The sequence below is a fragment of the Noviherbaspirillum phoenicis genome, assembly GCF_047237965.1.
Classification (GTDB): Bacteria; Pseudomonadota; Gammaproteobacteria; order Burkholderiales; family Burkholderiaceae_D; genus Noviherbaspirillum_A.
The window spans coordinates 1-230,686 of record NZ_JBDFLX010000003.1 but is presented as its reverse complement, the minus strand read 5'-3'; the positions used below and the strand labels follow the sequence as shown (position 1 = coordinate 230,686).

161 protein-coding genes and 14 pseudogenes (1 of these 175 cut by a window edge) are annotated in these 230,686 nt (G+C 55.6%); 94 read left to right on the top strand and 81 right to left on the bottom strand.

The annotated features are described in order from the left end of the window. A protein-coding gene (locus ABC383_RS23280) for a hypothetical protein (RefSeq protein ID WP_413017692.1) crosses the window boundary here: on the top strand, nucleotides 1–553 show its 3' portion. 185 nt of this gene lie to the left of the window's left edge; only the last 553 of its 738 coding nucleotides appear in the window; the start codon falls outside the window, past its left edge; its stop codon occupies nucleotides 551–553. A 273-nt stretch (nucleotides 554–826) separates the two neighbouring features. Then, nucleotides 827–3,289 carry a sensor domain-containing protein gene (locus ABC383_RS23275; protein WP_413017691.1) on the top strand — a complete coding sequence of 821 codons (2,463 nt, stop codon included), beginning with the start codon at nucleotides 827–829 and terminating at the stop codon, nucleotides 3,287–3,289. 141 nt (nucleotides 3,290–3,430) lie between these two features. Here the strand turns inward: ABC383_RS23275 and ABC383_RS23270 are convergent, their stop codons facing one another. From ABC383_RS23270 to ABC383_RS23255, 4 genes are all read right to left on the bottom strand, one after another. Beyond that, nucleotides 3,431–3,904 carry a hypothetical protein gene (locus tag ABC383_RS23270; protein WP_413017689.1) on the bottom strand — a complete coding sequence of 158 codons (474 nt, stop codon included), beginning with the start codon at nucleotides 3,902–3,904 and terminating at the stop codon, nucleotides 3,431–3,433. Then, a complete protein-coding gene (locus tag ABC383_RS23265; protein WP_413017688.1) occupies nucleotides 3,904–4,545 on the bottom strand; it encodes a C39 family peptidase in 642 nt (213 codons plus the stop codon). The genes ABC383_RS23270 and ABC383_RS23265 overlap by 1 nt, the downstream gene beginning before the upstream one ends. Before the next feature lie 42 nt (nucleotides 4,546–4,587). Continuing rightward, entirely contained in the window at nucleotides 4,588–4,926 is a 339-nt protein-coding gene (locus ABC383_RS23260; protein WP_413017686.1) for a hypothetical protein, read from the bottom strand. Between the two features lie 89 nt (nucleotides 4,927–5,015). Beyond that, nucleotides 5,016–6,416, bottom strand: coding sequence for a hypothetical protein (locus ABC383_RS23255; protein ID WP_413017684.1), 1,401 nt, complete (start codon nucleotides 6,414–6,416; stop codon nucleotides 5,016–5,018). A gap of 635 nt (nucleotides 6,417–7,051) precedes the next feature. Here ABC383_RS23255 and ABC383_RS23250 point away from each other — a divergent pair. Then, complete coding sequence (locus ABC383_RS23250) at nucleotides 7,052–8,422, top strand: acetate kinase (RefSeq protein ID WP_413018466.1); 1,371 nt, start codon at nucleotides 7,052–7,054, stop codon at nucleotides 8,420–8,422. 4 nt (nucleotides 8,423–8,426) lie between these two features. Then, on the top strand, nucleotides 8,427–9,761 hold the full coding sequence (locus ABC383_RS23245) for a sigma-54 dependent transcriptional regulator (protein ID WP_413017682.1): 1,335 nt from the start codon (nucleotides 8,427–8,429) through the stop codon (nucleotides 9,759–9,761). A gap of 64 nt (nucleotides 9,762–9,825) precedes the next feature. Here the strand turns inward: ABC383_RS23245 and ABC383_RS23240 are convergent. The 5 genes and pseudogenes from ABC383_RS23240 to ABC383_RS23220 form a co-directional block, all read right to left on the bottom strand. Beyond that, nucleotides 9,826–9,980: pseudogene (locus ABC383_RS23240) on the bottom strand (IS30 family transposase); the annotation flags it as partial. Nucleotides 9,981–10,294: 314 nt separating this feature from the next. Continuing rightward, a complete protein-coding gene (locus ABC383_RS23235; protein ID WP_413017680.1) occupies nucleotides 10,295–10,810 on the bottom strand; it encodes a transposase in 516 nt (171 codons plus the stop codon). A gap of 171 nt (nucleotides 10,811–10,981) precedes the next feature. Next, entirely contained in the window at nucleotides 10,982–11,158 is a 177-nt protein-coding gene (locus ABC383_RS23230) for a hypothetical protein (RefSeq protein WP_413017678.1), read from the bottom strand. A gap of 355 nt (nucleotides 11,159–11,513) precedes the next feature. Then, nucleotides 11,514–12,843, bottom strand: a pseudogene (locus ABC383_RS23225) (IS4 family transposase). 565 nt (nucleotides 12,844–13,408) lie between these two features. Continuing rightward, nucleotides 13,409–13,897: pseudogene (locus ABC383_RS23220) on the bottom strand (IS701 family transposase); the annotation flags it as partial. Between the two features lie 66 nt (nucleotides 13,898–13,963). On the opposite strand from ABC383_RS23220, the gene ABC383_RS23215 reads away from it, so the two are divergent. The 6 genes from ABC383_RS23215 to ABC383_RS23190 all read left to right on the top strand — a co-directional run bounded on the left by ABC383_RS23215 (nucleotide 13,964) and on the right by ABC383_RS23190 (nucleotide 20,024). Beyond that, nucleotides 13,964–14,152, top strand: coding sequence for a transposase (locus ABC383_RS23215; RefSeq protein WP_413017676.1), 189 nt, complete (start codon nucleotides 13,964–13,966; stop codon nucleotides 14,150–14,152). Between the two features lie 316 nt (nucleotides 14,153–14,468). Continuing rightward, the gene (locus ABC383_RS23210; protein ID WP_413017674.1) at nucleotides 14,469–16,001 is read left to right on the top strand and encodes an IS110 family transposase; all 1,533 of its coding nucleotides are present in this window, start codon (nucleotides 14,469–14,471) and stop codon (nucleotides 15,999–16,001) included. Between the two features lie 12 nt (nucleotides 16,002–16,013). Continuing rightward, entirely contained in the window at nucleotides 16,014–16,610 is a 597-nt protein-coding gene (locus ABC383_RS23205; RefSeq protein WP_413017672.1) for a hypothetical protein, read from the top strand. Between the two features lie 1,048 nt (nucleotides 16,611–17,658). Then, entirely contained in the window at nucleotides 17,659–18,588 is a 930-nt protein-coding gene (locus ABC383_RS23200; protein WP_413017670.1) for an IS5 family transposase, read from the top strand. A 523-nt stretch (nucleotides 18,589–19,111) separates the two neighbouring features. Next, nucleotides 19,112–19,558 (top strand): large conductance mechanosensitive channel protein MscL, encoded by a 447-nt coding sequence (gene mscL, locus ABC383_RS23195; protein ID WP_413017668.1) that lies wholly within the window; start codon nucleotides 19,112–19,114, stop codon nucleotides 19,556–19,558. Between the two features lie 34 nt (nucleotides 19,559–19,592). Further along, on the top strand, nucleotides 19,593–20,024 hold the full coding sequence (locus tag ABC383_RS23190) for a septal ring lytic transglycosylase RlpA family protein (protein ID WP_413017666.1): 432 nt from the start codon (nucleotides 19,593–19,595) through the stop codon (nucleotides 20,022–20,024). 105 nt (nucleotides 20,025–20,129) lie between these two features. On the opposite strand, the gene ABC383_RS23185 is transcribed toward ABC383_RS23190, so the two are convergent. Then, a complete protein-coding gene (locus ABC383_RS23185; RefSeq protein WP_413017664.1) occupies nucleotides 20,130–20,738 on the bottom strand; it encodes a YybH family protein in 609 nt (202 codons plus the stop codon). 86 nt (nucleotides 20,739–20,824) lie between these two features. Continuing rightward, the gene (locus tag ABC383_RS23180; protein WP_413018464.1) at nucleotides 20,825–21,271 is read right to left on the bottom strand and encodes a DUF3597 domain-containing protein; all 447 of its coding nucleotides are present in this window, start codon (nucleotides 21,269–21,271) and stop codon (nucleotides 20,825–20,827) included. A 357-nt stretch (nucleotides 21,272–21,628) separates the two neighbouring features. Between ABC383_RS23180 and ABC383_RS23175 the strand changes: the two genes are divergently transcribed. Further along, entirely contained in the window at nucleotides 21,629–22,894 is a 1,266-nt protein-coding gene (locus tag ABC383_RS23175; protein WP_413017646.1) for an IS256 family transposase, read from the top strand. Nucleotides 22,895–22,995: 101 nt separating this feature from the next. Here the strand turns inward: ABC383_RS23175 and ABC383_RS23170 are convergent, their stop codons facing one another. Further along, entirely contained in the window at nucleotides 22,996–23,229 is a 234-nt protein-coding gene (locus tag ABC383_RS23170) for a transposase (protein WP_413017662.1), read from the bottom strand. Nucleotides 23,230–23,517: 288 nt separating this feature from the next. Between ABC383_RS23170 and ABC383_RS23165 the strand changes: the two genes are divergently transcribed. The 5 genes from ABC383_RS23165 to ABC383_RS23145 all read left to right on the top strand — a co-directional run bounded on the left by ABC383_RS23165 (nucleotide 23,518) and on the right by ABC383_RS23145 (nucleotide 30,951). Next, on the top strand, nucleotides 23,518–24,069 hold the full coding sequence (locus ABC383_RS23165) for a heme NO-binding domain-containing protein (RefSeq protein ID WP_413017660.1): 552 nt from the start codon (nucleotides 23,518–23,520) through the stop codon (nucleotides 24,067–24,069). Continuing rightward, complete coding sequence (locus ABC383_RS23160; RefSeq protein ID WP_413017658.1) at nucleotides 24,062–25,912, top strand: putative bifunctional diguanylate cyclase/phosphodiesterase; 1,851 nt, start codon at nucleotides 24,062–24,064, stop codon at nucleotides 25,910–25,912. The genes ABC383_RS23165 and ABC383_RS23160 overlap by 8 nt, the downstream gene beginning before the upstream one ends. A gap of 917 nt (nucleotides 25,913–26,829) precedes the next feature. Further along, entirely contained in the window at nucleotides 26,830–27,633 is an 804-nt protein-coding gene (locus ABC383_RS23155; RefSeq protein ID WP_413017656.1) for an alpha/beta fold hydrolase, read from the top strand. Between the two features lie 63 nt (nucleotides 27,634–27,696). Next, entirely contained in the window at nucleotides 27,697–29,223 is a 1,527-nt protein-coding gene (locus tag ABC383_RS23150; protein ID WP_413017654.1) for a hybrid sensor histidine kinase/response regulator, read from the top strand. A gap of 462 nt (nucleotides 29,224–29,685) precedes the next feature. Beyond that, the gene (locus tag ABC383_RS23145) at nucleotides 29,686–30,951 is read left to right on the top strand and encodes an IS256 family transposase (protein ID WP_413017646.1); all 1,266 of its coding nucleotides are present in this window, start codon (nucleotides 29,686–29,688) and stop codon (nucleotides 30,949–30,951) included. Nucleotides 30,952–31,233: 282 nt separating this feature from the next. On the opposite strand, the gene ABC383_RS23140 is transcribed toward ABC383_RS23145, so the two are convergent. Further along, nucleotides 31,234–31,731, bottom strand: coding sequence for a YybH family protein (locus tag ABC383_RS23140; RefSeq protein ID WP_413017652.1), 498 nt, complete (start codon nucleotides 31,729–31,731; stop codon nucleotides 31,234–31,236). 315 nt (nucleotides 31,732–32,046) lie between these two features. Here ABC383_RS23140 and ABC383_RS23135 point away from each other — a divergent pair, with 315 nt between their 5' ends. Beyond that, a complete protein-coding gene (locus ABC383_RS23135; protein WP_413018463.1) occupies nucleotides 32,047–33,975 on the top strand; it encodes a hybrid sensor histidine kinase/response regulator in 1,929 nt (642 codons plus the stop codon). A 162-nt stretch (nucleotides 33,976–34,137) separates the two neighbouring features. Beyond that, nucleotides 34,138–34,611 (top strand): response regulator, encoded by a 474-nt coding sequence (locus ABC383_RS23130; RefSeq protein ID WP_413017650.1) that lies wholly within the window; start codon nucleotides 34,138–34,140, stop codon nucleotides 34,609–34,611. Nucleotides 34,612–34,764: 153 nt separating this feature from the next. On the opposite strand, the gene ABC383_RS23125 is transcribed toward ABC383_RS23130, so the two are convergent. Both ABC383_RS23125 and ABC383_RS23120 read right to left on the bottom strand, forming a co-directional pair. Continuing rightward, a complete protein-coding gene (locus ABC383_RS23125; protein WP_413017648.1) occupies nucleotides 34,765–35,067 on the bottom strand; it encodes a hypothetical protein in 303 nt (100 codons plus the stop codon). Between the two features lie 96 nt (nucleotides 35,068–35,163). After that, complete coding sequence (locus ABC383_RS23120) at nucleotides 35,164–36,429, bottom strand: IS256 family transposase (protein WP_413017646.1); 1,266 nt, start codon at nucleotides 36,427–36,429, stop codon at nucleotides 35,164–35,166. Nucleotides 36,430–36,871: 442 nt separating this feature from the next. Between ABC383_RS23120 and ABC383_RS23115 the strand changes: the two genes are divergently transcribed. Continuing rightward, nucleotides 36,872–38,182 carry a cyclic di-GMP phosphodiesterase gene (locus ABC383_RS23115; protein WP_413017644.1) on the top strand — a complete coding sequence of 437 codons (1,311 nt, stop codon included), beginning with the start codon at nucleotides 36,872–36,874 and terminating at the stop codon, nucleotides 38,180–38,182. Nucleotides 38,183–38,571: 389 nt separating this feature from the next. On the opposite strand, the pseudogene ABC383_RS23110 reads toward ABC383_RS23115, so the two are convergent. The 3 genes and pseudogenes from ABC383_RS23110 to ABC383_RS23100 form a co-directional block, all read right to left on the bottom strand. Next, a pseudogene (locus ABC383_RS23110) lies at nucleotides 38,572–38,709 on the bottom strand (helix-turn-helix domain-containing protein); the annotation flags it as partial. A gap of 131 nt (nucleotides 38,710–38,840) precedes the next feature. Beyond that, nucleotides 38,841–40,007, bottom strand: coding sequence for a GGDEF domain-containing protein (locus tag ABC383_RS23105; RefSeq protein ID WP_413017642.1), 1,167 nt, complete (start codon nucleotides 40,005–40,007; stop codon nucleotides 38,841–38,843). Between the two features lie 391 nt (nucleotides 40,008–40,398). Beyond that, nucleotides 40,399–42,891: a sensor domain-containing protein gene (locus ABC383_RS23100; protein ID WP_413017640.1), complete on the bottom strand. Its 2,493-nt coding sequence runs from the start codon at nucleotides 42,889–42,891 to the stop codon at nucleotides 40,399–40,401. Nucleotides 42,892–43,151: 260 nt separating this feature from the next. Between ABC383_RS23100 and ABC383_RS23095 the strand changes: the two genes are divergently transcribed. Next, nucleotides 43,152–43,379 carry an ISAzo13-like element transposase-related protein gene (locus ABC383_RS23095; RefSeq protein ID WP_413017638.1) on the top strand — a complete coding sequence of 76 codons (228 nt, stop codon included), beginning with the start codon at nucleotides 43,152–43,154 and terminating at the stop codon, nucleotides 43,377–43,379. A gap of 9 nt (nucleotides 43,380–43,388) precedes the next feature. Here the strand turns inward: ABC383_RS23095 and ABC383_RS23090 are convergent, their stop codons facing one another. Continuing rightward, on the bottom strand, nucleotides 43,389–43,922 hold the full coding sequence (locus ABC383_RS23090; RefSeq protein WP_413017636.1) for a hypothetical protein: 534 nt from the start codon (nucleotides 43,920–43,922) through the stop codon (nucleotides 43,389–43,391). Between the two features lie 105 nt (nucleotides 43,923–44,027). Here ABC383_RS23090 and ABC383_RS23085 point away from each other — a divergent pair, with 105 nt between their 5' ends. From ABC383_RS23085 to ABC383_RS23070, 4 genes are all read left to right on the top strand, one after another. Further along, entirely contained in the window at nucleotides 44,028–44,384 is a 357-nt protein-coding gene (locus ABC383_RS23085) for a LexA family protein (protein ID WP_413018461.1), read from the top strand. A 135-nt stretch (nucleotides 44,385–44,519) separates the two neighbouring features. Then, nucleotides 44,520–44,765, top strand: a complete 246-nt coding sequence (locus ABC383_RS23080) for a hypothetical protein (RefSeq protein ID WP_413017634.1) — start codon at nucleotides 44,520–44,522, stop codon at nucleotides 44,763–44,765. A 172-nt stretch (nucleotides 44,766–44,937) separates the two neighbouring features. Further along, nucleotides 44,938–47,916, top strand: coding sequence for a PAS domain-containing protein (locus ABC383_RS23075; RefSeq protein WP_413017632.1), 2,979 nt, complete (start codon nucleotides 44,938–44,940; stop codon nucleotides 47,914–47,916). 815 nt (nucleotides 47,917–48,731) lie between these two features. Then, nucleotides 48,732–49,103 (top strand): hypothetical protein, encoded by a 372-nt coding sequence (locus ABC383_RS23070; RefSeq protein WP_413017630.1) that lies wholly within the window; start codon nucleotides 48,732–48,734, stop codon nucleotides 49,101–49,103. 59 nt (nucleotides 49,104–49,162) lie between these two features. Here ABC383_RS23070 and ABC383_RS23065 read toward each other — a convergent pair whose 3' ends face one another. The 4 genes and pseudogenes from ABC383_RS23065 to ABC383_RS23050 form a co-directional block, all read right to left on the bottom strand. After that, the gene (locus tag ABC383_RS23065; RefSeq protein ID WP_413017628.1) at nucleotides 49,163–51,682 is read right to left on the bottom strand and encodes a bifunctional diguanylate cyclase/phosphodiesterase; all 2,520 of its coding nucleotides are present in this window, start codon (nucleotides 51,680–51,682) and stop codon (nucleotides 49,163–49,165) included. A 295-nt stretch (nucleotides 51,683–51,977) separates the two neighbouring features. Beyond that, nucleotides 51,978–52,226: pseudogene (locus ABC383_RS23060) on the bottom strand (hypothetical protein); the annotation flags it as partial. 268 nt (nucleotides 52,227–52,494) lie between these two features. Then, nucleotides 52,495–52,989, bottom strand: a complete 495-nt coding sequence (locus tag ABC383_RS23055; RefSeq protein WP_413017626.1) for a hypothetical protein — start codon at nucleotides 52,987–52,989, stop codon at nucleotides 52,495–52,497. 35 nt (nucleotides 52,990–53,024) lie between these two features. Continuing rightward, the gene (locus tag ABC383_RS23050) at nucleotides 53,025–53,420 is read right to left on the bottom strand and encodes a hypothetical protein (RefSeq protein WP_413017624.1); all 396 of its coding nucleotides are present in this window, start codon (nucleotides 53,418–53,420) and stop codon (nucleotides 53,025–53,027) included. A gap of 259 nt (nucleotides 53,421–53,679) precedes the next feature. Between ABC383_RS23050 and ABC383_RS23045 the strand changes: the two genes are divergently transcribed. The 3 genes from ABC383_RS23045 (at nucleotide 53,680) to ABC383_RS23035 (ending at nucleotide 55,523) form a co-directional block, all read left to right on the top strand. Continuing rightward, nucleotides 53,680–54,303: a hypothetical protein gene (locus ABC383_RS23045; RefSeq protein ID WP_413017622.1), complete on the top strand. Its 624-nt coding sequence runs from the start codon at nucleotides 53,680–53,682 to the stop codon at nucleotides 54,301–54,303. 92 nt (nucleotides 54,304–54,395) lie between these two features. Next, complete coding sequence (locus ABC383_RS23040; protein ID WP_413017620.1) at nucleotides 54,396–54,773, top strand: helix-turn-helix domain-containing protein; 378 nt, start codon at nucleotides 54,396–54,398, stop codon at nucleotides 54,771–54,773. A 57-nt stretch (nucleotides 54,774–54,830) separates the two neighbouring features. Next, nucleotides 54,831–55,523, top strand: coding sequence for an IS6 family transposase (locus ABC383_RS23035; RefSeq protein ID WP_413017618.1), 693 nt, complete (start codon nucleotides 54,831–54,833; stop codon nucleotides 55,521–55,523). Nucleotides 55,524–55,791: 268 nt separating this feature from the next. On the opposite strand, the gene ABC383_RS23030 is transcribed toward ABC383_RS23035, so the two are convergent. The 4 genes from ABC383_RS23030 to ABC383_RS23015 form a co-directional block, all read right to left on the bottom strand. Next, entirely contained in the window at nucleotides 55,792–57,864 is a 2,073-nt protein-coding gene (locus ABC383_RS23030) for an EAL domain-containing protein (RefSeq protein WP_413017616.1), read from the bottom strand. 22 nt (nucleotides 57,865–57,886) lie between these two features. Then, nucleotides 57,887–58,375 carry a YfiR family protein gene (locus ABC383_RS23025; RefSeq protein WP_413018459.1) on the bottom strand — a complete coding sequence of 163 codons (489 nt, stop codon included), beginning with the start codon at nucleotides 58,373–58,375 and terminating at the stop codon, nucleotides 57,887–57,889. 50 nt (nucleotides 58,376–58,425) lie between these two features. Then, nucleotides 58,426–60,489 carry a TonB-dependent receptor plug domain-containing protein gene (locus ABC383_RS23020; RefSeq protein ID WP_413017614.1) on the bottom strand — a complete coding sequence of 688 codons (2,064 nt, stop codon included), beginning with the start codon at nucleotides 60,487–60,489 and terminating at the stop codon, nucleotides 58,426–58,428. A 323-nt stretch (nucleotides 60,490–60,812) separates the two neighbouring features. Continuing rightward, entirely contained in the window at nucleotides 60,813–61,223 is a 411-nt protein-coding gene (locus tag ABC383_RS23015) for a hypothetical protein (protein WP_413017612.1), read from the bottom strand. A 79-nt stretch (nucleotides 61,224–61,302) separates the two neighbouring features. On the opposite strand from ABC383_RS23015, the pseudogene ABC383_RS23010 reads away from it, so the two are divergent. The 5 genes and pseudogenes from ABC383_RS23010 to ABC383_RS22990 form a co-directional block, all read left to right on the top strand. Continuing rightward, nucleotides 61,303–62,620 (top strand): annotated as a pseudogene (locus tag ABC383_RS23010) (IS3 family transposase); the annotation flags it as partial. Between the two features lie 35 nt (nucleotides 62,621–62,655). After that, nucleotides 62,656–63,144: a helix-turn-helix domain-containing protein gene (locus tag ABC383_RS23005; protein ID WP_413017610.1), complete on the top strand. Its 489-nt coding sequence runs from the start codon at nucleotides 62,656–62,658 to the stop codon at nucleotides 63,142–63,144. Next, nucleotides 63,141–63,650, top strand: coding sequence for an IS630 family transposase (locus ABC383_RS23000; RefSeq protein ID WP_413017608.1), 510 nt, complete (start codon nucleotides 63,141–63,143; stop codon nucleotides 63,648–63,650). Before ABC383_RS23005 ends, ABC383_RS23000 begins: the two co-directional genes overlap by 4 nt. Nucleotides 63,651–64,266: 616 nt before the next feature. Next, complete coding sequence (locus tag ABC383_RS22995; protein ID WP_413017606.1) at nucleotides 64,267–65,793, top strand: cyclic di-GMP phosphodiesterase; 1,527 nt, start codon at nucleotides 64,267–64,269, stop codon at nucleotides 65,791–65,793. A gap of 355 nt (nucleotides 65,794–66,148) precedes the next feature. Next, on the top strand, nucleotides 66,149–68,422 hold the full coding sequence (locus ABC383_RS22990) for an ATPase, T2SS/T4P/T4SS family (RefSeq protein ID WP_413017604.1): 2,274 nt from the start codon (nucleotides 66,149–66,151) through the stop codon (nucleotides 68,420–68,422). Between the two features lie 27 nt (nucleotides 68,423–68,449). Here the strand turns inward: ABC383_RS22990 and ABC383_RS22985 are convergent, their stop codons facing one another. Both ABC383_RS22985 and ABC383_RS22980 read right to left on the bottom strand, forming a co-directional pair. Continuing rightward, nucleotides 68,450–69,463 (bottom strand): nuclear transport factor 2 family protein, encoded by a 1,014-nt coding sequence (locus ABC383_RS22985; protein WP_413017602.1) that lies wholly within the window; start codon nucleotides 69,461–69,463, stop codon nucleotides 68,450–68,452. Between the two features lie 56 nt (nucleotides 69,464–69,519). Continuing rightward, on the bottom strand, nucleotides 69,520–71,346 hold the full coding sequence (locus tag ABC383_RS22980) for a type IV pilus assembly protein FimV (RefSeq protein ID WP_413017600.1): 1,827 nt from the start codon (nucleotides 71,344–71,346) through the stop codon (nucleotides 69,520–69,522). Nucleotides 71,347–72,249: 903 nt separating this feature from the next. Between ABC383_RS22980 and ABC383_RS22975 the strand changes: the two genes are divergently transcribed. The 12 genes from ABC383_RS22975 (at nucleotide 72,250) to ABC383_RS22920 (ending at nucleotide 100,891) form a co-directional block, all read left to right on the top strand. Continuing rightward, entirely contained in the window at nucleotides 72,250–73,575 is a 1,326-nt protein-coding gene (locus ABC383_RS22975) for a GAF domain-containing protein (protein ID WP_413017598.1), read from the top strand. A gap of 62 nt (nucleotides 73,576–73,637) precedes the next feature. Next, nucleotides 73,638–75,710 (top strand): biotin/lipoyl-binding protein, encoded by a 2,073-nt coding sequence (locus ABC383_RS22970; protein WP_413017596.1) that lies wholly within the window; start codon nucleotides 73,638–73,640, stop codon nucleotides 75,708–75,710. A 1-nt stretch (nucleotide 75,711) separates the two neighbouring features. Beyond that, a complete protein-coding gene (locus ABC383_RS22965) occupies nucleotides 75,712–77,712 on the top strand; it encodes a preprotein translocase subunit SecA (RefSeq protein WP_413017594.1) in 2,001 nt (666 codons plus the stop codon). 10 nt (nucleotides 77,713–77,722) lie between these two features. Further along, entirely contained in the window at nucleotides 77,723–78,661 is a 939-nt protein-coding gene (locus tag ABC383_RS22960; RefSeq protein ID WP_413017592.1) for an efflux RND transporter periplasmic adaptor subunit, read from the top strand. A 15-nt stretch (nucleotides 78,662–78,676) separates the two neighbouring features. Continuing rightward, nucleotides 78,677–86,464, top strand: a complete 7,788-nt coding sequence (locus ABC383_RS22955) for a DUF4347 domain-containing protein (RefSeq protein ID WP_413017590.1) — start codon at nucleotides 78,677–78,679, stop codon at nucleotides 86,462–86,464. After that, nucleotides 86,461–89,016, top strand: coding sequence for a hybrid sensor histidine kinase/response regulator (locus ABC383_RS22950; RefSeq protein ID WP_413017588.1), 2,556 nt, complete (start codon nucleotides 86,461–86,463; stop codon nucleotides 89,014–89,016). Before ABC383_RS22955 ends, ABC383_RS22950 begins: the two co-directional genes overlap by 4 nt. Then, nucleotides 89,013–90,857, top strand: a complete 1,845-nt coding sequence (locus tag ABC383_RS22945) for a GGDEF/EAL domain-containing response regulator (protein WP_413017586.1) — start codon at nucleotides 89,013–89,015, stop codon at nucleotides 90,855–90,857. The genes ABC383_RS22950 and ABC383_RS22945 overlap by 4 nt, the downstream gene beginning before the upstream one ends. 258 nt (nucleotides 90,858–91,115) lie before the next feature. After that, the gene (locus ABC383_RS22940) at nucleotides 91,116–92,132 is read left to right on the top strand and encodes an IS110 family RNA-guided transposase (RefSeq protein WP_413017584.1); all 1,017 of its coding nucleotides are present in this window, start codon (nucleotides 91,116–91,118) and stop codon (nucleotides 92,130–92,132) included. 489 nt (nucleotides 92,133–92,621) lie between these two features. Then, nucleotides 92,622–93,926 (top strand): restriction endonuclease-related protein, encoded by a 1,305-nt coding sequence (locus ABC383_RS22935; protein WP_413017582.1) that lies wholly within the window; start codon nucleotides 92,622–92,624, stop codon nucleotides 93,924–93,926. A 17-nt stretch (nucleotides 93,927–93,943) separates the two neighbouring features. Further along, on the top strand, nucleotides 93,944–97,378 hold the full coding sequence (locus tag ABC383_RS22930) for a hypothetical protein (RefSeq protein WP_413017580.1): 3,435 nt from the start codon (nucleotides 93,944–93,946) through the stop codon (nucleotides 97,376–97,378). 10 nt (nucleotides 97,379–97,388) lie between these two features. Further along, nucleotides 97,389–100,124 (top strand): RNaseH domain-containing protein, encoded by a 2,736-nt coding sequence (locus ABC383_RS22925; protein ID WP_413017578.1) that lies wholly within the window; start codon nucleotides 97,389–97,391, stop codon nucleotides 100,122–100,124. Nucleotides 100,125–100,312: 188 nt separating this feature from the next. Beyond that, entirely contained in the window at nucleotides 100,313–100,891 is a 579-nt protein-coding gene (locus tag ABC383_RS22920; RefSeq protein WP_413017576.1) for an H-NS family nucleoid-associated regulatory protein, read from the top strand. Nucleotides 100,892–100,924: 33 nt separating this feature from the next. Here ABC383_RS22920 and ABC383_RS22915 read toward each other — a convergent pair whose 3' ends face one another. The 4 genes and pseudogenes from ABC383_RS22915 to ABC383_RS22900 form a co-directional block, all read right to left on the bottom strand. Beyond that, nucleotides 100,925–101,314 (bottom strand): hypothetical protein, encoded by a 390-nt coding sequence (locus ABC383_RS22915; protein WP_413017574.1) that lies wholly within the window; start codon nucleotides 101,312–101,314, stop codon nucleotides 100,925–100,927. 33 nt (nucleotides 101,315–101,347) lie between these two features. Then, on the bottom strand, nucleotides 101,348–101,809 hold the full coding sequence (locus ABC383_RS22910) for a hypothetical protein (protein ID WP_413017572.1): 462 nt from the start codon (nucleotides 101,807–101,809) through the stop codon (nucleotides 101,348–101,350). Between the two features lie 327 nt (nucleotides 101,810–102,136). Then, nucleotides 102,137–103,297: pseudogene (locus ABC383_RS22905) on the bottom strand (IS30 family transposase). Nucleotides 103,298–103,889: 592 nt separating this feature from the next. Further along, a complete protein-coding gene (locus ABC383_RS22900; RefSeq protein WP_413017570.1) occupies nucleotides 103,890–104,879 on the bottom strand; it encodes a GIY-YIG nuclease family protein in 990 nt (329 codons plus the stop codon). 481 nt (nucleotides 104,880–105,360) lie between these two features. Between ABC383_RS22900 and ABC383_RS22895 the strand changes: the two genes are divergently transcribed. The 9 genes from ABC383_RS22895 (at nucleotide 105,361) to ABC383_RS22855 (ending at nucleotide 116,239) form a co-directional block, all read left to right on the top strand. Further along, on the top strand, nucleotides 105,361–106,089 hold the full coding sequence (locus ABC383_RS22895; RefSeq protein WP_413017568.1) for a TraB/GumN family protein: 729 nt from the start codon (nucleotides 105,361–105,363) through the stop codon (nucleotides 106,087–106,089). Between the two features lie 24 nt (nucleotides 106,090–106,113). Beyond that, nucleotides 106,114–107,682 (top strand): AAA family ATPase, encoded by a 1,569-nt coding sequence (locus tag ABC383_RS22890; RefSeq protein WP_413017566.1) that lies wholly within the window; start codon nucleotides 106,114–106,116, stop codon nucleotides 107,680–107,682. Then, a complete protein-coding gene (locus tag ABC383_RS22885) occupies nucleotides 107,679–108,542 on the top strand; it encodes an HNH endonuclease (protein WP_413017564.1) in 864 nt (287 codons plus the stop codon). The genes ABC383_RS22890 and ABC383_RS22885 overlap by 4 nt, the downstream gene beginning before the upstream one ends. 69 nt (nucleotides 108,543–108,611) lie before the next feature. After that, nucleotides 108,612–109,457 (top strand): hypothetical protein, encoded by an 846-nt coding sequence (locus tag ABC383_RS22880; protein WP_413017562.1) that lies wholly within the window; start codon nucleotides 108,612–108,614, stop codon nucleotides 109,455–109,457. A gap of 484 nt (nucleotides 109,458–109,941) precedes the next feature. Next, a complete protein-coding gene (locus tag ABC383_RS22875; RefSeq protein WP_413017560.1) occupies nucleotides 109,942–112,401 on the top strand; it encodes an NACHT domain-containing protein in 2,460 nt (819 codons plus the stop codon). A gap of 806 nt (nucleotides 112,402–113,207) precedes the next feature. After that, the gene (locus ABC383_RS22870; RefSeq protein WP_413017558.1) at nucleotides 113,208–113,618 is read left to right on the top strand and encodes a VOC family protein; all 411 of its coding nucleotides are present in this window, start codon (nucleotides 113,208–113,210) and stop codon (nucleotides 113,616–113,618) included. Then, nucleotides 113,611–113,859, top strand: coding sequence for a hypothetical protein (locus ABC383_RS22865; RefSeq protein ID WP_413017556.1), 249 nt, complete (start codon nucleotides 113,611–113,613; stop codon nucleotides 113,857–113,859). Before ABC383_RS22870 ends, ABC383_RS22865 begins: the two co-directional genes overlap by 8 nt. 882 nt (nucleotides 113,860–114,741) lie before the next feature. After that, complete coding sequence (locus ABC383_RS22860) at nucleotides 114,742–115,596, top strand: hypothetical protein (RefSeq protein ID WP_413017554.1); 855 nt, start codon at nucleotides 114,742–114,744, stop codon at nucleotides 115,594–115,596. Further along, a complete protein-coding gene (locus ABC383_RS22855) occupies nucleotides 115,535–116,239 on the top strand; it encodes a hypothetical protein (RefSeq protein ID WP_413017552.1) in 705 nt (234 codons plus the stop codon). Before ABC383_RS22860 ends, ABC383_RS22855 begins: the two co-directional genes overlap by 62 nt. 1,075 nt (nucleotides 116,240–117,314) lie before the next feature. Here ABC383_RS22855 and ABC383_RS22850 read toward each other — a convergent pair. Next, nucleotides 117,315–117,566: pseudogene (locus ABC383_RS22850) on the bottom strand (transposase); the annotation flags it as partial. 101 nt (nucleotides 117,567–117,667) lie between these two features. Between ABC383_RS22850 and ABC383_RS22845 the strand changes: the two are divergent. Further along, a protein-coding gene (locus ABC383_RS22845) for an IS3 family transposase (protein WP_413018457.1) occupies nucleotides 117,668–118,800 on the top strand; the annotation gives its coding sequence in 2 pieces (ribosomal slippage) (nucleotides 117,668–117,920 and nucleotides 117,920–118,800; 1,134 coding nt in all). A 667-nt stretch (nucleotides 118,801–119,467) separates the two neighbouring features. On the opposite strand, the gene ABC383_RS22840 is transcribed toward ABC383_RS22845, so the two are convergent. Continuing rightward, nucleotides 119,468–120,535, bottom strand: a complete 1,068-nt coding sequence (locus tag ABC383_RS22840; RefSeq protein WP_413017550.1) for a ParM/StbA family protein — start codon at nucleotides 120,533–120,535, stop codon at nucleotides 119,468–119,470. 1,734 nt (nucleotides 120,536–122,269) lie between these two features. Here ABC383_RS22840 and ABC383_RS22835 point away from each other — a divergent pair. Further along, on the top strand, nucleotides 122,270–123,349 hold the full coding sequence (locus ABC383_RS22835) for an integrase domain-containing protein (RefSeq protein WP_413017548.1): 1,080 nt from the start codon (nucleotides 122,270–122,272) through the stop codon (nucleotides 123,347–123,349). A gap of 18 nt (nucleotides 123,350–123,367) precedes the next feature. On the opposite strand, the gene ABC383_RS22830 is transcribed toward ABC383_RS22835, so the two are convergent. Together ABC383_RS22830 and ABC383_RS22825 are read right to left on the bottom strand one after the other, a co-directional pair. Then, nucleotides 123,368–123,721, bottom strand: coding sequence for a hypothetical protein (locus tag ABC383_RS22830; RefSeq protein WP_413017546.1), 354 nt, complete (start codon nucleotides 123,719–123,721; stop codon nucleotides 123,368–123,370). Nucleotides 123,722–124,570: 849 nt separating this feature from the next. Further along, the gene (locus tag ABC383_RS22825) at nucleotides 124,571–124,891 is read right to left on the bottom strand and encodes a helix-turn-helix domain-containing protein (RefSeq protein WP_413017545.1); all 321 of its coding nucleotides are present in this window, start codon (nucleotides 124,889–124,891) and stop codon (nucleotides 124,571–124,573) included. A 281-nt stretch (nucleotides 124,892–125,172) separates the two neighbouring features. Between ABC383_RS22825 and ABC383_RS22820 the strand changes: the two genes are divergently transcribed. From ABC383_RS22820 to ABC383_RS22805, 4 genes are all read left to right on the top strand, one after another. After that, entirely contained in the window at nucleotides 125,173–125,418 is a 246-nt protein-coding gene (locus ABC383_RS22820; RefSeq protein WP_413017544.1) for a hypothetical protein, read from the top strand. Between the two features lie 223 nt (nucleotides 125,419–125,641). Continuing rightward, nucleotides 125,642–126,286 carry a hypothetical protein gene (locus ABC383_RS22815; RefSeq protein WP_413017542.1) on the top strand — a complete coding sequence of 215 codons (645 nt, stop codon included), beginning with the start codon at nucleotides 125,642–125,644 and terminating at the stop codon, nucleotides 126,284–126,286. 49 nt (nucleotides 126,287–126,335) lie between these two features. Further along, nucleotides 126,336–126,929 (top strand): hypothetical protein, encoded by a 594-nt coding sequence (locus ABC383_RS22810; RefSeq protein WP_413017540.1) that lies wholly within the window; start codon nucleotides 126,336–126,338, stop codon nucleotides 126,927–126,929. Between the two features lie 139 nt (nucleotides 126,930–127,068). Beyond that, nucleotides 127,069–127,518, top strand: coding sequence for a hypothetical protein (locus tag ABC383_RS22805; protein ID WP_413017538.1), 450 nt, complete (start codon nucleotides 127,069–127,071; stop codon nucleotides 127,516–127,518). A 149-nt stretch (nucleotides 127,519–127,667) separates the two neighbouring features. Here the strand turns inward: ABC383_RS22805 and ABC383_RS22800 are convergent, their stop codons facing one another. After that, nucleotides 127,668–128,339 carry an IS6 family transposase gene (locus ABC383_RS22800; protein WP_413017536.1) on the bottom strand — a complete coding sequence of 224 codons (672 nt, stop codon included), beginning with the start codon at nucleotides 128,337–128,339 and terminating at the stop codon, nucleotides 127,668–127,670. A gap of 274 nt (nucleotides 128,340–128,613) precedes the next feature. Here ABC383_RS22800 and ABC383_RS22795 point away from each other — a divergent pair, with 274 nt between their 5' ends. From ABC383_RS22795 to ABC383_RS22765, 7 genes are read left to right on the top strand one after another with little or no spacing between them, the layout of a single operon-like run. Continuing rightward, complete coding sequence (locus ABC383_RS22795) at nucleotides 128,614–129,987, top strand: hypothetical protein (protein ID WP_413017534.1); 1,374 nt, start codon at nucleotides 128,614–128,616, stop codon at nucleotides 129,985–129,987. Nucleotides 129,988–129,993: 6 nt separating this feature from the next. Further along, entirely contained in the window at nucleotides 129,994–131,313 is a 1,320-nt protein-coding gene (locus tag ABC383_RS22790) for a hypothetical protein (protein ID WP_413017532.1), read from the top strand. A gap of 41 nt (nucleotides 131,314–131,354) precedes the next feature. After that, nucleotides 131,355–133,559, top strand: coding sequence for a hypothetical protein (locus ABC383_RS22785; protein WP_413017530.1), 2,205 nt, complete (start codon nucleotides 131,355–131,357; stop codon nucleotides 133,557–133,559). Between the two features lie 32 nt (nucleotides 133,560–133,591). After that, nucleotides 133,592–134,728: a PLP-dependent aminotransferase family protein gene (locus tag ABC383_RS22780; RefSeq protein ID WP_413017528.1), complete on the top strand. Its 1,137-nt coding sequence runs from the start codon at nucleotides 133,592–133,594 to the stop codon at nucleotides 134,726–134,728. Continuing rightward, nucleotides 134,725–136,716: a peptidoglycan-binding protein gene (locus ABC383_RS22775; protein WP_413017526.1), complete on the top strand. Its 1,992-nt coding sequence runs from the start codon at nucleotides 134,725–134,727 to the stop codon at nucleotides 136,714–136,716. The genes ABC383_RS22780 and ABC383_RS22775 overlap by 4 nt, the downstream gene beginning before the upstream one ends. Nucleotides 136,717–136,764: 48 nt before the next feature. After that, on the top strand, nucleotides 136,765–137,349 hold the full coding sequence (locus ABC383_RS22770; protein WP_413017524.1) for a hypothetical protein: 585 nt from the start codon (nucleotides 136,765–136,767) through the stop codon (nucleotides 137,347–137,349). Between the two features lie 21 nt (nucleotides 137,350–137,370). Then, a complete protein-coding gene (locus tag ABC383_RS22765) occupies nucleotides 137,371–138,171 on the top strand; it encodes an amidohydrolase family protein (RefSeq protein WP_413017522.1) in 801 nt (266 codons plus the stop codon). Here ABC383_RS22765 and ABC383_RS22760 read toward each other — a convergent pair. Beyond that, nucleotides 138,119–139,237 carry a sigma-54-dependent transcriptional regulator gene (locus ABC383_RS22760; protein WP_413017520.1) on the bottom strand — a complete coding sequence of 373 codons (1,119 nt, stop codon included), beginning with the start codon at nucleotides 139,235–139,237 and terminating at the stop codon, nucleotides 138,119–138,121. The two genes, ABC383_RS22765 and ABC383_RS22760, sit on opposite strands and share 53 nt — an antisense overlap. 3 nt (nucleotides 139,238–139,240) lie before the next feature. On the opposite strand from ABC383_RS22760, the gene ABC383_RS22755 reads away from it, so the two are divergent. Beyond that, a complete protein-coding gene (locus ABC383_RS22755; protein WP_413017518.1) occupies nucleotides 139,241–139,798 on the top strand; it encodes a hypothetical protein in 558 nt (185 codons plus the stop codon). Between the two features lie 31 nt (nucleotides 139,799–139,829). On the opposite strand, the gene ABC383_RS22750 is transcribed toward ABC383_RS22755, so the two are convergent. The 9 genes from ABC383_RS22750 to ABC383_RS22710 all read right to left on the bottom strand — a co-directional run bounded on the left by ABC383_RS22750 (nucleotide 139,830) and on the right by ABC383_RS22710 (nucleotide 149,627). Then, nucleotides 139,830–140,219 carry a hypothetical protein gene (locus ABC383_RS22750; protein ID WP_413017516.1) on the bottom strand — a complete coding sequence of 130 codons (390 nt, stop codon included), beginning with the start codon at nucleotides 140,217–140,219 and terminating at the stop codon, nucleotides 139,830–139,832. Nucleotides 140,220–140,335: 116 nt separating this feature from the next. Continuing rightward, nucleotides 140,336–141,889, bottom strand: a complete 1,554-nt coding sequence (locus ABC383_RS22745; protein WP_413017514.1) for a tyrosinase family protein — start codon at nucleotides 141,887–141,889, stop codon at nucleotides 140,336–140,338. A gap of 1,288 nt (nucleotides 141,890–143,177) precedes the next feature. Further along, nucleotides 143,178–144,509, bottom strand: coding sequence for a hypothetical protein (locus ABC383_RS22740; protein WP_413017512.1), 1,332 nt, complete (start codon nucleotides 144,507–144,509; stop codon nucleotides 143,178–143,180). Nucleotides 144,510–144,750: 241 nt separating this feature from the next. Next, nucleotides 144,751–144,936 carry a hypothetical protein gene (locus ABC383_RS22735; RefSeq protein ID WP_413018455.1) on the bottom strand — a complete coding sequence of 62 codons (186 nt, stop codon included), beginning with the start codon at nucleotides 144,934–144,936 and terminating at the stop codon, nucleotides 144,751–144,753. A 168-nt stretch (nucleotides 144,937–145,104) separates the two neighbouring features. Then, nucleotides 145,105–145,206, bottom strand: coding sequence for a DDE-type integrase/transposase/recombinase (locus ABC383_RS22730; RefSeq protein ID WP_413017511.1), 102 nt, complete (start codon nucleotides 145,204–145,206; stop codon nucleotides 145,105–145,107). A gap of 109 nt (nucleotides 145,207–145,315) precedes the next feature. After that, nucleotides 145,316–146,758 (bottom strand): ISKra4 family transposase, encoded by a 1,443-nt coding sequence (locus ABC383_RS22725; RefSeq protein ID WP_413017509.1) that lies wholly within the window; start codon nucleotides 146,756–146,758, stop codon nucleotides 145,316–145,318. Between the two features lie 1,057 nt (nucleotides 146,759–147,815). After that, nucleotides 147,816–148,004, bottom strand: a complete 189-nt coding sequence (locus tag ABC383_RS22720) for a hypothetical protein (RefSeq protein WP_413017507.1) — start codon at nucleotides 148,002–148,004, stop codon at nucleotides 147,816–147,818. Nucleotides 148,005–148,048: 44 nt separating this feature from the next. Continuing rightward, nucleotides 148,049–148,906, bottom strand: coding sequence for a hypothetical protein (locus ABC383_RS22715; protein ID WP_413017505.1), 858 nt, complete (start codon nucleotides 148,904–148,906; stop codon nucleotides 148,049–148,051). A gap of 151 nt (nucleotides 148,907–149,057) precedes the next feature. After that, complete coding sequence (locus ABC383_RS22710) at nucleotides 149,058–149,627, bottom strand: hypothetical protein (protein ID WP_413017503.1); 570 nt, start codon at nucleotides 149,625–149,627, stop codon at nucleotides 149,058–149,060. A 1,395-nt stretch (nucleotides 149,628–151,022) separates the two neighbouring features. Between ABC383_RS22710 and ABC383_RS22705 the strand changes: the two genes are divergently transcribed. Continuing rightward, nucleotides 151,023–151,412: a tlde1 domain-containing protein gene (locus tag ABC383_RS22705; RefSeq protein WP_413017501.1), complete on the top strand. Its 390-nt coding sequence runs from the start codon at nucleotides 151,023–151,025 to the stop codon at nucleotides 151,410–151,412. A 513-nt stretch (nucleotides 151,413–151,925) separates the two neighbouring features. Here ABC383_RS22705 and ABC383_RS22700 read toward each other — a convergent pair. Continuing rightward, entirely contained in the window at nucleotides 151,926–159,026 is a 7,101-nt protein-coding gene (locus tag ABC383_RS22700) for a hypothetical protein (RefSeq protein ID WP_413017499.1), read from the bottom strand. A gap of 26 nt (nucleotides 159,027–159,052) precedes the next feature. Beyond that, nucleotides 159,053–169,453, bottom strand: coding sequence for a hypothetical protein (locus ABC383_RS22695; protein ID WP_413017497.1), 10,401 nt, complete (start codon nucleotides 169,451–169,453; stop codon nucleotides 159,053–159,055). A gap of 1,439 nt (nucleotides 169,454–170,892) precedes the next feature. On the opposite strand from ABC383_RS22695, the gene ABC383_RS22690 reads away from it, so the two are divergent. Further along, entirely contained in the window at nucleotides 170,893–171,720 is an 828-nt protein-coding gene (locus tag ABC383_RS22690) for an IS5 family transposase (protein WP_413017495.1), read from the top strand. Here ABC383_RS22690 and ABC383_RS22685 read toward each other — a convergent pair. The 9 genes from ABC383_RS22685 to ABC383_RS22645 all read right to left on the bottom strand — a co-directional run bounded on the left by ABC383_RS22685 (nucleotide 171,717) and on the right by ABC383_RS22645 (nucleotide 181,833). Further along, nucleotides 171,717–171,959 (bottom strand): hypothetical protein, encoded by a 243-nt coding sequence (locus ABC383_RS22685; protein ID WP_413017494.1) that lies wholly within the window; start codon nucleotides 171,957–171,959, stop codon nucleotides 171,717–171,719. The two genes, ABC383_RS22690 and ABC383_RS22685, sit on opposite strands and share 4 nt — an antisense overlap. A gap of 379 nt (nucleotides 171,960–172,338) precedes the next feature. Next, the gene (gene istB / locus ABC383_RS22680; RefSeq protein WP_011255177.1) at nucleotides 172,339–173,199 is read right to left on the bottom strand and encodes an IS21-like element helper ATPase IstB; all 861 of its coding nucleotides are present in this window, start codon (nucleotides 173,197–173,199) and stop codon (nucleotides 172,339–172,341) included. Further along, a complete protein-coding gene (gene istA, locus ABC383_RS22675; protein WP_413017478.1) occupies nucleotides 173,196–174,440 on the bottom strand; it encodes an IS21 family transposase in 1,245 nt (414 codons plus the stop codon). Before istA (ABC383_RS22675) ends, istB (ABC383_RS22680) begins: the two co-directional genes overlap by 4 nt. Before the next feature lie 510 nt (nucleotides 174,441–174,950). After that, nucleotides 174,951–176,735: an SIR2 family NAD-dependent protein deacylase gene (locus ABC383_RS22670; protein ID WP_413017492.1), complete on the bottom strand. Its 1,785-nt coding sequence runs from the start codon at nucleotides 176,733–176,735 to the stop codon at nucleotides 174,951–174,953. A 269-nt stretch (nucleotides 176,736–177,004) separates the two neighbouring features. Then, nucleotides 177,005–177,844 carry a hypothetical protein gene (locus ABC383_RS22665; RefSeq protein ID WP_413017490.1) on the bottom strand — a complete coding sequence of 280 codons (840 nt, stop codon included), beginning with the start codon at nucleotides 177,842–177,844 and terminating at the stop codon, nucleotides 177,005–177,007. A gap of 37 nt (nucleotides 177,845–177,881) precedes the next feature. Continuing rightward, nucleotides 177,882–178,991, bottom strand: coding sequence for a S8 family serine peptidase (locus ABC383_RS22660; protein ID WP_413017489.1), 1,110 nt, complete (start codon nucleotides 178,989–178,991; stop codon nucleotides 177,882–177,884). 197 nt (nucleotides 178,992–179,188) lie between these two features. Further along, a protein-coding gene (locus ABC383_RS22655) for an IS3 family transposase (RefSeq protein WP_413017487.1) occupies nucleotides 179,189–180,546 on the bottom strand; the annotation gives its coding sequence in 2 pieces (ribosomal slippage) (nucleotides 179,189–180,078 and nucleotides 180,078–180,546; 1,359 coding nt in all). Between the two features lie 217 nt (nucleotides 180,547–180,763). Continuing rightward, entirely contained in the window at nucleotides 180,764–181,273 is a 510-nt protein-coding gene (locus ABC383_RS22650; protein WP_413017486.1) for an IS630 family transposase, read from the bottom strand. Nucleotides 181,274–181,332: 59 nt separating this feature from the next. After that, entirely contained in the window at nucleotides 181,333–181,833 is a 501-nt protein-coding gene (locus ABC383_RS22645) for a helix-turn-helix domain-containing protein (RefSeq protein WP_413017484.1), read from the bottom strand. An 889-nt stretch (nucleotides 181,834–182,722) separates the two neighbouring features. On the opposite strand from ABC383_RS22645, the gene ABC383_RS22640 reads away from it, so the two are divergent. After that, entirely contained in the window at nucleotides 182,723–183,079 is a 357-nt protein-coding gene (locus tag ABC383_RS22640) for a helix-turn-helix domain-containing protein (protein ID WP_413017482.1), read from the top strand. Between the two features lie 378 nt (nucleotides 183,080–183,457). Here ABC383_RS22640 and ABC383_RS22635 read toward each other — a convergent pair whose 3' ends face one another. Then, a complete protein-coding gene (locus ABC383_RS22635; protein ID WP_413017480.1) occupies nucleotides 183,458–184,489 on the bottom strand; it encodes an IS110 family RNA-guided transposase in 1,032 nt (343 codons plus the stop codon). A gap of 128 nt (nucleotides 184,490–184,617) precedes the next feature. Here ABC383_RS22635 and ABC383_RS22630 point away from each other — a divergent pair. The 3 genes and pseudogenes from ABC383_RS22630 to istB (ABC383_RS22620) all read left to right on the top strand — a co-directional run. Further along, nucleotides 184,618–184,888, top strand: a pseudogene (locus ABC383_RS22630) (transposase); the annotation flags it as partial. Nucleotides 184,889–185,279: 391 nt separating this feature from the next. After that, on the top strand, nucleotides 185,280–186,524 hold the full coding sequence (istA, locus tag ABC383_RS22625; protein ID WP_413017478.1) for an IS21 family transposase: 1,245 nt from the start codon (nucleotides 185,280–185,282) through the stop codon (nucleotides 186,522–186,524). Continuing rightward, complete coding sequence (istB, locus tag ABC383_RS22620) at nucleotides 186,521–187,381, top strand: IS21-like element helper ATPase IstB (RefSeq protein WP_011255177.1); 861 nt, start codon at nucleotides 186,521–186,523, stop codon at nucleotides 187,379–187,381. The genes istA (ABC383_RS22625) and istB (ABC383_RS22620) overlap by 4 nt, the downstream gene beginning before the upstream one ends. Here istB (ABC383_RS22620) and ABC383_RS22615 read toward each other — a convergent pair. Beyond that, nucleotides 187,367–188,683: an IS701 family transposase gene (locus tag ABC383_RS22615; RefSeq protein WP_413017476.1), complete on the bottom strand. Its 1,317-nt coding sequence runs from the start codon at nucleotides 188,681–188,683 to the stop codon at nucleotides 187,367–187,369. The genes istB (ABC383_RS22620) and ABC383_RS22615 overlap by 15 nt on opposite strands. Nucleotides 188,684–188,840: 157 nt before the next feature. Here ABC383_RS22615 and ABC383_RS22610 point away from each other — a divergent pair. Next, nucleotides 188,841–188,978 (top strand): annotated as a pseudogene (locus ABC383_RS22610) (transposase); the annotation flags it as partial. Between the two features lie 464 nt (nucleotides 188,979–189,442). Here ABC383_RS22610 and ABC383_RS22605 read toward each other — a convergent pair. Beyond that, the gene (locus tag ABC383_RS22605; RefSeq protein WP_413017474.1) at nucleotides 189,443–189,640 is read right to left on the bottom strand and encodes a hypothetical protein; all 198 of its coding nucleotides are present in this window, start codon (nucleotides 189,638–189,640) and stop codon (nucleotides 189,443–189,445) included. Nucleotides 189,641–189,646: 6 nt separating this feature from the next. Continuing rightward, nucleotides 189,647–190,279 carry a hypothetical protein gene (locus tag ABC383_RS22600; protein ID WP_413017472.1) on the bottom strand — a complete coding sequence of 211 codons (633 nt, stop codon included), beginning with the start codon at nucleotides 190,277–190,279 and terminating at the stop codon, nucleotides 189,647–189,649. Nucleotides 190,280–190,809: 530 nt separating this feature from the next. Here ABC383_RS22600 and ABC383_RS22595 point away from each other — a divergent pair. Further along, nucleotides 190,810–191,331, top strand: a pseudogene (locus tag ABC383_RS22595) (IS6 family transposase); the annotation flags it as partial. A 31-nt stretch (nucleotides 191,332–191,362) separates the two neighbouring features. On the opposite strand, the pseudogene ABC383_RS22590 reads toward ABC383_RS22595, so the two are convergent. After that, nucleotides 191,363–192,612: pseudogene (locus tag ABC383_RS22590) on the bottom strand (IS256 family transposase). A 72-nt stretch (nucleotides 192,613–192,684) separates the two neighbouring features. Here ABC383_RS22590 and ABC383_RS22585 point away from each other — a divergent pair. Next, a pseudogene (locus ABC383_RS22585) lies at nucleotides 192,685–192,864 on the top strand (IS6 family transposase); the annotation flags it as partial. Between the two features lie 89 nt (nucleotides 192,865–192,953). On the opposite strand, the gene ABC383_RS22580 reads toward ABC383_RS22585, so the two are convergent. The 8 genes from ABC383_RS22580 to ABC383_RS22545 form a co-directional block, all read right to left on the bottom strand. Next, nucleotides 192,954–195,875 (bottom strand): AAA family ATPase, encoded by a 2,922-nt coding sequence (locus ABC383_RS22580; protein WP_413017470.1) that lies wholly within the window; start codon nucleotides 195,873–195,875, stop codon nucleotides 192,954–192,956. Then, nucleotides 195,872–196,999 (bottom strand): hypothetical protein, encoded by a 1,128-nt coding sequence (locus ABC383_RS22575; protein ID WP_413017468.1) that lies wholly within the window; start codon nucleotides 196,997–196,999, stop codon nucleotides 195,872–195,874. The genes ABC383_RS22580 and ABC383_RS22575 overlap by 4 nt, the downstream gene beginning before the upstream one ends. Further along, nucleotides 196,945–198,021, bottom strand: coding sequence for a trypsin-like peptidase domain-containing protein (locus ABC383_RS22570; protein WP_413017466.1), 1,077 nt, complete (start codon nucleotides 198,019–198,021; stop codon nucleotides 196,945–196,947). The genes ABC383_RS22575 and ABC383_RS22570 overlap by 55 nt, the downstream gene beginning before the upstream one ends. Nucleotides 198,022–198,120: 99 nt before the next feature. Beyond that, the gene (locus tag ABC383_RS22565) at nucleotides 198,121–199,833 is read right to left on the bottom strand and encodes a hypothetical protein (RefSeq protein WP_413017464.1); all 1,713 of its coding nucleotides are present in this window, start codon (nucleotides 199,831–199,833) and stop codon (nucleotides 198,121–198,123) included. Continuing rightward, a complete protein-coding gene (locus ABC383_RS22560; RefSeq protein WP_413017462.1) occupies nucleotides 199,830–200,111 on the bottom strand; it encodes a peptidase associated/transthyretin-like domain-containing protein in 282 nt (93 codons plus the stop codon). Before ABC383_RS22560 ends, ABC383_RS22565 begins: the two co-directional genes overlap by 4 nt. Before the next feature lies 1 nt (nucleotide 200,112). After that, nucleotides 200,113–201,021 (bottom strand): trypsin-like serine peptidase, encoded by a 909-nt coding sequence (locus tag ABC383_RS22555; protein ID WP_413017460.1) that lies wholly within the window; start codon nucleotides 201,019–201,021, stop codon nucleotides 200,113–200,115. A gap of 242 nt (nucleotides 201,022–201,263) precedes the next feature. Further along, entirely contained in the window at nucleotides 201,264–202,226 is a 963-nt protein-coding gene (locus tag ABC383_RS22550) for a hypothetical protein (RefSeq protein WP_413017458.1), read from the bottom strand. A 534-nt stretch (nucleotides 202,227–202,760) separates the two neighbouring features. Continuing rightward, nucleotides 202,761–203,342 carry a hypothetical protein gene (locus ABC383_RS22545; protein WP_413017456.1) on the bottom strand — a complete coding sequence of 194 codons (582 nt, stop codon included), beginning with the start codon at nucleotides 203,340–203,342 and terminating at the stop codon, nucleotides 202,761–202,763. Nucleotides 203,343–203,971: 629 nt separating this feature from the next. Here ABC383_RS22545 and ABC383_RS22540 point away from each other — a divergent pair. From ABC383_RS22540 to ABC383_RS22530, 3 genes are read left to right on the top strand one after another with little or no spacing between them, the layout of a single operon-like run. Further along, nucleotides 203,972–204,103, top strand: coding sequence for a hypothetical protein (locus ABC383_RS22540; RefSeq protein WP_413017454.1), 132 nt, complete (start codon nucleotides 203,972–203,974; stop codon nucleotides 204,101–204,103). Between the two features lie 54 nt (nucleotides 204,104–204,157). Then, nucleotides 204,158–204,673, top strand: coding sequence for a helix-hairpin-helix domain-containing protein (locus ABC383_RS22535; protein ID WP_413017453.1), 516 nt, complete (start codon nucleotides 204,158–204,160; stop codon nucleotides 204,671–204,673). 33 nt (nucleotides 204,674–204,706) lie between these two features. Continuing rightward, a complete protein-coding gene (locus ABC383_RS22530) occupies nucleotides 204,707–205,249 on the top strand; it encodes an AAA family ATPase (RefSeq protein WP_413017451.1) in 543 nt (180 codons plus the stop codon). A 20-nt stretch (nucleotides 205,250–205,269) separates the two neighbouring features. On the opposite strand, the pseudogene ABC383_RS22525 reads toward ABC383_RS22530, so the two are convergent. Further along, nucleotides 205,270–206,144 (bottom strand): annotated as a pseudogene (locus tag ABC383_RS22525) (IS982 family transposase). A 147-nt stretch (nucleotides 206,145–206,291) separates the two neighbouring features. On the opposite strand from ABC383_RS22525, the gene ABC383_RS22520 reads away from it, so the two are divergent. The 3 genes from ABC383_RS22520 to ABC383_RS22510 all read left to right on the top strand — a co-directional run bounded on the left by ABC383_RS22520 (nucleotide 206,292) and on the right by ABC383_RS22510 (nucleotide 209,001). Beyond that, entirely contained in the window at nucleotides 206,292–206,552 is a 261-nt protein-coding gene (locus ABC383_RS22520; RefSeq protein ID WP_413017449.1) for a hypothetical protein, read from the top strand. 42 nt (nucleotides 206,553–206,594) lie between these two features. After that, entirely contained in the window at nucleotides 206,595–206,978 is a 384-nt protein-coding gene (locus tag ABC383_RS22515) for an ATP-binding domain-containing protein (protein ID WP_413017447.1), read from the top strand. Between the two features lie 316 nt (nucleotides 206,979–207,294). Further along, nucleotides 207,295–209,001 carry a site-specific integrase gene (locus ABC383_RS22510; RefSeq protein ID WP_413017445.1) on the top strand — a complete coding sequence of 569 codons (1,707 nt, stop codon included), beginning with the start codon at nucleotides 207,295–207,297 and terminating at the stop codon, nucleotides 208,999–209,001. A 462-nt stretch (nucleotides 209,002–209,463) separates the two neighbouring features. Here ABC383_RS22510 and ABC383_RS22505 read toward each other — a convergent pair whose 3' ends face one another. Then, nucleotides 209,464–210,318: an IclR family transcriptional regulator gene (locus tag ABC383_RS22505; protein ID WP_413017443.1), complete on the bottom strand. Its 855-nt coding sequence runs from the start codon at nucleotides 210,316–210,318 to the stop codon at nucleotides 209,464–209,466. 146 nt (nucleotides 210,319–210,464) lie between these two features. Here ABC383_RS22505 and ABC383_RS22500 point away from each other — a divergent pair, with 146 nt between their 5' ends. Genes ABC383_RS22500 through ABC383_RS22485 form a run of 4 tightly spaced genes read left to right on the top strand, consistent with a single transcriptional unit; the run spans nucleotide 210,465 to nucleotide 214,691 of the window. Next, entirely contained in the window at nucleotides 210,465–211,235 is a 771-nt protein-coding gene (locus ABC383_RS22500) for an enoyl-CoA hydratase/isomerase family protein (RefSeq protein WP_413017442.1), read from the top strand. An 11-nt stretch (nucleotides 211,236–211,246) separates the two neighbouring features. Beyond that, nucleotides 211,247–212,455 carry a CaiB/BaiF CoA transferase family protein gene (locus ABC383_RS22495; RefSeq protein ID WP_413017440.1) on the top strand — a complete coding sequence of 403 codons (1,209 nt, stop codon included), beginning with the start codon at nucleotides 211,247–211,249 and terminating at the stop codon, nucleotides 212,453–212,455. A 40-nt stretch (nucleotides 212,456–212,495) separates the two neighbouring features. Continuing rightward, the gene (locus tag ABC383_RS22490; protein ID WP_413017439.1) at nucleotides 212,496–213,662 is read left to right on the top strand and encodes an acyl-CoA dehydrogenase family protein; all 1,167 of its coding nucleotides are present in this window, start codon (nucleotides 212,496–212,498) and stop codon (nucleotides 213,660–213,662) included. 30 nt (nucleotides 213,663–213,692) lie between these two features. Then, nucleotides 213,693–214,691, top strand: coding sequence for a Bug family tripartite tricarboxylate transporter substrate binding protein (locus tag ABC383_RS22485; protein ID WP_413017437.1), 999 nt, complete (start codon nucleotides 213,693–213,695; stop codon nucleotides 214,689–214,691). A 94-nt stretch (nucleotides 214,692–214,785) separates the two neighbouring features. Here ABC383_RS22485 and ABC383_RS22480 read toward each other — a convergent pair whose 3' ends face one another. Next, a complete protein-coding gene (locus ABC383_RS22480) occupies nucleotides 214,786–215,955 on the bottom strand; it encodes an iron-containing alcohol dehydrogenase (protein WP_413017435.1) in 1,170 nt (389 codons plus the stop codon). 61 nt (nucleotides 215,956–216,016) lie between these two features. Beyond that, on the bottom strand, nucleotides 216,017–216,763 hold the full coding sequence (locus tag ABC383_RS22475; RefSeq protein WP_413017433.1) for an IclR family transcriptional regulator: 747 nt from the start codon (nucleotides 216,761–216,763) through the stop codon (nucleotides 216,017–216,019). A 167-nt stretch (nucleotides 216,764–216,930) separates the two neighbouring features. Between ABC383_RS22475 and ABC383_RS22470 the strand changes: the two genes are divergently transcribed. The 7 genes from ABC383_RS22470 (at nucleotide 216,931) to ABC383_RS22440 (ending at nucleotide 224,674) form a co-directional block, all read left to right on the top strand. After that, complete coding sequence (locus ABC383_RS22470) at nucleotides 216,931–218,079, top strand: acyl-CoA dehydrogenase family protein (protein WP_413017431.1); 1,149 nt, start codon at nucleotides 216,931–216,933, stop codon at nucleotides 218,077–218,079. After that, nucleotides 218,076–219,119 carry an acyl-CoA dehydrogenase family protein gene (locus ABC383_RS22465; RefSeq protein ID WP_413017429.1) on the top strand — a complete coding sequence of 348 codons (1,044 nt, stop codon included), beginning with the start codon at nucleotides 218,076–218,078 and terminating at the stop codon, nucleotides 219,117–219,119. The genes ABC383_RS22470 and ABC383_RS22465 overlap by 4 nt, the downstream gene beginning before the upstream one ends. Nucleotides 219,120–219,179: 60 nt before the next feature. Next, the gene (locus ABC383_RS22460; protein WP_413017427.1) at nucleotides 219,180–220,136 is read left to right on the top strand and encodes a Bug family tripartite tricarboxylate transporter substrate binding protein; all 957 of its coding nucleotides are present in this window, start codon (nucleotides 219,180–219,182) and stop codon (nucleotides 220,134–220,136) included. Between the two features lie 2 nt (nucleotides 220,137–220,138). Beyond that, nucleotides 220,139–220,987: an SDR family oxidoreductase gene (locus ABC383_RS22455; RefSeq protein WP_413017425.1), complete on the top strand. Its 849-nt coding sequence runs from the start codon at nucleotides 220,139–220,141 to the stop codon at nucleotides 220,985–220,987. Beyond that, entirely contained in the window at nucleotides 220,984–222,243 is a 1,260-nt protein-coding gene (locus ABC383_RS22450; RefSeq protein WP_413017423.1) for a CaiB/BaiF CoA transferase family protein, read from the top strand. The genes ABC383_RS22455 and ABC383_RS22450 overlap by 4 nt, the downstream gene beginning before the upstream one ends. 18 nt (nucleotides 222,244–222,261) lie before the next feature. After that, entirely contained in the window at nucleotides 222,262–223,458 is a 1,197-nt protein-coding gene (locus ABC383_RS22445) for a multidrug effflux MFS transporter (protein ID WP_413017421.1), read from the top strand. A 190-nt stretch (nucleotides 223,459–223,648) separates the two neighbouring features. Then, nucleotides 223,649–224,674, top strand: a complete 1,026-nt coding sequence (locus ABC383_RS22440; protein WP_413017420.1) for an IS110 family RNA-guided transposase — start codon at nucleotides 223,649–223,651, stop codon at nucleotides 224,672–224,674. Between the two features lie 351 nt (nucleotides 224,675–225,025). Here the strand turns inward: ABC383_RS22440 and ABC383_RS22435 are convergent, their stop codons facing one another. Next, nucleotides 225,026–225,256 carry a hypothetical protein gene (locus ABC383_RS22435; RefSeq protein ID WP_413017418.1) on the bottom strand — a complete coding sequence of 77 codons (231 nt, stop codon included), beginning with the start codon at nucleotides 225,254–225,256 and terminating at the stop codon, nucleotides 225,026–225,028. A 171-nt stretch (nucleotides 225,257–225,427) separates the two neighbouring features. Between ABC383_RS22435 and ABC383_RS22430 the strand changes: the two genes are divergently transcribed. Then, on the top strand, nucleotides 225,428–227,149 hold the full coding sequence (locus ABC383_RS22430; protein ID WP_413017416.1) for an IS630 family transposase: 1,722 nt from the start codon (nucleotides 225,428–225,430) through the stop codon (nucleotides 227,147–227,149). Nucleotides 227,150–227,474: 325 nt separating this feature from the next. On the opposite strand, the gene ABC383_RS22425 is transcribed toward ABC383_RS22430, so the two are convergent. The 4 genes from ABC383_RS22425 to ABC383_RS22410 form a co-directional block, all read right to left on the bottom strand. Continuing rightward, the gene (locus ABC383_RS22425) at nucleotides 227,475–227,924 is read right to left on the bottom strand and encodes a hypothetical protein (RefSeq protein WP_413017414.1); all 450 of its coding nucleotides are present in this window, start codon (nucleotides 227,922–227,924) and stop codon (nucleotides 227,475–227,477) included. A 263-nt stretch (nucleotides 227,925–228,187) separates the two neighbouring features. Beyond that, on the bottom strand, nucleotides 228,188–229,153 hold the full coding sequence (locus ABC383_RS22420) for a Bug family tripartite tricarboxylate transporter substrate binding protein (protein ID WP_413017412.1): 966 nt from the start codon (nucleotides 229,151–229,153) through the stop codon (nucleotides 228,188–228,190). A 414-nt stretch (nucleotides 229,154–229,567) separates the two neighbouring features. Next, entirely contained in the window at nucleotides 229,568–229,795 is a 228-nt protein-coding gene (locus tag ABC383_RS22415; RefSeq protein ID WP_413017410.1) for a hypothetical protein, read from the bottom strand. A 411-nt stretch (nucleotides 229,796–230,206) separates the two neighbouring features. Further along, a partial coding sequence (locus ABC383_RS22410) for a tyrosine-type recombinase/integrase (RefSeq protein WP_413017409.1) occupies nucleotides 230,207–230,686 on the bottom strand: 480 nt, incomplete at its 5' end.

The following is a 230,686-nucleotide window of genomic DNA, read 5'->3' as shown; positions in this document are numbered from 1 at the left end:
CGAGTCCCAAAGGCCGTTGATCTGGATTTTAGATTGGTTTCATATCGCGATGAAATTTCGCGTAATCGAACAATCGGCGCAAAAGTTTCCTGATCTGGCGGTACCTAACGAGCACTCACTACCAGACGAAATCGCATCCGCAAAATGGTTGACGTGGCATGGAAGGGGTTTTGAAGCTGTCGAAAGACTGAAAAGCCTTCATGACATGATTGGTCTCGCCCCGGAAGACGCGGCGTACAGGGCGCTTTGGTGGAATCTGCGAGGGACGTATTGGTACCTCCAATCCAATGCCCATTACTTGGTCAACTATGGATGGCGTTATCGGCGCGGCATGCCGATCAGTAGCAGCATCGCGGAATCGGCGGTGAATGAATTGGTTAGTTTGCGTTGTGCGAAGAAGCGGCAGATGCGTTGGACGAATAAGGGGGTACACCTTCTTGTGCAGGTTCCGGTAGCGGTGCTGAACGGCGAGCTGAAAATGCGCGACATGCCTGATCAACGGCGACCCCTCACAGAGGAAAAGAATCACAATCACTGCCAATGCGTAGCTTAGCGATGCCTTTGGTTTTCACTGCTTTCCTCTACGCCAACCAAAAAGTCGCGGGCTGATGCCCATACTTCAGACTGGCCAGACACAACATTTGAAATTACCTGAAAAAAGTTTCTCAAATAAGTAATGAAATAATTCTAAAAAAATATTATCTTAGTTGCACATTTTATAACTATGTTCGAGAACGCTGATCTGGTCAGGTGTTAGTGTGATCATCAGTTCTTTTACTTATCAAGATATCCAGCTGACTGGTACAACATGGGAGTAGTGGGCAAAATGGCTATAGACAAGGCAAATTTTGTATTGGCTCCGGCAGAACTGCTCGATTTGATTTTCCGAAAGACATTAGATGCATTCATCGTCAGTGATTCCAAAAACATCGTCCTTGTCTGGAGCCCTTATGCGGAAACCCTATTTGGTTGGTCGGCCGAGGAAGCAATCGGCCACCCACTCACTGCGCTGATCATTCCGCCTGAGCATCACACCGCCCACGAGGAAGGTGTCAAGCGATTCCTGGAAACCGGCATCCTGAAGAATATAAACAGACGAGTGGAAGTTTTCGGCATGCATAAAGATGGCAATTTATTGCCGTTGGAGATGACCGTTATCCCGGTTCAGCTGGGTAATGAGACTTTATTCACATCGTCCATCCGCGACAACAGCGAACGCTATCAGCATGAGCAAATGCTGCGACAGCAGGCCGCACTATTACATTTGTCCCGTGATGCAATCATCGTAATCAATATGCATGACGAGATTGAATTTTGGAGCAGCGGTGCTACCGCGATGTTTCATTATTCGGAGCAGGAAGCGATAGGGTGCATTTATTACGATCTACTGGGAGTAACTTGTTCACCCGACAGAAAAGCTGTCAAAGTTTTACTTGAAGCCAGTGAGCACTGGGAAGCCGAAGTGACTTGCCAAGCCCGAAATGGATCGACGTTGTCCATATTGAGCCGCTATACACTAGAGCGTGATCGCAACGGAACGCCTTTCCGCATCCTAATTTCAAATACCGATATCAGCGCGCGGAAGGCAATCAAGGTTCAGGAAATGCTGCTCGTCGAAAGTGAACGGCGGTTCCAGCTACTGTTTGAACACCATCCAGATGGAGTGATCCATTTCAACACGGATGGTCGTCTTACGTCGGTCAATCAGGCATTCGTTCAGATGTCTGGCTATAGCGCCGACGATATGTTATCCGAGCAAAGGCCTTCCCTTATTGCGCCGGAGTATATGGATTTAGTCAATGCAGGGGTAGCTGCAGCAATACGGGGCACACCTCAGACAGTTGAAACCGTTTTCCTGAGGAAAAACGGGAGTAGGGTAGATATTAGCGCGACGCTCATCCCCAATGTGGCAAACGGTCAAATAATCGGGGTGCATGCACTCATACAGGACAATTCTGTGCACAGGAACCATGAGCGCCAGATCCATCACATGGCTACGCATGATTCATTGACTGGCCTTCCCAACCGCTATTATCTTGAAGATCGGTTGAGCCATGCGATTGAACACGCCAAACGCACTTCCGCTATCGTAGCAGTGCTCTTCCTTGACTTGAACCGCTTTAAAATCATCAACGACAGCTTAGGGCATGACAAGGGGGACACGCTGCTCGGCGTTGTAGCCGAACGTCTCAAGGGTGCGGTTCGCGAAGTCGATACCGTTGCCCGTATTGGCGGGGATGAATTTGTCATCGTGCTGGAAAACATTCATGACCGTAGCCACATCAAGAATGTGGCTTACCATATTCTGGAATCGATTGCGAAGCCCGTCACCGTGTTTGGGCATACGCTGCTGGTTACGACGAGCATTGGTAGCAGTGTCTATCCTGATGGGGGCGACGACCCAGCCGCCTTAATCCGGCAAGCTGATCTCGCGATGTATGAGGCAAAGGCTGTCGGACAAGGCGTCTATAAAGAATATCACTCAGACATGGGTACCAAGGCAGCGAACCGATTGCTTCAGGAAAACGCGTTGCGCCGTGCACTGCAGGAAGACCAATTGGTGTTGCATTACCAGCCGCGTATCAGTTTGACGACTGGGATGATCTCGTGCGTAGAAGTGCTCGTCCGGTGGAATCACCCGTACGAAGGCTTGGTTTTACCGAGCCAATTTATATCGATGGCCGAAGATATGGGCCTCATCGATACCCTCGGCACATGGGTTATTCAGAAAGCATGCAGCCAGCTTTCGAATTGGCACCGCTCCGGGTTTGCCGAGATGGCTATGTCGGTCAATATCTCGGTACGACAGCTTCACTCTGATGTTCTTTATGAGACGCTAACCAATGCGTTGGCCAACACCGGGCTTGACGCCGCTACTTTAGAACTTGAGATCACGGAAACAGCATTCATGCAAGACGTTGGAAAAGCGCGGGATATCCTAAAGAAAATCAATGGTTTGGGAATAAAACTATCGGTGGATGACTTTGGTACTGGGTACTCGTCCCTCAGCCAGCTCAGGACCTTCCCGGTCGATACGCTAAAAATTGATCAATCGTTTGTCGAGAACTTGCCAGACGATGAAGACAGCGCCACGATTGTGACCGCAACAATTGCCATGGCAAGAAAACTCGGGCTATCGGTGGTTGCTGAGGGAGTAACATCTATTGAACAACTGAGGTTTCTAAAAGACAATTTTTGTGACGAGGCGCAAGGTTACCTGATTGCGCACCCGAGTCAGGCGAACGAATTTGAGTTATTCATGCAATCCTACCAGCGCTTGTCAACGTAATTGTCGCGTGACCTGAAACTGCTTTCAAGACGACGACGACTGACTGCGTTCCGGCTTGAGTCAAACTTCATGCGCCAATGATTAGGACTTGCCGTATTTCCTAGTCCAGCGCGCAGCCATATCCTTCTGGCTGCCCAGGCTCTAGCGCACGCTGTTGCCCAGCGCGTCTCGCAATGACGTAAGGGTGTTAAGCGTCTTCATCATACTGAGTGCATTGGTGCTGGCATTGATGATAGTCTGGCTCTGGATGTTTTGGTTGCTCAGCGTGTTCTGAATCACGGTGCCCGGCGTCGCAAGGTCGCTGCTCGTCAACGCAGCCGCGTTGCCCGGACCATTCTGCACTAGGTTGATCGCCGCTTCCTGCCGGCTGACCAGGGCTGCCTGTTCCGGCGTGACTCGCGCCAGGTCGCCGACGTTGAACGTCGTGCTGGTCACCAGAGAACCATTGATATACACCGCCCGTTCGATGCCGAACGAGACCATCAGGCCGTTGCCGAAGTCAAAGCCCCCGCGCATAGACGCCAAGGTGCTGTCGTTGACCGCGGTCCAGAGCGGCCCGTCGGCGTCGGCACGGCCTGCGGCCAGGCATAGGCAGAGGGTGAGGATGGCGCGCATCAGAAGTCGCCCGGGCCAAACTTCGGCAGCGTGATGTTAGACAGGCTGTCGCGCCCGATACTGCCGGCCAGCGGCGCCAGCGGTGCGGCGCTCCAGTCGGACCCCTGGTTGAACCGGGCTTGCTCGATGCGGTTGTGGACCACGAACAGCAGCTTGTTTCTCCAGGCGGCGTCGAACCGCTCCCGCGGCATGACCCGGGTGCCGCTGGCCGGATCGCCTAGCAGGATGCGGTCGCCACGCAAGCCCTTGATCACCACGAAATGGTTGTAGCCGTTCTCGCTGATCAGCACGATGGCCGGAATACCGGCTTCGGCCAGCTTCTCCAGAGGCTGGTGAAAACCGTCGGCGCGAAATCCGCGTGCCTCCAGGAAGTTCTTCATGTCGAGCAGCGAAAAGCCTTCTTTCCGGATTTTCTGCTGGTCGCCGCGCGCATACATGTCCTCGAAGATCGTTCGCTCGTTGGCAGGGTAATCGTAATGATGGGTCAGGAGGGTTGCCAGCGCCGCCGAGCCGCAACTGAAGTCGTATTGTTGCAGCATGGTCGACGCGCGCCGCACTTCCTTGATGCTCTTGACCGGCACTGAATAATGGACGCCGCCCAGCGCAGGCAGATCGGCGCCATGCGCGAACCCGCCCAGCAAGACCGCTCCACATAGCAGCATGCAATGCCTCATGATCCGGCCTCAGTTCAATTGCAGGTTGATGATGGTGGCATTCTGTATCAGCACATTGGCGCCCGAATTCTGTATGACGACCGGAATGCCGCTCATATTGGCGAACGAGCTGGCGCTGATGCTGTTGGCTCCGGTGACGACGTTGGTTGCCGAGTTTTCAGCGGTGGTGCCGGCCAGCCGCAGCTCGCTGCTGGCCAACTCGCTGCCTCCGCGATAGTCCGCGAGGCTGTCGCTGGCCAATGCCGGGCCGAAGCTGGCAAGGGCGGGAGCTGCATCCTGCGCCAGCACTTTGCCGGGCAAGGACGTAATGACGCATAGCGCCAGCATGAGTACGGCTAGATGTCGCATGGTGTCTCCTTGTTATCCTGTTCCAGGCAACGCTGGCCGCCACCGGCCGCAAGCCCTTACAGGCTCGCAACCGGCAGTGGCCAGGTCGATCAGCGTCCGACGCTCAGGTTGGCCTGGACGTTGACGCTTTGCTGGATCAGGCTGGACAGGCCGCTGTTTTGGCTCGCCACCATGATGCCGGCGGCCGACTGGCCGACACTGGACATGGCATTCGACATGTTGAAAGTACCGGCGTTGACGTTGCTGGTGCCACCGGCGCCGCCGACGCCGCCATTACCCACGCCGCCGGTGCCGCCCTGCGCGGTCTGGGTGCCAGCCGTGCCGCCAGCCCCTCCAGTGCTGCCGCTGCCGCCAGCACCGCCGCTGCCGCCATTGCCGGCAGTAGCGCCGCCATTGGTCGCGCTGCCATTGGTCGACTGGCCGCCCGCTGCGCCGTTGCCGGCGGTGTTGGTCGCCGCGCCGCTGCCGCCGCCATTGCCGCCGGCCGCGCCTGCTGCCCCATTGCCCGCCGTGCTGGCTGCGCTGCCGCTCGCGGCGCCGTTGCCGCCAGCGCCAGAAGTGGCTGCGCCGCCTGCTCCGGCCGACGCGCCGTTGCCGCCGCTGCCGGTCGTGGTAGAGCCGCCGGTGCCGGCGTTGGTGCCGGAGGTCCCACTGCCGCCTGCGCCGCCAGCACCCGAAAGGCCGCCAGCGCCGCCATTGCCGCCGCCTGGCGTATTGCTGGCGGCAATCGCACCGCCGTTGCCTGCACCGCCAGCCGCGCCTGCACCGCCCGCGCCGCCCCCGCCACCGTTAGCCGCGCCGCTGGCGCCGCCGCCGCCGCCTGCGCCGCTGGTAACCAGACCGCCCGCGCCACCGCCGCCGCCCGCACCACCCGCGCCGCCCGCGCCACCGGCGCCGCTCGCTGCGTTGGACGCGGTGCCGCCCGCGCCGCCAGCGCCGGCCGTGCTGCCGCCGTTGGTCGCGCTGCCATTGGTGGCCGAACCGCCGACCGCGCCGACCGCGCCGTTGCCGGCAGTAGCTGTAGCACCGTTACCGCCGGTGCCGGAAGCGGTGCCGCCGGCGCCGTTACCGCCAGTGCCCACACCGCCGACCGCGCCGTTGGCGGGTCCATTATTGGTGGCGATATTGCCGATGTTGCTGATCGTATTGCCTGTGACCGTGCCGGTCAAACTGCTGGTCGCAGTCGCAGTCGCCACGTTGAACGCGTTGGTGAAGGTGGACGTTGCACCGTTGTTGGCGGCGACAGTGCGGGCTGCGCTGGCCGTGGCCGCGCCCGAGGCCTGGTTGGTGCGGCTGTCCAGGGTGGCAGTCGAATTTTCATTCGCCTGCGGGCTGGCGCCGCCGCTTTGCGTGGACGTTGCCGTCGCGGTCTGGCTTCCGGTGGTTCCCGACGTGGTGCCATTGGTGCCGGTATTCACCGGGTTGGCATAAGCCTGGGTAGTGAATCCAAAGGCAAGTGCAATGGCAGTTGCCATCAAAGACTTTTTCATACGTTCTCCATTCTTTTTTGTTCAGGGCAAATTCGCGTCTCGTTGGCAATTAACCAACAAAAGACCCCTATTGCAAAAACAGTGCCACTGCGTCCTGAAACGTTTGCGGCGCCCACTTTTTAATGTCTCGTGTACGGCGCACTGCGAGGGCATGCGGTCGCCCCAGGGCAAGCCGGCTGGGGAAAAGCCTTCACGGCGTTAAGAAGTGTCACAGCTTTCTGACACTACCGCTGCGTTTCCGGTGAACGTACGGGTGCTGAGGGCATGGCAGGCCAGCACCATTTACATAGGCGCACGAGGTGGATGTAATGTTAACGTGACATTGTTGACCAAGCTGCGCGGCAATTTGGCGACGGCTTTACGTTACAGGACCTTTCGATCATTCTCGTGAATCAGGATAAGGAACACTTAACGGCCGGTGTAAAGCTGTCACAGCAATGTGACAGGATTTCCTGAACGTAAAAATTAAGCATTACGAGCTTAAAACTGGCAGAACCTTCCGAGAGCTAACTTCTAAATTATCTTTAAGCTATCGCAATAAACAAGTGCGGCGTCTGGCCCCGGGCGAGCGCAGCCAGAAAATTCTGTTATATTTTCGACACTGTAAAAGAAAAATTAAAAACAACAAGAAGCCGATGCGCCAAGAAAATCGTGCACCATGGAGGTTTCGGGTGAAAGAAAAAAAAGGATGGGTCGCGCAGGCGGCTGCTTGCGCAATACTCGCGTTCTCAACAGAAAGTGCATTCGCTCAGCAGGCAGCCGGCAAATCGTTCAAGCCCCCAGAACTGGACAGGTTACGGCGACAGGTCGAGCAGCAGGGCCGGGAACTCGAGCGGTTGAAGCGCGCGCTGGCCGAACAAGAGGCGCGCAATGGCGACGTGCGACAGGCTTTAGGACTAGGAACGGGACCGGGTTATCTTGCTAATTCCCGGGGCGCAGGTAACGGCGTGGCGGCAGAGACGCCGGAGGCAGTCGTACCGTCTGCTTCCAGCGAAGTTGTACAGGCCGACGCGCCGCGCCAGGTGCAAGTAGGGACCGCACCCGCTACCGAAACCCGTACCATCGCGCCGCTTTTCGAGCAGCCGGGCATTCTGACGCCGCGCGGCAAGATGGTGCTCGAGCCATCGCTGCAGTACGGCTATTCATCAAACAACCGGGTCGCGCTGGTCGGATACACGGTCATTCCCGCGCTGCTGATCGGTTTGGTCGACGTGCGCGAAGTCAAGCGCCATACGTTTACCGGCGCGCTGACCGGGCGTTTCGGCGTAAGCAACCGGTTCGAGATCGAAGCCAGGCTACCCTATGTGTACCGCTCGGACTCGGCGATCAGCCGCGAGATCTTCACCGGCACGGCCAGCGAGTCGGCGTTCGACACCAGCGGCAAGGGCATGGGCGACGTCGAAGTGACGGGCCGCTACCAACTCAATGAAGGCGGCGCCACGCGACCCTACATGATAGGTTCGCTGCGCTTCAAGAGCCGCACCGGCAAGGATCCGTTCGAGGTCGTGACCGACTGCGTGACCCGCTGCGTCGGCAATACCAGCGGCAGCGGCCTGCCGATCGACCTGCCTACCGGTTCAGGTTTCTATTCGCTGCAACCTGGTCTGACCTGGCTGTTCCCGTCAGACCCGGCCGTTTTCTTTGGTAGTTTCAGCTATACGCACAACTTCAAGCGCACCGACATCAGCCGGCGCGTGCTGAATGGCGAGTCCGAATTCATTGGTACCGTCGAACCGGGCGCCATCCTTGGCATGAACTTCGGCATGGGGCTGGCGCTGAATGACAAGTCCTCGTTCAGCCTCGGTTTCGACCTCAATTCGGTCGGCCGGACCAGGCAGAATGGCGTGACCGTGCCAGGCTCGGTTCGCACCAACCTGGCGACAATGCTGCTTGGGTATGCCTACCGTTATAACGACAAGACGTCGTTCAGCGTATCAGTCGGCGCCGGCCTCACCCGCGACACGCCGGACCTGACCCTGACCTTGCGCATGCCGATGTCGCTCTGATCCGATGCGCAAACTTAATCTCATCGCGCTGGACGAACAGCCCGATCCGATCGCGGCGTACCTGGGCGTCGCCGGCTGGGACGTGCACGTGGCGACCAGCCTATCGGCGGCGCAGCAGTTGAAGCGCATGCCGCAGCCGAGGGCGCTGGTTTGCCTGCTGCTGATGCGGCATGCGCCGCTGGCCCAGTTAGCCGAAATCGAAGCCTGCATGCGCCACTGGCGGCAGGCCGAGTGGATAGCCATATGCGGTGCGGGCGTGATGCAGACGGCGCCGCTGCGTGACCTGCTGGTTAATTACCTGTTCGACTACCATACCTTGCCGGTCGATCCTGACCATCTTGTCCGCACCGCCGGCCATGCCTACGGCCGGGCGCTGCTGCGGGCCGAGCAGGCCGACGGCACCATGGTCAGCGACAGTCTGGGCATGGTCGGGACGAGCGCTGCCATCGGGCAGCTTCGCGTACACATCCGCAAAGTGGCGGCCACCAGCGCGCCCGTGCTGATTGGCGGCGAAAGCGGCAGCGGCAAGGAGCTGGCGGCGCAGGCCATTCACCGTGTTTCCGTGCGCGCCGGCGGTCCTTTCATCGCCGTGAACTGCGGCGCCATTTCGCCTTCGCTGGCGCACTCAGAACTGTTCGGCCACGAACGCGGCTCCTTTACCGGCGCGGTCGGCGAGCGGTGCGGGCTGATCGAGGCAGCTCACGGCGGCACCATCTTTCTGGACGAAATCGGCGACCTAAACCTCGACCTGCAAACCAACTTGCTGCGCTTCCTGCAGGAAAAGACCATCAGCCGGCTAGGCTCGGCGCGCAGCCTGCGGGTTGATGCGCGGGTTGTGGCGGCGTCCCATGTCAACCTTGAAGAAGCGGTTGCAGCCGGGCGCTTCCGGGAAGATCTGTTCTACCGGCTCAACGTACTGGCAGTGACAGTGCCGCCGCTGCGCGAGCGCAATGGCGATATCACCATGTTGGCCGAGCATTTCTTCCGGCAGTGCACCGGCGACACTGCCAGGCGTCTGGACGGCTTCAGCCAGCAGGCGCTAGCGGCGATGATGGCGCATGACTGGCCGGGTAATGTACGCGAGCTATTCAACCGGGTGCAGAGAGCGGTGGTCATGACGGACCGGCGGCTGATCGCTGCGACGGACCTCGGGCTGGCGAGGGAGCCGGCGCATATCCAGATCAGGTTGGACAATGCGCGCACCCAGGCTGAACGGGAAGCCATTCACCTTAGTCTGCAGCGGGTTGGGCGCAATGTTTCAAAGGCGGCGCGGGAGCTTGGGGTGTCGCGAATGACGCTATACCGGCTGATGGAGAAGCACGGGATTGCTCTAGATTGAAATAATCTCGGTTGGAATAGGGCGGATTCAACCGGTCGTCGCAACACTAGACTATTGAACAAATTTAGGTACTCGACAGGGCTTCGATCGGTGTCTTCCAGCCAAGCGTTTTCCGAGCCTGGAATGTAGTGCATTGGCAATGGCCTAGAACTCTCGCGCGCTCCAATGAGGCAGGGCTGTACCCTCTGGAAAGTACTGCCGCAGAAGGCCGTTCGTATTCTAGTTCGTACCGCACTACCGTCGAAGAGAGCAAGGCACCTCGAATAACACGTGATTTCGCCTCTATCAGCGAGCCAAGTGTTTGGATGTGCCGAGCAGCGCGCGGGCGCGTCGTTTCCCAAGCTCGTTATCAGGTGGTGATTCTCCTTATCGTCGGTCCGGACTCGTATTTGCTTGCCGTGCTCACCTAGAGCTTGCGCACCAGCTTGTAGCCTTGTCGGCGTTGGCCAACACCTTGAAGCCAAAGTAAGACTTGCCGTGTTTCTTCGTCCCGCGCATCCATATCTTTCTGGCGCCGCTTGACCGGCTTCCAGTCAGCCGGCATCATCGCGCCTTCGCTGACGATGGCTTTCTCTTCCTTGCTCAGCGACTGCCTGGGCGCCTGCACGATGCTCGCGTCGATCATCTAGCCACCGCGCACAATCGTGCCGTGGCCGGGCCAACTGACGATTGACGGCATCGAACACGCGTTCGCTGGCGTCAGCCTGGATCGGGCGCTCCTTGAAGGTCCAGATCGTCGTCCGGTCCGGGATCTGGCTGCTGGCACGTAACCCGACGAAGCGCTGGAAACTCAAACGGTCGAGCAGTTGGAATTCCATTTTCTCATCGCTCAGGTTGAATAGCTGCTGGATCAAGAGCATCCGCACCACCAGTTCGGTTGGGAAAGGCGGACGGCCGCCGCGCTCGCGGCTGGGGCGCGGCGCCGCAAGGTCGAGCTCCGCCGCACGGGCGGCGAAGTCGACATGCAGCTCCATCACCTGCAGCGCATCACCAAGCTGGTTCAGCTTGGCTTCGCGCTCATGATTGGCAAACAGACTGGTCTTGATCATGAAAATTTACGTCAAGTTCGAAGCGCCCACATCTTGCCAGACTCGCACAGGTTTTCGTGGCGCCCGATAGTTTTCAGACAGTACATAGATTTCCAATCTTAGGCGACGTGCAAGATCTGTGCATGGGCGCGTCCGCCATGATTATCGGCTCAAGGCAACTTTACAAAAAGATTATTTCGTGCCTTTCGGCCGGCATTCACGCTTGGGCATATCGGCAATAATGCGCTCGATCGCGTCACGCATCGGGCCGGTCGTGTTGCGTCGCGCTTCCTCTTGACCGAAGAGTCGTACCATTTCTCTTGCGATGAAATTGCGCGATGCTAGTTTTTTCAATAGCGGGTCGGGCATGCCATCCTTTCCAGTTTGTCCTTGTAAGCGGTTTCCGCCCAAGCCATACTCCGAGCCCAGAGCAGGCTCTAGTACCGTAATTATCTCTTACTTGTCCCGGTCCCTGATTTCTGGCTTGGACGGGATATACGTATTGACAATGGATAACTAGTCGCTGAATTTCGGGAGGGCGTCCAGGGATGTCTCTGTATTAATAGGCTACCGTGTAGTTTTGCACCACCTGCTTCGCCCACACCGGCACCTATCCGTGTCAGAAGTGGGAGGACGGCATGATTACTGCCAATTCCGCACGCTGGTGAGCTGCTCCCACCTTTTAGGCTCAAGGGCCAGCTAAAGTCATCTCGTTATACATAAGTTACGCATCTTCCATTCGAAGAGCCTGAATTGTGAAGGCGGCATCCACAGTGCGTTGAAGTCCGATCCAAAGGGTTTTGGCATCCGGTTCGACATCGCTTTTGCGACCAAGAAAGCCGGCTAACGATGCAATCATACGGATCTTTTGGTTAAGGGTAGGCGGGCTCGTGGGGCCTGCTTTCTTCGCCAGCAAATAGGCGCAGGGATCTCATCGGCATGGAAGAACAGCGATGCTTCCAAGTCCGGACAGGTCCTGTCCAAGCGCAGGATCCGGGCGATGCGCCACGCCACGATCATGTACAGCACCAGAGCCTGTTCCACCCGATACATCTGCGACAACTGCAGGGCTTCGACCTTGCAGCCGGTTTTCAGCACGTTCAAAATTAATTCTATTTCCCAGCGGGCACGGTAACAATCGATGCGCTCGATCATGGCATCTCAGCCTCGTGCTTGGCGGTTCGTCACCAGCCGCCACACCACCGGCTTGAGCCCCGCCGGCGCCCCAATCTGCCGCGCCACGACGCACGTCACCTCAAGCTGTCGCTTGCCCGGCAACGCCAGGCGGGTTGCCTTTAGCTCCTGCCTGTCTTCACAGACCTTCTGCCCGGCACGCCTCGGCAGAACCAAAGCAATCTCGCCGAGCACTTCGCCAGCCTCCATATTGTCCCAGAGCTTGCCTTCCTCTGCCAGGTCGCGGTTATGCTGGGCACGGATCAACCAGTCGGGAGGATAACCGCGCGTATCGGCCTGCTCCATCAGTGTGGCGATATCGCCTTCCCGATCCGTCACATAGACTAGACGGGTATCGGGCAACGTTGCTGCCTATTCGGCCACGCGTTCATAGCTCTCGATCCAACGGGGACTTTCCCTGATGCCGCCGTGATGTCCATTCTCATCCAGCGGTTCGCGGGCCCACATCCACGCATCCAGTAACCCTAATGGTTCCCGGTCCAGGGTGACGGCGTAAGTCGGATGCAGGTACATGCCGCGCTGCGCTTCAAAGATCAACGGCCCCAAGCCTTCCATGTCCTGGCCGTTAAAGTCGCGTTCGGTCGTGTCAGCAATTCACAGCACTACGGCATGCTGCTTCATGCGCTCGGCCGTACGCGCCCAATGCGGCTGCATTATGCGGTCCACTCGACTTCATCATTACCAAGAAATCGATAGGCTGCCTTGGTCTCTGCCCAGCCGTCGCCTGCACCAGGGATGCTCTCGCTGGGCTTTGCCGCTAACCGCTTCAGCAACTCCTTTGCACGCCGGTCTCGCCTTCGATCACCCAGGTCTAGCGCCTCCAACTCCTCGTCCACGCATACCCCTGACTGATTGTTCATAGACTTGCCAAATGCATAAAGTAAATGCGCATTCGCTGAGGTTTACAACTCCGCAATACAAAGGGCCATCAATTCCTTCGATGCTGTGCGATGTCAGCAGACCAGACTTGTGTATAACGAGATGGACTGTACGGGGGTTAAGATCATCCGCAAGAAGTAAGGCGACTACATCGAGTTGGCGCACACCGGCATTCAACCAGATCGCCTATGAGCTTTTTTTTGCCGACTAACAGACTGTATTAAGCGGCTGCAGCTGTAGCGTCTTTGTGGGATAGCGTAGCTATATCAAAACCGTAATAATATCAAAAGACCAGTTTGACAAAAAATTGCGTGGCAAAAGGTGGTGTTTATCATGAACGATTTTGATACGGTAATCCAAAGCAAAGAATGCTTTCCAGTTGGCACGGTCATAAGACATGATAATGTCGATTTTCAGGTAATCGAATGCATAGCACATCCTCACGGGGGATTTGCTGCCGGATGCCAAGTGCTGACGACAAATTCTATTCCTCAGAAAAGTCATTTGATTTTGCTCGACCCGACTACCACTACTCTGCCATGTTACTCACGTTGAATTAGACGTATTGTGGCGCTGCATTGAGGACACCGAAGGCAAATGACAGGGCGTAGCTTGGCGAGAATGGCGCGGCGTACTGCCGGCAGTGATGGCTGAGGTGGCGGACCCGGTGCATTGGCTTCTGGTTTTTTCCCCCGCTTGTAAATTACTGGCCAAGCGTCGATGCTGCAGAGAGGTAAATGCCATCATCGTCAGTAGCGCATGATGGTGAAGCCCCAGCCAGGATCGTCCTTCGTAATGGTCCAGGCCAAGTTCATCCTTGAGCTGCTGATGCGCCTGCTCGCATGCCAAGTGGGCCTTGATCGCGCGTACCAGCGTTCTGCGCGGCGTGTTAGGCGGGTGGTTGGTGAAGTAATATTTGCGCTCGCCGCTGGAGCGTGCTTCGCACACCAGGCATGCGGCCTGGCCAGGAAGATGCTGCCAATGCGAAGCTAGTACACCATCTGCAACGCATACGCGCACAGCAGCAAAGCGCGCTAGGCATGAGGTAGCCTGAATTTTGTGGACACTCCCGTTTGATAAACTGCATCAATGGGAGGACGCATGACGAGAACAGATGTGAGGACTTATGCGCCCGAGTTTCGAGCCGAAGCGGTCAAGGTCGTACTGGAACAGGGACTATCCCTGGAAGCAGCGGTGCAACGGCTGTCGGTGCCCAAGGGAACGCTGGCAAACTGGGTCAAGGATGCCAGCGTTCCCTTGGGCACCGACAACGGCATCTCTTCTTGGTAGCCGCAGCGTGGCCGAGCTGGAAGACGAGATTGCCAAATTGCGCCGTGAGTTAGCGGTCGAGCGCATGGAGAAGGAGGAGCTAAAAAACCGCCCCACGCGCCTTGCCGCCGCCCTGATGAGTAGAAACACTAGGCGAGTACACTAGACGCACGCATGGACCGTGGCCGAAAGCTTCTTGGCGGTGGCAACCCCGTCAAAAAACCTGGCCCAGGGGAAGTTGCGGACTCAGCTGTGGTGGCGTCTTCGGACGACCCCGTTTAGGAAATTGATTTAAACCGCTCTCCCGTCCTGCGGCTATTGACGCAGGAGGTGGACCATGTCCCGAGAGCGAACCCAATCCAAGCCTGCCGGGCTGCCGATCATTCATCCCTTTGCCGCTGGCATCGACATTGGCGCGCGATTCCGATTCCATGTCGCAGCGGTGAGTCCCGACTTGTGCGATGAACCCGTCCAGACTTTCCAAGCGTTCGCCAGCGATTTGCAGCGCATGGCAGATTGGCTGGTAGCGACCGGCACCAAGACCGTGGTCATGGAGTCGACCGGGGTGTATTGGGTCGCAGCCTACGAAGTGCTAGAGGCGCGTGGCCTAGAGGTCATTCTTGTCAATGCTCGGGAAGCCTGTGCGGTGCCAGGCAGGAAGAGCGATGTCAACGATGCGCAATGGCTGCAGCGGCTTCACGCCTGCGGGCTGCTGCGAGCCAGCTTCCGGCCCGGCCGCGCGATTGCCGAATTGCGAGCCTACCTGCGGGCACGCAAAAAGCATACTGATTATGCCGCTGCCCACATCCAGCACATGCAGAAGGCACTGACTTTTATGAATCTTCAACTGCAGCTCAACGCTCATGTTAGAGCGGCTTCCATGGCTGGAACCATCGTTCGTCCAATCCCGTCTGACCTGCACCCCATCGTCACAGGCAATTACCGCATCGCGACACCAGCAATCCAGGCATTTTACGAACTCATCACCCGGTGCCTGCGCTATCGTACGACCGGTGCGCTCATCTATGGTCCTTCCCGGATCGGCAAAACGCGGGCCATCGAGTATCTGCGGCTGCTGCTGGCCGAGACCCATCCCAAGATTACGACGTACCATGTGCAAGCCAAGCGCAAGCCACGGCATGCAGAAGGCCCGTTTCTTACAAATCTGCTGAAGGCAGTGGGCTATGCTGAACCGGATAAGGGCGGCAACACAAGCAAGCGAATGCACCTGATCGGCAAAATCAAGGAAGCATGCGCGCGGAACGGAAGCGGCACAGTCATCCTGTTTTGCGATGAAGCACAGCGCTATGACGCCGACGAATATGAGTGGCTCCGTGATCTGCATGATCATCTCGACCGCCTCCAGATCAGGTTGTTCACGTTCCTGGTTGGACAGCAGGATTTGTATGCTATCAAGATAAATTTGCAGCACGCAGGCAAGACTCAGATCGTGGCACGTCTGATGGTCGACGAACTTGCTTTCTTCGAAATTCGAAATGCGCGGGACGTCGCTACTTGCCTGGCAGGTTACGGGCAGACGAGCTTCCCGCGTGGGACCGAATGGACCTTTACTCGGTTTTATCTACCCCAGGTAGCAGAAGCAGGTCACCGGCTTACGGATGACGCACAAGTGCTGTGGGATGCCTTCGTGGCGATCCACAACAAGACCGGTCTTGGCGGTATGTTGGAGATTCCCATGGAGTCCTTCACGCACGCAGTGGAGATTGTGCTAAAGGAAAGCGAGATGCACGATGCCGCGGGCTACCGACCAACCAGCGAGATGTGGGCACAGGCGGTTCGAAGCTTCGGTTATGTCCAGGCGCGCGTGGCAACAGGCCGCATCATGAGCGCGGCGCCACACGCGGTGTAAGGGACGAGTCAGATGACGACTTTGCCGATCATGCTGTTTGACGAACACCAGCTGGCGCCGTCCTTCGGCTATTTGTTCAATCCCAAATGGGTGAGCCCGCACGAATCCCTTGTTTCCATGCTGTGGAAGTTTGGTCGGGCGAACGCGTTGCCAGGCCATGTGCTGATCATCCAGATCGCCAGGGAGACCATTGATCCGTATGAAGGTATCAGCGCCGGTTCCTCTGAGGTGAACCTGCATAAGGTCCAACGCATGCTCGGTGTCCCGTTGCACATAGTGCGCGCCTCGCTGATTCCAGAACCGCTGCAAAGGACAGGCAGTCCATGGTTCCGGTATTGCAGATCATGCCTGGCTGGTGGCTACCACAGCATCGTCCATCAGTTGAAGAGGGTAGGGCGCTGCCCGGTTCATGGCGGTGTGCTGGAGATGGCCTGTCATCATTGTGGCGGCAGGGCGCCGTACCGTCTCAACGCGTATCTGCGGGACGCACCGCACCGGTGCGGCAACGGCGGCGCATGCTACATCTCGCTGCTGCCTTCGCAGTCGCTGTGGCGGTCACTAGACCAGAAGGCGCGCACGGCGATGACGCGCACGCGGCTGAACTGCTGACCCTCCAGGAAGGGACCTAGACTCTGGTACGCGCCCGATTCCGGGGTAGAGACCGGCAAATTAGCGAGGTCGTGCGGTGACACATTTACCTTTCTTCGCCGCGCGGTGACACATTTACCTGCCAAAACACGCAAGTCATTGAAAACATTGAAGGAGTTGCCGCGCTGTTCCGGCTTGGCCGCGAAGTGACACAATTACCCTCGCAATGGTTACACTTTTATCTTCCAGTACGCCAGAGGTTGCGGAGAACAACTGGCATAGGGTTCTGGACCAGATACCCTGGCCGGCGGGTACCGGCCAGGTCGGCAGGCCTGCAGAACTCGACGGAGGCGGGCGCCGCAATGTTTATCTTGATGCCGCCAGCGTGGCGCGCGCCGTGAAGCTGGGCAAGGGTAATCTCAGCGAAGGGATCAGGATTGCGCTGAGCCGCGTTTAGACGGTTATCTATAGTTAAGCTGAGAAGATGCGTCGGCCTGCTTTCGAGAGCGTGAGTCAAGTCTAAACTGCCGAATGCCACTGACCGTTAGCCAGGCGTTCACCCAACGAAGGGCATTTGCTTTCTCTTCCGCGCCAACGCATTTATTCATCCGATTTACTGCAAGGTTCATCCTGAGTAACGCATATATCTTCCGTTGATAAACATCACGCAGTGCATTCATTTTCCTTGCTCTCCATCAATTATTTAAAATCGTTTTCATAGGAGTCTGGCAATCATAGCGAGTTTACAAAGAATGCATGGGAAATATTTGCTGGCGGTGACAAGCGGAAAGAAAGACATATTTATATCGGGATGGACGGCCTAAGATATAAATGAAAATAAATATCGTTTGCACTTCCTTTTAAACGTTTTGAGCATTTGTTGACCAGCGGGCTTCCTATGGATCATTCTTGCGAGCGAAAAGTTTGTCGTGGTTTGATGAGCGCATATGCGAGGCAGAATTTAGAATTGCCGCTGACAAGAAGCAGCTCGATCAGCTGGATGCGAAGGGGTTTGTTGCATAAATCAGGCAGCTCAGCGCAGGACTGAAGGCTCGGGTAGGCTGGGCGCATGAAACCCGTTCCTCAGAAATACCGAACGACGAATTGGAAGGCGTATAACGCAGCGCTGAAGGCACGCGGCTCGCTGCTCATCTGGCTCGATCCCGCCATGAACTGGCACGGCCAGGCAAGCGGTAAGCGTGGCCGCAGTCCGACCTTCAGTGACGAAGCCATTCAGTTCTGTCTGAGCATCAAGTGCCTGTTCAGTTTGCCGCTACGCCAGGCCATGGGGATGATGCAGAGCTTGCTGCAATTGGCAGGCCTCGACTGGCCTGTCCCCGACTACAGCACCGTGAGTCGGCGGCAAAAGACATTGCGCGTCGCCATTGAAGTCGTGCCGACCACGACCGGCCTGCACCTGCTGGTCGATAGCACCGGCATCAAGATGCTGGGCGAAGGCGAATGGAAGACCACGAAGCATGGCGCCGATTACCGCCGCCAATGGCGCAAGGTCCATCTCGGTATTGATGCGGTCACGCTCGAAATCCGAGCCATGGAAGTAACTGATAACAGCATCGGTGATGCGCCTATGCTGCCCAACCTGCTGGGCCAGATTCCTCCGGAAGAGCCCATTGTCAGTGTCAGCGGTGATGGCGCCTACGATACGAAACGCTGCCATGAAGTCATCGCTCTGCGTCAGGCCGATGCCATCATTCCGGCCCGGAAGAATGCCAAGCCATGGAAGATAAACCGGCTAGGTGCTGAAGTACGCAACGAGATTCTACGAGCGACCCGCCGGCTGGGGCGAACGATCTGGAAAAAATGGAGTGGCTACCACCGACGAAGTCTGGTGGAGACCAAAATGCGCTGCTTCAAGCTACTTGGAGAGCGCATCATGGCACGCGACTTTGATCATCAAGGCGCTGAATTGCAGGTCCGTGCCGCTGTGCTGAATCGCTTTACGCGACTCGGCACGCCTATTACGGTTGCTATGCCATAAATCCATCTATAGAAAGGCTAACTCGTCCTTCCGCAACAGAGCCGTTCCGAACTTTTCGGAGTGAGACACTGCGCGCTTCCACTGACAAGAGAAAATGTTGAGCCATGGACGTTTTAAATCCTAAATAATCACGTTTACATTGGCTCTCCGCATGTTTACTCAAGGAACTTTCTTCAAATAAACACAAAGAAAATGCCTGTTCCAGAAAAGCCCTGAATACTGTATAAATGCACAGTATTCAGGGCGCTTGTCTTTATTGCAGGTCAAAACAATGACTTTAGGTCTACCAAGAAAATATTGATAAAAAGAAAATTATCAATCCCTCTGTGTCCCGTTGCAAAAAGTAGTAAAGAAGGTAGATGATGAGCTTGGTCGCATGGCGAGGGCGGCTATCTCTCGGAATTATCTTGGCCGCTGTTGCTCTTCAGGCACAGCGGTTTTTTTCTAACGAACATTTGGAATAACATCGCCTGTACAATTGTCTCGCCGTACACGTTTCTTGAATCATTACAAAGGAGACACAATGAGTATGCTCCAAGAATTCAAAGCGTTTGCTGTAAAGGGCAATGTCGTTGATTTAGCCGTCGCAGTCATCATCGGTGCGGCATTTGGCAAAATCGTAGAATCGCTTGTTCAAGACGTGATTATGCCGATCGTTGGAAAAATCTTCGGCGGGCTAGACTTCTCGAACTACTATTTGCCGCTAAACAACCAAAGCATGCAGTTACCTTTGGCAGAAGCCAAGAAAGCAGGCGCTGTATTAGCTTATGGAAATTTCCTCACGATACTGATTAACTTTATCATTCTTGCATTCATAATTTTTATGATGGTTCGTATGGTCAATAAAGCAAGAACACTCACCTTGCGGAAAGAAGCATCAACCCCAGCAGAGGAAGCACCGCCTTCAGAAGACGTTTTGCTTTTACGCGAGATACGTGACGCTCTCAAGCAGCCAGGCACATTGCGGTAGCACCTCACCAATTGCTTTGTCACTGGAGGGCAGTATGAACCGTCAAATACTTTGTGTTATCGCGGTTAGTGCGCTGTTCGGCTTAGCGAATGGGGCTGTGGCACAGCCATCAGATGCTGCGTCCGAACAAAGGACAGCCATACCAAGTAGTTCTTCCGGGAAAATAACTTGGTACGGGAGCAGGTTTAATGGTCGAAAAACCGCTAGCGGCGAACGATTTAATGCGAACGCAATGACAATGGCTCATAAGACACTGCCCTTTGGAACCAAAGTCAGAGTTACAGACTTGAAGAACAATAAAAGCGTCGTTCTTAGGGTCAACGATCGCGGCCCCAGTTCTCCTGATCTAATAGGCGATGTGACCTCTTCTGAGGCACGAAAATTAGGAATGTCGCGTTCGGGAGTTATAGAAGCCAAGTTGGAAGTCGTCGGCAAAGCTCCGAAACGCGTTGGCAATAGATCCTGACTCGATGCCGAAAAATATCCCAATTGGCTTGACTACGCCAAAAGTGTCTTTGTCATTTCAAGCGGAAATACCATTGCTAGCAAATTGTCGAGCGCCTTTTTGGCACTATGGGATTGGCTGATCAGTATTAGACATATGGACTTTGATAAGCCATCGTCCATCTCGCTGACGCTCAAAGATGCGTAGCGTGTTTCCAGTTAAAGACTTAGCTGATCCATCGTCTTGGATCTTTAAAATTGACCTTCGGCAAGTTTGATAAGCCATCTTACCCTCTTTGTACCAATCAATCATCTCAAGTGCAGGGTTTTGGAAACCGTTCGAGAGCATTTTGTCCCAATACTGAACAATGGCCGTGCGTCCTTTTATTGATGGGCCGCCCTGGGGCAAAATAACGGCATCCGCCGTGTATATCGTCGCGAATGCGTGCGCATCTCGTTTTGTGTAAACGGCTAACCGACGACTATTTTCCCCTCCCATTTCGGCTTCAAGATTTTTCGCTGAAGCAGTAGTAAATACTCCATAGAAAACCACCATAATTGCTACAGCAAAAGTCTTTAAAATCCGTTGTTTTAAATTTGGCGTCCTCTTGAATTGCAAAGAAGAAGCCGCAACCCTTGTGGGGTGCGGCTCAAAGGAAAGATGCGCAGAAATAATGTGATCCAAAAACTGCATGAAAACGAGACGAATACCGTTAGAGCATGAAGTCGGGATCACTATCGTATCCTGCCAACTTTCTAATCAAAGTGCATTATTAATTTAAGATAAACACCGATTGCATCAACTTAAGAAATAACACAACTTCAGTCTTTGAGGTCTGCTGGCACTTTGCCACCATTTGCTGCAAGCTTGTTCATTACCTGACGATGAAGCCAAATATTCATTGCGGCCGAATCGTTGGAGTCTCCGTTATAACCAAGCTCGCTTGCAAGTTCCTTCCGAGCTTGCAAGCTACTGTCCAAACCTAAAAGTTTTAACAGGTCAACAATAGATGTACGCCAGTTGAGTGGTTGCCCATTTGATTGCGCCATGCCATTAAGTATTTTCTCAACATCAACTTCTGGCATGCTCTGTGTTGCTGATGGCGGTGAAGCAGTAGGTGATGCTGTGGGCGAGGCAGTAGGAGATCCTGGTGACGTATTGCTGTTGGCGGGTGTATCAGATGAGGTGGCGGGCGGGGCGTTTGTCTGCGTTAGCGCAGGATGGGAAGATGGAAAGATTTTGTGAAAGATATTGCCTAGTATGCCCATATATTTCCTCTGTTCAAAATAGCCGTAAATTGTGCGACTGGTAAAGAACTCCGGCGCACCTGTAGCCAGTCCATGAAGCAAAGCGAACGACATGAACGGCTATCAAATTGACAACTTTGAACGTCCAATGTTCCAAATTACGAATAGTTGATCAAATGTCCAGGCTAAAAAAGATGCCTTCAATAACATTCTTTGCAAAAACATGTTTAGAAGACAATGCATTGGTGTTCGTTTGATCGAGCTATAGTCAGAAGTGGTGTACGGGCTGATGCCTGAAGGCTGGAGGAAGGCGGTGGAAGTTTTTGTTGGAGAATTTGATTGTCTAGGTCAAATCAACCAACAGAGGAAACTCCCACCATGCGCAAGGATAAGCAAGACGCAACCATTGGTCTACCGGAAATTGGCATATCGCTGGACGAACTGGTGCGTCGCGGCGCGCGGCAAGTCATCCAGCAAGTGATTGAACTAGAGCTGGCAGCACTGCTGGAGCAGTACGCCAACGTGAGAACCTTGTCAGGCAAGCGAGCCGTTGTGCGCAATGGCTATCTGCCCGAGCGCGACGTGCTCACGGCAGCCGGGCCGGTGACGGTCAGGGTGCCGAAGGTGCGAGACCGCTCGGGAACGGGCGTAAAGTTCCATTCGACGGTGGTGCCTCCCTATATCAGGAAGTCGCCACGTGTATCGGCAGCACTGCCCTGGCTATACCTCAAAGGCATTTCGACCGGCGACATGAGCGAAGCGCTGTCGGTGCTGTTGGGCGAGGAAGCCAAAGGCCTGTCGGCCAACGTGGTCAGCCGCCTCAAAGCGCAGTGGTCGGACGAATGGCAGCAGTGGGACCGGCGGGATCTGTCCGCTGCCCGCTATGTGTACTGGTGGGCCGATGGCATCCATACCGGCGTCAGGAGCGAGGGCGGCGATGGGCAATGCCTGCTGGTGATTGTGGGCGTTACACCGGATGGCAAGAAGGAGCGCGTGGCCATTGCCGACGGCTTCCGGGAATCGACGGCGTCGTGGCGCGAGGTGCTCCTGGACTTGAAGGCGCGCGGTTTGCAAGCTGGGCCGCTGCTGGCAGTGGGCGATGGCGCCATGGGCTTTTGGGCCGCGCTGGAAAAGGTGTTTCCTGCCACACGGGCGCAGCGCTGCTGGTTCCATAAGCTGGGCAATGTGCTCAATGCGTTGCCGGCATCGCAGCAAGCCAGAGCCAAAGCGGCGATGCAAAACATCTTTATGGCAGCCACCAGGGCAGATGCCCTTGTCGCCTTCGAGAAGTTCGTGACGACCTATGGCGCGAAGTATCCGAAGGCCGCGGACAAGCTGACGCATGACAAGGCGAGTTTGCTGGCGTTTTATGACTTCCCGGCGGAGCATTGGCAGCATGTACGGACCACTAATCCGATCGAATCAACGTTTGCCACGGTGCGGCATCGAACCACGCGGGCGAGGAATTGCCTGTCGCGGGCTACGTTCCTGGGGCTGGCATTCAAACTGATGGAAGAGGCAGAAAAATCGTGGCGCCGGATTCGCGGCGCCGACCGAATTCAGCCATTACTGGACGGCGTGCCGTTCAAGGATGGTATCCCGGCGCCGGACAATCCGCCGGAACAACAGAAGCTCGCCGCCTGATGTTCCTTCTATCCTTCAGGCCAGTCGTACACGACATTTGACATTAGCTCACATTTTTTCGCCACCTACCGTAGGGGATGGCTCAATTTGTAGAGTTCATTTTATAAATGGCGGCGGAGCAGAATCATAGCGAGCGCAAGATAAACGAATGCGGTGTAACGCTCAGTGCATCGGTCCCAACGGGTAATCACTCTTTTGAATTTGTTGAGCCAGGCGAAGGTCCGCTCGATCTCCCACCGTCGTTTGTATCGACGCAGTGGGCGACCGTCCTGACTGGTGGGCTTGACCCGGTTCTTGCGGTGCGGTGCAATCAGTTCAATGCCACACTGTGCCAACTTTCGATCGAGTAAATCACTGAGGTCAGCTGAAAAAAGTGTATGCCAACGTTCGTAAAATTGAGGAACGGAGGCCTAGATGGATCGAGTACCGAGAGCGCCTTATACGAAAGAATTCCAGGGAGGCTGCATTTTAAATAAGGGCATTAAACCGACAAAATATTTATTGTGACCGACAGCGGTAATAATTTCCAATTTGCAATAAAATACCTGTTCTGTAGAGTCTGCGTAGTTGCTTTGCACTTTCGACTGCATGTCTGATTTCACAAATAAGGGTAGGGGAGCGTTATGAAGGGCGTAGTATTTCGAGAGTTCATCGATATGGTCGAAAGCAGTTTTTCACCAGAAATTGCGGACAGCATCATCGAATTGTCCGACCTGTCGACCGGGGGTGCCTATACATCGGTGGGCACCTATGACCATCGCGAAATTATTCAGCTCGTCAGCCGCCTGAGCGAGCGCACCGGAATCGCTGTGCCGGATCTGCTGCGCGCTTTCGGCAACCACCTGCTTGGACGCTTTGCCGCGCTCTATCCATCTCATTTTATTGGCCGCAACTCCACGTTTGACTTTCTCTCCATACTCGACAACAAGATCCACGTCGAAGTGAAGAAGCTGTACCCGGACGCTGAACTACCTGTATTCGACCACAGTTCGCCCGATCCTAACGTCATGGCGTTTGTTTATCGTTCGAAGCGACCATTCGCAGATCTCGCGGAGGGACTTATACGGGGCTGCATCGCGTACTTTAACGAAAATATTGATATGCAACGGGAAGATTACCCTTGCGAGGAAGGCGCTCATACCCGTTTCATGTTACGGAAAATGGTTAATGTCTGAGATTGAGCTTTACGAGCGACGGCTTGCCCGCGCGGTAAGTGCGCGCCAGCAGGCTGAAATGCTGCTCGAACAGAAAAGCCTAGCGCTTTACGAAGAGGCTCAGGAGCGTGAAATCGCGGTCGCAGCACTTCGGGAGAGCGAAGAGCGCTATCGCCTGCTTGTGCTGTTGTCACCGGAGGCAATACTCATCGCCACAGGCGGCGAAATCGTGTTCGCCAATCCCGCGGCGGGTCGTCTGTTCCTAAATTCCGATTCCGACGCCAGTTTGCTCCTGGGCCGCAGTATCGTCTCCCTAGTAGTACCAGGATATCGACAGGAGGTCCAGGAGGCAATGGACGCGCTCGCCCATGGACAGGCAGTTATCAGCGCAGAAGAGCAGGCTCTCAGGCTCGACGACAAAGCTGTCGACGTCGCTGTCACCCGGGTTGCATTTACTTACCGTGGCGCGCCGGCCGTCCAGATGGTCGCACGTGACATTTCCGAACGAAAACGCCTCGAAAAGCAGTTATTGGAGCAAGCGACTCACGACGCCTTGACAGGTTTACCCAATCGCAACCTTCTGAGTAAGCGCCTGGGTGAGGCCATTTCATATGCGAAACGGTATGCGCATTCCGTGTGGGTTGTTTTCATTGACCTCGATCGCTTTAAGTTCATCAATGACAGCTTGGGTCATAGCGCCGGTGACCTACTGCTGAGACACGTCGCCGGGTGCCTGACCGCAGCCACACGTGACAGCGATACCGTAGCGCGTCTGGGCGGTGATGAGTTCGTGCTGGTGATGCCCGACCGCGAACGTGACCGCATTCCAGCCAGTATGGTCAAGCGGCTTATGGACAGCCTGCTCGAGCCGGTCACCATTGATGGACGACACCTCTCCCTTACCTGCAGCATGGGGGTAACAGTGTTTCCGGCCGACAGTGACGCGCCTGACACCCTGATTGAAAAGGCCGATATCGCGATGTATCGCGCCAAGCTGCAAGGCCGTAACAACTGCCAGTTTTTCACAGCTGCCATGCAGGAAGAATTGCAGGAACGAGTACGCATCGAAACTGCGCTACGCACGGCACTGGAACGCAACGAATTCTTTTTGCACTACCAACCCCAGGTCGACGCGGTCAGCCACCGTGTTGTCGGCATCGAGACGCTATTACGGTGGTGCCATCCAGAACTTGGCCTTGTTATGCCGGACCGTTTCATTTCGCTTGCCGAGGAGACAGGACTCATCGTTCCGATCGGCGCATGGGTACTGCGTACCGCATGCTTGCAAGGCAGGGCCTGGCAAGATGCAGGTTTGCCTGAAGTGCGGATGGCGGTAAACCTGTCGCTGCGCCAGTTTACACAGGCAGATTTTGTTAGCTCGGTGGCGGCGGTGCTGAAAGAAAGCGGGCTGCCTGCCCATTGCCTGGAGCTTGAACTGACTGAAAGCCTAGTGATGGCTGACGTCGATGCGGCAGTCGAAAAACTCAAGATGCTCAAGACACTGGGTGTGCAGCTTTCGATCGACGATTTTGGCACCGGCTATTCCAGCCTGTCGTATCTCAAGCGCTTCCCCATTAACGAACTGAAAATTGATCGTACCTTTGTCCGGGACATCGCTGACGACCCTGACGACGCAGCGATCGTGCTAGCGATTATCTCGCTGGCCCACAACCTGAACCTGCGGGTAGTTGCAGAAGGTGTGGAAACGGTTGATCAGATCGCCTACCTTCAGTCGCACGGCTGCGACGAACTGCAAGGCTACTACTTCGGCCGGCCGTTGCCAGCAGGCGACTGCGTGAGGCTACTTCAACAGGAACATCTCGCAGGCGTTGCAGAAGATTACTTTTGCCCGGATCGACTTTAGGCAATGCTGAATAAGTAAACGCATCAAGGTAGTACCGATGAAGCCGAGCGGGAAAAAAACCGCAACATATTTGAAATCCGTACTCGGATGGAACATGTGATTGCCGTCGTCAAGCGGTGTCTGGTCCAAGGATGAGGTGAGGGAACAGCCTGTTACCTACCAATAAAGATTTGAACGTCTATCCATGTGAAAACAGAGCGTTATGCAGCTTCGGCCATGAACCGATAGCGGTTAAAGTATTGAACAACCAGCGCTCCATTGGCCGGCTGGCTGTGTTTTCGCTAATAAAGTCTTGAACAACCTGGCATAGTCCTATGTCTGCACGCGGCCAATACCGGTCGGTGGATTCCTTCACTTCAATGGCTGCAATGGATTTTGAAGCTGACGTTCGCATGGAATCAGCCAGTTTAAAAAGAGGGAGTGTCTATAAAAGCTAGGCCATATCACTCGCTTAGAGAAGAAATATGAATAATGCGAGCAATTCAGATGAAATAGGGATACTGCTAATTGCGAATATGATATCTATGACATTGAACAATCCAGTTGCCGAGGAAAGATTTTGGCTCTCTGCTGCGCGCTACATTGGAACGAAATTTTGGTATTAATCCGGAGGTGAATGTTGGTTTCTTGTCACCGGAATCCAAGGTTGCCTTTGACTTGCCCGCCTGTTTCGACGCATACATAGTTGCATCTGCTCGCGATAGCAGCAACGAAGATTTTCAGAATGGCCATACCTACCCAAAACCTTTAACTAGAAATGTTATATGTTGCTTATGATTGTCTACGCACTATACGAAATTCGAAGTGCTCCTCATCCTTGATCAACCGCTAAATACTGCCAAATGCTACTATGTGCCCGCAGTAAGTCTTTGAAAATTATGGTTTTTCGATAAAACATACTAATGGTGGAGAACCTGATGTCGGTCAAGCAGCGCAACAACGTGCAGATATGGGGTGACGGCCCCGCTACCATGATCTTGGCACACGGATTTGGTTGCGACCAGAGCATGTGGCGCTATCTGGCCCCTTCCTTTGAAGACCATTTCAAGATTATTACTTTTGATTTGGTAGGAAGTGGCGGCTCAGACCTTAAGGCATACGATCGATTGAAGTACGGCACATTGCATGGCTATGCCGATGATTTGCTTGAAATTATCAATAAATTTTCTGCAGGCCCTGTGGTTTTTGTTGGCCATTCGGTAAGCTCAATAATTGGCTTGCTCGCTACGGTCAAAGCCCCGGACCGCTTCATTGCCCAAGTCATGGTCAGTCCGTCACCGTGCTACATTAATGACGGGGACTATGTTGGTGGCTTTACTCGCCCGGAAATCGATGAAATCCTCGAAACCATGGAAAGTAATTACTTGGGCTGGTCAAGCAATATTGCCCCAGTGATTATGGGTGCTCCGCAGCAGCCTGAACTGAGTACGGAGTTGGCCAATAGTTTTTGCCGTAACGATCCTAGTATTGCCGAGCACTTTGCTCAAGTAACATTCTTGTCCGATCACCGATCCGATTTGCCAAAGTCAATTACACCGGCTTTGATCCTTCAATGTAGCGATGACGTCATCGCGCCGCGCGAGGTGGGAGAGTTTATGCACCGGCAAATGCCCCACAGTGTCTTGCGCATCATAAAAAACGTGGGACACTGCCCACACATGAGTGCTGCAGGCGACAGCTTTGATGCCATGCATGGATTTCTTTTACAGACTGTGCGGTAGCCCGTGGAAAGAGGAGGGGAGCTTCCCCCGGACAACATTCTATTTGAGCATGCTGCGTGTGGCTTGGCGGTAGCCAATACCGATGGCCTGTTGCTTCGTATCAATTTTACTTTATTGCGTTGGCTAGGGTACGAAGCCGCCGATCTGGTCGGGAAACGCAGAACGCAGGATTTGTTCAGCGTAGGGGCACGGGTGTTTCATCAGACACACTGTGTGCCTTTATTGCAAGTTCAAGGCTCGGTTGGGGAAGTGCAGATCGAAATGGTCCATCAGGACCGTCGCCGTATTCCGGTGCTGATGAACGTAGTGCGACGTAAGCATAACAACACCGTACTGGACGAGTTCGCATTTTTTGTCGCAAATGATCGCCGTTCCTATGAGCGAGAGTTGTTATTGGCACGCAAAGGTGCTGAAAATGAACTGACTGCGCGTTTGACCGCGGAACACAAGCTTCGCGAAATGAATGAGCAGCTCAAGCTGGCTGACCGGCGCAAGGATGAGTTCTTGGCCACGCTGGCACATGAATTACGCAATCCATTAGCGCCGATGCGTAATGTGCTGGAGATTTTTAAACTTCATGCTGGGAATGAATCAAGCCGATCCTGGGCACTAAGCGTGCTTGATCGCCAGCTACATCAACTCACGCATCTGGTTGATGACTTGATGGATGTTTCCCGTATTACGCAGGGACGAATGGAGTTGAGACGACAGGCAGTTGACCTCCGCACTATTCTTGGCGTGGCATCGGAAGACGTGCGTGGCATGATGGAGGCTGCATTCCATACATTCAAAGTGGATCTGCCGGACGATGCATTGATGGTCCATGTCGACCCGACACGGATCACGCAAGTCATTGTCAACTTGCTGACTAATGCAGCGAAATATACACCGGAAGGTGGGCAGATTGTGCTTCGGGTAAAACAAGAGAAAGCTGAAGCTGTCGTGTCGGTATCTGATACGGGAATTGGTATTCCCGAAGAGTCGCTTGCTACGGTATTCGACATGTTTTCTCAATTGTCACCCGCTCTGGAGCGTTCCCAGGGTGGCTTGGGAATCGGTTTGGCGTTGGTACGTGGTTTGGTGCAGCTTCACGGTGGCTCCGTCAGTGTGACAAGTCAAGGAGTCGGAAAAGGCAGTGAATTTATTGTCCGGCTTCCGCTTACTGAAGCTGCAACACAGGCTGATTCTCCCAAGCTCTCTAATACAGGTGCCCAGCCATTTCGTATCTTAGTCATCGACGACAACATAGACTCTGCCGAAAGCATGACAATGGCATTAGAGCTACTTGGCTACGAAGCACAAGCAGCACACGATGGACACACTGGCTTACAGTCGGTAGAACGGTTGAAGCCCAACGTCATCTTGCTGGATATCGGCCTCCCTGACCTAAATGGCTATGAAGTAGCCCGACGCATCCGTTCTTTGCTGCTTGGAAAAGATGTGTTTCTCATTGCAGCCACTGGTTGGGGACAGGAGGCTGACAAGCAACTTGCTTTAGACGCTGGCTTTGATTGCCACTTGACCAAGCCCGTTGACTTCCACAAGCTGCAGGAGCTTCTTGTACAGCACCTTGGGCAGGGGCGAAGGTGATACGCCAGTCTTTTTTATAGCAAGGAAAATAAACTGTTTGGTGGAGAGGTGCAGCGATAGGACTGCCGGAGCGATAAATTACCGATGAGATTTTTTGTCCTTCCAGCATTCAGAATGCTTGAATTACAAGCCTAGAGACTAGCAGTATGCGAGAAATCTTCCCGTTCACTCTTAAAGCGCTTATATTGAAGAGGCATGGTATGCCATGGTGGTCGCACAGTGCACGGGATTAGTCGGCGAGTGCCCGTCATGAAAAACCCTGACAACCGGCAGCAGGCATCCTCCGGGAGCTCCTTAACCTGCGTGGCCGGCGCTCAAATTAAGTAGCTAGGCTGCTCTTGTAGAGCTATAGTCAGAAGTGGTGTACGGGCTGATGCCTGAAGGCTGGAGGAAGGCGGTGGAAGTTTTTGTTGGAGAATTTGATTGTCTAGGTCAAATCAACCAACAGAGGAAACTCCCACCATGCGCAAGGATAAGCAAGACGCAACCATTGGTCTACCGGAAATTGGCATATCGCTGGACGAACTGGTGCGTCGCGGCGCGCGGCAAGTCATCCAGCAAGTGATTGAACTAGAGCTGGCAGCACTGCTGGAGCAGTACGCCAACGTGAGAACCTTGTCAGGCAAGCGAGCCGTTGTGCGCAATGGCTATCTGCCCGAGCGCGACGTGCTCACGGCAGCCGGGCCGGTGACGGTCAGGGTGCCGAAGGTGCGAGACCGCTCGGGAACGGGCGTAAAGTTCCATTCGACGGTGGTGCCTCCCTATATCAGGAAGTCGCCACGTGTATCGGCAGCACTGCCCTGGCTATACCTCAAAGGCATTTCGACCGGCGACATGAGCGAAGCGCTGTCGGTGCTGTTGGGCGAGGAAGCCAAAGGCCTGTCGGCCAACGTGGTCAGCCGCCTCAAAGCGCAGTGGTCGGACGAATGGCAGCAGTGGGACCGGCGGGATCTGTCCGCTGCCCGCTATGTGTACTGGTGGGCCGATGGCATCCATACCGGCGTCAGGAGCGAGGGCGGCGATGGGCAATGCCTGCTGGTGATTGTGGGCGTTACACCGGATGGCAAGAAGGAGCGCGTGGCCATTGCCGACGGCTTCCGGGAATCGACGGCGTCGTGGCGCGAGGTGCTCCTGGACTTGAAGGCGCGCGGTTTGCAAGCTGGGCCGCTGCTGGCAGTGGGCGATGGCGCCATGGGCTTTTGGGCCGCGCTGGAAAAGGTGTTTCCTGCCACACGGGCGCAGCGCTGCTGGTTCCATAAGCTGGGCAATGTGCTCAATGCGTTGCCGGCATCGCAGCAAGCCAGAGCCAAAGCGGCGATGCAAAACATCTTTATGGCAGCCACCAGGGCAGATGCCCTTGTCGCCTTCGAGAAGTTCGTGACGACCTATGGCGCGAAGTATCCGAAGGCCGCGGACAAGCTGACGCATGACAAGGCGAGTTTGCTGGCGTTTTATGACTTCCCGGCGGAGCATTGGCAGCATGTACGGACCACTAATCCGATCGAATCAACGTTTGCCACGGTGCGGCATCGAACCACGCGGGCGAGGAATTGCCTGTCGCGGGCTACGTTCCTGGGGCTGGCATTCAAACTGATGGAAGAGGCAGAAAAATCGTGGCGCCGGATTCGCGGCGCCGACCGAATTCAGCCATTACTGGACGGCGTGCCGTTCAAGGATGGTATCCCGGCGCCGGACAATCCGCCGGAACAACAGAAGCTCGCCGCCTGATGTTCCTTCTATCCTTCAGGCCAGTCGTACACGACATTTGACATTAGCTCGCTCTTGTAACCGGCGTAGCGCTGCTAACTTAAATCAAGTGCTGGACTGAACCAGAAGCTTACTGCTCTGCAGCTGTGCTGTTTTGCTCGTACCTTATAGCAATGCACTTTGTCACCGGACGAACGGTGATTGCGGCAAGGATGGGGATTCCATCACGTAGTCCATATAGCAGACCACAACGAATCGGTCATTTTCCAAAGCTACACATGCACTCGAGCCGAAGATAACGTTTCAGCGTTGTAAGATCGATGCGCTGCTGGACCGATTTGTGATTGCAGCCTCATCATTATTGGACATTTGCACTTTGATGAGCCAACGGCCATCTTGTTGACGTTCGAAAATACGAAGTGTATGGCCGGTAATTTTTTGGATCACGCCGTTTTCCTTTGGCTGCAGTACAGACCATCGACAAGTTTGGTAGGCTATTTTTCCTTCTTGACGCAAATTTATAATTTCAAGTGCAGGATTCAAAAATCCTTTCTTCAGCATCTCGAACCAGAACTGAACAATTGCCGTGCGTCCTTCAATTGAAGGATTGCCCTGGGCAATCAAAATGGCATCCGGAGCATACATTGGGCCGAATGCCTGCGCATCTTGGCTTTTATAAACTGCCAACCAACGTGCGTTTTCAGCTTCCATTTGCGCAACGAACTCGTCTGCTAGAAGAGGGGGACACGTCCCGTAAGCGAGCATGAGCATTATGGCAACATTTTTTAGAGGTTTCTTCATTTTCGATTCCCTTTAACAGTTAGACCAATGTCCCTCAGGAAGCGGTTCCTTATAAATTAACCAATGTTTTAGTTTTGCTAAACTGCCAAGCTACGCAAAACTGGTCGGATCAATGCCAGTCTGCTTGTTGCGTTATTCCACAATAAGTGAATAACGGAACTAGCCTCTGGCAAAGCTCTCGCCACAGCAACTGAATGACATCCAGGCTAATGCTGTGATAAGCGTTTGTTTCAAGACAGGTCGCCTTTCGATTTTCCCTTGTATATAGAGCAAACAGGTTAAGATTTGGCAACCATTTTTGCAACAAAGAAACATATGCACGATACGTTTGATACCGCCATTTTTGGGACTACGACCTTAGAGCACTTCCGTCACTTTTTAACCAGCGTTGCAGACTACGCGATTTACATGCTCTCTCCTGAGGGCATTGTCAGCAGTTGGAATATTGGGGCACAGCGCTTCAAAGGCTATGCTCCCGAAGAAATCATAGGGCAGCACTTCTCACGGTTTTACACCGAAGAAGACCGGGCATCCGGCAAGCCATGCAGAGCACTCAAGACTGCGCTGGAGCAGGGAAAATACGAAGAAGAAGGCTGGCGCATACGTAAAGACGGCACCCCATTCTGGGCCAGCGTGGTCATTGACCCCGTGCGGGATACGCAAGGAAAGTTGCTCGGCTTCGCAAAAATTACCCGGGATATCACTGAGCGTCGCCAAGCTCAAGAAGCGCTGCGTGCCAGCGAAGAACAATTTCGCTTGCTCGTGCAAGGCGTGACCGATTATGCAATTTACATGTTGTCTCCCACAGGGCACATAACCAACTGGAACCTCGGTGCCGAGCGTATCAAAGGGTATACCCGGGAAGAGGTGATCGGTACGCACTTTTCTAGGTTCTACGCTCAAGAAGATCAGGCCAGCGGGCTACCAGGCCAGGCACTAGCAAAGGCCGCTCAGGACGGACGCTTTGAAATGGAAGGCTGGCGCATTCGCAAAGATGGCACTCGGTTCTGGGCAAACGTCGTCATTGACGCCATCTACGACGACTCTGGCACACTCGTTGGTTTTGCTAAGATTACCCGCGACATTACTGAGCGTAAGGAAGCAACAGAGGCGCTCGAGCAAGCTAGGCAGACTCTGTTGCAATCTCAGAAGTTGGAAGCTATTGGCAAGCTAACCGGCGGCGTTGCGCACGACTTTAACAACCTGCTGGCTGTTATGGTCAGTGGACTGGAACGCCTATCGGCTCACCCGCACAGTCCTCCTAATCCTAAAGTCTTGGAGAGTATGCAGCGTGCCGCGGACAGGGCGGCCACCCTAACCCAGCAACTACTAACGTTTGCACGGCAGCAACCAATGAAACAGGAGCCCCACAATCTGAACCAAGTCATCGAAAGCTTCGTTGCTGTGTTGCGGCGGGTTGGTGACAACACGATTCACTTTGATATACGGCTCGCTCATGATCTCGGCGTCGTCATGGTCGATGCAGTGCAGTTCGAGACCGCTTTACTGAACCTAGTGACGAATGCTCGCCATGCAATGCCTTGTGGTGGCACGATCACCTTGCGCACTGAAGAGGTAGAAATTTCTAACGGGCAAGTAGAGGCGCTCCCAGCCGGGCGGTTTGTCCGGGTTACGGTACAAGATACAGGGAATGGAATGGCCCTAGAGGTTGTCGCCAGGGCAGTAGAGCCGTTCTTCACGACCAAGCCAGTGGGCAAAGGCACGGGACTCGGCCTAAGCCAGGTCTATGGATTTGCCCAGCAGTCGCACGGTGGGATGACACTTTATAGCGAGGTTGGAAAAGGCACCACCATTGCGCTTTACTTACCGGTGGTTGCGGTGCCCGACAATGAAGGGGATCTTTTATACGGAGTCCGGTCAGCGAATAAGACGGCACTTGTTGTCGATCAAGAGTGTGATGCACTGAGGCGTGCAGTCTCGCTTATTGAAGAGATGGGCTATGAGGTTCTCGAAGCGAGCAGCGGCGCGGAGGCGCTCGAAATCATTAGGCACATGCCCAATATTTCCGTCTTATTCACCGAAGTGGCCATGCCAAGCATGAGTGGCATCAAGTTGGGGCTGGAAGTGCGCCGGCTAATACGGGATGTTCACATCGTCTTAGTTTCAAGTCACCCAAACGATGCATTGTCGCGCTCGGAAAATGAAGACGGGTATAACTTTCCTGTAATTTACAAGCCTTATCGAATGGGCGACATCGCCAAGCAACTTCGGCTTGCAGGATAAGTCTTATTTTAGGGGTTGATATAGACCCCGTGTTCAAAGCTACCGCGGTTCTGGACGGATTGCCTATGCACAGTGTTACATTTTTTCCACCAAGAATTTCTACTTGGAAATCCTGTATGGTTTTGCTATTGTCAAAATGTCGACCAGCGAACTAAGAGAATAATGCCATCCCTGATCATGTCTGCTCCTTTTTCTAATGCTGCGCCGAAGTCCGCGCCTCTGAAAAAAATACAACTTAGCGAATCGAGCGGCTCGCTAGAGCGCGGCAGTGATACGAACACATTCAAGTGTTTGCTTGTCGACGACAATGTTGATCTTTTGGAAATGACCGCAGACCTGTTCCGCGATGCGGGGTTTGAGGTATTTACCGCCGTCAGCGGCAAGGAAGCATTGCAAATACTAAAGTCGAATCCAAGTATCGATGCGGTATTAACTGACGTCGTCATGCCAGGAATGAGTGGGCTCGAATTGGGCCATGAGGTGCGCAAGCACTATCCTTCTATTTCGGTAATACTGGTTTCGGGATACCCCAATCCTGCGAGTGTGGCAGGACATGGTAGCGTGCATCACTTTCCCTTCGTACAAAAGCCGTACCGTACGGACCAGGTCATTAGGCTTCTGATTAAAACGAACTAAAATGCTGGTCACAACTTTGATTGCAATTAATGGAGTGCCGGCGTCCACCGGAGATGAGCGTCTAGCATCTGCAAGTTATGACAATTTCGCTTTTGTGCCAGCTTCACGCAAGGCAGACTTGGTGTCGAGCTTTTGAGAAGCCGCCGGCGGCTTTTATCTGGTAGCGATTCTTGGCTTATCGAGGCATACTTTCACCGCATCAAAGCCAACCTCAACTAATTGACCTTCCAGCAACAAGGTTTCTATTTGACCAGCGACACTCCGAAACGCATTCAACATGGCCTCAAGGTCCGGCGATGGAAGCATGACTAAAGCTGCTTGCATACTGGTGTTGCCAATTACTTTTGTTCGGGGCGCTCGGTTTGCCAACCTTTTACTTATCGCGTAAAAAGCGTCAACCATCTTTTCGGGCGTTATCCTGTCCATAAAGCCGTAGCCTTTGTTCAATGACGTCATGGTACCTCCAGCGGAGTAATCATTACAGAGAAGGCTGTATGGAAGGGAGCTAATGTCAAATGTCGTGTACGACTGGCCTGAAGGATAGAAGGAACATCAGGCGGCGAGCTTCTGTTGTTCCGGCGGATTGTCCGGCGCCGGGATACCATCCTTGAACGGCACGCCGTCCAGTAATGGCTGAATTCGGTCGGCGCCGCGAATCCGGCGCCACGATTTTTCTGCCTCTTCCATCAGTTTGAATGCCAGCCCCAGGAACGTAGCCCGCGACAGGCAATTCCTCGCCCGCGTGGTTCGATGCCGCACCGTGGCAAACGTTGATTCGATCGGATTAGTGGTCCGTACATGCTGCCAATGCTCCGCCGGGAAGTCATAAAACGCCAGCAAACTCGCCTTGTCATGCGTCAGCTTGTCCGCGGCCTTCGGATACTTCGCGCCATAGGTCGTCACGAACTTCTCGAAGGCGACAAGGGCATCTGCCCTGGTGGCTGCCATAAAGATGTTTTGCATCGCCGCTTTGGCTCTGGCTTGCTGCGATGCCGGCAACGCATTGAGCACATTGCCCAGCTTATGGAACCAGCAGCGCTGCGCCCGTGTGGCAGGAAACACCTTTTCCAGCGCGGCCCAAAAGCCCATGGCGCCATCGCCCACTGCCAGCAGCGGCCCAGCTTGCAAACCGCGCGCCTTCAAGTCCAGGAGCACCTCGCGCCACGACGCCGTCGATTCCCGGAAGCCGTCGGCAATGGCCACGCGCTCCTTCTTGCCATCCGGTGTAACGCCCACAATCACCAGCAGGCATTGCCCATCGCCGCCCTCGCTCCTGACGCCGGTATGGATGCCATCGGCCCACCAGTACACATAGCGGGCAGCGGACAGATCCCGCCGGTCCCACTGCTGCCATTCGTCCGACCACTGCGCTTTGAGGCGGCTGACCACGTTGGCCGACAGGCCTTTGGCTTCCTCGCCCAACAGCACCGACAGCGCTTCGCTCATGTCGCCGGTCGAAATGCCTTTGAGGTATAGCCAGGGCAGTGCTGCCGATACACGTGGCGACTTCCTGATATAGGGAGGCACCACCGTCGAATGGAACTTTACGCCCGTTCCCGAGCGGTCTCGCACCTTCGGCACCCTGACCGTCACCGGCCCGGCTGCCGTGAGCACGTCGCGCTCGGGCAGATAGCCATTGCGCACAACGGCTCGCTTGCCTGACAAGGTTCTCACGTTGGCGTACTGCTCCAGCAGTGCTGCCAGCTCTAGTTCAATCACTTGCTGGATGACTTGCCGCGCGCCGCGACGCACCAGTTCGTCCAGCGATATGCCAATTTCCGGTAGACCAATGGTTGCGTCTTGCTTATCCTTGCGCATGGTGGGAGTTTCCTCTGTTGGTTGATTTGACCTAGACAATCAAATTCTCCAACAAAAACTTCCACCGCCTTCCTCCAGCCTTCAGGCATCAGCCCGTACACCACTTCTGACTATAGCTCTATGGAAGGAAAGCTGTTCTATTGTAATAGCCCAATACAAAAGCAAGAAATGATCTGCGTAATGACTCACTAAGCCATCAAATCAAACAAGTTAATCACGGCAGGTTAATCATGGCAGGATACGTACAGTAAAAATATCAGAAAAACTTGTTGTATCCTGAAATCAAATTCAGTACGATATTGCATTTATGCAATAAATCGCAGGTTTGGAAATGAACTCCTCATCTACATAGATCTATAGTTAAGCATACAAGCACCCATGGACCTCTTCTCGCCATAAGAGCATAGTAAATTGCAACTCGATAAGTCAGGAATTCCCTACCGTGCTCAAGCAAATTGATACGACTGAGCTGCAGCCAGGGATGTATATCGCCAAAATCAGTGAAAGCTGGTTTGAGTCACCATTCTGGCGATCGGCATTTTTGTTATCCAATGAACAGGACATCCATACCCTGTTGGAACACGGTTTTACCACCGTATGGATTGACACGAGTAAGGGAATCGATGTTGAACCAGGCGTCACGCGGTTCTCAACTGGTGCTGAAGCAGGGCTGGAAAATGGCGCCTTAAATGCAGACAGCACCATTAGTACGGCTGAGTCGCCTCCAACGACGATACCCTCTGAAAGCAAGAGTCGGGCAGAATCCTATGGCTTTGGCGATCCGCGGCCGGTTGCGCCAGACGAGCCACGGCCAGCACCGCTAGATACCGAACGGGCGCGCGCCGCCGCTATTTGCGGCAAGGCAAGACGTGCGATGGTGGCTATGTTTCAGGAATTACGCATGGGCCGAGCGGTCGATGCGCACACCATGCTGCCGGTTGTCGATGAGATTTCCCAGTCAGTGTTGCGAAATTCCGATGCGCTTATCGGCTTGGTGCGTCTTAAGACGAAAAACGACTATACCTACATGCATTCGGTAGCTGTTTGCGCGCTGATGGTAGCTCTGGCTCGCCAACTAGGCATGCCCGAGGATGTGGTGCGGGAGGCTGGTTTAGCTGGCTTGCTTCATGACATTGGCAAGATGGCGGTGCCGAACGACATTCTGGACAAGCCAAGCTCCCTTACTGACGATGAGTTCCGCATCATCAAGTCGCACCCGACGTCTGGCCACCGGATTCTAATGCAGGGGCAGGGGGTACCTGACGCCGCTCTTGACGTGGTCTTGCATCACCATGAAAAAATAGATGGCTCCGGCTATCCGCATGGCTTGGCTAACGAACAGATCAGCCGCTTGGCGCGCATGGGTGCGGTCTGCGATGTCTACGATGCACTTACGTCGAACAGGCCGTACAAGGAGGGATGGTGTCCGAACAAGGCAATCCGCCAGATGGCAGGCTGGAAAGGTCACTTCGACTCAGTGATTTTCCAAGCGTTCGTCAAGAGCGTGGGGATTTATCCTGTTGGCACACTGGTACGTTTGGAATCCGGCCGCCTTGCCGTCGTTATGCAGCAAGGGCGGACTTCCCTTCTGCAGCCGCAAGTCAAGGTCTTCTTTTCGACGAAGGCAATGACACATATTGCGCCCGAGATAGTTGACCTCGCAACACCACATGCGCGCGACAAAATTGTTGAGTGGGAAAACCCGGATAAGTGGAAATTTAAAAATCTCGATCAGATGTGGGTGCATGGCTGAAACTGATAAAAAATCGCAGTATCCTGAGCAGCCCATGAAGGAGAAATACCAATGCGGCTTCTAACACCCTTCTGCAATTTTATATAGCACTGTCCGATGCGGAATATTTAGAAAGACCTAACTGGGCTGCTGACATTTCTTAACAGGCGAAAGAATGGCACCTCAGCCGTTCCACGATGTGCGTCCGAGAAGACGCAATTACGAACGTTTACGCTGTTCGAAGCCATGCCGGCTGCTGTGCTTAACAAACTTAAGAAGATTCTACGTACCGGCACCGGTGCCGCATTAGTGAATGACTGCATTTCGTCTGCATAGCAGTCATCGAAACAATTTCGATGACTGGCTGGTTTGGGTCGGGTACGGTCCTTCTGCACCGGCGGTAGCCGGCCAACTGCAGACTGATAGCGGTAAAAGGTGTCACGGGAAAAGCCCATGACCTTGCAGGCGCGGGACACGTTGCCAAGCTCGGCGGCCAGATTCAGCAGGCCGACCTTGTGTTTGATTACGTTCTGAGGAGCACTACTCATGGGGTTACTCCTTGGCGCTTGCGCGCTGGTTTGATAAAGATTCGCACCTCTATCAAACCGGGTAACCCCACCCTTTGGCAAAGCCCTACTGTCCGATCAGGTCTGAACTACTACACTTAAATGTTAGATGCCTAGCTCAGAAGTGGCCTTGCAAGCGCAATTTCAACTCTGTTCTTTCCAGCCTTTTTTGCAGCATACATCGCCTTATCGGCCGCATTGATTAGTGCTTGAGCATTGTCCATTGCCGAGCTCAACTGCGCCAAGCCGATGCTAACCGTGTAAGGTGGAATGTCAGCACGGATCCTATTTGCTGCAGCTTCCCGGATCCGTTCGGCGATGGCTTGCGCATCAGCACCGTCTGTATCGGACAATAATGCAATGAATTCTTCTCCACCGTAGCGGCCAACGCAATCGTTGCGGCGCATCACATGCATCAGTTTGCCTGAGAAATCCATGATGACATGATCTCCGACTGTATGACCATGCTGGTCATTGATTGCCTTGAAATTGTCGAGGTCCATCATCAACAGTGCCAGCGGCCTACTAAGCCGCTCCGATGCAACAATCTCATCCTCCAGTCGCTTCATGAAGGCGTCACGCCGATAGGCTCCAGTCATGTGGTCACGGGATGCCAAATATTCGAGCCTGATGTGCAAGGCGCGATTGGCCATCAAGATGAAACCGAGACTGAGTCCTACGGTGGAAAATGAAAATGTTGCCAGATAGATGTGACGGATGAGTGAAAAATCATTATGGAAAGTTGTCGTCCTGTCTTCAAAAATCGCTGTAATAAAACGTGCGAACGTGATGCCGGCCGTACCAAGGAAGAGGTACTGCGTAAATTGTTCCGCGAAACCTTTCTCGCGGCTTTGAATGATTACCGATGCACATGCGCCGAAGAGAATTGTCAGTACGCCGCTCATGACAAGGACGCGACCGCGATAGTCGTCATGAATGAATGTGGGCCAGACAAGGCACAGCGCCGTGATGACTAATAGGGCGGTAACACGTCTGCGCTGCAGTGCCACGCCTGTGAATTCCTGGAGACTTCCGTAGATTGCCCCAACCCCGGCGAGGATCAAGAGGTCAGGAATGAAGTTAGAAAACACAAACGGTATCACGCCACGCATCGAAAGCAAGGCCGCTGCGGCAGCTATGAAGGTACATCCCCTGCCCCAGCGGGCAAGTCCTTTGATATCCCGTGGGAAACCCGTATGCAAGGCAAACAACACGAACGAACACAGAATGCCAAAGGCGGCGGTGATGATAACAAAAGATCGCGGATCGATGCCGAGCACAGCGCAGTTTTCCCTATGAAGCTGACGGAATCCAAGACCTCTTGAATGGGCCTCTGCGCGTCAAAATGATGCATCCAGACAATTTTTGTATTTTACCATATGTGATAGTTTTTCGAACGAAATTGCGTTACTAAAAAGCAACCATCTAGTGGCGAAGCGTGTAGTTACAACTTGCAACGCGGCCTGATCGTTTTCGGTCAACTTGCAATTGACACGTTTCCAACGCAAGTGCCATTGCATGGCCTAGCGGTACCTCCGGTTTTGACTGCTCTCTTGTAGCAGGGTCACCTTTGCACGACTGTTCAAGAAGCTATATTCAACGCTGTCGCGCGGCTGGTAGAAAGGCGCAGCAAGAGCAAGGATACAGTGCTACGCAAATCAAAATGCGCGATCAGTGCGAGAAATTAAGTGATCCGGATATGAAGTCTTCAAATTCAACAAATGCCATTGGCTTTGCAAAGAGGTATCCCTGACCGTAGTCACATCCCGCCTCGGTGAGCATTCTTTGCTGCTCCTTCGTCTCAATGCCTTCTGCAATCACTTTCATACCAAGCTTATGCGCCATAACGATCATCGTTTCGCACAGTGCCAGACTCGTCTCACTGTTCTCCAGATTGCGGACGAATACCTGATCGATTTTTAAGAAATCAAATTTTAGTTTGGTGATATAGGAAAGAGACGAGTAACCAGTCCCAAAATCGTCCAGAGCCAGTTGCACACCCCGATGCTTAAGCATGGCAAATTTCTGCACCATCCTTTCATCGAGATTGAGAAGCGTTCCCTCTGTGAGCTCCAGGACGATGCAGGTCGAAGACACATCAATTTTATCCATCAACTCAAATAAGGCATAAAAAGCATCTTTGCCGCCGCGGAATTGGATTGGCGAAAAATTAATGCTTACTTGGAAGCTCGATTTGATGCCGCGGCACCGGTTGGCAAATGCCTTCAGTGTTTCACTGCACACCCACTCGCCGATCTGGTCAATGATTCCGATTTCTTCAGCAAGCGGAATGAAGATATCCGGCCGGATATTGCCTTCGTCGGGATGGGCCCATCGCAGTAAGGCTTCTGCTTTCGCCACTGAACCGTCTTTGAGGTTGACGATAGGCTGGTAATGTACTTCCATCTGCTGTTCCGAGATCGCCCGATGCAAATTGTTGACTAACCGGCGCCGTGCAAGCGCCTTTTCCTGCATTGACGCCAGGAAGTAGCCATGGCGATTCCCTCCTTCGCGCTTCACTGAATACATCGCCTGGTCAGCGTGCTTGATCAGGTTTTCAATATGCGTGGCATCCCTTGGGTAATAGGCAATGCCGATGCTGGCGCTGACATAAGCAACATGTCCGTCCAGATCGAAGGGAAGGGCCAACACAGTAGTCACGAGTTCTGCAGTCCGTTCGACTTCCTTGTCGTCCAGGTCGATCAGCACGACGGCGAACTCATCGCCGCCGAGACGGGCGATGGTGTCAGCTTTTCCTACAGCGTGTTCCAGTCGTTTTGCGACCTGGATCAGCAGATCATCGCCAACGCTATGACCGAGCCCGTCGTTGACTTCCTTGAATCGGTCCAGATCAATGAACAGCAGCGCAACAGACGTCTTATTCCTGCGGGCCAGATCGAGGGCGTGCCTGAGACGATCGGCAAACATGAACCGGTTTGGCAGCGAAGTGAGGGAGTCAAAGTTGGCTTGACGCCAGATTACTTCCTCAGCGAGTTTTTGGTCTGAAATATCAAGAAATAAAAGGATGTGCTTGGACACTGAGCCGTCGGCCGCATAGACGGTGTCGACCGTACACACCTCGGTAACCTTGGTCCCATCCTTCTTGCGGCGCCAGACCTCGCCTTTCCAGTGACCGGTTTCTAACAGATGGCGCTGCATTTTTGCGTACGATTCGGAGCCCTCGATGTTCTTAAAAAAAGACAGTAGAGGCATGCCGAGCAGCTGATCCTCGGTCAGTTCATGATGTTTTGCGAAGGCTTGGTTTGTTGCGACAATCACACCCGCCGCATCCGTGACAATGATTGCTTCACTGGTGTTTTTGTAGACCAGGGCAGCCAGCTGTGTCGTAGCCTCAGCCTCTATGCGCGCGGTAATATCAACGACGGTCCCGATCATCCTTTCCGGCTTTCCCGCGCCGTCGTAACTGATCATTCCATGAGACTGACACCATAGCCAGTTCCCGTTTTTGTGCCGGAGGCGGTGTTCGGTGAGAACGGAAGGCCTGTGGTTTTCCAGCGCCCCTTGTATCACGGCCATAACGGTAGACTTGTCTTCAGGATGGAGACGGCTTTCCCATTCCGCTACATCGTTGGAAATTTCTTCGTCCCGATATCCAAGAAGCCTTTTCCAGTGCGCAGAGTAAGTAGCCTCACTGGTTCCCACTTTCCAATCCCATACACCGGCGCCCGACCCTTCAAGCGCTAGACGCCATCGTTCTTCGGTGCGCTCCAAGAGATCGTTCATGTGCCGGTATTCTGTCACATCGTGCACTGTTCCGATCAGTTGGCGACATTCGTTATCGACATCAATTACTGGCGCTACCGTGACCTGGCCAACCTTCTCGCCGGTTGGATAAACCGATATTTCCTCCCACGAAACTGCTTTCCTAGTGCTGATGGCTTCACGGTATTTACGTAGAACGAGAGCATGCGCAGGCGGGGGAATCACCTCCTCGATGTATTTGCCAACAACGTCGCTTTTCGATAAGCCAGTTGCTTCAGTGAATTTCTTATTGATCGAACTGAACTTGAACCGCCCCTCATCGGTAACATCCAAAGCAAATAGGACATCGCTCACGTTGTCATAAATCAACGATAACTGCTCTTGGCCGATCCGTAACAAATCCTCGGCAGTTCGATTTACTCGGTCTTCGCGTTTGGGCACAGAGGTCCCCTGTGAATGGTGATTTGGGCCCAAGCCAAAACCACATGTCTATTATATTCAGTGCCAAATTCCTCTTAGATTCACTTCTTCCTAGCTGTCATTATAGATACGTGTGTCGATCATAGCTCGCCGTCTCCTATCCCGACGGCACCAGCAATCCTTTCCGATACTCGCTCACGGTAACGAACGCCTATCAAGCTCTGACTTTCACAACGTTATTAACATGGTGACATGGCTTTTGTTATTTGAACTGAGCCGATGTGCCATTGCGTTCCTTTGAAACCGTGATCAACTATATTGAAGGGACCGAAACTGTCACGGGACTACAGGTAAGGGTTGATCTCAAACGGGGTGGTAATGATATAGTAGAACGTGTTTTGAATGAAGAAATGCGGTCGCTTCGCATTGAGCCGCATGCCGTCTGCCCGGCATGGAGTTATACAATTCATCCAGAACCAGAACCAGCACCAAACAATCATTTTATTTAGTGCTACGTCCTATGGAAACGCAGTGGAAATTACTTTTAGCACATAAGTAAGTAAAAGCGCGCCCACTAAATTTCCTGCAAACATCAGCAAGCATTGGTTTAACGTGACCCACGAGTAATCAGGTGCTTGCATTGCGATGCTTTGCAAGGCTGGACAGATGGCCGAACACGCGACAATCACCACGAGAAGACGTTTCGATGTCAAGTTCGCCAAGGAAGCTTGGAGCCCGTATAGGCGATCAGCAGCCAGGTACACGAAGTACGGGCCTACTGAATGTGCGACTGCATCAAGTATCGTCCGAGGGACATCAACTGATTTGAGTTGGATAATGTCACGTAGGAAATAGGCAACGAGCATGCCTACTGTCCCAATAGGACCGAACAGTAAGGTAGCTAGGACACAAATACCGGCAGCTAGCGAGATCCAATGCACGCCCGGTATAAAATGGAGTTCGGCAATCACCCACGCGTCCAGGGCTTTGATCGCCAGAAAAAGCAAAGCTGTGCTGATAACAATAGAAAGCTGGATGAAAACTGAGGACATAGGAAAACAGCACGTTATCAAATCGCTACGAATTTGTGCAAGGTCGCCGTGAAAATGTAACAGACGGTATATCCATTCGATTGTTTGAAGACAAAACCCAACGCGATGCCGACGAAAAACCGCTTAGCTGACATCTACCTGCGCTTTCTGCAGCTCAGGGAAACGCTTCGCGCGCTGCCATCACTTCCGCCTCTCGATCCTCTTGAGGAACGTATATTGTCTTACCTTGCAAAGGCCAGTCTGGAACACGCTCAAATCTCCGTACGCGGGATGATGGCACATAACGAATTCGGGTCGCCAGCCACTGTCCACAGTCGCCTGAAGTCAATGCGACGAAAGGGTTGGATCACCCTGGCCGATACCGATGATGCACGTCGCAAGCAAATTGAATTAACTCAGGCAGCCATGCTGTATTTCGATCAACTGTCTGAGTGCATCGTACGCGCTGCCGAGGACCGATGAAGTCGACGGGCAGTTTTACCGCCGTTTGTCTCGTTACCATCGATTAGCGCCAAGAAGAGCAGTAAAACCGAAAGTAGTTATTAAGCAATGTTTAACCCTCCATTTATTGGCGCGCGAACAATCAGGGAGGCGGCGATGAGAAATGTCATTGGGGCGCGACTTAAAGACAATGCTGGTCGTAACGTACTGTTCCGGTTGCCTGGCTTTGAACACTCCGATGGTGAGAGGAAACAGGTGGAGTTGAGCTTGATTGAAGGCAAATTTCTGCTAAAGGAACCGCACCGCGTTTTGGTCAACATGCAAGCGGACGGCTTTGTGACCGTTCTCCAAAATTGCTTCCAGTACGGAGCCCTGTCGATCAGAGCCGAACATACAATCTGATACCGACCGGTTATCGGCAAAATAACCATTGCCAGCTTTAAGTCGCGTGTCGACAAGTGCAGGGACGGCACAGGTAAGAACTCATCGGCAGGCAATGACTGAAACCTGTACTATCCAACCTTTCTTATCCAATTTGTGCCACGTCTTACGACAGCCCACGTATTTTTCCGCAATGACCGCAAGCCAGGAAACACCCAGCCAGCAGACCAGAACTGACGCCCAGTTCATCAGCATGATCTCAGCAGTACGCGACTACGCAATCTACCTGTTGTCGCCGCAAGGGCATGTGGTGACTTGGAACGCCGGGGCGCAGCGCATCAAGGGCTACGAAACGGATGAGATCGTCGGCCAGCATTTTTCCCGCTTCTATACGGAAGAAGACCGTGTTGCCGGCGTACCTGAGCGCGCATTGCAAACCGCGCTCGCCGAGGGCAAGTTCGAAAGCGAGGGCTGGAGGCTGCGCAGGGACGGGGAGCGTTTTTGGGCCCACGTGGTGATCGATGCGCTGTGCGACAATGCCGGTAACCCTATCGGCTTCGCCAAGATCACCCGCGACATCACCGAGCAACGGAGGGCGCGCGAAAGCCAGGTGCGGGAGAATGAGGCAGTACTCGCCGCGCGCACCGCAGAATATCGCCATCTGCTGCGCTTGTTCGAGCAGGCTCCAGGATTCGTCTGCTTTTTCCGCGGCCCAGAGCATGTATATGAGTTGCAGAATGAAGCGCACCATCGTCTGGCCGAATACAAGGACATCCTCAACAAGCCAGTGCGGCAAGCCCTGCCTGAGCTCGAAGGGCAGGGCTTTTTCGAGTTGCTCGATCAGGTGTTCAATACGGGCGTGCCCTACGTCGGCCGTGCGCTGCCCCTCATGGTGAAGCCGCCCCAGGGCGGCGAAGCGGAGCAGCGCTACATCGATTTTGTCTATCAGCCTATCTTTGACGATGCTAACCAGGTCGTCGGCGTGTTCTCGCAGGGCAGCGACGTGACGGAGCAGGTGCGTGCGCAGCGGGAGATTGAGCATAAGCAGGTCGAACTGGAAGCACAGGTGTTAGCCCGCACTCAGGCGCTGGAACACACCACTCGGGCGCTCGAACTGGCGCGTGCATTGCAGGTCGACAAGAGCCATTTGCTGCAGTTGTTCGAACAGGCGCCCGGTTTCATCTGCGTGCTGCGCGGCCCCGAGCATGTGTTCGAACTCGCCAACAGTGCCTACCGGAACCTGATCGGCGAGCGCGACTTGATAGGCAAGACTGTGGAACAGGCATTGCCGGAAGTGGTTGCCCAGGGCTTCATCGCGTTGCTTGATCAGGTTTATGCTAGCGGCCAGCCCTTTGTCGGCAGCGAGATGGCATTGGGCATACGCCAGCCCGGTGGCGAGACGGCAACCCGCTACCTCGATTTCGTCTACCAACCTATTACCGATGCCACTGGCAAGGTCACAGGCATTTTTGTGCAGGGCAGCGATGTCACCGTGCGCAAGCTGGCGCAGGACGAGCTGCGGCATTACCAAAGCAACCTTGAGGCCCTGGTACAAGAGCGCACCAGAGCGCTGGAAGTTACCCAGTCCGCTCTGCAGCGGTCGCAGAAGCTCGAAGCAGTCGGCAAGCTCACCGGCGGTGTCGCCCACGACTTTAACAATATCCTGCAAATCATCGGTGGGAACCTGCAGCTTTTGCACAGCCACGTCACAGGTAATCACCTGGCGGTGAAGCGCGTCGACACTGCATTCGACGCGGTCGGGCGCGGCGCCAAGCTGGCGTCGCAGCTGTTAGCTTTCGCTCGCCGGCAGCCGTTGCAACCTGTCGTCACCAGCTTGGCACGTGTGGTCAACAGTATGGACGACATGTTACAACGTGCGCTCGGCGAAACGATTCAGGTCGAAACCGTCTTCGCTGGCGGCTTGTGGAACACGCTGGTCGACCCGAACCAGCTGGAAAACGTGGTGCTGAACCTGGTGATCAATGCGCGCGATGCGATGCCTGAAGGCGGCAAGCTGACCATCGAGCTGGGCAATGCGATGTTGGACGATGAGTATGTGTCGGGCGAGGGCGATATCGAGCCGGGTCAATATGTGATGCTGGCGGTTTCTGATACCGGCTTCGGCATGAGCCGCGAAGTGCTGGAACGTGCCTGCGACCCGTTCTTCACTACCAAGCCGGAAGGAGCGGGGAGTGGACTCGGACTTTCCATGGCTTACGGTTTTGTCAAGCAGAGTGGCGGCCATTTCAAAATCTACAGCGAAGTCGGGCACGGCACCACGATACGCATGTATTTCCCGCGCTCCCATGAGCCGATTGCCGAAACGCCGGCCGCGGCTAGCCAAGCCGTGGTCGGCGGCAGCGAGACCGTGCTGGTGGTCGAGGACGATGCGGCGGTGCAAGCGACCGTGGTCGCGCTGCTGGCTGACCTCGGCTATCAGGTGCTCAAGGCCAACGATGCGGATAGCGCGCTCGGCATTCTCAAAAGCGGTTTGGCCATCGACCTGCTGTTCACTGATGTCGTGATGCCTGGCAGACTGAGCAGTCCGGAACTGAGCCGGCAGGCCAAGCTCCTGCATCCCAATATCGCCGTGCTATTCACCTCGGGCTATACGCAGAATGCAATCGTGCATGGCGGCCGGCTCGATCCTGGCGTCGAGTTGATTAGCAAGCCATATCGCCGCGAGCAGCTGGCGCGGAAGATACGGCATTTACTGGCCAACCGCGAGCAGGAGATGCTGGCACGACAGACGCCAGTTCAGCCGTCGAATGTGGCTGCCCATGTTGAATGTAGCGCGCCCAACATACAGGGTATGCGGCGGCGCGTGCTGGTGGTCGAGGACAATGCCAACCTGCGCGAGATGGCATGCGAGCTCATTCGGGTGCTGGGATACGATGCGCTAAGCGCTGCCAGCGCGGAGGAGGCCTTGGCCGTGCCTGCGCATGACTTCGACATGCTGTTTTCCGACATTAGCCTTCCGGGAATGGATGGCGTGGCGTTGGCGCGCCGCGCCCGGCTGGACAACCCGGACCTGAAAGTGGTGTTTGCTACCGGCTATGGCGCGGCAATGGATACATCGCCGGCGCTGCCGTATATCATACTGCCCAAGCCTTATACTCTGCGCAGGCTGGAGGAAGCGATCGGGCAGGCCTTTCAATTGCCATTGGCCTAATGAACGACTTGATGCAACCTAGACAAGCTTTCTAAGTACAAAGCGGCTCGCTTGGCGTTTCGGTAGGGGTTGCAAAGTAGAGAGCCACCTTGTGCTGTAGACGAAGCGAGTAGCGGCGCATTATAAGCGGAATGGCCATGGTATTCCTGCAGTCACATTCGGCAGTACTGGGTCGGGCAGCTGTGGCGGCTCTGTCATACTTCATCAGGCTCAAAGATGCGCATCCGGTAGATTTTCCTGTCCCGTCTATAGCGATAGCCAGCCATTTTCCTCATTCGCATGAGAGAGAGGCGAACGGCAGATACCAAGCAAGAAGCAGACATTCACGTTTATGCGGCTTGTTGAAAGCCCACTTAGGCTTTCTTCCATTTCGCTGCTTTTTCCTACTTCATGCCTGACTGCGGGAAGTTACGACCAGCAGATCCGTCCAACCGCGAAGAAAATTAAAAGCGCTTTCGGCTAATGGCGCCTGTCGAGAAGTAGGACCTGTTAGTCAACATTGCTTCAAGAACAGCCTAAGTCCTGCTAGTTAACCGTTGTGCACAGAAAATATATACCTATGGTGCAACAACAATCAGATCGGCTTGAAAGCCGTCTGTTTACCACGAAAAAACGCATTGCAATTCAAAGTTGCTTTGGCATTGACCTAGATCAAAGTGGTATGGAAAGGTGAATTCATTAAAGGATTAATTAGTAACATTCCGCCCCATGCGGCTATTGGAGTGAGACGATGTTTCCAAGAAAGTTGGTCGTGTCCACCGGAGCTGGCGGTCGGCACAAATCCAGCACCATACAAATATTATTTCGGGGAAGTCATGGCAAAGAACCGTTCCTTCTATCAGGATCTAACGGAAATAGCAGAAAGCCGTATTACAGAGCTAATACGGCATGCGGAAGAATGCGAAGCACGCGACCCTAGCTTCCTCAACTCGGGTTCCTATTTCCATTCCTGTGCTTTTACTATTTATTTGGCTTGGCGTGATGTCACAGAGGGATTGCACACCGAGAATGACTTGGAACGTCTGGAAGCACTTGCACATGGCATTCCTTGGCAATATGAAGACAGAGGTGTAGCAAGTGGCCGGCAAGGGCACGTTGCCTGCAACAGGGCGCTTGCCGGCCAGAAAGCATCGTTTGAACAGCGAAAATACAAAGCGGCCTTCAGCGATACCAGACGTCCAAAGTGATTTCATTAATAGGAAAGCAAGCCAAAAGCAAATAGTGAGCGCGCGTGGCAGAAGCCGATTCACTGTTCCATGCGACTCCGCAACAATTCCTCGAACTGCTCCGGCGGCAACGCTGGCGAAAACAGAAAACCTTGAGCGTAGTCGCAGCCAGCCGCCTTCAGAAAGTCAAGCTGCTCTTGTGTCTCGACACCTTCGGCAATCGCTTTCAGACCAAGCTTATGTGCCATCAAAATCATTGTTTCTGTAATCGTGTGATGAGCAGGGTTGCTGGTTATGTCACGTATGAAGGACTGGTCAATCTTCAGGTAATCAATCTGGAACAATTGCAAGTAAGTCATGGAAGCGTACCCCGTGCCAAAGTCATCAATAGCAACCTGGACCCCCGCATTACGATAGTCCTGAAGGCGCTCAATGACACTAGGCAGTGCATGCAGCAAAATACCTTCTGTGATTTCAACTGCAACGTGGCTGCCGGTAACTTGCATCGCATCGAGATGACGCAGCGAATCCGTATCAGCCGTACGCCGCATGAGTTGTAACGGTGACTTGTTGACGCTTACTTGAAACATTTCTCTCGTATGGATACTCCATCGCTGGGCAGCCTGCGCCGCCTGAGCGAACACCCAGTCACCTAGCCGGCTAATCAAACCAGACTCTTCTGCATAGGGAATGAAGGCGGAAGGTTCCACTGCGCCAAGGGTCGGATGCTGCCAGCGCAGCAGTGCTTCTGCTTTGATGATGCGTCCATTGGAAAGGTCGACAATAGGCTGGTAGTGCACGGACATCTGGCCATTGTCCAAGGCATAACGCAACTCATTGCTGATGCGCAGCTTATGGTGAGCCTTCTCATCCATCGACTGTTTGAAGTAGCAAAACTGGTTCTTGCCATTGCGCTTAGCGGCGAACATGGCCTGGTCGGCCCGCCGCAATAAATCCTCTGGGTCTGCGGCGTCAATTGGGTACAGCGCGACCCCGATGCTCGCAGAAATGTACGCATGGTCCTTCTTTACCTGAAAAGGGTTAGAAAGTCCCCCAAGAAGATTCTGGCATACAAAGTCGACGTGCTCTGAATTATTCAACTCCGGCATTATGATGGCGAACTCGTCGCCACCTAAGCGTGCAATGGTGTCGGTCTGCCGGACACAACGCTGCATACGCTGCACGGCGGCGACCAATAGCGTATCGCCGGCGTCGTGCCCATAGAGATCGTTGACTTCCTTGAAACGATCGAGGTCAATGTAAAGGATGGCCAGTTGTTGTCCGTGGCGCTGGGATCGATGTATTTCCATGTCAAACCGCTCGCGAAAAAGGCGGCGGTTGGGAATGCCAGTCAATGCATCAAGATTGGCGTGCCGCCACACGGTGGCCTCTGACTCTTTTCTCCCGGTAATATCGCTCATCGTGCCGGTCATGACCAATGGCTTGCCGTTGGCGTCACGCGAGACGATCGTGCCACGGGACAATACCCATTTCCATTGTCCATCCTTGGCACGGATGCGGAATTCGCATTCGTAGCTTGGCGCAGCACCGGCGAGGTAAGTATGTAAGGCATTGTGGACCCGGACAGTATCTTCCGGATGAAGGAAATTGCTTTCGGTTACACATTCTGGAAGCGGCTCATGGAGTGGGATGGCGAGGAGCGTTCTCACGCCGCTGGAAAATTCATACTTGTCGTTCACGATATCCCAGTCCCAAATACCTTCGCCTGCGCTTTCAAGCGCGAAGTGCAAGCGTTCGCTGGTAATTCGGAGCCGGTTTTGCGCCTGTTTCAGTTCCGTGACATCGCGCAGCATGATTTGGATGGCCGGTTGCTTTGCCCATCTAGTCCATCGGGCAGTCAGTTGTACGTCGATGGACCCGCCGCTTATTTGGCGGAAGAGCAAATCGATCGGCGCGAGGGTTTCGGATTCCCTCAGCAGAAACTTTTGCGCGCGTTCTGCGATGAACTGACGCTGGTCCGCGTCAGTGAAGTCATACATGGACCGTCCTATAATTTTTTCTGGCAAGTCAGTGCCAAGGATCCGTGCGGCTGCCTGGTTTGCGTAGACATAGCGTCCGTTGACATTGACGATGATGCCGTCGGGACTCATTTCAGCGAGGTGCCGATATCGTTCTTCGCTGGCACGCAGCGATTCCTCAATAAGTTTTTTCTCTGTAATGTCAACAGCGACGCCGCCGACCCTGATTGGTTTCCCTGTTTCATCCGGAAACACGACACCTCGCGATGTAATCCAAAGGACGTTTCCGTGAACATCAAGCAAGCGGTGCTCTACGTCAATGGGCGTCCCCGACTGGATTGCGGCCTCAAGAATATCCCCGAGCAACGGCAGGTCATCGGGAAAGATCAATGCTTCCCACTGTTCGAGCGAAAGACAGGTCTGCTTCTCCGGCAACCCGAGGATTCCCGCTAGCACGGCCGAGATAGTCATCTCATTTGTAATGAGGTGGCGCTCCCAAGTTCCGATCCGTGCCGCGTGGACGGCGTAATAAGGAATCAGCAAACCATTGGAAGGACAGCCTGTGTCGGCTGTCGTCATGTTGCCAAAGGCGTTGGCGGATTTACGGTTGCTCGCGTCCATAAATATTTCATTTCCTGGTATGCAACCAAAACAGGTGAGTAACAGTTTACTAACTGATGCCGCAACTGTGTTGGAAAAATTTCAACAATAGCGGAAGATTTACGCGCAAGACTGCAAGCCGAAAAACCGGTTAGCTCTCTGGAATAGACATTCCCTCTAAACGCTTAATGAATGTTTCCCTGCAGCTTTAATTGATTTTGCTCTCTTGCTCATGAGCTAGGGTTGAAACTGGTGCAATCGTAACCAAAGAGGTGTGCCCCACACTCGAAGAGAGCAGTCAAAACCAGAGGCATCGTTAGGCTACGCATTGGCAGTAATTGTGATTCTTTTCCTCTGTGTGGGGTCGCCGTCGATCAGGCATGTCGCGCATTTTCAGCTCGCCGTTAAGCACCGCTACCCGAACCTGCACAAGAAGGTGTGCCCCCTTATTCGTCCAACGCATCAGCCGCTTCTTCGCACAACGCAAGCTGACGACTTCATTGACCGCCGATTCAGCGATGCTGCTACTGATGGGCATGCCGCGCCGATAACGCCATCCATCGTTGACCAGGTATTGGGCATTGGATTGGAGGTACTAATACGTGCCTCGCAGATTCCACCGAAGCGCCCTGTACGCCGCGTCTTCCGGGGCGAGACCAATCATCTCATGAAGGCTTTTCAGTCTTTCGACTGCTTCGCAACCCCTGCCATGCCACGTTAGCCATATCGCGGATGCGATTTCATCTGGTACTGAGCGACCATTGGGTGCCGACAGATCAGCAAACTTCTGGGCCGATTGTTCGATCGCACGGAGTTTCATCGCGATTTAAAAACTAGTCCAGAATTCGGGTCAATGACCTTTGGGAACCGTCGGCCGCTTTTTCAAATTCTCCCGCGCCGTCGGAGACGATCGTGATCTTTTGGTCCGGCGCAGCGCCTTGCTCCGAAAGAAAGTGGTCAAGGCGTGTCGCGGCCGATGTCACTTCCCGGTTGACGTAGCCAACCACTTTGCAGCTGCCGTCGTCGCGAACTGCCCGGCCGGCGATGATGTTCACATGTCGCCCAGTGGATGAAAGCCGCTTCGAGGGGAAATACTGCGCCATTTTGGCTTCGTCCTGTCCCTGTTGTGACGGGCGGTGGCGTAAGCATGCGGAATCCACCGCGAGGGCGATAATCTTGACCTTGCTGTTTGCGGGTGGGTAGGCACGTTCACCGCGAATCGCCCTTTCGGTGGCGTTTTCCAGTTCTTGTCCGAGCGTCCATACGCAGTTCCCGGGGCCAGAGATAGAGATGGCCTGATCGACCGGCAAAGTTTCTTTCAAGAGCAAGGTAGCGACCGCATACGGCAGGTGCGCTGCCCACTTTACCTAAGGTATTCCAGTTTCGGGCTGACGCGTCCCGGTAGCGCGGCTGCAAGTGAGCTGAATGACTTGCGGCTCATGTCCCGACTGCACTTGCAGACACGCAGCTGAGGGCTTTCGATGGCCACCTTACCGAAAACCGTTCGATATCGGATGGTATGCTTAGCTTTGATTGACAAGGCTGCGCCGCACTGCAGGCAATGTCTGGAAGCGGCCACGAAGCCGTTTGCTTGTGCGTTGACCAAAGCGCGCTGGGCTTCGCACACAAGTTGTTTTCCTTCAGCCAGGCTGATCCCCAACCGCATCAGTTCGCCATCGGCGCGTTCAAATTCAACCAATCGGATCGGTACACTACCGCCGGCATTGTCTGCAAGTCGCGCCTCGATGACCATCCGCATGACTGCCCTCCATTATTGTTTTTAAGACAATACTGTGCTGCCAAATTTGAGTGAGCGGTTGCCTCCGGTTTTGACTGCTCTCGCGTCGAGGAAAGCAATTTTGTCTACATTTTTGCGGCACCTACCGTAGGAAGCAGGTCGTTTTGTAGACAAATTTACCAGCATACGAAAGAAAATAAATTTGTGGATTCGTAGCTAAGGCAAGTAAATCTGTCTATTCGTAGCTTTGAACATTCGGGTTGGGGCGTACGTTGTCGGTATGACTCCACTGACACCCGGTTTTCTTGCTCCTGCCTCAATGAGTCGTCCACGCGGCAGTCGGCGTATCGACGTCTACAGTCCCAAGCTGCGGCGCCGTCTGCAATGTTTCGGCGAGGCGATTTATCATCAGTGCCTTCGCCTCGAGGCAGATCCAACGGTTCTGGCGTACTGCGAGCGTCCGGCTTATTTTACGATCGGCAATGAGAAGCACCTGGCCGACTTTTGGGTAAGGCAGGCAGATTGCGAATGGCTCCTGTTCGTCGGTGACAGTAAGCCCTCATTCATTGCGCACATAGGGCCCGGGGAATATGAAGCGCGAGCCGTACCAGCTGCCGAGCTTGCGGCCGCTCGGGTCTGGATCGAGAACTGGGAACGCATTCTGCCGGTGGTCACCTCGTGCCAGAATCTCTTGACGGCCCCGCTTCTGGACGCCGTGCGACGGTTTGTTTACAAGCCGACCCAACTCACGCACATCGAACAGGAATTCGCCATCATGGATCTCACCTTGGTGCGTGCCGGCGTTTTTACGTTGCTGCACAGCGGGCGACTGACCGCACCATCGTTATGGACCGAGCCGCTTTCCTTGCTGACACGGTTCGAACCGGCGGAGGGAGAACCATGAGCTGTCGACGCGCTAGCTTCCTTCACATCGACACCAGTACGTGGCCTGCGGTCGACCATCATGCCTTGCCTGCCGAGCGGACAAGCAACTTCATGGCACGACGCGCGGCAATCGAGCTTTATATTAGTGGATCACCATTACGCGAGATTGCCAAGCAAACGGGCATCAGCAGTCGTCAACTGTATTGGCTGCTGGACCGCTGCCTGAAACCAGCTGAGGACGGTCAGGTCTTTGGATTTCGAGCGCTCAGCAAGGGCGTCCACATCAAATCCTATACGCGTACAGCTGCGTTGGTGGCGAGTCCAACGGGCGCGGTGAACGGCTATGCCGGCACATTTGCTCTGCTGCTCGAACGCTATCCGGGGTTGGCGACATGGCTGCAACATAAGCTCGACAAGCGCGCAGTGGTGCTGGACCAGATCAGCACCGATGGAAGCCTCAAGACACGATTGCGGGTTGTGTCGCATTGAGCGAGGAGGTCCTCGCCGTCCGGTAGACTGCTGCCTTTGAATAATGCGCAGGCAGCCATGCTGAAGACCAAAGGAATGCGTTTTCCGATCGATGTGATTCTGGTCTGCATCCGCTGGTACGCGGCCTATCCATTGAGTTACCGGCACCTCGAGGAAATGATGCAGGAGCGAGGTGTGGCGGTCGATCATTCATCGATCAATCGCTGGGCGGTCCGGTTTCTGCCTTTATTGGAAAAGGCCTTCCGAAACCACAAGCGCGCGGTTGGTAAAAACTGGCGCATGGATGAGACATATATCAAGGTCAAAGGCGTGTGGAAGTACCTCTATCGCGCGGTGGACAAGCAAGGAAAGACCGTGGATTTCTTGCTGACCGCAAAACGAGATGCATCAGCGGCCAGGCGCTTCTTCGACAAAGCCATGCGGCACAGTAATGTCCCGGACACGGTGACGATGGACAAAAGTGGCGCCAACAAGGCGGCGCTCGACCAGCTTAATACGCAACGAGACATCCCGATCAAGATCCGGCAAGTCAAATATCTCAACAATATCGTGGAGCAAGATCACCGTGCCGTCAAACGCGTCACCCGACCGATGCTTGGCTTCAAATCACTTCGCTCTGCACGATCAGTCCTGGCCGGCATTGAATTGATGCATATGATTCGCAAAGGTCAGTTCATGATGGCGGGCTGCGATAACATGTCGTTTGCCAACCAATTTTATACGTTGGCAGGACAAGTCCGTCCAGCGTAAGCCCATATGCCGAAGCCGGCACAACTCTGTCTTTAGTCCGCTAACGCGACAGAACCCAAAAGCTTTACGAAGGCATCCTCGAAGCTCCAGGAACGAAACAAAGAAAGGCTTCGTTCCTGGAGCCGTCGTTCGGCGTCATGTTGCAACAGCCCGCGTGCTCAGGGACGGATATGTTAAGTAATACCTTTAAAGCGGTGAGTCTTAAGATTTAAAACCGGCCTTTTCTGTACCAGACCCGTTTTGCGCAGTGAAGCTATTGCGAAATCAATCAAACGATCCGACTTGAGATAGTTTTAGCAAGCATTTTTCGGATTTCATCCGGCAAGACTGGCTTGCTATAAAAATAACCTTGATACTTATCACAGCCATGTTCGCGGAGGAAATCGCCTTGCTCCATGTTTTCAATACCTTCCGCTACTACTTTCATCCGTAGGCTTTTTGCCATTGCAATGATTGCCTTGGTAATTGCCGCATCTTCGGTGTTTTGCGGTAGATCATGAATAAAACTGCGATCTACCTTTAGGCAGCTTACAGGGAATGCTTTCAAGTAGCTCATTGATGAATAACCAGTGCCAAAATCGTCAATCGCAAGCTGGATTCCGGCTGCCTTCAGATCAAATAACTTTTCAATAATGCTTGCCGAAGCTTTCATAAGCATGCTTTCGGTCAATTCCAGTTCGAGATATTCCGATTCAATTCCCGTTTTCTCAACAATCTCAAGCACGTTCTTCACGAAGTCGCGCTCTTTCAATTGACGGCCTGACAGGTTGACTGCGACTCTCAATTTATGGCCCTCTTCATGCCATCTTTTCATCTCCAGGCAGGCTTCCTCCATCACCCATGTCCCTATCTCCACAATGAGGCCCGTGTCTTCAGCAATCGGTATGAATTCTGCCGGCGTGATGATACCTAGCTCCGGATGAACCCAACGTATTAAAGCTTCAACCCCGCTGATTTGTCCCGACGTGACATCGACTTGCGGCTGGTAGTGCAGAACGAATTCTCCTCGTTCCATAGCCCTCCGCAAATTGTTCTCCATCGTAAAGCGTTTTTGTGCGTTCTCCTGCATACTTTGCTCAAATAGCCGGTACGCGTTCTTTCCACCGTTTTTTGCGTAATACATTGCGGTATCTGCATATTTCAAAAGAGAATACTTGTCCTGCGCATCGTCGGGATACACGCTTACGCCGATGCTTGCTCCTATGTGCAACTCGTTCCCGCCGATTTCGATCGGCTGAGCCAACGCGGCCAAACATTTTTCTGCGATCATCGATGCGACGCTGAGTTCACTGACGTTTTCTAGGATAATCGCAAACTCATCGCCGCCTATACGGCAAGCCACGTCGCCGAAACGCACCGTATTGGCCAAGCGTTCTGCCACCAATTGCAATAATCTGTCTCCAACGTCATGCCCAAGCGTGTCATTGACTGTCTTGAAATTATCAAGATCGATAAACATCAGAACCGTCTTTTCAGTAAATTTTTCGGAACGAGTAATGACGGAATCGAGCCTATCATTGAAAAAGTGACGGTTATTCAGTCCCGTCACATTGTCGTAGTGCGCTAGTCGATCGAGTTTTACCTGGACGCGTTTTCGCTCCAAAATTTCGGCTTGGAGATCCGTCTCGCGTTTCTGGATACGATTGAGCATGCCGTTAAAAGCATCGGCCAACGTCATTATATCCTGCGACGACTTTATCTCGGCGCGTACTGAATAGTCGCCGTATTCCGAGATATTTTTACTTATCTCAGACAACGTTATTATCGGCTTCATAATTGAACGCTGAAGTCGCGATAGCATCAAGTTTGCGATAGCCAGCACAGCAATCATCACAGGGACAGTGAAGCACAGGTACAAAATCACCTGCTTGTAGAAACCAGTCATCTCGGTGTGCAGGACGACAGCGCCTACCAAGCTTTCATTTACGACGATCGGATAATGGAAAAATAAATGCCTGAGTGAAAGCGAATAGGAATTTTGCAGTCCGTGCGGAGAAATGGAGTTAGAGATATAGTTCGAATCTCTGGAGAAAGTGGCAAATTCATTATTGTTATTATCGTAGACAGCCGCAAACTTTATTTCGCTTACCGCATGCAACGTCGCCAAGATATCTGCGGCAGCCTTCTTATCCCCGAAAACTATGGCTGCCGAAATATTTTCACTGACCATTTTCGCCTGCGTTTCAGTCTGACGCACCAGGGAGGATGTGAATAAATAAATCTGGATACCAAGAAGGAAAATCGTTGATAGCAGGATCACCGTTCCACTCGTAATTAAATTGGCAATCTTAAGCTTCGAACTTAAAGTGTGCTTACTCGTCCATTCCGGCGTGGGCTTCATCAGTGAAGGAATATAGTAAAGTTTAGTAAACTGATTTAGCGAGCCGAATTACCTTCGAACTCAATGAAATCCTGGCGGAATGTGCTGAATCATTGTTGAATTCAAAGGCAATCTTGTTATTTTCGATATGCAATTCAACCATGATTCCCTTTCGGGCGCTGCCTTCAACATCGCTGATCGTCATGACGCCAGACTCTTTGCCCAGCGTGGCAAGTGCCAATATATTGTCGGCTTCAGATAAGGCAACGAAAACGGCTTGGCACTGCTTGAATGCTTCGGTGCTCGTGCGCGGATAGGCAATCGTCAGCTTGGACGAATTTATCTCCTTGCCTTCCAGCATATTTAATCCGCCGGAAAAAGGATCTCGACCCAGCACGCATAAACGGATCGTTCCATTGCCTCCTACGGGAAACGAACTAAAAAGCATAACGTTATACAGGAACGCAGCTTTCGCAGCGTACTCATTAGCTACCTGGGCTATAACAGGACGAAAGGGGAGTGCGCCGATCATCACGATAAGTGCCTTGACTAAGAGGCGTGCCACGTATCTGGTCGACATATCTAAAATTTATAAGTTGCAACGACTCGGAAATTTCTTCCGTTCTGCTGTATTCCATTCAGATAACGGGGCGGGCTGCTATTGTCGAAATGCTCTTCACTCGGCGAAGCCATGTAACGTTTGTCGAGCAGGTTGTAAAGGCTTGCAGAAAGCTCCAGCTTATTGGCGAGTTTCTGCGTTACCAGCGTGACATTGACAATTCCAAAGCCACCGACTTCGCCACCAATCGGAGTTTTTCGCTTGCTGGTGAACTGGTATTCCAGGCCAGTACGGTAAGCCTTGTCAAGAAAAGGCATGGTGTAGTTCAGTTTGAATATCTGGCGTGGAGAATTAGTCAGCCATTCTCCATTTCCAGTGCTATTGGCATATTGAAAGCTGGCGCTGGTTTTCAGCCGGCTGCCGCCTTCCCGAGCCCACTCGGCTTCCAGTTCCAGGCCTCGGGTTTTGGCTGCGTCGATATTCGAAAAATACAAAAGCCCGTCTGCAGCATCGGTAGTCAGCGAAATGAGATCCTTGAACTGGTATTGGAATAATGACGCGCTGGTTCTAAAATTATAAGCCGGAGAATACTCGAATATCAGCTCTTGCGTGCGGATCTTTTCGGACTTCAAATCAGGATTGATTTTATAAAGGCTTTCGGTCGTTGCGTAATATCGTTCGTAGGCGTTGGCGGTACGAAATGCCGTCCCGTACAGGCCCTTGATTGCCAATTCAGGAGTGGCTTTGTAAATAACGGCGACCCGAGGATTGTTGCTGGCGCCGCCCTCCGCGTCAATATCCCGGCGAATCCCCAGATTAAGGATCAGGTTTTCCTGCAGCCGTATTTCGTCCTGTACATAGACGCCAGAACCATGTTTTAGAACATTGCTTTTTAGGTAGGAGTACAACGGGTTGATATCATAATTCAGCTGCTCCCTTTTGAAGCTGTTGTTATATTCCGCTCCATAAATGACTTTATGATTCCGAAAGCCGGTACTGACAAGGCGCAATTCCCCGCCCAACGACTGTGCATTACCGAGGTCCCTGTTGAGTGTGTCACTCTGTGCATTGTAAATGTAGGCGCCGCTGTAGCGATAGCTGTTCAGGTTGAGGTTGGCATACAAATCAAGCGTTCGGGATAGTTCTCGCTTGTAGGAAGCATAGAGCGATGCGTATTCATCTACCGTCTGGCTTCGAGGATCATTGAATTGCTGTCCATAGGATGCCGTTGGGATTCCCTTTGTACGCTGGCTCAGGTATCCGGATAACGTGAAATCGCCCGCAGATACCTTGGCAAAAAACTTTTTGTAGCGGTCATAATCAAGACCGCGAGCGACGCCATTATTGCTTTCGATACTGTCGAATTCAGGAAAATACAGATCCGGTCCCTTGCTGTTGAGTCCCGAAGCGCTCACCAGGACATCCAAGCCATTATCAAGTTTTTTTCCAAACGTAGCGCGCCCGTACCGGGTATCGTAGCTTGCAACGTGAGTGCTGAGTTCGCCTCCCTGAAAGCTCGCCCCGGATTTGGTAATGACATTAATGACGCCAAAAAAAGCGCTGCTGCCGTATATTGCCGATCCCGGACCTGGAACAAATTCGACCCGGTCGATCAATTCAACGTCGATGGGAAATTCTGTACCGGCGGCCCCCGTATCATAGATGGCGTCATTAGTGCGCTTGCCGTCAATCAATATCAAAAGGCGGGTGTTGAAGTCTCCTGGCCGCCCGATGCCGCGGGTCCCAATGTAGCTGTAGTTTCGGTCATAACTGATATAAATGCCGCGCATGCTTTGCAAAATATCCGCCAATGACCGGTGTCCGTAATCCTTGATGTCCTGGGCGGTCACGACAGAAACCGAGCCTGGCACGTCACTCACCTTCTGCGCAATCTTGGAAGCGCTAACGATCTCCATGTTAAAAATTTGATCGAGGCTCAGACTGGTCAGATCGGGTGAATGAGCGGCAAACGCTGGCGGTTGCAGAATTAGGCTTGCGACGGCAGCAGAGATGAACAGGTTCATCGACTCTAATGAAGATTTTCCATTCATTGTTAAAAGAGTTGCTTTGGCACGAAAAAGAATCATGCGAATAGTTCGTTTTGCAAATAGAAATGCGATGTAGACATGCTGGGAAAATGGTAGGGATTGCAGTATTTTTTACAAGTCGCTAGTCAGATGCTCTTTCGCACGATTTTCTCTATTACTTACTGGCGTGCATTTGCGATAATGTCTTGCGAATTGTGTTGTGTATTGGCAACGGATCGTGTAAGCAGCTCACTGAAGCGCTCTGCCATTTTTGACTTTTTTGTAAAAGACCATAGCCTGTTTGTTATTTAGGTAAAAAATGCGTGGTTATTGCTATTGACGAGTTTATGGACACTTCATTGCTACAACTGAGATTCGCGATATCATAACGGAAAAATTACTTTAAGGAAATTTATTTCTATCGTAGGGAATTGCGCGCACGGAGCCGCCCCGGGGCGATTCGCGATGACTGGATCGCCTGTGACAGGGAGCCTTTTACGTAACGGACCCATGTGTTGGAGCTGTTTGTTACGTTGTAACGGCGTGGTATTACGAGCTGCGATACGCCTTGCATTGAACCCGGGCGGATAGTCAAGCTTGCTCGGATGGTTGGCGCCGTTGGGCGGCTCGCTATGTTGTCGCTGGCGATTGTAAAAGGCTTCGATATAGTCGAAATTGACGGGTTTCTTGGCGTCTTGGGTGTTATAGCGCACGCGATGAATGCGTTCATTCTTGAAACTGCTAGACCAGCTTTCAATCGGCGCGTTGTCTTCGCAATCGCCTTTGCGGCTCATTGGACACGCCATGCCATATTCTGGAACCGCCCCGGCTTTGAACTGACCCCCAGGAGTTGGACACAATCTTGGAGGTTTTATGAGGACGTTCGACGTCAAGTTCAAACGGAAGGTGGTCCGGGAGTATCTCTCTGGCAAAGGGGGATACAAGCTTCTGGCCGCCAAGTTTGACATCGCTGACAGCCAGGTCAGAAGATGGGTCGGGGCATATCAGCATCACGGCAGTGCCGGCCTTGATCGTCAGCGCGGTCGATACACGTGTGAGTTCAAGTTGGAAGTGCTGCACCGCCTCGCGGCCGAAAACCTGTCCTGCCGCGAGCTGGCAGCTCGGTACAATATTGGTAACCCTCATAGCATCACGATGTGGCAGCGACAACATGAGCGCGGAGAGCTTCGTTCGCCGCAGCATATTCTCCCATTGGATAATCTCGTGCCAACAAAGAAAAAGACCTCGCCTCGATTGCCAGAGCCTGAACAGTCAGAGCAGGCAGACCGCTTACTTCGCGAAAATCAACAATTGCGCGCGGAGGTTGCGTACCTAAAAAAGTCAGTGCCTTGGTTCTAGCGAAGAAATCAGCGCAGCAGAAAGGGCGCAGATAGTGCTAGAACTGAGGCGTGAATTTCCTTTGGCCGACCTACTGCTTGCTGCGCAACTGCCGCGTAGCACGTTTTACTATCAGGCGAAGGCATTGGCTATGCCTGATAGGCAGGATGAGCTTAAAGCGCGGATTCGGGCTGTCTATACGGAACATCGCGGCTTGTATGGCTATCGCCGTGTCACGGCGGCTATCCGTCGCGATGGTTGGTTGGTGAATCATAAGGCCGTACAGCTACTCATGAACGATATGGGAATGCAGTCACGTGTGCGCCCGAAAAAGTTTCGGTCCTATAGGGGCGAGCTTGGCGAAGCCGCACCTAACTCCCTCAATCGCGACTTTACGACATCGCAAGCAAACCAGAAGTGGGTTACGGACGTGACGGAGTTCAGCGTCGCCGGTAAGAAGCTATACCTGTCTCCCATCATGGATCTCTACAATGGCGAAATCGTAGCGTACGAAACCAGCCGTCGGCCTGATTTCTCGTTGGTGATGGACATGCTAAAGAAAGCCGCAAGGAAATGCAGGGGAAAGGACAAACCGCTGCTTCATTCCGACCAAGGCTGGCACTACCGGATGCAGCCCTATAGATCGGCTCTGGCTCGATACGGGATGAAGCAAAGTATGTCGCGAAAGGGAAATTGCTTTGATAATGCGGCCATGGAGAGCTTCTTTGCTACCCTGAAAACCGAGTATTTCCACCTCGCCGACTTCGAGGATGTCGAGCAACTGGATGCGGGCCTAAAGAGCTACATCGACTACTACAATCGACACCGCATCAAATCGAAGCTTAGCGCGGTTGTCGGAATGCTAGACGGTGGAATGCGGCGCGATTTATGCGGTCTAATGATGAGCTTTGTTACCGTGAGGAGGCCATCATGGGCGCTGCTTATTCCGTGGATCTACGACGCAAAGTCGTCCAGGCCTGTGAACGCGGTACAGCTTCGCAGGCACAAGTGGCCCGCTTTTTTGGGGTGAGCCAGGCATTTGTCGAGAAGTTGCTGCGGCTGTATCGTCGCACCGGAGCCTTGGAACCTGATCGCAAGCGCGCCGGCCGTCCGGGGTTGCTCGATGCGGCAGCCTGCGAACAGGTGCAGCGCTGGCTGGCCGAGCAAAACGACTTGACCCTGGCCGAGCTCGCCGAGCGCTTGCAAACGCAATGCGGTCTGACGGTGAGCATTAGCTGCGTGCATCGACTGTTGCAGCGGCTGCACATGCGGCGCAAAAAAAAACCGTTCATGCCAGCGAACGGGACACACCGACTGTACTACTGGCACGCCAGCAATACCGCACGCAACTTGCCGCCTGCGCGTGCCGACACTTGAAATTTATTGACGAGTCCGGCTGCAACATTGCCATGACCCGCCGCTATGGCCGGGCCCAATTCGGTCGGCGGGTGGCGGATGCAGTGCCGAAGAACTTTGGCTTGAACGTCACTATCCTTGGCGCGCTGTCCTGCACCGGGCTCGACGCCGTCATGACAGTCGAGGGAGCGACCGATACGGCCGTGTTTCGTGCGTATGTCGAGCAAGTGCTGGTGCCGACGCTGGTGGCCGATGACATTGTGGTGATGGACAACCTCAGCGTGCACAAGGTCCGTGGCATCCGGGAAGCCATTGAATCCACCGGCGCCCGATTGATTTACCTGCCGCCGTACTCACCGGATTACTCGCCGATCGAAAGCTGCTGGTCCAAGCTCAAGGCAATTCTACGAAAAGCCAAGGCGCGGACCCGAGAAGCACTTGATGAGGCTCTTACGCAAGCGATCGAACATATTTCGCAATCGGATGCAAAGGGCTGGTTCAATCTCTGTGGCTCTGCCGTACATTAATTCGACAACTGCGCTAGGGGCATGAGCCCGGTGGAATATAGACTTCAGGCAGCACGTAACTAAAGTTTAACCGTCCAACTCCTGGGGGTCAGTTCACTTGGGGGCGGTTCACTTTTGCAGCGATAGCAGCCTGTGCCAGGTAACGCAGGCGCTGTCACCCGCTTGGTTCCCAATGCGCCAATAGATGGAATTGTATTCTTGTAACTACAGCAAGACTTTCGAAACCGATATTCCGCCTTTTGTCGAGGACACTCAGCCTGACTACGCGCTCGGTAACTTGGGATTGGTATGAGACCATCCATGAGCGCCTCCTGCTTCGTGGCGATTTATCAATATGCGGACCAAATTTTACGACGCGCATAGGAGGATCTCAGGCATTTCCTATAAAAAAATATTTGTTTCAAACTGAGGTTACTGATAGTAAAAAATTTACGAAAAGTCGTTATGCATTGTAATTGAATTCAGTACGATATTGCACTCATGCAATAATCCGAGCATGCAGAAAAAATATTTGATCATGTTACGCATCATTATTTAAGCAAAAGAAGAGCGACAGCTTTTTCTTTGCCTCGAAGGCGAAATAAATTGTAATCCGACAAGTCGAGATTTCTTTACCATGCTCAAGAAAATTGATACCACTGAGCTGCAGCCTGGAATGTACATCGCCAAGATTAGTGAGAGCTGGTTTCAGTCACCATTCTGGCGCTCGGCATTTTTGCTATCGAATGAGCAGGATATTCATACACTCCTGGAGCCTGGTTTTACCAGCGTATGGATTGACATCAGTAAGGGAGGTGATCTTGAAACGATCACTACGGAACTCTCGACTGAAAGTGACGCGGCTCCGGAAAACGACGCCTTGAACGCAGGTGGCATCGATAGTACTGCTGGGCCGTCTCCAACGACAACAACTCATGAAATCAAGAGCCGTGCAGAATCGTATGGTTTTGGCGAGCCACGGCCGGCGCCATTAGATACCGAGCGGGCGCGCGCTGCAGCTCTTTGCGGCAAGGCACGACGTGCGATGGTGGCTATGTTTCAGGAATTACGCATGGGCCGAGCGGTCGATGCACAAACCATGTTACCGGTGGTCGATGAGATTTCCCAGTCAGTGCTTCGAAATTCCGATGCTCTTATCGGCCTGGTGCGTCTAAAGACTAAAAACGACTATACATATATGCATTTAGTGGCTGTTTGTGCGCTGATGGTAGCTCTTGCTCGCCAACTAGGCATGTCCGCGGATGCAGTCCGGGAGGCGGGTTTGGCTGGCTTGCTTCATGACATTGGCAAGATGGCAGTACCGAACGACATTCTTGACAAGCCAAATTCACTAACAGACGATGAGTTCCGCATCATCAAATCCCATCCGACGGTCGGCCACTGGATTCTGATGCAGGGGCATGGAGTACCAGAAGGTGCTCTCGACGTGGTATTGCGTCACCATGAAAAAATAGACGGTTCGGGTTATCCGCATGGATTGGCCGACGAGCAGGTCAGCCGCTTGGCGCGCATGGGCGCTGTTTGCGATGTCTATGATGCGCTTACGTCAAACAGGCTGTACAAGGAGGGATGGTGTCCGAACAAGGCGATTCGCCAGATGGCAGGCTGGAAAGGCCACTTTGACCCGGTAATTTTCCAAGCGTTCGTCAAGAGTGTAGGAATTTATCCAGTCGGCACTTTAGTGCGCCTTGAATCCGGCCGGCTTGGCGTGATCATGCAGCAAGGGCGTGATTCTTTGCTGCAGCCAAAAGTCAAAATCTTCTTTTCAACGAAGTCAATGACGCATATCTCGCCAGAGGTGATTGATCTTGCAGCGCCCATGCGCGGGACAAGATCGCTGATTGGGAAAACCCGGATAAGTAGAAATTCAAGAATCTCGACCGAACGTGGGTGCATGGCTAAAACCGATAAGAAATCGCAGTATCGGCCTATGGCCTTGGTAACTGCGCAGCTACATCGTGATCGTTTCCCTGCGATGCAAGTGCAACGGCGTGCCTGGGGCCAGTTGCATTGCTCAGCACGAGCACCCGCGACACTTGCGAGCGGCAGATCCACGACTTGCCATCATGGTTTCCGTGCGTGCCTGCCTGTTATGCCGTCTCGACGTACGCACAAGCTGCCACACTATCCTGCGTGTGCCTAGCTGTTCAATCACCTCGCTGAGAGAGCTCGCGTTCGAATAGGCTGCCGCATGAAATCGGCAATAATGAATGGGGGCATATCGATGAGGCCACCATTCGGAAACCAGCGTTGTTAACCTTGAGCGCCAGTGTCCCGCGTCGTAGCTCATTAAAGCCGGCGCAATGCAACATATCCGCAAATTTATTGCTTGTAAGCAACCATTGTCAGTGCTAGTTTACTCGTCATTATTAACGCAAAACAAGTGATGTATGATCGATTTTGAATGGCCCAACCCGCCGCATTTCCAAGCTTCGACCGGATCTCGAGGCCCTCAATCTGCACTGCTTACGCTTAATAGCGGTAAGCAGGAAACAGGAATGTTGGTCAAGTTTGACCCTGAAAACAAGCTGGTTGAATTTGTTCATAAGGACTGTCTGCTGTCAAGTCAAGTTGGCTTCACGGAGTTCAGGAGTCTGCGCTTGACGCAGCCAACTGAAATGAAGCGGATAGCATTAATTCAAGAACAGCAACTCGTTCCGGCCGCTGCAAGTCCAACCCAGCGTTGTGTCGTCAACTTCAAAGATGGCGATAGCCTGATGGCTGAAACCATGGGTTATGTCGAGCATCCGTTCGGCCTGTTTCTTTTCCTCCGCAGTTATGATGACGAGGTACTGCGCTGGTTCATTCCTGCGAGCGCAATATCGAGCTATCGCATTGGCGAGCACTTGGGGCGAATGCTGGTCGAAGGCCGTTTGGTATCGCAAGATGCAGTGGATCTTGGCTTAAAAAAACAAGAAGCATTACGCACTCGTAAATTGGGTGACTACTTGCAAAAACAGCAGATACTCAGTCAGGAACAGGTGGAAAAAGCGCTCCACCAGCAAAAGGAGCTGCCCCATATACGCTTGGGAGAAGCGCTGCTGCAGGAGGGCCTTATCACGCAGGAACAGCTGGAGCAGGCGTTGGCGATGCAGACGCATGACCGTAAAACCCACTTGGGCGAGATCTTGGTGGAAATGGACGTCGTCAAGCGCGACACCCTGCGCCGGGTGCTGGCCCAGAAGCTGGGCATTCCACTGGTCAGCCTGCGCAAGTTCGATTTTGACCTGAACCTGATCAAATCGGTGCCGGCCGATCTCGTGCGCAAATACCAGATCATGCCGCTTTACCGTACCGAGACCCGCATGGTGGTTGCGCTGGAAAATCCGCTTGCCATCGAAGGCCTGCAGGCGCTCGGCTTCTACACCAAGCTGAAGATCGATCCGGTGATGGCGTCGGCGGACGACCTCAGCGGCGCAATCAGGAAGTTTTACGGCAGCCAGGCCAGCCGGGAAAGCATGGAAGACCTGGTGTTCGAACTGGGCGGCACCGACCTGGTCACGCCGGCAAGCACCATCAGCGTGATGGACGATGTATCGGAGTCGGACAACACGCTGGTGCGGCTGGTCAACAAGATCATCATGGATGCCTATGAAGATGGCGCCTCCGATATCCATATCGAAACCATGAAGGGCAATCGGCCGACCCAGGTACGCTTTCGCAAGGAAGGCCTCATGTCCCACTATTCCGATATCCCGGCCAACTTCCGCAATGCGCTCGTGTCCCGTTTGAAGATCATGAGCCGCCTGGACATTTCCGAAAAGCGGCGCTCGCAGGATGGAAAGATCGATTTTTCTCAATTCGGCCCGGCCCGCATCGAGCTCAGGGTGCTGACCATGCCGACGACAGAAGGTCTGGAAGATGTGGTGATGCGCATCCTCAGCGCTCCCAAGGCGGTATCGCTGGATGGCCTCGGCCTGTCGCCCAGCGCTCTGGAAGGCATCCGCAAGATTGCTGCGCGGCCCCACGGGCTGCTGTTTGTATGCGGCCCGACCGGATCGGGCAAGACCACGACGCTCCATTCCATCCTCGCGCATATCAACACGCCCGATCGCAAGATCTGGACTGTCGAGGACCCGGTCGAGATCACCCAGGAAGGCTTGCGCCAGGTACAGGTCCAGCCGCGCATCGACTGGACCTTCGCCGCCGTACTGCGCAGCTTTCTCAGGGCCGATCCGGATGTGATCATGGTCGGCGAAACACGCGACGCCGAAACCGCCCGCACCGTCATCGAAGCCTCCCTCACCGGTCACTTGGTCTTTTCAACGATGCACACCAATAGCGCCGCGGAAAGCGTAGTGCGGCTGCTCGATCTAGGCCTGGATCCGTTCAATTTCGGCGACGCGCTGCTGGGCGTTATCGGTCAGCGCCTGACGCGCCGCCTGTGCGTTTCCTGCCGCATCGCCGATACGGCTTCCGACGAGGAACTGGCCATGCTGGCGTATGAGTACTGCCTCGACACTGCGCTTTCCGCTGACCGGATCCTGGCCGACTGGCATGCAACGCATGCAGGCCCGGATGGCAAAATGACGCTGCACCGTGCCCGCGGCTGCGAGGAATGCAACGGCAGCGGCTACAAGGGCCGGCTGGGCATTCATGAGTTGCTGGTTAACAGCGGTGCGATCAAGCGCATGATTTTAAACCGGGCCAGCGTGGCGGAGATCACTGCGCAGGCGATGCAAGAGGGGATGGCGACGATGCGCCAGGACGGCATTGCCAAGATCCTGCAAGGCTATACCGACTGGGAGCAGGTGCGCACCCTGACCAGTTGAGGCGTCCGTGGCGTCGGCCTCGACGCTTTATCCGACCCTTTCCTGGCGAATGCGCCAGGCGCCGTCAAGGCGGATAAGCGTCAGAGTTTTCTGATCGGTCGAACGCAGTTTGTCTGAACTAAATTGCTGTTTGAACTGCACAGTCGCCTGGCCACCCTTCAGCGTTACCTTGGGGTCGACTACCTTGACGCTGATGCGCTGCTTGTTGGTGATCCGCTCGGCGCGCTCGGCGGCCCATTTTTCATGGCTGAGACCGCGCGGCGTCACAAAATCTTTGCTGTAGGCGGCAAGATAGGCGCTCACATCGCGTGCACTCCACGCATTGGCCCATGCATTCACGGCTTCGAGCACGGCTGCCTGCTCGGCATCGCCGTGTTCGGCAACAATTCCCCGACTGACCGCTTCCTTGCCAAGAACGGGTTTAGGCGCGGCTGCAGTCCTCTCCGCCATTGCTGGCGCATTTTTTTCGGACGGGGTGGCGAGCTTGGCGATGCCAGACGCAGATTGGACAGTGCCGCGCAGCGCCGCAGCTTTGGCTCGGGCGTTGGCATTGCCGTCGAGCTTGGCTGCCTTCTCATATGCCTGGCTGGCCAAGCCGGCATAAACGTCGCCCAGATTTTCATGCGCCATACCGTAGTCGGGATTGTTCGCAACTGCCTTGTTCAGCGCAATGCGCGCACTCTCATACTGGCCACCGGCCGCATACAGCACGGCTAGGTTGTTGTAGGGTTCAGATAGCCTGGGATAGTCTTCGGTGAGCTTGAGCAATAGCGTGATTGCTTCGGCCGATTTACCCTGCTGGGCCAGGATGACGCCTTTGTTGAAACGCATTTGCGGATGCCGGGGATTGGCGAGTAATGCCTCGTCGACTTGCATCATGGCCGCATCCAGTTGGCCGCGCTGCATCAGTTCTGCAATTTTCAACTGCGCTTCTGCCGGCGCTGCACTGGCACTGGCGACAAGAGCGCTGCACAGCAGGAAGGTTGCGCCCGGCGACAGACAATTTCTCCAAAATCGGCGAACAGAAAGCTTTCTTGACATAGGTTGTTTTTGATACGTTCTTAGTGGTGGTTGTTTGCTTCGTCGATGACTGCTGTTTAGCCAAACTGACTTGCCGTCGATAATTTCTCAGTTTCCTCTGCCGCTGCGATAGCACGCACAATTTCCCGATACGCTGAAAAGTCGAATTTGTGAGGAGCTAACAGCAAACCTTTCAAATACGGAAGCAGGGCGCTGGTTTGGGCCAGAGCGTCAATTGTTTCAACCACGTCGGGGAAGCTTGCCAGCGTAAGCCGTGGCCGTGCATCTGGTTGCCAGTATTTCGTCGCCTCGGGAAAATACCGACTCATGCGTGCCTGGAGGGCCTTGATTTGTTCTTGGTCGCCGGCAGTCTGGTAAAGCGCGATCAAGTAGAGTCCGGGCGCCGGAGAAAGCATGTCCTGGCGCTCCAAGTAAGGCCGCAGGGGTTCGGCTGCACGGAGCGGGCTGTGTTCCATCATCCAGCGCTCAGCTGCCAGCAACATGTCGGCAACCTCGTCGGCATGCGTCTGCGCCGCGCTTTCCGACACGGCAGGAAGGATCAACTCCGGTAAAGCGATGTGGCGGTCCTGCATCCCATCATCTGCTTGCTCCGTCGTGAGCAAAGGAAATGTAGTGTCAGGCGCTGCAGGCGCAGCGGCCGCAGCAACGGGGCCGGTCGGTTCAAGGTCCCATTCAAGCGTTGGGCTGCCCGGTTGCGGCGGCGCGCTTGCAAAAGCAGAGACGCTCGACTTGTCTTCCCAGTCGAGCATTGTGGACGGAGTCGCGTTGCTGGCCCTCTCTGCAGGGAAGCTTACGGCTGCTGATGGAGATTGATCCTCAACATGAACCATGCTTGCCTTAGGGACGCTTGGTGGTGCCGGTGGATCAGTCTGCGCTTGCGTATCGAATGCCGACGTCAGTATCAGTAACTCGTTTTGATAACGGCGCTTATCCTCAACGCGGCATCGCCACAGCCACAGTGCAATGGCAACGCTGGCAGTCAATAACGCGGCAAGAAGAGCCAACCACTCGCTGGAAACCAGGCTTTTCCGTTCAGCTGCCATTGCTGCTTTTTCTTTTTTCAGTTCCTGCCTTAACGATACGGCCGACTGCGTAGCAAGACGTAGTTCTCGTTGGGCATCCCGCAACTGGCCGCGGATCAAGGAAGTCGGATCCTCGCCGGATACCGGTTCAGGCACACGGGTCTGGTCAGCATCAAGCGGCGTCGGCTTCGCCTTGTCGGCTTCTCCGAGCGGTTCGGACAACGTGGTTGCATGTCGCAAGGTGAGGTAAGGCTGCGCTTGTTCCGGACCGGTATTGGCGGTCGATAGAGTCAACAGGCTCCTTGCGGCTGGCGCCTGCTTGGCCCTGGGGATCTTTGGAGTCTTGCCCGGACCGAGCACGCCGGACGCAACAGGGGCCGCAGCAGAAGTTAATCGACTCGATTTGTTCTGCACGGCAGAGGGCGGTTCGACGTCTGGCAGACGTGGCTGCTGGCTCTTCGCACTTACTGACTGCATTTCCTGATCGGGATCAAGCAGTATTTGGTAGTCCCGTCTAATGGTGCTTTCACAATTGACCTCAACCGCGATATTCACGACAGGCTCGGACAAGCGTTCGCGCCCAGCGATGTTGATCGTTGCACCGGAACCCTTGACGATAAGCTGCGAACTAGGTTTCGACAGCAAGTTGCCATCCAGTGCCGTAACGCGGGTTGTGAGGCAATTCGCTTTGAGTTCTTCTGCGCCTAGGCCATACACAGCCACTTGGGCCTGAAGCGGGTGGCCCAACTTGGAACTCAGTGTGATCGGACCCAGCCCAAGCGCATCGGCTTGGGTGCTCGAAAAGGCAAGAAACAATGCCACTGGCCTTGGCCAAAATTTTTTCAGTGCAAATTGCATCATTAATGTTAGCCGATAGACCAACTTCCTAGTCGTCATGAACTATTAAGTGACCAACAGCAACATCGGTCTCGGTCAAATATTGCCATGAAACAATTTCATAGGCAAGACAATGGTGACCCTAAGAAACAAAATGGAGCCGGCAAAAAACAATCAATAGACAACGAGAGCCTATTTGCGTGGAATGGGATAGCTGACAATTTTTGTACCTGATTAAAGTACGCAAATGATGCGAATTAAGTTCATGAGAACGGCGCATTAATGCAAACGCCCGCCTGCCGGTGCGGAATGGCACACTACGGATGAAGCTTATTTTTTAAAATTCAGCCAGGGCAACGGGTTTTCTCAACTCTTAATCCCGCGTGGCGTAAACAAATAGTTTGCCTGAACTGGCTCTTAGCTTGTTTGCGCTTAAATCGTGCTTTTTCAATCAGCACAAAGGACCATCAGTCAAATCAGATAGGCGGACGCATTGCAGGTGTACGTTGTTTCTTCGCGACAACTCTCTCCGTTGAGAAGCGCAAGCCAGGCAGATTGCTTTACCGGCTAGCGCTTTCATCCTGATGAGATTGCCAACTCAAGACGAACAGCTGCCAACGGCGATCGCGCCATTGGAAAAAGGGTCGCCACTTCCGGGCGTCGATGGCTGCTTCTTCGGAACACCGTTCTTTTCGATTTTCGGAATCTCTTTCAATTTTTTGAATAAACCCTGTAAGATAGTTGCCTGTTGGTAATTTACGCCGTGACAGCCTGCCGAAACTGCAGGCGTCCGGCTTTCACAGGCGCTGAACTTCTACAACTCGTTGGCTGGATTCATTTTTAACTGTGACGTCTCTTCCTTCAAGCTGCGATGCCGCCGCTGCAACTCTCGTGTGTCCAGGCGACCTGATCGAGATGCAGTCCTCGATGCTGTCACATGCAAGTTTTGAAGCGGCGGCTGCTGACTTCGCAACGCGGCTCGCTGTGCTGTTTCAGGCAAGCCGGGTATCGATTGGTCTTCTGAACCGCGGCGTCAGTCGAGTGGTCGCGGTATCGCATGGCGTCACCGTTGACTATCGCCGGGACTTGATGGCCCTGATCGCTGCCGCGATGGATGAAGCCATAGACCAGGCGGCCAGCGTTGTCTATCCGGACGTGAGCACGCAACCGCGTATCGTCATGGCACACGCAGCGCTAGTAAGCCGGCACGGCGGCTCAGCGGTTTCGGTGCCCGTGGTGGATGCCGGCTGCATGGTCGGCGCGGTTACGCTGGAGCGACATGGCCAGGAACATTTCACCGCAGCTGATGAGACTGCCTGCGTGCAAGTCCTGCAAGCCTTGTCGCCGGTGCTTTTCCTAAAGCGCAGCAGCGAGCGATCGCTGGCTGCTCATGCGGCAGGCGCTTTGGGCAGTGCAAAGCGCAGCCTGATGACCGCCAATCCTGCACGTAAGATTGCCGCCGCACTGGCCGCCATGGCGTTGCTGGCCACGATTGCGGTGCCCGTGCCATACCGCATTCACGCGCCAGTTCGGCTCGAAGGCGCGGTGCAGCGCGTGCTGACTGCTCCCGACGACGGATATATTCAGCAGGTTGAGGTTCGACCCGGAGATCCGGTCAAGGGGGGGCAGACGCTGGCACAACTGGCGCAGCAGGATTTGCAGCTTGAACGGAGCAAGGCCGAGAGTGAATTGGCGCAGTACGAGAGCAGTTATGGGATGGCGCTGGCCCAAGCCGACCGCTCCATGCTGGTGTCCTACCAAGCAAAGGCCAGTGGGGCGCGCTCCCGCATCGACCTGATATCCCGCCAAATCGAGCGCTCATACATCGTCGCGCCCTTCGATGGCGTGGTGATCAGCGGCGATCTGAGCCAGTCCCTGGGTGCGCCGGTACAAAAGGGCAATCCTCTGCTAGTCATCGCCCCGCATGACAGCTACCGACTGATCGTGGAAGTGGATGAGCGCGACATCGCCGACCTGGGTGTCGGCGCTGCCGGCCGCGTGCGCCTGACCGCCTTGCCAAATCAGTCCATGTCTTTCGCCGTCGAACGCATTGCGCCGGTCGCAGTGAGCCGCGACGGGCGGCATTTCTTCGAAGCCGAGGGCAGGCTCGATTCGAACGCGGCCGCCATCCGCCCGGGACTCGAAGGCATTGCTCGCATCGACGCCCCCGAGCGCTCGCTTGCAAGCATCCTTGGCCATCGCATTCATGCCTGGCTGCGTCTGTCGCTATGGTCGCTGGGCTGGTGGTCATGACGGCGCTGCACAGCGCGCATTGGTATCGTGTTGCCGGCCTGCGACCGCGCTTGCGTGCGCAAGTGCAAGTACAGCGTCACGTTCATCGTGGCCAAGTCTGGCACCAGCTGGCGGACGAGGGCAGTGGACGCCGGCAGCGGCTAAACCAGGAAGCCTGGCGCTTTGTCGGCTGCTTCGACGGTCGGCTTACGGTAGGTGCTGTCTGGGACGCACTGTTAAAACGCGATGGCGACGCCGCGCTGAGCCAGGACGAGGCGATTCGTGTGCTGGAGCAGCTTTCCAATGCCGAACTGCTACAGTGCGAATTGCCGCCCGACATCGAGGCGCAGTTCCGCCGCAAGAAGGCGCGGCAGACGCGGCAACGTTGGCTTGCCCTCAATCCGCTTTCGGTCCGGGTCAGGCTGTTCGACCCGAGCCGCCTGCTCGACCGCTGTGCGCCTTTCCTGCCGCGGCTGTTCAGCCGCGCCGCATTCGCCGCCTGGCTGGGGCTGGTACTCGTGACGCTGCTGGCGCTGCCGCGCTACTGGCCGGAGCTCCAGGCCTTCGCGCATTCGCATGCCGACACGCCGCGCTATCTGATCATCAGCTGCCTGGTCTATCCGCTGATCAAGGCATTGCACGAGGCCGGACACGCGCTTGCGGTGCGGCGCTGGGGGGGTGAAGTGCATCATGTGGGCTTTACCGCTTTCCTGTTCATGCCCGTGCCCTATGTCGATGCCTCTGCCGCATCGGGCTTTCCGCGACGCGCGCAGCGCGCTTTGGTCAGCGCGATCGGGATCATGGTCGAACTGCTGTTGGCCGCACTCGCCTTCCATGTCTGGACTGAGGTGCCCTTGGGCCTGGTCAAGGACATCGCTTTCGTCACCATGCTCACCGCAGGCTTGTCGACGCTGGCCGTGAACGGCAATCCGCTGCTGCGCTTCGACGGTTATTTCCTGATGTGCGACCTGTTTGATCTTCCTAACCTCGAGCAACGCAGCAATGCCTGGTGGTCTGGGATGGCCCAGCGCCTCGTATCAGGCGTTCAGGAAGTCACACTGTCGCCGGCCGTCGGCGAGCGCAAGTGGCTGGTGCTGTACACGCCGCTGGCCTGGTTTTACCGGTTTACGCTCGGCACGCAGGCCATGCTCTGGGCGGCCGGGAAGTCGGCGTTGCTCGGCTTGCTGCTGGCAGCGGCCTTTGCCGCTGCGATGCTGGCTTCGCCATTGCGCGGGGCGGCCAGCATGGGGCTGCAGTTGCTGAGGGACGATACACGGCCGCGCGCCCGGCTTGCGCTGTGCCTGTCCGCCGTGGCGCTGCTGCTTGCCTTCGTCTGCCTGCCGCTTCCTTACGGCGCCACTGCGCCAGGCGTCGTCTGGCTGCCCGAACAGGCCCAGGTGCGGGCCGGCACCGGAGGACGCGTACGCGAGATGCGGGTGAATGACGGTATGCACGTGGAGCGGGGACAGGTGCTGGCCGTGCTGGAGGATTCAGATCTTCTGTCAGCGCGCGAGGAAGCGGTCAGCCGGCTGTCAGCGCTACTAGCCGACCAATATGGCGCGCTGCGCAATTCACGGGCGCAAGCGGTCAGCCTGGAAAGCGCGGTTGCTCATGCGCATGCGGAGATCGAGCGCTTGGACCAGCGGATCAGCCAGCTCGAGATTCGAAGCGAGGCGAGCGGGCGCATGGTCCTGATGCGCCAGGCCGACCTGCCGGGCAGCTTCATCAAGAAGGGCGGCCTGCTTGGCTACGTATTGCCCTCCGGCCCGCCAGTGCTGCGCGCCCTGGTGTCTGACGGCGACGCTGCCCTCGTGCGCGAGCGCAGCAGGGGTGCATCAGTCTGGCTCGATGACAGTCCAGGCAAGATTTATCCGGCACGGCTGCTCCGGGACATTCCGGCCGCTACCGTTGAGCTGCCAAGCGGTGCTTTTGCCGACAGCAATGGCGGGCCGATTGCTACCGACCCCGCCGACACCAACCACCTGCGCGCGCTGGAGCCGTTCTTCCAGTTCGACTTGGCATTGCCGGACGCCGCGTTCCATCGCGCGCTCGGGCGTGCCCGGGTGCGCTTTGACTTCGGCCACGCGCCGCTGGCCAGCCAGCTGGCGCATAGCTTGCGCCAGCTGGCAATCCGCCATCTCGGAACAGGGCGCTGAGATGCTGACTACCGGTTTTTCCTTGCCGATCCGTGCCACCCGTCGCCATGGCGCAGTGCCAGCGCCGGGCATCATTCACGGGGAGTATCCGCAGCGGCGCGATAGCGAACCTGCCTCATGGGGGCAGTCGCTATTACCGCTACTGAAAGGTCCGGGCTGGAAAGGCCGCGCAATTTCGCGAAACTTTGTTGCCACGGTGAGGCAATGGGAAGGCCGGCACGGGCAGGCAGGCTGCCAGGCATTCGGGAAGCGCGTGCGGGAATTGCGGGCGCTCCTCGCACGCGACGGTCTTGTCGATCTGCTCCTGGCGGAAACGCTCGCGCTGGTCAGCCTGGCTTGTCGCCGCGAGCTGGCCATGACACCGCACGATAACCAGCTCGTCGCCGCGCATATCATGCTGAACCGGCAGCTAGCCGAAATGGCGACCGGGGAAGGCAAGACCCTTGCGGCCGGCATTGCTGCGATCGCCGCTGCGCTCTCCGGGGTGCCGGTCCACGTCGTGACCGCGAATGACTATCTCGCCGGGCGCGATGCCGCCATGCTGCGGCCGCTGGCCGCGGCGCTCGGCCTGTCGGTCGGCATAGTGACGCAACCGATGGACTTCGCCGCCCGGCGCGCCAGCTATGGTTGCGATATCGTCTATTGCACCGCGCCCGAATTGGTGTTCGACTACCTGCGCGACAATCTGGCCGGCAGGCCGCAAGCGTCCGGCCAGGCCATGCCGGGGCGCCTGCTGCGCGGATTGTGCATGGCTATCATCGATGAAGCCGACTCGATCTTGATCGATGAAGCAAGGGTTCCGCTGGTGCTGTCGCAGCAGACCGAACAGACCGAATTGCTGGCCGAGTACGCCCATGCATGGGCGCTCGCCGAGCCGCTCGAGGAAGGACGCCATTTCCTGCTTCAGGGCGCCGTGCGGACGGTGCAACTGACCAGCGCCGGGCGGGCCTTGCTGCGAACCGCCACGTCGCTCGGCGCGCCATGGCGCGCCGAGCGACGTGGCGAAGACCTGGTCTGCAGCGCGCTGGCTGCGCGGCATTTGCTCCAGCCAGGGGTGCATTATCATCTGCGTGCCGGCAAGGTCTGCCTGATCGACGACGCCACTGGCCGCACTGCCGAGGGCCGCGTCTGGTCTGGCGGCCTGCAGCAGATGGTCGAGCAGAAGGAAGGCTGCAAGCTCAGTCCACCCAGTGAAACGCGTACCCAGATCACTTATCAGCGCTTCTTCCCGCGATACCACTGGCTGTGCGGAATGAGCGGCACGTTGTCCGAATCGCGGCAGGAACTGGCCGCCGTGTATGGCCTGGCAGTACGCCGGGTGCCGCTTTGTCGGCCGTCGCGACGCATGCTTGCCCCGGCGCAGGCTTTCCCAGATCAGCAATCCCAGTGGCAAGCGGTGGTCGCGGCGGCATCGGCAATGCGACGCGCCGGACGGCCGCTGCTGGTGGGCACCGACACCGTCGCCGATTCCGAGGCGCTGTCGCGCTGCCTGGCCGAGGCAGGCCTGGCGCACGCGGTTATGAATGCCCGCCATGACCAGCATGAGGCTGCGCTGGTGGCTGACGCTGGCATCGCCGGCGCGATCACGGTGGCGACCAACATGGCCGGGCGCGGCACCGATATTGCGCTCGCAGCCGGGGTGGCGGACAAGGGCGGCCTGCATGTCATCTGCTGCCAGCAGAACGGCTCGCCGCGCATCGACAGGCAGCTTATTGGTCGCTGCGCGCGGCAGGGCGAACCCGGCAGCGCGCAACGCTACATCGCGCTCGATGGCCGCTTGCTCCTGCGGCAGCCATTAGCTAGGGTGCTGCGCGCGCTGCGTCCCGACCAGCGGAGTCGGCTGTGGCCTGCCTGGAGGACGGCCTGCAATTGCCTGGCGCCGCGGCTTCTCACCAGGGCACAAAAGAAAGAGCAGAAAAGGCAGCGTGGTGAACGGGATCGACTGCTGCAAACGGACAGGGAATTGGCGCGCTGGCTGAGCTTCGGCGGCGCTTCGCAATGAGGAAAGCAACATGAAAAAAACAGTGTCGCTCACGCGGCTGGCTATCGCTTGCAGCATCGGCCTAACCGCGGCACAGGCCATCGCCGCCGGCCCGGTCGGCTGCCTGATCGAACCCGATCAAGTCGCTGAACTGGGCACGCCGGCTGCTGGCGTCATCCGCAGCATGCTGGTCGACCGTGGCGACTGGGTGCATAAAGGCCAGGTCATTGCAGTGCTGCAGGACGATATCGAGCGCGCATCGGCTGATGTGGCGCAGAGCCGCTTCCAGGCGGAAGCCGAAGTGCGTGCCGCGCAGGCCGCGCTGGCGCTAGCACAGCAGCGCCGCGACCGTTCGATCGAGCTGGAGGCCAGGGGCTTCATTTCGGCCCAGGCGCTCGAACAAGCCCTGGCGGAAACCCGGGTCACCGAGGAAAAGATGCTGCAGGCGCGGGAACAGAAGCGCGCCCTGGAAAAAGAATATGCGCTTGCCAAGATAAGGCTGGGCGAGCGCACCATACGCAGCCCCTTCGATGGCGTGGTGGTGGAGCGTTACTTCACTTCCGGCGAGCGGGTGGAGGAAAAGCCCATGGTGCGGATTGCAAAGGTCAATCCCCTGCGGGTGGAGGTGATCCTGCCCAGCAACATGTACGGCAGCGTCAAGCCGGGATCCAGGGCGCAGGTGATGACGGACCTGCCCGGCATGGCGGCGCAACCGGCCAGGGTGTCGCTGGTGGACAAGGTGCTTGATGCCGCCAGCGGCACTTACCGCGCACGCATGCTGTTGCCGAATGCGGACGGCAAGATACCTGCAGGCCTTCGCTGCCGGGTGCAGTTCGATGAGGCTGGCCGGCCTGCCGACAAGCCGGAGGGCAGCCCGCCGCCTCCGGTCCAGCCGTCAGCACTGTCGGCATCGGCCATGCCGCTGAAACTCGATACCCGCTTGTCGGCTGCGTCGCGCAGCAAGCCATAGGAAGACTTGCCGACCATGGGCTGGTACCGAAATCGCACGCAACCTGTTGGCCGCCATCAGGAGACCCGATCGCGCGGGCTGCTTGCGCGACTGCTTCATGGCTGGGAAGCGCGGCAGGGAGGTGGGCAGCGGCAGCGGCCGCAAGTCGAGGAATATGAGCCGCGGCTCCTGTATTCAGCCGACCCGGCTGGTTTAGGGGTGATGCTGGCCGGCGGCGGCGAGGTAGTCGAGCAAAGGGTCATCAGCGCGCAGGGGGAATACGTAGCGGCATCAGCGCCCAGTATCGCGGCCACGCGCCACGAACTGCTGATCGTCGGCGCCGGCATCGATGACAGCGACACGCTGCTGGAAGGCCTGGCGAGCGACGGCCGCGACATCGAGGTCCTCGTGCTCGATCCGGGGCGCGACAGCATGGTCCAGATTACCGAAGCGCTGGCGGGACGGAGCGACCTGTCGGCTATCCATATCCTTTCGCACGGCAACGAGGGCATGCTGCAACTGGGTGCTACGGTCCTCGATAGCGCCGGGCTTGCGTCGCGTGCCGGCGAGATCGGCCTCTGGGGCGACGCGCTGCAAAGCGATGGCGACATCCTGCTGTACGGCTGCGACGTGGCCGCCGGCAGCACTGGCGCCGCCTTTGTCCGGCAACTGGCGGCACTGACCGGCGCTGACGTCGCGGCCAGCACGAACTTGACCGGCGCCGGCCGCTACCAGGGGGACTGGACCCTGGAATACCAGACCGCCAGCATCGAGACCAGCATTGCCTTCTCCAGCGCGGCGCAAGTGCAGTGGGGCGGCCTGCTGGAAACTTTGGTCAATGGCAATCCTGCCAATACTCAGGACCAGGCGGCCATCGCGATCAGCACGTCGGGCAATTTTGTGGTTGTCTGGACGGCGGATCATGCCGAAGATGGCGACAAGCACGGCGTCTTCGGCCAGCTTTTCGACGCCTCCGGCAACCGGATCGGAGCGAACTTCCAAGTCAATACCGACTTCAAGGACGAGCAGCAGAACGCCACTGTTGGCTTCGCCGCCGACGGCACCTTCGTCGTGGCCTGGGCCAGCCATAGCGGCCTGCTGGGCGACAGTAACGGCTGGAGTATCCGTGCCCAGCGTTTTCAGTCCGATGGCACCAAGGCGGGTTCCGAATTCTTGGTCAACCAGCTCACGGCCGGTGAACAGACATTGCCATCCATCGCCGTGGCAGCAGATGGCCAGTTCGTCGTGGCGTGGGCCAGCAACCAGGGCAATGATGTCTACGCGCGCCATTTCAGATCTGATGGCTCCGCGCGCTCTGGTGACATCCTGGTCAACACGATCGTTACGGACGGTACGCAAACCAGCCCCCAGGTTGCCTGGGCGGGTAATTCGTACATCGTGACATGGCAGAGCGACCGGGGCGGCAGCGGCAAGGCGGTCTTTGCGCAAATCATGAGCAGCAGCGACGTTCCGGTCGGCACGGGTTTCCGCGTCAATACCTACGACACCAACGACCAGACTGCGCCCGTGATCGCTGGCAACAGCAGCGGCGCCTATGTAATCAGCTGGGTCAGCGCGGGCCAGGATGGCACGGGCAACGGTATCTACGCCCAGTTATACAAGCCCATGATCGGCGTCACTCCGAGTGCTGTTCCCTATGGCACGGAATTCCGCGTCAATACCGTGACCGACAAGGACCAGATTGCACCATCAGCTGCCATGGACGGCAGCGGCAACTTCCTTATCAGCTGGACCAGCAAGGGAGAGGATAGCGGCGACACGCTGGGCGTGTATGCCCAGCGCTACAGCGCCAATGGCACGCCGTCGGGCAATCCATTCCGGGTGAACACGACTACAGCCCTGAATCAGTCCCTTTCCGTGGTGGCCATGAACGCTGCCGGCGCCGCCGCCATCGCGTGGGAGGGCAATGGCGTGGGCGATGCCAACGGCGTTTTCGTCGCCAATTATATTCCTGCAAACAATCCGCCGGTCGCCGCGCCCGATATCGTCAACATCACGCAGGACGACCGCTTCATCAGCCCTGCCACGGGAGTATTGGCCAACGATTCCGATTCTGATGCCGGGGCAGTGCTGGCGGTGGATGCGGTAATGCCAGCAAATTCCGACAGTGGGGTAGCGGTGACAGCGCAAGGCACCGTGGTCAATGGCGTATATGGAACCCTGCTGATCAGATCCGACGGCAGCTACGAGTACACCGCCGGGGCAGCCGCCCGCGCGCTGGCTGCCGGGCAAACGGCAAGCGACGTGTTTGCTTACTTCATCCACGACAATAACAACGCCGGTGCATCGTCCATGCTGACGTTCAGTGTGCTTGGAAAGAATGACGCGCCAACGGCAGTCGATGACAGTTATGCCGTGTTCAAGGGAAACAACCTGGTCGTTGCCGCAGCCGGCCTGCTTGCCAATGACCGGGACCCGGACCAGATGCTAATCCCGGATTCTCTCGTGGTGCTGGCGGCCGGTTATGCGGCCACGAGCAGTGCGCCGGGACAGAGCCTGCGGGGCCAGTATGGCAGCCTCAGCTTCAACGCCAACGGTGCTTTCAGCTATGTGCTGGACGGGCAGGACCCCGTTGCAAGCCTGCAGGCCGGTCAATCGCTGACAGAGACATTCACCTATCAGATATCGGACTCGTCCGGGGCTGTCTCCAGCGCGACACTGCGCATCGTCATCCTGGGCAAGAATACCGCGCCAATTGCGGTCGACGATGGCGGGTATACGGTGCAGGAGGATGGCAGGCTGGTAGTGGCGGCACCGGACAGCGTGCTGACGAACGATATGGACGGTGAAGGAAAGGAAACGTTATCTGCCGTGCTGGAAAACGGGCCGTCGCATGGCACGCTGGTGCTTAACACGGATGGTTCTTTCATCTACACCCCTAATGTCAGCTACTTCGGCACCGATACCTTTACTTACCGGACGAGTGACGGATCGCTGGTCTCAGACCCGGCGACAGTAGCCATCACGATCAGTCATGTGAACCATGCGCCGGTTGCCGAGGCCGACAGCGCAGCGCTGCCGCAAGATGCGAGCCTTGACGTCAACGCCGCGAACGGCCTGCTCTATAATGACACGGATGTCGATGCCGGAGACCAACTGACCATCCTTGCCGTGCAATCTGGCGACAGTACATCTGGCATTGATCCAGGATCATCCATCTCGATCCGCAGCGACTATGGTTTGCTGACGATTGCAAGCGATGGCTCGTATAGTTACCTGGCAAATGGGCTGGAAAGCAGGGCGCTCGGCCAGGGGGCGGTCTCCAGCGATATTTTCAATTACACGATTAGCGATGGAAAAGGCGGCACGGCAAGCGCAACGCTGGTCATCACCATCACCGGCGGCAACGATGCGCCCACCATCAGCGGCGCCACCGCTGGCCACCAGGTCAATGACAATGGCAGCCTGCAGCCATTCAGCGACGTCACGATTGCCGATATCGACAGCCCGGCCCAGCAGCTCACCGTGACTATTGCGTTGGACGATGCCGCCAAGGGCTCACTGTCGAGCATTTTGGGCGGGTCATACAGCGCCGGTGTCTACACCTTTACGGGCAGCGCTGACCAAGTGAACGCCGCAGTGCATAGCGTGAGATTTACGCCCACCGAGAACCGGGTCGTCCCGCTCGCAACGGAAACTACCAGTTTCGTCATCAGCGTCAGCGATGGCATTGCCACGGCAACGAACTCTGCAACAACCGTAATCTCGACCTCGGTCAACGATGCGCCTGTGATTACCGGCACGCTGGCTGGCCAGGCTGTCGACGACAAGTCCAGCCTTTCGCCATTTGCGGGCGTAACGATTGCCGACGCCGACAACGCGTCGCAGCAGCTGACGGTGCAGATGAAGCTCGACAGCGCCGACAAGGGCTCGCTGACCAACCTCGGCGGCGGCACCTATGACGGCGCGACCGGGATTTACACCTTCACCGGCACCGCTGCCCAGGCCACGGCCGCGCTGCGCGGGCTGGTGTTCACGCCGACGGCAAACCGCGTACTGCCCAACACGATTGACACCACGACCCTGACGCTTACCGTGAACGACGGCTTTGCTACCATCACTGACAGCACCACCACGATGGATTCGCGCTCGATCAACGATGCGCCCATCGTTAGCGGCACGCTGGCTGGCCAGGCTGTCGACGACAAGTCCAGCCTTTCGCCATTTGCGGGCGTGATGATTGCCGACGCCGACAACGCGTCGCAGCAGCTGACGGTGCAGGTGAAGCTCGACAGCGCCGACAAGGGGTCGCTGACCAACCTTGGCGGCGGCAGCTACGACGTCAATTCGCGTATCTACACCTTCACCGGCACGGCGTCGCAGGCCACGGCCGCGCTGCGTGGCCTGGTGTTCACGCCTACGGCAAACCGCGTGCTGCCCAACACGATTGACACCACGACCCTGACGCTTGTCGTGAACGACGGCTTTGCTACCATCACTGACAGCACCACCACGATGGATTCGCGCTCGATCAACGATGCGCCCATCGTTAGCGGCACGCTGGCTGGCCAGGCTGTCGACGACAAGTCCAGCCTTTCGCCATTTGCGGGCGTGATGATTGCCGACGCCGACAACGCGTCGCAGCAGCTGACGGTGCAGGTGAAGCTCGACAGCGCCGACAAGGGGTCGCTGACCAACCTCGGCGGCGGCACCTATGACGGCGCGACCGGGATTTACACCTTCACCGGCACGGCGTCGCAGGCCACGGCCGCGCTGCGTGGCCTGGTGTTCACGCCTACGGCAAACCGCGTGCTGCCCAACACGATTGACACCACGACCCTGACGCTTGTCGTGAACGACGGCTTTGCTACCATCACTGACAGCACCACCACGATGGATTCGCGCTCGATCAACGATGCGCCCATCGTTAGCGGCACGCTGGCTGGCCAGGCTGTCGACGACAAGTCCAGCCTTTCGCCATTTGCGGGCGTAACGATTGCCGACGCCGACAACGCATCGCAGCAGCTAACCGTGCAGGTGAAGCTCGACAGCGCCGACAAGGGCTCGCTGACCAACCTTGGCGGCGGCAGCTACGACGGCGCGACCGGGATTTACACCTTCACCGGCACGGCGTCGCAGGCCACGGCCGCGCTGCGTGGCCTGGTGTTCACGCCTACGGCAAACCGCGTACTGCCCAATACGATTGACACCACGACCCTGACGCTTACCGTGAACGACGGCTTTGCTACCATCACTGACAGCACCACCACGGTGGATTCGCGCTCGATCAACGATGCGCCCATCGTTAGCGGCACGCTGGCTGGCCAGGCTGTCGACGACAAGTCCAGCCTTTCGCCATTTGCGGGCGTAACGATTGCCGACGCCGACAACGCATCGCAGCAGCTAACCGTGCAGATGAAGCTCGACAGCGCCGACAAGGGCTCGCTGACCAACCTCGGCGGCGGCACCTATGACGGCGCGACCGGGATTTACACCTTCACCGGCACCGCTGCCCAGGCCACGGCCGCGCTGCGCGGGCTGGTGTTCACGCCGACGGCAAACCGCGTACTGCCCAATACGATTGACACCACGACCCTGACGCTTACCGTGAACGACGGCTTTGCTACCATCACTGACAGCACCACCACGGTGGATTCGCGCTCGATCAACGATGCGCCCATCGTTAGCGGCACGCTGGCTGGCCAGGCTGTCGACGACAAGTCCAGCCTTTCGCCATTTGCGGGCGTAACGATTGCCGACGCCGACAACGCGTCGCAGCAGCTGACGGTGCAGATGAAGCTCGACAGCGCCGACAAGGGCTCGCTGACCAACCTCGGCGGCGGCACCTATGACGGCGCGACCGGGATTTACACCTTCACCGGCACGGCGTCGCAGGCCACGGCCGCGCTGCGTGGCCTGGTGTTCACGCCGACGGCAAACCGCGTACTACCCAATACGATTGACACCACGACCCTGACGCTTACCGTGAACGACGGCTTTGCTACCATCACTGACAGCACCACCACGATGGATTCGCGCTCGATCAACGATGCGCCCATCGTTAGCGGCACGCTGGCTGGCCAGGCTGTCGACGACAAGTCCAGCCTTTCGCCATTTGCGGGCGTAACGATTGCCGACGCCGACAACGCATCGCAGCAGCTAACCGTGCAGGTGAAGCTCGACAGCGCCGACAAGGGCTCGCTGACCAACCTTGGCGGCGGCAGCTACGACGTCAATTCGCGTATCTACACCTTCACCGGCACCGCTGCCCAGGCCACGGCCGCGCTGCGCGGGCTGGTGTTCACGCCGACGGCAAACCGCGTACTGCCCAACACGATTGACACCACGACCCTGACGCTTACCGTGAACGACGGCTTTGCTACCGTCACTGACAGCAGCACCACGGTGGACGCGCGCTCGGTCAACGATGCGCCCGTCATCAGCGGCACGCTGGCTGGCCAGGGTGTCAATGACAATGCTACGCTTTCGCCATTTGCGGGCGTAACGATTGCCGACGCCGACAACGCATCGCAGCAGCTAACCGTGCAGGTGAAGCTCGACAGCGCCGACAAGGGGTCGCTGACCAACCTCGGCGGCGGCACCTATGACGGCGCGACCGGGATTTACACCTTCACCGGCACGGCGTCGCAGGCCACGGCCGCGCTGCGTGGCCTGGTGTTCACGCCCACGGCAAACCGCGTTACGCCCGGTGCGACCGACACAACGATTTTCTTCCTCACGCTCCGGGATGAATCGGGCGCGCTGGCTGAAGCGCTGGCGAGCGTCATCACGACCTCGATCAACGACGCTCCAGTAGGGTGGGGGGCAGCTGTGACTGGCCAGCAAGATGCGGGCACCTTGCTGGCCGTGGTCTTGCTTGCGGAAGATACAGATGCCGATCCGGTTTCCATCGTCATCGTCCGCCTGCCTGCCCATGGCACGCTGTATTTCGACGCCGCCGGCACGCAGCTGCTGTCCTCCGGCTCGACGCTAAACGTAGCTGGCGATGCGGCGCGGGTGTATTTCCGGCCCCAAGCCGGCTGGGCAGGAGAGGCCCGGTTTTCCTATGCCGCCATCGATGCGCATGGCCTGCAGGGGAAGCCCGCCGAAGTGCGCGTCAGCATCACCGCCTCCATTGGCGTTCCGCCACCCATGCCAGTGTCCCAGGCTGGCGTGACGCCACCACAGACGGAGCCTTCGACGCGCACGACGGCAGACGCGCAGGACAAGTCATCCGCCGAGAAAAAGCCGGCCCTGCTGGCGCGGCTGACCGCGTCCGAAGTCTTGCCGCACAAGATGGCAGCCGAATCTGCCAACCTTGCCTTGCCGGCACAGGAGATGGCGCAGACTGCCCCTGCAACGGCTGCGAATCGCCATGCCGGCGCCGGGGCGCGGTCGCTTGCCGTCAGCTTCCTGGCAATGCGGGCCGGCGATGCCGACGGCAACAATTTCTTCGAGGTCGGCGCACTCCAGTCCCCGGCCTTGCCGGCGTCCGTGCTTGAGCAGTCCCGAGCCGCAATGCGCAGTGACAGCATGATGCGCGGCCTAGACGAACTGCGCCAGAGCGTGAAGGCCAGCGAAGAGGCCGAACAGCGCGTCGTCGGCGCTACAGTGGCCGTCGGCACCAGCTTCTCGGTTGGCTATGTGATCTGGCTGCTGCGCGGCGGCGTGCTGGCCACCAGCCTCTTGTCCTCACTACCGGCCTGGCGGTTTGTCGACCCGCTGCCGGTTCTTAAGCAGTTCATGGACGAAGAGGAGAAAGAGGCGAAAGAGGCGGACGACTCGCTTGAATCTATTATCGGCGCCGGCGAAACTAGCAAAGATAAAACCGCCGCGCAGGCAGCAGAGGAGGGCCGTAAATGAAGGCATTGAATGCCAAAACCTATATTTCGCTGGGCCTAGCCGTACTGGTGACTAGCACGCTGTTCGCCGCCTCGTTCTTCGGGCTGGTGCCGGACCGGCCGGCCGCTATCCGCGACGGCCGCGCCGCGCTGGCTGAATCGCTGGCCATCACCAGCACCGCTCTGGTGACTCGCAACGATCTGGCGACCTTCGAGTCCATCCTGAGGATGGTTGTCAAGCGCAATGCGGAGCTACTGTCAGCCGGCGTGCGCGGCGCGGATCGAACGCTGCTGGTCGCCGTCGGCGACCATGCTCGCCTGTGGTCCGAGGTCGCGGACACCCATTCCACCGATACCCAGCTGCATGTGCCCATCTTCTCGGGCAGTGCAAAGTGGGGCCAGCTAGAGCTGCGTTATTCGGATGGCCACGGTGTGGGCTTGACCGCTATGCTTAATTCACCGCTGCTGATGCTGGTGACGTTCATGACGGTAGCCTGCGCACTGATGTTCTATTTTTACCTGGGCAAGGTGCTGCGCCATCTGGATCCGTCGGAGGCCATACCGGGCCGGGTGCGCGCCGCGCTCGACACCCTGGCGGAAGGCCTGCTTGTTCTGGACCGCCGCCAGAACATCGTGCTCGCCAATGAAGCGTTCGCCACGTTGGCGGGCGTGAGGCCGGACGCGCTGCTCGGGAAGAGCGCGGCCGAGCTGCCCTGGATCGATAGCAATGGCCGACCTGCCGCAAAGGCATCCATGCCATGGCTGGCGCAGCTCAAGAGAAATGCCCAGTCCGTCGACAGCATCATCCATCTACGCGACAGCCGCGGCGAGCAGCGCATGTTCGTGGTCAATTGCTCCCCGGTGCTTGCCGAGCAGGGCAAGCCCAACGGCGTGTTCATCAGCTTCAACGACGTCACCGAGATCGAGCGCAACAAGATTGAACTCTATCAGGCGAAGGATCAGGCCGAATCGGCCAGCAGGGCCAAGAGCGAGTTTCTGGCCAACATGAGTCACGAGATCCGCACCCCCATGAACGCCATCCTCGGCTTTACCGAACTGCTGCAGCGGGGCTACGGCAAGAGCGAGCAAGAGTCGCTCAAGTTCCTCAATACGATCCATTCCAGCGGCCGGCATTTGCTGGAACTGATCAACGACATCCTTGACCTGTCCAAGGTCGAGGCGGGGCAAATGGAGATGGAGATTGCGGAATGCGCAGCTCACTTGGTTGTGCTGGAGGTCGCCAATGTGCTAGCCGTGCGCGCGGCGGAAAAAGGAATCACGGTAAACATTGCCGCCAGGAGCCCAATACCGCGAGCCATCAGGACAGACCCGGGGCGGCTGCGCCAGATTGTCACGAATTTGGTGGGGAACGCGATCAAGTTTACCGAGCGCGGGAGCGTTCGCATTGAACTCTACATGGAGCAAGGGGGGTATGAGAACGACAAGGCGCTTTTCGCAATCGATGTGATCGACAGCGGCATTGGCATTGCTTCGGACAAGCTGTCCGCCGTCTTTGAGGCTTTCGTGCAGGCCGACACCAGCGTCACACGTCGGTTCGGCGGCACCGGCCTTGGCCTGTCGATATCGAGGCGCTTTGCCCGCGCCCTCGGCGGCGATATCGTTGCTACCAGCGTTCTGGGCCAGGGAAGCACGTTTGCCATCCGTATCGATTGTGGTGCGATCGAAGGCGTCCCCATGCTGACGCCAGAACAGGTTGTCGCAGCCAGCGAAGTCACCTCCCGCAGCGAGCAGGCCCTTCAATGGGTTTTCCCCACAGGCAGCCGGGTGCTGGTGGTGGACGATGGGCCCGAAAATCGGGAACTGCTAAGGCTTGTGCTGGAAGAATGCGGCGCGACGGTGGACCAGGCGGAGAATGGCTTGGTCGGGATGGAAATGGCGCTGGCGCGCAATTATGGCTTGGTGCTAATGGACATGCAGATGCCGGTTATGGATGGCTTCATGGCGACGGGCCGGCTGCGCGAACGCGGCTATGCGCAGCCAATCTTCGCGCTGACGGCACATGCAATGAACGGCTTTGAGCAGGAAGTCATCGCAGCTGGATGTAGCGGCTATCTCACCAAGCCGATACACATCGATGGCTTGCTCGCCACGGTCGCCGGCGTACTCGGCGGCAAACAGGTTCACACCCCGGAGCGGCAGGCCCAAGCCAGGCTCCCGGCAGGGCATGCCGTGCATACCGCGCCGGCCCTGCCGCTCGCGTCCCCTGCGCCGGCTTTGGCCGCCGACGATGCGCAGGCCGACTCGGGTCCGCTGCTGTCGCGTTTGGCCAACCGGCCGCGGCTGCACAATTCGATCCGCAAATTCACCTCCCGCCTCGCGGAGCAGCTCGACGCCATGGATGCCGCCTGGCAGGCCCGCGATTTGGCCGCACTGGCCGCGTTGGTGCATTGGCTCAAGGGGGCGGCTGGAACGGTTGGCTATGATGCCTTCACCGATCCGTCGGCAGAGCTTGAAAGCCGCATAGAACGAAACGACGAACAAGCTGTTGCCGCATCGCTAGCGCTGCTTCGCAGTTTGCAAGCCCGCATCGTCGAACCGAGCGCAACGGAATGACAATCTTTAAAACGGAAAGCAAACACGTGACACACCCTCATATACCCCCGGTGCTGCCGGACTCAGGCAGTGCGCTGAAACTGCACGACATGAGTGGCTACGGCAGCGAACTGAACGTGCTCCGGGACGCCTGTATCATGATGGTGGACGATGAGCCTATCAATATCGAGGTCGTTCAGGAGTTCCTGACTGAGGCGGGATACAGCAATTTCATTGACACCAGTGAGCCGGCGCTGGCAATGGATTTGATGATTGAACGTAAGCCTGACGTTGTGCTGCTCGATCTGATGATGCCCGACGTGACCGGTTTCGACATCCTGCAGTTCATGCGGCTGGATGAGCGTTACCGACACATCCCGGTCATCGTACTGACATCTTCCAGCAGCCCTGAGGCCAAGTTGCGGGCGCTCGAACTCGGCGCGACCGACTTCCTTAACAAGCCGGTGGACCCCAGCGAACTTGCGTTACGTATCTGGAATACGCTTGTGGCCAAGGTCTATCTGGACCGGCTTGCCTATTGCGATTTGCTGACCGGCTTGCCCAACCGGCGCATGTTCTATGACCACCTGGACTGGGCGCTGCGTCAAGCGCGGCGCCATGGCCGCAACGGTGCGCTCATGTATATCAACGTTGACCGCTTCAAGAAAATCAATGACGCACTCGGTCCGACGTTTGCAGATGCCTTTCTTCAGGAGGTGGGCCAGCGACTCGAGAGAAGCATACGCAGCACGGACAGTGCCAGCCGTAGCGACGCTGGCCACCCTTATCTTTCGCGCGTGGGAGGGGATGAATTCGCGGTGCTGCTCACTGAGATCGAAAAGGAGGAAGACGCCATCCATATTGCGCGCCGCCTCCTCGGCGTGATGAATGAGCCCTTTCAAATTGCCAGCCAGCGCTTGTTCACCTCGTGCAGTGTCGGCATCACGGTATTCCCGGGCGATAGCACGGAACGCGATTTGTTATTGCAAAATGCCGGGGTTGCAATGAATTTTGCCAAGCAGCAGGGCGGCAATGCCTACCAATTCTATTCTAGCGATCTTAATGAGCGTTCCCTGCAGTATCTCGGCCTGCAAAGCGATCTTCATAAAGCGATTGGCCTGGGTGAATTGAAACTATTCTACCAGCCCAAGGTGGATACCCAAACCCGGCGCATCGTCGGCGCCGAGGCGCTCATCCGCTGGCAGCACGGAGAACGCGGTTTTATTCGTCCTGATGAGTTTATCCCGCTGGCGGAAGAAAGCGGCTTGATTGTTCCAATTGGTGCTTGGGTGCTTGCCGAGGCATGCCGCCACATCCGCTTGTGGCAAGCGCGCGGCCTGGCTGTTCCGAGGATTTCCATCAATGTTTCCGGACACCAGTTCAGCAGTCCCGATTTTCTTGGATCGGTGCGCGACATCATGGCGTCAAGCGGCGTGGATCCAAAGTATTTCACGTTCGAAGTTACCGAGAGCGTGCTGATGAAAAACGCAGACGACAGCATTGCCCTCCTTAGCCAGTTCAAGAACATGGGCTTGCACTTGTCAATGGATGACTTCGGTACCGGATATTCCTCGCTCAGCTATCTGCGTGGATTTCCGTTGGATGAACTTAAGATCGACCGCTCATTTCTTCAGGAACTTGAGCCAGCTGAACAACTGCAACATTTGCAAAGCGTGAAAGGACGCGGCACGCTCATTGCCGGCATTATTGCTTTGGGCCGCAGCCTTGGGCTGCGTGTCGTCGTCGAAGGCGTGGAGACCGAACAACAATATCTTTTTTTAAAGGAAAAAGGCTGCGACCAATGCCAGGGCTATCTCTTCGCTAAGCCAATGCCATGCTCAGAATTTGAACAGCTTCTCTAAGCGAAACCCACTTGGCCTTGCCCCCTTTTCATAAGCGCAATTTGACGCACCTATCGGACCAGGGTAAAGATGGCAGGCTGGTGTCCACCAATCCAAAACTGCTCTCATTTGCTATGCCAAGCAGCGTAGCGTAGGGAAGATCGGGTATTTCAACTTTGCTAGAAACGGACATTAATGAGATGGTCAGCCTCCGCCCCCGCCGTTGGCGGAGACGGAGGTCGGGGTTAACCTAAGGAGATTAATCGTACGGAGGCCACCATGGAAATCGCCGTTCTTGGAATTGATCTGGGCAAAAGTACTTTCCACCTTTGCGGCCAAGACCGGGCAGGGCACGTCCTGTTGCGGCGTAAGTTGAGCAGGAGCCAGTTGCTTCCAGCACTTGTCCGGCTGCCGCCGTGCCTGATCGTCATGGAAGCTTGCGCTGGTGCCCATTACCTTGCTCGCAAATTAACTGAGATGGGGCATCAGGCCAAGTTAATTGCCGCGCAGTACGTTAAGCCTTTCGTCAAAGGGAACAAGAACGACTTCATTGATGCCGAGGCAATTTGTGAAGCGGCTCGGCGCCCGACCATGCGGTTTGTTGCAATCAAGACGCTCGACCAACAAGCGCTTGCTGTGCTTCACCGGATGCGGGATGGCTTCGTCAAGGAACGAACCCGATGCATGAATCAAGTCCACGGTTTCCTGCTGGAGTTTGGCTTGGTCGTGTCCAAAGGACATACCGGGATGCGGCAACTGGCGATCTTGCTTGACGCCAAAAAAGAACAGCTTCCGCAACGGTTCATTTATCTCCTGGAGCGCTTGCATGCGCATTACGTCGATCTGAGTAAGCAAATTGCCGAGCTTGAGCGCGAATGCAGCCGGTTGCTGGCAGAAGATGAGGCCGGAAAGCGTCTGATGACCGTCCCTGGCATTGGGCCGGTAACCGCAAGCCTGATGGTTGCCCAAATTGGCAATGCGACCCAGTACGCCAACGGCCGCCACATGGCTGCTGCGCTCGGTCTGGTACCGCGCCAGCACTCAACTGGCGGCAGATCGAGACTGCTTGGCATCAGCAAGCGGGGCGACAAGAATTTGCGACGATTGCTGGTGCAAGGTGCGCGTGCAGTGCTGATCCAGCGGGAGAAGCACCACGATGCGTTGAATGACTGGGTTCAACGCGTCATGGCGCGGCGACACATCAACGTTGCAGTCGTCGCATTAGCCAACAAGATTGCTCGGATCGCATGGGCGGTTCTGGCAAAAGGAACGTCCTATGAGCCGAAGCTGATGTAGCCATTTAGTGAATCCTTTCCACGTGTTTGCGACAGCAGATATTGAGATGACGAGAACGGCACAAGGTCGGGCAGAAAACCTGAAAGTTGTATAAGTCTTCGAGACTGCGACATTATGAAGGACTGACCGGCGCGACTACTCATTGAGGACCGGAGAATAGATTCTCCAACTGAAGTCCGGATACATACTCGCAAGCCAATTCGTGATCTTGGGTCTGTGGTTGCAAATAGGAGGCTGACCATACATACAACTTTGCCGTGACATCAAAAAAACCAATAATTTGATTTATGTAAAATATAGTTAAACCATTCGGCAACCGTAAATCAATCTGTGGTTCCCGGCATTTAAGTCGGAAATTCAGGAGTTAGTTGGAAATTTTTTTAGCTAGTCCGCGGTAATATTGATACGCGTTACAACTGTAACGATTTCAACGTATTTCCTTTGCAACGCTAAAAAACGCCGGTATATTGCAGCAAAATTAAGCAACCAATGGCGGAAGCGATGGCGGCTAGTTTCACAGCTTTACTAAATTCGGTCTTCGATACTTCCAAGCATGGCTGGAAGACCCGTGCCGCCAAGGAACTCGCTATCTCCCGGCCGCGCCTGGACCGTTATCTGGCTTGGGAGGCCGAAGGCGATATCGATGCCATTCCGGCCGAGATTTGGGATCGCCTGCAACGCCTGAATGTCTCCTCTCAAACGCCTGCTGCGGTATTGAGCGTCGAGTCCATGGTGCGCGAACTGGCCAGAGGCCTGGTCGAACTTCAGGAGAAAGTCGACGAGATTGGACATATTCTCGCACCTTACCCTTTGCCGCTGCGACGCGGCTTTAACCTGGCCGCCCTCCTCAATATCGAGTTGGGCAAATCCTATCCAGTCAATCTGATTGAATTCCTGGTGGCTTGCCAGCAGCCGCTTTACCAGTGGTGTCCGGACTATGATGGCGCGGATGCCGAGGAATTTGGGGCTGTCGTGTTGTTCGAGAGCGGCAGCATCACGGAAGATTGCCTGCGATTTGTCAGCGCAAGAAGCGTCGATGAAGAGCACCACTACTACGAAACGGTGATGGCGGCGTGCAGCACCATGGCGCCTGCCGATGCGCAGGCGTTCTATGTGGCATGGCGGCGTACCGTCATTGATTCGCCCACGGTCGCCAGCCGCTCCGTGTTCTTACTGGACCCGGTATTGCGTCGGCACCCGGCGGATACCATCGAGCTGGTCAATCAGTTTTACCGACCACTCCTGCCCATTCACTGCGTCGACGGCAAGGTGCCTATCTGCCCGGTCTCGAAAGTGCGCGTGGCGCGTGTCAATGGCGTCTGGACTTCGGAGAGCCGCGATCCGCTTGCACGGCAACTGCTGGAGCAGCACGGACCACAGATGCTTGACTACGGGCCGGACATGCTTGAACTAAAGCGTCCGGCGCGCCTGTTCTGGGCGCTGCCCGGCGTGACGGAAGTCCAGTTATATGAGGATGTGCTTGCGCTAGGCTACGACGCCGAGTTGTGGCCACTGATGGACGCGGTCGACCTGCTGATACACCACCCAACACATCCGCATCATTGGGCGGTCGACGTCAAGGTGCATCGCTCGGCGATTGGTTTGGCGCGCAGCTTCAAGGAATTCAAGGCATTCAAGCGGCACCGGCTCGCCATCGTTGTGCCGGACTATCTGCTTGAGATCAACCGCCGCTACATCGAGCAGTTCACGCGGGCTAGGCGCTCTGGCCTGCGCACCGAGGCGCGCATTCTGCCCAGCAGCGATTTGCTTGCCGAACTGAGGGAGGCCCTGTGAGAAACTTCTGGCTCTGGATGAATGACTACATCGCGACCGTCTACCCGAGCCTGGAAATGGCAGACGCCAAGGTCAAACGCCGGGTCTTTCTAGCAGACCTGTGTCTGCATTTCCTTTGCAAACATCTACAGTCCGACGAGGTCGGCGTGATGCCGATCCTGCTGCAGGGTCATTGCGCGGGCTGGCTGCGTGAAGACCTGCGCGCACCGCTGTTTCGGTTGCGTCAGTATGCGCATGGACTCGCCGCTCGCTTCTCCTGGAACGGCGCAATGGAAGAGCATGCCCGCCATGCGCCCCACACCGCATATTTGGTTACCGGCGGGGTCATTCGACCCTCCTCCCATGCCAGCAGCGCGGCTTTCGCACTGCTTGACCGCATCATTGCCACACCAGCCCCGTATTCCACCCGAGAGTTTTTCTACGGTAAAGAGGGCAAGGCCTATATCCGCCGGCGTAACAGCCAGGACCGCATCCAGATCACGCTGCCTGCGCCCACGGCACGCGGCGCGGCATTCGATCTCACCCGCCGCCAGAACAACCCCGCCATCGCGGTGCCATGGAGCCTCTTGCTGCATACGGCCGCTGAGGCCGACGCGCGCGAGAATGCGCCGGGCTTTCCGGCGTGGCTGCCGAAACTGCATCTGGAAGACCGCCTCAAACGGGTTAGCATTACCGACCTAGGGGAAGGTTTTTTTCGTGATGGCGTCATACACCTCGATCGCCTGCATCACGTCGTCGGCATGCTCAGCAGCGGCAAAAGCACACTCTTGCAAGCGCTGTTGTTTGTGCTCATCAGCCCGGCATTTAACAAGCGCGTGCTGGTCCTGAGCAAGGATACGGCAAGCGCGTCCGAACTGATCGCCCGCGTCAAGGCGCATGGGTATGACAAATCCACCGTCATCAGTTCATTGAATCGACGCGATGAACACCTGAACGCGGCGCTCTGGAATTCTGCCGGTTTTCCCACCGAGCAATCGTTAGAAGCGGCGGCCGGCTTGACCGAAACGCTTGACACCGCCTGCCCGCTGGAGGGCTATCAGGAAAACGACCATTCGTTCGCGGACAAGCTGAAATATCCCCCATGCGACATCCTGTACCAGCCTAAAACACGCAAAGACGGGACCCCGTTGCAGGACAAGAACGTTACCTGCCCTTACCTGACCGTGTGTCCGACCCATCGCCAGCAGCGCCAGCTCGGCAGCGCTTACGTCGTCGCCATGACGCCGCAGGCGTTTTTGCTGATGACGCCTCAAAAGTATGCGCTGCTTGAAAGCCTGTCGTTTCCCGAGGCGGCGCAGTTTCTCACGGACGTGGTGTTGATCGACGAGGCGGACGAGATCCAGCGCGCCTTCGACAAGGAATGTACGCAGAACCAAGCGTTGCTGACCTCCAGCGGCACGGCATTCACGCGCACCAGTTCCGAGGCGCTTGCCATCTCAATCAACACTAAGGGTGGCGCCCAGTATGGGAAACGCACCAACCTGTTATGGCACCGGCAGTACAACGTGCTGCAAGACGCGATCGCCGCCATCTATCATCTACTCATCAGCCGCAGTGCGCCATTGAACTGGGTCGTCGACAGTCGCACGTTCACTGCAAGCAGCATCCTGTCCAAACTGTTGCCAGTCAGCGCCGACCGTCCCGGCGCGGTCAAGAAACTCGAACAACTGGCGGCCCTCAATGGCGTCGTGTATTCCACCGTGGTGGATCTGGATCTTCCCACGCCTGCCGAGAAAGAAGCGTTGTTGCGTGCCTGCAGCAACGACGTGGAGTTGATTAATGCCTTCCGCTTCCTGCTCGACCTCCAGCCAACGGTCCTGGAGGAGGTCGTCACCGATGGCATGCGCGAAAACGCCAAAGGCTTGCAAGCCAAACTGATCGAAGCCATCGAGAAGGGGCCGTTGCAGGTGTTTGCGGGAACGGCTTCGCCGGCCAAGAAGACGCGGCGCCATCTGCTGTCACGCAGCACGCGGCCACCCTGGGACGCCGCCGCGCGCGCGTATGCCATTACCCTGGCCCTCTTGACCAATGCCTGCCTGGCCAGCTTCAATTATCTGGTGCATAACATCGGCGGCGTTGAGGACGATTTCGACTTGTCCGACACCGCGATGTTCCGGCAGGCCAGCAACATCATCCGTCAATATAGTGGCCTGGTCCCCAGCCCGCTTACCGGATTCATGTTCGGGCTGTTGTTCGAGCCGTCCACCTCGGACGCGGAATCAGGCGGTTCGCTCAGCCTCACCAACCATTTGACGATCGGCCGCTATTTATTGACTAATCTGCACCGGTTGCTACAGGCAGAGGACCAGGCCGGTCCCCATGTGCTGCTGTTGTCCGGCACCAGTTGGGCCGGGGGCTCTGCCGCCACCGCCTCCCCGCTGTTTGACGTCCAATGGCCGGTCTGCGCCATCCTCGAGCAGCCGCAGCAGGAGCGCGAAGCACTGGCCAAGAGCCGCTGCGAATATACGGCACTGGGGCCGACACCGATCCGGGTGTCAGGCCTCAGCACGGATGAGCGCCAGGACAACCTGCGCAAGATTGCCACCCAGATGATGCGCAAGCAGGCAGCAGGAACCGTGCTGCAGGCGAAGTGGCAGGAACTGGCGGCGACGGATCAGGATGGCAGCGGGCATTACGATCTGAGGCGCCGGGCGCTTTTAGTCGTCAACAACTATCAGGATGCGCGCATTGTTGCCGAAACCATTGCCCGCCTGTCCGATGGCCATCACACCGCCTATTGCCTGGTGTCCGACGCCGAAGCCAAGAAGGCGAGCAACGGCATGCCCGGCGCTTCCCCATTGGCCGTGCCGCGCCTGCATTTTCTGCCGCGCTCCCGTGTTGAAACATTCGGCCAGGCGCCCGATGGCAGTATCCTGGTGGCCCCGCTGCAGCCAATCTCGCGTGGCCACAACATCGTTCTTCCGGGCCGGGGGATTGCTGCAATCTCCACGATTTACTTTCTACACCGCCCCCACCCTCGCCCGGACAATCTCGATGTCGTCATCGGTGCGCTCAACCGCTTCGCCATGGAAGTGCTGCAGGATCGCTGCAGGCCGCCCGAGGGCGCTAGCTTAGATGAGGCCGCCCGCTGGTTTCGCAAGCAGGCGCAGCGCGCCCTGGATGACGGCTTTGCCCTGAGAACGGCGTATGGACTAATGTCGGACCATACCCGCGAACAGTTTGCCTGGGACTTGATCACCTCGCTTTGGCAGACGGTCGGGCGCGGCATCCGCGGCGGCGTGCCGGTGTTCGTCGCTTTCGTCGATGAGCGCTTTTCCCCAGGCGTCTACCGGCAGCCACCCAAGGCCGACACCAAAGAATCGAGTTGCATCGTCCAGAGCCACACCACGTTGGCGGCGGCGATGTCCGCCCATCCGCACCCCTCCGAGCGCGCGATCGCCGAGCGGCTGTACCAACCTTTCCAATCCATGCTGCACACCATCTTGCCTTAGGAGCACCGCAATGACTGAAGCCGACACCCTGCTGCTTGAACCATTCCTGTTCGACGTGGATGCCGACGCGCTGGCAGACCGGTATTTTTACCGCTACTGCGTGCCGGTGGCGGCCTATCAGGAATTGGTGACGGCGCAGCTCGAGGCAGGCACCATCAGCAAAAAAAAGGGCGCCGACCAGGATGATGAGCCGGTCAAGGCCTGCATCGATGGTCTGGCGGCGGTAATGGCGTGGGCGGCGCCGGCGGTAGACAAGATCTCAGTGCAGCGTCCCGATACCGGAGGGCGGCCGACCGCCGACGGCGGCAATGACGTCACTATCTGTTTCTGGATGATCGCGCCGATCGGACAAGAGGATGCGCTCATCGCCGAGCTGGAGCGCACGTTCGATATCTGGCTAGGCTGGGTGCTTGAGCCCGACGCGTATAAGCGCGTGCGGCGACAGTTCGAGCGGCGCGGCAAAGCGCGCCAGCCGTTCGACCAGTTCTCGATCGGCACCGCCCTGCGGGCCAACGCTGTCTGCGCAAGCCCGCATGATCCCAACTTGTTCGACCTAGTCACGCTCTATGCCGCGCGCCGGCTCGAAGGTCGGTTGATCAACACCGGCACCGAGCACCAGGGGGAATTGGTCATGAGCGGGCCAAGCGGTAGCCTCTTTTCAGGCAAAAAGCTAATGCGGTTTCATCCCAGCCGCCGGGATGGCAGGATGAAAGGCGCCTGCTGGACCGAAGTCTTCAGCGTCTGCGCCATCACAACGCCGGGTTGCAAAACGCTACGGGTTGGTGTCAACGTAAATATCCGGAACTTTCGCTCGGTGGAAGCAAAATACCTGTCCGGCAGCGAGAACCGGATGATGGATATCGTCATGCCGTCGGACCCCGTGCTGTCCGGCGGGGCGCGCCGGTTGCGGACCTTTTCGCTGGCGTTGCGTCGCAGCGATTGGATTGCAGCATCGCAGAAAAAACCGTCGTACGAAGTCCGGGTCATGAGTCAGATGCTGCGTATCGCAGGCGTCGCCGAATCCTGGCCCACCATCCGGGAAGGCACCATCCCGGTGGCGGAGCCCGGTGTCAGGCATGGCTTTTACCCGCGCATGGGCGCCAACCATGGCGACCGGTTCATGCCCGGGGGGACCGGAATTCCTGCGCCGGACCGGATTGACTACCTGGCAGCGCTGGATGCCGCATTTGGACCGGCCGGTCTGCACCGGGTCCGCATGGCAAAGCGTCCGCGAATGACGGTACGCTGCCTGAAAGAGGCGCAGACCGTGTATAGCGATACGGACAGCGCCGCGCTCCGGGCGGCGGTCGCTTTTACCTGCCAGTCGTACAAGCATGAAAACGGCCTGTGGATCTCGCACTTCAGCAACGACCCGCAGGCCGTGACGTGGATGACAGCCGCCGCGGAACAGCTGTTGGGCGAGCCCGCAAGTCGGGAGGATGTCGGGCCCGGTATCTGTCGCCTGCAATACAAGGACGACTTCGCGGTCACGATTGAAGCCTTGGATGCGGGGCCGATGGCCGAACTGCTGCCAGAAGTCACGCTGAATCCGGTGGACGCGAAAATGACCAGCGAGATGCGCGCTGCCAAGGAACGCAGTTTGCGCCACCAGGCTGAACAGCAGCGCGGCCAAGCGTTGCGGGAACACATTGCCAAGAGCGCCCATCAGGCCGGCAGCGCGTGGGTATCCTGCGTGGAGATGCCGGAAGACCTGCGTCAGCACCCTAGGCACGACCCGTATCTGCTCAATTACGCCGCTCTCGGCGCGGCCGGCAGCATGGTGCAAACCAAGTTTCTGATGAACTCGGTGGCGATGGAGGGAAAGACCGGTGATGACAGTGAGGTCAAGAAAGAGACTGCCAAGTACAAGAACAGTGTACTCGACATGCTGCGCTCGATTGGTGTTGCCGCGATTCGCACACCCGACATACGGCTTGGCGCATGGCATCTGATCAATCGGAACGGCGTCAGCGCCTACAACCGGCGTCCGGGCGAGCTGGACCGCATCGTGACCCCGATCTATGCCGAGTGTGTTAAGGGCAATCTCGTCGTCGCCATGCTCAACGAGAAGCGCGAGGTGGCGTGGATGTCGTATCCTCAGGCGGTCATCAATATCGGCCTCAAGCGGGTGGCGAACCTGAAATCGTTGAAGCGGCCGGAGCTGATCTCGACCGTCGAACAGTTCTTTGCCGAGGTCACGCCGGATGACGACATTTCGACTGTGATTTTCACAGAGGCGACCAACATCCGCCAGGTGGTGCCCGGCCTTTCCAACGACAAGTTGTCGCCACTGGGCTTATCCCTGGGCGCGGTAGGCGCTTCAGCCCCTAAACGCACCATCGGCCCAGGTGGGACTGTCAGCATCGTGCGGCTTACTAACGAAAGTGCGAAGGCGGTGTCCTATGCATCTTCCAACCGGGGCGGCTATGCCCGCGGCGTGTTCCAGGAGGAAGAGGCGTCCTCGGTCTTCTGGCTCACCCGCGGCTTGCCCGACCCGCTGCAGATGTCTGTCAAATTCACCAACCCGAATTCACGCATTAATTCGCCGGAAGCTGTTGGCAATGCCAGCCGTTTCGGCAACCGGCGCATGCCGCTGCTGTCGGAAGTGTGCATGGTCGTACAAGGTAAGACATCGAGTGCCGACGAGTTGGCTGCCATCACCCGCTTTGCGCTGGGCTCCCACATCACCACCGACGACGCTACCCGGCTGCCGTTTCCCTTGCACGAAGTAAGCGTGCTGCGCTAGGTGACGAGAAGAGTGGTGAGCTTATGCAGGGAGCAGCTCACCTTTGGTATCGCGCCGAATGACGTTTGCTCCAACACGCGTACTCCGTAAATTTTATTATTTAATTTGCTATTCTTCTCTTTAAGGGGCCATCGGTCATATTAAAAACCAGATGGACTATCTCCAATAACCTTTGCAGAGGAAAAATTATGAGCAACCTGAATACAGCAAGATCACTTATCCAGGCCGATCTGGATCACGCTCGCCAAGTGCTGGATCTCTGGACCCATCAGGTCAGCGAACTTGAGCGTGCGCTCGAACAGATCGATGCGGTGGGCACATCACGTGACGCACTGCGGGTGGAATATCGGGGATCGAATAGCCAAGGTTTGGCTCTCGAAAAACCGGCCGCGCAAACGGAAGGGAAAAAGCGTGGTCGCAAGCCAAAAACTGCCGAGGTGACTGCGGCAGCCAAACCCGCCAAAGCCGGTGTAGACATCCGGGCAAAACGTAGTCGCAAGCTTGCCGAACGCAGCACGGCCCGGGCAGGACAAGTCACCGATGCAAAAGCGGCGAAACCGGCGAAGACGAAAGCTGTAAAATCCAAGCCAATCCCGGAGGCGAAATTCAAGGATCCGAATTCCGACAAGACCTGGTCTGGGCGTGGACGACGTCCATTCTGGATGACGGGCGATGCGGAGCAATACGCGATTGGATCCGAAAAACAGAACCCGGCGAGCAAAGCAGAGATGGACGAATCTAAAGAGCCGACTACGACTACCGAGTGATTCGCTCTCTTTAATGCACTGCGCGATCGACGGTCAAACTCGGCTCAGTGCAATCCGGATGCCTTCACTAATATTGCCCTGGCCTAGTTTCCTGGCGCGGGCAATGCTTACCGCATCAAGATAAACATTATGCCGTGCGCCGCCTTCCAGTTCCGTCGGACGGCCGACTTTCCCACCGCCTTGCGGCCAGGCGATCTGCTCTACCCTTCCCTGCCAGTTGTTTGCCGTGCCCGGCGCCGCATCAAAGTAATGCACGGCCAACGCAGTACGTTGATACATCATGTGCAAACTGACTTCCATATTTTGCAGTTCGTCGCGTTCGAGGAATGCTCTGAATACGGATTCGGCGATCGACCGCGATCCCGTTTCGGTACGTTCGAACGCGCTGCCATTCGGGATTTGCAGATAGATGCGGTAGCTCATTGCCGAATTCGTAAGCCGTATTGATGAGGCCGACTATTTGCTGTGTTTTCGCAGGAAGGCCGGAATGTCGCTGCCGTCGGTTACGTGCTGCCTCAGCGAGGCAGAAGCACGCTCGTCATGCTGAACGAACTCATGTAGTACGGGCGACGGAGACTTACGCCACACGTTCGGAACAACCGGACTGCTATTCCCCCTGCCCCCATTGCCGTGCTGCGCAGTGGATTCTATGGAATTGGAAACCGAAGTGAGACTAGAGGGGGTATTTCCTTCCACATTCACCAGCCCTTCTGGTTGCGCCACTGCGATGCAGAACTTGACTGACGTGTAGAACTTGATTTGTTCGTCCGTTTCACAGAGGTAGACCTTCTTATTGCAATGATCACAGTGCCGGACCATATCTGAAAACGCTGGCTTCAATTTGTCCCAGTGTTTTGGACAGGCAGAGTCGAAATCTTTCGCGCTGCAATTCTTGATGAGATAAACGAGCTGAGACATCGGAGCGCCTTGAAGTAGGTGGAGCAGGTGCGTCCAATTATATACACTAAAATTTTCCGATAGCGTAACGTTGCACTGAGTCCACATTTGGCTGACAAAATTTTTAGTGCTGATCGCGTAAGGGAAGCCTCGCCTGTTCTCCTCTAACTAACGCTTGGATTCATCGTTCCTTAAACGATAACAATTGCGAGTTGGCGTAAGGTCACGCGAGATGTGCCCCGTGGCGTACGTTTCTTTAGTGATACCAGGATACGACAGAGTGCCTAATGTTTGCGGTGCAAATTCAGTGCAAGCGAACTATCGGTACGTCCGCTTTACGGTGTGGATTCAACCGATCGACGCAACAGATTGGTGAAACCGCTGGGCGGGCGTTTCATAATCTAACGTTTTTCGTGGCCGTTCATTTAATTGCCTCGCAATGGCATTGAGTTTTGCCTGCGTGTAACTCGATAGATCGATCCCCTTGGGGAAATACTGCCTTAATAAGCCGTTTGTATTTTCATTCGACCCACGCTGCCACGGATGGTGCGGATCACAGAAATACACCTGGATATCGGTCGCCAGTGTAAATCGCTTATGGTCGGCCATTTCCTTTCCACGATCCCACGTCAAGGATTGGTAGAGCTCTTCCGGCAGCTTGCGCGCATGCCTGATGAGCGCGTCGATCACGGTCTGGGTATCCTTGCTCGCCACTTTCACCAGCATGACGTAGCGCGTTTGCCGCTCGACCAGGGTCGCAATCTGGCTATTCTTGCTTCCAAAGAGCAGGTCGCCTTCCCAGTGCCCCGGAACAGCCCGGTCTTCCACCGTAGCCGGACGCTCGCTGATGGATACGGTATCCAGAATTCTGCCGTGATTGTCTGATTTCTGAGTGTGATGGCGCGAGCGACGCATGATTCGGGTCCGTTGCAAATGCGCCAGCAATTCCTTCTTCAAGGCGCCACGGGCCTGGATAAAGAGGCTGCGATAAATGGTCTCGTGTGACACTTGGAAGCACTCGTCGTTCGGATAAGCATGTTTGAGCCACCCAGCGATCTGTTCTGGCGACCACAGCAATCGCAGCCTGGCGGCCACCATGCGCGCCAGTGTACGGTTGACGACCAGTTTACAGGTCTTGGGACGGCGAGCCCGTTCCCAGGCAGCCTGCTCGGCTTGCGCTGCCCGATAGCGTTCCTCCCCACCGTTACGGTGGATCTCGCGGCTGATTGTCGACGGTGCCCGTCCCAGGGATTTCGCGATCGATCGAATTGATTCACCTGTTGCAATCGCACGGGAGATTTCTTCGCGTTCAGCCAAGGTAAGCGCCAGACGAGATCGGCGCCGCGGCGCCGGACGGATGCCGCCGGTCTCTGCCAAGATTCGTTCAATTGACGAATGGTTCCGATCAAATAATTGAGCGATTTGCTGGAGCGAATCGCCTTTTTGTCAGTGTTCCCACATCAGCGCTTTCTGGCTTTCCGTGTAATAAATCCGTGGTTTCCGGTTCATTTGCAACACTCCTTCTGCTTGCGCAGTCTTTAGTGTGTTGCATCCACCGGTTGAATCCACAGGCGAAAGCAGACTCAACAAGTTCAAACGCGTGATTACACAGTGGGACCGCTGCATCGAGTATTACACCGCATTCGTTCATCTTTCGCTCGCTATGATTTTTCTTCGCCGCCATTTATGAAATGAACTCTGATTAGTTTTTAGTTAATAGCATTGATCGTCCAATAATACCGCCTTTCCCTTATCTCACCTGCCTCTAGTAGGTGACCTAGCATCCCAATCGCGCGCATTGGCCAACAACCAGAACCGACCAGCCAAGCGTCCACATCGGATTTGAACAGGGTAGGTAGTCCTTGAAAGAATCGAAGCAATTTCGGAGGGCATCACCGTCCAGCCCGACCGATCCCAAAACGTATTCTTATATAAATTTCTATATCCTGATCGGATTAAATTGTTTGATATTTTATTTCATAAAAACAGGCCGGTAAAAAATACGAGACCAAATGAAATACGTCGAGTTATCTAAACGCCTATGATTGGCAGCAAAAGTATCGATTGATCGAGGCTTATCATCGCAAGCCATGAAAGCAAGCTATTTCATATTTTCTAAATGTGATCGCGCCTTCAAATACCCTGGCAACAATTCTACATTGCCATTTTTGCGCAAATAATCAATAAAGCAATTAGTCTTGTGAATTATTTCATCTAAACGCTTTTCAATAATTACATCCAAAATCTCAGGAACTTTGACGCCAAACGAAAATTGAGCTTCCAACAAAGACATGCAATTGTTGGAAATTTCGCTCCAGTCAACAGTTAAATGATGTTGGCCATCAGGAAGTTCTTTTTCATGATTCTCTATAAAAAGCGAAAATGCTTTTGTTGCATTTGATGAATTGCGACCGTGATGAAACATCATAGCCATGCTCCAGTAGCACTGAGCATTTCCTTTCCGAGCGCCTTCCTTATAAAACTCAAGTGCTTTATTTCTGTTTTCGGATGTTCCTTCACCACGCTCGTACATTTTTCCTAACTTATTATACGCTGTCAGACATCCAAGCTTTGCAGCTTCGCGATATAAACGCAAAGCATCACTGTAATCCTCTAGATACCCATCGTAACCATAATAATGGCCCTCAGCATCATCATAGACTGATGACCAAACATAGTCAGGCTGGTGGAAATTTCCGTTAAAACTTAGCTCATCCAGTTCATCATGGATATCACTCTGCAGTAGTTCATCATTATCCTCCGCCACAGTAATGCTAGATTTGCCGTGCTCAGAAATAGGCCCAGGCGCTAACATAATTGCGCGTACGATTTCGTTTACTGGAGCGCTAAAAAACTCTCGATTATTAGCGACCCTATGTCCGTCTTTGCTTAGTAATGAATGAACGAATTGTTCCGCTGCTGTGCAATCTTCAAATAACTGCTCGAATACGACAATGAAAGAAGTGGGAAGTCCAGTTGCTCCAGAAAGTTCTTTTGACCGTTCCAACACGGTACGAGTTGTCTTTCCAACTTTAACCATTCCAGGCATTGCACTATTAGCAAGCACATATAAATAGCCCCTGTCGCTCATTTTTCGCTCCCTGTTTTTATACTACTAATACAAATAACAAATAATTTCCACGATCTGATGTTTGTTCATCCCCACTTATTTACGGGCAAATAAATTTCCCAAGTGAATAAGTAGACTGTTTTCATTTGAGCGTACCAGTGCGAAATTTGTAGGCTTGGATCGTCGCTCCTAACCAAGTGACTTGAATTGTATCAACTTAGTTGTTTAAAAAGAACTATTTATGCATACTTTATGCTCCTAAAATGCTCCAACTAGCTACCCGAGTGGGGTTCTAATCGAAGCTATACCGCACCGAAAACCTCAATAGATAAATTGCTTAGTTGACCTTTAATGAAGAATGGAAGCTCCCGCCGCCTCCACCATTATCTTTGTAGTGTCAACAAGTTAGAAGGGGTGGTTTGAAAAATTTACCACCTACCCCTACCCTCGCCGTGCAAAAGAACGCGTATCCTTAGAGCAATCAACAATTCTAAGGACCGGGATGTTTTTTCAAACGCGCCTTTTTCATATTCAAGTTTGCGGCTCTGTTCACGTTTGGGACGACTCACCGGTATCGGTATCCCAGGAGACAGTCCAAGCGTATCAGCGTGCGCAGCGGGTCGTTTTCGAGGCGGATTACCGCGCGCCTGTCGACCTCCAAATAGGCAGCTATCAGAATGGCGATCGGCTAAGCCAAGTTATCCCGTCTAGTCTCTTTGCCGACGTCTTATCCTCATTTAAGAAGTTCGGCCTGCCAACCGATAGCGTGGACAGCTTGAAGCCATGGATGGCCGCTCTGTACCTCATGCCTCACCAGTTCAGGTCGGTGGGCATCACCAATTCGCACGGAATTGATAAGCACATCTTTGATCAGGCAGTCGCGGATCGGAAGACTATTGACTGCTTCGAGACCATGTCAGGTCAGTTAAATTTTTTCGAAGGCGCCCCGATCGAAGAACAAGAGACTTTCCTTCGGCGGATGCTTTCGCTGGCCGCCGCGGACGAGGCGGTCCGGGTATTCAGTGCTTATAAAGCGCGGGACATGGGCGCGCTAGAGGTTCTTGCGACCGACGCGCTGAAGATAATGCCAAAAATGTTTGAGCAGATGATCCCCGGCCGTAACACCAGCTGGAAGCGCACGATCTTGGAAAAATTCAACGATGGCATTCCGACGCTTATTGTGGTCGGTGCGCTTCATTGCGTCGGACCTACCGCGGTACAAATTGTTTAATCTATAGGCCTGTACGGCACTTCAATGTCTATCAATTTCAAAGTTCTCGAGTGGGGGGCGCGTGCCTCTGGCCCTAGTAGAAATTTAGTCCAGCTAGTTCCAGACAACTGGGACGACTATTCATTCAAAACCACGTTCGAAGTCGTTTTCTTCGACGCAGAAGGAAAGCGGATAGATCTCGGAACCGTCAAGATAGGGTATCGAGGTCAGCCTCACGGCTGGACCTTGCACGCTATTCCAAAGCTGTTCGACTATTTACCGATCGGCTGGTTTTCACTTGGACAGGACGTCGATTACTATCGTAGCATTCATGAAAAATTGTCGCCTGAAGAAAAGGCCCAGGTTCTACGTGCGCTCGGCGACATCGTCGCCAGCGACGATGTCCTAGAAGCGGTGCAGAACGAGGACGTATTCAGTACTTCGCTAATGAGGAGCGTTAGTCTATCTGTCATCTATGGTCAGTTCCGGCGGGTTCTCGCAGGACAAGTGGTACTAACGGACTTCCGATTTGGTTACCGCGATCCCGGCGACGAACGACATGCCGCAGTAAATTTAGAGTTTCAGGTCGATCCAGCCTCAAAACCATCAACCAATATTCACGTTCTGATAGGGCGGAATGGTGTTGGAAAGACTACTTTACTTAACAATATGGTAAGTGCTATTTTTCCACAAGCAGATGCGCTCAATGCCCGATGGTGTTTCGTTCAAATAAACCAATGGGGAAGATCAGTTCCTTTACCTGATGATTATTTTAGTAGTGTTGTTTCAGTCTCGTTCAGCGCGTTTGACCCTTTTGTGCCGCCTGCGGATCAGCCGGACCGCAGCCGTGGCGTCGCGTATTTTTATGTGGGCATGAAGCAGGCTCGATCTGGTTCTAAGGTACTTACTCCGCAACCGCCAAAAACGGATGCCGATTTGGCCAATGACTTTATAGAAAGCCTGCAGTCTTGCTTTAGCCAGCCAGCTAAGCGAGACCGATGGCTTGCCGCTATTACGCGCCTAGAGTCGGACACCAATTTCGCTGACATGTCCCTCGGGCGACTGCTTGAAATGGATAACGAAGCCGCAATTCTGGCGGCTCGCGCGTTGGTCAATCGCATGAGTTCCGGCCACTCTATCGTGCTGTTGACCATTACCAAACTGGTCGATACCGTAGAAGAAAAGACGCTGGTATTGATGGATGAGCCTGAGAGCCACCTGCACCCGCCGCTCCTCTCAGCCTTCACGCGAGCATTATCTGATCTATTGCATAATCGTAACGGCGTGGCGATTATAGCAACGCATTCCCCTGTAGTTGTTCAGGAAGTGCCAAAGTCCTGCGTATGGAAACTGACGCGCTTGCGTACCCAGGGGAGAGCCGACCGTCCGGAAGGCGAAACATTTGGGGAAAATGTTGGAGTGCTTACACGCGAAATCTTCGGATTGGAAGTTACAAAATCTGGCTTCCACGACGAGCTGCAACAAGCAGTCAATGAAGGCGGCACGTTTGACAGCATTCTTAAAGAGTACAAGGGTCAACTGGGGTTTGAGGCCCAAGCGATATTGCGAACGCTAGTCAGAATTCGCGACGATGCAATAATACGTCGGCAATGAGGCGCCTTAAACCACTTAATGTCGATTCCGCTGAAGTGTACGATGCTTGCATAAGTGAAATCGACGACTCCGAACTGGCAGAGCGATTTATTCGAGGTCGGGCCGAGATAATTACCGCTTTCCAAAAATACGAATTTTTCGGCGGTACCCACCAGTTATTTATGCTCGCCGCCAGCCCCTGGGGGAACGACACGCAGGAGGTGCTTGCGGGGCTAACCAAGAAAGAGTTTGTAGAGCTCTATTCAAGGCAGATGGTTGGTCGAGAAAAGCCAGGGCGGAGGTATTACGACAGTCTAATGATGCTAGCCCCGCTGGGAAAATGCCCGTTTTGTGGATTCGGCCAGGTCTCGACGCTCGATCATTTTCTTTCAAAGGCTCGCTATCCTGCGTTCTCAGTGCTAAGCACGAATTTGGTGCCTGCGTGTGCGGATTGCAACAAGGGTAAGGGGTCTTCGTTAGTAACACAATATACCCAGTCACTTCACCCGTACTTTGAGGAAAAGATAGTCGAGACAGACACGTGGCTTTTTGCGGAAGTGTTCTCATCAACGCCCGTGACAGTGCGCTATTTTGTTCAGCCGCCTGATTCCTGGCCGGCCGACTTAGTGAAGCGCGTCGCCAACTATTTTCATTATTTTGACCTTGCGCGCAGGTTCGCCATTGAGGCGGCTACTGAGCTTTCGGGCCTTGGGGATCTGTTGGAAGAATTGAGAAGCCCGGATTTAAGACACGCTCATTTGTCGACTGTGGCACGAATAGAGCGTACAAACCGGAAGAACTCTTGGAAGGCTGCGCTATATGAGGCGCTGGCGGAAAACGGCTGGTATGTGAACGGCGGTTACCACAATCTAGTTCGTTGAAGCCGGCTGGGCCAGGTTGATGAGACCGGCGTAGCCCGCCAGTAAAAAGCTATAAGACTTTGCCAGAACATGCAACAGCACGAACACTACGTCTATCTTTACCGTGACAAATCAGGCAAGCCGATTTATGTGGGCTACGGTCGGCACGCCCGCCGCTCCTCTGCCCATTTGGGCGTCAACGCTCATAACGCGGATCTTGTCCGCAAGCTCAAGCAGGGTTACACACTGGAGATTGCCGGGCCGTTTGGTGATCGTCAGGCGGCAATGGCCGTCGAGACAGCGCTGATTTCTGCGCTATCGCCAAGCGGCACCCTAACAAATAAGAACAAAGGGCACAACGGCTGGCGCTTCCGGCCACTAGGCGTGCCGCAAAAGTTTGTTGAACGAATGGACAAGCCAAAGCTAGGCGGCGCAGAGCTGCGCCGAATATGCCTCGGTACAAACGGGATTCTCTTTGTCATCATCAATGACAAGGATTTGGCTGACGGCAGGTCGGGAGACGTTCTAACCAATGTGCCAACCGACGCAGAAATCGCGAAGCGCATGGATCGTTGGTGGCAGCTCTACGGACGCGCCTCCCGCGAATGGATACCGCATCCAGAAAAGAGCCCCGGGTTACTTGTCGCCTTAGGCGGGACGGGGAATTTTCGCATTGTCATTGGCAGCCTTGTGATCGATAAGAATGGCTGGCAAGCTGCCGTGGACGGGCGCGAGCCGGACGGCCTGCTAACAGTACCCCACGCTAAGAAACTGCAAGACTTAGACGCGTGGGACCTACGGGGGCGTTTACTCGACACAGCCACCGGCTTTCGTTTCGGATCGCTACGGCATCAGTCTTTCATCCTGCTCGATGGCACAGGCCGCTGGGTCGCTGGCGGCAATAAGACCTTGCGCGACAAGCAGGGGATGGGCTAGCCTGAGACCCGCGCCGTTATACCAAAGGTGCCAACACTGCGGTGCGATAGTGAACTGCTTAACTATCGGATTACGGCTAGGTACAACTCATGGGTAGCAAGCGCTATGTCATCGCGCCCAGCACGGACTGCCGGCTCGATAGCCGCTAACAAGAGCTCGGCCGATCGCGATAACGCGGTAGCACGGTCCTCCTCAGATTCATGCGGCACGGCCAGAAACACCGCTGCTCGTTTTACCGATTGCTCTAGCGGCTCCAAAGTCACTTGGGTATTATTCATCGTCGTCAATTTCCTCGATCGGCTCTGCTGCGGCTGCACTTAGGGCCAAAAATATCTCTGTTCTCAGCGACTCTACGAGAAACTCGATTGCCTTGGCTAAGATGTGAACACCTCAGCCAGGCAACTATAAATCGCAACAGAGTTCCAGAAAGCAAAAATTCTGCCTCTTTTATTTTAAATAATTAGACTGAAACAAGGGCTGCACTATGGCTGAGAAGAATTTTAGTAAAACGGGCGAACAATCCACCGTTACTAAAGGCAATAAATTTAGAGATGCAGTGGCAGATCTACTTCGGACAAAATACCAAGATGTTGCCACGGAAGTACGTATCGCACATAAAAACGTTGATATAGTCTTTAGCTACCGTAATTACGGAAAAACAATTAAGGTTGGAGTGGAATGTAAAGAATATAGTAAGCCCCTCACAAAAGATATGATCAGAACTGAAATCTGGAGTGATTATGGCCCACTAGTTCCAAGTGATATTCAAGAAGTTATTATTGTAGCTAGACACCCATTAAACTCCGCCGCGCAACAATATGTCGATACCATTCCGCAGCTAAGATTTCAAACGTATGAGCATTTAGAAGAAGACCTTCTTGGTCTACATCTGTACATAAAGAAATTGGCTAGCGAGTTTAAAGCTCAAGAAATAGAAAATTACTACATTGCCGCTCGTTTCGATGGTCATGCGCTTTCAGCGCAAAAAGTAATTCGAAACTGGATAGAAAACCCAACTGGAGATTCCCTTGCGGTGCTCGGCGGGTACGGCAAAGGAAAAACAAGCTTAGCCCTTCAGACTATTTCGGAACAGGCAAATAGGCATCTAGCAGATCCGGGTGAACGAATTCCTATTCTCCTCCGCCTTGGGCAAGAGGTGCACGAGACATCGCTTGAAGGTTTATTTGGCAAAGAATTTACAGCAAGGCAGCACACTGAAGGCTATAGATTTGAGACGCTGATGCACCTCAATAGAGCTGGTCGTCTGTTAATCGTATTAGACGGCTTCGACGAGATGAAACATGCGATGTCCTCAACCGATTTTTACAATAATTTTAGAGAGTTCAATCGCCTTCGCGGCCCAAATGCTAAAGTATTGTTACTTGGTCGACCAAATGCTCTCCCGTCTGAAGCAAGAACCTTAGTTTTTCGAGGCCAAAGAATGGTCGGGGCTCAAATTCACAATGATCCAGCTTTCCCACCGTGGTCCGAAGAGCAAATAGCATTCTTTGATTCCACTGAAGTAGATAAATTTTTACGTTCCTACTTACAATATAGAGTCGCGAACTCTTCACTCGCCCTGGAAGATTTTGTTAACTCCCGAGTCACTGAAATAAAAGACCAAATCGCCTTTGAACTTTTACGGCGCCCGGTGCAAGCAAGGATAGTAGCTGACCTCGCCGCAGATCCTGCCTTTGATCTCAGGGGTTTTACGGCTTACACATTGTATGAGCAGTTTATTCGACAACTGGTAGAACGTGACAGTGAAAAGCGTGTAAGAAAATTAATTTCGACAGAGGATCGGCTTACTTTTCAGCGGGAGCTAACGTGGTGGATGTGGACACGAAGAGAAAGTCAAGGTCACTTCAACCGACACGATGTCCCCACTGACTTGTTACAAGGCCTCCCAAACGGTGGGGCGACGAATCTCGATACAAAATTAAACGAATATATCGTATCTACGTTGACGGAAGAAAAGGAAACGGGGATTCTTTACTTTGCACACCGGTCGTTTCTGGAATTCCTTGTTGCTGAGCGACTACGCAAAGTAAAAATTTCAGCAGAACAGCACGTCGTTCTAAGTAAGACATTAACTTCGGATATCACGAACTTTTTACAGGAAGCTCCTGGTCAGGCAGACGTAATGCTGGATTGGTTCGAGACGCTAGTTGCTTGCGCGGGGCCATTATCTTTTGGGTATGTCCGATATTACCAGTCTAATTCCACTATTTCAGACCGCGCTCTGGCCAATGAAAATTACGCGACTATAAGTCCAGCAGAAACATTAATTATTGGCATGATTGATGCGCGGGACACTTTACTCACTTCAGCAGAGTTGTCTGAAAGATTCACAAAACTTGGAAAAATCGTCGCAATGGGCGGTGAAGTTTCGGCAGCGGTAGCTGCGTTTTGTCTAGCTGAAGTAGCCACTTCATTGCACGAAAAAGACGATAAAGACGTTATTCGAAACGCTTACGAATGGCTTATAACGGCCTCCTTTGTTCGCCTTCTTACCCATTGTTCACAATTACGGGAAGGTGACAACTCGATTTTAATCGAACAAAAACGGTTTGGACCTATCGAGAAGTTGATTCAAAGATCGTTTAAAAAATATCGCGACATAGGAACTGGAGTCGATATTGAGATCGATATAATTGCTGCCTTTTCGAGTTTATCTGTATATTTGACGAGCGAATCGAAGTTTCTTGACGACGAGTTTTTACGCACCACTTTAGAGAACGACGCTGAGAAAAGTTTGCTCTTTAGAAATAATTCATTTCGTCCAATTAGAATTCCTGCTAAGGCAATCGCCGGTCGCCTTAAAAACCCACTTCGTAGGGAGATTTTCGAAAGTGTTCTACTGCCAATGAAAACCCTTTCTTTCCCAATCGTGGCAAAATCAGAGCGGCATGCAAAAATAACTACAGCTATCGACGACCTATAATGCGGCACCATCCGTTGTTAAATGCCTGAACACCATCTTGAGTTGACTGCCTTGCGTCTCGGAGTAGTTTTGCCGCGGAATAAGTTGTAGCCAGCAGGGGCTTTCTATCCTCTCGAAGCAGAACACGAGGTTCGCTTTCTGCACCTTTTGCAATACTCTTGCTGCGCTTTACCGGCTTCATCAAACCGATCAAAGCCAGTAGACGGGGTGGTCAGGAAGCGACCTCCGTGATCAGTTTACGGATGTCCTCTACTTTCCAGACAACCGAGGCGGTGTCGCCGATTTTATGGCCCCCTCCACCCAATTGGTTACCCCTCCATTCTACCCCACCACATTGAGCGGGATTCAGATAAACATCTGAAACGGGCAGAAACAGAAAATAGAACCAAGTTATTGATTTTTATATGCTTTGTTCGAGTACTTAAAACTTCCTGAAACAATCTGATCGACTTAATTGGTGGACGCCGCCTCCATCACAACGGCTGGTTCGATGGCAGGTTGCCGTTGCCAAGGAGCTGTTCTCCTTCGTCTCGTGGAATGACCGCCTTTAGCCGACATGCGCCTTTGATTGACGTAGAGAAATGTCCGCTTACAGTCTATTTTGACGAACCATGAAAGCAGACGTTGGCAGCTTGTTGGCGGACGCCAACAAGCGACCCCGAAACGGAGCTTTCTCTCCTGAAAGAGTGGTTGGCGGGTTTATGTATTTCATGACGCGGCGGCACCGCGATGTTATTGATCACCTATTAAGTGTCAGGTAACGTGGCTGGGTCGTTGCCACCTGTTAGACTCAGCATGGAGCCCAGATGCAATCTATAGCTACTAATTTCTGGAATGTCTCGCCTCTGATCCCTGCTCGCGATGTCGAAGAAGGCATCGCCTTCTACCGAAACGCCCTTGGATTTGAACTAACTTACCGTGACGCCGACCCCGCACAGTTTGCAATTCTCGGCTGCAACGGCGTGAGATTGCATCTGTTCGACAACCAAGACAAGAATCTTGCCGATTGGACCAGCCTGCGTATTGTGGTCGAGCGGATCGATACGTTATATCGACGTTGCCAGGAGAACGGTTGCGTGCACCCCAATGGATTATTGGGCTCGCGACCTTGGGGGAACACGGGAATTTTCGATCATCGACCCGACGGGGGTATGTATTGCATTCGTACAGCAGGCCACAACGGAAAACTCTCAGGAGAAAAAGGAAAGGTTGAGTGAAACGGCGTCCGGAGGTTTGAATAGTGGGCTCATTCCTGATCCAGAGGTACTCCGGCGCTTTCTGGAAGCGCTTTCTCCTGATCAGATGTCAAAGCTCATCGCAAGCAAAGCACTGGACGACATAATTCCAATAGAAGAGATAGACGGAAGAGATCCTGACGCGGCTTATCCGCACCCTACCGAGAGACAAGGGTTTGATTTCGAAGAATGGAAAAATCGACCCAAACCAAAAATTCGCTGATAGAACCGCCGCTTTTAAGAGAATTTTGACTCTTTGTCAGCGCATGTTGATGCTAAACGACGGTCATCGCCCATAGCAGCCGTTCTACTACTCGAATTGCAAAACACATCTAGCGGGCAGTATTAAGGAAATAGCACAGGTATCCAGCGATGACAGGCCCGCTTCCAACTCTTTTGTCGTTCGGATCGGTTCGCCCTTCAACATAGAGGGACACGGTCATCCCTATATGCCCACCTGTCACAAGGTGAGTTCGCTAGGCGCTTACTAATGAACTCACTCTTGTAGGCGTCATGACGTGCTTTCTTCCGATAGTGACGCTGTTTTTGGCGGCGCTACGGATTGTATGGACCCTTGGAAGCCACGATATGCGTGCCCTACAGTGTTACAAAGTATAACCCTTGTCGACCAGCATCGAACTGAGCGGCAAGGTAATGGATGTTCTATAGATCTTCTCATTTCGCACTCGTGACTCCCCAGAACTGACTTACGACTGACGCTTTTGGCTTCTGTCGGAAGTTGGATACCCCCAAAGCCTGAAGACCAGCGAATGTGTTGAATTTCTCTGCCGCATTCGCTGCAGTTCGTTGCCGGGGTACTGCCACAATCGTTGGGCTTGTGCTGGTGCTGGTCTCTGTTGAAACCACCCCGCCAAGGCGACTGCCAGTGCAGACGTGAAATAACTTTACTGACAAAGAGGTTAGGAATGAGTTTTTCGATTGGAAATCATGTAATGAACCGACGACTACCCCCTAATGTGAGGGCAGTCCGAATGACGCTCGCAATAACCGACAGCTTTCGGGGGTTGCCGGGAACGGCGCCAAGAACCGGAACAAGATGCGGATCGCGGCGTGAGCTCCTTAAAGCTTCCAGAGGAGTATAGCCATGGCCCGCGCACGAAATATCAAACCTGGATTTTTTGTAAATGAGGAACTCGTTGGGCTCCCGTTCTCGACCAGGCTGCTCTTCATTGGCCTGTGGACTGTCGCCGATCGTGCCGGCCGTCTGGAGGATCGCCCCAAGCGCATCAAGATGGCAGTCTTTCCAGCAGACAACGTTGATATAGACGGCGCGCTGGATGATCTGGAATCTTCTGGGTTCCTATTGCGCTACAAAAATGGTGACGCTAGGTATATTCAGATTCTTGCATTCGATAAACACCAACACCCACACAAAGATGAAAAGCAGAGCGCCATACCGGCACCAGCCTTGTCCGGTGCCGGCACCGGGCAAGAACCGTGGTCCCATAATGCTAATCCGGCTGATTCTCCGATTCCAGATTCCCTGATTCCTGATTCTCCGAACCCCCAGCAGGATCACCGCCAGCGTCAAGACATCGAAGTAGGCGCGCGCGCTGTGACACCAGCCGATTTGAGCGTTGTCATGAGAACAGCCGGCATACCGGCGCAGCCTGCAGACCCACGGCTTATTGCCCTTGCCTCGCAAGGCATCACGCCCGAGACCGTCGCCGCTGCATGCGGTGAAGCAAAGCGATCAAAGCCTAACGAAAGTATTGGCGTGGGCTATGTGTTGAAGATCCTTGAGCGCTGGGCCAGAGAAAAAGCATCGATGAATGTGGCAGGAGCTGTGCAGCCGCGAGCCTCTCCTTTCCGGTACGAGTCGGAGAAGGAGCGCGCGCAGCGCGAAACCATCGAAGGTCTAACAGGCAGGAGGCAACATGAGCAACGTTCCGAATTCATCTACATCACATCCGCAGCCCGTCCCATTGCATTGGGTTGAAAGCCTTTTTGAACGCATGCACGGCTACTACGGCGCAAAATTCGCGCAGCAATGGCAGGGAACCGACAATGCGACAGTGAAGGCGGTATGGGCCATGGAGTTGGGGAAGCTTACCCCGGAAGAACTAAATCGCGGCCTTGTAGCTTTGGTGACGTGCAAATGGCCGCCGACCTTGCCGGAGTACATTGCTCTTTGCAAGCCAATCCTTAACCCTGCCGCGGCGTATATGGAGGCCATCGCGGGTATGAATGCGCGCGAGCGCGGCGAGACGGGCATATGGTCGCACCCCGCGATCTACTTCGCGGCAGCCGGCATGTTTTTTGAGTTGAAGCAGGAAGGCTATGCGGCAATCAAGCCGCGATGGGAGGCCGCGCTGGAGAAGGAGGTGCACAAGGGGAAATGGTCGAACATCCTGAAGCCAACGCTTGCCTACTCCCCCACTACGGGAAATACGAAGTCTTCACAGGAAGAGCTGGCAAGGGTGTTGAAAAAAATCCGAGCAGCTCGGACTTTTCAAGAAAAGCAGGACCCTAGGGCATGGATTCGCAGAGTCTTGCAGCGAGTCCAGCGCGGCGATTCATCTTTGCCCGGGATCGCGATCGGATTTGCACGCGAGGCAATTCTGGGGCCGGGGCGGAAATGACCCCATAACGTTCAAACAGGGAGGGCTGATGTCAGAGCTTGGCTGAACCTTCTCCATTTGAGAATGTGAGCGATGGGCAGTTCAACGTTGCTGAGGATGCCTTCAAGCTATCCATTGGTTCACTGTTAGCGGTATAACGTGCGACCTGGTAAAGGCACGCCGTGCCGCTGATTCGAAAATCGAACTAACGGCATACGCCGTTTCAGTCTCGCGCTGCTCCCTTTGATGAACGCCACTTTCGATGCAACAATCTGTGGCGATAAAAAGAACAACAAAAGACAACAGGCAGAAAAGCCACCACGGGAGGTTTCTAACGGCGTGATTGGCGTTAATTCTGAAATCTCGCATCATATCCATGAGCATTCGATCCGGTTTCAGTATAGGGTTCGGGCATGGTTGGCTAGGTCCAAATGCTGCTGTTCTGGTGGGCCGTTTCTACGCTGGCGCCGGAGACGCCTCTACTAAAATTCATTCTGTTCTTGTTCTTCTTCTTTTCCCTGCGCCGTGCAATTCGCCTTGATTTACAACCTCAAAACCCAACGACTAGTCCTGGGGTCGGTTGTCTCGGGCGACGCTGCTGCTCTCTTTTTCAGGCGCGCCCACCCGGAATACCGGACGCGCGCTGGCAGTGATCCGTTCTATGACATCGCCCCGGTGCGCCGTATGATCTAGCGGCATGGCGCAAGGCAATACCGGTGGCTCGGCATGCTGCCTGGGCATCCCGCTCGATAACGTCGTCATCGGCTTGGTTGAACTCTTCCGGCTATAGCAAGGCCCCCAGGCTTAGTTCGACTCGGATTCTGCAGCAGGCAGGAAAACTCGGCCATCAATAGGTACACGATATTTTTCGAGGTTGTTATGATCGTCGCGTGTGACGGCGCCAAATTGCAGACCGCCCATAAAATTGGCACCTAAAATTATCGGCAGTCTGCTTTTCCGATTTAAAAATCAATTACTTACGAGAGTGGTCCGCGTAACGTGTGTCGTCGACATGGGCTTTCAAGAGCACCATTCCATGTCTTTCTGCCAATGATGTTCCTACTTATCAGGACGGCGGCGAGGCTCGCGGGGCATTTTTTAAGACTTCCTTCTCCATGCGCTCCACCGCGAGCTCACGGCGCAACCTGGCGTTCTCCGCTTCCAAGTCAGCGGCACCACGACTGCCGGGGGCTGAGGCTGATGCTGTTGACCCCCGCTTGGTAGCCCTGACCCAGTTTGACAACGTCCCTTTCGGCACCCACAGCCGCTGCGCCGCCACTTCCAGCGAAAGTCCTTGTTCCAATGCCAGCTTGACCGCTTCCGCACGAAACTCGGGCGTATAGGTCATCAAATCTGTTCTTAGAAGTGGTCCCGGGAATTCGGGCAGATGGATAAGTGGAAACCTTGCTTCAAAATCTCGGTCGCAAGGCCGAATACAGGAGCAAGCGTATGACAAATAGAAGCAGACGGAACCACTCAGGCAGCTTTAAGGCCAAGGTGGCCGTAGCGGGATTACGTGGCGATAAGACGCTCACCAAAATCGCTGAGCAGTCCCAAGTCCATCCGACCCAGGTGACCGAATGGAAGCGGCAGCTGCTGGAGCGGGCTGCTGACGTATTCGACGGTACTGCCAGCAAGAAGGAGAACGAGCCGGACCTGAAAGTGTTGCACGCAAAGATTGGGCAGCAGGCACTGGAAATCGATTTTTTAGGAAGCGCGCTCACCAAAGCGGGATTGCTAAGCGCAAAGAAATGATCGACCGTAGCCATGCTCTGCCGGTGACACGGCAATGCCAGAACCTCTCCCTGGCGCGCTCGACTGCCTACTCTCGTTCTCGGCAGGCCAGTGAAACGGACCTGGCGCTCATGCGCAGGATCGACGAACTGCACCTGGAATACCCGTTTGCTGGCAGTTGGATGCTACGGGACATGCTGCGGCAGGATGGCCATGCGATTGGCCGCAAACATGTGACGACGCTGATGAAGCACATGACCATCGAAGCGGTGTACAAGAAGCCCAACACCAGCCGGCGCCATCCTGCTCACGCAGTTTATCCGTACCTGCTGCGCCAGATGGATCTCAGCCTGCCGAACCAAGTCTTTGCCGCGCATATTACCTACATCCCAATGAAGCGAGGCTTCGTCTATCTGTTTGCCGTGATGGATTGGGCCAGCCCCCGCGTTCTGGCATGGCGCCTGTCGAACACACTGACCACTGACTTCTGCATTGAGGCGGTTCAGGAAGCAATCCACCACTACGACAAGCCGGACATCTTCAACACCGACCAGGGTAGCCAGTTTACGAGTCAAGAATTCACCCAGCTCCTCAAGGAAAATGGCATTGCCATCAGCATGGATGGCCGGGGCTGCTGGCGCGACAACGTATTTGTAGAGCGGCTCTGGAAATCGATCAAGTATGAAGAGGTCTACTTGCGCGCCTACGAGACAGTCAGTGTTGCGCGCAGCGGGATTGGACGGTATATCGACTTCTACAACGGCCGCAGGCCTCATAGTTCGCTTGACGGCATGACGCCAGATGCGTTTTACTTCAAGCACATCCCTGCAATGCGACGGGCAGCGTAGGCCACTCGGAAAGACCCATCATCAGCCAGGTTCCACTTAAGCCTTGCCAGTCTCTGTCCAAACGAACGGGGCCACCTCTCTCTTCATGCTTTCTCCCATTGACTCAATTTATGAAACGGGAGTGTCCACAAAAGTTAGGTCACCTCAAAAAATGCCACATCTTGCGCTCGCAATATTGAGCTCGCTCTGTTGCGCTTAGAACTGGTCTGGGTCAAATTCGACATCAAACGCCGGCGCCGGTGCTGCCATAGGCAGTTCCCCACGAACTAGCGACGCAGCAGTCGGCGCAGAACTCTCCGACGGCGGAAGACGGACCGGGGACAAATGATTTCCAGTCTCGTTAGAGAATGGTGTCGTCTGTAACGAAACTGTCTGGCCCACGCCGCGATCCGCTTGCAATGGCGTAGTCGGGTCTCGCAGGCAAACACAGCCTTGTTCACCGGTCCTAATTCCAAGCTCGTTGCGAAATTCAATAGTCCGGTATTGCTCTACAAGACGGGTAGCCAATTCAGTGTCATTGTTATTAGATGTAAACCATTCCACAAGTACGGCACGTATAAATACGTTTTCGCATCCTTCTGGTAAATGAGCCAAGTTAGCGATCAGTCCAGGACAAGCAGACTCCTTTACGACAATCTGCAGACGTCGCTTCGCTCGTTCCGGCCGGCTAGCCATTCACCACCGTCGCATTGTTCAAATTCTGTTCTTTCAAACGTTTTTGCATAACGCTAATTGCATAACGCAAATACCCTTCCGCAACTGACATTCGCGGCTCTGGCAATGCAATCGTATTCGACCATTTCTCTCTTAGCTGATGCAAAATCGCATTACTGCCACCACCCGCCAGCAAAATACCGTTGACCTTAGAAGCTTCCCTTGCAAAAAGAATTTCTGCCTTTTCGATAATTTTTCGTGCGACCGGTTCAACAGCTTCAACTATCTCGTCGGTAATTGGCTGCTCTTTGCCAAACAAAAGAATTTTCCCGATACGCAATGCCTCGTCGCATTCCAGCATGTCGCGCCGTATCTTTTTTGCCTGCAGAATGCACTTTAGATTTTTTGCCGCAGCACTAATTCCTTCCGCAATATCATCCCGGTCTTGTTGATGCGCCCCTTCCTTTATGTACGTGAAGCCGGTATCGAAGTGTCCTACTTCGATAATAATCCAAGAAGTGCGGCGGCCAAACGAATCACGATGCTTATCCAAAATAGCGCTGCCCTTCTGATCCAAAACATGAGAAAGGTATACGCCGATAGGCTGCGACAAAGATTTTACTTGCGCATTCTTTAGAACAGATGATGTGCTGTCTTCTAATGCGGCGCGGCCAGAAAGGTAGTGATCCGCCGGAGTTCCTACAACGACATACGCGTCATTCAACCCTCTCACTCCCATATGCTTAAATCGTGAAATTGCGCCCAGCACAAGTGCTTTATATTCGGCGCCGTCGGTCCAGTCATTGGTTAAGCCAGCATTATTTTCAGCCTGGGTATATAGACGGGCTGCTTCACCGGTAAAGTAATCAGCGTTATCCACCGTTACGATTTCGTGGGCAATGCGCGCCATCGTTTCCTCGTCTGCGAGCTTGACTGCACGAGCGACGATCGCCGGGTACACCAGCGGAATCTTCATGCCGTCGTACAGCGCAATAGCTTTGACACCGCTGCGCCCAACGTCGAGCGCGATAATGGTTCTTTCAAACACTGGAAAGAGATCTTGTTCGGCAATTGTGTTCATGGGTTTCAAGAAAAGTGAAAGGGTTAATCTTTTTGCATGAATAATAAATACTCACGCGCTGAGTAGAGACTATTCACGGCATGAGTAGCGTTTACTCACACTCTAAGTAGCGCTTACTCAGGTGTGAGTAGCAACTACTCATACCTTGAGTAATACTCTAAGACCCCGAATTGCTTCGCCTCGCGCAAATCCTTGTGTGTTTCACATGCGATTTGCAAATGGTCATTTTGTTGACCTGGTCACGGCATCTTCGCGAATAGCAGTTGACTTATCGAATTTCGATAGTCTAATATTCGCACGCCGCCCAGCGGCAGCTTCAAAACAATTCCCAAATTCAAATTTTCGCCGTGCACGAGAATCCCTCGATTGCCGAACGCAGCTGACTTGCAGGTCGATTCTTTAGAGCCGATCCCTTGGCTCCCTTATACCTCTGCTAAGACTCCGCAGCCATCAAAGCACTAGGCGATCCAGCTCGAAGTGCTCATAAAAGTTGCATCGTTTTCCTAACTTCTACGGGCGATTGTGCTGTTTACCAGATCGCCGCCGCAACAGGCCGTTCCAATCCCAGTTCGCTTTTGGCCGAACATGGTCCTTTCGCCGAAGTGACAAGTCGAAACCAAATCTGATAAGTCTCTTCAGATGGAATGCGGCTTACCATAAAAAAGCCATCCAAATACTTGCAACGCTTCAATTGTAATGACATACTTCCATGTCGCTAAGCGGCAGCTTCAAATTCAACTACGGGCTTTTCTCGCGGCATCTGCGACAAAAGTCTGCCAAAGACTCTAGGTTTCTCATCCGCCCAGCGGAAGCGAATAACCTGCTTGACCCGCAAGCTATCGGCTCTGCCGACCTTCCAACTTTGTTCCACAATACGATGGCTTCCTTCTGTGGTCGCCACGTGCAAGCATCTCTCAGCATCCAGCCAGATAGGGCCTCGCAGGAGCGCTCAACCCAAGCCGTTTCAACCTATCCGCAAGAGCTGCCACGGCCTGCCGTACTGCCGCAGCACCCAACAGCCATTGGGCATCGCACACTGCGAAGCTCCGGAACTTGCCCGGACCGCGGAGTCTCCGAACACTGGTTCACACCAGCATGCCACCTGGTGATGTCTCGCCTTCATAAAAGTCTGTTTTGATTATGCAAACAGCGTGTCATTGCAATCCGGTAAGAAGCCAATTTCTGCTCAATAGCTCCCTCCAACAAACTTCCGAAAACTTGTGGCACATCGATCCTGGCCAGCCCCCGCCCAACCAATTCTAGCGGTCGCTTCCGCGATCCGAAAAGTAGGTTTCGCAGTTAGAGCCAGCCCTGAATTTGCAGCCCATGAGTAAGCGGATTTCGAGCTCCATGCGGTTGCCAAAAACTCCCCAAGAAAGGTTTTTGACGCACACCATGCCGGCCCGATCTAGCTGGGTAGATCGCTGCTGCTCGTTGCGTTTTTTTTACTTCAGAAGGTTGGTAGTGACTCGACGTCAGGAGAGTTCCAACCAGCTCGGACAGGGCCACGATTTGAAGCGTTGGTATGAAGTGACGTTTGAACGTTTGTGCCCTCGTAGTGCCCTCTCAGCGTAGTACCCAGGCTAAGTGCCCCCGCGGACAGCGGTAGCCGACCGATATCTGAACTCCGCAGTAACCAAACGGTGTTCCCCGTTTTGGCTTGTATCACCTTGCTGTTGCTGTGCCCGGCTTTACAGATTTTTCCTACTTGTAGTGACCACTATGGAGGTGTTTATGGCGAAGCGAGTGAACGTGGCTGGCGCTGCAACGGCTGGCCAGGCTGCGAAGGCAAACCGTGCCGCAAAACGTGCCGCTGACCGGTTGAAGAAAAAGGCAAGGGCGCTGTACTCCACGCGCGTTTTGATTCTCTATGCTGACTCGGATTCAATGACCGCAAAATTTATGCAATCGGCCCTTGGACAGAAGCGTGCGGCGACAACAATGAATCCGAAAATGCGGACGACCTTCATCGCACTTGAAGCATTTGCGAAGGAAGCGCGTTGGGGAAAGGTTGATCCATTGACTTTGACCTTCAAACAATTCCGGGCATATATCCAGTCCCGCATTGGAAAGGTGACTAACCGGACGATCCAGAACGAGGCGTCGCATATCCGTCGCGCGTTGAAGTGCGTCGGGCGTGGTGAGTTCGCGGTAGTAACGTGTTCAAGCAAATTGCTTGGCGTGCCTAGCGCATCCCGGATTGGGACCGGCACCGTAGTCCACGTCGATGTGCTGGAAACGGCGCTGGAGAAGGCGAGGGAAGATACGGCAGCGATCCTGCTACTGGAGCACGCAATCGGCCTCAGAGGACGAGAGGCCATCCAGAGCGAGGGGTCGCTGTTGGAATGGAAGCGAGCGCTCGAAAACGGTCAGCCGATTATCGTGAGGAAAGGCCCTAAAGGTGGGCGTCCCAGATCCGTAGTTCTTTGCCCCACAAAGGCGGCAGAGGCGATGGTGGCTGTAGACGCGGCGCTAAAGGTTTTGGAGCACCAGGAATTCCTGGTCGACTCGGTGAGCTTGAAAGCGGCCATGGCATGCAACCACAAGCGCATGAAGAAACTCGGTATTGCCGGGAAAGATGCACAGCATTCGCTTCGGCGTAGCTTCACGTGGGAACAGTTTCAGTATTACCGAGGCGAGCTGCAAATGAGTGAAAAGAAAGCACTGTCCAGACTCAGCAACGATCTGGGCCATGGCGACGGCCGCGGCAGGTGGGTTTATAACTGTTATCTTCGCGCCACCGTCGAGGAGCGGGAAGCAGCCCTTGCGGCACAGCAGTCGAAGCCGACGCCAGAGGTGGACAAAGCTGGATGATTCATTCACCCCGGGCCGTCATGCGGACGGCCCACTTTGCATATAGTGCACCGCTGCGCCGTCGCGGGTACCGATCTGGTAGCGTTGCAGCGTCATCTGGTTCGCCGTCATCTTGACCACAACAGGCTCAAACAGCGGCGGGAGGATGTCAGTCGGGATTGAGTGGGCATCGGTCAGCAGCCTGGCATAGCGCACGGGCCGTTTGAATGTGCTTCCTTCTAGCCAGTCCTCGATCACCCGCATCACACTATGCATAAGGCAGGGACTGTGGATTGCTGGCTGCAACAACTGGCAGGTCGAAGAAACATGAACATTGCCTGTGTAGCCCAAGCCAACAAAACGGCCCGCGTTGTTTAGGCGATGCTGGTTCACGGCAGTAAGTCCCGTGCAGAGTTGCTAACCGTAAGCGTTCGACAACTCGGCATGGCTCGAAGAAGCAAAGCAGACACGTCAATAAGTTGCGTAAGTAAGAAACAAGTGATGGCAGATCGGTGAGACTGAGACGGCTCAAACCCAATAAGAGCGATGAGCTTCGAGCTCGCGTTAGAAATGTGGAAGTTGTCAGCCAATACCATAGAGGCTAGCAGCTTAAAGCTGCATCCGAAGGTCGATGTAAGCGAGCAACCTCTTTTCTCCTTGTGTCAGAAGTTTATTACTGGGCAAATGGCGGCATCAATGTAATGCTCTTAGTAAGACACCTTCTTGCATTTCTGGGGCATCATATTCAACCCGATCCTGGGTCCAATACTGAAGTTGCCATTCCCTCAGTCTCCGTGCCTTGGCAATGCTGGCGGCATCCATATAGATATTCTTTCGCACGCCAACTTCCAATCCGGCCGGGCGCCCGACCTGACGGGTTCCCTCTGGCCAAGGATTCTCGTCTCTCCTCCACTGGCAGTTATTGGCGCCACCGGCAGGCGATCGGAACGATGAACGGTCAGCGTTGATCGCATGTCCCCCCGCGCAGGCTGACCGGCTAGCCTTCGAACTTGTCACGGTCAAGGAACGACCTGAAGACAGCTTCGGCAACCGAGCGGGGCCCGGTTTTGGTCTTTCCGAATAGGATTGAATGCCGATGCGGTTTGCGACCAGTCGCAAGTGAGCTTGGTGATGGCGACTGCCGAAACGCATTTGCGCAGCGGCGTCCCATATGGGCCGGCTTGCATCACTTGTAACTGTATCTCACAAGTATCAAACAATTGATGCATTTTGTTCAAGTTACTAAGCAAGGCCGTTTATATAGTCGAGAACTTTTTCAAGCCCATTTTCATCAAGTTTTCCAGCTGTAAAAATCACTTTTGCGAGCATGTCATTGGGCTCAAAGAGGTAGCTGACCGGTACCTTTAAAGCAGCTGCGAGTCGCGCGGCGGTTCCATGATCGGGAGCGTGCACTCCTCGCTCATATTGATTTACCCGTGCACTGGCTGAAAACTCGTCAATTCCAGCAAGCACACCAAGCTCGATCTGAGTCAAGCCTGCTAAGAGGCGCGCCTGTCGGAGACGCGCTGAGAAAACAGTTCCGTGGTTACCATTTTTTTTCATCCCCGCAGTTTCAATATTCTTACTTGACAGGGTATTAAGTAATCCTTAGTATTTGTGTCTTACGAAAGATACAGAAGTTATTGTTTTTCTTGAACAGTCGCACATTCACTCGAAATTTTAAGTTGAGTGAATAATTTAAAAAGTGGTCGTGGATAGCTCGTAGTTTTATTTGAAATTATTGGCAATTTTCCATGGCATAAATGAACGGTTTTAAATTTAAAAGATATTGCCTACCACATGTTTTGGAGACGAAAATTTATATTCAGAAAAGAGATCAGATAATGCTTACCAAAGAAGAAAAGCAACTAATTATTCTTAATCATTCGTCTCGCGAACTGTTACAGCTTATGGTTGCAGTTAAAATAGAGTTAGAAAATCAAGCAAATCCAACTGCCGAGTTAGAGCAGCTTCACAGCACATTTAATCTAACTTGGGAGGCTATTGAGCGACAGATTGAATACATCTCCAAATATCTTAAAGTTGAAGAAGATGTTCTTCAAGCCTATTCAAAGTCTAAAATTCAGTAAAGGATTCGACGAAGGACCTAGTCCTTTTCCGCGCACGAATGAGAAAATCCAGCTTGATATTCTTTAACTAGCTAATCCGATTTTTGGCCGGACAAAGAGTGAAATTTGTCAAATTTTTGCAATTGCCTTAATTAAATTATCTGAAAGATGGATCATGAGTTTGAATGAAAACTAAGTTAAGTAAGATGTTGATTATCAGGCTGGATATTTTTAGGGAAAAAAATTGGAAAGTGCTATAAGTTTTCTTACGCGATCGGAAAATGCTGTTCGGGCGCTTCTGCATCAAAACGCCATATATGCTGACAAAGTAAAAAATATCCAGAAATCAATTCCTTTGGCTTCCATTGCACTTAATGAAACAACATCTCAGCTATCATTTGACGACTGGCGGATAAAAAACAAAGATGAGAAACATATTATTATCGATGCGCATCAGAAATATTCGACTGAAGCCTTTACTTGTGGTTTATTAGCTGGCTCTATTTTAAGAATGGCAAATCGAGCGATCGGTTTATATTCTGAGAATACACATATTCCTGATGAATGGAATAGAATTTTTAATAAAAGGATTTTACCGGCTCGTTTCTTTGTCGGAAGAATTGTTCATACAATTCCTATTGGATTACTTATATTTTGTGGTTTGAACCAGTTCATCAATACCACCAATCGGGAAATTGAAGCACTTAACCGCGAAGTATTTAGGCGACTGGCAACCTATGGAGAACAGTTTGAGTTTCGAGCTTTCGTTGAACAGGAGACGACATACCGAAAACTCCATTCTGAATATCTAGCAACGAATGTAATAGATATCCTAGGGTGGAATGATTACGATTGTTATTTTGAAGATATGCGGCGTATGTTGCTATGATAAGCGCCCACTGCAAAATAAGAGCTCTGGAGAGCCGATTCTGCTGAGGTTGAGCGATGCACATCAGGGCGAAGAGCAGTCAAAACCGGCGGCACCGCTATGCAACACATTGACCGTGATCGCTACGCTTTTCTTCTATGAGGGTTCGGCGTCGATCCGGCATGTCGCGCATTCTCAGCTCGCCATTGGGCACCGATACTCGAACTTGAACAAAAAGGTGCGGCTCCTTATTCGTTCCGCGCATTTGCCGCCTCTTCGCACAACGCAAGCTGACGACTTCATTAACTCTCTATTCAGCGATGCTGCTGCGGATGGGCATGCTGCTCCGCTAACGCATTCAAAGGTGACCAGGTATTGGGGATTGGATTTTGTGACAACAGGCAAGCGCTTGCCTTGTCCGCAAAGCAGAACTATCTTAGGTAACGGTGAAGAAACTGACATGCCGATAACATGGAAGTTGAAGCGAAAGCCAGTTGATCCAATCACGGACGATACTGTGCCTGCGGACGAGATAAAGACACTGTCGCCAGTCGAGCAGATGGAAATGATCGAGCGTATGCCGAAACCTTGGCAATTGACATATTCTAACCGATCAATCTTCGTAAGGCTGGCGAAGCGAAGCAGTTTAATGTCGAGGACTTGAAGAAGCGTATTGGCTACGAACAAGCCTAGAAACTACTTGATGCATCTTTAGCGGCTGCGGATAAACATGCCGCAACCTCAGCATTGAAAGTTGCCAATAGGGAAACTTGGCTGCCGAATATTTTCTGTAGGGAGCGGTCATGGAGGCACTAAATATTCGCAAGGTCCGGATGATGCAAGAAGCGATAAAGCTAATCTTTGCCGGCACGCAATGGCTCACAGCAGAACAAATCGGCGCAGGTTTAACCGCGAGATCCGCACCTGACTTTCAGGGCCTACGTAATGCTGGCGCTGCCAAAGTGAACCGCTGGAGGCATGAGAAGTGTATTTTTGCCATACAACGCGGCGATAGGGACTGTTATCCACAATATCAATTTGATCAAGGCTACAAGCCACTGCCCATCATGAAAGCGATAGTTAATGCATTCGGCGACGCACCAGGAATCGAAATTGCTGCTTGGATGGAATCTCCAAATAACTATTTGAATGCCAAACGTCCTAGGGAAGTGGTTCGCACTTCACCTGGCAAAATTTTAGAAGCGATGGCATACCATTTTGACCGGCCGGTGGCTACGCTGTCGCATGTCTGATTTCTGGCTTAGCACGTGTACTGTGGCTCCGTGTCATGCCAACGACCGAATGGGAGCGTGTTCCTTAGCAGGGCGGGTGTGCGCAATGTCAGTTTGTGTCGCCTTAGCGAGGGCAAGGCACAGTGGTACCGGATTTTGCCAGCGACTCCCTACGCCGGGCGGAATTGTCCTGCCAATGCGTAAAATTGGTCGGCAGACGACATGCCTTCACGCTTCAGCGTGAACTGGCCTTTGCGAATCATATGCATCAGTTCGATGCCGGCCAGGATCGCGCGCGCCGCTTGGAATGATTTGAAACCGAGCATCGGCCGCGTGATGCGTTTGATCTCGCGGTGATCCTGCTCGATAGTATTGTTGAGATATTTGACCTGCCGAATCGTAATCGGTACTTCGCGTTCCTGGTTCAGTCGCTCCAGCGCTGCCTGGTTGGCGCCGCTCTTGTCCATCGTAACCTTGTCAGGCACCGTGTTGTGCTGCATGGCTTTCTCGAAGAAGCGCCTAGCGGCAGCTGCATTACGCTCGGCCGTCAACAGAAAGTCGATTGTCTGGCCTTGCTTGTCGATTGCCCGATACAGATACTTCCAGTCGCCGTTGACCCTGATGTAGGTCTCATCCATCCTCCAGCCGGTGCCGACGGCATGCTTGTGCTTTCGGAAGGCTTTTTCCAATACTGGCAGAAACCGGATCGCCCAGCGATTGATCGAGGAATGGTCAACCACCACGCCGCGTTCTTGCATTATTTCTTCGAGATGCCGATAGCTCAAGGGGTAGGCGGCGTACCAGCGAATACAAACCAGAATCACGTCGACCGGAAATCGCATCCCTTGGTATTCAGCACGGCCGCCTGCTCATTCTTCAAAGACAGCAGGATGGCGGGGGCCACCTCGCTTAATGCGACAAAACAACTGTTCGTCACATGCGAAGCCAGCTTCGCATTTCCTCGGCCGTTCGCGCTGAAAAGCGAAGCCAACTTCGCTCGTGCCTTCCACTTTCCCGTCAAAAACACCTAATCAGGCTGGCACGCCGCTTGCGAATGCAAGGGCATAGCCGGCAGCAGCAAGCCGGCAAAAATCCTAAAATTGCCGAGGAAGTTGCATGGAAAGCCCGCTAGTCAAATTCAATCCGGAAACCGATGCTCTGTACCGGGATGCTTTCGGCACGGGAGCCTTCGGGACAGAACTGGAAGCCCCCGGCATCCTGGACGATGCCGAGGAAACAGAACTGGCCACGATATTGATGGAAAGCGGCGGCGAAGGACTGAAGCGCTTCCTCTGTACCCTGTTCAAACGCCTGGGGATGGGAACTGCGCTAGGAGCACATGCCTTGGGCGAACTGCTGCAAGAGGCGGCAGTCGCCACCTTGCCTTTCCTGGTCAACTCCGGAACAGCGAGCCCTTCGGCCACTCTGCTGTCAGGCGAAGTATTTGGTCTTGAACTGGAGGGCCTCAGCCCGGAAGACCAAGAATTCGAGGCAGCCAAGGCATTCGTGAGGCTGGCGGCCGCCGCTGCACATGAGCTGGCATCGACGTCGGCAGCGCCGTTTCCCGTCCCCGTCGCGCGCCATGCGCTCTGTGCCGCAAGCACCGAGCACGCACCCGGATTGCTGCTGAAGCATGGCCATCCCTGTGCCCGCAGCAGCACCGACGCGTTTTCTTCATCCCCCACTGATCCGGCAAGGATCGCCCGGCGCAACAGCGCGCCACTTTCTAAGGAGATCATCATGCACGACATCGATCGCACCTCGCTGGAATTCGGCCAGCAGGAAGCATTCGGCCAGTTCGGTGAATTCGGCCAGCAGGGAGAGTTTGGCCAGCAGGAAGCATTCGGCCAATTCGGCGAATTCGGCCAGAGTGAATGGGGCGGCGAAGCCGAAGGTGAAGTGCTTGGCGAAGCCGAGCAGCTAGAAATGGCTGCCGAACTGCTCAACGTGAACAACGAGGCCGACCTGGAGCAATTCCTGGGCGACCTGATCAAGACTGTCGGCCGGGTCGCCGGCACCGCGATCCGCTCGCCCATCGGGCAGGCGCTTGGTTCGGTATTGAAGAGTACTGCGGGCAAGGTGCTGCCGATGGCGGGCGCAGCCCTGGGCGGCTATGTCGGCGGGCCACTGGGCGCGAAGATCGGTTCGGGCCTAGCCAATGCTGCCGGCAAGGCGCTCGGACTGGAAGCCGAGTCCCTTTCCTACGAGGACCGGGAATTCGAGGGCGCCAAGCAGTTCGTGAAGCTGGCTGCGCAAACCGTTAAGAATGCCGCTGCCTCTCCCGGCGGCGATCCGATGACCACTGCCCAGCGCGCCCTAATCAGCGCCGCGCAAAAGCTGGCACCAGCCTTGGCCAGCGGCGGGCAGCAGATGCCAGCCGTGCCCGGCCAAGGCGGCATGATGCAGCAACAGGGGATGGGCGCAGGTCCGCGCCGCAACACCGGCCGCTGGGTGCGCAAGGGCAAGGTCATCGTGCTGCTGGGGGCTTGATCCATCATGGCCATGCACCCCCTCGCCGCGCGCATGCTGGAGCATGAGGCACGGGCACTGCTGTCCCGGTTGTCCCGGGTGCGACCCTTCGCGCTGCACGAAACCATGGTGCCGGCTGCCGCTCTACTGCCGCGTGCCCAGGTCGGCATAGAGCGCTACCTGGTCGCCGGGCGCCATGAGCTGCGCGGGATGGTGCAGGGTTTCCTGGACTGGCTGCGCGGCCCCGGCCAGGAAGCCGGCGCCGAGGCGGCACAACGCCGCTTTTCCCTGCTGCGGTTGAAGTTCAACGCAGTGCTGACCCAGTTCGACATGTTCAATGCGGTCATCACCCAGCGCAGCGAGCATGAGGTCGGGGTGTGGATGTCGGGCCTGGACATCCTGTGCGCCGATGCCCTGGCCCTGCCAGGACGTTATTACGAAGTACCGCCCATCATCTGCTACCTCGACCGCGGTGTCGGCGCCGCCATCCGCCGCGCCCGCACCCGGCTGCCGGGCGGCGGCGCCAACCCGGTATCTATCATCCGGGTGCCGCGCGAGCGCATGGTAGGAAGCGGCATCGCTTCCTCGCTGGTGCACGAGGTAGGTCACCAGGCTGCCGCGCTCTTGGACCTGGTGGCCTCGCTGCGGCCGGTGCTGCGCGGCATGCAGCGCGGCGCTTCCGGCGAACGCCAGGCCTGGATGTTGTGGGAGCGCTGGATTTCCGAGATCGTCGCCGACTTCTGGTCGGTGGCCCGGGTCGGCATCGGCTCGACCTATGGCCTGATCGGCGTGGTCAGCCTGCCGCGGCCCTTCGTGTTCCGGTTGTCGACCGACGACCCCCACCCCGTCCCGTGGTTCCGGGTACGCCTGTCCTGCGCTATCGGCGATGCACTCTATCCGCATCCGCAATGGGCGCAGCTGGCGGCGCTTTGGGAAACACTGTATCCGCGCGACGGCCTGGATCCGGAGCGGCAAGAAATTTTCGCGTGTCTGGATGCCAGCCTGCCGGGCTTTGTCGCGCTCCTCGTCAACCATCGCCCGAGGCTCCTGGCTGGACGCACCCTGGCCGAGGTGCTGGAAGTTGAAAAGCGGCAGCCAGCACAGCTTGTTGCCCGGTTCGCCGCATGGAACCGCGATCCCGGCGGGATGTATCGGGCTTCGCCGACCCTGGTGTTTGCCGTCCTGGGACAGGCCCGTGCCAACGGACTGCTGGGGCCGGAAGATGAAAGCGAAATCGTGGCCCGTCTGCTCGGTTACTGGGCGCTGCGCAGCACCTTCGAAATGTCTTCCGCTTGCGCAGTGGTAGGTACCAGCGGCTTGGCCAATGCGATGCGGATCGCGGCGTGAACCGATCAACAAACCTTTGAACGTTTATTGAGGAGAGCAAGATGAACACGGATACAGTTGGCCATGACGGTGCCACCCTGAAGGTCTGCGTGCGGGACGGCGGCGATGCCAATGTGCGCATTAGGGCCCATGTGCGGATATTTCTGATCGAAAGACCAGACGCCGCCCACGGGCCAGGCCAAACCGATACCCAGTTGCCGAAGCGTTCCGGCCGCCCCCCGTCCGAACAGGCAGTCCTGACAAGGATACAAGTTGACGAACGCAATACCGAAGATGATGGTTGCGTAGAATTCCATCACTTGCAGTCCGGTGTCTATAGCGCCTGTGCTTCGGTTAATGAATACGAGGTATGCAGTCAGGACAGTGAGTACGTCAAGCTGCAACGCGACGGCTGCGAAGCCCTGACGCTGACGATGCATACCGGCTTCAGAGTCGATACCCTGGTAGTTAATGACCAATGCGAACTGCTTCCATGCAGTAATCTGCAATCAGGAAAGTCGTTCATCCTCCGGATCAGCCATCGTAAATCGCTGGGCAAATTAGCACTGACGATAAACCCAGGGAGCGCCCAGTTGCAAGGTGAGCCACGCGAGCTTGTGACCGAGGGCGACGCCGACGGCCATGATGGTGGCAATGGTATTGCTTTTTCCGGCGGAAACAGGGCGACCTTGCGCCAGCTGGAGTATTTGGCCAACTATTCCAAAGCCGGCACCAATGTCATGCATATTACCGGCGAGTCCCCGGACGGCACCAGCCTTATGTACAGGATGGAGAATGCCGCCCATGAGCACGTGCGGCGCGTCGGCGGCGATATCTCGGTCACTCTGCGCCGCACTGGCGCCGAGCCGACCAAAGACCTGCCGTTATGGTTGGTGATCCGCAACAGCACCAATGCGATGTGCTACAACAACTATGAACGTTTCATGAATCATCTGTTGTGCGGTGCCGCGGACTTGCGTCGACAGCCGCTCGTCCCAGCTCCCGAGCTGGTGCATAACTTTCACCAGCTGGCCAAGCGCCGCTACCTGCCTTATACCGATGCCGATGCCTACCGCGTGCTGAAGATTGCCACCGAAGCTTTCGTCATGGTCAATTGCGGTGTGCTACTGGAAGAATTTCCTTTCACCGAAGAGGACCGGGAATACATGTTGCGCAAGGTCGGTCTGTCGCCCGAGCTGCCTCGCTTCTGGCAGGAATATCTCCAGCAGGTCAATGGCACCGAAGACTATGTCTTGCCCTACCTCGCGCTGATAAGGGAAAAGCTCAAGGACGTCAGCATCAAGACCCGCCTGTTCGACGATCCGGATCAGCTGCCGCCACGGCAGTACCAGGATTGCACCGGCATCCTGCGCAGCAAACTGGCGGCGCCTTGCATGATGGAGCTGATCTGGTCCTACTGGCACGAGGAAGGCATGCTGGTGCAGACCCTGAACGCAGTAACCCGACGCTTCCAGAATGTGCGTGTCACCAGCAGCCGCCTCGACCCGCTGGCCAATTTCGAGGTCGATCCCCTGCGCCCGCTCAACAACCTGCTCTGGGCCTTTGTGCAGGACGAACAGCATCGTCTAAGCGTAGTGCGCCGCAATTATGAATACAACCATGAATACGGCCTGCGGCTGGAAGGCCGCGCCATTGGCGAGATGCAGGCAGCCGACGCCCGCTCAAAATTCCTGGAATCTTTCCATAACCTGCTATACCGCACCATTCAGTTCTACCGCCAGGATGACAACACCACCATCGTGGCTGACGGCTTCCCGGTGCTCAACGCACTCAAGGAGGTCCACCTGATCCTGGCCGAGGGCGCGCACAACCAGTTCGGCGACCTGCCATCCACGTCGCGCATCGAGATGCTGATGCAGCAATGGCTGCTGGCGCGGCCGGAATTCCGGGAATTCCTGCCGACCAGGGTGATGGTTGCCTATCCCGAACCCTGGATGGACCGGGTCGACGCCATGAAGCGGATGCAGGGCTGGAGCGATACCAATGTGCTTAACTTCCGCGACCTAGGGGTGTTCGGCGAGCAATTGCTGCTCAGCATCCGATACGGCAACTGGGCCGGTGTGCATGACGCTGCCCAAGGCGCGAACTGGGCCCGCTTCTGGCGGCCCGAGGTACAGGGCTACGTGCATGCTTACCGCGCAGTGTCCGGCGTGGATTTGTCCGCGGCCGACAACAATGCCCGGGTCAATGCGACCCTGCCTTCCACCCTGCTGCGCCAGAGGCTAGCAGCACAGCGGATGGTGTGAGCACAGGTTAGCGACCAGACGGCGAGGCAGCGATGCTGGACTTTACATCCGCGCTCTACTTGGGCATGCGCCATGGCAGCGCCGAACTCGGCCCGTGGCCGGCACTCTCCCTCGGGCGGCCGGCAGCGCTAGAGGAGCCGCCGGGAGCCACGGATCTCGCGCCGCGGCTGGCCGGGCTGCAGAGTACCGGCGCAGCCCTGCTGCTGCCATCCACGCTGCACCTATTCCTCGAACTGTTCTGCAGGCTGGCGGGCCGGGACACAACCTTCCTGGTTGACGCCGCCGCTTATCCTATTGCCCGCTGGGGGGCGCAATGTGCCTCGGTGCGCGGCGCCGCGTTCTGTTGCTTTCCGCACCAGGATGCCGGCCAGCTTGCCGACTTGGCCGCCGTCGCACAACGCAAGGGACGGCGCCCGGTGATCGTGTGCGATGGCTACTGTCCCGGCTGCGGCACGATCGCGCCCTTGCCGCTTTATGCGCAGGTCGCCGCCCGCCATGACGGCTTCCTGGTGCTGGACGACACCCAGGCTATCGGCATCCTCGGCGGTGATGCCGATGCGCTGCATCCGCTGGGCCGGAATGGCGGCGGCAGCCTGTGCTGGCATGGCTTAAGCGGTCCGCGGATATTGTCCGGCGCTTCGCTGGCCAAGGCATTTGGCGCGCCGCTGGCGGTGCTGGCGGGCGACTTTGAATTCATCCGGCAATGGCGCGCGCAGTCCGCTACCCTGGTGCATTGCAGCCCACCCTCGGCTGTCGCAATCCAAGCTGCACGGCGGGCGCTGGACATCAACCGGCTGCATGGCGAAGCGCTGCGGCAAACGCTGTGCCTGCTGGCGCAACGATTGCAGGCATGGGCTACAGGTTCCGGCTTGATGCCGGTGGGCCGCTTGCCCTTCCCGGTGCAATCCTTCCACGCCCCGGGCCAAAGCGCGATGGCGCTGCAGCAGGGCCTGATGCGACGCGGTGTGCGCGCCATCGTGACGCTGGCCTGCGACGGCGTCAGCCGATTGCTGACTTTCCTGCTTTGCGCGCGCCACCACGTCGCCCACATCGATGCCGCCGGCCGCGCGCTGGCGCAAGCGGTCAATGAAACCCGAGCCACGGCCGAAGCAAGAACCGGTCACTACTGCATGGCGGCCACCCCATTCCCATCAAGGAGCTCAAGATGAAACAGGATACCGTCTTTGGCGGGGAATTCACCCCACAAGCCTTCGTCGGCGACGCCGGAGAACTAGAAGACGAGCGCGGCCGCTCCAGCGGTCGGGGCCACGGCGGGCGCGGTTTCGGCGGCATGGGACGCACCCCGCAGCGCCGCAGTTCGTTTCCACCGCCCGCGCCTACCGTGTCCGGACGCGGCAGGTCACGGCCGGGAAAGGGCGGTGGCCGCTGGATAGGCGGCCGTTGGGTAGGCTGGCCGTGGCCTTATCCCTTGCCGATTCCTGAATGGCCGGACCGCCCGGGCGAGCCTCCGGACGACCGGTTACGAATGCGCTGGGTCCAGCGCTGCCTGAACCGGGTGATGAACGGCCGGCTGCGCGCCACAGGCATCGCCAGCGCGCCCACCCGCAGCCTGCTGCGCAGCTTCCAGCGCGCCAGCGGCCTGCCCGCAAGCGGCGTCCTCAGTCGCGCCACCGTGGCTGCGCTACGCGCCGCATGCGTCGGGCAGGCAAGCGCCGTTGCCCGCCGCGCGCCGCCTGCCGCCGATCCGGGCGGCTATGTTGGTGACTCTGGCGATGGCGGCGCCATGCCACCCGAACCCGAACCGCCCGAACCCGGCCTACCGGAAGACGGGCCGCCCGTCGATGGCGGTAGCGAGGGGGAATTTGGCGACCTGTTCGGACAAGTCGGCCAAGGCCTGCGCCAGGCCGCCAGCGCGGTCGGTCGCATGGCAAGCGTCGGCGAAGCGCGCATCGTTGATCTCACCGCCCAAGCCGACAAGACGCTGCGCCGCGGCACCCGCGACCCGAAGCAGGTGCATGCGATCGTACTGCACCAGATGGCTTGCTGCTTTCGGCCAAAGCAACCGGAAAAGCGTTTCCTGAGCTTGAATGCCCATTTCGCTATCCTGGCCGACGGCCGCATCTTGCAGCTGCACCCGTTGTCAGCCCTGCTCTGGGCTTCCAACGGCTTCAATGCGCGCAGCGTGGCGGTGGAATTCGCTGGCAATTTCCCGAACACCGCCGGCAAATGGTGGCAGGGCGAAAAGTTCGGACGCGACCGCGTGACGCCAGCCCAGATCGAAGCCGGGCGGGCGCTGCTGCGGCACCTGCAACGCAGCATTGGCTTGACCCATGTGCTGGCCCACCGGCAGTCCAGCAACACCCGGGACAACGATCCCGGCCCGGATATCTGGCGCCACGTTGGCCAGTGGGGCATCGAAAATCTGGCACTCAAGGACGGCGGCCCGGGCTTTAAGATCGGCAGCGGCAGCGCGATACCGCAGGCATGGCGCGATTGGGGCCGGCCCGACGCACAACCTGGGACGCGGGAATGGGAAGCCGAGACGCTCGATGCCCGGGAAACCGTCCAGCTCGGCGAAGCCGGCGGCAGCCATAGCGACATGGTGCGGCCGGTGCAACGGGCGCTGAACCAGGTCCTCGGCCTGCGCCTGCCGGAAGATGGCATCGCCGACCCCGCAACTCGTAGTGCGATCCGGGTCTACCAGCGGCAGGCCGGCATGGCGTCGACCGGGAAGCTGGATATGGCGCTCGCCACGTCCCTGAAGCGCGAGCTTGGCGGTGCCGCGGAAATGCGGGATGGCATGGAACAGGAACACCCCGTCCTGCAAACCCTGCGCAAGCTGCCGCCGCAGTTCGGCCAGGTGCAATGGAAACTCTTGGGCAGCCTGGCGCCGGCGGCACTGCGCCCAACCCCGTTTGCCGCTGGCGTTTATGTGATCCTGCTGCCGACCGGCATGACCAGGCAAGCCTATGTCGGCCAGGCCGCCAATCTTGGCAGCCGCCTGAAGCAGCATCTCTGGTGCCTGACCCACATGGGGCAGTCGCCCAAGGGGTATCGCGTGGTCGTTGCCAAGGTCGACAACAGGCAGCAGCGCAAGGCATTGGAAGGGTACATCAACAAACTGATGATCCCGCTTTCCGTGGTCACAAACCGCAAGATCAATGAACTGGAAACGGAAATCAGCGGATGGCAATGAACCGGAGCCACGTCCTCACCATCAACCAACACGAAACAGGAGACAGTCATGCATGATACGACATGTCGCTGCACACAATGCCGTCAGACCGGCGTGCTCAACGAGACCCAGGAAATCGAATTGGCGCTGGAACTGCTCGGCGTTGGCAATGAAGCCGACCTCGAGCAATTCCTCGGCAAGCTGATCAGGAGAGTAGGCAAGATTGGCAAAGGCTTGCTCAAGCCACTGGCCGGCGTCCTGAAGCCGCTCGCGAAAGCGGCCATGCCTTTCATCGGCGGTGCCCTGGGCTCCTTCATCCCGATCCCCGGCGTTGGTACGGCGCTTGGCACCGCGCTGGGCGGGGCAGTCAGCAAGGCTCTGGAATTGGAATTCGAAAGTATGGACCGCGAGATCGCAGAATTGGAAAGGGCGCAGCGCTTCGTGAGGATGGCCGCGGATGTGGCCCAGCGGCTGCAGGCGTCGGGAAATGACTCATGGTCGGAGAGCGAGGTGCAATCCGCACTCCTGGATGCCGCGCGCCGGCATTTGCCGATGTTGCAGCCGATACCACAGCCGATGCTGAATGCTCCCATGCAGGGAAATGCCGGACGCTGGGTTCGCCGGGGGTCCCAGATCCAAGTGCTGGGCATCTGATTCATGTCCAGGAGACCGTGCATGATCATCGACTGCCACTGCCATGCCGGTCTCGGGGATGGCTTCACCGGGCCTTGGGACACCCGGGCCACTCTCGGAAATTATCTGGAGCGCGCACGGGAAGCCGGCATAGACCACACCGTCCTCTTTCCGGCTTTCCATACCGACTACGGTGCCGCAAACCGGGTTCTCGGCGACTACGTCGCTGCCAGCCGGGGGCGCTGCCACGGCTTTGCCTTCGTGCATGCAGCCCGTGATCGTGGCCGCATCCGCGCCATGGTGGATGAAGCGGTCGAACAGTATGGCTTTATCGGCATCAAGGTGCATCGGCATGATGCCCGCATCACCCGTGAGGTCTGCGATGCGGCCCGTGCCCATGGCTTGCCGGTACTCTATGATGTCGCAGGCGAAGTCTGGGCGTGCGAACTTCTGGCCCAGGAATACCCGGAGGTCAATTTCATCATCCCGCACCTGGGCAGCTTTGCCGACGACTGGCGTGCGCAGCTTGCGCTGATTGATCACCTTGCGCGGCATCCGAACATTTACGCGGACAGCTCTGGCGTGCGCTACTTTGATTTTCTGATCCAAGCCGTGCGGCGGGCCGGCCCGGAAAAATTGCTGTTCGGATCAGATGGGCCATGGTTGCATCCGGGAATGGAACTGCACAAGATTAGGCTGCTGGGCTTGAATGCGGCGGATGAAGAACGGGTGTTGGGTGCAAATTTCTTGCGACTGACCTCCAGGGTGCGGGCCAGAAGTGCCAACCCGTTCAGTGCCCAGCTCTCTCCGAGGCACAACGCATCTGCAGTGCCCGGTCGGTGACGCCCAGCCTGTGCGCAGCCCGGTGGAGGCTGCCCTGCTCCCGCTCCAGCGCGGTGTGGATCGCCGATTGCGCCACCAGATGGGAAAGATCCTTCAAGCCGATGCCAAGGTCAAGTGCTTCCCGCACCGCCGCTTCCAGGCACTTGTCCAGTGTGTTTTCGCGTGGCTGTTGACCCGGCGGCCGTTCATCTTCCGGGATATCGCCCGCGGTAATCGGCCCCGGTCCGGCATGCCGGCGGGCCAGCCTCAACACGATGCGGCGCAGGTCACGCACATTGCCCGGGTAGTCGCGGGTCAGCAGGAACCGGCTCACCGCTTGATCCATGATCGGCACCCGGTACGGATCTGCCTCGCCCAGGAAATGAAGCGCCAGTGGCAGGATGTCTTCGCTGCGTTCCCGCAATGGCGGGGTGGTGAAGGTCCATCCTGCCATGCGGTAGTAAAGGTCGCCACGGAATGCGCCGCGTGCCACTTCCGCCTCTAGATCACGATTAGTGGCACAGACCAAGCGAAAATGACTGTGCTGCCAGGTATTGCTGCCCAGGCGCTTGTATGTGCGCTCCTGTATTGCCCGAAGCAACTGTGCCTGCAAGGGCAAGGGCAGTTCGCCGACTTCATCTAGAAACAAGGTGCCGCCATCAGCTTGCGCAACTGCGCCTTCCCGCGGATTGGCAGCGCCGGTAAAAGCGCCCCGCTCATGGCCGAACAGTTCGCTGCCCGCCAGTTCCGCAGTCAGCGTGGTGCAATCGACGGTAACCAGCGCTGTCTTGTCCGGGCGTCCATCGACTTCATGGATCAGGCGGGCTACCATTTCCTTGCCCGTTCCGCTCTCGCCCGTGATCAGGATAGCTTCCTGCGTCAGGCTGGCCGCTTCGACGATGTGGCGCAGCATCCTGGTCCAGCAACGGCTATTGCCGACCAGGCGGCGCCGCGCCTCGGCCGACACCAGCAATGATTCGAGATCCCACCAGCGGCGCAACCGCGCCGCCACCACTTCCTGCAAGCCGTCCTCTTCATTTATCCACGCATAGACATCGGCGGCCCCGGCGGCAAGCAGCTTCCACACGACATGCTCCTGGCAAGCTGGCGGCGATGCCACATTAATCGCATACACGGGTGCATTGCACGCGAAAGCAGCCGCGCTGATCCACCGGCACAAAACATCGTCTGGCTGCTCGAAAAATACCAATCCGGGCGCATGGATGTGCATGGAATGCGGGCAAAGCGCCATTTCCTCCGGTACCAGGAAACGGGCTTGCGCGTCCGATGGAAACGCTGCTCCGGTTCCGGCGCAATGAAACCATACTTTTTCGTCGTGCACTCGACTGCCTTTTATGTCATGTACATAAAGACTGGCCTGTCGGCGATCCCGTGCGCAACGGCCATCGGCTTTGCTTCTGAAGCTAGGCAAGGAAAACGACTTCCAGGGGCGAAATCTCAACCCTACATGGACAAGCGGAAAAAACTCACTGTCACCACTGCACCGGGACCGCCACCACAGCCGTCACTGCAGGCCGTACGAGGTGCGCTCAACGCCATGCTTCATTCCCCATTCCCATTTGCTGTTCCCATCGCGGCGCCCGACTGGCTTTACAACAACGTGAGTAACATTGCGGACAAGTGCTAGAAACCTTCCTTTAGCAAAGCAACCGTATTTGCTAGCGCCCGGAGAGAAATACCGGCTGGCTGAACTGCAGATTGGCGCCTTTGCCAGAACCCGGCCCGGCAGACATATCAAGCTCAATATCCGCCTCCCAGTTCCCACCGCCCTGAGCCGGGACGAACCGGTCGACGCCGACCGCGTAACGCTGATGCTGCGACGGGTTGTCCGGGTCGATGCGGCTGATCGGATAGGGAGTGAAGCGCCCTACTTCCGCGGCCGGCGCACCAGGGCTGGCTCGAAGCAGTATGACGATACTGACTGCCGCATCGGGAACCGGATCCATGCCCACCAGTTCGATCTCCAGTCGCCGATGCGCCCCGGCCGCTAACGGCGGCGCCGGGCCGAGAAGAAACCGGGCAGGCTGATTCGCTGTAGCAGTCGCCACGACGTTCCGTATCCCGGAAGGCGTTGCTCCCGACACGCTCACTCCCGACAGAAATACCAGTGTCGCAAATCCTATCCTGGCTGCAGCGTGCACCATATTTTAAAACCCCTTCAATTTTAGCTCGCGGCAACTTGTACAGATCGTACGCGCACCGATGCTGACGCGCCAGCAGCTTCCTGTAGCGGGACGGGCAACATCTGCAATTCGAGCCGCCTTTCTGGCGTTCTGCCGGCCTCTCGTAGCGTGGCCAGGGTGCGAGTGAGGTCAATCGTCGTTCTCACGCCAGGCTCCATCGTGTGGTTGCTGCCCATGGGCTGTTCTGTTGCGGTGCTGTGCTTCCTTGATGGGAAGAAGGAATAGGTGGCTACGTAATGCGGGTCGCTGTCCGGGGTATCAGCGCTCAAATAAGGGCAGCTCAGAAAAACGCGTACAGCTGGTGAAGGCCCTTCCAGCAGCTCTGTTTCAACCGTAGCAATGACGCGGCCTGCAATGCCCGGCTGCGTGGTAGCACCGGCGCCTGTGCCACGCGTTGTAGGAACGATGCGCAGCGCGCGCGCCGTTGTTTCTTCGGCCGTACCTGACAGCTGTAGGGGAACAGCGACCGGTTGATTAGTCGTGGCCACCGTGTTAGCAGGTAGTGTGCTGGATCGAAACGCCAGTTGTGCAAGCGGAATGGCCGGGAGAACAGGCTCAATCGCCACTGCGGAGGACGACAGGCTTCTCTGTAGTGGATTAGCAGCGAGCACCTTGGGGTAGCGGTAACCAAGGGGCTGTATATCAAGAAGATCCCGCACCAGCGGATTCCAGGGTGCACCGGCTGCATTCACAAAATGGTCGACAAACTGGAAGTTTCTCCACAGGGCATTGGTTGGATTGAGAAATGCAGGGGGACGTAGCCAAGCATCCCAAAGACGGTCAATATTGGCATGATGCAGCCAAAATAACGGATCAAGCGGCGACAGAAAAGCGCCCATAGTGCCATTAATCCATCCGTGCACTGTGTTATGCGGCAAACTTTCCAACGCCCCCTGACTTCCCGGCGCCCGTCCCCATTGCTGACTCAAATTCGTCTGGCCTGGTGGGCGACTGCTGGCAAACAACTCAAAGTCCGCTTCCTGCAAAATATTAGCGATCACCTGCGGACGCACGGCAGCATTGAGCAGCACTTCATTGGGGCGCCGCATCCTGTACGGTGCTGTATTGGGGTCGTCGGGGACACCGCCCTCGGGATCAAACGGCAAATACAGAGGATTTGGCTTCCCATCAAAGGTTGGCATTGCAAACGTGACAGGCATCTGTGGATTTTGACTCCAGTCCCAATATGGCAAGCGAAATTCATCGTCGCCGGACATCTGCCGGCACACCCGCTCGAATGACAGTGAGTAGGCGCGACGCCATGGCAAGAAATACCAATTGCGGTGAGCGCAGTGATCCAGGTGCACTGTAGCCATTCGGACCCAATTGCGGCGATCACCGGAAGGCAGCGCTTTCATGGCAGTAATGGCGCGCCGATAGCTTTGCAGCACCCTGTGGCTGGCGGGTAGAGACGTTCCACTTACACGCAGAACGGGCTTCGGCGTGGGGGGCATTTGGGTATTGCCGGTTTGAGTCCACAAGCCAGTTGCTGCGCTTGCACTACCCATTAGAAAATGCCGACGACTGATGCTCATGAGTGGCTTATTAGAATGGACCAACGGTGATTGCAACAAAAGCAAGCTGCATTTGAAAAATGCAGGAACGTGCATGAATTAACGATTGCCTAACTGGACCCTATCGCTGCGTACGCAGGCAGCTTTGAGAAAGCTCAACCTCGGTTGTTGTCCATGCACGAATCATGTCGTCTCATTCATGCAGATTCTTCGGGATCGATCCAGGATTACCATTGCCACGATGAGACAGCGGGGCCTCTGTGTGCGGGCCATTGCCCAATGGAATGGCCCGCACACCCGTAACGGCATCGAACGTGCCAAAGTGGGAGTGTCAGCCAAGTTAGCAAACCGAAATTCGGTTTGCGATTCTGCCAGCCTCGGCACAGTGGCTGGACGCATAGCTAGGGCAGCGCCGTCTCGGCTGAGCTGGCCTTCCCTATGGCTTGCCGCTTACACGAATGCGCATGCAATGCTAACGCTGGATTCCTTGCTGCCTCATTTCACGCCGTATTGGCGTTTGCCGATCGGAAGGAACCACTGGCACGCCATCGCCGCTGGAGGCCGGCCTGCCCGCACCCGGGGTCGGGTTATCCACGACAACGGGGCGTGGCTCCTGGTGCGGCAAGCACCCTCTTTTAGGGTATGGGTTTCCTTCCTTCCTATGTCGATCCACACAATCTTGATAAGAGTTTGCGGCAGCAAGCGGTGCAGTCTCCGCCACAGAGAAGCTTGCCAGGGTTGAAAAGAAGAAGGCGCTTCCGTGGACCATTGTTACTTTTATGAGGCGAACAGACAATCGAGTAGTAGTCATTTCTCTTCTCCTGCAGTCTCAATCTTTCTAGCGGCATATAATAATTAATGACAGTCAGCCGCGAAAACGGCTGGTTAGCGCCCGATTCTTTGCTCCGTGGTCTCGCGTTGAATCCGGTCTGGTTGTCTTATTTCCAGATGTATGGGTTGCCCTCGAGTGCCAGGGGCCGCCGGAGACGGCGGACGAAACACCGGTATCGCGGTTGGGGCGTGGCCCACAGGAACACTTGTACCGTCACCAACAGTGCGTGGGCCGCACACCCGTTGAGGATACGGATTTCCTAGTTTTCTTTGTTCCTCAATACAATTTGGATCAAGACTTCCTGCAGAAGCTTGTGGCGGCGCTGGAGTAGTAACTATTGAGGCACCCTTTGAAGACAGCGCTTGTGAGGCGTTCCTACAGCGTGCGGCGATGAGGACGGGACACAGGCGGAAAGGGAGAAGGCAGTTCCGCAAACCATCGCCACTTCTTTCAATCCGATGGATAAACGAGCAGTAGTCATTTCTTTTCCTGGACATTATTTACGACGTTAGTATCACGCGTCACATATAAGTAACCAACAACAACCGGCCGTGCAAAGGTTTGCACAAGCGTTATACTATTTTCCGATAAGGCGCCGATTTGTATATCTTCTTTCATTCCAGCCTTCTGGGAAAGACTTGGCATAGAAAATGCCATGTTATTCATCGCCTCTTGCAGTGAGCGCTGCATTGCAATCATATCGCGTTTCTCTGCTTCATCGAGATTGCACCCTGCGATTTGTTTTGCCAACTGATCGTTCTTGGCATCTGCCTCCGGATCCGGCGCGATCTCCTTCTCACTGCTTTCTGACGAGATTAATTTATTTTTCGAAGAAACTTCATTCTTTATTGTTGGCAATCCGCATTTTTGCAGAATCACATTTTGTCTTTTCAAAACGCTGTCCAGTTTTGTGCCGACTCCTGCAAACGACGAAATAAAACGAGAGTCTGACGAACTATATTCAATGCGCTTCGCCAAGAAAACGCGGCTCACAATCGCCACTTTGGTCAGGTCGGGAACGTTTTTTTCACTTAAGTTGCTGATCAAATCCCTCACAAACAAATGGTCGCAATTTTTACCTGAGTCCTTATCTTGGCAATAAGTATCCAGCGCGTTATATGCCTGCACTGCAGGCACCCCATAGGTATATCCTTCTTGGATACGCATCGACACTTCGCTGGAACGATTTCCTGAGAGTCGCATCCACCCGCTTAGTTTGCCTAACAGACCCGCAGAGACGTTCGCCCGATCTGCTGAATTAGTGGAAAAGGTCGGAAAAACCATGATCGGCAGTAATGCGACATTATTGGTTTGCCAGAAAGTCTTAGGTAGCGCCGAAGTTTTTTTCCCTGTATTCGAGGCAGTCAACTGCGAAGCACTTTCGTGGCTGTCTTGAGTGACGTTCGGCACCATGTTGTAATATTTGTTCAATTCATAGACCAAGGACGCGTGGTCAATCTTGATAGCATTCCACAAAATAGATTCATCCTTTTTCTCCGGCGTCTGTTCTGGCGTCTTATCCTGGGTCTGTTCCGAGGTCTTTTCCAATGCCTCTTTCTTGGTCTCGCCTACACTTTTATTAGTTTGGATTACCGATGGTCTTGCTCTGATTCCATAAATATCGCCGACATGAATATCTTCGGTTGGCGGATACACTGGCTTAATTTGGTAGCTTTGCATGGTTTTTACCCATGCTTTCGCAATCCACTCGTCATCCGGGACCGAAATTGGCTGATACCTGTACCAAATAACTCCAACCAACAGAATTACCAGGATCGAGGCCGACCACCGCGTCACTTTTTTTGCCAACTTTACCTCCGCGGGCATCAGTCGCAATAAATTGGAACCTTGACTGTTAAGTATTACATGTTATCTCAGCTAACATTCATTGTGTTTTCTCAAAAATAAGCGACTATCAGAAGCGGCGCGTACCGGGCAGACAACAGGCCGGTGGAATCTTTTTGCACCAGCCGCCAACCGGTTCTGTCGGGTTAGCGAACTAAAGACAAAGTGGTGCCGGTTTCAGCATATGACTTTACCCTGGACGGGACTAGTCCTGCCCACGTATAAAACTTGTTGGCAAACGACATGCCATCGCAGCCATCCATCGTGGCTGACCTTTGCGAATCATGTACATGAGTTCAGTGCCGGCCAAGACTGATCGTACAGAGTGAAACGATTTAAAACCATGCATGGGGCGGGTGACGCATTTGACGGCACGTTGATCCTGCTCCACGATATTGTTAGGGTACTTCACTTACCGAATCTTAATTGCGAGTTCTCGTTGTGTGTTCGGCTGATCGAGCGCTGCTTTGGTAGCGCCACTTTTGTCCACCGTCACTGTGTCCGGGGCATCACTGCGCCGCATGGCTTTGCTAAAGAAGTATCTAGCCGTTGATGCGTCTCACTTGGCGGAGAGCAGGAAATCGATGGTGCTGCCTTGCTTGTCCACCGCGCGATAGAGGTACTTCCACACGCTTTTAACCTTGATATATGACTCATCCATGCGCCAGTTTTTACCAACCGCCTGTTTGTGGTTTCGGAAGACCCTTTCCAACAAAAGCAGCAACCGGACCGTCCAATGTAGAGGAGAGCAGTCAAAACCGGAGGCACCGCTAGGCTACGCATTGGCAGTGATCGTCATTCTTGTTTTCTGTGCATGTTCGCCGTCGATCAGGCATGTTGCGCATTTTCAGTTCGCCGTTGAGGACCGCTACCCTCACTTGAACAAGAAGGTGTGCCCCCTTATTCGTCCAACGCATCTGCCGCTTTTTCGCGCAACGCAAGCTGACGACTTCATTGACCGCCGATTCAGCGATGCTGCTACTGATCGGCATGCCGCGCCGATAACGCCATCCATAGTTGACCAAGTATTGGGCATTGGATTCGAGGTACCAATACGTTCCGCGCAGATTCCACCAAAGCGCTCTGTACGCCGCGTCCTCCGGGGCGAGGCTAATCATGTCATGAACGCTTTTCAGTCTTTCGACTGCTTCGGCCCCCTTGCCATGCCACGTCAGCCATTTTGCGGATGCGATCTCATCTTGTACTGAGCGCCCGTTAGGTGCCGCCAGATCAGGAAACTTTTGCGCCGATTGCTCGATTGCGCGAAATTTCATCGCGATATGAAACCAATCTAAAATCCGGGTCAACGGCCTTTGGGAACCGTCGACCGCTTTTTCGAATTCGCCTGCGCCGTCGGAGACGATGGTGATCTTTTGGTCCGGCGCAGCACCTTGCTCCGAGAGAAAATGGTCAAGGCGTGTCGCGGCCGACGTCACTTCCCGGTTGACGTACCCATACACTTTGCAGCTGCCATCGTCGCCAACTGCCCGGCCGGCGATGATATTCACGTGACGCCCAGTGGGCGGAAGCTTTTTTGACGGGAAATACTGCGCCAGTTTGGCTTCGTCCTGTTCCTGTTGTGACGGGCGGTGGCGTAACCATGCCGAATCCACCGCCAGGGCAATAATCTTGACCTTGCTGTTCGCAGGCGGGTAGGCGCGTTCACCGCGAATGGCACTTTCGGTGGCACGGTCCAGTTCTTGACCAACCGCCCATACGCAGTTCCTGAGCCCAGAGATGGAGATCGCCTGATCGACCGGCAAAGTTTCCTTCAGGAGGGCAGTGGCGACCGCATAGGGCAGGTGCGCTGCCCACTTGACCTGAAGGTATTCCAGTTCCGGGCTGAGGCGTCCCGGTAGCGCGGCTGCAAGGGGAGTGAATGACTTGCGGCTCATGTCCCGACTGCACTTGCAGACACGCAGCTGAGGGCTGTCGATGGCCACCTTACCGAAAACCGTTCGATATCGGATCGTATGCTTGGCTTTGATGGACAAGGCTGCACCGCAGTGCAGGCAGTGTTTGGAAGCGGACACGAAACCGTGCGCTTGGGCGTTGACCAAAGCGCGCTGGGCTTCGTGCACTAGATTTTTTCCTTCGGCCAGGCTCAACCCCAACTGCTTCAGTTCACCGTCGGCGCGTTCAAATTCAGCCAATCGGATCGGTACACTACCGCGAGTATTGTCTTCAAGTCGCGCCTCAATGACCATCCGCATGACTGTCTCCATTATTGTTTTTAAGACAATAATATACTGCCAAATTTGACTGAACGGTTGCCTCCGGTTTTAACTGCTCTCCTCTACGGAAAGTCACAAAAGTAATCAAACGTATTCTTCAATCAAAAGACAGCTTTGTGAAATCTCAACGAAGAGGTCTTTAGATTTTAAGTAAATCAACATGACGATTAAAGCGATCTAGATTCGCAAGTTGTCGAAGAGGAGCTAGGCAGGGTAAGAGCCTCGATACACTGCTACGAATGGTTAAAATGCGGTGTTGTCAAAGGGCAGATACATTTCGCCTATCGCCATCAGGGTAATCTATCGCTGAACCGATTGAATGGATTATGCGAAGTATGCTTATAAGCAAGCGTCCGAGAAAGGCACCTTGCGTTGCTTAATTTCGGCATGTAAATTGGAAGCATGCCGCTTCGAACCGATGGATGAAGAACAAGTCTCCATTTATTTAAGCTAAAACTTCGTTCGAAATGGCAGGGGCTGCAACAACGGCATTGTCTCTGCCGCCAGCCAACTGCTACGGCAGCAATTGCTCAACTTGGTTTATCGGAAACTTGGCGACCTGTGGCCATACTTGACACCGGACAGCTTTGGGAGCAAAGGCGTACAGTTTTCCGAACCGACTGGGCTATAAATCGCTGCCGCGCGATGTTCATCCACATCCCACCCGGCAAACAGCCAATAGTTGCGATTATGCTGAGTTCACCAAATCCGCGTCTACTGGCTGTTTGCCGGTAGCTTGCCCATCGACCGATGCGGCGCGGCCACTATAAGACTGAACCACTCGACCAGCTCAGCGACCGTCACGTCCGCACCAGTTTAAAAGACTTGCTAAAACGCTTGCCATCACAACCGGCGGTCCGCGCCTGCAAACTGTTTGCACATTGCTGGCCACATACACAATGCCGTTTCCACGCCACATTCCTACCATTGTCAAAATAGAATTGCGGTGCGTTTTTTGACTATGAAGACAACTTGATTTACTTTGCAAAAGGTTACTATCCGAAGCACCTAAATTTTATCACCTAAGAAATGACTATTATTCCTTCTTCTTTTCCAGTTCCTGCATTCGTCGATGGATAAATTCCACGGGCGTTTCGTTGCTCGTCTCCTTCGTCTCTGAATTTTCCCCAATCTTTCTTGCTTCGTCTGAATTTTTCAGCGATTCGATTCTTTTATGCAACATTTCTGCCTTTGATCGACGTGCTTTTTCCTCGTCCTTTTTCATCGGAAGCCCCATTTTTTAAGCAGTAATCACGGTTAGATTACTGCCTATACCGAAGGTTCGCCGAGTGTCAGCAAGTTGTCAATTTGTCTACGCAACGCTTCCATCTTAGCGCTACCTGCTAGCCCAGCCGATGACAGCATCATTTTCTGGACAGATTCAGATTTTGGTACGACTTTTTGGGCCTTTAGCGCTTCAGGAGTCAGTCGATAAATTTGTGTCCGGATGCTTCCTTCCTTTTGGCTAAGCAATCCAAGATCACGAAACTCAGATTTTTTCCCTGAAAAAAAAGTTTCCTGATACCAGTGATCAGTCTGTGGATCATGCCAACTCAGATATCCACCTTTCAGTACCTCCCGCGGCTTTCTTATAGCACCGCTGTAACTGTAGCGCACCCCTGGTGCAGCTACCGGGTCGAAATAATTAGGCGTATAGAAGTCCGATACCACGATACCGTTTACCTGATAGCTGAATTCTGCTGCCTCCGAGGGGTCACATACCTCTACCAAAAAATTGACCCGTCCTTGTTCGGGGTTGGGTGATTGCCCTGCTCTCACAATATCTCCTGTTGGATCGCCCAACATCTCAAGGCACTCATGGCTCGCTGTTAGAGACCATCCCGGCGAATATTGGACAAGGGCAAAAGGTGCGCCATCCTTGTCAAGATGTATCCCCGCCGCACCTGAAAACTTAATATCATCACGAACAATGATAGGCCAATAATCTATGGGAACGTCTTCCAAAGACGCAAATGCATCTACCGTTGCATAAATATTCCATATAGGCCCAAAATCCCGCATTGCTTGTTTTTGTAAGGCTGCACTTGTTTTGCTTAGTTCACTAAACGACAGATTTTTAGTTTCGGAAATTAGTCCAATATGCTTAATCTGTATAGAGTTTCCCATTTTTTCCGCCTCCAATGTCGTGCACCACGCCTCACAACAATTAAAGCATAAGCGCAACGTAAGTTAATAAAAGGACAAATAATGAATTTTTATACTAAAATATTACACGTCATTTAAATAAGTATGTTAAACATGGATATGGTTGATACTACTAGCTGAGGGTGTTCTTTGAAAAAGCCGTGTCTATTAAAGGAAGAATAAAAGCACTCGCCATTGCGAGCATGCTGAGCCACCACTGTTGACCCGGAAATATACTTGGTACAGAAGCGCCCCACACAGCAAAAGAAACGGTCGCGAGCGTAGCCTCAAACAAAGGCAGACTATGCCAACTTCTTTCCTTTCCCGCCTCCGCCGCCTTGGCTATAAATATTAAAAAAACGGCGAGCGGCGTTGCAATGATGAAACCAACATAGATGTACTGCGAAAGTACTTCTGCGTGCACCATTGCCTGCTCCACTGCCTGCCCTCCTGGAGGCCGAGCTTTCTTGGTATCGCTCGCGATCGAGATGAAAGGTATATATAGCGCCAAAAACTCTGTCGGAATATACCGTTTTAATGCTTCAAGTGAGTTGTTGACCTGCTTCGCTGTTATCTGCGCTGTTGAGCGCGCAGGTTGATCAGGTGTTATCTCGGCAGCTGCAATGCGCATCCGTTCCGTACTAGAGGGGTTGCTTGGATTACGTCGGTCATAAGCAACTCCTGCAATTGCCTGAAGTGACATAATTTCTCCTTTTTAATTTTTTGTGCAAAAAAGAGATAAATATATTATCTAAATATAACAGTTAATACGTATCTACAATCTTATCGCAATCGTTATTCTGTGAATCCGGAGTATTGAGCACGGTGTCACCTTTGATCACTGCGCTCCACTTGTCACGTTAAGCATGCCGGCATTTGCCCTCCCTTCAATTTGACAGAACAGAAAAGATGCAACTACTGGGAAAACAGTCATTACGACAGTCATTCTTTATTAGCCCGCAACCGCACACGGTCATTCGTAAATACATTCCGTGCTTGCTTGAATAGTTATACAACCCTTGTGAGCCGATGGAAACCATTCAACTGATATTCCGCAACGGCATTAAATAAAGCTTTTTCCCAATCGATAAATAGGACACTACCGTTGTACTCGCTCATTCTTATGAGAAAAATCAAACTGTTTGAAAAGGTGGAATTTTTCGTTGCAAAAGTCTGCGAAAGCCGCAGATTTTTTTGCTTTATGACCAAATTAGTATCCATTAGGAATCTCTGCAGAAGCACCGTGAAGTCAAAATCTTCCTTTTCGTAAATAAGGTAATGGCATAGTGACTGGCATTAATCGGCGCGGGAATATGGTGAACGCCCAGGATCCATGGGTCTTCGCCCAAATAAGACAGTGCTGGATTTGCCGGATTGGCCAATATGACTGGCCTTTCCCTTGCAAAATTAACGGGGCTTCCATGCGCAGGAAATGCCGTACTTCTCAGCATGACAACACGCAGAGTTACCCGTTGCGAGAGCATATCGACCCGCATCATCCTCTCATGGGACTGGCCAAATGATCGAGTGAGCCGCCATTGACCGCATTGCCACCGAGCCGTTTCACTCCGGGCTGAGGCGGCCAATCTTGCGGCCACGGCTTGTCGCCGGCCTTCTGTAACTTCTGCATGCATTCAACCTCTTCCACAGGCTTCCATGCCAATCTCGCAGCCCGGTTAAATTCTCTTTAGCAGTGCCTTTAACCAATCGGCACAATTGAACTTCCTGCGCAAAACGGGCTTCTCAGCGCAATCAACACCCTGGACCTGGAAGACATTCTTTGCCAAATCGACCCCAACGCAAATAAGCTTCATAGTGGACTCCTTCTTTTACGACTGGTGTGTGGAAACTCCAATGTGGTACCACGGTGCCCTTTCGGGGAGGAGGAGTCCATCCCGTTCCTTCCAGGCTAATGCTGCCGATTGCGAACGGCTGCACTAGACCGAGGCTGTGAAAAAAAGAAATGACCACCTGCAGGCGACGGCCACTACTCTCACTAGATTGCTGCTCATGCCTTGAACCGCTCAAGCCCAAATTCGTACCCACGCCTTAGTCCAAAGCAGCTAAGATTAAGTGGACGAACTACTTGGAGGCGCGAATGCCAGATTGGCTTTATCACCAGAGCACGGGTGATCTGTTTTACCTGAACGGAATCAGTACCCAACCGGTAGAGCGAGGATATTCCGGATACGGCAGTTGCAAGAACAAGCCAGAGTTCCAAGGAGTCAAGCAGCTAGGGCCGATTCCACGCGGCAAGTACACCATGGGCGCCGCTACTGAGATTCACGGCGGAAAGATAAAGACCGCGATCCCCCTCACCCCCGATCCAGCCAATGACATGATGGGCCGCGACGGCTTCTATGTACACGGCGATGGGACCGTAAAACCAGGTGAAGCATCCGAAGGTTGCATCATTTGTTCTTTGGAGACTCGCAAGAAAATGGACCTTTCGGCGCCTACAACCTTGCACGTCGAGCACGGCCCATGAGAGAACTTCAACTGAGCTAGCCTCGAATCTCACCGAAGAGAATTGCGTGGGCATCGTATTCGCGAAGACAAGCGCGCTTGGCCGCGACGCCACGGCACTAGCTGCCGCGCGTTGCACTGCTTCCGCCATCATTTACAAGCGCAATGGGGATGGGTGCGCACCACCGAGGCTTCCCACCGCGGAGCAACTGAAGAATTCCAACACCAGAGCTATCTGGGGCCGCTGCCAGGATGCCGCCAAGAGCGCGGCAGCCGACGACGTCAAGACGTGCGAGCACTTCGTCATCTAGTATTCCAGTGACAAAGGCAAAGCGCCATCAAAGAAGTCCAAGCGAATTAATGCCGGCTGGCCCTATGACCATCAGTACAAAATCAAGAGCAACTGGGGACCTTCCACCATGCCTTTCGCCCGGAATCATTCCCGGTCGCCCTTAGCGTGTAACCACCTGGGAGTTGGCCGCAGGCGGCGTCGACAATAGTTACGTGATGCAGTATTGCGACGTGCCTTGAGACGCTAAGGGCGAAGTTCCTTCTCGATCGTTTCCGGGACGTGGGTGCTTTCGGTGGTGCGTTCGGCTTTCAGGACGGAGTAGCCGAGTGCATCGGGCGTGACCGGATCAATGCTCACCCACTTGAAGATGCCTCTGCGGATTATCCTCGCGGGCGCACGCGCATCGCCCGCGCCCCTTACGACGTCCGTGGACATACTTTCCGGTGTGGGAAGCGCGGAATGCGCGCTGCACCAGGCCAACGGCGCCGGTCGCGACCCGGCGTCGAGCGCCACCAGTGAATACATCGCTTGAGGAGGCGGCAGGACCGTTTTGCTCTTGATCGGGATCAGCAAGCTGGCGATTAGGTCCGCGTTCTCGCTGCCCATCGCTACTGCCTTCACCTGCAGCACGAGCGTGTCACCTGCGCGCAGCAAGCCGCCTTTGGCCGCCTTGAGGACGGACGTCGGAAGCGCGTAGTACTCGTCTTGGGCGAGGGGCATGCGACCGAGCACTACGCCACCGGCTCCGAAGTCGAAGTCGAGGGCCTCGTCGGAACCATCTGACTTATGGATAGTTCGGGCCGTCAGAAAGAAGGACCTCATGCCATCCCTCCAGTTCGTCGTCACGCGAACCACGGCTGTCTCGTTCGGCGTGACACTCTGGCGGTCGATCCAGGCATTGAAGATTTTGTCGGGGATTTCTTCGTCAAATGCCTGATTCACGCTCAGCGGTTCGATCCTAGACAGCTGCAGGTCGAATGCAGGATCACTAAAAAAGACCGTGCGGCGCACGAGCGGTATCGGGAAGCGCCCCTGCACTGGACCGAGCACGGGCAGCGCGAGCAGGCGGAAATCAGCCCTATCGAGCGTTTCGCGAGCTCTCACCTTCAGCTGGAGATCAGCCATGGCCCCTGCCGGCAGGTCGACCATTCGGGGACAGAATCCGCACTCGAATACGCAATCCCCGTCCGTGACGGGAAGCGCTCCTGCCGGCGGCAGGAACACCAAGCGATCCTGCCCAGCCGGGCCCGGCGTGTCGACAACTTTCACCAGCTCGAAATCGATCCATCTCGCACCCACCCGTAGGCCGGTGCGCAGGGACTCTTCATGAACGCTGGTGAGTAGGCCAAGAACCACCAGCGCGGGATCGCTCACCTGTCTGTCCCCGTCCCATACCGAGCACGTCACCGTGACCGCGCCCCGCCAGATTGGTGCGGCGCCTCGAGTCTCCTGAGTGAGGCCGGACGGCACGGCTTTGCCGAGGAGAACGCTCCAGCGTGGCAGTTCCCGATGCTCCGGCGGAGACGAATCATTCACGTCGGGGGGGCCCGATAGCGAATCCCACGTGCCGAGCAGAGCCTGGCAGGACTGCGCGCTGTCCCGCCACCAACCCACCGTGCGCCGCCAGCTTGACGGAGATCCGCTGTTGTCTGGCAAAGACACCGGCCGGGGCCTGCGAATGCCGCGCGAAATTCCCGTGCCGCCATCCGCTTGTTCGAACTGCCTGTGTACGGAGTTGCAACTGCTCAGGACGCGAACTCCGATCTCGACATAGGCGCCGGCCCGGCTGCTGAAGTCGAGGGTGTCGGCAACGACGGGCAAGTATGTCTGAAATCTCCTGCCTTGCTGCGCACCCAGCGACGGATCCATCTGCAAGATCGCGCGCGAAATCTCCCTCGTGGAAGGAACCAGGGGCAGACAGGCGACCGCGGCGTCCTGCATCCACGGGGCCGCACCCGCTCGCTGTTCCGGTGGCTTGATGTAGGCGACGCGATCGCGTTCTTCGATCCAGACGGTATGCGTCTGTTCAAGTGCAGTGCCGCCCTGCAAATCGAAGGACAGCCCCATCGGCCGCGTCGTCCGCATACGGCCTGAAAGAGCGGCCAAGGCGATTGGCGCGGCGAAGTGTTCCGGCGCGCGTTCATCCACAGCAATCGCAAGATCGGCTTTGCTCAAATGCCCACTGGTGAAGGCGTCGGGCCACGTGAGATGCCCGTCCGTTTTGTGGACTGCTTTTGTGCGCAGCGCGCGAACGGAGAAGTTCAACGGATCCATTTGCTTGGCTGGCAACTCACACCGCGCGAACGTCGCGCCTTTCTCCACGCGGCGGATGATAAGGAACGCAGGCTCCACCATCTGCCTGATTGCGAGACCGACAAGGTGCTTGGGATCCTCGTGGTCCAAGTCTGCGCGCGACACTGGCAGTGCCACCAACCCGCCTTCACCGCCGATGACCAAGTCTCCCCCGGGATTTATAGCGCCCTTCGGCTGCGATTCGAGGATGGGCTGGAGTTTCACGGATCTAAAGCTGACATTCAGGCGCTGGGGCTTGCTCATGGTCTTCGCGTGCGCGCGCGGCCCATACCGGGTGAGTACGCTCAACGTCTCCTGAACGCCGGGGGGCGCGTTCTTGCGAAGCATCGCGAGCATAACGGCCGCGCGGGCAAAGGGGTGCGGCAGCGGATCCTTCTTGTCAGTCGCGCCGGGCCGCTGAATCTGCTCCACGTGCCAGCCCGGCAGGTAAGGCTCGCTGTCAGCGAACCAGCTGCCGGTCATGGCCGCGCCCGAGAGCAGGCTCGATGGAAGAAGCGCCTGGGCAAACGGGATGGTCTGCAAGTGGGTCACGTCGACGAGATCTGCAGGCGACACCGCTGATCCGGCTTCTGTCGTCACCGGCAAGTCCAGCACGTCGTACCTCGACATTTTCAGCGAGGTGCCCTTCGCTGGCGTTTGCGGTGGCATCAGTAGCTTCTGCACGCCGGCGGCGGCGCCGGGAGTACATACCGCAGCAATGAACGGCACATGCAAGAGGCTGTAGTTGATGGATTGTTCACGTACCAACGTCGTCATGCCACCAAGAATCACCCACGAGTCCGCGAGCGTCTTCAGTTCTGCGACGATGCTCTTGTCAAACAGGCCGATGTACCCAAGATGGATCCGCTGCACGCCGGGGCGCGGGAACGTGGGTGTTGGATATTTGCTTCCCATGTATCCAGGCACGAAGCCGAACTTCCAAAGCATCGCATCGAGGGACTTGGCAAGTGGTTCGGCGCTCCAAAGCTGCAAAGCATGCAGCGCCCGGATTCTGTAACTGTCATTCGGCTGCTCCGGCCAGGTCAGCGTGTGAGTCGCTTCGACGACCCAGGTTTGCGGGGTCTCCTCGCCGGCGGATTTCAGGCGGATTCCCGCATTCAAAGCAAGCTCGATGTTCGCACCAGGGATGCGATGGTCGAACAACTCAAAGGCCGTCTGATGCCTCACGACCGCGCCCGGCGGGCACGCGAATTCGACGGGCACGCTGTCGGCTCCGTCTGAGAACTCGAAGCCGTGGATGTTCGACCATCCGATCAAGCTGTCATGCGTCCAGTTTCCGTCGAACCGCAAGGTGTCGCGTTCTGAGGGCAGCAGTCCTCCGGACTGGAGAAGGTGCGCGACGGTGAGTTCTTCCCGCTGCAAGAAGCGCAATTCGAAGAAATGTGATTGGACCTCCAGCCGTGGTCCCACCCCGGCACCAATGGATAGGGCGACGATCCCGTCCTTGATTCGACCTTCAGCCACCCCCGGAAAGATGGTCACCGCGTCCACGGAACTGGGATTCGCCAAGACGCAGGCGCCGCGCGTACCATCGACTGATGCGTCCCAGTTGATCTGGTTACCAAACCACTGCACTTGCCCCGAGGACTTCTTTTCGTCCCAGCGATGCTCGACCGAAATGTTCACGCCCTGACGCAACGATCCCGCCAGGGATAACGAGAGGACGCGCGCATTGGCAAGATCCAGCTCGATCCCGGAGACATACATTCCCAATTCGTCGCTTGGGACCGCAAACGATACGATCGACGGTGCCGTGTGCCGGGTATCGATGGGCGCTGAAAGCGCCAACTCGAAACTGCGCTGGAAGATGGAGAGTACGAGGCGCGCATCGTCCATCCAAAGCACGCCCTTGCGCAGCGCTGGCGTGCCAATCAATTGAGCCACCCCGCCCCACCCCGATGCGTCTGCAGCTTGCGTTTCGAGGTCCCACACGATTTGCCCGTCTGTATGCACCGACTTCACGTCCGTGATGGACAGGTTTCCCTGTGCGTTGGCCGTCATCTGCACGGTGACCCGTCGCAACGCATCCGACGCAATGGCACGGCTCCAGTTACCGGCGACCAGCACCCCTTCAACAGCCACTGACTCGAGGGCGCCCGCTGATTTAAGGACGAGGCTCGCCAGTTCGCTGGGCATGAAGCGGCAGGTACTGCTGATTGGCAACGCCCGTATCACGCGATCCTCCTTCACTTCTTGCTCGCTGGGAGCCCACAAGCTCCAAGTCCAGCTACTCGCCACCGCCGCAAAGCGGCCGACGGGGTCGAGCTGTGTTTTGGCTGCCATCGACTTGCCGGCCATGAGCAAATCCGTGAAGGCAAACCTCCAGGCCACACCGGTGACCCCCGACACGGAGATCGCCTCCTGTGTGGCGATGAGCGAGCCTTGGGTCACATTTCCGGCCGAGTCCCGCAACTGCAAGGCTCGGGAGATGAGCCTGCCTTGGGGTGTCAGGCCCACCGCCCAGCCGACGCCTCGGGCGTCCCAGACGTAGCCGCCACTGGCCTCTTCTCGCACGGACCAGCCAACAAGAAGGCGCCCAACGGCAGGGTCCAGGCTCACGGTGGCGCCGCTGATCTTGAGCATCCTGCCGCGAGGTCCCTCGAGTAGCGAATCGCCACTGAACACATCGCTCCACACGGGCGTCTTTTGCGAAAAGGTTGCCCTTCCATACGTCACATGCGAACCCTCGATGGTGATCTCCGGATCGATTTGTATCGACGCAGCCCACGAGAATGGGGGCGCCAGCGTTGTTGGTGTCACGTTAATCGGTTTTCCCATCCCGCCGCGGGGGAACATGCTGCTGTCCTGTGTTGCAGCCCCCTCGCGCAGCGCCCAATTGGCTAGCCTGAGTTCCTCGAGCCTCTCGGGTTCCAGTGTCGTGATGACGGGAGGCACAGGAGGCGCGGAACCCTGACCCGGCCCCGATGGCTCCTTGTTAGGTGGCGGGGTCACTGCAAGCGCATGCGGTTCTACATAAAGGGGTTGCTCGAAATCCCCGGAGACTTCATAGATCGAAGGCGACAGCGGCAGCAACTCGACACCAGGCAAGGTCAGCGCCACCAGAGGCTCGGGCCGCTTTTTCGCATCGAGCTTGGCCAGGAACGAGTTCTCATCCGAGGCCGCGATCCGCGGCAGCATGCTTGCGGGGTCCTCCAGAGCCAACGGGGAAGCTAGACGCTCGAACGGCGTGAGAGAGCGGCTAACATGCGGCAGCGTTGAGGTGGGATCAGACCGGGTGGAGCACATCACCTGTATGCTCGGCAAAGTCAGATGCCTCAGCCAGGCCCGCTGGGTTGGCGCATTCGGAGCGAGCGCGCTCGGATTGAGGTGCAGCACCAACCCCTGCGCGAGCACCGGCTGGAGGTCCTGCGCACCCGCGGCACCATTCCAAGCTGCGCCTGGCCGTTGCGGCGCCTCGACCACCAGCCCGGACACTCCGAACGGCGCCGCGGCTGGAACTCCCACACAACGTCGCAGGACAACGTCGAAGTATGCGTCGGGGTGGTCCGACGCCATCGGCAGCGCGTCATTCGCATCCGGGCGGCTGTTGGCCATCCAGGCCAGGCCCCTGGACTCCAGCGCGAACCCGGACAGGTTAATACGTGCCTTCGTCAGAAGGCGTGGGGAGGACAGGTCGATCGTGAACTCCACGAAATAGTCCGGCGGCTCGTCCAGTTGCAAGCTCCACGGTGCGCTGACAGGCACCTCGCCGGCCAGATGGAACTCGTGCCGGCGATTCCCGAGCAGGAAGCTGCCTCGCACCGTCTTGGCATCTGTCCGCTCCACGACCGCAGGCAAGCGCGATCCCGTGTCCAAGTCCCCTTCGACGGGCACTTCGAGCCAGCCGTTCTTCAGTTGGATAAACCCCACCACCGGAACCGAAGACGCGGGAGTTCCACGCCCGTAGGCGAAAGCCAGCTGCCCCCTCACCCGGGTCGGTTCATGGACTAGCAGCATCGGCGCGAAGCTGAAGAATTCCTTGACGACGCTGATAGTTGTCGTGCCCCCGGTTGTTTCGTCGATGCGGTCTTCTTGTGTCACGCTCCATGAATACTCGGCGTCAGCGTCGGCGGCCGCGGCCGCAGCTCCGGCCGAGCTGACCACGAGCGTGCCACCTTTAAGCTGCAGCCGCACGGCCGGTGCCAGTTCCAGCACCTGCTCCGGACCCAAGACCTGGCTTTCGAGTGGTTGGTCCGCGAGGGTGATTTGCGCGATGCCTGCTTGCAGCACGACGTCGGCCCAATCGGCGGTGACCCGCTTGTTCTTCACCTTTGCGGGCCAAGCCAGCTCCGGCAGGGCTGCATCGACCGAGAAACTGAGCCGGGCCCAAGCTGTCACTCTGAGGGTTCGGCCAATCGCATTCATACGCAGCCACAGCTGACGCCAGAGCACATCTGAGCTTGCCGGCTGGGGATTCAGCAGGCCCACGCTCGCCTTTCCTTGCCGTCGGGTCAGGCGCACCCGCGTTGGAATCGAACTTCCCCCGTCGGGGGGCACGACGGCAGCCGTGTAGACGATCCCATCCGCCCTCAGCTCGATAGGTTGCGCGAGATCCACATTAGGCAAGAGCTTTTCCAGCCCTTCCTCATTCACGATCGTAAGTGACCCTTCCGCTAGCACATAAGGAGGGACAGCGATGCTGTCAACCGAAGCCGGCACGAAACCTGGGTGTTCCCAAGCGGGCTGCACGAGCGTGCGGGCCTCGCGGGCCAGCTTGACCGTCGCCTCCAGCCCGAGAATGTTGAGCGTGAATGCCTGGCCTTCCTTGCCGGCGGCCGACGCGAAGAAGTCGAGCAGCGCAGGATCGACGAAGTCGTAGTCGTCTGCAACATCGAAGCCCTTCATGTTCCGCGAGCCGGACCTCACCACCAGCGTCCGCAAACTGAATACACCTGGTGTCTTCTCGTCATAGCCGTTCCGCGGGATGCGCGTGGCCCGTCCGGTGAGCGCCCAAAGCGAGTCGGCCTCGTCGATCTGCCCCAGCAGAATTACCTGCCCCAGGAAAGCGATCGTCTTCTCGTCGATTTTCATTGTCAACTCCGGTTCTGGATCGTTGCTTATTGCTGCGAGATGAGCGGCAGTTGCAAGGGAATGAGGTCGCCCCGTGTCGCGCGGATCGCGAGCTTGCTGCCCATCCACGCCCTCTCTTTCTGCGCGGTCCACAGCTGCTCTACGCGTTGCAATTCGACTGGGTCGGCGGCATCTTTCGCGTGCTCGTACTCGTCTGTGGTCATCAACTCGGGCAAGAGGTGGCGCGGCGACGACCCTGCCGCCGGCCCCACGCTGACCAGCGGCCCGGGCTGCGGCATGTCTTCGATCCACGGAAGTGTCTCGGTGTGATCCCCGGCGCCGTAGGGCCATTCACCCTTGAGCAATGGCTCAAGAAGCCCGGCATAGGTCCTGCCGAGTGCTTTTACGATCGGCGTGCTGCCTTCCAGCGCCTTGATCCACTCTGCGAGTGACTCGGCCAATTCTTTGGCCGTGGGCTTGCTCACTTTGCATTCCTTTAGCGAGTACTGCGGGAATTGCTGGAATGCCAGGCCAGCAGGCGCCGCCAACCCAACGCTCGCTACGGCGAGCGCTTGCCACAATTCCCTAACCAGCATGGCGCGAGAGGGCCCCGTGCCGTCAAGCGCCGAGACCAGACGGGCTAGCCAATCATCGCTCCAGCCGCCTGGCACTCGCAGCGTGTCGCCAGTCAGATGCGGCCAGCCGCCTAGCGCCTTCTGCAGCGCGGCGGACACGATAACCGGCGTGCTGAGCGGCGACACTGAAATCTCGAGCTGGTGATTCGCTTTTATATCGTCTATGAGAAGCCGGCACTTCACGTCCCAGTCCTTGTCGAGCATCAATACCTTGAACTTCAAGTTCCCGGGCGAGGCATCACCCGACCTCGAGATGCGTGCCAACGCCTTCACGACCTTCTGCGGGTGCAGCGGGGTGGCTTCGGACTCGAACTCCAGGTCGTAGGCAACCTCGGGATCGGGCAGTGTGGAAAAAGCGTCCGGCCAAAGCCTTGCTGTGTCTTCGTCGGTGCAATCCACGTAGCGCAAGGCCGGCAGCGTGATTACGAAGCACGCGGAGTTCGCGTCCCCCTGATCGTCGACCGCGAGCGCAGCGACGCCCGCGTCCAGCATCGGCTTCCACGGGTGCGTCGACTTCACGCCGATCTTGCCGCTCACGACGTTGACGAGCGAGCAGGACGCATCCGGCAGGTACGTTGCCGTGGCCTGCGAAACGGCCGTTCCAGCGCTCGCGGTTATCACGACACCGTGGCGGTACCAATGAGGCAGGAAGCGGACCAGGCGGACCTTCGATTGCGCGTTCGACATGCCGCCCCGATCTCTCCTGCTCAACATGCCGGAGAGATCGGCTGCGAGCGGCAGCGTGGTCGTGTCCTCGTGTATGGGCTCGAGCACATGCTCGTCTTCGTACTCTCCAGTCCACGCGGGATCGACCGCGGTCAGAACGAACGTTGATTGCAGACCGTATCCAGACAGATTGCGCGCGACCGTCAGATTGTCCTCGCTGAGAAGCTGTTCGGGGTGGTGCGGCATCGCGACCGCGAACGAGCTGCCCGGCATGGCGCCCAGCCGCACGAATGCCTGTTTGCCAAGTTCCGCTTCCTGTCCGGGATCGGCCGCGGATACCAGAGCATCGCCCTTACGCCACCACGACACGTCGCCAACGCGACCCAGCGCGTAAGCTGCCTGCGGCAGCACAGGTGCGGTGCGCTCGATGCTGGAGATGGCTTGGCGGGGGTGCTCATTCGCGGCGGCCAAGGCAACATCCTTCCGGACCGCGGGCGTCAGCTGCTGAGCGATAGCAATGCCAAACGCCTCAAGGATCCTGCCATAACGCCACTGGGGCAACACGGCAAACGCCCGCCGGTGCGCATAGCCGTCGGGTTCAGCGAGCACAGTGGAGATCAGACCCGACGTGTCTGCGGCGGCGCGCACCGGCTCCGTCTGCTCAATGGCGCCCACGGCGAACTGCGGCGGCGCATTCGGGGACGTGGGCACGGCCGCGCATTCGAAAAAGCGTTTATTCCAGCGCAACCACTGGGTCTTCATTGTCCCCAAATTCAAAGCGTAATCGGCCTCGCTCAGCCGCAACGCATTGCGCAAGACAATCCAGAAGCGGTTCAAGCTGTCAGCCGTGGGCGGGCTGGTCTCGTCCCATTTTTCCCAACCTTTCCATGGCTCGAAGCGGCCGAACGCATCCGCGAGCTCCACGCCAGCGTGCGTGCCGGGTGCGTTATCCTCCGAGGAGTCTAGTGGAATGGCCTCGCCGCGCGACACGATGATCTGCGGTACCTTCGAGTCCAGTTCAGCGAGCAGTTGCGCAAGACTGCGATCCGCCAGATTGCGCTGCTGGCCATCCGAAAGCAAGATCACATCGACCAGAGGATTTTTGTCCTCAAGCGAGCCGCCGCCTTCGCCTGCCTTGCGCTCGAACACACGGTAGTTCAGATATTTCTCGATGGTCGGCCTGAGCGACAGTCGCACCATGGCCAAGGCCTGCCCTTCGATCGGCACGTCGTGCTCCCCCAACGCGAAACGTCCCGAGTCGTCGGGCAGTTGCGGGAAATCGACCCGCTGTGTCATCGCTCCGGGTTCCAGGAGGTATTCGACGAAGAGATGCTTCTGGTCCTCGGGATAAAGCGACTTTGCCGAATCGACAGCGCGCATAAGCTGCTCGCGCAGCTGGCGCGGCGCAAGAAACCTGTTCTCGTAGGTGTCGAAGAGGCGGATTGTCACACCAAGACCCAGGCGGTCCAACGCCACCCATCCGTAGGGATCGGCTGCCTCGCCTGTCAAGGCAAGGAACTCGCCAGGATTGATCGCCTTCAAGACCGGCGCCGGCCGGCAATCGATTTCAAGGAGAGACTCGTCACCATCCGCCCCCATTTTGCGGCGCATCCGCGCGAGGATGGTCTCAATTAGAGGATGCAGGTCGCGCTCGAAATGCATGGCCACGGTTTCAACGGGGCCCGAGTCCCTGATCTTGTCGGTTTCAGTCACCTCGACTTTGTCTTTGGCCTCCGGCTTGAGCTTCTCCCAGCCCGGCTGCAGTTCCAGGATCCAACCACTGCGGACTTCGAAGCTCCACTTCGCTGCCGTGACGGATGTCACCGGCACGGCCTGCAGCGCGCGCAACGCGGCCCGCAACCCGGTCGCGGAACCACCGCTCAGCCGCCGGCCTTCGATCTTCCAATCGTGCGCGGTGCCCACGTCCAAGGAGAACTCCCAGCTGACGACGGGCATTTCCTCCGGCGGCGGCGGCAACCCGTCGGGCCGGGTCATCCGCAATTCGATGAACTGGGGATTTCCTTGCGACAGGAGCGCTTTGATCAGCTCAGAAGCCGGCTCCAGTAGCGGGTGCGAGCGCACGGGCGAGTTCGGCCACAGGATGTACGACTCCGCTTCCGAGTACCATGCGCCCCCCGCTTCCCGCCGCGCGGCTTGGCTGGGGTAGCGCATCTTCCAGTTGCTGGGTTCGCCCAGTTCGTCCGGGGTCAATGTCACCCGGTCCGCGCCCAAGAGACGGACGCTGGTCCGGCGCTGGGCAGCGAGCCAGGAATCCGGCTCGCGAGGATTCAGTCCGGTGTCGAGGTTCAAGGCATACACGTCGAACCCGGAGAGCATCCGGTACTTCCTTGCCGCTTGCCCCAAGGCCGCGTGTGGCCGCAGGTTCCAGCTCAATCTTGATACGGCGCCGAACTCAGGATGAACATTTAAGGTGCAATCGATGCTAGCCGATGCCGGCTCGGCAATGGGCTCCGGCAGCGCGGCGCGCCCGGGAAGGACGAACAGGTCGTCGCCCGCGACCGGCCGAAGCACCTCGCGTTCAGCGTTGAACGGCAGGCGCACGAGTTCAAGTGCGTGCACCTGCGTGATCAACACCGCGTCTTTGGAACCCGTCCGCCGCAAATGCACGGCCATCTTCGGTTGGATGAGAGGCGACCGCGCAATCACCTCACCTCTCCGCTTCACCACGGACTGCACCAGCAGCGTCCAGGCGCATGGATCCGCCACATCCTGCATCAGGCGCTGCAAGTGCACCAGTGCATCCGGCAGGTTCTCTTCATCGTTGCCGCCCGGTGTCTCGTAACTGAGTTCATCAGTAGATGGGATGTCGAACAAGAGGTCTCCCGGGAGATGCGACATGCCCGCTCCCAACTTGGACGAGAGGGCCTGCTGCGTCTGCGCATCGGAGCCATAGTCGCCTGCCGGGAGGATGGCCTCCGTGCGCGCCACAATCCGCCAATGGAAACCGTCTCCGTCCTGACGTTTGACGGGAATTGAAGGCAAGTCTTTCGGGTCCGCCTTGAGCGACAGCACGAGACGGCAGGAATTGACCCGGTTGCCAACCTTTCCGTTGGCATCCACTGACGTCGCTTCGAACGGATCAAGCACGAGCGTGACCGAAGCATCCAGTAGACGCGCAAGCTTATCGATCCCTTTGCGCGATGCAATAAAGTTGCTGCAAACCACGCCGTCGGTGTCGCTCACACACACAGGTGTCACCGAGTAGCGCACCGAAATGTCCAAAGCGGGGTCCAACAGCTGGGACTTAAAGTAAGGGCTGAGATCGCTGAACTCGTCCGTGTAGCGGCAAGGGGACGCATGCAGCACCCGGGAAGGATCCCCATTTTCGTCCTGGGTCCATTCCTCGCCCACAGCGCAGGTCACCGTGATCGCGGGACTCGTGATGGGAGCACCGTCAATCGACAGCGTTCGTACGATCCGGTAGTGCTTGACGTACTCCTCGGCGGGCCGTTCCCCCTTGGTCGCATCCCAATCCCAGTGCAACAGCCATGTGAGCTTGGCAACCCTCTCATCCAGAACGGCGGACGGGTCGATGAAGTTGTGCCGCTTTTCGGAGAATCGCAGCCATGGCGGATTGAACACCGGGCATACATCGGACAGTGGCTGGGATGCCGCTGGGAGCGTGTCGACCCGTTTGCGAACCTTTACAGTCGGGCCGCCAGCTTTGCCAAGCGCCTCGGCGAATTCAAGCGGCACGAGCAGCGTGAGTCCCAGGTGCACGATGTGAGCCGTTTTGGGCACGTTGCCATCCGCGGCCAACTCGAACAGGTCGGACGCGAACTTGTGAAGCAGAAAGTCACGCGCCTCATGGCAGCGCCGGTCGGCGGGATCCTCCTTGATCGCGCCTAGGTAGCCGGTTTCCTGACGGGTGAAGCGCTCCTGGTCGCTGCTTGCTAGAGATTGTTTCGGCTTGAACAACGGTGGCTTCGCTTTTGGCTCGCAATACGGCCGCGTTCTATTTACGTCAACGGGCCTTTCGGCGACTGTCCTGAACGTCGCGAAGAAGAGTTGGCCCATGCTGGCAGTGCCCGTTTCATCGCGCGGTGCCACATTGACTTTGTCGTTTCGTTGCGTGAATTGCAGCCAAGCTGCCCACCCGACGGTGGACTCCACAGAATGGTCCGCTGATTCGATGGTCTGCTTCTGCCAGTGCTTGCCGTCAAACACGTAGAAATGCAGCGCCTGTTCATCGACAGGGATCGAATCGAATTCGATGCGGTGATCCCATGCGACATCTGCATCCGGCAGCCGCGGAGCGGCGTAGAAGGACGACTTCTCCGGGTCTTTGTCGAGAGGCAGGAATGTGATGTACACCCAATCGGAAGGCTTGATGACTTCGCCTGCCGTGAGCAGCGGTGCAACCTTCGGGTAGGACAGCACCATCTGGAAGTTGGTCGCCCCGATCTCCCTCGCCTCAACAGTGGGCCTCACCTCAAAGCCGGGTGCCACCGGCTCGTCTTGCGGCACCTTCGCGAGGGTGGTGCCCTGCGCGTTCGCGGCCGCGGCGGCCTGCCGTGCTTCTCGCCTCGCGTCGCCGGTTTTGACCGCTTCTTCGTTGGCGGCATCCTGCGTGCCGATTGGCGCAACCGCGGACGGCGTGTCCTGCACCAAGCCCAGGTTCATGAAACGCCCAACGCGCGCGGCGGATTGGTCGACCAGCCCGGCGTTCATTCCGAGGCCAACGGATAATCCCAGCGAACGCCCAAACACCGACAGCGAGATGGTGGCGCGCATCTTCGCGCCCACCTGGCCATCCCCCTGCACTGCGAGCTCGGCCAGCACGTCGATCTGCAGCGTCATGGCGAACGAAATGCGGATCGTAATCTTGCAAAGCCACGCGTCTATCTCCAGCCACGCCGAGATCCGCAATTCCACGCGAACCTGCAACGAGAACAGCGAGTAGTACAGGGAGTTGGATGCGCTCTGCGAATCGAGGTAGCCGATGATTCGCGCCGCGATCGCAGCGTAGACGGAAGCCTGGATGGCTACCCCAACGATACCTGCGTCCAGCCGTCCGGACAATTCCATCGTGAGCACGCCCTCAAGATTGAGGCCGGCCAGCAGAGCCCCGTCGTGCACGCGGAAGATGGCACCTCCGATGACGCTCAGGGTGGCTCCGCCGATGTTCTTGGTCCATCGGATGCGGTTGGGCCATCCCAGTTCGAAGTGCAGTAGGCCGGGCCGCATGTACAGGGTGGCTTCGTACTGGAAATCGCGCAGACCTTCCTTCACCGCGTCGGGAAGTGCCAGGCGTGAGCCGATCTCCGCGCCCGGGTTGCTGACCAGACGTGCCAGGAACTCGCTGCGGGCGCCAGCCAGGATGATGTAACCCGTCAGCGCCTGTTTCCCCGTGAGTTTGTTCGGGCCGATCTGCCGGTTCTTGTCCCAGTCGTAATAGCTGTAGCCCAGCCACGCGCTCGCCGTCATCATGAACGTGCTGTTGCGCATCGCGACGACCGCGTTCAGCAGCATCAGGTTGGGCAGCTTTGATTCCTCGTTTTCCTTCCAGACAAGGGTCTCCACCGGTGTGGACGCGCTGCTCATCGAGAACATTACTCGCGCAACCAGCGTCAACCCGCTGTCTTCCGACAAGTCCCAGGTTTCCAGCTTCGCCGGCTCCAGGGCGCTCAAGGCGATGTTGTCTAACTCCTTGATGACGGCCGGCAGGTTCGGCGCATTGTCGATCTCCTTGATGCCGACGTAGGTGAAGTGATAACCCAGTCCCAAGCCGGCTTCGCGAAGGTAGAACGGGATAGGGCCAAGCTGGAACTGGTAGCTGAGGCGTTGCGCTTCCAGGTAGACAAACCAAGCACGCCTGGGCGCGGACCACTGGTCCTTTTTGATTTCCACGAACCCGAAGGACGCTGCGAAGGGCGGAAAGCCGGGGATCGCGACCCGGCCCTGACCCATGAACCCGTTCGCATCGAGACTGAGATCCGGCTTCTTGCTGACTAGGACGTTAGGCGGCATGCGGCTGTCCACGGCCACTACCTTGCCCTCGACCTCGATCGCACCGCCAATGCGCAGAGCGAGCCCGAGACCCTCACAGCGCAGTCGCGGCACCAAGGTGCCCAACCCGGGCGCGATGTACAGCTTGTGGAAGTCGCATTCAGCCCGGATCACGTCACCCATGTCGGCGAACGCCACTTGGCCGCCGATAACGAGTGCGGCCGGCCGGTCGTCGAACAGGTTGCAGCGCGGCTCGAAGCCGATGCTGCGCACTTCGAACTCGAACATGTCGAAGAGGTTGGCGCGCATCGGCTCGTCAAGCGCTATCACGAAAGAAAGGTTCAGCTTCTCGAGTTCGCGCCGGATCACCTCGGATGCCCCCGCGAGCGGGCAGTCTGTGAAGCGCAGCTGGACGCCGGAGAGCTTCTTGAGCATGCCGTCCGCCAGCTCGGAAACCGTGGGCTTGAACACCGCCAACCCGGTGACGAATGCACAGAAGTGAAGACTGTCGCCGTCCTCGAACACCCGCACGTTCAAATGTTCCAAGGTGAGGTCGAAGTGAGTCTGTTCACTGCGAATCGCCTTGCCCTTTGCTTCGAGCTGCAGGTTGCCGTCGATCAAGCCGAGGCGATCACCCCTCACTCCGAACTCGAGCCTCAAGCCGACATCGACGTTCCCCAGCAGCTCGGGAGGCAATTTGCCCTTGGCTTCCAGGCGGAAAGACTCGGCCCGGCCGCTGCGGACCTTCACGGCAGCCGCTTTGAACGTGAAATCGGTTTCCAGCCCGTTCAACTTGAGCCGATACGGCTCCTTGAGCTTCGCATCCAAGTCGAGCCCGCCGCCATGTACCACGAACTTCTCGACCTCAAACTTGAGCGCGCGACCTGATGCATCCACACCTAGTTGCATGAACTCCAAGGTAGCTGTCACGCCCTCGGACAGGTACAGGCGCGTGTCGCGGGTGCGCATGTCAAGGCAAAACTGATCTTGATATACGGGCCTGTTGTCCTTGCTGAAGGACATCCGCATGCCGAGGATTTCAAAAGGCTTGTCGCCGTCTTTCGGCAGCGAAATCTTCAGGAGGCCCCCGCTTATCCCGGCAGTTAACTTGCGGGCGTCCAGCTGCAGCTGCAGGGTTGATCGGATATCCGACCCCATCAAGTGCAAGACCACCCCCATCGCCGCTTCAAATCTGCCCTCCTTCAGTTCGACTTCGGTGGCATCGAATGTTTCGATCTCAATGTACTGCTTGAGCCACTGCCCGACGCCTTCTTCCTCGTCGCCGCTGGGCGCATCGACGCTGGGCGATGCGAGGAAAGGAAGCACGCGCTTCTTCAGCTCGCTGACTTCGGGGAAGCGTGCCTTCACCGTCACTTGGTCCATCATCGGCGTGAGCTCGTAGCCCTCGAATTCGAACTTTGTCTGGCCGATCGGGGGCAGCGGTTTCTTCAAAGCGTGCAGAAACGTGGCCTGGCCGTGACGCAAACCAATAGGAACCAGGCTGAGACGTCCGGCATTTTTTGCCTGCGCCTTCACGCCGATCAACTTCTTGGGCTTGTCCTTCTTAGGCTGGTCGGCATCGACCAGTTCACCCGCAGTGCGCTCAAGCTGCGGGCCCGAAAACCACAGGTCGGTGTCCAGCTTGAGAGGCTGGTCTTCCTTGTCGACCGTGATGACGGCATAGGCGTCGAGCGCCCCATCGCGCAGGTCGATCAGCAACGCAAGATCTGCCGACTGCGGAATGGTAAGTTCGAAACCGGCGGCCTCGAACGAATAAGGCTCGGCCGACTTCGCGTGCCGCAAGGAAACGACCACCTGCAGCAGCTGCGCCGTGCGGATGTCCACCACAAGCAGCACTTCCAGATCGCCCAGCGCCGAGGCGGCTTGACGGAGCATCTGGAAGATCGACTCCAGCACCGACTGGATCACACGGGCGAGCCCAGCCACGCCTCGACCTATCGCGGCCAGGATTGCGCTGAGTACATCAACCAGAGCGTCGGCCTTGGGCAAGCTCGCCTTCGGCATTCTCAGCCGGATCCCCAGTCCTCCCACCGAAGGAAGGTAGCCGATCAGCGCATCTGCCAATGGGTCCGCGGTAGGTTCGAGCAACTGGATCTCCCTGCGCAACGGCCCGCCGATGTCCACGCTGTCGACGAGAGAGTCACCCTCGAACGGCAGCTTCAAGTTCAGCACGACGTGCTTCATCGGTTCAGCGGCTGGGTAGACCGTGAGGACGATTTCCAGATAGCCTTTCCACCGAAGGCGACTGCTGACGTCGATGGCGAGCCGCAACTTCCCATCGCCCACCCCCAGGGTTAAACGTTCAAGGGGAAACGGCAACGCCTTAGGCGCTTGGGATTTCCATGTAATTGCCTTGGGTACCACGGTGAACGGCTTCATGGTCACCTTGCCATCCTTCAGTGCGAATTCGAGGTCCCCCAGCGAAGCCGCATTGGTCCCGAATGCAGTTACCTCTACCTTTGCTAGCTTTGCAACGACCTCTAGCGCTCCTGTCCCCGCGTCATAGTCTACGAAGAGACTTGCCGGTCCATGCTTGATGCCGAACGGGATGCCGGGCAGGGATGGCAGCTGGAAGCCGAAGTTGGGCGTGGGAATCTGCAGCTTGCTGGGCCACGAGAAAAAAGGAAGGTCAAACTCGGGAAAGTCGACACCCAGTTCCGGCAGCCGCAAAGCTAATTTTGGCCATTGCACGCCTATTTGCATCACGACCCGACACGCTATACTGACCGAGGCCGCAACCCCTGCCGACTCGAAAGCAATCTCCCCGGCCAATTCCAACGCCCCATAGAACACCGCCCCAGGTTGCGCCCCGGAAAGACATACACCCAGATTGAAGTTTGCACGCCCGGCGACTGTCGCCGCGCCGGCAGGCCAAATGAGAGCCTTCAAGAACTTGTGATCGACATCTAGGCTCAACTCGGCCGTCGACACTCGCTCGACGAACTCTCCCCAATGGTCCTCAAGCTCCTGTAATGCCCCTGTCGCGGCGTTTGCAAATTCAGTCCTGATTTCTGGAAGCGTCTTGAGACGTAAGACTTCGTTGTCATTCTTCAATAGGGCCGAGGGGACCGCAAAAGGTTTCGCAAGCTTGACGCTGGCACGGTTGTCCAGCGCATATACAAACTCGAGCGACTGGGCCAGCCGCTGGTCGTCCATGCGAAGCTCGGTTCTGAACCCGGCACCCTCGGGTGCCAACAAGACGATCTGTGAGGCCACAACGTACCCTCCTTCTTTTTGTAGTCAGGAACTCGACGCTTGGTCGGCTTCGAGATGCACTTCGACCCGCCCAGTACGACGGGATTGCATCCCGGTAATTGCGCTGGACAGTGGGATAAATCCAAGGGATTCCGGGGTTGCGCCATTCGGTGTCTGCTTTGAGGTGCTCAAGCGCATTGCCAACTCATTTTCTCTTCCAGAAAAAAGTTAAATGTTCTGTGGTAATACGCGAAATAGAAATGCTAACTAAATATTGAATTAAAACAACTAACAAACTAAAGAACGACCTCTTTAACTTCGCGTTGACATCACGAACATGTCAGAAAGTAACGCGGGTGCCCGGCGTATTAACAGTCAGGTGTTGGACGTGATTCGACTAATGTCAGCAATTTTAGATTTCGGCTTAGGGTGCCCATTACGAACCTCTTCATCTGTGGTTTTCGCAAATTACTTGCTCTGTCTATGAATTTGCGTACGCACAGCTGTGCTCATTCAAATTCAAGTCCGGCGCAATGTAAGTAAGGGCTATCGCAATAGCGCTATACATAAACTTCCTGATTCGCGAACTACGAGGACACTTAGTTATAAAAAGGAGTAGAGATCATCACCGAAATTTGCTGTCGTGTCTTATCCGCTAACCTGTGCTGCATTGGCTTTCGCAATCATTGACCCGCTTGCTCGCTCAGCAATTTCCAGCTTGACCCATCGTACATAGCCTGCTGTTAAGAATGTTTCGTACTGCGGAGGCCTGCAGGACGCTTGAGCCGAAGGTAATCACGTCTCCCCGCACTTTTCATCACAATCAATCTGAGCAAGCTGTTTTGCTTCATTGTCATTCGCACTTTCGACTTCCACTACTTTCTTGTGCGATCGTTGCAGGTGCATTCGTAAGTGTATTTAAAGTTCCCTAGAGTGCCAGCTGGTTCCTTTTTTTTATATTTTATAGTAGACATCAAGCTTCTCCTCTTTAGTTGTGGTTTAAATAAAATAACGGGAAGTATCCACTTGCAAGGTGTTTCCTATCATGATCAAATTTTTTTGATCTGAAAGCGATGGAATGTCGCCACCCATCACAACGGCTCGATGGAGCCTGCAGTCACTTTGCTGCTAACCTATTTGACCTTTTGATTAGCTCGTCAAGGTTAAGGTTAAGCATATTGGCTCCTATAAATTTTAACTTTTTGTCTTACTATGATTTTGCAAATAGTATAACGTTTGATAGCGCAAAAGTTTTTACCGAATGGCGACTTTGCAGTTTATTGACGTGTATCACACGAAGAAAAAATAGTTGTAACTTTCGTTCTTAGAGACTGTTTGAAAACTCATTGAAGGCCTTTAATCTGGTTGCCTGATGCGCAAAAAGCGCGGGAGGCATTGCCATGTGGACCAAGGAACACCGGGCAAAGGCACTGGCCCGGACCAGAGAACTCAAACGCTATCCGAGTGATTTGACCGACGATGAATGGTTAGTCATTGCACCGCTGATGCCGGCCGCATCCCGCATAGGTCGTCCGCGGAGCGTGGACCTGCGCGAAGTGATCAATGCGATTCGGTATCTGGTGCGCTCAGGGTGCGAGTGGCGCATGCTGCCACGCGATTTGCCGCCCTGGCAGACGGTGTACTGGTGGTTTCGACGCTTCGTGCGTCGCCTGCTGTTTCGCGTCGTCCATGACATTGCCTTGATGATGGATCGTCTTCTGCATGAGCGAAACAAGCAGCCGAGTGCTGGTGTATTGGACAGCCAGGCGGTCAAGGCACCAGCCTCGCGCGAGCGTGGCTACGATGCCAACAAGAAGATCACGGGTCGCAAGCGCCATATTGCCGTTGATACGGATGGCAGGTTGCTGATGGTTAATCTCACCACAGCCAGCATTTCCAATTCGGCCGGCGCGCAGCAAGTGCTCGATGCACTTAAATTGCGCTGGCCTTGGCCCAGGCGACTGTTCGCCGACAGTGCGTATGACCGCCGGGTCTTGCTGGACAAGGCAGCGTTCCTAGATTTCATTGTCGAAGTGGTTCGCAAGGTCCAGGACCAACACACATTTGTGCTGCTGCCACGGCGCTGGGTCGTAGAGCGAACCTTTGGCTGGATGATGCGTTGGCGCCGCCTGGTGCGTGACTATGAGCAGCGGGTTGATGTTTCCCGCCAGATGATTTATGTCGCCACAGGCAGCCTTCTTCTTAAACGACTCTTCGATACCAATTAATTATCAAACAGGCTCTTAGAAGACAACATGGTAACTAGTGAGTGTTTGAACTTAATCCAATACTCTGCATGAAAGTACCAGGCTTTGGTTAATAGCAGCGATTCCTTCGCCGCCGCAGACCCACGCCGAATTTTGATGACGATGTCCTGCGTGCTGGCTGCCGTCTCAGCCAGCTTCAACGGCGGGGGATTAACCCCGCTGGTTGAATCGGCATGGTCCTGCCCGCGTGGCAACGGCATCTGCCTCCTGAGATTCATGCTCTGCCACCCAGCAGTGCAGCAGATTGGCATTGAGCCAGTGCTGCAATGCCACCGCCGCAATTGACACGCTCGGCTGCATGCATGCCCGACTGCCTCTGGTTTAAACGCCGCACTATGCCACCGGCGCCGCATCGGCTTGACGTCCATGTTCTCTTCCATGATGTACGAGTGTCCAGTTAAGTCTTTGGTGGACAGGATGCGCCCTGGACACCATGCATTAAGTCAAGATGGGGTTACCGTGCGCTTACAAAGGCCGTAATGCCGGGCGGCTCGGATTGTGACGGTACTGGCTGTCAATGCCGCACGTAGTTTCCTCATATCTGCCGAAGTAAATTTCCCCACCCTTGGCAGTGGGAAGTCAACCCGGCAGTGACGCGGCTTCCTCCCTTTTGGGACGGCCGGGCCGGCGCTTTTCCGGTACAGGGCTACCCATTTCATTGAATGCAGGACGGTTGCGTAAGTGCTCTGGAATCAGGGCGGCATGTTCCCGAAGCCGGTACGAATTGCCTTCGATGGGAATGACGATCGCATGGTGTAGCAACCGATCTAGCAGCGCAGTGGCCACAACTGGATCGCCGAAGATCTCGCCCCATTCACTAAAGCCACGATTGCTGGTCAGGATCATCGCGCAGCGCTCGTAGCAGGCATTGACCAGCTGGAAGAACAGATTGCCGCCGGTCGAGCCCAACGCCAGGTAACCAATCTCGTCAACGATGAGCACGCTGTGGCGCGACAGGAACTTCACCCGCTCACGCAGCTTGCCTTCGCGCTCGGCCTTGCGCATGGAATCAACCAGCTCGGCCAGTGTGGCAAAGTACACGCTCTTACCAGCCCTGATGGCTTCTACACCGAGTGCCACGGCAAGGTGGCTCTTCCCTGTTCCAGGTGGCCCAAGGAAGTGCACGCACTGGCGTCGCTCAATGAACCCCAGTTCCGCCAGCGCCATGACACGGCTGCGCTCCAGCGATGGCTGGAAGCTGAAGTCGTAACCGGCGAGCGTCTTGAGCACTGTCAGGCGTGCAGTCTGCAAAGCGATCTTGATGCGTCGACTCTCGCGTGTGCTGTACTCCTCGCCCAGCAAGGCTTCGATGGCTTCCAGGGCAGTAAGCTGCCCTTGTTCGATCTGGGACTGCACCGTCTGCAAAGCTTCCAACGCGCGGGGCATCTTCAAACCAATCAGATGCCGGCGGATGCGTTCGGCAATGGGTTCATGGGTCATCGCTGGCCTCCGATCTGCCGTGCAATAAAGTCATAGACAGCCAGCGGTCGCTGGGCAACAGCGTGGCCAGGCGGTAGCACAATGGCATCCGGCTTCTCGCGCTGCATGATCCGCTGCAGTACCCGGTGGCCCGCCAGGACTGAGCGCTCGCGCCGGCCCGCCAACCGGGCATGGGTAGCGATCAAGGCGCCGTCCTCGAAGATGCGCACGCTATCAGGCGTGGTCTCCACATCGAGTATCCGCTTCCTGGTGCCGTCTGGCACGCTGTAGTAGTTGCCGCCAACGCTGACACAGCCTTCGTGGCTAACACGCCGCTCGACGCGCAGTACCGCTTCAAACCGACCAGCCGGCAAGGGTTGCAGTTGCGGCTGCTCCTCTCGGAAGTGCTCCACGACGACGCGCCCAGTCGTGCCATGGCAACGTACATTGGCCACCGTATCGAGCCAGTGGCGTAGTTGGCGGTTCATGTCATCAATGTCCTCGAAACTGCGCGCCATGAAGAAGTCGGCACGGATATAGCGGTAGGGACGCTCGACCTTGCCCTTGGTCTTGGCTCGATACGCCTGGCAGGCACGCGGAAGGAAGCCGTAATGAGTCCCGCACGCCAGCAGCTTGCCGTTGTAGACGATGCCTTCGCCGCTGTCGTCCTCTCCCAGTACCGCCGTCTTCATGCGGTCGTACAGGATCTCCCGTGGTACACCGCCGAAATGGGCAAACGCTTCCATGTGGCAGCGCAGGACCGTTGGCAGGTCCTGGTGTAGAACGAATTGGCCCCACGAGTAACGACTGTGGCCCAGCACCATGGCAAACAGCCAGACTCGGCGTACGGGCCCCTGGTTGCCAAAGCAGACTTTGAACTCGGCAAAGTCGACCTGCGCCTGTTCGCCGGGCGGCGTTTCAAATCGGACTTCAAAGATGGGCGCCGGCGGCGGGCGTACTGTGCGCAGGAAATCGTTGACTGCCGTGCGGCCACCCGTGTAGCCCTGCGCCCGAATCTCCCGTAGCAGCCGCTCGCCAGTGAGTTCCGGCCAAGCAGTCACGCGTTCGCGTAAGTAGGCTTCGTAAGGCTCGACTACCGTTGGACGAGGGTGGCGCGGCTTGTATTTCGGCGTTGCCAATCCCTCGCGAATGTACTTGCGCACAGTCTTACGATCATGCCCGGTCCGCTCCGCAATTGCCGATACCGACAGGCCTTGCCGGTGCAATTCGAGAATCATCATCCACTCCTTTAACTTGACCACTTGCTCTCCTACCGGCAATCAACATGCCGTCATGGTGGAGCAAGTAGAAAGCGGGCGCGAAATCCGGTGCGCGCCCGCCTTACCGTTCAAACTGGGGAAAATTCAAACGGCAGAAGTGGGGAGTATTACTCCGGCAGTGACACTGGCTCTGCGGAAAATGACGTGGGTCCATGTTGGCCTCATTAAAATCTTCCGGAAAACGGGTATGAGACCGGCAAATCCTTGTAAATTCCGTACCCGGTTTCAAACGCTAACCCTCACATGGTGAGTCGACCAAAACGTTTTTTCAGCGCGCACTAATGACAGCCGTGTGGTCAGCGGCTTCAGCAATGCAACCGCTAAGTGAATAAAGCTTTTGCCCGGCATGGCGGATGTTGACGTTTCCAATGCATCTGCCTTCGTAGTGCGGTCTGTTGATCTGATGCTAACCTCGGCTTTTAACATTCAGAGTGAAAGATTGACTCTTGCCGTGCTGCGAAGGCAGGCAACAGATGTTTTGGGGAAATGGACTTATGGCGTTCTACTTCGATAGTCGACGATAAAAGTGCTTCCGGAAACTAGGCCAAATTCCCTCACCTTCATATTGCCGATTTCGTTTAAGCCTAGCGCCTGGAATCGGTGGGTTGGAACGGGGTAGGCTGACAACTTTGGGATTCGGTCTTCCTTTGGTAACTCAGCAATACAATCATTTAAATTACCATCCGGATCAACAATCTTATAATGCGTTTCTGACTTTCCCTGCGTATCAATAACCTCTACACGTATGCGCAGAGGGGTATTCTCGAGTTGCTCAGCCAAATTGACATAGCCACCATCGATCAAAGCAATCACACTTGGATCGACAACATAGACGATCACGCGCATTCGTTCAAAGTGTTCGTCGGGGGTTCTCTCTTGGCACCACTGACCATAGGCCCTGGCCATCTGGACGAGAGATACCCATGGATGAAAAACCCGTTGTTTCCCAGCAGATAACAACTGAACATGTGCGACCTTAATGCCAGTCGCTTCAACAACCTCCAAAAAAGCACGGAACCCGGTTCGAATGGCTTCGGGGCTTCTTGCATCACGCGATGATAGAGTGTCGTCAGAAAGTTCCCTAGCAACAATTCCATAGCTGCGCTCAAAACCGCCCCATTTGACGGTATAGTCATTTATCCAAGCATAACGCCGTAGCGTCGGGCCACCAGCGCCAAGCAAAGCGCGATCGCTTAGCATTGGAGCTCCGGGCGGTGGAAGTGGATTTTTCGATTTATCCTTGTAGGCTCGGCCACAGCTAATTGCTACAGCTTCATTGTCAGGCAAATCGCTTTCGCTAGGCAGCGTCGCACGAGCAATTTCAAAATGCGGCTGAGCGCGATGGGTGTCCCGGATTGAAAGTGAATTTAAGTGGAACCCCCATCGGCTTGATCTAGCCCGCTGGCTTTTCAGGAATCTCATAAATCCATTGAGCATCCTCGATACATCGCTATGCTGGCCACGGGGATAGGTATAGCACTCAATGTGGTACTGCTCACGCATCAGGCGAGGAACTACCTGCCCTTCCTGCACGATTGCGAAATGTGGGCCGATTGGCGGACCGAAAAGCTCAATAATTTCGTCAAAAAGCGCGCGAAAATAACTTTCACCAAGTCCCGACCCAAGGAAAAACAGCGACTTTGAACGGAACAGTTCGGCGAAACATCGACGAAAATGAGGCGTGCGGTGTGCAATCTGTCGGTATTCCGCATGTCCAACTACGAGTTCTTCTTCAAGGCGTCTCCCGTCGAAGCCGGCTCTGGTGAAGGCTTCTCTTACGACTTTGTGTTCTGGTTCGAGAAATCCTTGAAGAGCCCAAAGTACCTCATCGACGGGAAAGCTTAGGTGCTGCAACAGGTAGTGGCAATCGGCTTCTGATCTTCCTATCACGCGCGGTGGCGTTGTCCGAATTTTGAGCTTTGCCCTAAGGTACACGTCATCGTAATTAGTCGTGCATACAAGCGGCCAAAAAAAGGAAGCTAGTGCTGGCGAGTGAGTTGAGTCTAAATCGTCATTGTCGGTATATACCGAGGCACGAACTGCGCGAGCGACATCTGCACCATTAAGACGAAGTCTTTGTATCGCGAACAAACCCCGTTCTATCACGCTAAGATTTATGTTCGGCTCTTGCTCGAATCCAGCCTGTTGCTCTAAACCCTTGATAAAGGGCTCCCAGCGGGTGCACACCGGATCGCTCATTCCAGAGCCAATGAAGGGAACGAGAAGCCCCCGGTCATACAGGGCGGCAAGAGATCTGCAGTCAAGTGAGTCAGTCATCGCATCCCGCCAAAGGTCAACATTGCCCGGATCGAATGATTGGGCTATGTAGTTGCGCCGGCATTAAGTAGTAGCGCAAATGGAATGGTGCTCGCAAAAACATGCTGAATCAAGACTTGGAAGCGCCAAGTTATGACGCATCTCAAGCATGCAAAACACTTTGGACCCGTAGTTTTTTAGAGGGGGTTTTAATCGTTGCGAGCAACGGGCTCAATCAAACGCAGGTGGAGTAATTTCCTGTGAATGATAATTTATTGCCAATAATCGTTTTAGTTTATGCGTGTGTTTGCTGGGATGCATTTAAAGAATCCACAGAAAATATTGTACGGTCCCCGGTCACAGTTTTGTGGGTCGGTTATAGTACGTCCAGAGTTATCTACATTTCTCGCCGGAGTTTGACCTGGCTTATGCGACCAGTTACCATTGTCATCCAAGCGATACCAATGATAGTCGTAGCCTATGCCTAGAACTAAGGCAATGAAGTGCCCTTGAGTCGGCGTAGTTGCTGGAGTAGAAACTGGGACTTGCCCGTCACGCTGCGCCGCTGGTTCTACGTCATTAGCACAAGAAAGCAATTGAGTCCAACTCTGTCCAGTCCCGCGCCCAGGCTGTGCAAATGTATTTGTTATTTTGTCGTTGGCGTAATTATAACAGTTATTCCTGTGTTGAATATTAGGATCATTATTCCATTTTCCCGGAGTATAGGGAGGAATGCTCATAATGGCCGGCTGCTGAGCTAGCGCCGATATTTTTCCACTGGATAGCTCTTGACTGACATGTTGGTTAATCCTCGCATCTACATTTTGACTGGCGGTCGATAATAACCATTGCTCTAAATCCGGCGCATCACTTACTAAGTTTGCTCCAAACCGAGCAAGGTCAACAATGCCTGCATGTATATACATCTCTGGCTCTAGGTCCTTTTCTCTTACCGAATTGATGGTAAAACCCCGATAACCCAATCCGCCAATAATGCCAGGCGGTTTTAAAAGTGTACTTTTACTTATTCTAGCGAGACGGGCGGAAAGCTCTTTTGATTGGTCATCAGTGAGTTCCCATGCTGGGTCTGGTCTACCAGAGAATACATGTAATGTGACGGTCACAGACATAATTTTATCCCTCGAATAATTCCGGAGCAACGTTTATTTATACAAGTCCAAGCTGGATTGCTTTGTGAAGTGCAACAAGCGACTGAAACGCATTTGCCCGAGGATATTTCCTGTTAGTGTGCTTAACATTGTCGTCGTCGTCATCGCCGTCTATTATCCAAGTAGAACTTGCACGGAGTAGGTCCTGTAGCAGAGCAATAGTCGGCATTTCGTGTTTTCTTCGTAGATAATATTGCTGCAAAAGAAGGACTATTCCTGCGACTGTCGGCGATGCTTGACTCGTTCCGTCTTGAGTGGATGCGGCCGTATCGTCAGCAGCACCCGCAGAAGTTACAGCACCGCCCGACGAAAAAATATCTGTATAGCATTCCGGACTCGTTTCTTTTGACAGGCGCTGAGTAAACGGGGTAAGTTGATCGGCGTGAGTAGAAAACGCAGTAGCACCATCACTATAGGAGCGGTTTTTAAACGATTCGTCATAAACCGCACCCACTGAAATAACGTTTCTAAATATTGCCGGTATGCTCATTCCCTCCGCTTGAACGCTGTAATAGCTATTTCCAGCTGCGGCTACCACTGCAACTCGTTTGGTAGCGAGCGCTTCGGTGATTTTGGCAAAACTTTCCAGTGTTTTTGTTGGTTCAGTATCATCTTTAAAATTGGTATTAGGCACACCAAGTGAAAGATTGGCCACGCTAATTTTCAACCTCTCTGCATTGGCATATACCCATTCGAGCGCCTCGATAATTACAGATAAGTTCGGAGCTGGAATGACTTTGAGAGAAACAAGGTTTGCTGCCGGTGCAATTCCACGGCGTTCGTCATTAGTACCTGCAGCAATTATTCCAGCTACGTTTGTGCCATGTCCATTCCAGTCGGTAACATTGTTTGGATCACTCCCGTCCTCTTCTGTAAAATTCTTTACTCCAATAACTCGGCCGGTGAAGCATTCATGCGTGGTTCGCAGACCGGTATCTAGTACCGCAGCGGTAAGGCCAGCACCATCGACCTTAAATTCCCTTTGTGCCCTCTTAACATCAAGCAGCTTATCTACTTCTAGATCAAATGTAACCCAATGATCTTTTGGAGTGATTCGTGGTGGAAGCGGCGCGGGGATAGACAAAGCGTGTAACAAATCTAATGCCATTTTTTCTCCAAGACTTCAATCGACTTGAATATTTATTTTGTTGCTCTCTAATGGAGGCTAGCGTCGTATAGACATATGCTTCTGATAAAAATCAAACTGGGTGAACAGTGAAGATACTCATTTCACATATTAGCCAAAACGGTTTGGATGAATCGCCCCGGTTTTGAACTGACCCCCAGGAGTTGGATGGTTAAACTTCAGTTACGTGCTGCCTGAAGTCGATATTCCACCGGGCTCATGCCGCTAAGCTTCGATTTGATGCGGTGTCGATTGTAGTAGTCGATGTAGCACTTTAGGCCCGCATCCAGTTGCTCGACATCCTCGAAGTCGGAGAGATGGAAATACTCGGCTTTCAGGGTAGCAAAGAAGCTCTCCATGGCCGCATTATCAAAGCAATTTCCCTTTCGCGACATACTTTGCTTCATCCCGTATCGAGCCAGAGCCGATCTATAGGGCTGCATCCGGTAGTGCCAGCCTTGGTCGGAATGAAGCAGCGGTCTGTCCTTTCCCCTGCATTTCCTTGCGGCTTTCCTTAGCATGTCCATCACCAGCGAGAAATCAGGCCGACGGCTGGTTTCGTAAGCTACGATTTCGCCATTGTAGAGATCCATGATAGGAGACAGGTATAGCTTCTTACCGGCGACGCAGAACTCCGTTACGTCCGTGACCCACTTCTGATTTGCTTGCGATGCCGTGAAGTCGCGATTGAGGGAGTTAGGTGCGGCTTCGCCAAGCTCGCCCCTATAGGACCGAAACTTTTTCGGGCGCACACGTGACCGCATTCCCATGTCGTTCATGAGTCGCTGTACGGCCTTATGATTCACCAACCAACCATCGCGACGGATAGCCGCCGTGACGCGACGATAGCCATACAGACCGCGATGTTCCGTATAGACAGCCCGAATCCGCGCTTTAAGCTCATCATGCCTATCAGGCATAGCCAATACCTTCGCCTGATAGTAAAACGTGCTACGCGGCAGTTGCGCAGCATGCAGTAAGTCGGCCAAAGGAAACTCCCGCCTCAGCTCTAGCACTATCTGCGCCCTTTCTGCTGCGCTGTTTTTTTCGCTAGAACCAAGGCTCTGACTTTTTTTAGGTACGCAACCTCCGCGCGCAACCGTTGATTCTCGCTCAGTAAGCGGTCTGCCTGCTCTGACTGCTCAGGCTCTGGCGACCGAGCCGAGGTCTTTTTCTTTGTTGGCACGAGATTATCCAATGGGAGAATATCCTGCGGCGAACGAAGCTCTCCGCGCTCATGTTGTCGCTGCCACATCGTGATGCTATGAGGATTACCGATATTGTACCGAGCTGCCAGCTCGCGGCAGGACAGGTTTTCTGCCGCGAGGCGGTGCAGCACTTCCAACTTGAACTCACACGTGTATCGACCGTGCTGACGAGTAAGGCCGGCACTGCCGTGATGCTGATATGCCCCGACCCATCTCCTGACTTGGCTATCAGCGATGTCAAACTTGGCGGCCAGGAGCTTGTATCCCCCTTTGCCAGAGAGATACTCCCGGACCACCTTTCGTTTGAACTTGACGTCGAACGTCCTCATAAAACCTCCAGAGTTGTGTCCAACTCTTGGGGGGTCAGTTCAAAGCCGGAGCGGTTCAGGAAGACAAAATTGCCGCTATTGCCAGAGCACTTCCGTTAATTTTCGCTCACGTCTGAACACAACGCCAATTCTCTCAATATACCCAGAGTGTTGTAGAGCTTGGCAGGTAAATATGCGACTGTGCCACCAAGGAAAGTAGTGTTATACCAATCCCGAGTCATGAGATTCCTTGATCGGCGGGTGAACTTGCCCAAACGCGTGTACACAGCGAACGAATTGCGCCGGGGAGTTGGGTGAATTTATTCCATGCGTCACAGCAGGCGTCGACGATGTCGTCGTAACTGTCATAGCAGCGATTGGCCAAACTGCGATCGCGTAACTGCTGCCAAACCTGTTCCGCAGGATTCAACTCAGGGGATCCCGCTGGCAGCGACAACAGCGATACATTCGCAAACTGCGGCAGTTTCGGTGTCGTATGCCATCCCGCCTGGCCCAGTACCAGTACGGCATGCCGGCCTGGCGGTACAGCTTGACTGACTGCTTCGAGATGAAGCGCCATGGTCTGGGTGTTGGCAAAGGGCAGCACGAGACCGACTGCCGCATCGCATTGCGGGCACACCGCACCAAAGATATAAGCCGACTCGGATTGCTGCTGTCGCACCACACGTGGCCGTGTTCCCCTGCGTGCCCACACCCGCGTCTGCGTACCGCGCTGCCCAACGCGCATCTCATCCTAAAACCAGATATCGACCTGTTCCAGGCACACCCCGTTGGGAAGTGCCGCTTCTACCTGCTGGAAAAATTTTTTTGGAATGCGGCCTGCTTGGCCGGATCCGCATGCGGGCTCATAGACCGGGCCGTGATCCAGGCCATATCGAGGCGCTTGAGCAAGTCATACACGCCGTTCAAGCTGTACGTCACCGCAAACTGCTCGGCCAGCAACTGCCGGATATCTTCCCCATGCACTCGGCCGCCACCACGGCTGGCCTGCAACTGCTCGACCGCCTGGCGAAAGGCTTCTTCCTGGACTTTGGGAAGCCGCTGCGTGCTCCAGTAATGGGGCACACCGGCCAGTCGATCGACCCCGCCGCTGGCAAACCACTTCAGCCAGCGCATGACGGCATGGCGCGTCACACGCAATGCACTGGCCACTTCCGTGAAGTTCTTGCCATCCTTTAAGTGCGCTAATGCGATATAGCGCATGCGTCGTTGCCCATTGAGTTCCTGGCGTGCAAGCAGGTCGAAATTGTACCTTTGCAGTTGCTGTAAAACTTCATCGGTCAACATTGCCGTCACCTGTACAGAGATTTGTTCCCTTCAGACGCCCGGCACATTCCTTGGTTCAGCTAAGCCTGGGATTGGTATTAGTCCAATTCGAGCTCATGTCGATTCGCTCAGATCGCGTGAACAGGCCCTAGAAAATAAAGCAAGTTAGCTATCGAGCCATGGAGCGAGAAAGTGTAGTCCTTCCCCAATGGCACGCGCCGGCGCAGTCTGTCGGCCGTGATGGATTTTCATTCTGGGAAACGCCCGGTCTTTCGTATAGGATCGCCTGATGGCAGCAACATGAATTGCTCGCGGTACCGTCCTTATTCAGCCTGGACGGCATCATTTCGCTTTCTACCGAGGCTATCTTGACGGTCTGGACGTTCGCACCTTCGCCCGCCGTTAACTTGAAACGACGTCGGACGACGACGGCAGCGAGAATAATTTTCGGGTAGCGAAGTCGGTGGTGAAATGGATTCGCGATCAGCTCACCGTGACTGCGCTCCAGACCGGCAATACCTCCGCGGCCAAGCTGTTACGCGTGGCGGCGCAAGCCTTGCGCATTGCCTACGCGCCGAGCACACCCAGCTTTGAGGAATTTCGAGAGAAGCGTGACCTGCACGAGATGTTTTCCGAGCAGGCCTTAACCGAAACTTTTCCAGGAAGGATACGGCGACACGGACAAACGCGCCGAGCGCGGCACGCAGCGCAACGACTGCCTGCGCCGTAAGCAGCTCGAAATGCTTAGCGCAGTTGTCGGAATGCTAGACGGTGGAATGCGGCGCGATTAATGCGGTCTAATGATGAGCTTTTCTACCGTAAGGAGGCCATCATGGGCGCTGCTTATTCCGTGGATCTACGACGCAAAGTCGTCTAGGCCTGTGAGCGCGGTACAGCTTCGCAGGCACAAGTGGCCCGCTTTTTTGGGGTGAGCCAGGCATTTGTCGAGAAGTTGCTGCGGCTGTATCGTCGCACCGGCGCCTTGGAACCCGACCACCAGCGCGCCGGCCGTCTGGGGTTGCTCGATGCGGCCGCCTGCCAACAGGTGCAGCGCTGGCTGGCCGAGCAAAACGACTTGACCCTGGCCGAGCTCGCCGAGCGCTTGCAAACCCAATGCGGTCTGACAGTGAGCATTAGCTGCGTGCATCGACTGCACATGCGGCGCAAAAAAAAACCGTTCATGCCAGCGAACGGGACACACCGACTGTATTACTGGCACGTCAGCAATACCGCACGCAACTTGCCGCCTGCGCGTGCCGACACTTGAAGTTTATTGACGAGTCCGGCTGCAACATTGCCATGACGCGCCGCTATGGCCGGGCCCACTTCGGTCGGCGGGTCGCGGAGGCAGTGCCGAAAAACTTTGGCTTGAACGTCATATATGGACTCCTCCTCGTTTGCAAACAATCCGCTTTTCGGTATTAGGTACGACTACTCACGTATATCCGGTCTCTGACTGCTGCACCTGTAGTGATGCTCGACCATAATGGGCTATTCGCGCGCCGGTTCCCTATCGCTATCACGGGCTTTTCTGCCACAGACGTTTCCGGGTTCTACCAGCGCCGGTTCGACCTGTTGGCCATCAACGGCTTGTCTTGCAATCGTGGTTGGACACTACTGCTTGCTGACTCCTTCTTATCTATAGTTAAGATGTTACCCTGTCAGGGTGGTAATCCGAGCCTTTCGTGATCATGGCCCAGGCAATGCGGACGGTCTTGTTTGCCAGTGCCACTGTCGCGATATTCTGGTGCCGTGTATTGGCAATGCGCATGACCCACTGGCTGAGCCGATCCGTCTTCGACCCGGCAGTTCGAATCATTGACCGTGCCCCGTGAACCAACAACATTTTCAAATAAGAATCACCCCGCTTGCTGATGCCAAGCAGGCGCTCCTTGCCACCGGAACTGTTCTGCCGCGGTGTTAGACCCAGTGCAGCCGCCATTTGCCTGCCGTTGGCAAACTGCTTTGCGTTGCCAACCGTAGCCACGATCGCCGTGGCAATGATGGGGCCAACTCCACGGAGCTGCTGAAGACGCTTGGCGACCGGATCCGCCTCTGCAATGAGCGCGATTTCGGCATCTAGTTGCTGGAGTCGCTTATCGAGCCCAAGCAGATCCTCCCAGAGACCCATCAGCAACCGGCGAAACCGGCTGCTCAATCCATTTGTCTGGTCCTCCAACCAATATGGGATAGCCGCCCGCAACTGGCTTAATTCTCGCGGCGCAGTCAAAGCATATTCCAAGCATAAGCCCCGAATTTGATTGCCTTTGGCCGTTCGCTGGCTGATCAATTCAGCCCGGATACGGTGCACGGCCTGGATGTCTTGTTGCTCGACCGTTTTAACCGCTACGAAGCGCATGCTAGGCCGACTCATCGCTTCACAAATGGCTTCGGCATCGTTGGCATCGTTCTTGTTGCTCTTGACGTAAGGTTTAACAAACTGTGGCGCAACCAGCTTGACGGTATAGCCATGGGCCTGCAACTGGCGCGCCCAGTGATGGGCACCGCCACAGGCTTCCATGCCGATTTCACAGCCCGGTTCAATTCGCTCTAACAGTGCCTTCAACCAGTCAGCACGGCTTAGCTTCTTACGCCAAATAGGCTTCTCAGTGCGATCGACACCGAGGACCTGGAAGACATTCTTTGCCAAATCGACCCCAACGCGAATAAGCTTCATGGTGGACTCCTTCTTTTACGACTGGTGTGTGGAAACTCCAGTCTGGCACCTCGGTGCCCTTTCGGGGAGGAGGAGTCCATCCCATTGCTATCCTTGGCGCGCTGTCCTGCACCGGGCCCGACGCCGTCATGACAGTCGAGGGTGCGACCGATACGGCCGTGTTTCGGGCGTATGTCGAGCAAGTGCTGGTGCCGACGCTGGTGGCCGATGACATCGTGGTGATGGAAAACCTCAGCGTGCACAAGGTTCGTGGCATCCGGGAAGCCATTGAAGTCATCGGCGCCCGATTGATTTACCTGCCGCCGTACTCACCGGATTACTCGCCAATTGAGATCTGCTGGTCCAAGCTCAAGGCAATTCTCCGAAAAGCCAAGGCGCGGACCCGAGAAGCACTTGATGAGGCTCTTACTCAAGCGATCGAACATATTTCGCAATCGGATGCAAAGGGCTGGTTCAATCTCTGTGGCTATGCCGTACATTAATTCGACGACTGCGCTAGTGGTACTTTGTTATAAGCGGAGATAGAGGTTGATTCCGCCTCCGATTGTCTCGATGAGGTATCGGGCGAGCTTGGCGAATTCGGCGGGCGGGGGCTGAGCGGAGAACATGCGCCAGCAGCGCATGAGCCAGTTCAATGGCGTCAACCATTGTCACTGCCGGAGTAATACTCCCCACTTCTGCCGTTTGAATTTTCCCCAGTTTGAACGGTAAGGCGGGCGCGCACCGGATTTCGCGCCCGCTTTCTACTTGCTCCACCATGACGGCATGTTGATTGCCGGTAGGAGAGCAAGTGGTCAAGTTAAAGGAGTGGATGATGATTCTCGAATTGCACCGGCAAGGCCTGTCGGTATCGGCAATTGCGGAGCGGACCGGGCATGATCGTAAGACTGTGCGCAAGTACATTCGCGAGGGATTGGCAACGCCGAAATACAAGCCGCGCCACCCTCGTCCAACGGTAGTCGAGCCTTACGAAGCCTACTTACGCGAACGCGTGACTGCTTGGCCGGAACTCACTGGCGAGCGGCTGCTACGGGAGATTCGGGCGCAGGGCTACACGGGTGGCCGCACGGCAGTCAACGATTTCCTGCGCACAGTACGCCCGCCGCCGGCGCCCATCTTTGAAGTCCGATTTGAAACGCCGCCCGGCGAACAGGCGCAGGTCGACTTTGCCGAGTTCAAAGTCTGCTTTGGCAACCAGGGGCCCGTACGCCGAGTCTGGCTGTTTGCCATGGTGCTGGGCCACAGTCGTTACTCGTGGGGCCAATTCGTTCTACACCAGGACCTGCCAACGGTCCTGCGCTGCCACATGGAAGCGTTTGCCCATTTCGGCGGTGTACCACGGGAGATCCTGTACGACCGCATGAAGACGGCGGTACTGGGAGAGGACGACAGCGGCGAAGGCATCGTCTACAACGGCAAGCTGCTGGCGTGCGGGACTCATTACGGCTTCCTTCCGCGTGCCTGCCAGGCGTATCGAGCCAAGACCAAGGGCAAGGTCGAGCGTCCCTACCGCTATATCCGTGCCGACTTCTTCATGGCGCGCAGTTTCGAGGACATTGATGACATGAACCGCCAACTACGCCACTGGCTCGATACGGTGGCCAATGTACGTTGCCATGGCACGACTGGGCGCGTCGTCGTGGAGCACTTCCGAGAGGAGCAGCCGCAACTGCAACCCTTGCCGGCTGGTCGGTTTGAAGCGGTACTGCGCGTCGAGCGGCGTGTTAGCCACGAAGGCTGTGTCAGCGTTGGCGGCAACTACTACAGCGTGCCAGACGGCACCAGGAAGCGGATACTCGATGTGGAGACCACGCCTGATAGCGTGCGCATCTTCGAGGACGGCGCCTTGATCGCTACCCATGCCCGGTTGGCGGGCCGGCGCGAGCGCTCAGTCCTGGCGGGCCACCGGGTACTGCAGCGGATCATGCAGCGCGAGAAGCCGGATGCCATTGTGCTACCGCCTGGCCACGCTGTTGCCCAGCGACCGCTGGCTGTCTATGACTTTATTGCACGGCAGATCGGAGGTCAGCGATGACCCATGAACCCATTGCCGAACGCATCCGTCGGCATCTGATTGGTTTGAAGATGCCCCGCGCGCTGGAAGCTTTGCAGACGGTGCAGTCACAGATCGAACAAGGGCAGCTTACTGCCCTGGAAGCCATCGAAGCCTTGCTGGGCGAGGAGTACAGCACACGCGAGAGTCGACGCATCAAGATCGCTTTGCAGACTGCACGCCTGACAGTGCTCAAGACGCTCGCCGGTTACGACTTCAGCTTCCAGCCATCGCTGGAGCGCAGCCGTGTCATGGCGCTGGCGGAACTGGGGTTCATTGAGCGACGCCAGTGCGTGCACTTCCTTGGGCCACCTGGAACAGGGAAGAGCCACCTTGCCGTGGCACTCGGTGTAGAAGCCATCAGGGCTGGTAAGAGCGTGTACTTTGCCACACTGGCCGAGCTGGTTGATTCCATGCGCAAGGCCGAGCGCGAAGGCAAGCTGCGTGAGCGGGTGAAGTTCCTGTCGCGCCACAGCGTGCTCATCGTTGACGAGATTGGTTACCTGGCGTTGGGCTCGACCGGCGGCAATCTGTTCTTCCAGCTGGTCAATGCCTGCTACGAGCGCTGCGCGATGATCCTGACCAGCAATCGTGGCTTTAGTGAATGGGGCGAGATCTTCGGCGATCCAGTTGTGGCCACTGCGCTGCTAGATCGGTTGCTACACCATGCGATCGTCATTCCCATCGAAGGCAATTCGTACCGGCTTCGGGAACATGCCGCCCTGATTCCAGAGCACTTACGCAACCGTCCTGCATTCAATGAAATGGGTAGCCCTGTACCGGAAAAGCGCCGGCCCGGCCGTCCCAAAAGGGAGGAAGCCGCGTCACTGCCGGGTTGACTTCCCACTGCCAAGGGTGGGGAAATTTACTTCGGCAGATATGAGGAAACTACGTGCGGCATTGACAACCATGCCCGCACCGAGCGAAGCAGACGCGGCCAGCGACATCGCATCGGCAACCGTACCGGCTGGCTTTTTTTTTCGTGCCGGCGAATCCACCAGAGCGTGTTGATGTGCCTGTCGTGCCTCCTGCCACCAGCAAAAGGCAAAGGCGCAGCACACCAGCTGCCAATGCCGACGGATTGCCTGGTCGCTACGTACCATGAAGTCAGCCCAGCCCAATTCATCCTTCATCTGCTTGTAGCCTTGCTCGACCCAGTGTCGCAGCCCGTACAGGCGTACCACTTCCTCCAGAGAAGCCGCTTCCAGCGGCAGATTGGTCGTCAGGTACCAGGTCGACAATTCCGGCAATGTCCGCGGGTCTGTCGTGGCGCAGATGGCACGTACCGGCTGATCGGGGCCATAGTTCAGGAAGGTCAATTCGGTTGCCCACCAGCGTTCGGTATGTCTGTCACGGAAGTGGCGTGTCACCTTGTGCCAGTCACGCAGCCGGAGTTCGTCCAGGGCTTCGTTGAAGGAGTGCGCCATGTCCTCCGGTGCCCAGCCGCGTCCGACCGAGCCGCGATGCGACAGCACGAAAGGCAGTCGGCGCCGTCGCAAGGTGGCGACCAGTTCCCGATGATCGCCATAAAAGCAGTCCGCCACAATCGCCTTGAACGTAATGCCGGCCGTCATCGCCTGCTCAATTAATGCCATGGCAAGTTGCGGTTTGCTATGGAAAGCTGGGTTCTTCCTGCCGTCGGGCAGACGGCTTTCCGGGGTGTAGGGGGCTACATGCAACGGGTAATACCGTTGTTCATTGGCCCACAAGGTCGTCACCGCCACGATGCCGTTATCGATCTTGCCCACCGAACCCAAATACTGGCGTGCCACATGTTCGGTGGCACAACCGTCCTTGCGGTCGCCAGTATCGTCAACGACGAGCACACCATCGGGATCGCTGGCCGTCAGCGCATTCTCGGCCAGCAATTGCAGCGTGCGGGTAGTCACGGCGTCCGCATCCCAAAACGATTCGGACAAGAAGAATTGCAATTGCTGTACCGGCGCAGTTTGGGCTTGCACCAGCGGCTCGGCGCCAGCCAACGCCGTAAGCGTCTTGGGCCGGTCGCGTGGCGCCAGCAGGCCGGCCAGGTAGGTTCGGAAGTTACGGCGTTGCGCCAGCGAATGAAACAACGGGTCGAAGTGCTTGGCGTAGTCTTCCAGCGGCCCCGCGGCTGGCGGACAGGGACGACGTGCAGTCATGGCAGCAGTACCTCCTGCTACCACCATAGACCTTCCGCCGCCACTTTCAACAAACTACCACTAGAACGCCGGACACAGTTTATGCGTTATCTTACGCATAGGAATAAGACTGTGAATATGACTATCACTAACAAAAAAATTTAAGTGGTCACCGTGACCGAGCAGCCGCCGGCGCTGGTCCACCCAGGAGAAAGCAGACCTAGTTCGCCTGACCTACGAACCCGGCATGAGCGTGTCGTTGGTGGCACGACAGCATGGCGTCGCCGCCAGTCAGTTGTTCAATTGGCGCAAGGAGAGCAGTCAAAACCGGAGGCATCGCTAGGCTACGCATTGGCAGTGATTGTGATTCTTTTCCTCTGTGTGGGGTCGCCGTCGATCAGGCATGTTGCGCATTCTCAGCTCGCCGTTCAGCACCGCTACCCGAACCTGCACAAGAAGGTGTGCCTCCTTATTCGTCCAACGCATCTGCCGCTTTTTCGCACAACACAAGCTGACGACTTCATTGACCGCAGATTCAGCGATGCTGCTACTGATCGGTATGCCGCACCCGTAACAAGGTGAGTTTTCTAAGCGCTTACTAACGAGTAGCTGAGAGACAAGGAGGGGCAGGCGAAAAGCTGCTTATTTACAATAAATTAATGTTAAGCTTTGCTCAGAATTATCAAAAGGAGCAATCTATCAGTTTACGTGTTCGTTATCTCTGAACACTTTAAGGAACAGCAAGTAGATCAAATAGTGCCTAGTAGCCACTATTTTGAATCACTTCGTCCCTGATGGGTGGTGACATTTGTCGTCACTCTTAGGTGCGGCAATCTTCTTTATCTCACGTATTACTGTGGCACCACCTGCTATCCAAGGCGAGTACATTTGACGTGGAGTCTCCAGCATGGCCTGCCAAAAAGTTTTAGCCATGTCTTTTGCGACCCCAGAAAATTCTTCTTTCAATCGTGTAGACATCTTCAACTACCTCCTACTGAAACGTTTCGTGAAACCTGAACATATCGTTGACCATGTTGGCTTCCACGCTATGCGAGTAACGCTAAGCACAAATTTCCACGCCGTTGTCAGTACATATATAACATAAATAACAACATCAACCCAGAGGACAAACGTCTCTAAACCGTAAAAAATCGTTACTATAAGCCACGGCGCTTGTTTTGACTCAAGAAAGTGAGCAAATTCTGCAAGTCCAAAAGCTGCTGCTCCCATCACAACACAAACCAAACTTGCTGCAAGAACATGCCCGGCAAAGCTTGCTCCAGGCCTCCACCAACTCTCAGGTTGCTTTGCCTCACGCAGAACTAACCACCTTGGGCGCCAAGTGATATGCGTCAGATGGCAAATAAACTGGCATCCCGTTGCCAAAACATAAGCAATAAATACGCCAGCATCAACGACAAAAACAAAGTTTTCTAATCCAGTAAAAACACCAATTATGGACTCTGGAGCGTCATGGGTTTTGAGGAGTTGGATAAATAGGAATATTCCATATGCGGCTGCTCCGATAACAATCAAGACCAACGTCGCTACAGCAATATGTGCAACAAAAGTTGCTCCATGTTTCCACCAACCTTCAGATTCTTCTTCATCCATCATAAAACTTGCTGACTGAACATTAATCGTGGGAGGCAATGATACTCTACTAATATTAGGAGGTTTAGATGTCGTTCATTGGCAGCGGCTCTTTCGGTAGGCCTCGCTGCCTTCGGACGACCGTAATTTACGTCGTACTTGAGGCTCTTTTTCAGAGGATGTTGAGACCCAAAAAACTTTTCCTGACTTGGTTCAATGCCAATTGTTAAAAATCTTCAATAGCGGAATATTACTTTGAAGCCACCGTGAGTATTCGGCAACATAGACAAAAGGCAATAGTGTGCACGTCTCCCTTTACTATGCTGTCGCAATCGTTGCCTCCCTGATCTTCTATTCAGGATATTTACATGCAGCAAGATTTGACTGTTACCAAGTCAGCCAATCGATAGAAAAAGTGATCTGTTCCGGCCCGGAATCGTGAGCATAGGACGAAACGCTGCCACTCATTGCCGCCTTGGAGGGTTGTGTCGCATTAAGCGAGAAGGTCTTCGCCGTCCGGTAAACTTCTGCCTTTGAATAATGCGCAGGCAGCCATGCTGAATACCAAAGGGATGCGTTTTCCGATCGATGTGATTTTGGTCTGTATCCGCTGATATGCGGCCTATCCATTGAGTTACCGGCACCTCGAGGAAATGATGCAGGAGCGCGGTGTGGTGGTCGATCATTCATCGATCAATCGCTGGGCGGTCCGGTTTCTGCCTTTATTGGAAAAGGTCATCCGAAACCACAAGCACGCGGTTGGTAAAAGCTGGCGCATGGATGAGACATATATCAAGGTCAAAGGCGTGTGGAAGTACCTCTATCGCGCGGTGGACAGGCAAGGCAAGACCGTCGATTTCCTGTTGACCGCGAAACGAGATGCATCAGCGGCCAGGCGCTTCTTCGACAAAGCCATGCGGCATAGTGATGTCCCGGACACGGTGACGATGGACAAGAGTGTTGCCAACAAGGCAGCGCTCGACCAGCTGAATACGCAACGAGAAATCCCGATCAAGATTCGGCAAGTCAAATACCTCAACAATATCGTGGAGCAGGATCATCGCGCCGTCAAACGGACGTGTCAGTATTTCTGTGTGCGAGGTCGGTTTAGTTGATGGCGTTGGTGAAGCGCTCGCCGAACATGATAGCGAATTGATTGGCCGCTTGCTTCCATGTCTGCGGCGGCATCTTCCAGTCTTTTTCAATGTTGCGCAAGGCTAGAAACAGCAGCTTCGTAGCGGCCTCATCGCTGGGGAAGTGGCCCCGGTTCTTGACGATCTTGCGCAGGCGCATATGCAAGCTCTCGATGGAATTGGTCGTATATATGATCTTTCTGACCTCGGGCGGATAGGCAAAGAACGGAATGACCTGTTGCCATTGGCGTTGCCACATCGCCGCCACTGTCGGGAATTTGCTTCCCCAAGGTCCAGCAGCAAACGCGTCCAGCGCCGCGGCGGCAGATCCGCATTAGCCGCCTGGTAGATCGGCTTGAGCGCCGCGGCCAGTTCCTTACGGTCCTTCCATGCAGCCAGCGTCGTGGAGTTGCGAATCAAGTGCACAATGCAGGTTTGGATCTGGGCCTGCGGATAGACCGCCTCGATCGCCTCCGGGAAGCCGCGCAGACCGTCGACCACCGCGATCAGGATGTCGTGCAAGCCCCGGTTTTTCAAGTCGTTGAACACCTTGAGCCAGAACTTGGCGCCCTCGGTTTGTTCAATCCACAATCCCAGCACTTCCTTACGCCCATCGGCACGCACGCCCAGTGCCAGGTACACCGCCTTGTTCTTGACGGTTCCTTCATCGCGGATCTTCAGGCGCAACGCATCGAAGTACACGATTGGATACATTGCCTCCAGCGGCCGCTGTTGCCATTGCGTGACTTCCTCGATGACTTCGTCGGTGATGGTGGAAATCAGGTCGGGCGAGACCTCGGTGCCATACAACTCCAGCAGGTGGGCCTGGATCTCCCGTACCGTCATGCCACGGGCATACATGCTGATGACATGGTCGTCAAAGCCAGGCATGCGCCGCTGGTGCTTGGCTACCAGTTTGGGCTCGAAGCTCGACAGCCGGTCGCGCGGCACATCGAGTTGTAGTTCGCCACCGGGTGCCAGCACCGTTTTGGGTGACATGCCGTTGCGATGGTTTTTGCTGGCTTGCTCTTCCTGAGCCAGGTGGTGGGTCAGTTCAGCCGACAGCATGCGCTCGGCCAGCATCTTCTTGAGCTGGCCGGCCAGCCCGGATTCGCCGAGGATGGATTCGTCATCCTTGTTCTGCACGGTGGCCAGTAACTGGTCAATCAGTTCGACTGGAAACGGCGGTGGTGCTTTCTGTTTTTTAGGCTTTTTGGTCGTCATTACGTCGGTCATGGAACATCCCTTTCGGCATTATTTCATGACCTCGCTTACACAAAAATTCTGACAGGCTCCGTCAAACGCGTCACCCGCCCGATGCTTGGCTTTAAATCGTTTCGCTCTGCGCAAGCAATCCTGGCCGGAATCGAACTCATGCACATGATTCGCAAAAGTCAGTTCATGATGGAGGGCTGCGATGGCATGTCGTTTGCCGACCAGTTTTATACGTTGGCAGGACAAGTCAGTCCGACGTAAGGTCATATCCCGAAGCCGGCACTACTTTGTCTTTCGTTTGCTAACGCGACAGAACCAACCAGTATCTCTGCCTGGAATGTTTTCGGTACTCACGCCCCAGAGGGTGGTCCTGATTTAAGAGCTGTTCCATCATCTCCGCTATCCTCTATCGAGGGGACGATGCCCGGTTCAGACGGGACGTTCAAGTTGGGGGGACCAACCGCATGCGATGGATCGACCGATAGGGTATTAGTCACTCCCGCACGAAAATATTCACGGAAACCGTGCAGGGTCTCGTCGCCAGCTTCCATATTAAATAGTTCCGTGCCCAGCCGGCGCGTGTCACGGCTCGTTAGCGTCTCGGTTACCCATTTGCGGATTTTTCCTGCTTGCAAGTTCGACTCCGATACTTCCTGGAGCTCGTCGATGAGCTTCAGCGTCATCTTGCCTGTCGCGACGGCCAAAGCGCGTCCAAAAGTTTTGGCTTGCTCATCGGATGAGACCTCAATGCCAAGGATTTCAATGGCCAGAGCAGCAAGATGCGGATCGTCCTTGGCGAGCTCTGCAGCCGTCTCCCGAAGCAATACCGGTTGTTCGCGTAGCTTCCGCAGCATCTCCTCGTCGAGCTTCGCAAGCGCATCGCGACGGAGTTGCACGCGCTCGTCGTGAGCGCCCGGACAAAGCTGCCGTTGCAACCGAAGCGTAGTGACCAATACACGAAATCGCAGCAAACGATTGCCACTATGGTTCGCTACGGCAATGGCCTCCTTCAGCGTTTTTTCGGCTCCATGAATGTTTTGCCGTCCCTCGTCAATTACTACCATTTTGAGCAGCAGCTCCAGAGCCAAGTCGATGGCCCCGTCAGCCGTAACTGACTCGACGCCGCGTCGTGCAACGGATAGCGCCTCGTCGGGCAAGCCCATGAACCGATAAGCTTCTGCCTCAAGTGCGAATAGCGGGCTGCGCGGAAGCCGCTCCGGCCGCTCGCCAAGCACCTTTAGCGCAGCGACCGGGTTACGGTTCTGCAGATAGCGATCGGCAGAGCGCGCCGCCTGCGCCTCCCACACCGCTTGGTCGGCCGATTCACGTACGCTCACGTCCAGGGTGACCCCTAGACGCTCGGCGAGCCACAGCCGCTGTTCGGGCGGGAGCTCGTCGAGCGCACCTTTGAGCCGCTGGCCAGCCATGGCTGTCCAGCGTGTGCCGATCGTCGTCAGCGGTTGCCGCAAACGCAGCCGGTGGTAAATTTCCTCTCCGCGCGCAATGGGCCCGTCCTGCTCCTCATAATATGCGACGGCGTTGCGGTCGATGCTTTCGACCACCGACGCGTCGACATGGTCCGTCAGGTCATTCATCATCGCTCGACGTACATCGGGGCGATGGCGCAAACTGCCGTCAACAGGATCAATCTCGACCAGAGCAGCCTCTCGCGCGAGTTCGCTCACGATGATAGACGGCGTTCGCTCGGCATCGAAGGTCAACTCACATGGCTCCGCAAGAACTTTCTCTACCACGCCCGCATCGATTCTGCGCACTACGAGCCCTGGATACGCGACCTTACGCACATTGTTTCCGTGAAGATGGTGCAATATGCGGCCATAGAGCAGTGCCTGGATCTTCTCGGCGCGTAACTTCGTCAACAGGGCCGCGCGGTCCTCGCGGAGCGCCGCAATGCCCTCCTCACGTAGTAGGCGTGCGGCAAGCTTGAGGCACATGGGGTTGCGGCTGACGACGTGAATAATGTCGTCCAAGTCCTGGTCTGTGACTGGCGGCATCCCTGCAGCTTCGATAGACGTAGTCAGAAGCCGACGGGCCGAGCGTTTATCTAAAACATCTAGCGCGACAGGGCCCTGATGCTCGGGGAATAGCTCGACTGGGAAAGGATCGTCTACCGAATGACGCATTCGCAGCACCTCCGGAAATGCGTGGGCGACATATTCGGTCGGCAGCGTGCGCCCCGAAAGCACGACACGCGCGACTGGCGCTAACTGTTGCAACTCGCAGACGAACTGAATGAACGGCTCGGTAACGTCAGTCCCAAGGAACTGCACCTCTTCGCAAGTGTCAATGACGATCAGGATCGTGCGACTATTAGCCCACTGCGAAAGGCTAGCCGCAAATAAGCGCGCACCTGAGCTGTACGGCATGTTAGCTGACTCAAGCTGGCGCCCAATCTCGTGGCGCCGTAGCTCGAACTCCAGCTCCTTGGCCACGCTTTCGGCGTGCGGTAGCGGTGCGTCAAGCTGCGGCTGTAATTGCCCAAGCGCGTCAAGCAGCAGCGTCGAGGGGTGCTCTGGCCGGATCGTAGGCCGGTCGATATCGATGTAGGCGACCGGGAGATCGTTTGTTTCGATCTGCTGCAAAATGAACTGGGCGAGCAACGTGGACTTGCCAACGCCGCCCGGACCGTAGACGAACATCGGCACGCGCGGCTGTGGCCCCTTCAAGAAGTAAGTTAGATGCGCGAGCTCTTTTTCACGCCCGACAAAACCCGCCGTGGTGAGGCGCCGCATCGGCGCGAGCAGGTCGTTTCTGCGCAGCACTTTCTTGATCCCTGCCGGTTCAGGCAGGCTATCGAGGATGCCTTCAAGCCATTCGTGCACTATCAGGAGCGAAGCAAGGTCGTCGCGCGGAAGTTTCTCGAGCGCGATTGGCGCACCTTCGAGCACACGCTCGAACACACGCTGCAGGGCATTGCCTTCGCGTTCGGGATTGGCTTCGAGCGCTGCCTTCATCCGCTTACGCGTTCTCAGACGCTTCAACGCCTCGCGACGCGCAGATAGCGACAGAGACCAGCGGCTTGTCTGGCTGCCGTCCGTCTCCACCTCGCATAGCGATCGCATCCGCGCCAGCACGTCAGAAGGCATCACTGTGGCACCACTGACCGGCCAGAGCGCCAGTGGGTCAAAAACCGATAGCACTGCCGCTGCATCGCAATAGGGCAATAACTCGCTATCCTGAGCAGAATTGCCAAGGAAACGGTCAAGGTCGTCGAGCGAGAGCTTGGCCTGACCCCTAATTGCGTCTGTCATGGCTGCTGCCCCTGCCTCAACTTCTCACCCATCTGCTCGACTGCGCTGGTAAGATTGCTCATGGCGGCCTTGTCGAGCGTCGCGCCGTACTTTTTAAAAAGTAGATCAGCGATCTCCGTCGCGCGGTTCATCTTAAGCGGGTTTGGTCCAGAGTCCGACAGGGCCTGCAAGTGCTCCGCGACGAACGTCGGCACTGGGTACTCTGCGTCGTCCTGCGCGATAAAGCGAAGCTCAGGATCTGCAATCGACTCGTTGTAGCCAAGCAATGCGACCCATAGGCCCTGCGGTTTGAGCTCCTCGGCAGCCTGCGCGATCGCGAAAGCGGCTTCTCGCACCGAAGGCGTGACCGTCGGCTCGTTGAGGTCGTCGATCACAAGCCAGGAGCGCCGCGTCAGCCCAACGACCTTGCCTTTGAACGTAGCCAGCAATGCGTCGATACGTGCGAGCTGTGGGTCGTCGGTTAACGATGGAAGCGCCGACACGTCGAGATCGAGCAGGCGGAACACGTCCTCAAATAGATAGCGCGGCGTATACGCCTCTCCCTTCCCTTTCAAACGGTGGCGCAAAGGTTGCGCGCCAGCGGTCGACAACGCCAGATGCTTTAAATACTCCCACGTATATGACTTACCGCCTGGGGCACCGCCCCGGACGACAAGCATGTGCGTCGTGTAGATACTTAAGCTAGTCGTGAAATCCCGTATTCGCAGGCGAAGGTCAGGGCGCGCAATAAAGGCCGTCCGACCAAGCATAATCGCGTCGTGTGGGTCGCCGGTCGGTGAAAAATAGGTTGGCACCATCAGCTCTTTGGCGACTGCCTGCAACCTAGCGTTGCCCCGCATACGCAACATCTCGAGAAACTCTCCAGCACGCGTTGGAATTTGGGCATTGAGATACTCTATGAGCGTAGCTGCTCGCTTTTTAAAAGGCGCGATGCCATTGGTCTGGTTTGCCCAGTTCACGCCGAGGTCCGTGGCGATCAACTGGAGCCGGCTGTCATCCGACTGTTGGTCCAGTTCGTCGGCGAGTTGGTCAATCTGCGCTTTCGTGAACATGATGCTGTTACCTTTCGCTATGGAAGCTTCCAAACCTTTTTGATTACCGACATTGGAATAGCTTGGTTCCATTTGGGAGGGCACGCCGGATCTCGTGCGTGATGCAGCGCTACGAGATTAAGGTCGGCGTCAAAGACCGGCGATCCAGACGATCCATCCTTGCTGTTCGCATCGTAGCGCACGCGCGTGCCGCCATAGTTGAATTCGACGACAGTCCCAACGGTGAGGCTTAACGGATCGCCTTTTGGGTGCTGCAACAGAAACACCTGATTGCCCTTGGCCAACGCAGGAACGTCGCCAGCAGTGTCGATCCATCCACGCCGTTGAGCTTGTGGATCGACCGTGTCGCCGCCGATTGGCAACTCGCCAATGGGCTCTGCAAGGCGCAGGATTGCGTAATCGCTTTCATTTTCATCCGCTTCGCCAAGCGTCGGCTCAAAATCGAACATGCTTGGAGGCTTGCTGTTGGCTAGCCATTCGGAGCCGTCTACGAGACCCACCTCTACCGGTCTCTTCTTCGCCAGCTCGGACCCGTCAAGGGCCTGAAGATAGTCGAACTTGCACTTGACGTCTTGCTGCCGCGCCTGGCCTTTACGAATACGCTCGACGACATGACTATTGGTGAGCACAAGGTTGGCTCCTATCAAAAACCCGGTGCCACCGCCGCCAGGAATGTCTATCCAGCATACCTGACCCGCCAGCTGCGGCAACCTCTCCATGAAAATCGTGATATCAATAAATTTTGCATTGTCTTGAACGATCTCCTCCAGCGTCTTGCCTGTACTATTTAACAGCCGCGGTCCGACAATCGACAACCCCATATCCTCGGCGATGGAGGCAAGGGTGGCGTTTTTCGGGCGGCGTTCATGAGCGGCTGCAACAAGGTCAATCAGCCAATCCTCTAGCTTAGCTGTGTCGATTAACTCTTGAAGGCGAAACTCGTGGGTTTTGTTGAACCCAGGCGGTGAAATAACAGCAAATCCCTTTCCAAAGTAATCACTTGTCAATAGACTTATCGCGGGTTCGTCGAAGGCATCTGAAAGTGCCTTTCTAAACTTTCCATTCCAGGCACCAGTGGGCGTCCAAGGTGGCATTCGATTGCTCCTTTCGTTCTCGTTACTTGGGAAGCTTTACGTTCATCTGCGTGGCAACCGAACTCGGCGTCAGATTTTGGATACCAGCGCCAAATGTCGTCAAGCCAAAGCCCCACAGAAAACTCGATACCAGATCGACCGTCGTCCCAAAGTCCGGGTCCGCGAAAATCCACGAGCTTCCAACCACAAGCGCAATCGCACCCAGATGGACCATGCTACAAGCGCCAGGCCCTTGATCTCGAGGTCGAGATAGCTGACCGTGACGCCGTGGACGGCTGGGTTGGCTTGAGACCCGAGTTCGGTGCCCTGGGCAGCGAGCACGCGGGCTCGCAACTCGTCAGCCTTCGTCTTCGCATCTTGCGGGCCGGTCACGCGATCGGCTAGGTCGTCAAGCTCCCGTGCGAAAGCAAGCGCCACATCTCTTTTACCCGGTTTTTGCAGCAGCTTGAGGATCGCCGGAATAGCAGTGCGCAGCAGCACTAGCAGTCCTTCTAGAACATTCGAAACCTCTTCGAGTTTCGTTTTCAACGCTGCTGTCATGTCAGGCGTCGCGTCGACGCCCGGCCCGAGCGAGAAACTTGAAGGCAGCAGGTTTGCCCGGTCAAGCGTGTCATCCGCAATCGATTCTCCAAGTTGCCCTGCAACCGCTTTCATTCTGTCCATCGCTATATCGGGCGGCGTTGTGCGTCCGAGCTCGGCAAGGAACTGCGCAATCCCATGCCGCAGTGCGGCCGCCGCACGGCGTGCCTGCAAGCGCGCCATCCGTGGACGTGCAAGCGCGGAAATAATCACTGTGAGCGAAAGGCCTAAGAAAGTCCACAGGACGCCGAGCAAGCGCCTGCCGGTCGAACTAGCCTGTAATTTCATCGGAACGTCCTTCATTGCCGCGCTGCCATCGGCGGTGAGGCGTATCACTCCGTCGAACGTACCGTACGGTCCAGCAGATTCGCCATCCTCAAAGCGAAGAAAGACCGTGCGCGTGCTGTTGCCTGGCACGTTGATGCCAAGCAATCCTTTGTCGTCCGGACGATCCATTAGCCGTAGGCGCTGGACACCGATTGCATTGCCCGAGCCGTCCTTTAACGTACTCTGCACGAGGCGCAGGTTGGTAATCGGCTCGTCGGGGTTTTCGATCACAACGCCGTAAATGCGCGCGGTCGGCGGGTCGCTCCATGACAGCGACCAAAGATTGGTAGCGCCCCTCGGAGTCCACTGCGATGCGGCGGCGGGCTTGGCGCTTACCGAAAACTCGACCGCGTATGAGTGGGGTTCTGACGTACCAAATGACAGCGCCGCCATTCGCACGTGCGATGTACCTGCTGGAACGTCAGCCTTCATTGAGATTCGCCAAATAAGGCCATTCGCGCCTGATCGTCCCACGAACTCCGAGCCGAGAAATTCGAAGGTGCTGCGTGCCTCCATCCCTCGTGCAAACCCGCGGTCAACAATTCCGAGCGAATTCGCGAGCTTTTCTATGTCAGCAGTTGCCAGTTGGTCGAGCCCGGCGATGCCTGTGACAGTAAGCGTCGTTACTTCTGCTGGCACACGGACTATGTTGCTGTCGCCAAAGACAAACTGAAATCGTGTACCTGGTAGTGCATTCGCCGACGTCGGCGTCGCGCCGGCGGGTATATCACCGCGCTGTGTGCTCTCAGAGGCACGTGCGTGCGACGTAGTTGATGTGGACGCTCCGGCGACCTGACGGCTGGACGGCGTGGACTTGCCATTGTCTTGTAGCTCTCCATACGCTGCCGTGCTGAGCGTCGCTAGAAACGCGATCGCCACCACGCAACGCAAAGCCCATGAGTTCATGTCTTACCTTCTCTCTCGCTGGGCGGCGCATCGATCCGGATCACGATCTCGCCTCCTTCTCCACCGTCGACTTCGACCTCACCAGCCGAACCCGAGTCGGTGACCGCCTGCAGGCGAAATAACCCTTCAGGCAAACCCACCTGAAACGCCCCATCGTCACCGGTGCGCCGACCAATTTCCGGCGTCGGCGCTGTGCCCCACATAACTGATACGAGCGCACCGGCAATACCATGACTCTCGCTGTCCACGACCCTACCAGAGCGAAGCGAACGGCTCATTCTAGGTGCTCCCTCTCGCGACCCAGTCTTTGATCACCTCTATTACATCAGGCAAAAGACGCGGACCTGAATTGGCCACAACGTTAAGGCTAGCCGGTGTTCCGCCGACGCCGTAGGCGTGGATTGCCACTACTGTCGGGATATCGGAGTGATCGTCGAGGTATGCCCATACAGGGGCGCCGCTTTGCCCGCCAATCGTGTCAACGTCGTAGAATACCCGCCGTGTGGTGACGGCTTTTACGCGGTTGGCGTGAAAGTATTGCTGTCGGCCGTTACCTGGACTCACTGGATAGCCGCTGACATTTACAAGCCGATTTGCGAGTTCAGAGTCGGGCAATACCCCGATGCCGAACGTACCGACCTTCGATCCAATGTCGATATCGATGTGTATTGCTGCATAGTCGAAGTCTGGATCCTGCGATGCAAGCCATGTATCGGTAGTCGAGAAGCTCGACGACTGCACTGAGTGGAAAGGTTCTTCGGCGCCGTCACGGCCCGGAATGACCCTGATCGACTTCGCCCAGCCCCCAAGTTCGACAGGGTCGAACACGCAATGGCCTGCCGTAATGACCGTGCGTGGAGCCGCGAACCAGCCGGTACCGACGTATACAGAGCCACTCTGGCTCGTGATTTCGAGCGCGCAAATCATCCGCCACGGTGTGAGTTCGGTCTCAAGAATTTGCTTCCTGCGATCAATGTCGGTTAGCAGACTTTCGAATATCGACGAGGGATTGCGTAGAGGTTCGCTCCGAGTTCCGCGCACTAGGAAACGTTTAGATGCCCGGGCCGGTGTGACGTCGAGCAGCCCTTTAGATCCGCTGATCACTTCGCGTGGTACCAGATTTCCTGTTTCTCTTCCATTGTCGAGCGATCCTTGTGATGCTGGGTTGTCAACAGACTTCAGTACCATAGCTCCTCCAATTGAATGACGAGGGCCCAACGAGTGGGGTTCATGCTTCTACAGACTAATGACGTCAGCATCTTCTAGGACATACAACTAGACCTAACTTAGTAAAAGTAGCCTTACCCTAATAACATCAATTAAAGTTAGCGTCCAAATCTTCAAATACTTGATTGCTTGAACTTGCTGGAATTAGAGAATTATATGGAAGTTACCAATTTAAAAGCTTAACTACTATATATTGCACATCATCATTTTTCCTTAAATTTTTCTTGAATTGCACTGCTTATTGCCGGACCCATTGCTTCTTGGATAGCTTTTAATTCATTAACGGCCTCTTCTGGTTCAAAACCAAGATCCCCTTTTTCGGAAACTGCAACCGAAAGAATTGCTAAACTCTGAGGTGCCAATAAAGGAATGGGTTCAGAACGCGGACAAGTAGCATTTTCACAGATGCTGCCAAGCACGTTACTGCTAATTTGAACCTTAGGGATACTAACGACTGCCTCGCCTACTGATGCTGCCACAGGTAGTCCATTTTGCTGTTTCCCGATCGACTTTATACTGATGGCTATCGACATACCTATGGCTGGTGAAGATGTCTCGCGTGTCACAGCTGCTGCATGCCAAACGCGAACATAGACCGGCTCAAAGTTAAACGCCACACGTCTTGGAGGCACCGTATTTTGCGAAGCGTTACCTGCGGCAGCAGCGGCATTGTCATTATTTTCTATATTATCACCGGCATCTGTTAGCTTCAAAATGACAACAGAGCCGCTGGGGAAACCTTTATCGAGTGACCGTATCAGTGCAACACATGAGTTTTTGGCAAGGGCGTCGCTAGAAAGAACCACGTGAGCTGAATAAGATGCCTCGGACGCTCGTTTCAGGGCTTCTATCTTTTTAATCTGGTTTTGCATTTGGAGATCAAACACTAATTTTCCAAGTGTACTAACAATTGGTACTACAGCTGGTGCAAGCTCAGTTGTGCTCGGCTTAGAACATGCCTTTTCGACGGAGGCTTTAAATTTTGGATCCAATTTAACGAACTGTGCCAAACGATCAGGTAAGGTACTGGCTGTACTTAGCCAAAAGACAAGCGATGTCTTGCCGCCTCTTTCTCCACTTAATTCGTCAGCTCGAAAACGTGAAATATCTGGCGTCGTACAAGCACAAAGGAAGGGAAGGTATATTACTGGAAATAAGTATTTCATATATTTTTCCTTGGCTCATATAAAGGAATTTTTTAAAATTTTTTTTTAGAAATCAATAGATTTTCCGAGTGCCACGTTATCCAGGTGCCAGTAAAGCAGAGCTATGATGCGACTGCCAGGTTATATTTTTATTTAGCCTCGAACTGTCACCCAGAGGACAGGCGGACGTGACTTCAAGTGGTTGTTATGCCGGCACAAGCGCATATTCAGCCGGTACCTTCTCCAAGGTTGCAATGCTTATATGTGGCCAAGCGACCCGCCCGGGCAATTCATCCTCACGAGGATGAAAGAGATCTAACATGACAACTTGAGAGTATTGCAGCCTCAACTTCGGATTACCGAATTGGTCCTTTTCAGCGAGTTCCTGTATCCAAAATGTCGACTTCATGCTAACTGCTTCAGCTTCTCTAACAGAAAATGGCGCGTTTGTTATCCCACCCGTTCTTCGGGTAGAGTCTACGGTTAAAGTAGTTGTCTTAACTATATTGACACCTTGGTTCGTAAACCTAAGAATTTTATTCATATCATCTGGGCTTAACCAGGAAATCCAAGGGCACTGACATTTCCCATAAAAGGGTTATCAATGTAATGTTTATAAGGTGCCAAATATGGATCAGATTCGAAATCATAGCCTGGAGAATTCACATCTTCAAATCGACCTGACGGTAACCCACTAATTTGCGGGATATCTGGCATTCCATGATGGTTCTCTGACTTTCCAAGCGCTAAAACGTAATCTCCATGGGGAATGGATGCAAGCCGTGCGACATCGATCTCCTCCTCTATCACACTGTCGCCCCTGATCTGATCATCTCTCGATCTACGATTCTTCATAAATAACCATAGTCCAGGCTCGTGATGGATCGGTAGACCTACTCCACCTGCGTCATCGCTTGCTAGTCGGTCCTCAGCCACCACTTGGGCAATTTTTTGCTGATAATCGAGCGTCACGAAAAATTGTTCAAAATCAGGATCGCCAGATCTTAACAAACTTCGATTTGGAACATCCTCGTCAACGAAAGCAAAGCGAAGTTCTTCGTTATACTGATTCATCAGTACTCTGAATTTAAACCATGCAGGCGACGGTGGAGAATTATGGAACGGTAGTGCGATCATGTTCCATCCAGTATCGCTCGCGGTCCATATTCCTAGGAGATTTTGGAGCGGTCCAAGGTTTTGAAATGGCGGAGAACCTCGATTTGTAAGCTTGCAAACAGGAGTAGATTGCGGTGGGACGACATCAGAGAACTGTCGGTCTCTATTATTAATTGGATTTTTCGCAGCCATATAAATGTCTTCTTAAAAGGGTTTCATTTATTTTTATGAAAATTGCAATTGAAAACGAAAAACATATACAGCTGAGCTAACGCAGATGCCTAACACCTGCAATGATGTTGCATCTACTAGAGAACTGTTAAATTGTGCAATGTCAAAGTTATTACAAAACTGCATTGAAAAATTATGACGTTTACGCGGGAGCACACCGTTTTTGGTATACGCTGGGCCGTCGAGCGCGAGCTCTCAAAGGGACGAAGTGACACATTTTCCTGCCGATGCTACGAGTTGACAGATTTACCTTTTTTCTTGTGCGGGTAAAAGTGTCACCATTCACTGCGGCTTGAGAGGGAGACGGGTTCATAAATCGGTGACACAATCACCTTCCAAGACGCGTCGCGCCCGACGAGTATGCGTCGGCCTCGGGCAACTGGATAACGGATCGCGAGCACGGCAGGCAGTTCAAGGCCGTGTTCGTCAAGGTTTCCCCGCCCACCACGCTCACCGGCATTGAACGCTATCTCGGCTCTGGCATGGTCAAAGGCATCGGTCCGGTCTACGCGAACCGGCTGGTCAAGGTAATTCGGCGCTGCGGTATTTGACACCATTGAGCAGACGCCGGCACGGCTGCGTGAAGTGGAAGGAATTGGTGAAATTTGCGCAAAAAAATCACCTCTGGCTGGGCGGATCAAAAGGTCATCCGGCACATCATGGTATTCCTTCATGGCAAGGGCGTGTCGACGTTCGATGCCGTGCGCATCTTCAAGACTTACGGCCAGGACGCCGTTGCTGTCGTGTCCGACAATCCTTACCGGCTGGCGCAGGACATCCGCGGAATCGGCTTCCTGTCTGCAGACACCATGGCCCAGAAAGTCGACATCACACGCGACTCGCCGCTTCGTGCGCGGGCAGGCGTTCCGTATGCGCTGTTGGAGGCGACCGGGGAAGGCCACTGCGACGTGCCACGCAGCGAGCTGGTTTCGCTGGCCGTGAAGCTTCTCGACATCGCACAATCGGTCATTGAAGAAGCGATTGATCAGGAACTCGCCGAGCAAGTCGTCATTGTCGATACCGTGGATGGCATCCCAAGCGTATTTCTAGCGCAGCTGTACAACGCCGAGTGTTCCATCGTCTCCCAGATCAAGCGGCTGCGGTCCGGGACGCCGCCCTAGCCTTCCGTAGATGCGGACAAGGCCATACCGTGGATGGAACAAAAGCTGTCGATCGTACTGGCCGATAACCAGAGGCAGGCGATCCGGCTGGCCTTGACATCGAAGGTGTTGGTGATCACGGGTGGTCCTGGCGTCGGCAAGACTACGCTGGTCAATTCGATCCTGACAATCCTGCGTGCGAAGCAGGTCAAGGCGTTGCTGTGCGCACCGACTGGACGAGCGGCCAAGCGGCTATCGGAATCGACCGGGCTTGAAGCCAAAACAATTCACCGGCTGCTTGAAATTAATCCGGCCAATGGGGAATTCAAGTGCAATGAAGCCTTTCCGCTTGAATGTGACGTACTGGTTGCTGACGAGTGCTTGATGGTCGACGTGCCACTGGGAAACCAGTTACTGAAGGCGGTGGCGACCTCCACTGCCGTGACCTTTGTCGGCGATGTGGACCAGCTACCTTCGGTCGGCCCCGGACAGGTGCTTGCTGATCTGATCGACTCGGGTGCGGTGCCGGTGGTGCGCCTGACCGAGCCGCGAGTTCACGCATTGTTCGCAGCGCCTACCAAATTAACCAAGGTGTAACCTCGGATCAGGATAACGGATTACCGGCATGCTGGCGCAGATGACATAAGGGATAGCCGGGGTTTATTCGGCATAAGGCAGTACGCGACAATGCCACTCATCAAATTGACTATGAAGTTGGCATGCGAACGGTGACGCGTGTGCTCGACCGGGCACAGGTTTTTCAGTTCGTCAAAGACGGTTTCAATTAGAGATCGTCGCTTGAGAAGCGCCTGGTCGAATGGAGTATGCTGGACCGGCTTCATGTTCTTGCGCACCTTGGTGACGAAGTCCATGTGACGAGCGCGCAGCAAATCGACCAGCCATCGGGCGACGTACCCCTTATCCGCATATACTAGCCAAATAGCCTGCGACACAGGAAGGCAACCGGTTTGCGATCATCAACGTTGCCTGGCGTGACTTTGATGCTCAGCAGTTCGCCATGGTGGTTGATGGCTACATGGCGTTTTAAGCCATAGAACCAGCCGGTCGAACTCTTGCCGCGTGCTGCGACCTTGGCAAAGACCCGATGTCGGGAGATGCGCAGGTTGTCACACACCGCAAGCGGGCTGGAATCAAGGATGGTAATGCCGGTGCAGCGCCCCTTCACCTGCTCAAACAAAGCACTTAGTGGCACGACACAGCGCGGCATCAACTCCAGGCAGCGGTGATAGCTTGGCAGGCTGGAAAACTCTGAGCGCAGAAACCGTAGCGCATAAGAAAGATAAAAGCTCTTGACTTGCCGATAGCGCAGCTGATGAAACAACACGGCCAGCGTCATCAGTTCCGACAGGCTCAACGAGGCTGGACGCCGCCGCTTCTTTCGCCCGTCGGCGAGCAGACGTTTCTCCCATTCCGGTTCGAATCTTTGGCAAAAGTCATCGATCTGGCAAAACAGCTCCGTTAGACTGTCCACAAGGCGCCTCCTGCTTTGTTTCGGTTGATCGGTACGCAAACCCAATCGTACAAAGTAGTGAGGCGTTTTCCTTTGATCTGCGAGCAAGCTTCCTTAACCCGATCTGAGGTAAAGTGTATTCTCTTCGTTACCTGAAAAGGGAAGGCGTTGGATTTCGACTTTGTGCCAGCCGATGAGCCAGAAACCATCGCCAGGACCATCGTCGAGCTGGTCAAGACTCGGCTTCCGCGAAAATTCCAGGTCGATCCGGTGCGCGACATCCAGGTGCTATGCCCAATGAGCCGCAGTCTGAACGAAGCGCGTGATCTCAACCAGCTGTTGCTGGAGGCGCTGAATCCGCCGGGTGAGAGCAGCATCGAGAAGTTCGGCTATCGCTTCAGCGTGGCCGACAAGGTGATGCAAATCTAGAACAACTATGACAAGGATGTCTATAACGGCGACATCGATTTCGTGACCCATATCGACCATGACGAGCAGGAACTGACGGCGAGCCTCGATGAGCACGTCGTCACCTATGCGTTTGGCGAGCTCGATGAACTGGTGCTGTGTTACGCAACGATCATTCACAAGTCCCAGGGGTCGGAGTATCCAGTCGTGGTGATTTCCGTCTCCACGCAGCACTACATGATGCACAATCGGAACCTGATTTATACCGGCATCGCAGGCGGCAAGCGTCTTGTCGTACTAGTCGGGCAAAAGCGTGCGCTGGCAATGGCGGTCAAGGGCAAGCAGGCGGGAACAGCGGTGGTCCAAGTTAGCGGAATGGCTGCGTTTTTAGCGTGCCCTGCTCGAAGGTGGCCTTGTTTTCTAAAGAAATTCGCATGCTGGCTCTAACGGTAAGCATTGCGGACCGGCAGATGATCCCACAACGAGGCGGACCTGACCTGCCCGTCTCGTCCCACTCTATTTTCCCCTTCGGCTGGCTCGTTTTTCCAAGCATTGATCAGCTAAATTCTAAAATCGCTAGATTGATAACCGGTATTATCAATCGCCCATTTATACCAGCCAAATCGCTCTTGCTGACCATGAGCAGTGCGCTGGCATCCCTACTCTCCAGCGCTTTTTTATATCCAACACGATTCTCGCTTACCCAGCTATTGTGATAATCTATCTTATCGCCATAGATGCTTCAATCCAGTAAACTGGCGAAATGAAATTACGCCATACCCTTCCCACGACCGCCCTGCCCGCTTCGTCTGACGGTTTCCCCACCGCTTCTGAGCTCGCCGCCCTGCGCGCCTGGTATCAAGGCCTCGACACGCGCGACGCGGTTGGTCGCTATTTGGATGCTTGTCTGGTTTCAGGCAACTCGTCGCGCACAATCATCCGGCGCATCCGTGATCGACTGTGTCATCTCGCCACCTCGCGGTCACGGCCAGATTTGGCGCAGCTGCTGCGTCACAGGGAGTCGGAACGGGTCAAGCTCGCCCGCGCCGTGTTTCAGGCAGTCGAGACCTTGCAGTCCACGCCACCCGCCATCCCACAGATCGGCGACGCCATCGAGCGCTGGCTTGCTCCCCGGTCAGTGCAGGCGCTGCATGCCTACGGCATCCACACGCTCGCGGAATTGACCGTTCGCGTAGCCCGACGAAAGATGTGGTGGTCCACCGTCCCGGGCCTCGGCGCCATTGGGGCACGCCAGATCGAAGTCTTCTTTGCGCAGCATCCGGCGCTCACAGACCGCGCACGGGAACTGATTGTGCTCTCCCCACCTGCCGAAGTCGTGCCATGGGAAATGTTCATTCCGCCCCAGGATATAGATGGGTCGCAAGGGACGTTCCGTGCCCCGAAAAAGACCTGCACCCTGAATGCCGATAATGACTACCAAGCCGTGCAGGCATGGCTTTCCCTTCACGAGTCGCATGCAACCCTGCGGGCGTATCGGAAAGAAGCCGAGCGTCTGATTCTTTGGGCTATTCTGGAACGAGGGCGGGCTCTGTCGTCGCTGACTGTGGAAGATGCCGTTGCCTACCGCGCTTTCCTGCGACGCCCCTCCCCGGCAAGCCGTTGGGTTGGTCCTCCTAAACCCCGGACCTCACCCGAGTGGCGCCCCTTTGGCGGCCCCCTCTCTGCCCGATCGGTGTCCTACGCCGTGTCCGTCATTGGCGCGTTGTACCGGTGGCTGATGGAGCAAGGCTATCTGCTAGCCAACCCCTTTTCTGGCATTAAGGTCCGCGGCGCATCTAAAGCCCGAGTGGTGGATACGAGCCATGCCTTCACGCAGGGTGAGTGGGGAATTGTCCGCGCCATTGCCGACGGCCTGGAATGGTCCTATGACTGGACTGAACCCGCTGCGCAGCGACTGCGCTTTATTCTGGATTTCGGCTACGCGACTGGCCTGCGGGCGGCCGAACTGGTCGGTATAACCCTCAGGTCGATCAATACGGACAGCCATGACGACCACTGGCTGCAGGTCACCGGGAAAGGCAGCAAAGCTGGCAAGGTCGCGTTGCCGCCGCTGGCACGTTCCGCGCTCGACAAGTACCTCGTGCAGCGCGGCTTGCCGACAACGCGTGTGCAGTGGGATCCAAAAACACCGTTGATCGGTTCATTGGATGAGTTCAACAGTGCGAAAATTACGGCAACCCGGCTGCTTGCTATCCTCAAGCGGTTTTTTGGTACAGCTGCAAAGCAGATGGAAACCGATCATCCTGCACTGGCGGAAAAGCTTCGGCAGGCGACGACCCACTGGATGCGACATACGCATGCAACCCATGCATTGGCGATGGGAGTGGAATTGGTTACTGTCCGAGACAACCTCCGGCATTCCTCGATTTCAACGACATCGATTTACCTCCATGGCGACGACGCCAAGCGTTCAAAACAGATTAGTGACGCATTTTCAGGGAAGGCCTAGATTTCAGCTGGCTACTAATGCGCTTCGGCATAATATTTCCAATTTATTAACAGCTTGTAGTAGGTCACCATCCCACGTAAAGAAATAAATTCCATCCATTCGACTAGCGTGCGATGCTCACCAAGTTCTGCTTTACGGCGATCACAGCCTGACAGCAACTGGCACTTTCGACCCAAACCGGTCAATTCACGTGCATCTAAAAGGGACCGATTTAGGAGCAGTAGCCGACATCCGCTGTAACCTAGAGCGCAAAATTTCGAGCCTTGAATTCGTACATTTTTTGGGGCTTTCGCAACACTGAATAATTGCCTACTAGTCACATTTGGTGGCTGGCAAGAGAGAAGTTTAACTTTTGGGGGAGCCCCTGGACGTTTCAGCCATTTATGTAATTTATCCCTGCTACGCCCAACGCAGTCAATTCGATGGCTCAACGCGAGCCTATTGCCAATGTGGGAGTGGCTATCAAAAGTCATCTGCGAGCCTAGCATTCTCTTGCCAAGCACGCTGAATGTCTTGTGCAAGTTGCAGGAGCATTGGCGCATATCGTTCTACCAAATTATCGCGACTCTCTTGATCGAACTGGAAGCTGATGTTCATGCCATACACAGTTCCGTCCGGCGCCCGGATTGCCGTGCCTATGCCGATCAGTCCAGGCAACCAGACCGCGGTACAGAAACCAACGCGTGTCAATTCATCCATCGAACGGAGAATATCTGATTTTAATTTCGCCCATTTTCCCCTGTACTTTCCAGCAATCTGAAGCAACAGTTCATCTCGCTGCACCTTAGGAAGCAACGTTAGACAAGCCCGCCCTACTGCAGTGACTTCAATCGGTACGCGCGACCCCGGTACCAGACGCCTAGTTCGCGAGATGCCGTCATCGCTCTTACGCAAGGCCGCAAGGTAAATCATTTCATCTCGGTCGGCGATCGCAAGCCCGACGTTAATTTTTTCATGCTCGGCCATTTTCCGTATCAGGTCGAGCGCGACATCCATGCCGGGCGTTGCGTATTGAAATGCGTCCGCCAGGCTAAGAAACACTGCAGCGAGTCGATATGCCTTGGTGCCGAGATCATATTGCAGGAATCCCGCATCAACCAGCGAGCGCGTCAGGCGGCTCACGGTGGGCCGCGGTAACCCGGTTCGATCAGCAAGTTCTGAATTGCTTAATAACGTCACACCTGGGCGAAAGGCACGCAGCAATTGAAGTCCTCGTTCGAGTGACTGACTACCGGCCGTTTGCCGCGTGAATACGCCGGTGTCGAGCGTCGTGCGGCGTGTTGACTTGGGTGATGGAGCTTGCGTAACTGTTGGCATGGCAAAAAATTTCAGTATGCGAAATTACAGTGTAGCGCGTGGTCGTCCTTACGGCAAATAATGAGATGTGTACAACCACTCAACGAAAGTAGCGCGATGAAGACGATCAGACTTTCTGCAGCATCCTGTAAAGAGGATTTCACATCATGACCGTTAAAGAAGAAATCGTAGTGCGGCATGACGGTCATGTAGCAATTGTCCAGATGTGCCGGCCTCCACACAATTTTGTGGATATAGAGTTCATGGCACACCTAGCTGACACCCTGGAGAAACTCGACGACGACACCAACTGCCGGGCCGTCGTCCTGACTTCAGGCGTCAATACATTTTGTGCAGGTGCCGATTTCGGGGCGTCATCAGATAGTACCGTGGCACGCGATCCGTCTCCTTTCTATCGTCAGGCAATGAGACTGTTTCGTACGAAAAAGCCCATCGTGGCTGCCGTGCGCGGTCCGGCTATTGGTGCCGGACTGGGACTGGCTGTGGCAGCGGACTTCCGCGTCACTTGCAAAGAGGCACGCTTTAGCGCGAATTTTCTCCGTCTTGGCTTTCACCCTGGCTTCGGTTTGAGCTTCACCTTGCCACGCCTCATTGGCCAACAGAAGGCTGCCAACCTTTTTTACACTGGGCGCCGCATCGACGGTGAAGAAGCGGTCACGATTGGCCTCGCAGATGAGTTGGCTGAGCTGTCTCAGGTCGAGGATCGGGCAATAGCTCTGGCCAAAGAGATCGCCGCGTCGGCACCGCTCGCGGTTGAATCAACGCGTGAAACGATGCGACTCGGGTTTGCTGATCAGGTCTTTAAAGCAAATCAGCGCGAACTTCAGATCCAGCTTACTCACTTTCCCACAGCGGATTTTCGTGAAGGCGTTGCTGCAATGGCGGAACGACGTCTGCCTGTCTTTCACCGCAAGTAATCCAAATCCTCATGCGACAAAATGCGGACGTTTCCCCCAAGCAGGGGTGCAATGGACCTCTTGATGGCATTAGAGTCCTCGACCTCACATCCGTTGTCCTTGGCCCGCTGGCGACACAGATCCTCGGAGACTACGGCGCTGACGTAATCAAAATCGAGGCCCCCGAAGGAGACTTAATGCGTTCCAACGGGGTCTCGCTGCATACCGGGATGAGCTCGATCTATCTTGCTTTGAACCGCAACAAGCGCTCCGTCGCCCTCGACCTGAAGAGCAATGACGGCGCTGCAGCCCTTCGGAAGCTGATTGCAACGTCCGATGTATTTGTTCACAACATGCGCGTTGCAGCGATCGAGCGGCTTGGCTTTGGTTATGAAGCGGTTGCTCAAATCAATCCACGTATTGTCTATTGTGCGGCGACTGGATTCGGGCAGGACGGGCCCGATGGTGAAAAGCCTGCATTCGATGACATTATTCAGGCGGCATGTGGCCTGGCAAGTGTCGCGTCGATCGGTCATGAAGCCCCGGACTACACGGCCAGCTTGATTGCAGATAAGACCACAGGCTTGGTTGTCGCGAATGCCGTGATGGCAGCCATGCTGCACCGTGAGCGGTATGGGGTCGGACAATATGTCGAGGTGCCGATGCTTGAGACTATGACTGCTTTCGTGCTAGCCGAGCATATGGGCGGCATGACCTTCCGTCCGGCGCCGACGCCCGCTGGCTATGCCCGGCTGCTACAGGGAGGACGAAAGCCCGTCAGAACCAGCGACGGATGGCTGAGTCTCCTTCCCTACACACCACGGCATTGGCAAGCCTTCTTCAAGGCGGCTGGCCGAGAGGCCATCGGCCAAAGATTCAAACTTGAAAGCCGCAAGGATCTCAACGAGAACATCCGCCTGCTCTATCAGTATCTTGGAGAGGTCGTCGCCACCCGCAGCACAGACGAATGGCTGGCGCTGTGCGAAGAACTCGATATCCCGGCTACTCGCCTTTATGCATTGGACCAGCTCCCAGACCATCCGCATCTGCAGGCAGTAGGACTGTTTCAGGAAACAAACCATCCGACGGAAGGCGCAATCCGGGAACTCCGGCCAACGACACGATTTTTCGGGACTCCGACATCGATCCGGCGCCCTGCCCCGGTCCTTGGCCAACACACGCGAGAGGTTTTGCTTGAGGCAGGCTTGAAGGAAGAAGAAGTGAGCCGGTTGTCGACTTAAGCCTGATGTCGTTATGAGGACGCAATGTTAAAGGATGCCTATGAATTTTGAATTGGATGACGAGCATCGCATGCTCAAGGACCTTGTTGCGCGCTTTGTGCGCGACGAGCTCATGCCGCTGGAAGGAGCGGTACTGGCACGCGAAGCTACCGGCGGCCAGTTGGAATTGCTGCCTGAGGAACATCGGCGTCTCAGCAATTTATCAAGAGAACTTGGCTTGTGGGGGTTGGATGCGCCTACTGAAATGGGAGGGTCCGACTTGCCAGTCGTTGCGATGGTCGGCGTTAATGAGGAACTGGGAAAAACAATTACGCCGTTCGAGTTGCCACCCGACTCACCCAATCTTCGCATGCTTCTTAATACCGCCAATGTGCAACAACGAGAACGCTATCTTGAACCGTATGCACGTGGCGAAACCGTTTCAGCGATCGCCATCTCGGAACCAGGGGCTGGAGCCGACCCCTCAATGTTGTCAACCCGTGCTGTTCGTCATGGCGACGCCTGGATCTTGAATGGCCGAAAGATTTGGATCAGCCGCGCAGCCAAAGCGGATTGGACCATTGTCATGGCCGTCACTGACAAGTCAAAAGGTGCCAGAGGCGGCATCTCCGCGTTTATTGTCGACAAGGGGACGCCCGGCTTCAAGGTGGAGCGGCGTATTCCGATGTTGGGTGGAGTATCGACCTATGAAGTGGTTTTTGAAGACTGCCAAGTTCCATCGACACAACTTTTAGGGATCGAGGGCGGCGGGTTTGCCCCCATGCAAGCACGCCTTTCCTCGCGGCGGGTACAGATGGCCGCATGGTGCATTGGCCGCACGCAGCGTGCATTGGACATGCTGTGCGAGTACGCGCCTCAGCGCAAGACCTTCGGCGCGTCATTGGCCGAACGCCAGACAATCCAGTGGTGGATCGCAGATGCTGCTACGCGCCTTCATGCATGTCGTCTGATGACCTATGAAGCGGCAGCACGCATAGACCGTGGCGAAGAAGCGCGTACGCAGGTTTCGATGATTAAGGTATTCGCCACCGAGATGGCGTGGGACGTTATTGACCATGTGATGCAGGCATTTGGAGCGATGGGAATGACAAAAGAAATGCCGTTACAGCAGATGGCAAACGAGACACGCTTGATGCGCATTTATGAAGGACCGAGCGAAGTTCATCGCTGGGTTGTCGCTCGCGATTTGCTCGGGCTCAAGCGTTGAAATAACAACCACGACCTACAAGGAGACAATATGCCGTTAATACATATAAAACTGAATCGACGCAAGTTCATCTCATTCACTGGTGCTGCCGTTTTGTCGATTATCGCTGGTATGCACGTTAATGCAGAGGCTGACACTTATCCCTCGCGCGGCATCAAGTTTATCGTGCCATTCCCTCCCGGGAGCGGCACGGATACGACCGCACGGCTTTTCGCAAAAAGGATATCAGAGATCAGCGGCCAACCCGTCACGGTTGAAAACAAACCAGGCGGCAATGGCTTTATTGGCGTACAGACGGTGCTGAATGCGCCTCCTGACGGCTACACGGTATTCATCGGGAGCAACTCGACCTTGTCGACGAACGCCGCTACCTTCAAGAAATTGCCGTACGATCCGCTTACTGATTTTTCCCCGGTCAGCTTGCTCATGCGCGGCCCTTGTCTCATTATTGTTCCGGCAAACTCACCTTATAAGACGCTGAACGATTTGTTCGCGGATGCCCGTAAGCGACCCACTGAACTCAACTACGGCTCTGGATCTGTTTCCTACACCCTGTACAGCGAATGGCTCAATGAACTGGGAAAGATCAAGACGACCAATGTGCCCTATAAGGGGGCGGGGGATGCGGTCAATGCTGTGACTGCCGGCCTGGTGGATTTCGCTGTCGTTGACGCGGGTGGAGCAACGGAATTGGTAAGAGCTGGGCGAGTTCGCGCATTGGCGTATACGGGCACCGAACGGCTGCCTTTGATACCTGACGTTCCAACTTCGGCGGAGGCTGGCGTAGCCAATTTTCTCGCCTTTAACTGGGTAGCGGCAACGGTCTCGGCGAAGACGCCTCCGGCAATCGTCGAAAAGCTTGAAAGCTATTTCAAGCAAGCAGGAACGTCCCCGGAAATCAAGGAACACTTTGCTCGTCTGAACACCCCTTTGCTCGTTACCGGACCTGCCGAATTGCGTCAATACCAGATCGACGAAATTGCACGGTGGAAGCGACTGATGGTCACCGCCAAGCTGGAGCTGCAATAAGGAAACGGGGAGGCACTGACCGTTTGCCTCCCCATTGAAGTGCTCGCCGCGGCTGAGGTCACGTCAGCCCATCCCGTCAACGGCAAAAAATGATCTACCAGGCTGCGTCGAGCAACGATCGCACCACCACCGGCCCGTCTATTTTTCGCGGATTACTATGGATCAGGCGATCCAACATCGCGTGTTCGGCGATGAGATCGAGTTGGTCGTGTTTCACTCCAACCTCGCGCAGCGTGCGCGGCAATCCGAGTTCGGCGATCAGGTCTCCCACCGCTTCGGCAGCAGCCTCTCCTGGCCGGCTTAATGCGTCGCTGATCCAGCCCTGACGCTGCGCATTGACAGGGTAATTGAATCGCAGCACATGGGGCAGCATCACACACGATGTATAGCCATGCGGAACGCCGGCAGTCCCGCCCAGAACATGGCCAATGCCGTGACTGGCGCCTTTGCTGACGCCAGCACTGGTCCCGAGGATGGACATCCATGCGCCAAGTTGGCAGTCAAGCCGCGCTGCAAGATCGGACGGGTCGGCCTTGACTCGGCGCAGGCCCTTCGCTAGCAGGTACAGCGCATGGCGGGATGTCCCATCCGAAAACGGCATGCTGTTGATGGCGCAAAGATCTTCCACCGCATGGTCAATAGCACGCACACCGGTGGAAAGCCAAAGCCACTCTGGCGTGTGAATAGTGACCGCAGGATCAAGTATCACAGTGCCCGGTATGGCAGCTGGATGAATGTAGGATTCCTTGCGCATCGTTCGCGTGTCGGTGCAGCCCGCTGCGGCGGAAAATTCACCGGCCGACAGGGTCGTGGGAATAATGACGGAGTCAATCGCTGGCGCCTTGTAGCTAGGCCGCACGGTATCGCCGTTCGGCTTCGTTACAACACGCAAGGCATCGAGCTCGGCCGGGTCAGTGATGCCATTGCCTAGGCAGATCGCCACCATCTTTGCCGCGTCAGTGACTGAGCCGCCCCCGACGGCCAGCAACAAATCTGCGCGAGCGGCAGCCGCCATATTTGCAGCGGCCACCACCCCAGTGCGAGGCGTGTGTGCACCTATGTCGGAAAATACGCCTGCGCAGCGGGAGCCGAGCGACGTCATCAGGCGGTCGACCACGTCGGTTTTGCGTGCCAGAGTCGCGCTGGCCAGCACAAACACCCTTTGTGCGCCACGATGCGTCATTTCCTTGTCAAGCGCCTCGCACATGTCGATGCCGTAGACCACCCTCTTCGTTCCCGGATAACTGTAAATGCCGTTCTGCATTTGGTGACCTTTCAACTTAAGTACGAGTGTGTAAAAGCCCTGACTGGGATGTGCGATTGCCTCACGATGTCGCGAGCAATCCTGCGATTTGCTCTTGCATTGCGCGTACATAGTTCTGTTCGTTGGCGATCAGACGGTCCGTCAGGCCAGCAACGCCAATGGTCAGTGGCCGCTCGTTCGGCTCGGTGGGCAACAACATGGCAATCAGTGTCGCGTGCGGCGTGACCTGATTCATCGACACGGCATAGCCACGCTCCCTATCTTCCCCAATTTGAGTCAGCAGTCCGGCAATGTCGACGCGGGCTCCCTCTTCCGCAGCCAAATTGTATTTTTGAACAAGTTTGGTGATGGCGGCATCCGTCATACGCGTAAGTAGCATGCGACCGGTGCCTGAATACAATAATGGACGCAACGTTCCAATCTGCAGGTGCATACGTAGCGTATTCGTGCCTTGTATGACCCGTAGATATTGCGAGTGCAGTCCGTTCTGCGCGGCCAGCACGATCGTTTCGCCGGTTTCCATGTTGAGGCGTTCCATCAGCTCCGTGACTTTGCCGTGTATTAACATGGAATTGGGTATCCAGTCGCCTAGCAGAGCCACGCGCAAGGAAGGCGTATAGGTGCGATGTTTGGGCTCATAGTGCAAGTAACCCAAGGTGACCAGGCTGCGCACCAGTACAGAGGTGCTCGAATGTGGCCAGCCGAAATGATCAGCTATGTCGGCCACGGTGCTCTCGCGCCGTACTGCATCGAAGAATTCGAATACTTGGATGACTCGTGCGGCTGATTTGACGACTGCGTTTTCCATAGGGCTTTCACTTAACGAGGCAAGAGGCGCTTTTCTGGATCCGATCTCAAAATACGTATGTGTGATTTAAAAGCATAGAGGAATTTTACCTTGCCCGGAAACCTGCGTCCACGATAAATTAAAACAACACGATGAAGGTTTATTAAAAACCAAGGACAGGAGACGGGATGCAGGATTTCAAATTCGGACCGGTGCAGATGCCCTCTGGCGTAGACCTTCTGCGCCAGGAAATCAGGGCATTCATCGCTGACGAAGTAGCGGCTGGTACCTTCACACCCAAGCGCAATTCATGGTCATCGTTCGACGCCGATTTCAGTCGCAAATGCGGTGAGCGCGGGTTCATCGGCATGACCTGGCCGAAGCAATACGGCGGAGGCGAAAAAACTGCGCTCGAACGCTATGTGATGACGGAAGAAATGCTGGCGGGTGGGGCGCCGGTGGGGGCGCATTGGGTGGCGGACCGTCAGAGTGGCCACCAGATTCTGCGCTATGGCAGCGAGCGTGCCAAGCAGACCATCCTGCCCAAGATCACTACGGGCTTATGCTTCTTCGGCATCGGAATGAGCGAACCGGACTCCGGATCTGATCTGGCGGCGGTACGCACTCGTGCTGTCAAGGCTGATGGCGGATGGCGCATTCACGGCACCAAGGTCTGGACCAGCAGCGCACACCGCGCTAACTACCTGATTGCCCTGGTGCGTACGTCAGCCAAGGAAGAGAACCGGCATGCGGGCCTGACTCAGTTCATCATCGACATGGCCGAACCTGGGGTCACGGTGCGGCCGATCTATAACCTCTACGGTGGCCACGACTTCAATGAAGTAGTGTTTGACGATTACTTTGTACCGGATGACATGGTAGTAGGCGAAGTCGACGGCGGTTGGAAAATGGTGACCGGGGAACTGGCCTTTGAGCGTTCTGGCCCGGACCGCTTCCTGAGCACCTACCAGCTGCTGGCCGAATCGATCAGAGTGCTAGGTAGCGAGCCGGATGACCGCGCCGCCAACGAGATTGGCCGTTTTGTCGCGCATCTCGCTATCTTGCGAAGAATGTCGACCTCGGTGGCCGGCATGCTGCATCGCGGACAGCAGCCGTTGGTCGAGGCGGCGCTGGTCAAGGATATCGGCACGACATTCGAGCGCGAGATCCCGGAAGTATTCCGGCACCTGATTCCGACCGAACCAACCATGGGCAGTGGCGACAGCTATGCAGAATTGCTGGGCATGACGATATTGCGCGCACCCGGCTTCACGATCCGGGGCGGCACGAGGGAAATTTTGCGAGGCATGATTGCGAAGGGGCTGGGACTGCGATGAACGAGATGACCGATGACCTGTTGCACACAGTCGACCGACTGTTTGATAGCGCATGCACAAGAGAGGCCCGTGAAAGCTCGGAAGCCGGCATCTGGCCAGCGGCCATGTGGCAGGGGTTGGAAGATACCGGCCTGACCAAAGCCGCTCTGCCTGAATCAGCAGGCGGGCCCGGGGTGACATTCGAGGATGCGATGGCCGCACTCAAGCGCAGTGCTTACCATGCAGCACCCGTGCCCCTGGCAGAAACCATGCTGGCGGGTCGCTTACTATGTGCCGCAGGGATCGATGTGCCGGAAGGCGCGCTGACCGTGGCATCCGAAACCGGCAACGCCACGCTGGCGCTAGATAAAGTTGGCCTTCTGTCTGGTACGACGCAGCGAGTACCTTGGGGCGAGCACTGCCGCGCCGTCGTTGTCGTGGCCAATTGCGCCGGAGTGGAGACAGTCTGTCTGGTGTCAACCGAAGGGGCCAGCCGTAAAACCGAAAAAAACCTCGGTGGCGACCCGCGCGTCCAACTGGTATTTGAAGGCGTGCCAGTGCTGGCCGCCGCCCCTCTACCCGATGCCCACAATAGACTCTTGGTTGAAGGCGCGTTGTACCGCGGCATACAGATGGCAGGTGCGCTTGAACGTATTCTGGGCTATTCACTGCAGTATGCAGGCGAGCGGGTGCAATTCGGCCGCCCGATCGGCAAGTTTCAAGCGGTGCAGCACATGCTGGCGCTTCTGGCCGGCCACGCTGCCGCATCAAGCGCCGCGGCGGATGCGGCTGTGGAGGCTAGCGTCGACCAGCCCAACGAATTCGCCTCTGCGGTAGCCAAAGCGCGCATTGGTGAAGCCGCCGGCAAGGGCGCAGAAATCGCGCACCAGATTCATGCGGCAATGGGCTACACCCGCGAACACAATCTGCATTTCTCCACCCGACGGCTGTGGGCCTGGCGCGACGAATTCGGTAACGAAACCTTCTGGCAAATGCGCCTCGGCCGGATGGTAGCCAAGCAGGGGGCGGATGCTTTATGGCCAATGCTGACGACACTTTAAGCCAGGCAGTGCTATATCTCGAGGTGCCAACATAAACTATAAATAAATGATGGAGACGAAATGAAACTAGCAAAAATTGCATTGCTTGGACTAATGGTACTGGCTCCCCTAACCTATGCACAGACCAAGAATTTCCCCACCAAGACGGTAACTATTATTGTCCCTTTCACGGCAGGCAGCGGCTCCGATACTTCTGCGCGGTTCTTCGGCGAGCAGCTCGCAAAAATCCTTAATCAAAGCTTCATTGTGGAAAACCGGCCCGGCGCCAGCGGCATCGTCGCGGTCACAGCGGTTAAAAACGCGCCTGCAGACGGCCACACCGTCCTTTTGGCCAGCAATTCGCCGATCGCAGTCAACCCCGTCACCATCAAGGATCTGCCGTACGATCCATTAAAGGACCTGAAGCCGATTTCGGGTGTCAGTCGAGGCATGAATGCGCTGGTCGTGGCACCAGGTTCGCCGATCAAGACCATCGCTGACCTGGTGGTCCAGGGAAAGGAAAAGAAGCTGTCGGTCGGGACCTATGCGGACGGATACCGGCTGGCTTTGGAATGGTTGTCAAGCCAGACCGGCGTTAAATTCATGAATGTGCCGTACAAGGGTGGTGCCCCGGTATTTACCGACGTAATGGGCGGCCACCTGGATGTGGGCATGGTCGACCTGGGTGGGGCCGCGACTACACTCAAGTCCGGCAAGTTACGCGCCCTCGCCGTATCGGGCGAGGCACGGCATCCCGACTTTCCCGACGTACCGACCGTCAAGGAAAGCGGCTATCCAGAATATGTGAATTACTCATGGACCTCCTTCTACGTGCGTTCGGAAACGCCCGACGATGTGACCAAGACTTTGGCCGACGCAATGCAGAAAGCGCTGCACTCGGACGCAGCCAAGAACTTTGTCAAGAAGACCGGCGGCGAATTGATGCCCTACACGGCAGAAGGGATGCGCGAATACCAGAACGTGGAAATCGCACGCTTCCGCGGCATCGCGGACTCCGCCGGCATCAAGGCGCAGTAATCATGTTTACCAACAACCTCCTCGCCGGCAAGCGCATATTGATCACCGGCGGCGGCACCGGCCTGGGTAAGAGTATAGGGCGACGTTATGCTGAGCTAGGTGCCAGCCTGGTCATATGTGGACGCCGGGGAGCGATGCTTGCACAGGCTGCCCAAGAGTTACGTGATGAACTAGGCACGCACGTCGAAACGCATGTCTGCGACGTTCGCGACGCCACAGCGGTGGAAGCAATGATGAGTACCATCTGGCTTGGTGGGCCACTGGACGTGCTAGTCAACAATGCCGCCGGCAACTTCCTGGCGCGCACCGAGAGGCTGTCGCCGCGCGCAGTGGATGCGGTGATCGATATCGTGCTCAAGGGTGGCGCCTACTGCACGATCGCAGCAGGCAGGCGGTGGATAGACGAAGGCCGTTCTGGGACGGTGCTGTACATACTGACGCAGTCAGCGCTGGTAGGGGCGCCGTTCACAACGCCATCTGCGATGGCTAAGGCCGGGCTGGTGGCCATGATCAAGAGTCTCGCTGTTGAATGGGGACCGAAAGGCATACGCCTGGTCGGCGTGGTGCCCGGCCCATTCCCGACAGAGGCGGCCTGGTCACAGTTGATGCCGCCGGAGCGGCACGGCACGCCGCCAGAGGCCGGCGTGGCGCTGCGCCGCCTCGGGAGGCACCATGAACTAGCTGACCTCTGCACCTTTCTGGTATCGGACAATGCAGGCTTCATTACCGGTGAAACGGTGCTCATCGACGGCGGCAAGATGCTGCAAGGCGCAGCCGGCACATCGGCGGCCACCATGCAGGGCTGGCCTGATTCAATCTGGGAATCTATTCGACAACGAGGTAAGGAATGACTAGCAAGGCAGAAATTGACCGTACGACCGCGGATGCGGAAGAGGTCAACAACGGGCCACTAACCGGCGTGCGCATACTGGATCTGACGTCAGTGGTGCTGGGACCGATCGCAACCCAGATATTGGGGGATTATGGCGCGGAAATCATCAAGATCGAGAACTTGGATGGCGACCTGATGCGTTCTAATGGGGTATCGCTGCATCCCGGCATGAGCTCGATCTTCCTGGCGGTGAACCGCAACAAGCGCTCACTTGCGATCAATCTGAAAACTGCTGAGGGCGTGGAAGTTGTAAAGCGGCTGATTCCAACGGTCGATATCTTCATACACAACATGCGGGTTGGTGCTATCGAGCGACTGGGACTGGGATATGAGGCAGTTTCTAAAATTAGCCCCGACTTGGTGTACTGTGCAGCACCGGGGTTTGGGCAGTCCGGGCCAGATCGGGACAAACCAGCTTTTGACGACATCATTCAGGCAGCCTGCGGCATCGCCAGCCTCAACAGCGTAGGTCGGGAACGACCGGATTATGCGCCTACATTGGTGGCCGACAAGACTGCCGGCATGGCTGTGGTGAATGCAGTGCTGGCTGCCCTCTTCCACAAAACGCGCACCGGCCGCGGCCAGTATGTTGAGGTGCCGATGTTTGAAACTATGGTGGCTTTCACACTGGCTGAGCATTTGGGCGGACTGACGTTCGATCCGGCGCCAGCCAGGGCCGGCTACGCGCGACTGCTGTCAGGCGGACGACGACCGGCGCCAACCGCCGATGGCTATATTGCGATACTTCCCTATACGGGCGACCATTGGGCAGCGTTTTTCAAGATCAGCGGGCGTCCTGATCTTGCGGAGAAGTTCAGTGTAGATGACCGGCAGGCGCGCAATAAGCTGATTACGGAGATGTACAGTGCGCTGACCGAGATCACGCGCAAGCGTACCACTGCCGAATGGGTGGAGATCTGCGCTGAGCTTGATATACCAGTGACGCCACTATATGGCATCGACGACCTCATCGATCATCCACATTTGAAGGCGGTCGAACTGTTCAGTAGTGCCGACCATCCGACTGAAGGCCCGATACGCTTTGTACAACCACCAACCCGCTTTTCCGCTACGCCGGCACGCGTGCGGTTCCATGCGCCGGTGTTAGGGCAGCACAGCGAGGAAGTGTTGAGGGAAGCCGGCTACAGCGAGCAAGAAATCGTCATGCTCCGCGAACGCCGGATTGTGGGCGGCGCAGTCCCTAGGCTCGAATGATGAGTGGTTGCTGAACCTATGGCTTTGTCATCAAATGCGGGCGCCCAGGCATTGCCTCCGCTATGGATAATAAGCCTGCTGCCAGGGCTCGGGTTATTCGCTTCAGCAGTACATTTTCCTTCTATCCCTGCCATGGCCGCCGATTTTGACGTAGGGTCCGGCGAAATTCAAGACACCATTACGGTGTATCTGGCCTCAATGGCACTGTTTTCACTGGTTGTTGGCCCAATGAGCGATCGACTCGGGCGGCGCCATGTAGGGCTCGCCATGCTGTTTGTCTTCCTGGTCGGCAGTATTGTCGCACTGATGGCGCACAGCGTGCCCATACTATTGGCAGGGCGAGTGCTGCAGGGCATTGGGGCTAGCGGCGGTCTGGTGCTTTCGAGATCGATGGTAAAGGATGCGCTAGTTGGGCCGGCTGCAGCGAAGGCGGCTGCGCAAGTTTCGATGGTAGTGGCAATGGCCCCGATGCTTGCGCCGATGTTCGGCGGCTATGTGCAACAGCATCTCGGGTGGCAAGCGAACTTCGTAGTTGTCGTTGGGATGGCGCTGGCGCTGTTCATCTTGGCTGCTCAAAGGCTAGTAGAAACGCTACCCGCTAACAAGCGCAATGCCAACGATTTTCTATCGATGGCGACCAGCTATGTCGGACTGCTGAGAATGCGCAAGTTCCAAGTGCATACCATCCCGGTAATGTGCGGAGCAATCGGGCTGTTCACTTTTCAGACTGGGGCGCCAGTGCTGTTGATAGGGAGCATGCAAGTGGCGCCAGAAGATTATGGATTGTTTGCAGCCATGCCGGCAGCAGGTTTCATGGTAGGTACCTTTTTAACTACGCGCATGGCATCGCGAGTAAGCGAGAAATCCCTCATTGAGGGTGGATGCCTGCTCTTCATTGCCGCCGGCACGCTCATTACCTTGCTGGCGTTGGGCTTTCCGCCTACGCCGTGGTCGGTTGCATTTCCGATGCTGCTGTTTGGAATCGGTAATGGCCTATTGATGCCGACCGCTACACTAGGCAGTATGAGCGCTGCGCCCTTGCTAGTGGGATCGGCTGCTGCGCTCGTGAGTTGCCTGCGCATAGGCGCTGGCTCGATGGGCAGTCTCGTCATTACCATGCTGCCATCCAACACTGCGCTCTCGCTTGGATGTGTAACGTGCTTTGCAGGATGCTCGGCATTCCTTTCCTGGGCTTGGCTAGGAAAGGGAAATTGACCAGGGTTATCAGTTGTGCTCTCCGGTGACCACTGAAGCATAATTTGTTCTGACTTGCGTTATTAATGGACTATAAACTCGGGAACTGCGGAGCAAGCAAAGCAATGGGATGGACTCCTCCTCCCCCTGAAGGCACGCAAGTGCCAAACTGGAGTTTCCACACTACCGGTTTGAAAAGAAGGAGTCCGTCATGAAGCTTATCCGCGTTGGAGTCGACTTGGCAAAAAATGTCTTTCAGATCCACGGTGTTGATCGTTATGAGAAGGCGATATGGCGATGCAAGCTCGGCCGGGGCGACTGGATCAAAGCGCTGACGGACCGAATCGAGCCTGGCTGCGAGATTGGCATGGAAGCGTGCAGTGGTGCGCATCACTGGGCTCGGTTGCTGCAGGCGCGAGGATATACCGTCAAGCCTGTTGCCCCTCAGTTCGTCAAACCCTATGTCAAGAGCAACAAGAACGACGCCAACGATGCCGAGGCGATCTGCGAAGCGATAAGCCGGCCGAACATGCGCTTTGTAGCGGTAAAAGCCGTCGAACAGCAAGATGTTCAGGCTGTGCATCGGGTCCGAGCCAGCCTGATTGATCAGCGCAAAGCCAAAGGCAACCAAATTCGAGGATTAACGTCGGAATACGGTCTCGTGGCACCGAAAGAATTGCTGCACTTAAGAGCGGCAATCCCACGATGGCTCGAGGATCAAGAGAACGGTTTGAGTGAGCGATTCCGTCGGCTTTTACGCGGACTATGGCAAGACCTGCTGGCATTAGATGAGCGTGTCCAGCAACTCGATCAGGAAATCGAGCAGATCGCTCGACAGGATCCGGTGGCTGTACGGTTGCTGCAACTGCGCGGAATTGGTGCGGTGACTACGACAGCATTATTAGCCACCGTCGGTGACGCCAGCCAGTTCGCCAGCGGAAGACAGATGGCTGCTTCGTTCGGGCTCGCGCCCAAACAAAATAGCTCGGGAGGAAAGGAGCGTTTGCTCGGCATTAGCAAGCGTGGTGACGCGTATCTGCGGAGTTTGCTCGTGCACGGGGCCAGAGCAGTCATTCGCACTGCTCAAGCTAAGACTGATCGATTGAGCACCTGGGTGATGCGAATCGCAACAACGCGTCACCCGAACATCGCCGCGGTGGCATTGGCCAACAAGACAGCACGCATCGCCTGGGCAATGATGACTAAAGACACTGATTACCAACCGGAATTGGCATAAGCTCAGCAGCAGAAGTACCATTACAGGAGTATCCGAACCACGATTGCATGACAAGCCGCATGATGGCCAACAGGTCGAACCGGCGCTGACAGAACCCGTAAAGGTCTGAGGCTACCAAGCCCGTCAAAGCGATAGGGAGTCAGCGCGCGAATAGCCCATCAGGATCTAGCATCTGAAACAGATGCAGCAGTGCGAGACCGGATATACGTGAGCAGTCGTACCCCATGGCCTGAATTCGGATTGTTTGCAAACGAGGAGGAGTCCATATACGGACCTAAACCTTACCAAGCCAGATAGTCAACGCTTAGTCTGCTCCACTCCCCGATCAACGCTGTCTAGCGTCTGATTTGTCTAATCGGCTTTGTTTCTTGCTTCGACAATGGCATGAGAGGCTTGCAACTTTGCGTATAGCTCTTGTGCTTCTGTGTCCGGTAGTACCGCCTCAAGCGTGACAGACTGGACATAACTATGTGCGGCCCAGGCTAAATCGGTGATTTCGCATTCTTTTCCGTCGGAAATATCGATAATCATTTCTAACAGAAGAAGGGAAATGTTCAAGCGACTGCATTCGTCTTTGGTCATAGTGCCCCCGATTCAAATGAGAAAATTTAACCATAAGTTAGTTAATTTATACCTTTTGGTAGATTTGTTGAAGTGATGAAATACAAAAACGCTCGCTAAATCATCAAATCGTCCTATCCTGCGAAAGGGGGTCGACGACAGTTTCTACCTTGCGATCATGTGGATTTCATCATGTACACAGACTTTGCTCAGTGGGCGCGAGTACGAGAGTTAATATTGTTGAAGGGCAAAACAAGAACCGCCGTTAGCGCTTCAGAACACATCGGTATCAGCACGATTCGGAAAATGCTTGCCTATGAAAAGCCGCCGGGCTTCAGATACAAAGAAGGTTTGCAAAATGGGCGTCCAAAAGTTCACAACGATATTGTAGAGAGGCAAATAGCAGACAATCACCGCCTACCGGAAGCTTCACGTCTTTCGACGACTGAGCTCTATCATCAGATGCAACGCGACGGTTACAAAGGCTCGTTAGGTTCAGTGTTCCACTACCGTAAAATTTATGAAGATGCGGATGAAGGGCACTTATGGCAGACAGTCCAGCACATCGTTCGCAGGTTGCCGGATGAGGAAGGTGCCAAATTTATTTCGTCACTTTTCCCGCGGGATACATTAACTGGAAGCAGCCAAGCAGCTGTTGAACGGCGCCGAAAAATCCACAACAAATCGACTGCTTTGGCGAAGCCTCTCATAAACCGCGAATATTGGTTGCGTGCAGAATGGGATCGATGGCTAGCCGACCTCGAAAAAACGGAAAGATACGATTCCAAAGTTTTTTCAGAAGCAGATACACAATATTTGCTTGATAAATTGTTTCCTGAAAGGAAGACCAATAAGAAGACTAATAGGAAGAAAGTATTGTTTCTGCTCGCCCAAGATCAAAACTGGCCTATTAATTGTCTCATCAAGTTCTTAGGTATTAGTCTTCGCACTGCGTGCAGTTACCTCAAGGCTAATAAGCTTGGCGGTGTAAAAGGCGTCTTTTTGTCTCAGCCTCGGCTTAAGAAAGAAAATGACTCCACGCTCAAGAAGACGATCTTTTCCCTGCTGCACGAACCACCGTCGCTTTCAGGGATCAACCGTACTTCCTGGCGCATGAACGACTTGGAAAAAGTCTTAAAAGCCAAAGGACTCTCTACTTCTTATGGCATATTGCGTAAAATAATAAAAGACTCAGGATTCAGGTGGAAATGCGCGCGCAAAGTGCTTACCAGCCACGATCCCAATTACAAGCTAAAGGTGGCGCATATCCAAGACATCCTTGGCCACTTGAAAGACAATGAACGCTTTTTCTCCATTGATGAGTACGGCCCGTTTTCCGTAAAAATGCAAATGGGACGCTCGTTGTCGCCGATTAAAGGGCAGCGTATTGTGCCTCAGTTTCAAAGGTCCAAAGGCAGGCTGATTTGTACAGCGGCGCTTGAGCTTTCTCGAAACCAGATTACGCATTTCTTCTCGCCTGTTAAGGATAGCGCGGAGATGATCAAGCTGGCAAATGCATTGATTGAGAAGTACCCAACAACAGATAAGCTATATTTATCCTGGGATGCGGCGAGTTGGCATAAATCGAACAGCTTGCTGAACTTTGTGGAAGAACACAACGCGGCCGCTCTATCCACGCATCTGCCTCTTATCGAAATTGTTCCGCTACCGGCTGCCGCACAATTTCTGAACATTATCGAATCAGTCTTTAGTGGCATGTCAAAGGCGATCATCCATAACAGCGACTACGCGACGAAGGAAGATGCTATGCATGCGATTGACCTTTACTTCGCAGAGAGGAACCAGCATTATCTTGCACATCCCAAAGCAGCCGGCAAGAAGCTCTGGGGATTGGAGCGCACCTCGACCCAATTTTCTCCAGAAAACAATTGCAAAGATCCGAGCTTTCGTTAGTTAGTTCACAATGGAAACGTGCTGAAGGTCTAGTCTTTCAAAACATTGTTTCCAGTTAATTCCTTTTAACCACCTTTTCCAGAATCCTCTATTTGTGGTCTTTTTAATATTTGAATAACAAATCTAATAGTTGTAACTTAAACGACTGGTTTTGGCCGCTTCCGGGCGGACTGGGTGGCCGTACCCGGCCCAAACCAGTCAGTTGGGATCCTCGAAAGCGGACATAGCCGTTTTGAATTTCAACGTTTGACATGAGCGGCGGCCCTTGGTCTGTCGTGCGACGTCTTCTCGATGGAAAGGTTAGGCCTTGCCTACGCAAGCATGATTACGCTTTTGCGAACCGAAATACATAGTTATCGCCGTTGAGTTCGGTAACTTCCCCAATAAGTTCAAGCTTAGCATCAAAGTCCTTCTTTACCTCGCTTGCGTCGCTACCGGACTGAACATGCTCTGTTTCCGGTGTGCTTACAACAACCAGCCTTACCTTCCTGCGCTTTGAAAAGGCTTCAGCGATGTTTCTTCGGAACTCAGCATTCCCCGGCCCTTTCCAACGGTCTAGAGAGTCTGCGTACTCCACAGTGCCTGGTGGACCTTTTCTATAGTGATGAGCCCACAGGCTCACGACTAGTGAGCCGTCTGGAGCCCAAGCCGATACGGACCATTGAACGTTGTTCAGCGTAGCACCGTACTTCGCAAATGCGTCTTTGATTCCAAGCCGTGGCATAGCGTTTTTCTCGTCGATGAATAAATGATACGGGTCCGGATATCCGGACACGGTCGTCCGATAGACGCCGTACGAGGCTGATATCAGTCAACCACCGCCCATCGTGCCATGAGGAAATTGTCAAAGCAACATTTAATTCACTGGATAGCTGAATGACCGCTCTTGGCCGAACCCGGTCGATCGGACAGCTGAAAACGCCGATCAAATCCAGTACTCGCTGCATAATCAAGGCTGAACTATGCATCTGCACGCGGCGTGCCATCGTCATGCCGCGTGCGCAGGTGGCCTCGGGCCTCGGGCTTCGGGCTTCGATGCTATTCCAGCTTGATACCGGCCTGCTTGACGACTTTTGCCCACCGGTCCAGATCATCCCTGATCAATATTGCCAGCGCTACCGGTGTACTGCTCTCCAAAACCGCGCCCTGGGCAGCCAGGCGCTGGCGCAGTTCCGCCGATTCCAGCGCCCTAGCTACATGGGTATTGAGGACCTGCACAATTTCCTTCGGGGTACCAGCAGGTGCCAACAAGGCAAACCAGTTGGCCGCGTCGAACCCCGGTACGCCGGCTTCGGTGATGGTTGGAATGTCTGGTGCAAATGTCAGCCGTTTCGGGCTGACCACGCCCAATGCCTTCAGTTGTCCTTTCCTCACCAAAGGAAGCGAAGAAGTCACGCTGTCAAACAGCATCGACACATTTCCTGCCAGCAGATCGGTCATGGCATTGCTACTGCCCTTGTAAGGCACATGGGTCAACTCGACGCCAGCAGCCAGCTTGAACAGTTCGAGTTCCATATGCGACAACGTGCCGTTGCCCTGCGACGCCACATTCATTTCACCAGGCTTGGATTTTGCCAGGGCAATTAGTTCCTTGACGGAATTGGCCGGGACGGTTGGATTGGCGACCAACATGTGCGGTACATGGCCAACCAGCGACACCGGGGCGAAGCTTTTCGCAGGATCGAAGGGAAGCTTCTTGTAAAGGTTCGCGGAGATGCAAATTGAGCCGGATGCAAGCAGCAAGGTATAGCCATCAGCTGGCGCGCTGGCAACCTGCTCTGCACCGATCGTACTGCCGGCGCCGGGGCGGTTCTCAATGACGACCGCCTGTCCCAGCGACTCGGAGAGTTTTTGGCCCAGGGCGCGGCCAAGAACATCCGTGGCGCCTGCAGGGGGGAAAGGGATGACGAGTTTAACCGGCTTGCTGGGATATTGCTGCGCAAAAACAGTCATGCTTGCTGCGCAGAGTGATATGGTAATGGCTAATCTGGTGAATCGCTTCATCAAGGTCTCCTACCGGGTCCACCGGTTCATTTTTCAAATAATTCTCATAGGTTAACCTAGCCGTGGATAGAGCAGGCGAAAAACGCATCTACACTCGCAGTCATTCCGACAAGTAGAGCATGACGGCGCGACTTGTCCCCTGCGCCCGACGCATTGCGCGTCTTACCTGCGAAACCTCGCTTATCGAAAGATGAGAGGTGAGCTTCCGCAGGGACTTTTAATGCCTAGCCAGCAAGGGCTGCCCTTGCGGCAGAAAGCAGCCCAGAGTTAATTCGGCTTCTTTCATCCCGTCCAACAACATCTATTTTTTGGTTGTTCGCCGATTTGAGGGAGACAAAAACCGTTACGGGAGGGACAGTTGTGTATGGGATGGGAACGCGGAAAATCGACCCAAAGCTGCCGTTGGCAGACAGACTAAATCACTCCCCACCACATCTGACGAGTTCCGAAGGCTGGCATGAGATCGTCCGCCACCGCCGAAACGGTGTCGAACGAGGCGTTTGCCTCAGCAGGCTTTTTGTCCTGCATTGCAGCATAGCCGGCGGTACTGCGAACCGATCGTTTGAAAGACTCGAACTCTCGAAAATCCCAACATGCGAACGACCAAGTCCCAGCAGGCAGCACATGCGTAATGACGTCCATGTCCCACCTATAGCAGAGACGCAGTCGTAGTCTATGAGCTAGGCAAGGTAAACCACTGTCGCTGGATGAAAGCCTGAGAAGTCCGACCAAGCCGATTTCAAGGCGAGTTCCGCGTCCGTGGTCGGTTACGTCCTCATAGCACGCGATTCCGTCGCCATGCTCAGCAAGGACGTCAGAGAATCGGCTGGTGCGCCAAAACTCTTCCATAGCGTCGAGCGCGATTGGCACAGTTAGGGCTGAAAGCTTGAGAGACCTAGAGCGGAGAAAAGCTCGGAACTTTTTTTCAACCTGGGAGGAATCTTTTAGACGCATTGGCTATTAGCAAAAAAGAGGCTACTCCGGCAGTCCACGACAGTCCGGTTTTGGCCGGGCAGCGCCCATTGTGGTGAAAAGACACCTGCCGGCCTATCGCTAGATTTCTGTCTGCTCGGCTATTTCGAGCGCATCATCAACCTCGATTCCAAGATAACCCACAGTGCTTTCAAGCTTGGTATGCCCGAGCAGCAACTGAACGGCTCTCAGGTTCTTCGTGCGCCGGTAGATCAGCGTTGCTTTCGTTCGCCACATGGTGTGGGTGCCATACGAAGCATCATCCAACCCGATGGAGCCCACCCAGGCGGCCACGATGCGTGCGTACTGTCGGGTGGACAAATGAGGCGACTTCGCGACCCTGCTGGGAAACAGACACTGATCTGCTGCGAGATGAGCCTTTTCGATCCAGCTAGCGACTGACTGTCGCGTTTGTTCAGTAATCTCGAACTGCACTGGACGATGTGTCTTGCGTTGCATGACCACTGCGCGCGGGAAGATGCTTTTACCCTGCGTGATGTCACAGACTCGCAGACTGACCAAATCGCAGCCGCGCAGCTTGCTATCGATGGCAAGATTAAA

What these genes read in the sequence shown, in the direction of transcription:
- ABC383_RS23275 (WP_413017691.1), top strand. Translation starts at nt 827, where the DNA reads ATGGCTATAGACAAGGCAAATTTTGTATTGGCTCCGGCAGAACTGCTC.
- ABC383_RS23270 (WP_413017689.1), bottom strand. Translation starts at nt 3,904, where the DNA reads ATGCGCGCCATCCTCACCCTCTGCCTATGCCTGGCCGCAGGCCGTGCC.
- ABC383_RS23260 (WP_413017686.1), bottom strand. Translation starts at nt 4,926, where the DNA reads ATGCGACATCTAGCCGTACTCATGCTGGCGCTATGCGTCATTACGTCC.
- ABC383_RS23255 (WP_413017684.1), bottom strand. Translation starts at nt 6,416, where the DNA reads ATGAAAAAGTCTTTGATGGCAACTGCCATTGCACTTGCCTTTGGATTC.
- ABC383_RS23250 (WP_413018466.1), top strand. Translation starts at nt 7,052, where the DNA reads ATGCGCCAAGAAAATCGTGCACCATGGAGGTTTCGGGTGAAAGAAAAA.
- ABC383_RS23245 (WP_413017682.1), top strand. Translation starts at nt 8,427, where the DNA reads ATGCGCAAACTTAATCTCATCGCGCTGGACGAACAGCCCGATCCGATC.
- ABC383_RS23235 (WP_413017680.1), bottom strand. Translation starts at nt 10,810, where the DNA reads ATGATCAAGACCAGTCTGTTTGCCAATCATGAGCGCGAAGCCAAGCTG.
- ABC383_RS23230 (WP_413017678.1), bottom strand. Translation starts at nt 11,158, where the DNA reads ATGCCCGACCCGCTATTGAAAAAACTAGCATCGCGCAATTTCATCGCA.
- ABC383_RS23215 (WP_413017676.1), top strand. Translation starts at nt 13,964, where the DNA reads ATGACGAGAACAGATGTGAGGACTTATGCGCCCGAGTTTCGAGCCGAA.
- ABC383_RS23210 (WP_413017674.1), top strand. Translation starts at nt 14,469, where the DNA reads ATGTCCCGAGAGCGAACCCAATCCAAGCCTGCCGGGCTGCCGATCATT.
- ABC383_RS23205 (WP_413017672.1), top strand. Translation starts at nt 16,014, where the DNA reads ATGACGACTTTGCCGATCATGCTGTTTGACGAACACCAGCTGGCGCCG.
- ABC383_RS23200 (WP_413017670.1), top strand. Translation starts at nt 17,659, where the DNA reads ATGAAACCCGTTCCTCAGAAATACCGAACGACGAATTGGAAGGCGTAT.
- mscL (WP_413017668.1), top strand. Translation starts at nt 19,112, where the DNA reads ATGAGTATGCTCCAAGAATTCAAAGCGTTTGCTGTAAAGGGCAATGTC.
- ABC383_RS23190 (WP_413017666.1), top strand. Translation starts at nt 19,593, where the DNA reads ATGAACCGTCAAATACTTTGTGTTATCGCGGTTAGTGCGCTGTTCGGC.
- ABC383_RS23180 (WP_413018464.1), bottom strand. Translation starts at nt 21,271, where the DNA reads ATGGGCATACTAGGCAATATCTTTCACAAAATCTTTCCATCTTCCCAT.
- ABC383_RS23175 (WP_413017646.1), top strand. Translation starts at nt 21,629, where the DNA reads ATGCGCAAGGATAAGCAAGACGCAACCATTGGTCTACCGGAAATTGGC.
- ABC383_RS23165 (WP_413017660.1), top strand. Translation starts at nt 23,518, where the DNA reads ATGAAGGGCGTAGTATTTCGAGAGTTCATCGATATGGTCGAAAGCAGT.
- ABC383_RS23160 (WP_413017658.1), top strand. Translation starts at nt 24,062, where the DNA reads ATGTCTGAGATTGAGCTTTACGAGCGACGGCTTGCCCGCGCGGTAAGT.
- ABC383_RS23155 (WP_413017656.1), top strand. Translation starts at nt 26,830, where the DNA reads ATGTCGGTCAAGCAGCGCAACAACGTGCAGATATGGGGTGACGGCCCC.
- ABC383_RS23145 (WP_413017646.1), top strand. Translation starts at nt 29,686, where the DNA reads ATGCGCAAGGATAAGCAAGACGCAACCATTGGTCTACCGGAAATTGGC.
- ABC383_RS23140 (WP_413017652.1), bottom strand. Translation starts at nt 31,731, where the DNA reads ATGAAGAAACCTCTAAAAAATGTTGCCATAATGCTCATGCTCGCTTAC.
- ABC383_RS23135 (WP_413018463.1), top strand. Translation starts at nt 32,047, where the DNA reads ATGCACGATACGTTTGATACCGCCATTTTTGGGACTACGACCTTAGAG.
- ABC383_RS23130 (WP_413017650.1), top strand. Translation starts at nt 34,138, where the DNA reads ATGCCATCCCTGATCATGTCTGCTCCTTTTTCTAATGCTGCGCCGAAG.
- ABC383_RS23125 (WP_413017648.1), bottom strand. Translation starts at nt 35,067, where the DNA reads ATGACGTCATTGAACAAAGGCTACGGCTTTATGGACAGGATAACGCCC.
- ABC383_RS23120 (WP_413017646.1), bottom strand. Translation starts at nt 36,429, where the DNA reads ATGCGCAAGGATAAGCAAGACGCAACCATTGGTCTACCGGAAATTGGC.
- ABC383_RS23090 (WP_413017636.1), bottom strand. Translation starts at nt 43,922, where the DNA reads ATGTCCTCAGTTTTCATCCAGCTTTCTATTGTTATCAGCACAGCTTTG.
- ABC383_RS23085 (WP_413018461.1), top strand. Translation starts at nt 44,028, where the DNA reads ATGCCGACGAAAAACCGCTTAGCTGACATCTACCTGCGCTTTCTGCAG.
- ABC383_RS23080 (WP_413017634.1), top strand. Translation starts at nt 44,520, where the DNA reads ATGAGAAATGTCATTGGGGCGCGACTTAAAGACAATGCTGGTCGTAAC.
- ABC383_RS23075 (WP_413017632.1), top strand. Translation starts at nt 44,938, where the DNA reads ATGACCGCAAGCCAGGAAACACCCAGCCAGCAGACCAGAACTGACGCC.
- ABC383_RS23070 (WP_413017630.1), top strand. Translation starts at nt 48,732, where the DNA reads ATGGCAAAGAACCGTTCCTTCTATCAGGATCTAACGGAAATAGCAGAA.
- ABC383_RS23065 (WP_413017628.1), bottom strand. Translation starts at nt 51,682, where the DNA reads ATGGACGCGAGCAACCGTAAATCCGCCAACGCCTTTGGCAACATGACG.
- ABC383_RS23050 (WP_413017624.1), bottom strand. Translation starts at nt 53,420, where the DNA reads ATGCGGATGGTCATCGAGGCGCGACTTGCAGACAATGCCGGCGGTAGT.
- ABC383_RS23045 (WP_413017622.1), top strand. Translation starts at nt 53,680, where the DNA reads ATGACTCCACTGACACCCGGTTTTCTTGCTCCTGCCTCAATGAGTCGT.
- ABC383_RS23040 (WP_413017620.1), top strand. Translation starts at nt 54,396, where the DNA reads ATGGCACGACGCGCGGCAATCGAGCTTTATATTAGTGGATCACCATTA.
- ABC383_RS23035 (WP_413017618.1), top strand. Translation starts at nt 54,831, where the DNA reads ATGCTGAAGACCAAAGGAATGCGTTTTCCGATCGATGTGATTCTGGTC.
- ABC383_RS23030 (WP_413017616.1), bottom strand. Translation starts at nt 57,864, where the DNA reads ATGAAGCCCACGCCGGAATGGACGAGTAAGCACACTTTAAGTTCGAAG.
- ABC383_RS23025 (WP_413018459.1), bottom strand. Translation starts at nt 58,375, where the DNA reads ATGATCGGCGCACTCCCCTTTCGTCCTGTTATAGCCCAGGTAGCTAAT.
- ABC383_RS23020 (WP_413017614.1), bottom strand. Translation starts at nt 60,489, where the DNA reads ATGATTCTTTTTCGTGCCAAAGCAACTCTTTTAACAATGAATGGAAAA.
- ABC383_RS23015 (WP_413017612.1), bottom strand. Translation starts at nt 61,223, where the DNA reads ATGAGCCGCAAAGGCGATTGCGAAGACAACGCGCCGATTGAAAGCTGG.
- ABC383_RS23005 (WP_413017610.1), top strand. Translation starts at nt 62,656, where the DNA reads ATGCGGTCTAATGATGAGCTTTGTTACCGTGAGGAGGCCATCATGGGC.
- ABC383_RS22995 (WP_413017606.1), top strand. Translation starts at nt 64,267, where the DNA reads ATGCTCAAGAAAATTGATACCACTGAGCTGCAGCCTGGAATGTACATC.
- ABC383_RS22990 (WP_413017604.1), top strand. Translation starts at nt 66,149, where the DNA reads ATGTTGGTCAAGTTTGACCCTGAAAACAAGCTGGTTGAATTTGTTCAT.
- ABC383_RS22985 (WP_413017602.1), bottom strand. Translation starts at nt 69,463, where the DNA reads ATGTCAAGAAAGCTTTCTGTTCGCCGATTTTGGAGAAATTGTCTGTCG.
- ABC383_RS22980 (WP_413017600.1), bottom strand. Translation starts at nt 71,346, where the DNA reads ATGATGCAATTTGCACTGAAAAAATTTTGGCCAAGGCCAGTGGCATTG.
- ABC383_RS22975 (WP_413017598.1), top strand. Translation starts at nt 72,250, where the DNA reads ATGCTGTCACATGCAAGTTTTGAAGCGGCGGCTGCTGACTTCGCAACG.
- ABC383_RS22965 (WP_413017594.1), top strand. Translation starts at nt 75,712, where the DNA reads ATGCTGACTACCGGTTTTTCCTTGCCGATCCGTGCCACCCGTCGCCAT.
- ABC383_RS22960 (WP_413017592.1), top strand. Translation starts at nt 77,723, where the DNA reads ATGAAAAAAACAGTGTCGCTCACGCGGCTGGCTATCGCTTGCAGCATC.
- ABC383_RS22955 (WP_413017590.1), top strand. Translation starts at nt 78,677, where the DNA reads ATGGGCTGGTACCGAAATCGCACGCAACCTGTTGGCCGCCATCAGGAG.
- ABC383_RS22950 (WP_413017588.1), top strand. Translation starts at nt 86,461, where the DNA reads ATGAAGGCATTGAATGCCAAAACCTATATTTCGCTGGGCCTAGCCGTA.
- ABC383_RS22945 (WP_413017586.1), top strand. Translation starts at nt 89,013, where the DNA reads ATGACAATCTTTAAAACGGAAAGCAAACACGTGACACACCCTCATATA.
- ABC383_RS22940 (WP_413017584.1), top strand. Translation starts at nt 91,116, where the DNA reads ATGGAAATCGCCGTTCTTGGAATTGATCTGGGCAAAAGTACTTTCCAC.
- ABC383_RS22935 (WP_413017582.1), top strand. Translation starts at nt 92,622, where the DNA reads ATGGCGGAAGCGATGGCGGCTAGTTTCACAGCTTTACTAAATTCGGTC.
- ABC383_RS22930 (WP_413017580.1), top strand. Translation starts at nt 93,944, where the DNA reads ATGAATGACTACATCGCGACCGTCTACCCGAGCCTGGAAATGGCAGAC.
- ABC383_RS22925 (WP_413017578.1), top strand. Translation starts at nt 97,389, where the DNA reads ATGACTGAAGCCGACACCCTGCTGCTTGAACCATTCCTGTTCGACGTG.
- ABC383_RS22920 (WP_413017576.1), top strand. Translation starts at nt 100,313, where the DNA reads ATGAGCAACCTGAATACAGCAAGATCACTTATCCAGGCCGATCTGGAT.
- ABC383_RS22915 (WP_413017574.1), bottom strand. Translation starts at nt 101,314, where the DNA reads ATGAGCTACCGCATCTATCTGCAAATCCCGAATGGCAGCGCGTTCGAA.
- ABC383_RS22910 (WP_413017572.1), bottom strand. Translation starts at nt 101,809, where the DNA reads ATGTCTCAGCTCGTTTATCTCATCAAGAATTGCAGCGCGAAAGATTTC.
- ABC383_RS22900 (WP_413017570.1), bottom strand. Translation starts at nt 104,879, where the DNA reads ATGAGCGACAGGGGCTATTTATATGTGCTTGCTAATAGTGCAATGCCT.
- ABC383_RS22895 (WP_413017568.1), top strand. Translation starts at nt 105,361, where the DNA reads ATGTTTTTTCAAACGCGCCTTTTTCATATTCAAGTTTGCGGCTCTGTT.
- ABC383_RS22890 (WP_413017566.1), top strand. Translation starts at nt 106,114, where the DNA reads ATGTCTATCAATTTCAAAGTTCTCGAGTGGGGGGCGCGTGCCTCTGGC.
- ABC383_RS22885 (WP_413017564.1), top strand. Translation starts at nt 107,679, where the DNA reads ATGAGGCGCCTTAAACCACTTAATGTCGATTCCGCTGAAGTGTACGAT.
- ABC383_RS22880 (WP_413017562.1), top strand. Translation starts at nt 108,612, where the DNA reads ATGCAACAGCACGAACACTACGTCTATCTTTACCGTGACAAATCAGGC.
- ABC383_RS22875 (WP_413017560.1), top strand. Translation starts at nt 109,942, where the DNA reads ATGGCTGAGAAGAATTTTAGTAAAACGGGCGAACAATCCACCGTTACT.
- ABC383_RS22870 (WP_413017558.1), top strand. Translation starts at nt 113,208, where the DNA reads ATGCAATCTATAGCTACTAATTTCTGGAATGTCTCGCCTCTGATCCCT.
- ABC383_RS22860 (WP_413017554.1), top strand. Translation starts at nt 114,742, where the DNA reads ATGGCCCGCGCACGAAATATCAAACCTGGATTTTTTGTAAATGAGGAA.
- ABC383_RS22855 (WP_413017552.1), top strand. Translation starts at nt 115,535, where the DNA reads ATGAGCAACGTTCCGAATTCATCTACATCACATCCGCAGCCCGTCCCA.
- ABC383_RS22840 (WP_413017550.1), bottom strand. Translation starts at nt 120,535, where the DNA reads ATGAACACAATTGCCGAACAAGATCTCTTTCCAGTGTTTGAAAGAACC.
- ABC383_RS22835 (WP_413017548.1), top strand. Translation starts at nt 122,270, where the DNA reads ATGGCGAAGCGAGTGAACGTGGCTGGCGCTGCAACGGCTGGCCAGGCT.
- ABC383_RS22825 (WP_413017545.1), bottom strand. Translation starts at nt 124,891, where the DNA reads ATGAAAAAAAATGGTAACCACGGAACTGTTTTCTCAGCGCGTCTCCGA.
- ABC383_RS22820 (WP_413017544.1), top strand. Translation starts at nt 125,173, where the DNA reads ATGCTTACCAAAGAAGAAAAGCAACTAATTATTCTTAATCATTCGTCT.
- ABC383_RS22805 (WP_413017538.1), top strand. Translation starts at nt 127,069, where the DNA reads ATGGAGGCACTAAATATTCGCAAGGTCCGGATGATGCAAGAAGCGATA.
- ABC383_RS22800 (WP_413017536.1), bottom strand. Translation starts at nt 128,339, where the DNA reads ATGCGATTTCCGGTCGACGTGATTCTGGTTTGTATTCGCTGGTACGCC.
- ABC383_RS22795 (WP_413017534.1), top strand. Translation starts at nt 128,614, where the DNA reads ATGGAAAGCCCGCTAGTCAAATTCAATCCGGAAACCGATGCTCTGTAC.
- ABC383_RS22790 (WP_413017532.1), top strand. Translation starts at nt 129,994, where the DNA reads ATGGCCATGCACCCCCTCGCCGCGCGCATGCTGGAGCATGAGGCACGG.
- ABC383_RS22785 (WP_413017530.1), top strand. Translation starts at nt 131,355, where the DNA reads ATGAACACGGATACAGTTGGCCATGACGGTGCCACCCTGAAGGTCTGC.
- ABC383_RS22780 (WP_413017528.1), top strand. Translation starts at nt 133,592, where the DNA reads ATGCTGGACTTTACATCCGCGCTCTACTTGGGCATGCGCCATGGCAGC.
- ABC383_RS22775 (WP_413017526.1), top strand. Translation starts at nt 134,725, where the DNA reads ATGAAACAGGATACCGTCTTTGGCGGGGAATTCACCCCACAAGCCTTC.
- ABC383_RS22770 (WP_413017524.1), top strand. Translation starts at nt 136,765, where the DNA reads ATGCATGATACGACATGTCGCTGCACACAATGCCGTCAGACCGGCGTG.
- ABC383_RS22765 (WP_413017522.1), top strand. Translation starts at nt 137,371, where the DNA reads ATGATCATCGACTGCCACTGCCATGCCGGTCTCGGGGATGGCTTCACC.
- ABC383_RS22755 (WP_413017518.1), top strand. Translation starts at nt 139,241, where the DNA reads ATGCTCCTGGCAAGCTGGCGGCGATGCCACATTAATCGCATACACGGG.
- ABC383_RS22745 (WP_413017514.1), bottom strand. Translation starts at nt 141,889, where the DNA reads ATGAGCATCAGTCGTCGGCATTTTCTAATGGGTAGTGCAAGCGCAGCA.
- ABC383_RS22730 (WP_413017511.1), bottom strand. Translation starts at nt 145,206, where the DNA reads ATGGATGAGTCATATATCAAGGTTAAAAGCGTGTGGAAGTACCTCTAT.
- ABC383_RS22725 (WP_413017509.1), bottom strand. Translation starts at nt 146,758, where the DNA reads ATGCGGATGGTCATTGAGGCGCGACTTGAAGACAATACTCGCGGTAGT.
- ABC383_RS22720 (WP_413017507.1), bottom strand. Translation starts at nt 148,004, where the DNA reads ATGAAAAAGGACGAGGAAAAAGCACGTCGATCAAAGGCAGAAATGTTG.
- ABC383_RS22715 (WP_413017505.1), bottom strand. Translation starts at nt 148,906, where the DNA reads ATGGGAAACTCTATACAGATTAAGCATATTGGACTAATTTCCGAAACT.
- ABC383_RS22710 (WP_413017503.1), bottom strand. Translation starts at nt 149,627, where the DNA reads ATGTCACTTCAGGCAATTGCAGGAGTTGCTTATGACCGACGTAATCCA.
- ABC383_RS22705 (WP_413017501.1), top strand. Translation starts at nt 151,023, where the DNA reads ATGCCAGATTGGCTTTATCACCAGAGCACGGGTGATCTGTTTTACCTG.
- ABC383_RS22700 (WP_413017499.1), bottom strand. Translation starts at nt 159,026, where the DNA reads ATGAAAATCGACGAGAAGACGATCGCTTTCCTGGGGCAGGTAATTCTG.
- ABC383_RS22695 (WP_413017497.1), bottom strand. Translation starts at nt 169,453, where the DNA reads ATGGACGACCAGCGGCTGGCCCAGTCGCTCGAGTTTGTATATGCGCTG.
- ABC383_RS22690 (WP_413017495.1), top strand. Translation starts at nt 170,893, where the DNA reads ATGTGGACCAAGGAACACCGGGCAAAGGCACTGGCCCGGACCAGAGAA.
- ABC383_RS22685 (WP_413017494.1), bottom strand. Translation starts at nt 171,959, where the DNA reads ATGCCGTTGCCACGCGGGCAGGACCATGCCGATTCAACCAGCGGGGTT.
- istB (WP_011255177.1), bottom strand. Translation starts at nt 173,199, where the DNA reads ATGACCCATGAACCCATTGCCGAACGCATCCGCCGGCATCTGATTGGT.
- ABC383_RS22670 (WP_413017492.1), bottom strand. Translation starts at nt 176,735, where the DNA reads ATGACTGACTCACTTGACTGCAGATCTCTTGCCGCCCTGTATGACCGG.
- ABC383_RS22665 (WP_413017490.1), bottom strand. Translation starts at nt 177,844, where the DNA reads ATGTCTGTGACCGTCACATTACATGTATTCTCTGGTAGACCAGACCCA.
- ABC383_RS22660 (WP_413017489.1), bottom strand. Translation starts at nt 178,991, where the DNA reads ATGGCATTAGATTTGTTACACGCTTTGTCTATCCCCGCGCCGCTTCCA.
- ABC383_RS22650 (WP_413017486.1), bottom strand. Translation starts at nt 181,273, where the DNA reads ATGCGCGTTGGGCAGCGCGGTACGCAGACGCGGGTGTGGGCACGCAGG.
- ABC383_RS22645 (WP_413017484.1), bottom strand. Translation starts at nt 181,833, where the DNA reads ATGTTGACCGATGAAGTTTTACAGCAACTGCAAAGGTACAATTTCGAC.
- ABC383_RS22635 (WP_413017480.1), bottom strand. Translation starts at nt 184,489, where the DNA reads ATGAAGCTTATTCGCGTTGGGGTCGATTTGGCAAAGAATGTCTTCCAG.
- istB (WP_011255177.1), top strand. Translation starts at nt 186,521, where the DNA reads ATGACCCATGAACCCATTGCCGAACGCATCCGTCGGCATCTGATTGGT.
- ABC383_RS22615 (WP_413017476.1), bottom strand. Translation starts at nt 188,683, where the DNA reads ATGACTGCACGTCGTCCCTGTCCGCCAGCCGCGGGGCCGCTGGAAGAC.
- ABC383_RS22605 (WP_413017474.1), bottom strand. Translation starts at nt 189,640, where the DNA reads ATGTCTACACGATTGAAAGAAGAATTTTCTGGGGTCGCAAAAGACATG.
- ABC383_RS22600 (WP_413017472.1), bottom strand. Translation starts at nt 190,279, where the DNA reads ATGATGGATGAAGAAGAATCTGAAGGTTGGTGGAAACATGGAGCAACT.
- ABC383_RS22580 (WP_413017470.1), bottom strand. Translation starts at nt 195,875, where the DNA reads ATGACAGACGCAATTAGGGGTCAGGCCAAGCTCTCGCTCGACGACCTT.
- ABC383_RS22575 (WP_413017468.1), bottom strand. Translation starts at nt 196,999, where the DNA reads ATGGAACCAAGCTATTCCAATGTCGGTAATCAAAAAGGTTTGGAAGCT.
- ABC383_RS22570 (WP_413017466.1), bottom strand. Translation starts at nt 198,021, where the DNA reads ATGCCACCTTGGACGCCCACTGGTGCCTGGAATGGAAAGTTTAGAAAG.
- ABC383_RS22565 (WP_413017464.1), bottom strand. Translation starts at nt 199,833, where the DNA reads ATGAACTCATGGGCTTTGCGTTGCGTGGTGGCGATCGCGTTTCTAGCG.
- ABC383_RS22560 (WP_413017462.1), bottom strand. Translation starts at nt 200,111, where the DNA reads ATGAGCCGTTCGCTTCGCTCTGGTAGGGTCGTGGACAGCGAGAGTCAT.
- ABC383_RS22555 (WP_413017460.1), bottom strand. Translation starts at nt 201,021, where the DNA reads ATGGTACTGAAGTCTGTTGACAACCCAGCATCACAAGGATCGCTCGAC.
- ABC383_RS22550 (WP_413017458.1), bottom strand. Translation starts at nt 202,226, where the DNA reads ATGAAATACTTATTTCCAGTAATATACCTTCCCTTCCTTTGTGCTTGT.
- ABC383_RS22545 (WP_413017456.1), bottom strand. Translation starts at nt 203,342, where the DNA reads ATGATCGCACTACCGTTCCATAATTCTCCACCGTCGCCTGCATGGTTT.
- ABC383_RS22530 (WP_413017451.1), top strand. Translation starts at nt 204,707, where the DNA reads ATGGAACAAAAGCTGTCGATCGTACTGGCCGATAACCAGAGGCAGGCG.
- ABC383_RS22510 (WP_413017445.1), top strand. Translation starts at nt 207,295, where the DNA reads ATGAAATTACGCCATACCCTTCCCACGACCGCCCTGCCCGCTTCGTCT.
- ABC383_RS22505 (WP_413017443.1), bottom strand. Translation starts at nt 210,318, where the DNA reads ATGCCAACAGTTACGCAAGCTCCATCACCCAAGTCAACACGCCGCACG.
- ABC383_RS22500 (WP_413017442.1), top strand. Translation starts at nt 210,465, where the DNA reads ATGACCGTTAAAGAAGAAATCGTAGTGCGGCATGACGGTCATGTAGCA.
- ABC383_RS22495 (WP_413017440.1), top strand. Translation starts at nt 211,247, where the DNA reads ATGCGACAAAATGCGGACGTTTCCCCCAAGCAGGGGTGCAATGGACCT.
- ABC383_RS22490 (WP_413017439.1), top strand. Translation starts at nt 212,496, where the DNA reads ATGAATTTTGAATTGGATGACGAGCATCGCATGCTCAAGGACCTTGTT.
- ABC383_RS22485 (WP_413017437.1), top strand. Translation starts at nt 213,693, where the DNA reads ATGCCGTTAATACATATAAAACTGAATCGACGCAAGTTCATCTCATTC.
- ABC383_RS22480 (WP_413017435.1), bottom strand. Translation starts at nt 215,955, where the DNA reads ATGCAGAACGGCATTTACAGTTATCCGGGAACGAAGAGGGTGGTCTAC.
- ABC383_RS22475 (WP_413017433.1), bottom strand. Translation starts at nt 216,763, where the DNA reads ATGGAAAACGCAGTCGTCAAATCAGCCGCACGAGTCATCCAAGTATTC.
- ABC383_RS22470 (WP_413017431.1), top strand. Translation starts at nt 216,931, where the DNA reads ATGCAGGATTTCAAATTCGGACCGGTGCAGATGCCCTCTGGCGTAGAC.
- ABC383_RS22465 (WP_413017429.1), top strand. Translation starts at nt 218,076, where the DNA reads ATGAACGAGATGACCGATGACCTGTTGCACACAGTCGACCGACTGTTT.
- ABC383_RS22460 (WP_413017427.1), top strand. Translation starts at nt 219,180, where the DNA reads ATGAAACTAGCAAAAATTGCATTGCTTGGACTAATGGTACTGGCTCCC.
- ABC383_RS22455 (WP_413017425.1), top strand. Translation starts at nt 220,139, where the DNA reads ATGTTTACCAACAACCTCCTCGCCGGCAAGCGCATATTGATCACCGGC.
- ABC383_RS22450 (WP_413017423.1), top strand. Translation starts at nt 220,984, where the DNA reads ATGACTAGCAAGGCAGAAATTGACCGTACGACCGCGGATGCGGAAGAG.
- ABC383_RS22445 (WP_413017421.1), top strand. Translation starts at nt 222,262, where the DNA reads ATGGCTTTGTCATCAAATGCGGGCGCCCAGGCATTGCCTCCGCTATGG.
- ABC383_RS22440 (WP_413017420.1), top strand. Translation starts at nt 223,649, where the DNA reads ATGAAGCTTATCCGCGTTGGAGTCGACTTGGCAAAAAATGTCTTTCAG.
- ABC383_RS22435 (WP_413017418.1), bottom strand. Translation starts at nt 225,256, where the DNA reads ATGACCAAAGACGAATGCAGTCGCTTGAACATTTCCCTTCTTCTGTTA.
- ABC383_RS22430 (WP_413017416.1), top strand. Translation starts at nt 225,428, where the DNA reads ATGTACACAGACTTTGCTCAGTGGGCGCGAGTACGAGAGTTAATATTG.
- ABC383_RS22420 (WP_413017412.1), bottom strand. Translation starts at nt 229,153, where the DNA reads ATGAAGCGATTCACCAGATTAGCCATTACCATATCACTCTGCGCAGCA.
- ABC383_RS22415 (WP_413017410.1), bottom strand. Translation starts at nt 229,795, where the DNA reads ATGGACGTCATTACGCATGTGCTGCCTGCTGGGACTTGGTCGTTCGCA.